Raw genomic sequence first — 230,686 nt, 5'->3', positions numbered from 1 at the left:
GGTCCTGACTGCCTTCAGTAGGCTGGCTGCGCGCCATTTCCCTTCAGCGCCGGGTTTTGCGCCCTCGGTCCCGGCTCAGGGGCTGGCCTTCGCCTATATCATCGTCCTCGAAGTTCGCTCCGGCACATGCTTGCTTCGAAGAATGCAAGACGCGAGACAACTTGCCGTTAGGCGCGGGCCGGCTGCATGAGCCCTCGATATCGGCACCATCCGGCTTCCGTTCGCGTTGGGCCCAAGCTGCGGCGCCCGCCGTGAGCTGATAGAGGCCATCGCGGCAGGGGATGGGCGGCGTAGATCCAGCTCCGGGTTCGTTTGCACCACTGTACACCAAGCGCGTTGTTGTCTTCAGCTTCATGCCGACCAACTTGCTTGACAGACGATTTCAGCCGTTTTCAGCGCAACGGGGCGCAACGTCTCGGTCGTGGCAACCCGTTCGCGTCGGCGGCGCATTTGACCTCATAAGGGCTGCACATCCAACCGGACGATGAACTTCTCCGGGAGAATCCGAATTCACGACGGACGCGACGACGCGAACACCTGCGGCTGGCGAGGCGGCAGACCACCTGTTCGTCGGACGAGCAACGCCAGTCGTCTACGAGCAAATAAAATCGCGGCTGGGATTGGGCAACGCTTACGAGCTCGACGACCACGTTGATTGACCAGCGACAACAAAAAAGGCCACCTTTCCGGTGGCCCTTTCTCGGCTGGGTTCAATCACCCTCACCTTCTTCAGGATAGATCATGACAAAGCTCCAAATTTTGTCTCTTTTAGACAACCACAACGAGCAGATGTCAACTACTTTGAACGCCTTCTGCCAGGCCTACGCCGCCTCGGCGCCTCCTCCGGGCCAGGGCCATGGCGCCGAAGGACCCACAACGCATGCTCGAGGATGTCCCTTTCCTTTTCGTTAAGCTGACTGGTCGTCGCGTAGAATGTGGGGCCAGGGCTCGGCGGCGCCCCTCTTAATTCGGAGTCGTCTTCGATCGCGGGCGCAGACGCTGTATTCGCGGGTGGGATACTAAGTAGGCGCTCGATTGTCTCGGCGGCTATTACCGCCTGCTCTATCTTGCCGAACAGCAGACTTGCTCGACATAGCGTGTCGATGAAGTTGAGTTGTTGCCTGGTACTGCTCTCCAGATCGAGATTTTGCTCTAGGAAAACCAGGTGCTCCCTCACCTCTTCTTTGTTGATCTCGACACCTTTAGGATTCAGATCTAAATACTCCGCGGCGTAGTGCAGCGCATTATTGGCATTACGCAACCGCGATATCATCGTCGACGTATTGTGAAGCGTAGCAAACTGGCACGCTTTCTTGCTATAGCCGTATGCTTGCACAAGAAGTCGTATTCGTTCAGCCCTCCCATCCTCGTCGGGCGGCTGCGAACGGCTCTTGGCCCACAGCGCGAAACCGAGCATTCTTGGAATCACGGTATGTAACCAATGATCGCGCGGCACATATCGATCGGCCGAAAGCAGAGACTCTGCCTTCTGATACTTTGCGATCGCCGCGTCCAGCTCGTTGAGCTTCACCAAGGCCTGCGCATAGCGGTAGTACACGACGACGCTCTCGGGCGACTTTTCCTGCGCCTCACTGTATAGCTTGATGGCTTCATCGAGCGTCTCCTTCTTGCCTATGGACAATAGACAGAACGCGCGCTCCATTATCACGAGAAAGATTGCAACCTCTCGCTCGCGATCAGAATCGAACGTCGCGGTCGGAATGATTTCGCCAGCTACCGAGAACGCCTCCGCCGCCTCGCGGAACATCTTCTCCGCCGCCGAACTCGCCCCCGAAGCCGCGCTCTTCATTGCGACGGCGCGAGCTTCGTAAGCCTTTCTGAATGCAGCCTGAAGGTTGGGAGATGACTTGCCGACGCCTTTGAGTGCGTTCTCCGGATCATCGACCGGAACGATAAGATACGCTCCCGGCCTGGCGTGGACGTCGATGGCTTGGGACCTTATGATTCCGGCGTACTGACTGCAGCCATCCGTAAATGTCTTGAGCACGTTGAGGTGAGGCTTCCAACTTTCGATCAGTTGCTCCGGTTCAACCCGGCTTCTGTAAATCGAGTAGCGGAGCTTGTGATCGATTTCTCCCCAAGCGTCCTCGAACACGGTCCTGATCTGGATTTCAATCGGAACCTGCACGATTCCGTCGTCCTGTTTCACGCTGCAAAACGCAACGAGATGGATCGATGAGTATCCTGTCTGGACCTGCAGTATATTGGTGTCCTTGATGGGAAAGCCGAAGGATTCGAACACGCTTCTCAGACGGCTCGTTATCGCCTCAGGGTCCCCAATGGTCGCATTGGTGTAGATCAGGCCTTCCTTTAGGCTATCCTTTGTGAACGGCGACTTCGCAAAATGGGTGCCTTGATGCTTGATCAGGCCAAGAAACATTTTCAGGGCATCGATGACGTCTTCGCGAAACAACGTGACGACGCGAACACCTACGATGTCCGTAATGTCCTCCGGTCGATAGCCTCCTCTCCCCGCTTCTCTTCGTTTACGCTGTGTCTTCTCAAGTATTGCCTTGACGGGCTTAACGCGGCTTCTAACCGCGTAGAAGACATCTGCGCTCGATTGCAGTGCGCTGAGGATTTCTTGCAGGGCCTTCTGAGCCGGCGCGTGGATTATGAATGCTCTTAACTCCAGATCTTGCTCGCTTTCGGACATCGCGCTCCTATCCTTCGCCGTGCTCGCGTAATCCGGGCCAGCCAGCTGTTTCGCAACGCGACATGGCCGCTGGCAAGGGCGGAATATCGAACTCTCCTTGTGGAGACATGTTTCCATAACGGAAGGCAAGCTAGGGAGGAGCCTAGGATACGCGCACGCTACGGCTGCTAGACTGGACTCTGTATCCACCAAGCGCCCCTCTCAAATGCAGGCAGGAACCAGGCAACCGGGAAATACTCCCCCCTTTCGGCGTTTGCGGATCTATGCGTTCGATCCGTCCGCGTCATTGGACATGCAGACCGCCGTGATTAACGAAGCACGGGTGCAGCTTCCTTGGGAAGAATTGGCCGAAGGCCCCAGTGGAGAGTACGTCGAAGTCATCGACATGGATCCGGCTAGCGGCGGCTTCTACGCGGCAGTGAAGCTCGATGAGGTGGCACTGCTGGTTCAGGATGGGCTTGCTCCTTCGGAGGGGAACCCCAAATTTCATCAACAGATGGCTTACGCCGTCGCAATGATGACTATTCGGAATTTCGAGCGTGCTCTGGGGCGAAAGGTGCTCTGGGCTCCTCGACCTTGGCGCTCGATCGGCAAAGGCAGCGAACGTTTTGTTGGGAAGCTTCGCATCTATCCTCACGCATTGCGCGAAGCAAACGCGTATTACAGCCCTTCCAAGGTCGCCTTGCTCTTTGGCTATTTTAGAGCCTCGACGCGCGATGCCGGCCGCAATCTTCCTGGTGGCGTCGTCTTCACCTGCCTCTCACACGACGTGCTTGCCCACGAGACCGCCCACGCAATCCTCGATGGAATGCATCGACGATTCATCGAAGCGAGCAACATCGATTCTCTGGCCTTCCATGAGGCGTTTGCTGACATCGTCGCCTTGTTTCAACATTTCACATTACCCGAATCGGTTCGGCATCAAATCTCGCATTTGCGTGGCGACCTTGGGCAGCGCTCGCTTCTTAGTGGCCTCGCGCGCCAGTTTGGAGAAGCGATCGGCCGACACCACGCGCTCCGGGATGCGATCGACGAGGTGGATCCTGTCACCAATCTACCTGATCCGACAGCGCTCGATCGCACGACCGAGCCTCACGAGCGCGGCGCTATTTTAGTGGCGGCTGTGTTCGACGCTTTCGTATCGATCTACAAGTCTCGCGTAGCCGACCTGCTCAGATTGACAACGGGCAACGCAAATCAATTTCCGTCTTCTGATCTACATCCCGATTTGGTCGGCCGATTGACCGTCGAAGCCACGAAGTCCGCGGGACATGTCCTGCGAATGTGTATCCGTGCGTTAGACTATCTTCCGCCCGTCGACGTGACCTTCGGCGATTACCTGCGCGCTATCATCACGGCCGACGCCGACCTGGTTGCTGACGACGTACGTGGATATCGGCTCGCCTTCATCGAGGCATTTCGCCGCCGTGGCATCTACCCAAAGGACATAAGGTCTTTGTCGGTTGAGAACCTCATTTGGGAGGCTCCCGAGGCGCCCATCAGCATAGGTTGGCTAACCAAGCAGGACTTTTCGTATCGCCGGAAGCGGCGCGACATATTCCGGACAGAAGAGGTCAGGAAAAGGAACCTGGCGAACTGGCTGGTTTCGAATGCGGAGATATCGCATGAGGCAATCAGAGCCATGGGACTATGGCTCCGGTCCGACGCGAAGGTCACCATCCGGCGCTCCAGAGAGCTAAAAGGGCCGCGTTTCGAGGTCCAGTCTGTGCGTGTCGCCAATCGCGTAGGTCCCGATGGACAACTCGAGCCCCAGATCATCATCGAGATAACCCAGGAACGCAGAGGCTACCGCACAGCGGAACTCCAACAACAGGTCGAGCGACAGGGGCGGATCTCGGGCGTAAGAGCGGACTTCACCTTTCGGGGCGGTGCCACGCTCATCGTCGATCTTCGGACACGTCAGGTCCGCTATTGCATCGTCAAGGATATCAATAGCGATTCCCGGCTCGATGGCCAGCGGGCGTTTCAGTTCGGCGCAAAGAGCGAATCGCTTGGTGCCACCTATTACGACGCCGCGGGTCGCCGCGAACCCTTCGCCTTTCTCCACAGAATGCTGTGAGCACGACATGCCTGAGCAAGATGAGAAATTGTCGGTAGGGAGCGTTGCAATTCGGATGTACCGCGACATCCTCGGGGACTGTTTCCTGCTGCGGATTCCCCAGACTGAGGGTGTGTTCCATATCCTGATTGATTGCGGGATTCTGCAGGGAATGCCCGACGCCGCATCGCGGGCAAAGCGCATTATGAAAGACATCCACGAACAAACCAATAGAATCGACGTCTTAATTGTCACTCACGAACATTGGGATCATCTATCTGGCTTCGAGCAAGCCGCGGACGAGTTTGCGCCGATTTCAGTCGGAGAACTGTGGCTGGCGTGGACAGAAGATCGTCGGGACGAACAAGCTCGACGCCTCCGCGAGGGGCGCGAGCAGGCTATGAGGGTGATCGATCGCAGCTTCAGCGCTCTCACAGCTCTCCTCGCCCCTGAATTCGATCCCAACGCTGTAGAGGAGGAGGAGGCTGAGACTTCTTCTTCGATGCCACTGGATGGCCTCACCGGATTGATGGCATTCGTCGGAGCTGACCAGCCGGGCTACATGCTGCCTGCGGCAGAGCGCACAACGTCGATCCTGGACCGATTGCGTGCCAAGGCTGAGACTGTGAAGTTTCTTTCCCCCGGGGCGGCAGTTATCCGCCCAATGAATAGCGACGAGCTTTCGGTTTATGTGCTGGGCCCACCACGCGATGAAAAGATGCTGAAGCGGAGTCGTCCCAGTAAGCGTGGACGGGAAGTTTACGAGCTCGCTGGAGACGGTCCAGAGGTGGACATGTTTTTGGTGGCGGCCCTGTCGCCTATGACGGGCGTCGACATGGCCCAATCGAAACTAGGCATGCCGTTCGCAACGCGCGAACTTATCGCAAACGACGCGACGGGTGTTCGTGCTGAAGGGATCCGTACATCTCGAACGAAATACAACGATCCGGACGCGGAATGGCGACGCATCGATACAGACTGGTTGGGCGCCGCCGAGACGCTAGCCTTAAGGCTCGATTCGGACACCAATAACACCAGTCTTGCGTTGGCGTTCGAACTTCGAGGTGGAAAAGTGCTCCTTTTCCCTGGTGACGCTCAAGTCGGTAGTTGGTTGTCATGGGGGGACTACGTATGGCCTCCGGAAGCCAAGCAGAGCGACCCAGGAAGCGTAACCGCCGAAAAACTTCTCGCTCGAACAGTCGTTTACAAAGTGGGGCATCACGGCAGCCATAATGCCACATTGCGTGAGCGTGGATTGGAGTTAATGAATCATCCCGGACTCGTCGCTTTTGTACCCGTCGACGAACGCTTCGCGCGGGAGGTGAAGAAGTGGAACATGCCTTTTCCCTCGTTAAACGAGCGACTTGAGCAAAAGACCGGCGGCCGCGTGATACGTGGTGACAGGAATAAGGACTTCCTCGTCACGGAGGCTCGCCAACGAGCGGGGAAGGCAGGAGAATTGTCGAGATCAGACTGGGAAACCTTCCTCGATGACGTGAGCGACATCAAGGATGCGGAGGGATACGTAGCGATCGAATATCGTCTGCGCATCTAACTTTGCCGACGGTCAGGGGCACCACGTATAAAACATAAGCAATAACAATAACTTACAGCACTAATTCGATTCCTGATTTTTCAATTTGGGCGACGCATTTGAAGTATAAGTAAAAGTTCGCGGAAGCGCCCGGTGCAGCCGATCATTTTGCTGGTATTTTTGCTGGTATGGAGTGGCAAACCTTCAGGGCGAATTCGCGACTCCCGAACAAGGAAATTTGAGTGGTTGGCGCGCAGGAACGATGATGGCTAGCACGGGCGAGGAACTGAGGCGCAAAGCTGCTCGCTGATGCGCCAAGTCAAGTCCAAACAGCTCATCATCAATTCATGGTCGTTCGGCGGTGGTACGGCAATGATGCTACTGTTCGTGTTCAGCGGAGACGAAATCGGCGTGGCCGTCGTCATCAACGCTTTGGCTCCGCGGGACGGGTTGGTCGAGATTAGGTCGACCCGATAACAGCCTCACTCGTCTTCGTTCGAAGGTCGACTGTCCAAAGCTTCCGACGATCGCGCCCGGTCCCCAGTGTGACTTGCCAGCGCATGAAGCCCGCGGCCAAATCCCGACTGCAGACGACGAGGTCGCTTGATATGGCGAACAGCTGTGACTCCTGCATTCGATCAAAGCGCGCCGCCATGAAGAGACCGTCTCTCCGACGAACCATTGCGCCCGGACAGGCAAATGATGAGACGTCGATCGATGTGATATCCATCTCGACCGAAACCGAGGCACCAAGATTCCTTTGTAACTCTCATTCCCGCTGCTCGGGAAGGTGAGAAATTGGTGCTCGCCGCTCAGAAAAATCGCAATTGGGCCGTCAGCAGCTGGAACGATCAGAAACGCCTGGTCGTACTTTTCGACTGGCAACACCAGCGTCAACGCCTCGGCACCCCCAATGAACCCGATGCTGAACTCCGAGGCTGCGAGCATCTTTCACCTTCCTTGCAACCGCTCGATCAGAAGCGACCAGTAGTACTCGGCTGCGCCCTCCTGCGACAGATTATGCGCGCCGCCACGCTGCATTCCGAGGCATTTCAGATGCAGTTCGTGTTCGTCACTGCCGACGGACATCGACTCGTTGAACGTATCGCCGGATGTGCTCTCGCCGGCATAGTAGGCGATACCGCCGGCCAAGCCGCCGACAAAGATCGTGCACCGCGAAATCACCTTGCCGTTCCGGTACATGGCGGCGGTGAAACGGTTTGCATCGATCCGCCGAAACGCCGTCTCTATTCCGGAATTCCGCTGTTCGAGCTCGCCCAGCGAGTTCTCGAAGAATTTGGCGATAAACTCGAAACTCTCGTGCTTAAACTTATCGTAATCGCGGTCGGTGAACTGCCTCGCCAGGCGTAGATTGCTCGATCGCGGCGAGGCAGGTTCGGCCGGAGGCCGACTCATCGGTGGCGCCGCGGCCGGCGCGGGCTTCGACGGCGAAGCGGGTCGGATGCGGCCGACGGCCGCTCGGACGGCTTTGATGACTTCCAGCATCGCTTGATCGCGGTCCGGGAATTGGGTGATAGGTTTCCCGTCCGTCGGCACCGCCTGCAGCTTGCCAAAGGGGGCGCCGTGCCAGTCGCACGCACGGAGAATGACGGGGATGACAATGGCTTCACCTACCTCGTGCCGCTGCATCGCCTGCGCCATCTCCCTTTCGTAGCAGTAATCGGACGCGAGGAAGTCGGAGCTCACCAGCAGCAGAATGATGTCGTCGGTCTCGACATGCCGGTCGATTTCCTTCGCAAAATCCTGACCGGCACCGATCCTTCGGTCGTGCCAGACCTCGATGACCCCTTGCCGCTTGAGCAGCGCAAGCTGCTTTTCGATTTGGTCCCGCAACGCCTCGTCGGCATGCGAATAAGAGAAAAACACACTCGGCAATGCGACGCTCCCCCAAATCGAATTGGTCGTGACGCAATATAGGGGCGGGCGGACGATTCTACGACTGGCTACATGTCCGTTGTCGGCAGAAACGTCCACGGAAACGTTCTTGCGTCCAGCGGCGCAGACGAGGCAAGTTAGGCCTCCACCGGAGCCCAGGGGCCGGTCCGAGCGATCCACGCGCGCGGAAGCGGTCAAGTCGAGTGACCCAAGAAGTCTTGAAGTGCATCCTCCTGCTATGGGGTCTCCTTGCGGATACTCCGGCGCAATTAGCATGTAGAACGGCGCATGATCGGTGATCATCGACTCCCTGATCGCAAAGAAGCCAGACGCCCGCCACGACCAGCAGATTGTTACCGGTTTCCCGATTGATCGCTCGCAGCGAGTCGACGACCCTTTCCCAACTCACCATTTCGTTCGTCGCAGCGATTTCGACGCCGTCTATCGCGGATCCATGCATGTCGAGGTAGATCAGCGGCTTCAGGCCGTTCCGCGCAGCGGCTTCGATCTCGGCAAGCGCGCGGATCAGATCGTCGCCGCTCGGCACGACGTATTTTTGAAAAGGAATGCCCCTCGCTTGGCAGATGACCGAAACGTCGTCCATCATGCGTTCGACCATGCCAAGCTCGCTCGGCCGCGACGCGGTCAGCCAAAAATCGAATTAAAGATCAGACCAGATTCAATTTCGAAAGCCATCACACTACTCCGCACGCATGCCTGCATTTTACCTTCCCATATGGGTGTTCGAAGCCGTGCAGCGCGACGACTTCGATCGGGGTCGGTAGCGCAAGTTCCGATTTGCCGTATCCTGGCCGGCACGGACATGACCGGATCTAGCCGTCACCCAATCAAAATTTGTAAGAAATCTGATACATATTTCTTACGGAGCCTTTTGACTTGTAAGATTTTTGATGCATATTTCTTACAAGGAGCAAGAGAACAGCCCCCCAAATCTACGACCGGATGAGCCACGACGCCCAACCAAGCAAGGTGTGGACCGCGCGCGATTTCGCGGACACCGGCTCCCGGTCGGCGGTGGACGTCGCCCTCCATCGTCTCCGGAGCGCCAAAAAAAATCAGGCGCATCGACCAAGGTCTCTACGACCTTCCGCGCACCAACCGGCTGACGAACAAGATTTCCCCGCCCGACTACAAGTCGGTGATTCAGGCGGTGGCGAGACGGGACGGCGCCAAGGTGCTGGTCGACGGCATAACCGCCGCCAACAACTTGGGCCTCACCAACGCAGTGCCGGCGAAGGTAGTCGTGTGGACGGACGCACGCGTGAAGCCGATACGTCTCGACAAGATGGTCATCGACTTCAAAAAGGTCGCGTCCAGCCGGCTGGTGTGGGCCGACCGCCCGGCGGCTCAGTTGGTGCAGGCTCTGATCTGGCTGCGTGACGTTCTGCCCTCGGACGGTGACAAGATAGCGAAGCGCCTCACGTCGATCCTGAACGACGGTGACGACGGGCAACGGATGCGCAGGGATCTGCAGGACCATCTGGGCGATCTGCTCGACTGGCATCCTGAAATCCGACGCGACGCCGCCGGATCCGCCGTCGCCGGTCGCGCTCCCTGAGAGGCGACCATGAGCGACCTACCGTAGATCATCCGAGCGACCGCCGACGACCGTCGGGGACTATTCCATTCGACCGGACAGCGTCTATCGTGCGCGCAGGAGAATGTCGAAATGGACTTCTGGGTCTGCCGGACCCTCGATGCGCTCTACAACAGGGCAGGCATAAAGGAGCGTCTGCTCTTCAAGGGAGGCACTTCGCTCTCCAAGGCATTCGACCTGATCCAGCGGTTCTCGGAAGACATAGACATCACCGTATTCCGTGACGACCTACCGGGCGATCCTTTTCCGTCCGACGACGAACTCCGCGCGATGGGATCGAACCAGCGCAGACGCAAGCTTGACGAGATCAAGGATCGCTGCAGCGGCTACATCAACAGCCAATTTCAGGCCGTGCTGACGAAGTACGCCGCCACCGAGCTCGAAGGAATGAAGCTCAAGGTCGAGCCCGATCCGGACAACCCCGACGCCGAACATCCCGACCCTTTGTGGCGGCACCACCTTCGATTGCGCGGCCATGGAAACCGTCTTTCAATTGCGCCTCATCGTCCCCTTCGAGGGCTTCGTAGCGCAGGACGATTCGTGTTGCTGGTCACCGCGTGGTAATCGAGCCCCAATGAGTTCAGCACCGGGTCAGCATAATCCCGACATCGGGCGCTCCGGCCTTTTCGATTTCGATCTCCGAGCGCAACCTGGCTGAGGCCCATCTCACGCCGTCCGTCATCGACCCGTTTCCAGTGGCCATACAGGGCCCAGTCCGATGAACGGCCCAATACGGCCGCCCCTCCCCCGCGAGGCGAAGGAACCTTGGATGACATCGAAGTGGCGTCCGGGAGAAATTAAGTTATCTATAGCGACATATCGTAGAATTATGCTGCCAACGGCGACAAGACAGCTTGGTGGAACCGGCCTTAAGTTATCGACGGTACAATTCGGCAGGCCACCTTAAGTTCTTAATAGCGACATATTCTCCTATTAAGTTCCCGATAGCGACAAATAAATGGCTCCCAAGGAGACTTAAGTTGCCATGGCGGACGATCTTGAATTTACCGGCGAAGGCGATCGAGCCCACGACCGCTCGATCCAGCGACAGGCGCAAGCCGGAACCCTGGTTCGGATCGCGGACGGCGTTTACGGCAAGCTCGATGGCCGTTCCGCCGAGGAATTCGCCTATGCCCGCTGGGCTCCCATACTTGGCAAGCTGATACCCGGCGCCGTGCTCTCGGGACGCACGGCCTTGACGGTGAATCCGTGGCGAGAACGCGCTTCCGATGGACGTCCCAAATATCCGGGCTGGATCTTCTGTACTCACGCCGAGGGGAAGGCGCGCAAGAGGCTCTCCATCCCGGGGCTCGAGATCCGCTCCATTCCGGGTCGCGGCCCGCTCGAAGGCGACGTCGCCTATCTCGGCACATACATCCCGAGCGCGTCGCGGAAGCTTCTAGAAAATCTGAAGCCCTCCCGTGAACGCGAAGGCCCAAGCCGGAATGTCGGCCGCGAAGGAGTCGAGGCGGAGCTCGAAAAGCTCCTCAAGACGGAGCACGAAGACGGTCTACGCGCCATCCGCCAGCGCGCACACCGGATCGCTAGCGATCTCGATGCCACCGATGAATTGAAAACCCTCGATGACCTCATTGGAACGCTGTTGGGTACCCGGCAGGCCAAACTCGAAAATGAAAAAGTCGCTGCCAGGAACCGCCGCGACGCGCCGTTCGACCCCGATTGCATGGAGCGTTTCAAAGAACTGGCAGTCGTTCTCGACCGATCGGTTCTCCCCGATCGCCCCGATCCTCACGCGGGAACGGACGAACGCGCGTGCGTGTCCTTCATCGAGGCTTATTTCACCAACTACATCGAAGGAACCAGGTTTTCGGTCGACAAGGCCCGCCGCATCGTCTTCGAGGACGAGGAGCCGGACGGTCGCCCGGCGGACGGCCGCGACGTCGTGCAGACGTTCCGGCAGGTTTCGACCATGTCGAAGGGAATGACCATGGCCGACTCGTTCGCGGCCTTTGTGGACGAGATCAAAGAGCGCAATCGCATCCTTATGGATGCGCGCCCGGAGAAGGATCCCGGCAACTTCAAGAAGGAGCCGAACTACGCGGGCAACACCGAGTTTGTCGCGCCCAATCTGGTGGAAGGCACCCTGAAGGAAGGATTTGAGATGCTGCGGAGCATCTCCAATTCGCTTGCGAGGGGCATCTTCGTGCACACGATGCTCGTCGCTGTCCACCCTTTCAACGATGGCAACGGACGCACGTCGCGCATCATGATGACGAAGGAACTCGTGTCCGCCGGTACTTGCCGCATCGTCGTGCCGACCATCTTCAGGGATAACTATATCGGAGGTCTGACGAAGCTCTTCGAAAGTAGGCCCGTGGCTGCGCCGCTCGTCCGCGCTCTACTCGAGTGCCAGCGCATCACTCACTCGATCGTATCGCCCGACCTCAACAGGACGATCGAACTGTGGGCCTCCACGCACGCATTCCTCGAGGACATCAAGAACGCCCGCCTCACGTCGCCCAATGCGGATCTCCGCATCGAAGTTAGGAACGGTATCCCCGCACCAGTTGAATATTGGGAAACGCGCGATCTGGAGAACACGCTGGAGGACGACCAGACGTATAATTTCGGCAAGGCGCTTTGATCGGCTGCATTGCTCCGCCCCATCCCGATTACTATGCCCAGCGTGGACTACTCCAGGAAATTGTCAGGATCCGGCGCCGGATGGCCGTTCCCCGCATAGAGCGTATACAAAAGCAGTGTCCGCCACCGTTCCAACTTCCACGAAGAGATCGCGATCCGCCAATGGAGGCCCGCCCTCGGAATCCTCATTTTCCTGATAGGCAAAGACCGTATCTTTTGACACCAGCGACGATCCGCTCAAGGACTCTTCGACAGCCTGCTCTCATGTTTGCTGTCTTTTGCGTTTGCGGCCATGATTCTCAAAGCCGCAAAGGGGCTTCGAGTTGAAATGCCGACCACCATAACTCTGAGCCTGATGGGTGATCGACGAATTTTGGGCAATGCCCGATTATGGCCCATCTGCGCGGACATGGCGCTCTTCGGCCGCTGTCGGGCGGACCGGACATCAGTCGGCCAGCCGTTTACTGAGTACATGCCCTAGAGAAGCCGCGTCGGCTCGCCATTAGAGCCGGCTTTCCGCTATGCCTGCCCGGCGCCGAACTCGGCTTCGATAGTCTCCTTGGCGAGTTCGAAATGCATGCTATCGACGGAGCGCCCACTGAATCCCGCGCCCCAATACCAGCCGTGACGATTGAAGAACGGCGCCAGTTGTAGACAACCCTGATGGCAGTGATTGTCCCCCTGGCCGACGACGCCGCGGCCGAAATAAAGGTCGATCGCCGTGCCCCAGCTGTGGTTCGAGAACGAATTCCGATTATGCCGCTTAGAACGCACGCACAGCATCCCAGCGGAATTCACCGCCGCGACCACATCCGGAATCTGCTGCTCTGCTTCTTCGAATACGGTCTTCAACGAGTTCACGGCGTAGTTGAGGCCGCTTACCTTGAAGGGGCCGACATCGACACTAGACAGAATCTTCGCCTTGAATGAACCTGTGACCGGACTGCATTCCGAAGTCTTGGCTCCTGGCGTGCCCAGTAGGCGGATCATCGTCCTTTCGTCGGCCGACGTCAGCCCTTGGTTGAAAGTGTTCCGAGGCGGGATCGGCACCTTGGTGTCCGGGCTCGGCGACGCGCCGGCGAACATCCTGGTAGTGATCGAAGCACTTCTGATCCTCGTAGCGGCCCTGCCCATACCGATGCTCTCCCTGCTCTCAGGTCTCGGTATTCGACAACATCGAGGTCGCTTCGCCCACTCGGAGAGTCCCTAGGGATTGAGGCTTGAGATGAGAGCTCGCGGCGGCGGCCGTTGTCAGCCGATTGTGTTGAAGCGTCGCTTCGCCATTCGGCTGGGCGCTCGCCTGTCCAAATCGGCGGCCGCCAAACTTCGGCGGGCCGGAAGGTGTAAGCGTTCAAATTCGGCGTCAGTTGAGCGAGGAGTACCGTCGGCACTCCACCTCTTCCGGCCTTTATGAGCGAAGGCATCACAAGTGCACTTGTAGCTCCGGGCGCCGAACACGACCGCAGCGTCGACTAGTAAAGAGCACCGATCATCGAACTCTGGAACGCGCTTGCGGGCGAAGCTGCACGGGCAATTGAAACTCTGCGAAGATCCCGTCTTGCGTGCTGCGATTATAGTCGAACTTTCCGCCGGCGTGTTCGACCGCCCAACCGCACATCATCAGGCCGGACGGCTCGTTTCGCAGCGCCGATAAATTCCAAGCAGATGCTGCCGAGGAAATCCGGACCTTCAAGACGCGATCTTCGATGCTTCCCTCGATGATCACATTTCCTCCTGCCGGCAGGAGCTCAAGAAATCCGCTAACGGCCTGCAGAAAAACGCCACGAAAGACGCGCTCGTCCGTCTTGACCATGGATTGAGCCACTCGCGGTGTGGCAAACGATAAGTTCGAGTGCCTGCTTGTGTACTTGACGGTCTCAAGTACGTCGTCGACCACCGCTGCGGGACTGAACGAGTCGAGGGCGTGGACAGGCATGCTCTCGAGAAGCTCGCCAGCGTTGAACAAATCCCTGATGAGCGCCCGGATGTGCTGGGCTTGCGTCATTATCCCCGAGACGCTCTCTTCATAAAACCCGGGTCGCCGAAGGCATTTTTCCTTGTCGCGCATGAGCAGGCCCACGCTCAAGATCGAATTCACCGGCGTAAGGATATCGTGCCGCAAAGTCGATAACGCCGTCCATAGCGGCGCAAACCGGCTGGCATCATCAGACACGAAAGCCATAGGAAGACCGTGTCGGGGTGAACGATCTGGCGCGGAGTGCTTCGATTTCAGCGTCTCGATCTCTTTCAAGAGCAGCTTTTCCCGACGGCGTCCCTCTTCGATGCGCCGCTTATATACGGATACGTCGAAGCCTAACCACACGGAGCGACCGCTTTCCTCGTACTCCGCCACTCTGTAGACTTTACCGTCCGAGAGTATGATTTCATCAGGAGCAACTTCGTCCAAACCGGTGATCTGATCGCTGAAATTCTTTCGCAAAGTCGCGAGTGATTGACCGCGCAATTGCCTTGTATCTCTTCCCTTGAGAAGTGCAGCAAAAGTTGTGTCGCAGTCGATAAGCCCCGCGGTCTCGTCAGTGATGGCCATCGCGCAGCCTGTCTTGGGCCAGAGCGCCTTCAGCGCACCAACAGCATCATGATTGTCGAATATCGACGTGATGGAGGGCACATCCTCGACTTTCTTCGGAAGCTTCGCCGCCGCAATTCTTCCCTCCGGCGTCAACTCCAAAAGTGCTTCCCGCCCCTTCGTTGTCTTCGTAATCAGTCCGGAGGCCGCCAGGTTCAGCAGCACCCGTGAAAGGTTAGACTCTCCTATTCGGAGCGTCTCGATCAGGTGCGAGCGCTCGGTCGGACCTGATCGACTGGAAAGCAGCTCGAGGATGGCGGCGTCGTGCTTCCTTTCCTTCATGGTTTCGGCCGAATGGACCTCGGCGAAGCGGCTCGATTGCTCGAGCAAATCGGCAAAAGAAGTCAGGCGCTCGGCCAGAGGCGACTTTCGCGTGCGAAAAAGCTGCCGGATCTTAAGGACGAAGTCACCCCAGCGGTCGAGCAACGGGCCGCGCTCTCGCCCTGCGATAAGACCCCATACGAGCTCCGTAATTGCCTCGTAGACGTCCTCTAGAAATTCAGCATCCTCAGGTTGCGCAGTCGCAAAATTGCGAATTGCCACGAAAGCCTCTGCTGGAGAGAGGGCCCCCATCGAGACGGCTTCCAGCACCCGCTCCGGCTCAGAAATGACTTCCAGCGCCTTAGTCATTGAAATTATGCCGATTTTCAGTTGCGGACTCGGAACGTAACCCTCAAAAGTTTCACAACCCTTTACATCGGAAGCGAACGGTGCATGTCAAGTGTAAACTAATGTCAAACGACATGAACGTGCCATGGATCACTCGTGGCGAGGCTGCTAAGTTCCGGCATCACGGCGTCAACTCTCGCCAGGACGTATCCGACGGGCCCCGGCTCCTCCGGCGTTTTCCGGTAATACTGCTGCACGACAAACGTCCTCACCTTGAGCTTGGTCATGACCTCGCCAGATCTTGCCATGTGCGAGTACATCGTGCTTTCCCTTCCGCAAGACGGCACGAGGACGTAGTCGACGTCGAGATCGAGATATGGCGGCCTTTCCGAGAGGTTGCAAAAGTCCAGGCAGATGCCGAAGGCGAACAGCCCCTCGGCCATGACGAGCACTTGCAGCTCCGAGCCCAGCTCGATCGCTTCATGAGGGCCCGCGCCCTCACTGTAGCGGAAGAGCTTCCGATGTTCGCCGATCGCATTTCCATAGCCGTCGAGAATGGTGCAGACATTGAAACGGCGACCTGCGCCGTCGGCTTCGTGCCGAGATCCGGCGACGATCATGCTCAGTTCACACTCTTCCCAAATACCGTTTGACAGGCCCGTGCGCACCGCTGCCAGGGTTTGAGAGGTTATGCTCAGTTCGGGATAGACGATGCCGGCACAGCGGGCGATCGATGCGTCTCGAATCTGGCGCCGCATCACGTCGACCTGATCCTGAAACTCCACGTCAACCACCACAAACCCTTCAGGCACGGTTTCTTCGATATATCGTATGCCGGGGAACAAGGCGGCAGCGATCGACAATGGAGTTTGTTCTTTTAACCTGGCCTGTCCTCGGAAGTCCTGCAAGAAGACGAGGCGCACGTCGAGTTTGCCGATTTTCCGCGGAATCAGCCGCGTCTTCTTCAGACCTCTGCGACGGAAGTTGTCCTCGGTCTTGGCGATGCGATGACGCGGAGCTCTCATGAGCAGATAGGCTGACGTGCCATCGAATTCGACGACAGCAGGCTTCTCACGTCGTTGGACTTTGCTGCCGCCCAGACTCCAAAGTTGGCGTTCCAAGGCGCGCAGACAGACCGCCAGGCTGCGAAGCAGCGCCTCCTTTGCAGCGGTGTTCTTGGCCGAGCCTGGGATTATCTGAGCGAAAGCCTCGGCGAGCGAGATCGCATCGACATCAGCTTCAAGCCTGTCCTCATCGAACCCGCGGAACAGATCGCGTATATTGTCGTCGGCGCCCTCGATCGCCAACCAAATTGCCAGCAGTGCCCTCCTCGTTCCTCGAACGCCGTTGTTGCTTAGCACTTCGGCCGCCCGAACATTCCTGCGCACCAAATCGATCCAGAGCATTTTCGAACATTTTCTCCTTCGCACACCGATAGCTCCCGATCGGACCCGCCTCCTGCCGCGCAGCCGCGATACACTGCCGACCGGCGCCGGCGGCGAGGCCAAACCAAACCGATGCGATGCTTCCAAACAGCCGCGATTCATCCGAGCTCGGGCGACGAAAAAAACAGGACTCAATCGATCCGGCCACTGGGGTATTCCCTAGGTTGCCCGAAGCGGGCTCTGTGGCCACAGATGATGGAAAATAACGGAAGGGATTCGCAGCCTTCGGCGGTGATTATGCTGCTTGGCACTTACGAGGGTCGGAGAACATTCGTGCCCGATATGAAGATTCGTGTGGGTGGAAATTCGCTGGCCGTCCGCGTTCACCGCGGCAAGGAATCCGCCATACTTCTGATACACGGGAATTCTTCCTGCAAGGAAATCTTCCGCCATCAGGAAACCTACCTGATGAGGCGCGGGCATACTGTCATCATACCTGACCTTCCCGGGCATGGCAGTTCGTCGGATGCCGTCGCTCCGACCAGCACCTACAGCTTCCCCGGCTACGCCGCCGCTCTAAAGGGCGTGATGGATCATCTCGGCATAGCCAGCTTCCACGTGATCGGGTGGTCACTGGGCGGCCACATCGGCATCGAGATGTGGTCCCGTATGAGGGCGGTCCGCTCGCTTCTGATTTCGGGAACCCCGCCGATCCGGCTGAGTCCCGCCGGCGTCGCTGATGGCTTTCTCCCCTCGCCGGTGATGGACCTCGCGGGCAAGCGCGACTTTACGCCCGCAGACGTCACGGCCTATGGCTCGGCGATGCTTGGCAAGCCTCTCGATCGAGGTAGCTGCTTGGCGGCCATGATCGAGCGAACGGACGGCAGAGCCCGCTACTGGATGGTTCGCAATGGGCTGGCCGAAAGGGGCAAGGACGAAATCGCGGCCGTTGCCAGATGTGCCAAGCCGCTGGCGATTGTCCAAGGACGGCGGGACGCGTTCGTACGGATCGAACATGTCCGTAAACTTACCTATAGACACCTCTGGTTGCACAGACCAATATTAATGGACGCTGGACACGCGGCGCATTGGGAAAGTCCCGATGCGTTCAACAGGTGGATGGGAAGGTTCTTGAAATATGTAGACTGATTGCCGGGGACATGGGCGTTTAAGGGGGATGCCATATGGTCGCCAATGTAGATGATTTCATTGCCGCTACTTTTTCAATTAATTCCAATACCGAACTGCTCGACCTGTTTCTGAAAGCCGTCGAAGCGGAGGGTTACCAGAATGCCGTGTTCGCCAAAGCGCGGAACAACCGCCTGGACTCGATCCCTTGGGACCGCTTTCCGACGGGATATCTAGACACGTACCGGGAGCGCGAATGGGATCGGATCGACCCAGTCGTGCAACACATCCAGCATGCAACGCGTCCGTTCAGTTGGGACGAACTTTGCGCCCGGACAAATCTGGACCGCAAGCAGAAAGTCTTCTTGCAGGAATGCAGAGAGCTCGGCGTCCATTCGGGCATCACGATCCCGCTGCACGGACCTGGCGGGAATGTCGATCTGATCAGCCTTAGCTTGCGGGACCAGCGCAAGCCGAACCCAGATACGCTTGGACGAATTTATGGCGTGGCTGTGCAGTATCGACTCAAACTGGGAGAACTGCAGGCAAAACCGGAGTTACCTGCGCTGCACCTCACCGGACGAGAGGTCGAATGCTTACGCTGGTGTAAGGAGGGAAAGACGAACTGGGAGATCGGCGAGATCATCGCGACTTCCGAAAAGACCGTCGAATTTCACCTATCAAATGCGATCAGAAAATTGGGAGCCTGCAACCGGATCACGGCCGTGGTCATGGCGATTCAGAACGGCGTCATCTCGCTGTAGGCTCACGCGGCCAAGTCGGGCTGGTTGGCCCGCTCGAGCGCTACGACCTCGACGGCGGCAGCCAGTCGAGCCAATCCTTCTCGGAAGACAGCAAGCTCGATATTCAACGGCGCCAAGATCTTGACGACCTCGCCGCGCGGTCCGCATACCTCCAGCAGAAGGCCTCGTTTGAACGCCTCCTGGGAGATGCCATGCGCAACCTCGGGGGAGAAGCACTCGAATCCGGCCATCATGCCAAGGCCCTTCTTGCGCGTGATGGTCCGTGGATATCGAACGCACAGGTTGCTCAGCCATCGATCCAGCATCGCCGAGCGGACTGCGATTCCGGCGACAAAGTCGGAATCCGACCACAGCTCGAGCGCCGCCCGCGCGGTAACGAATGCCAAGTTGTTGCCCCGAAAAGTCCCATTGTGTTCGCCGGGACGCCAGGTGTCGATCGAAGGATCGATCAACAGAAGCGACATCGGCAAGCCTCCGCCGCTGATCGACTTTGCGAGGCATACCATGTCCGGCGCTATCGCAGCATCTTGGAAGCTGAAAAACCGGCCCGACCGCCCGCAGCCGGCCTGTATGTCGTCCACGATCAGCAGCGCCCCGAGGCGCGTCGCGACCTCGCGGAGGCTACGAAGCCATTCTTTCGATGCGACGTTCAATCCCCCCTCGCCCTGGACTGTCTCCACGATGACGGCTGCAACAGGATCTATTCCTCCGGACGGATCTTCAGCCATTGCCGCAAACCTTTCCAGGTCCGGCTGGCCCGCGCCGTGATAGCCGTCGAAGGCGAGCCGCACCACGCCATCCAAGCATCCCTGCAGACCCTCTCGTGCTCGGTTCGAGCCAGTCGCCGATAGTGCTCCCAGCGACATGCCGTGGAACGCGTTCGTGAAGGCCACGATGTTGGTCCGTCCGGTATGTTTGCGCGCCAACTTGAGAGCCGCCTCCACTGCATTGGCGCCGGTCGGGCCGGTGAACTGCATGCGATAGTTCATGCCGGCGGGCGACAACACGATGTCGCGAAATTCGCGAATAAAGGCCAACTTCGCGCCGGTATGAAGATCGAGCGCGCAGCCGATACCATCGGCATGGAGATAGTCGAGCAAAGCCGACTTGATCTTCGGATGGTTATGGCCATAGTTCAGCGACCCACATCCTGCAAGAAAGTCGATGAATTCCGTTCCTTCCGCATCCCAGACGAGTGATCCTTTCGCGGCCACGAACAGGTTGGGGATCTGGCGGCAGTAGTAACGAACCTCCGATTCGGAGTCCGCGAAATCAGCAAGATGGTTCATTCCCGGCCTTTCTGAGTGGTGCCTCATCTTCTTGGCAAATCTCGCCGGCTGCGGCCGCCGGGCTGCCGTCCCCCGTCTCCTTCATCAGACTGCGACGCACGGCGCGCAGGTCTTCGGCAATCGTGCACAAACCCGCCCGATCGGCCACCGTACTCAAATATGTCACAGCGTCCGCCATCTTCCGCGCAACCTTGGCCGGGGCCGAATCGTCCTTGGGATCCTCCGACGTCATGCAGCCCTCCGGAACGGAGTGGGTGGATGTTCCTTCAGAACAGAGCCGGGAATGCCGTACTTTTGGCAAAAATATACCGGTCGAATGTGGGCGGTGGGAACGAAGAAGGCGCGCTCGACCTCGCCCTCAATGAGCGCTTCGTCGCCGAGCCAGTCGATCCCCTCCCGGATAAAATGAGACAATAGATGCTGGCGCGTCACGCCGATCATGCCCACAAAGCCGTTCGCTTGGAAAAATTCAGCTATCGCACTCAACAGCTCTGGAAATACCGTCCTGCGTACCGGGGGTGTCAAGGTCCGATCAACGCAAACCCTTGTCACTTCCCAAATGTCGGAGCTGTTGGGCAAGGCACGTTCCTTCACCAGAAACGGCCAGTATCGCGCCAACATGTAAGGTCGATCAGTACGCAGCAACCTCGCCATGCCGCGGACTCGCCGCTCATCGTCCCTCCAAACCAGGTAAAGAGCTGACGGCGTGTCAAATTCGTCGAATTCGAGTTCGTCGAACGACGAATGGTCCAATCCGCGCTGTTTTACGAAGACATCATTTCTCAGCCTTGCCTGTGAAGCCAAGGCATCCTGGTAGAGATGGGCCGTCGCAAGCGAAAATGCCTCGATCATCGGTCTTTCGATCCTTCCGGCAATTGGAAGGAAAACAGGAGACGGCGATTCGACCTACTCGGAAGGTTCCTAGGTTCGGAGCAAAGACGGGTGGCGGTTGGAACCGCGTTCGGAGCTCCGGCCAAGCCATACTCCTAGGCTGCCAAGCGAAACAAGCCCCCCGATTTCGGCCTGTGAGCTTTGCCGAACGCGACAATAGGCTCACCGGACATGTCAGAGACGGCGCCCCGCCGCTCAAACGCGCGCAAACCCATTATCGAGTCTGGCGTCTCAACGGCGCCTTGGCGATGGAGGCAGGACGGCTCCCCTCCTCGGGGGAGCTTCAAACAAGCGTCGCGATTCAAGCAGAGCGTCTCGACAGCAAGGTCATCAAGGACACCACAATCCGTGGCGAGAATCGTGGCTTCGCTCGGGCGGAGCCCGCATCAAGGCAGCAATGCAGCTTGCCAAGCGACTCGTGGAGACGCAATTCCTGCCCATCGATCGGCTTGGAGTACACCAAGGGCTCGACCAAGGAGCCGCCGCGCCCGTCAACGGAGGCAGCGTTGCCTAGCAGCACCGCCCCGACGCCTAGAGCGATAAAAGCAGGACGAGCGCTCCGGGTGTAGCAAATGGTTTTCTTGCGGCGAGTAGTCACGCGACTGGTATTGAGCGCTTGGTGAGGCCGAGGACATTTCATGAATTCAACAGAGCCAGGATGTATCTGACGGCGAGTTCCGTCGCCGGAATGATAATGTCATCGGAAGCTCCGAATGTCGGCGTATGCAAATGCGACTCATTGCCGGACGCACGGCTGCCGAGCCAGAAGTAGATCGACGGCACGGATGCCGAGTAGAATCCGAAGTCGTCACTGCCTCCTGCGCGCTTCTTACTGGTAAAGCCTTCGCAGCCGACCGTCTCATGAACGATCCGTTTGAAGCGCCTCACCATTTCGGCGTCATTGACGACGGCGGGCTCGCCGGCGTGGATAATGCATTCAGCGCGGCCGCGGTGCATCACGGCCACGCCCTCGGCTACTTCGCGCACCCGCTGGCATAGCAGCGCCCTTCGTTCCGGACTGCCAGTCCTGATCGTTCCCTCGACGGCAACCGACGGGCAAATGATGTTGGTTGCATTGCCGCCATGAATGGTACCGATCGTGACGATGGCACCATCATCGACCGGCATTTCGCGAGAGACGACCTTCTGCACTTCGTTGATAAACGCCGCCGCGATGGCGATCGCGTCAACACCTTGATGCGGCGCCGCGCCATGCGCCATCTTGCCGGTGATCGTAAGCTTGAACTGATCGGCAGATTTGGTTATTGCGCCCTCGCACGCATCGAACACGCCGGCAGGGATCTCGGGATTGACGTGAAAGCCGACGGCGCGATCGAAGCCATCCATGAGCCGCTCCGCTTCGACGGTGCGCCCGCCAAGCGGCTCGGCCTCCTCGGCCGGCTGGAAGAATACGCGCAGTCTGCCTGCAAAATTGTCGCGTAGCCGATGAAAGGCCAGAGCAGTGCCAAGTGCAATCGATGCGTGGATGTCATGGCCGCAGGCATGCATAACGCCTTCGACGCGCGAGCAATAGGACAGGTCCGCGCGCGTCTCCTGGATCGGCAACGCATCGATGTCGCCGCGCACCGCAATCGACCGCTTTGGACCGGAGGCACCACCTTCGATGTCGACATAGAGCCCGGTATTGTGGAAGACCTTGACATCTTCGAGGCCAAAGCGCTGGAGTATGTCGCGAATGCGCGCTTGCGTCTTCCACTCCGCATTGGAGAGCTCAGGCTCGCGATGCATGGCATGGCGCAACTCGATCACCGCATCGCGCTCGGCGTTAGAAAGATAGCTGTTGCTGCGCACTGTCATTCGGCTCGTCCTCTTCACGCGCGCCGTTCGACCAGCCAGCACCGCCGTTTGCAAAGTATCTCGTGGCGACGACGAAAATCGACCAAGTTCGATTCCCTACGCATGCATCCAGCTCATTCTTTGGGCTTGGCGCAGAAATTCATCGCGGCTGAGTTGCCCACTATGGCGCTGCAGAAGGGAAGGCCGTTCACACCCAACCAGCTCTGCGCCCTGCCAGCTTCTGCCTCCGGACGCACTGCCCCCGCTCGCCCAGCTGCTGCTGCGGCTCGAGCGCCGGACCAAGGGCGAGGTGGTGTGGACTATAGGGATTCCCTTTTAGGGGCAAATCAGATTCAAGATTGCTTTTGGGGAGGCAGTCTTGGGTGTGATGGATCGGCTGGTGTTGAGCGACGCGGCGTGGGAGCGGATGGCGCCGCTGATCATAGGCCGGCCTGACCAGAAGGGCTCGACCGGCCGCGACAATCGGATGTTCGTGGAGGGTGTGCTTTGGATTGTGCGTACGGGCGCTCCCTGGCGTGATCTTCCGGAGGCGTTCGGAGACTGGAACAGCGTGTTCCGGCGCTTCAGTCGATGGAGCGCCAAAGGCGTCTGGTGCCGCATCTTCGAGGCGATGTCTGACAATCCGGACTTCGAATATCTGATTGTCGATTCCACCATTGTTCGGGCCCACCAGCACGCCGCCGGGGCCAAAAAGGGGGGTCTGAAGATCAAGCGATTGGCCGTTCGCGCGGGGGCCTGAGCACCAAGATACATATCGCTGTTCGAGGCTTGGGATGTCCCGTGCGGTTCACGCTCACCGCAGGTCAGAAGGGTGATGCACCGCAAGCCGCCGCATTGATCGAGGGGTTAGCTGCCGAGGTCGTCATGGCCGACACGGCCTATGACGCCGATCACTTGCGCCAAGCCATCGCCGCCAAGGGGGCTCTTGCCGTCATCCCCAACACCCCGTCCCGCGCGCTCAAAGACCCGCTCGAGAAGTGTCTCTATGCCCAGCGCCACCTCGTCGAATGCTGCTTCTCAAAGCTCAAGCAATTCCGCCGCGTCGCAACCCGCTTCGAAAAGACCGCTCGGAATTATCGGGCGGTCGTCACCCTCGCAGCCATCATTCTCTGGCTGCGGTAAGCGTCTACATCACCTAGCTAGACGATCCTTCCAACTGCGCGGGTCATCATCAAGCAATCGCCGGAGCTCCCCTGGAGAGAACTGCTCTAGGTAAACTGTTCTGGATCGACGGAAACGACTGGTCGAGGCGATTGCCCCCTTGTCCGTGAAGGCCGTCATGCAAGTCTCTTTTTTAGTCGCTGAACCTCCTCTGAAGCAACGGAGACCGGCGAGGCGATCAATTGATCGTCCAGATGATCCAGCACTGGCCGAAGCTCCCCCCCCCGAGAAATCTGCTCTGGATCGAACGCGGCGTGCCCTTGGACGAAAGTCGACCGCGCGGGTTAAATATCTCGCCGTTCCTGAAGCTCCCCGAGTTACGCGCAGCCATCATCAAGCAGTCGCCGGAACTCCCCTGGAGAGAACTGGTCCACGTTGAAAGTAAACTCTTCTGGAACGACAGAGAACGACTGGGCAGGGTGATTGCCCCGTCGGCCGCGAAGCTCATCATGCAAATCCTTCTCCACTCCTCGCGAGATCGCCGATGAGTAGAAGGCGCGTGCATCTTGATCGACCGGGCGGATTTGCAGGAAACGGAGCGAGGCCGTTGCCCTCGTCCGCTCGCTCGGGCGATCCCGACGGCCTGGTCTCGGCCAGAGCCGCTCCGGTCATCTCCATCAGCCCAACTGGGCATAAGCCCTTAGTCGGTTCCCCAGCGCCTGCCGATCGGCCACGAGGTTATTGAGCTGCAGCTGCTCTGGCGACTGTCCTTGCGCCAAATATCCAACCAGCGCTCGCGTGGCGTCCAGCAGAAAGACGCCGCAATCATAGCCGTTCTGCTGCTGGGCCATGGGAGCTATTCTCAGGCGGGCGCCTAGCCTTGCTGTGAGCTCTTCTGCCACGGCCCGGTTGCCACGCCCGCCGGGGTCGTAGTGATAGGCGACCATACTCTGCGGCACGCGGCGATCAACGAGCAACAGCGACCAGTGAGTGCCGCCCCCATCAGTTCCGCCATCGTTCACCGGCAGCAACAGAAACTTGGCTGTATCGTTACCATTCTGGTCACGGACGATCGCCATGAGATTCGCTCGTACGTCGTCCGGGTTCTCGGCCAAGCGCAGAAGTTGAGTTAGCGCGGGTCGGACGAACCGGGTCTGTGCGGCTAGATCCGGATTCTCTCTCTGCAATTCTTCCTCCAGGAGCGCATAATCCGCCGCGATATGCTCGTCGCCCAGCCATTCGTGGGCGTCGAGTGCCAAGCTGCTGCGACCGTGGAGCGCGGCTGTCGGATCCAAGGCGTCGGTGCGAGCGCCGGACGTTTTGGGCGGAAGCACCCTTGACTGGTGATCATCATCATGCAGCACATGCGACGTGGACGGCAAATCAGCCAGAGCCCCAGGACTGCGGTGGATGCCTGACGATGGAGCCCTCGCAGATGACGAGGGGGCTCCCCGCATCTCCTCCATGAGCGCACCCGAAGCTCCCGCCTTCTCAGAGCTTGACGCGACCGCAAGCTTGTAAACCGAGCCGGCCTGCCGAGCGCCCAGCCCTGCGCCAGCGCCGAGATAGGCGTGCACGGCGGCCACGCATGCTTCGGCGTTCATGTTGTTCTTCCTTTTATGGGGCGGAACGACTGTTACATTGGCTTGGCGATAATGCGGCGTGCGCTGCCGCACGATTTCCTCGAAACGCTCCTTCTTCATGGCCGTTTTGTCGGAGCTCTGCAATCCGCTGGTCTGCTCTGCCTGGTCGATCCGCAGCAACGGGCGACTGGTGTCATTTGCAAGGCGCTTCCAGATCTCGCCTCGGTCAGTATCAAGCCAGATCGAGACCGCGTTGTTCAGGATGAGACGTCGGGTTTCTTCATTCTCGAACGCGCCGCCGCCAGTTGCGAGGACGACGTTGCCTTTTTCGACGCACTGCGCGATCAAGCTCGCCTCCCGATCCCTGAACCACTGCTTGCCTTTGTCTTCGGCATCGAAAATTTCCGTGATCGACATGCCGGTCTCTCTCTGAATCTTTTTATCGGAGTCGACGAAGGCGAGCCCGAGGCGCCGCGCGAGAGCGGGACCGATGGAGGACTTGCCGGCGCCCGGCAGTCCGACGAGCACAATCGGCCGCGAGCCGAGCAACGAGACGACCTCTTTGGCCATTGGCGATTTCTCGGGCAGCCGTGGCCGCTCGGCAGCTCGCGGACCAAAACTAGCAGAAGCTCGAGCGTCAAGTTCGACTCCCCAGTGAGGAAGCTCCCTGGCCCCCTCTGGTATCGCCACGTCTCTACAGACCTCTCGTGCACTCTGGGCAAGTTCTTTCGTAGCTTGCTCCAGGGCATCTCCGCTCAGCTCGAGCTTCAGCTTGTCTCGCTTCTTGTAGATATCGTGGTTGGTAAGCTTGGCCTGGTAGCTCTGTGGCGTGTGGAACTCTAGCGCAAAGCGATATCCGTCCGGCGTGGTGAGCACACTGGTGACGCCGATGAAAGTTGGATCTCGCATCCTGAACCAGTTTGTCGTGCTGACCTCGGCGTAGCCCTGCTCGTCAAGCGCCAAAATGGCCTTTTTGAACCCTCGTGCAAAATCCTTGTCGGGGATTTCGAACAGATGCCGGACGGCGTTGCTGATCAGCTGCGTGTCGCCGTCCTTGGGGCTCGTTCCCATCAGCTGGTTTGTCATTGAGCGCGTCGATCTCAACGGTCGATCCGAACGAGGCATGTTTACGTCGATGTCTGCTCGTCTTAGGATCTCGGCGACCCTACGCACCGCTGTGGTAATCCCCTCCTCCTCCGCTGCAGCCCTAGCACGCTCAATTTCTGCGCGATCCGCGGCCTCTTTGGAGTTCATCGGACCGACCGAATCTTCGGCCGTCAGCTGTCGACCAGAGGCTTCCGGCAGGATACGTTTGTCAGTCGCGAGCTTGATGGCGGCTTCCATGACTGAGGCCGTTAGCGTCGGATTGTCCTTCAGATCCTTCAACGAAGCATCGACATCGAACCTGCCGTGGTTGAGCGTGGCCGCTAGGCCTTTGACGTAGGGGACGGATATTAGGCCCGGCGTTTGTTGCAGCAGGCGCCGAAGCTGTTGGCCTTTTTTCAGGAAAAGTTGGGCACTTGTGTCTGATTTATAGGCATCGGTGCCGACCTTGTTGCCGAGGCTAAGAAGATTGATTGCGCTCTGTATGAGGTTGTCCGGCTCGTAGCCATCCGGCTGGGAATCGATGCGTGCAGGGTAATGGTCAAGTAAGGCCTGAACGCGGTCTCGCGGGTGCGCGGAGGCCTGATAGGCTTCGGCCAGGTCCGGTAGCAAATCCGAAACTGCCTGGCTCACACCGTGGCCGGCGTGGGTGTCGCGTTCGACCGCCTCGAGCGGGAGGGCCCCATTCGCATCGGCAGCCCAAGCCTCCAGGTCGGCCGCGAGCAATTCGTTGATCTCGCGAGCGACCGGATGCTCTGCGAGCTCGATCTCCCGCATCACACTTTCAAGCTGGGGCTGGATATCTTCCTCGCTCACCTCTTCCTGATTCAACAAGTCACGTATGGCTCTCCTGAGCTCGTGGTGAATACCTTCGTAGGTACCAAAAATGGCCCGCTCGGAAAACCAGCGCCGGGCTTGGTCGGGTTGAGCCAGAAAATCTCGCTGCAAGGTGCTAAAGTTTTCCAAAGTGTCCTGCGTGGCAGCGAGGATCTGGCTGGCACGACTAAAATTGTACCTTCCGTCCTCGATGGCGGGGGTATGCGATTTGGGCGGCTTGAGCGAGCGGGCTGCGCGAGCTTGCTCCGCCTCATCGAACCGGCGAACATGCTCATAGAGCTGCGGCCGGTCGCCGATAATGATAACCGTATCCCCATCGAAGTCGCCGTCGAGTTTTTTTTGTTCATCGGGCGGCACGGCCACCAAGGACCCCGGAGCGAACACCTCGGTCGCCTGGAGGATGCCGACGCCATCAATTGGCGTCTCCGCCGTGACCCGCTGCTTGCGGCTGGTCCAGGCCGAATGGGACTTGACGTCTTCCGCCGACAATACCATCGCACGATCTCGGTAGTTCGCCGGCCACATCTCGTCAGGCACTACGATGAGAATGCCTTTGGCGAAAAAAGTCGGATCATCGCTCGCCAGTTGCTCCCCCGACTTCTCGGCGACATTGAAGCTGTATTGGATGGCCACGCATTTATCGAGAAATGCCGAAGTTGCGTCGCCATCGGCTGACGACTTGACTCGTTCAGGGCTTAATGGGCGTAAGTTTGGCTTATCGTACGGAGAACGGCCGATCAGCACGCCAGCCGCACCCGTCAGTCCCTCGCTCTTAAGCTTAGGCACATGCACACGGCCATCATTGGATGGCACGGCAACCGCGCCGGGGGCTTCGATGCGTCCGGCCGTCACGATGCGATACAACTCTTCGGAGCTCAGCGGTTCTCCTTTTTTAGTCTCAAGCCAACTGTTGGCTTTCTCGCGCGCCTCTTCTGCCACCCTCTCGCTTCGCGAATAATATTGCAGGGCCGCGGCGGGGAGCGATGATTTCTTTCCCTCTGCGAATGCAGGCACCCGATCAGGACCATCTCGCCGGCCAGCGCGCCGAACAGCTAGCATACGCTCCGCCAGAGAGGCTCTGATGAAGCCGGAACCGTCATGCGGCCGTAAAGCTATCGGGCCTTCCGTTCCAATCAGCTTGAAAGGATGCTCCTCGCCGGCAGGGCGGTCCGGCAACAGCGACAATTTGAAATTGCCCTCCAGCGCATAGTCACGAGGGCCTAGATCGTCCATGGCAGGAGGGGCAGCAAAGCCCCTGCGCTGCGTGTAGTAATAGGCCTCTTTAAAGGGCGCCCAGGCGCGCGATAGCTGCTCGAACGCCGTACCCGGTGCGGTTTCGGCATACGGGATTGCCAACAGCTTCCCCCCGGAAGCCTTGCGGCCTCGCTCGCCCGGAGCGACGGCGGCGATTTGCGACAGGGTCGGCTTCGGTGCCTTTAACTTGCTTCCGCCGAACAGGTCCATGCGGTAAGGTATATCATCGACACAGAACACGCGCCTTAGCATGAACGGGCTCGGCTTTCCCGGCAGTTGGACCGCGACCATCGGAATTGCTCCCGAGGTCAAGCGATGAAAGATCGAATATCGCTGCTCGGGCTGCGTGGCCAGCCGCCGCCCCTGCAGGTCAACGACCGGCAACTGCATCAGTCCCGCCTCACCTTCGGGCGGTCTGGGCTCGTGATCCATCGTTCGTAGTACTTGATGCATGTCAAAGATGGACGGCGGATGCTGGTTCCGGATTGTCCCCTCATCCAGCGTCATGAACGAGTCGAGCGCGTCAATCGCATCGTCCCCTTCGATCTGCGCAATCAGATTCCAGCTCATGTTGGAAAGATCGCTCTCGATGAAGTTCCGCGCCTCCGCCAGGATTTTCTTTGTCTCACGCTCCAGCTGTTGCCGCCTCGTAGTCAAGTCAGACTTCGTACCTTCGACATACGGTCGTTGGTACAAACTCGCCAGGACCTCACGTGCCTTGAGCACTTGAAAGATCGACAGCGCGGGACGGCGACTCGATAACGAGGCGCGGCTCCGCCGCTCGGTATTGCTTGCTTGTAGATACGCGCGGACCTTCTGCTCCAAACCTGGCTGGAGATCGTTCAGCAGGTTTAGCGCTTGCCTGCGGTGCCAGAGCATCGATTTCTCCGGGCTGCGGGCCAATGGCAGCAGAGCGATACAAAGGTTACCCATGGATTCGAGGTTGTTCTCTGCGGCAAAACCAGGGGCATGAGCCAATTCCTCGAGCCGACCTAACCCCGTCGATGCGAGCAAAGCGAGTTCGTCGAACAGTCGAGCCTTTCCCAGCGACTTGAAGATGCTGGTTATGCTCAACAGGTCGGCCTGCTCGAGCCGATCATTTGCATAATTCAAGTAATGCACCTGCTGCTGCAGCCGGTCTTTCAGCAGGCTGGCCTCAGCAATGTCTCCAGCTTCCTCCGCCCTTATGAAACTTAGCCCTAAGGCATTGGCTATCCTGCTGAGGTCAGGCGTTGTGAAAGCGGCGAATCGCTGGCCTCCTCGACCCAGGTCGCGCGCCAGATGCACGATCGCCTGACTACATGCCGCCTCCCCGCGCCATTTGATGAAGCTGTTCATCAGGTCGGCCTGTTGCTGCGGAGTAAAATCGGACAGCCGGCGGCGGAGCATCTCCCGAGCGATAGCGACTGCGGCTTGGGAACAGTCTTCGTCTGACCGCCACTTGCTGAAGCCGTTCGTCAGGTTTGTCAGCTCCAGGCTATTAAAGTCGCAGAGCCTGTGGCGGTCGAGAACATCGCGGGCGATTGCGGCTGTTGCTTGGCGGCAGATCTCCTCTTTCGGCCACTTGCTAAAGCCATTCACCAGACTTGAGGACTCCCGTCGGGTAAGCCACAAGGCCCGATCGGGGCGATTGAGGATCTCGTCGGCGACGGCAATTGAGGCTTGAAGAGTCGACGTGCGGTCAGGCCATTTGCTGAACGCATTCACCAGGTTCGCAAGCGAGGTCTCAGCAAAGCCAGAGAGCCGGCCGTGGCGGCCAGCACGGTCAAGGATCTCCTCTGCCACTGCGACCGTGGCTTCCTCGCAAGCCGGCTCTTTAGGCCACTTGCTAAAACCGTTGACCAGGTTGGCCAGATCCTGCTGGCTGCAATGAGATAGGCGGTCGGGGAAACCGATGATCTCCTCTGCGACGGCGGCAACCGCTTTGCGACAGATCATCTCTTGCGGCCACTTGCTGAAGCCGTTCACTAGGTTCGCCAGGCAGAGCTCGGTAAAGCCAGAAAGGCCGTCGGGTCCGCAGGCGAGCTCAATAATTTCAGGAGCAATGGCTAGCGCGCCTGCGTGACATCCAGAGTCATGCGGCCACTTGCTGAAACCGTTCACCAGGAGGGCCAAGCTCGGCCGAGTGATCCCGCGCAGACGAGTGCGGAGGAGCTCACCAGCGAGTGCGGCTGTGCCCGCTCTACAGTGCGCTTCCTCGGGCCACTTGCTGAAACCGTTCACCAGGTTTACCAAAGCCTGTGGGGTGAAATCACGTAACTTCCGCCGTTGGATCTCCCGGGCGATTGCCACTGTGGCCTCTCGGCAGTCTTCTTTTCTCGGCCATTTGCTGAAGCCATTTACCAGGAGGGCCAGGTTCTGCGGAGCGAAGTCAGAGAGCCGGCGACCAACAACTTCGGCGGCAATTGCGATCGCCGCTCGGCGCGCAGGCCGCCGGTCGGACCACTTACTGAAACCGTTCACCAGGTTTGCCAAGCCTTGTGGGTCGAACTCACCCAGTTGGCGGCGCGTCACCTCGCTGGCGATCGAGAGTGCGGCGCTCTCGCACCTTGCTTCTTCCGGCCATTTGCTGAAACCGTTGACTAGGTTCGTAAGTGCCTGAGAATTATAATCCGAAAGTTGCGCGCGACCAAATACCTCATCGGCAATCGCGGCAGTGGCCTTGCGACAGATGGCCTCCTTCGGCCACTTGCATAAAGTGTTCACCAAACCGGGCAGTCGCTGCTGAGTGATATCTGAGAGCCCCCTGTTTTTAGCGCGGCGAAGGAGCTCGGTGGCTATCGCGATCATGCCTTCGCGACACTCCGTCCTTTCCGGCCATTTGCTGAACCCATTCGCGAGCGATGAAAGACTGAGATCATTCAGATGCTGGAGCGTCAGATTTTCTTCGCAAAAGAATTTCGCGATCCTGATCGTTGCATTACGGCATGTCGTCGATGCTGGATGCCGTCCGAATGAAACCGCAAATAGCGAAAGCGCCTTCAGCTCAACTTTCCTCATGAGTGCGTCGTCAAGCTGCGAGACGTGAGCTGCCATCGCCTTGCACGCATCTATACCCGCCTGACCTCCGGCCTCCCGGCTCACCGCATTGCAGGTGAGGGCGTAACCCCAGCTTTGGTTATCGCGTACATTGTCCTCCCATCGAGGTATAAAATCACCTTCAAACAGAGCCGCGGCCCGTTCCAGGAAAGTTGCAACGATCGGCATCCTCAGCTGTTTTGCATAGTCCACGACGGCAATTGAGAATGCGTGGAAGTCACGAGCGCGACAAGCGCGGTCAAGCGTCTCCATCCCCTTACGAAGAGACGAGCGCTCGAGGTCCGCACGTCCACGCGCTTCCTGACCATGCGCCTTGTCCGGCACCAGCTCGCTGATGCGCCGCTTGACTGGCCCGCCCCGCAGGTCGGGCCCGGGCCGCTCAGATTGAATGAGAGCGTCTCTTTGCAAGCTCCCAGACGTTCGATCGGCTTGCAATTCTTCGTCGTCCAGAGCGGAGCTCGGGTCGCGATTTAGCCGGTCAAGATCTGATCTAAACCGGCGGCTCTGGCTCTCGGCGGCGACATCGCCGATACGACGTCGCTTCGGTTCACTCCCTCTGTCGGACATGCCTCGTTTGTGACGAGCTATCCCCTCTGTTTGCGAAGTCGCGGGTTCTTGATCTGGATGCCAGCGTTCAGCTCCAAAAACCGACGATTCCTGTCCCTGAGTGAGGGCGTCACGGTAAGATGGATAGGTTCGCTCCTGAAGATTGCGCCCGTACAGCCCGTCGAAACGTTGCCTTCCCGCCTGAGCTCGAAAGGCAGCCACCGATGGTTCCTCCGCGCTGAGAGCGCCAGCGTGCAAACCCTCGCGCCCTCGACCAACCCGACGATGTTCGCCGTCAGAGCGCTCCGAGGTTTGCTCTCGATGTGGTACGCCGCACTGCTCAGGCTTGGAGCGAACATCCTCCAAGACAGAGCCGAATGATTGGCCTCGAGCTTCTGCGGCTAATTCATTGCGCTCACCATCGACCCGCGGGCTCGCGTCGGCTTCGTAGCCCGGCATGTTCGATCGCCACCGGTCGTGAATGCGCGTCAAGATTCATCTCCCATGCAGTTGAGGACCTGTAAGCACCGGCAGTTGGCGCGAGCCTGCACCGCGATGCGCGTTGTTGAGCAAATTATAGAAGGCACCAGGCTGAACCGTTACTCAGCCGGCCGAGGCGAACCGGTCAGGCGTGAGGCCCCACTGTGAGAGCGATCGCCCATCAGATCCCGGGCCGATTCGTGGACGTGTTCTGCAATGATGCTGCAGCTGGAGCGCCACAACCGTCGAGGCACACGCAATACCCACCGCTTGGACGACAGGCTCGATTTTCAAGGAAGTGCGATGCAACACTCAATCAACCGCTCGTTTCGCCGGCTGGCGGCCGAGCGGCCTCGCTTGCCCAGAAGCTGGTTCGATAGGCGGCGATCAGCATAGCCGTCCTCACCTGGTGTCAACGCTCGCCGCGTGTTTTTCCGTGCGAAGCCTGATGCCCGCACCCATCCATGATAGCCCGACGCTTTAGCTGTCGGAGCTGACAACAAGCTGACGAAGTCGCTACGAGTAGCGCCACCATCACAAATTATGGACTGGGTTGCGAAACAGCTGATCGATGGTAGATTAATGTTTGCTACAAGCCCTCTCAATGTAGCAACGCTCAGCCATCGAGAAGCTGACGCGCCTCAGGAAGCCTGTGATCAGCCATGGACCCAATGCATTCCGGAGGCTGTGACGTCCGCTGTCCAGCGAGATCTCGGTTCGCAAGGCTCAGTCCGCCTTGTGAAGAGATCGCTGATCAGTCGTCGGTCCATGAAACGTCGCGTCTGGCTCGGCTGTCCTCGGTCCCGAGCAACATATCAGCATGTCGTTGGAAACAAGAGCAAGCGCTCCGTGCCGAGGTGCCGCGCAGCTTACTCGGTGCGGCTCGCTGCGGTTGGAGCATGGCGTCTCATTTCAAAGCTAAGTTCCTGAGATTGGAGCGAGTGTTCAAAAGGCTCAAATGTCTCCATCAAGCTCACCTTCAGCGGTGTTCTTCCGCAAACCGAGAGGCCGAGCGCGGGCCTTCTTCCAGAAGCTGACTAGGATCCGACGACCTGAGGATAGCCATGGATTGCGCACGCTGTGGCGTCCGACGTCTAGTGAGAGATGGTTGCAAACCTGCTTCCCGCAACAGGAGTGCGAAGACTCCCGTCCCCTCGCTTCGCAGGTCCCCCTGATATCCAAGCGCCTCCATAAGTCGGCTTAAAGCGCCATAGTTCTCCCTGGCCAAAATGGAGTGTCCCACCTAACTAGACGTCTCCAAGACCGGAAGGGTATGGCCCGATCAAGGCTTGGGTAGATTGCGGCATTCTCGCGCAACATCCGCTGAATCAACATGACTATCGCCGCACGTTCGAACGGTTAGCTGATATTGGAGCATGCCATTGAGATGGAGCTCGCTCTGATCAAACCACACAGTGCTGTCACCAAGTGGTGTCATCGCGACGAATCGGGCGGTAGCTTGATAATCCCAACTTCGTTCTCGATGACGATCTGCGTCCCAAATGGCTGCGAAAGCATCTGTAACCGCTCCAGAATGACCTTTGCTCGGTGAGCAGAGGCAAGGCGCGGGACACCCCGGTTCGCAAGTCTGTTGCCGTGACCAAGCTCGATCGGGATAAGCCGCAACTCGGCGAGGTGGTTCTGCTCAAATCGACTGATGGTGACAACGCTCTCATAGAACACGGGATCTGAAAATCCCGGATCTGATTCGTATCCTCCTCCCATTTCGGCTGCTGTCACTTCCGCATCCGTATCGCGGCTTGGATCCTTGCCCTGAGCGGCAAACATGTCCGCTCCTATTGGGGTCCTAAGATCATCCATGATGAAGTTTCCGAGGCTATATAAGATCGGCCGTCCCTTGTAGATCTCGATGCCTCGCAATTGGTGCGGTCCATGGCCAACATATGCGTCGGCGCCGGCATCGATTAGCCTATGCGCAAAAGCCTGTTCGTAGTCAGCCGGCTCCTGGCTCCAATTTCCCGGCTCGTGGCCGTGGTTGGTGATGATGCAAAAGTCGGCAAACTGCTTACCCTGGCGTACATTTCGAAGAATGCCAGTGACGTCACCCGAGTCGGCTTGATAGCTGTAACCGGGTTTATCGCCCGCCTTGTATGTCGTTCCGGCAAGCACGACCGGACCTGAATTGTCACAGCCGTGCCAGAAGCCCGGCAGCGCGTTGCGGACCCGCCTCAAGCTATCGAGCATTTCTGATGGAACCACGATGCTGCGCGCCAAACGAAGGCTATTGAGTCCCGGCCTGCCTGGCGCCTCGCCGGCAGCATCGCAAGCTCGCGAAAGCGGCGTGAATGTCGAGGCCGTCGACACCAACGCCACGCGGCCCCGAGCCGTCTCAAGAAAGCGACTAGCACTGGCTTGCGCGAGATTCTCACCAACGCCGGCATGGACGATCCCGTTCTGATCGAGCGCTTGGCTGGTTTCGCGCATGCCCTCAACACCCCAGTCAAGCGAATGGTTGTTCGCACGAGCCACGATGTTGAATCCCATTTCCCTCAAATCAGGGCCGAGCTCCGGCAGGCTGATGTGGTACGCACCGCCGTACTCAGCCTGCGGACTTCCCTTGAAGCTGCGAATGTCAATGATGCTGGTTTCCATATTGCCAAACGTCACATCAGCGTCACGAAGGATCGCAACGAGCGCGGCGAAATCGGGATCCCGTCTTTTGGTAAGCGCGCGCGTTACAATGAGGTCGCCAACCGCCACCATGGTGAAGCCATCAGCAACGTTTGTTGCTATCGAACCGACGATATCATAGTGACCGTCCCGCAGGTCCGGATGACGAACGTTCTTTGGCTCTTCGCTCATAGGCTCCTCCACAGGCGGACTCTTTATAGCTAAGTTCATCAAGCTTGGCGTCTACTTCTTGTCGCAATCAATGTTCGCAATCGCGGCGCGCCCAACCGCCCCCGTCAGCCGGCCCACGCTTCCATCAAAATGGCCGTGGTCTTGAAGCAGATCATACAGTTATTCCCTTGCCCGTCCTTTCCGCCAATCCGCGCAACGTAAGCCGAAGTCCTAGTCTTTAGCCGTATCGCGCGATGAGTTTGAGCAAGCCCGTGCGTCAGCGCCGCCCGCATCAATCTGTTCGAGAGTTTCGCCCCCTTTGCCACCTGTCGCTACACTTCGCCTGCCGATCACGATCCTGCGCTTTTCAAAGCGGGCTCTGCCAACGACGCAGTCAGGCGCCAAACACCTTACTTCAGCGAGACTAACTGACGTTCCATGACTAACTGACGTTCCATATTGAGACCCGTGTCCGAGAACCATTTGCGGCGGCATCCGCACCGCTTTCAGACGGCGGGCGTGCAAGTGGATTTCAAGTCATCGCGTACTAAAACTGAATTCTAAAAGGCCTCCGGCGGGCATGCCGGAGGCCTTCTTGGAGGTCAGACTTGGTCAATCGAGCCGTTCCGTTTTCTCCTTTCCGTCAGGTGACTTAAAACCTCACCAGTTGCGCTGTGCGCGCAGCAGAAGCGTAAGGCTGTTCTGGTCCTTCAGTTCATAAGTAGCACCTGGCTTGGCGATTATTGACTGCACTGGCAGCGCCACCGTGCTTCCGCTCGCATACTTCTGGTCGAGCATGGTGTAAGCCAAGTCTGCGGAGAACGTCAGGTTCTTGACCGGAGTCCAGCCAGTCACCAAACCGACAACTGCGTAGTTGAAATCAGGGTTGCAGCCGGCGGCGCCGCTTGACAGCGCAAGCGCTGCGACGAACGCGCCGCAAATATAGCTCTTGGCCGTGTTGTTATATCGCACAGCCGCCCACGCGCCATAGACGCTGGTGGCCCAGCGCGGATCCCAATTGTGGGTGTAGCCGCCGCGGAAGCCGTAGGTCGTGGTCAATTCCTGGCCGGAGCCCGCGACGAACACAGAGTCAGAAAGACCACCAAGTCCAACGCTCTGATACGCGCCTGCGATCCCCGTGCCGCCGTACATTGCGTAGGTCGCCGACATATAGTCCTGGAAATTGTAACGGCTCGCGCCTTTCGTATAAGCGCCCGTTAAGTTGATTGTATCACCCGGACCTGTGGGAATGTTCTTGATCGACAAGGCCAGCTGACCGGCCCAACCCCACTTGTCGGCCGGATGGCCCGTCGTTTCGTCGGCGCCGTAATAGGCGGCGTGATTGTTGTGCGCGGCAACCGCCGCCTGGAACAGGCCCCAAGCCTGATCAACGCGAAGCATAGCAACAAAATCGGGCGATGCGGTGCCGGCGATGTCATTTCCACCATATGCACCGGTCGCCAGACCTGCGGCCGTGGCGGCGCTCACGTTCCAAATGTTGCTAGTGTCGTGCTGAACTTGATCCTGAGCCGAGAACGAGACGCTGACGCCTTGACCGAAGTCTGCAGTATAGGTGAATTGATTGACAGGATCCCAGCCGCCGCCGCCCGGCAGACCGTCAAAATTGTTGCCCGGATAGTTCGCCCAAGGAGTTGAGAATTGCGACTGCGCCTTACCAAAGGTGAACCCGCCAAACTGGATAAAGGCGTAGTAGACACCGAGCGTACCACCAGCGACGGCCGCTCCACTGTATGCGGTCGAACCATTAGAGGCAGTCGTACCGCCCCCCGAATAGCCACCTGAATTCCAGTTGAATACGCCATCGAAGAACGTGCGCACCACGCCGTACTCTGTCTGGGTGCGCGTGTCGATCGACAGATCTTCACGCGAGGCAGTGCTGTAGTAATTCCGCAGGCGATTTTGCGCACCACCTACCCCGCTGTTGGCCGCGTCATAGACGCTGTTTGTAGCCAACCCCACTTGCACACGCAGATAACCACCGAGCTTGATGCAAGTATCGGTGCCCGGAATGTAGTAGAAGCCCGGCCCGTGAAGAGAGCATGCTTTCACGTACTCGATCGCTTTGGCCTTCACGGGTAGATCGGCGGCCTGCGCGCCAGCGCCCATGAACAGTGTCGCAGAACACAGGACAAGACTCGTCGTCAGTTTCATCGATGAACCTCCAAGCTTGAAACATGTTGGAAACATGGGTCCCGTCCATCAAAGATCCTTCGCCGCTAGATCCGCGCGAGGGATGGTGCTTGGACGGGACGACTTCGAGGCCCCCCTCGATGTCTGACGAAAACCTTACTAAGTTACCGAAGTCGAGCTTCGTCGATCTCGGCCGTTGGAACTCTTAAATTCTGCGCACAATTGACAGGGTGCGCAGCTTTTGTGCGCCTGCGCGATCGATCTTCATTCTGACGCTGGATCACAATGGAGGTTGAGCAGCCTTGCCCGCATAGCTTAGGCCGGCGCTTCAATGAGCCGGCGTGCGAGATGCAGTCTCCGCTTGGCACAAGTAGGTCGGAGTCAAAGCTTGCGACCTATGCACAGCTGTCGCGGGCGACGCTCTGAACGGACTTCGTCCTCGGCCGGCTGCGCGCTTGGCGCGCAGCTGTTCTCCAGCGCTCGGCCGATCTGTCGGGGCATGCGATCTCGCGGGCGCGTGCTGCAATCGCAGCGCGACGTTTGAATTCGCTTCAGGCGACGGTCGACTGTCCCGCAATTTCGTCGATCACGTGCTTAGTCGCCGCGTACGCGAGTTCGATCATCTCATCGATCTCCGCTTCGGAGATCACAAGAGGTGGGGCAAAACCCAAAATGTCTCCATGCGGCATTGACCGGGCAATAAGACCCCGATCCCGCGCAGCTTTCGAGATGCGGGCGCCCACCTTGAGCTGCGGATCAAATCGGCGCTTGGTTTGACGATCGGCAACGAACTCGACCGCGCCAAGCAGACCCACACCTCTCACCTCGCCGACGATCTCCAACTGAGCAAATCGTTCCTTCAGCCGCCTTTGGAAGTGTGCACCGACGGTTTTGGCGCGGTCGCTTAGGTGTTCCTTTTGAACAATATCCAGGACCGCATTTGCAGCAGCGGCCGCGATCGGATGGCCCGAATAGGTGTATCCATGCGAAAACGCCCCGACCCGATCCGCCGCCTCCTCCATGACGGCGTAAACCTTTTCGCCAACAATGGCTCCAGAAAGCGGCATGTAGCCGGACGTCAGGCCTTTGGCGACTGTCACCAGGTCCGGCTCGATCTCATAAAGTGTGCAGCCGAAATCCGCACCCGTTCGGCCGAATCCGCAAATCACCTCATCAGCGATCAGAAGGACGTCGTAGCGCCTGAGCACAGCTTGAATTTCGCGCCAGTAGCCGTTAGGCGGCGGCGTAATCCCCCCCGTTCCGAGCACAGGTTCAGCAATGAAGGCGCCGACCGTTTCCGGTCCCTCTCGCAGGATCAGCTGTTCAAGTTCGGCTGCACGCCGGCGCGAGAACGCCTCCTCCGTCTCGCCCGGCTCGGCGCCCCAATAGTAATGCGGCGTGCCCGTGTGCAGGATCCCGCGAAAGGGAAGGTCCATATGATCATGATAGAAAGACATGCCGGTCATCGAACCGGAAATGACTGAGCAGCCATGATAACCTCGCTCACGCGAGATGATTTTCTTCTTATTGGGCTGTCCGCGGAGATTGTTATAATACCAGACGAGCTTGGCCTGCGTTTCATTGGCATCCGATCCGGACAGTCCGAAGAACACTTTGCTCGGCTTGCCCGGCGCCATTCGGACCAGACGATCAGATAGCATCGCCAGCTCTTCGGTCGTATGGGCGGCATATGTATGGTAGTATGCGAGCTTGTAGGCCTGCCGCGCGATGGCCTCAGCCACCTCGGTCCGACCATAGCCAATGTTGACGCAGTAGAGCCCAGCAAACCCATCGATATAGCTGCGGCCTTCGGCGTCTTGGATGCGAATGCCTTGGCCACCCGTGACGATCGTCGGATCACCGATTTTACCTTGGGCAAACTCCTTGAGCTGCGTGAATGGATGAAGAACCGTTGAACGGTCTCGTTCGGCGATGGTTTTGATATTAAGCATTCCCACTCTCCTAAGCTTCCAAATCGCCGAAGCAGACGTATTTGAGTTCCATATATTCTGCTAAACCGTGTCGCGAGCCCTCACGACCTAACCCCGACTGTTTCCAGCCGCCGAACGGAATCGGCGGCCCGGTGAACGAGGCTGTATTGATGCCGAGCATGCCGCACTCGATTTGCTCCGAAAGGCGGAGCGCGCGACGTAGACTGTCCGTGTAGACGTACCCGGCCAGTCCCATCTCATTGGCGTTGGCTCGGGCAACGACCTCTTCTTCAGAATCGAACGAAAGCACGGCAGCTACGGGTCCAAAGGTTTCCTCACGCGCAATCAGCATGCCTTCGGTGACATCACTGAGCAGCGTCGGAGGAACGAAGTTTGGACCAAGACCGGCGCCTCGATGCGCGGAAAAAACCCGAGCGCCCTTGTTCAAGGCATCATCGATTTGAGTCCTGCATTTATCGGCGACCGTCAATTTGGTCATTGGCCCGATGTCGACCTCAGGCTCCAAGCCGTGACCGACCTTGAGCTCGGCAATCGCCGCCGCAAACGCCTCAACGAAGGCCTTATAGATGCCGCCTTGAACATAGATGCGATTAGCAGCCAAGCAGTCCTGACCCGAGGTGGCAAATTTCGCGGCTAGCGCCCCCTTGACGGCTTTCTCAAGATCAACGTCATCAAAGATGATGAAGGGTGCATGCCCTCCCAGTTCCAGCGATACCTTCTTGATCGTGTCGGCCGCTCCCTCAAGAAGGAGACGGCCGACTTCGGTGGAGCCGGTGAATGAAAGGGCGCGGATTCTTGCATCGCGCAAAAGCGGCGCTGACAGCTCGATCGGATGACCAGTGAGGACTTGAAATACGCCGCGTGGGACCCCGGCCTCTTCGGCCAACCTGGCCAGGGCGAGAGCGCAGAGCGGCGTCTCGGGGGCCGGCTTCACGATGATCGGACAACCGGCCGCAAGCGCGCAACCCGCCTTGCGGGTAATCATGGCGATAGGGAAATTCCACGGCGTGATCGCCGCCGCGACGCCAATCGGCTGCATTCGCACCTGAAGTAAACTTCGAGGCTTGTGGCTCGGGATTGTCTCGCCGTATGCACGCTCCCCCTCTGCAGCGAACCACTCGAGAAATCCGGCACCGTACGCAATTTCCTGGCGCGCTTCGGCTAGCGGCTTGCCCTGCTCGCTCGTCACCAGGATGGCGAGTTCTTGCAAATGCTCGAGCATCAATGATGCCCAAGATCTGATGATGGCGCCCCGACTTGCTGGCAGCAACTCCCGCCAGGCAGCAAACGATCGCTCGGCGGCAGCGATCGCCTGATTCATATCCGCCTCGGAGCAACGAGCCGCCTCCGCGATCGGCTCGCCAGTAGCTGGATCGACCACCGGGTCTCTTTGCTCGCCGGCGATCCAGCGACCATCAATCAGCGCGGCTCCCGCTACAAAATCGCGCCGAGGCAGACTTTCTAAGTGCCGGATAGCAAGGCCTGTGAAATGAGGGCTGTTGTGGCGAGCAGTTTGGAGAGGCATTCGACGTCCAATGCGGTGATTTTGTTGATATTTCCTTTGTATTCAGGATACTGGTGTCACAACCGACTTTTGCGGCGCATTTCATGCCGCTCGGAGGATTTCCTGCATCGCACAGGCACTTTGCGGTGCAATTCACCTGACGGCGGAGACGACCATGCGGTACGATCGAATAGACGCCCGGATCCTGGAGATCGTGCAAAAAAACAACCGTTTAACGTCTGAGGTGATCGGCGAAATGGCGGGGCTTTCCCCCACCGCATGTCAGCGGCGACTAAAGAGGCTGCGCTCGGAAGGCATTATCGAGGCCGACGTCTCCATCATTTCGGCGAAGGCGGTCGGAAGGCCCATTCAGATGCTCGTGCTCGTGAACCTCGAGCGGGAGCGTTCGGATATCATCGACAGATTCAAGAAGGCGATCAAATCGTCCGCTGAGGTCGTTAATGGATTCTACGTTACTGGCGACGCCGACTTCGTCTTATACGTTACGGCGCGCACCATGGAAGAGTATGAGCAGTTCACTCGGCGATTCTTCTATGAGAACCCGGACATCAAAGGCTTCAAGACTATGGTCATCATGGACCGTGTCAAAGCGGGCTTTGCCGTTCCAATTGAAAAGCCGTCCGAGGATTGATGCGAGTGTCAGGTCTCGTCGATCGATGCCTTGCACGGGCGTCTGGTGACAAGATCGTGCAGGTCTCGAGGCATCCGCATATCCCACACCCTCAGCCAGCAATCCTGTGCTTTGACTTTGGCTTCCTTAGGCCCCGCAAGAACTGTCCGCCATCAAATCGCACGCGATGCTATCTGGCGACTGCGCGCCTTTGGGCCGAGATGGTACGAGCAGGATCAACTGCTCGTTGTCGGCACTAGCGAGACAGCATCTGGCCTAATGCGAACATCTGGGGCATCGTGATCGGATCGCTGAACGCGGCCGATGCCATCGGGTGCGAGGCGAAGCGCGCGATCACCATCTCCGCCTTCGGCGCAATATAAAGACGCTGACCATGGATGCCCCGGGCTTCTATGGCATCCAATTCGTTGTGCGTCACCCACCATTGGCTGCGATAGGAATAGTTGAGTCCCATCAGGGGAAATTTGAGGGGGGCGTCTTTCTGCAAGTCGTGTACGACGCACGCAGGGATCAGCTGCTTTCCATTCCACTGTCCTTCGCGCCGCATCAATTCGCCGAAACGTGCCAGGTCGCGCAGTGTTGCCGACAATCCCGCGCCAGCCATTGGCATGCCGACGGAATCGACGATGACGTAACCGTCCTGCTCGCAGCCAAGCGGCGCCCAGAGGAGCTCGCTGAGCAGCTGCACGAATGAACGGCCCGTCACGCGCGCCGCTACCCAAGCCATGACTTCGGTGTTCACGCTCTTATACGAAAATGTCTCGCCGTGAATGCCGGCCTTCTTGATTGATCTCAGGTAATCGGCAGAGGTCTTCGAGCTCCGCTCGTTGCGCGGGCGCCATCCGGCGGCCCGCGCATAGTCCCAGACATCCGAGGTCGGCTCGGCATAGAGCTCCGTGTAGAGGAGGCCCGTTTGCATGTCCATCACCTGACGCAGCGTGGCATCATCCCAAGCGGTGCCGCGCAGTTCAGGCAGGTAGTGCGGGATTGTCTTTGAGTCATCGAGCACGCCTTCGGCGACGAGGGTCGCCGTGAGGGTGCCTGCGTACGATTTCGTGACCGAGTTGCACGCATGCGGCAGGTGGGACGCGAGTGCGCCAAAGTACCGTTCATATACTATGCGTCCACGGTGCAGCACCAGGATGCCGTCAGTGTAGGTGTCGATGAGCGCCTCATCGAAGCGGCGCGGGCGCTCCATCATGTCGATGAACGTCAAAGCATCGATCTCGACCGTCCGATCGTGGCGCTCCAGATGCGACGGCTCACCGGGTCCGCGCCAAACATTGAGCGTGGCCGCCAGCTCGCGCATGTGTGACAGTGACCAACGTATTTTTGGGAATTGGAGGAAGGCATCGCTCTCGAACGTGATGCTCTTGTCCGCAGGGGGCGGAGCGCCCTGCATCCAGCAAAGCCTGCCGGGGTCGGACGCACGGCCATCGAGATACTGCTCCCGATCAAATTCGAGCATACCGTTCGACAGCTTCTCCTCATTTCCTGCACACGCATGCCGTCCGTCTTCTGTCATAGCCTTCTTTCCCGCAACCTGTTTTTGCCTGCTTTTATCGCCTTCCTGAAGCCGAATTCTCCCAAGGCGCGACGGTGCAACGCTGAAATACTGCGTTTAGCTGGGTCGATACGCTGTCTGGCGCTCTTACGCCGTGCTCGTTCAGGATTGCCATTGCCAAATGGGATTCATTCCGAGCTAAGTCTCCTCGTGGCGATGCGCTCAAGGCGGCTTCCAAGGTAAAGGGACCAAGTCTCGCTGATTGCACGCGATATTCGACTCGGCTAGTAGTGTGCTTTTCGTTATGGGGCTGCGGAACTTGGCTCTATCTGGAGGCGGCAATAACGACCCAGCGCAATGGAAGGTTGGTGCGCAACTCCTCGCCGCCAAGCACAGTGCAGTAACGACGCTCGATCGGGTCACGCTCCGATCGACCCTCGTTGAGCTGAACGCGCTTTTCCTGGAAGCACCGACGTCGATACAAAAGGCCTATCGTTCCATGTCGGAGCGACGAATCGTTCGCGCCTACGACGATTTTGCAAATCGCCTGACCGACGGATCGCTCGCCTGGTCCGTTCCGGACAGTCCGGAGAAAATCGCAGAAGTCCTCGGCGGACTTATACGAGCGGTGGACTGGACTCTTGTTCAAAGAGAAAACAAGTGCTGGACTGAGCCCGGCGAGTGGCTGGTCGACGACCTATGGTTCGTCATTCCAAGAATGGGCCTCAGCGCCACACGGCCCCCCTCGCGCAACCAAGCCTATGAAAAGCGCGGGCTCAGATTCCACCGAATCATTCCAACGAAGATCGATCGCTTTCGCGTGAATGTTGTTCCCAGCCGCACTCATCACCGCTCGGCATCCGATCATCAGACCTGGAAAATGGGCGCGTGCTTGTTCGAGGGCCTTAAGCTAAATCCCGATATCGTCGACGATGAGGGGCAGGAGAAGCACTTCGTGGTTTTGAGCGCGGACTGCCCTTCCGCTTCGGCAAGCGTCAAATCGCAGATTGAAGATGCGTTGAATGCTGATTGCATTGCTCTTGTCTGGCCAGAACTGACAGTGCCGCCGGCTATCCGGCGTGAAATTCAGGAGACCCTGAATGCTCGAGACATGGTGGACGGCCGCGAGGGACCCGAGGTTGTGGTTACGGGTAGCTGGCACGAGGAGACTGAAAAGGATCGCGTCGTAAATCGCGCGCACATTTATGATGGGTACGGTGTCGAGCGATTAGTGTACGACAAGATCCAGCCCTATGCCGACGATGATTGGGGCATTGAGAACATCGAACCAGGCGACACGATTTCGATATTGGCGAGCGAAGCCGCACTGATTGGTTTTGCGATCTGCCTGGACTTCTGTGATGTGGTTTCAAATCCATTCACCGAACTCGATCTCGATATCGTGCTTATCCCTTCGATGGGCAATGATCGGACGATGCAAGGCCACCAGACGACAGCATCCCGAGTGGAAGTGAAATTCGGAACCCGATGCTTCGTTGTCCAGCAAACGACGTCCACGAAGTCCAACGATAGACGAATAGGTACAATATTACCTCTTCTCAAGGAGCCAAACGGGGTTTCCGTCGCGGATCTAGGGCAAATGGTCCCATGGAAATCGTACCTGTGGCCCACTTGAAGCCCTAGATTCCAACGACGAAATCAGAGTAAAGCGTTGTAAAGCGTTATTAACTGAGATGAAGTATGGAGGGCTCATCATGTCGGATCTCGAGCTCGAAAGGATTGAAACCGGCGAGGCCACCGCGCAGGAGGCGCGAAGTGCCGTTGCTGCGCTCCTCAAGGAGGGCTCGGAGAGAAGTCTTCGTCAGTTGTATTCGACGTTGGCAGCCTGGTTGTGGAAAGCACTTGAAAGCGGCCGACGAGACCAAGAACTCTGCGAGTGGTTCGACATCTTTCGGCGAGCCAGTGTGTCGCCCGCCGTGAGGGACACTCCGTATGTTGAGCGGCTCCGTGCCTTTTATGATCTGTTGGATATGTCCATAGCGGTATCCAGAGTGGTCGATCCAAGCGAGGTATTAAGACGCCAGCACGTCGTGGCGATCCTTGGATTGCTCCGGCGACTTGGTCCGCGGCCGGTCGAAAAGGCAACTATTGCCCGAAAGCTAAAGCTTCAGCCGGCAAATCTTAGTCGCGTTCTGCATATGATGGGGAACGCGCGCTTGGTCGAACGAACCAGTCACGGCAAGCAAGCCCATTTCGGTATTACGCGAGAAGGAGCTAATGCTCTCGCCAGGTCGGAACGTTCACTTGGGCAAGAGAAAGCTCCGGTCAGGATAGCCAGGCCAATCGAAGCTCATCGCGAGATTACCCCTGAGCTTGTCGACGCGATCTTTGCCGTGGCTGCAGAAAGAGATCTCGTACCGAGCCGCGGCAAAAGCATTCCGGCTTGGCAAAGCAGCTTGAAGCGCATCGCTCCTGCAGCAGGCGACTCACCGCGCTTCCCCCCTCGCGTTATGAAAGCAAAGCAAAAGCAACCGTATCGAGGGCTTCAAGTCAGAACCTATACCCAAAAGCCGGAGGCACCTCGCGGCCATCTTCCCATCGAAGCGCTCCACAAAACCAGAACTTCATTCACAGAGGAGCTTGATCATGTCGAATGAGGACCGAGTAGCTTCGGCCGCCAGTCAAGCGTCCTCGAACGAACATGACACGGTCGTTGTGTACGGGCAGGCTGTCGTCGACCACATGACGTATGTTTCGTCGTCTTACACATCCCTATTGATGTGTATGGGACAGACGGTGAAGGACGCGGAAGCAGTGCTGGTACCTTTCGTCGAGATCAAGTTTGATGGGCCAAGGAACGAAGAGGGCGAAGCGTCCGGCGCCTTGTTTTCTGCGGCGATGCCCTTGGAGAATATCGCATTTGTCTTAGAGGACGTCTCTAGCGATCTCATTGCTGTGCTCACGCACTTGACTGCTGTGAGCTCCGGACGCGCGAAGCTGGAACCTCGACGGATAGCTGCGACGAAACAATATCTTAGCGACACCAAACAGAATTTGGAAAAGTGCCTGGCCGAACTGGATGCGATGGGACGAACTTAACTTCAATCGAAGGCCTCTCGGCAGAGACCTGCAGCGGACCGAGCGCCGTAAAGACTCGGACTTATTCTTCGGACCGGAAAGCAGGCTCCATATCGGTCAACCCATCAGGGCAGGCACTCTCGCACTAAAATCCGAAAGCGAGCTGCGAGCAAAGACCCCGTTGCCATGTTGTCCTGAAATTGAACCAGGTCGAGCGAGTCGCAGTTCCTTCGAAAGCTTGAGATTGGCAGGGCCGTATTTCGTCGATCAATCAATAGAACCGCCGCCCCAGCATAGCTCTTCTGGCAACAACCGTTCGATTCTCCTGATGCGTTGGGTCGAATCGCGCCATGTCCACTCTCAGCTCAGATAGGTGCGGGCATTTGAGCGGCTGCTAATGTTCCGTGCATTCGGCATATCGATCCAAGCGCACTTTGGTGTGCTGCGTCGTTCGATTCGGACAGGCGTCATGTGTCAGCACTCGAGGATCGACACCAGTTCCTCCCGTATCGAGATGAAGTTCACCCAGCGGCGGAGATTGTCATCTTCTTGAGTTTTGGCCACCGCCTTGTGTTCTGTCGGAGCAAGTCGCGCACATCCGCTGGACTGCTCTGCTCCAAACTCTTCGCGGTCGGGACCGCGTTGAGTTCGGCAGCTCAAACCGCTGTCGGTTTAGCGGTAATCGATCCGCTGGCCGACTTTGGTGATTTTCTCGTAGTGTCTCCCAGCCTGCTGGGCATTCGAAGATGGCTTCCAGGCCGCTATCGTTGGTTTTCCAATCCGCGACGATCCGCCCAAACACATCGGCTACATTTGCTTGCGCAACGCGGCATCGGCTCGCAGCTACCCCGACCGCATCGATCCGATGCTGGTGCCGACCAATGATGGGAAGCGACAGAACACCTCTGATCCATTTGCCTCGACCCACGTTGGCCGATCCCGAGCGCAGGGCTTCTGGGCCGCACATAGCGACTGCTGCGACCATTTATAGGCAATGCCACCATTTTGCCTCGGATGAGCTCAAGGCGCTCGCTGGAACCGAGCTGGGGCGATGCCGGCGCTGCGCCATGAGGCAACCTTGTTGGAAACACCGATGATCAAATCCGACACGGAACGCTTGCACCTCGCCTCCCCGGGACTCGAGCATGAAGCGGAATTGTTCAAGCTGCACAACGATCCCCTCGTCCGCAAGGCGCTGTTCAACGACGTGCCGCAAAGCGCTGAGGACGTTCGCAAGTGGCTCGATCGGTTTATCGCCGCTTGGCGCAAGAATGGCTTCGGCGACTGGATGGTCTACGAAAAGACCCCCGGCGGCCTTGTCTTCGTGGGCCGCTGCGGCCTGCGCGACTATGAGGATACAAATAATCTTGAACTCGCGTTCTCACTTACCGAATACGGGGCTGGACGAGGCCTGGGGCCGGAGGCCGCACGCTTTGCCATCACCCACGCCTTGCAAAATTCGACCAAGGAAAAGATTGCCTGTGTCATCGCGCACGGCAATGTTCGCTCCGAGCGGGCAGCCAAGAAGCTTGGGCTGCGCTACATCGACGACCGCTGGTATCAGCACAGGTTCTGGCAATATTACGAGATGACCCGCGAGGAATATTGCGGCCTACAGGACAAGCAAATCACAAGGCGAACGCGAATGCAGTGCGATACGGCGTGATCGGCTGCGGGCCAGTACTTCGTGTTTTGACACGGATCGAGCTCCACAGAAACTTTGTCGCTGAGGAGCTACTGTCGGCTCCGAACACGAGCTTTCCAGTAGCTCGCGCGGGCCGCCCAAACACGTCAGCGCTCATCGCCTGCTGCTGCGCCAAGGTGCCTGTCGCTGGAACGCACTGCCGCAACTCGTCGAGTTTACCCAGGTCGACGATGCGGCCAAGGAGAGATCGTGTTCGCGGATGCGGCATCGTCCATCACCCCCGAACTTGCGCGGCAAGCAACATAGAGCAAGGAACCAAAGCATGTGCGGCATCTGTGGACGGATTGACTTCGATCGCGACCTTGGCGTTCCTGAGGGCCGACGAGAGCTTGCCGCGATGACGGCCACCATGGCCTACCGCGGTCCCGACGACGAAGGGACCTGGATCGACGGACCCGCGGCACTCGGACACCGCCGCTTGGCGATCATCGACATAGCGGGCGGTCGCCAGCCGATGACACTCGAGGCGGATGGCAGCCCTGCGATGGTGCTCGTCTACACCGGAGAAACCTACAATTACCGCGAGCTGCGGCAACGGCTCATCTCTCTTGGTCATCGGTTCGATACAAGCAGTGACACGGAGGTGGTGCTGCATGCCCACCGCGAGTGGGGCCGGCAGGACCCTCGATCGGCGGTGAGTGAACTCAACGGGATGTTCGCCTACGCTCTGTGGGACGTTGCCAGGCGCGAACTGTTTCTCATACGCGACCGGCTCGGCATCAAGCCGCTCTACTATTACCCAACCCAGCACGGCGTGCTGTTCGGCTCAGAACCAAAGGCGATCTTGGCCAATCGCCTGGCAGAACGGGTCATGGACACCGACGGGCTTCGTCGCACCCTGTGCTCCATTGCCGATCCGGACATCACCGCATTCCGCGGCATGCGTGAGGTTGCGCCGGGTCATATCGTCCGTGTGTCACGCGGCGGCATCCAACAAATGAGATACTGGCAGCTCACTGGGGCCGAGCACATCGACGACGTGCCGACGACGGTTCGGCGGGTCCGCCACTTGCTCGAGGACACGATCCAGCGGCAGCTTATCGCTGACGTGCCGCTGTGCACGCTTCTGTCGGGTGGACTTGATTCCTCGGCGTTGACCGCAATGGCAGCGCGCTTCAGCGACAAACGGATGCGATCCTTCGCTCTCGACTTCGTCGGCTACACCGATAACTTTACCCCGAGCCCGATGTGTCCCACACCCGATGGGCCCTACGTGCAGGAGGTCTCAAAGTTCGTCGGGACGGATCACACAAATATAACCTTATCCGCAGACGAGCTCTTGGATGCGGGCGTACTGGCCAGCACCCTCCACGCCCACGACTTGCCGTTTACAGGGGGTGACCTCGACAGCTCGCTCTATCTGTTGTTTCGAGGCGTGCGGCAATACTCGGCACTGGCGCTGTCTGGAGAGTCGGCCGACGAACTCTTCGGCGGCTATCCATGGTTTCACGATCCCGCGTGCGTTCAGGCCGAAACGTTTCCCTGGCGCGAGAGCGTCGATATCGCCCGAGAGTCGTTAGACCGCGGCCTCGCCGCGAAGCTCGACATGCCTGGTTATCTCGATGAGCAATATCGCAGGGCGCTTGGAGAAGTTCCTGCCCTGACTGGCCCCTCCTCGGCCGATCCGCACGAGCGTCGCATGCGCGAAGTGTGCTACCTCTTTCTCACGCGCTTCCTGCCGAGGCTGCTGAACCGCAAGGACCGGCTGAGCATGGCTTCAGGCCTCGAGGTTCGAGTCCCGTACTGCGACCACCGCCTCGTTGAGTACGTATTCGGCGCCCCATGGGCTCACAAGACGTTCGACGGGCGCGAGAAAAGCCTGCTGCGGGCAGCGGCTGCGGACCTGCTGCCGGAGTCGGTGGTACGACGAGTTAAGAGTGTGTTCCCGTCTATCCAAGATTCAGCCTACTACAGAATGCTGCGCAGTCGCTTCGATGCGCTGCTGAATGATCGCAACGCGGCGGTGGCTCCACTGCTGTCGGTCAACGGCTCACACGCCTTACTCAACGCCACGGACGATGTCAGGTGGGTGCAGCATATTCTCAACCTGCAGGATTTCCTGACTAATTACAAAGTGAGCCTCGCGCTCTGAGATGTCAGCAGCGTTTCGGCTGAACGCAGGAAGGCGCAGGACGCCATCGGTTGGTGCGCGGCAATGGCATTATTGTCTGCTGGTTTGAATGTCAAAGCGCGCGCCGACCGACCACCACGGTCAGCCCATGCTCGTTCAGCACGCGCCATCACGAGGACGGCTCCTTCCGGTGCTCGGCACAGTGCAATCGGTCATCCTGGATCAGGCGGCTGTAAGGTCGTTGAAGAGCGCTTCGCCGAGATCGCCCATGAAGCGCGCCACTGCGTTGTCGGGAAGAAACGATGGATCATCGCCACTGGCGAAGGCCGTCATGACCAGTGTTGCGCCGCGCCACTCGATGATGACGGCATCGCCTCGAAATCCGGAGACAAACCCGGTCTTGCCGGCAACCGTGAGAGCTGGCGCCCTGCCCGTATCTGCCGCATATGGATCGTAGGACAGCTTGCGCGGCAAGAGATCGAGATAATGTTGACGCGACATAATTTCGCGCATGCTCCGCGACGCCCGAGCACTGATCAGCCGACCTTCGGCGATCGCGGTCAGCGTCGTAAGGAAATCGCGGGCTGTGCTCACCGCAAACTTTGTCGGATCGTTGCCGATCTTTCCGAAATCGATGCGGTTGACAAGGCGGGTCGATTTCAATCCCATTTCGGAAATAACCTGATTGATCCTATCGAGGCCGACCAGGTCGATGATGATATTGGTGGCAGAATTATCGCTCAGGATGATCATGAGCGTCGCGATATCGCGAAGCGGCATGGTCACCCCGGCCGAAAGGTGCTTCAGCACTCCCGATCCGCCGACGAGATCGCTGGCCTTGACAGTGATGAGCCGGTCAAGCGATTGCCGTCCTTTCTCGACCTCGCTCATCAGCGCGACCAGGATCTGAAGCTTGATACAGCTGGCGGTCGCGGTCGATTTGTCCGCTCGCCAGCTGATCATCTTCCCCGTCGAGAGGTTGCATCCAGCAAAGACGACATCGCCGGACCAGGTCCTGGCGAGATCGATCGCGCCGGAACGGCTGGAAGAATCCGCTCTTGCCATAGGGTCCTTGGTCGCGAGATAAGGGGTCGGGTTGGCCCGAGCCCGAGGCCTCAAAGGTCTTTGACGTTGCCGAACTTCTGCAAGATGCCGGTCGCTGCCAGATACTTGTTCTCCGGCACGAGGGGCGGTAGCAGGATGACCTTGCCGAGCGCGTTGTAGTAGGCGTCCACGTCCTTCTTCGTAAGCACGATCTGCGGCGCCTTGGTCAGCGGGGGCGGAGTTGCGCCGTTCACGATCGCGACGCCCATGGCGAGAAGATATTGCCCCCAATGGGTGCTGAATACCGAGCCTTCACCGACCCATTGCGGGTTGGTGCGAAGCTCCTTGAGCGCGGCGACTGAGCCGCCGAGACCGGCGATCAACGCCTTGTCGCCGCGGCCCGACTCGGCAACAGCGCGCCATGTGGCGATCGCGGAATCATCGTTCACCGCAAACAGCAGCAGATTGCGGTCCTTAGGTATGGTCTGGAGCACGTTCTTGACCGCCGAATAGCTGCTTTCGAGCGCGCCCTTTCCATCAACCTGAATACCGGTCGGGCTAATGACGGTTGTCGTCGCAGAGATCGCCTCGGGGCCGACCCTCTGCATCCCCATCTCTTCAGCGGCAGCAATGTAGAAGTAGCGAACACAATCGTTCACCTCCACACCGGCAGCGGACGCCTGCGCGACCAGCACCGTCGTGTTGTCGGCCGTCCAGCCCTTTTCCTTGGCGACTGCGACCACGACCCTGGCCGCGTCGATGCCGATGTCCTTGTTGACGAGGTTAAACCAGTGTCCGCCAGGAACGGGAACGTTGATGGCGACATAGGGGACTTTGGACCGCTCGAAAACCTTGCGCAGGGAGTTGCCGATGCCTTCGACGCCATTGTATTCGAAAACGACGTCAGGCTGCTCCTCGATCATCAGCCTGGCATTGTTCAGGGCGGTAACGCCATCATTATTGTTGTTGTAACGTGATAGTGCGATGCCGACCTTCTCTGCCGCGTCCTTGAAGCCGTCGCCGAACTGCTTGAAGAGCTCGCCGGACTCCTGGACATTGGCGAACGCGAACTTGTATTTGCGATCGTTGGCTTGCGCCGAGCGAAGGCTTAATCCGCAGAGAACGGAGCCGCCCAAAAGCGCAGCGCCACCGAGGATGGTGCGTCGAGTCGTCGTAATTGAAGTTGCCTTCTTCCAATTCATGATGTCCCCTTTTCCCTTTAGTAAAAACTGTCAGCCGGCCGTTGGGCCTGCTTTGGGGAGAGTGCCGCAGCCACTCAGCCCTCCTCGCGTGCGAGCACTTCACGCAGCCTGGCGAAACTGACTCCGATGAGCAAAATGGTTCCGGTCACAATCTGTTGGTAGAAGGACGGCACGTGCAGCAGCGCCAGCCCGTTCGCCATGGTCCCGAGGATCAAGACACCGATCAGCGTGCCACCCATATTGCCTACGCCGCCCGACAGCGAAGCGCCGCCGAGCACGACGGCCGTAATGGAGGACAGTGCGGCGTCAGATCCGACGGTTGCCGAACCGGCGAGGAGCTCGTTGGAAACAACGACGCCAGCAAAGGCGGCAAGCGATCCGCAGAGCACGTAGACCGAGATCGTCACGAGATCGACGCGGATGCCAGCAAGGCGGCTCGCTTCCGGATTGCCGCCGACCGAATAGAGCATACGTCCGTAAACGGTAGCGCTCAGCAGAAAGGAGCTAGCAAGCGCGAGAACGACAAAGCTGACGACGTACCAGGGAACGTTGGCAAAGGCCGGATCAGCCAGCACGCCCGCATCGGCATTGGTGAGTGGCACGGTGACACCGTCAGTCACCGCATAGGCCAAGCCAGCAGTGATCGACAGTGTGCCGAGCGTGACGATCAGCGGACTGATTTTGATCTTGGTGATGATGAGGCCATTGATCAAGCCGACGATGGCCCCGATGAGGATAACGAGCGCGATGGCGACGGGCACGCTCACGCCAGCATTGGAAAAGAGCGCGAAGAGCACCGAGCCCAGTGGAAGAACGCCCCCGACCGAGAGGTCGAATCCACCGGAAATGATCGCGAGCGATTGCCCTAGCGCGACAATGCCCAATACCGTGACATTGGTGAGCACGTTCGCCGCGTTGGTCCAGGTCAGGAAAAACGGGCTCGCGAAGGACAGCGAGACAACAATCAGAAGGTAGAAGAAGCCCATCCCGAAGAACTGAAGAAGGACGCGAACCAGCCTTTGTCGCCGTATTGCGGGATCGGCGGCCGATTCCGGCGCGGTGCTCTCAATGACTGCCTGGCTCATCTGGTCAAATGCCTCCTGCCGCGAGCGCGGCCGCAGCCGCCTGAGTCTTGGCGCCGCCGCTTAGCTCCCCGGCGACACGCCCTTCTCGGATCACGATCAACCGATCGCTCAGCTCGACTGCCTCCTCGATATCGGATGTGACGACGACCATCGGGCACTTCGTGCGGGCGATGTCGCGAAGAAAAGAGTGGATCTGCGCGCGCGCCCCGACGTCGACGCCGCGGCTCGGCTCCTGTAGAACGAGGAAGGAAGGGGCCATTGCCATGCGCGAAGCGAGAAGGATCTTCTGCTGGTTGCCGCCGCTCAACTGGCTGACCGGCTGATCCAAGCGGCGGTAGCGTACGTCGAAGCGTTTGCCGATCTCACTCGCCCACCGTCGTTCGAAGCCCACGCGGACGACGCCGAAACGAGACATATGCGGCAGGACGAGCGAAACGAGGTTCTCGCGGATACTTCGTTTCAGCACCAGCCCCTCGCGTTTGCGTTCGGCAGGGACATAGCCGACGCCAAGCTTCCTTGCCTGGATCGGCGTGGAGGGAATTGGGCCGTCGCGCCCATGCAATGAGAAAGCGCCGGAGATGTCGCTTCGCGCCCCGCCAAGCCCTTGCGCCACAAGCTCGGCGCCAGAACCCCGCAGTCCATAAAGGCAGACGATTTCGTTGGCAGCAACGGTGAATGACACCCCGGCAAGAGAGGGGATGCCGCGTCGCGACCAGTTGCTGACGACGAGCGTCGCGGCTTTTGAGGAGGTCACGGACGCAATCCTGGCCCGCTTTCCGTGCTGATCGTGACCGAGCATATGGCGGATCAGCTCCGATTTGCTGGTACCGGCCGTAGCCAAATCGGCGACCTTACGGCCATTGCGCAAGACGACGACACGCCGACTGAACTCGTACACTTCGTCCATGCGGTGCGAAACGTAGATGATCCCGACGCCATCGCGGTTCAGGCGACCAACGACGTCGAAGAGCCTGCGGCTCTCCTCCTGGCTGAGCGCTGCCGTGGGCTCATCCAGCACGATGATGCGCGCTTGACGGCTCAGCGCCTTGACGATCTCAACAATTTGCCGCTCGGCAAGAGTGAGACGAACCATCGGGCGCGACACGTCACCAAGATCAACGCCGATACCGGCAGCGGCTCGCTCGGCGGCCTGCCGCGTCGAACGATGCGTGACGACGCCAAGCCTGCCGGTCCAGCGGTTAAGCATCACATTATCGGCAATGGACAGATGCGGCACATAGGCAAGCTCCTGCGGGATGAGCGCGATCCCATGCGCCAACGCGTCGCGCGGAGCCTGGAAAGCCACAGACGTGCCTTCCAGGGTCATTTCACCACCATCGTCTGGCCGGATGACACCGGATATGATCTTGGAAAGCGTAGACTTGCCCGCACCGTTTTCGCCGAGCAGCGCAATCGTCTCACCGCGCGCGAGATCGAGATCGACCCCCTGCAGCACCCGCGTGAACCCGAACGTTTTGCCGACATTGCATAGCCGCAAAAGACCGCACGGGACTTGGCCGGAGCCCGACAATACAGCTTCCGGACAAACCTCGACCGCAGAGACAGTCGAACTCCTCATCACCCCTCGCGCGTCGTTTCACTTCCGCAAAGATATTTTTGTGTCCGCTGTACGAGCGGATCGCCAAATATTCTATTTTTTCCATGCAGTTTGGCAGCGTTTCTAACCTATTTCCCGCATCTTTTATGCAAGCCCCCCCCTCCTCCACGCCCAACCAGGGAGATCTCGCCCCAAACGGAATGCCGGCATGAACGAGGAGCTCATCGGCAAGGCATCATGAGCTGCATCAGCGAGAAGGCGTCTTGGTCGAAACGCTGATGCTCTGTAGCTACGTTCAGGATGCAAGCCGTAGGTCCGTTCGTCGCGGGGCTTAAATCCTGTCCAGCCCAGCGCACGTACAGATCACCATAGCGCCCGACGATGTATCGGCGCGCTTCTGTCGCCCCGTCTCGAACAGGCTGTCAGGCCGTTTCTTGGGAGTAGAGCGTCCTGCGCCCGCTCCGCCCAAAGATTTCGAAGCTGGCGCCAGAGGCGGGATCGCGCCCCGACAGCCTCAACCAAATCGATGGCGCCGCCCTTTGCAGTGCTCGGACGAACTCCGCTTCACGATCAAATTACTCCAGAACGCGATCCGCCAGTTGCAGAATATCTTGATTTGAGACGGCTTCCTGATCGACCGCGCGGAGGCGGCATGCGGCAGCAAGGCGGGATACATCCCGATCGCTGCTGTACATGTCAGGCTGACCCAGCTTCTCCACTAACGCGCAATGCGGATGGCTTGTCCCGGCGTCAGCGACTGCGATCAACATCGGACTATAGAGCGCACTTACCCCAAGATGCGGGATTAGCTCGCGCAACTTCAAAAATATGTCGATACCCGCCAGATCAAGGTCTCCCAAAAACACGTTTCGGCGGCAGCGGCTTTCCGCCATCGTGGTTGGCGGCGCTCCGGACACGCGGGCGAGCTTGATCCGGTCCAATCGGCCTTCGACAGCTAGTCAGGACCACGTTATGCCGCAGCCGTAGGTCGCAATGACCGTGATACGCTCGGTCAAACCGAGAATGACCAAGCGCTCCATGCATTCAGGGTTCTCGACCAACAGTGTGAATTTGCGGTAGTGTCTCAGTTTGAAAATGGGGGACGACTACTCGGGGCGCTCAAATTCGCAGCCGGGTTGGCCGAACGCCGGATAGTGGAGAAAGAATAGGTTTGAGCCCTTAGATCGGGCGTACTTTGCGAACCACTTTCGCAATTCGTTTGGGGAACCGCCAATCCAGTCATTCAAAGCAAGGACAACGTCATCAGGCGGACCCCTGTCAGCTTTGATGTAGGCGTCAAATATATCCTCAACGGCTCTTCTGTGGTCATCTGTCATAGCTTTTGCCTCTGTCGCGAAAGCTTACCGCTAGCCCTTCTTCCACCGGGCCGCTGCCGCCGCTCTGGCGATCTCTGACCTCTCTTGAGGGGAAAGCACCTTGGCGCGGACCTTGGCACCCTTCCTGCCCCCTTTGGCCCGGTTAGGAGCCTTTCCGGTCGGTTCTTCGATCTCTCCGGTTGCGATCCGGCCAACCCTAATGGCGGCTCCGATCACGTCGCCGGGGCGTTTCTCACCCTTTGGTCCACGGGGCATTAAGCCGCCTCATCCTCGTCGTCATCCCGGTCCCGATTCAATAGATCAGCAGCGCGCCGCTCTGCAACGTCGTCAGAGAAATCGAGGAAGAAAGTTAGTTGCGGATCGTCAGGGAACACCTTGTTCATATGCTCAACGTCGCAAATCGCACGGTAAACGTCGTTCGCGGCGGCATCCCGACGCTGTCTGACGGCCTTCTGTCGCAGATTCGGCGTTCCGCCCTTGTCCGTATCGAACCAGACACGGCGCGATGTCCCATCATCCTCAAAGGAAAGGACCGACTGTTTAGCTCTGTAGGAGAAACCAGCCTCATCCATTCGGCTAGCCTGCCGCAGGACTCGGGAAACTTGCCGCCGTAGAAACTTCCGAAGGTCCTGAGGTCGTGGGGCAAGTCGGTTGTTTTCAACTGCCCAAACTACGAAATCGTCCGGGTCGTTGGCTGCCGCTCCCGTGATTTCTTCCCATTCATTCCACGCCCGTAGCAACTGCTCATCGTAAGTGGCCATTCTGGCCTCCTATAATCCGGTTGGTACAAGTCGTCCCCAACCATCGACGAATTTCCAGTCCATCAAGTAGTCGCGAATACTGTTTTGGTATTTCCTGAGCCAAGCGTAGTTCTGACGCTTATGCTGTATTTGCCCGATTACGATTGCAGGGTGGATTTCCAAGCGAGCGGCAAAGGCAATAACGTCCTGCTCCGATATGAACGCACCCTTTCTCGCCAAAAACGAGTTCAATTGCGCCTTGGGAATGCAGAACTCTATCGCCGCCCCATCTGCCCGCTTCTCCTCGTCAGGCTTATCAGCGTGCTCATCAAAGTGCGCGGCGTCGATCTCGTCCACCGGCGCAAAAGATACGTCTCTGCCGTCGCCTCGCAGGACGTGCTCCAATTCGTGGCGCAGCACGAAGGCAAAGTTGTCGAAGCGATCTAACCGAGTTGTCATTCCAACGGCCGGTTGACCGTCTACCCAGACGCATACGCCATCGATTTTTGATTTCGGCAGGGCTTCGACCAGAGCAAAACGAACGCCGCACGCGTGAAGAATCTCCGGAATATGGATCAGGTCATCTTTGTCGAGCAAATGTGCTCGGAGCCGCCCCAGGTTCTTTCTAAGAGCATCTTCGGAATACGGCGGAGCCTCTTGCATTTTCGCAATAGTCATCACCCGATGCAGCCATGCGTACTGAATCGCCGTTGTGCCCTCATATCCGCTGCTCTTTTTGGCGGCATAGGCCGTGATTTCTCCCTCGCCAATGAACGGGATATCTTCCACGCGGTTCTTGCCAAAGAACCGAAGCATTTGGAGATCGAGCAAGCCCGGCTCGGTATCCTCGATCCATCCGCGCTTTATCATTTCGCGGACTGGGAAGTGCGCTACCCAAGACGCGCGGGTGCGCACCCCCGGGTCCACCGGTTTGACTCGATTGAGTTCATAGAGCTTCTGCAAGTTGGCGAAGAACTCGGCGGGCATGTCGAATGCGTCGCCCAGCGCGGCAGCCAAATCAGGGGTGATGTTGGCCTTGCCGGTGAGAAGCGGGTTGAGCTGCTGCACCGACATTCCAAGGATGTACGCCAGATCAACCTGAGACCAGCCACGGGCCTCAAGCTCCTCTGTGATGAACGTACCCGGATGGTCCACGGATGCGATTTTGACCTGTGCCATCAGTGATAATCCTCTACAGCGATTATTGTGACGGTGGGCGGCCTCGTGGTTTCGTTGAGCGAGAACACGATCCGGTATTTCTCATTGACCCGGACTGACCGATAGCCATCACGATCCCCCTTTAGTTTTTCGTAGTGCAAGCTTTTCCAGTTCCTCAGTGCACGATCATCCGGCGCGGCACGAATGAGGGTCAGCTTTCTCCTAGCCGACCTAATGACAGGGACAGGAAGCCGCGTTTGCCCCGCGTCTTCCGTCTCAATCAGCGCCAATATTGGGTCTGCGAACACAATATCCATCCGCGCCGTATGGCATTGATTCTTATATAGTTCAAGCCGGTTTAATGCAATGGCTTAAACTGAACTTTATGCTTGACAATAGCAAGTTTTTTCAGTCAAATCGGCGTCATGAACAGGCTTCCGGTTGAAACCCGCGTCCAAATCCTCTTGATGCTCTGCGAGGGCAGCAGCATGCGGTCGATCAGCCGGATTACCGGCGCATCGATCAACACGGTTACGAAGCTGTTGGTGGACGCTGGCGAGGCTTGCGCCGCATTCCATGATGCGACCGTGCGCAACGTGCCCTCAAAGGCCGTCCAGTGCGACGAGATTTGGTCGTTCAGCTACGCCAAGAACAAGAACGTCAAGTTCGCCAAGGCCGATGCGGGCGACGTCTGGACGTGGACTGCCATTGATGCCGACTCCAAGCTGATCGTTTCTTGGCACGTTGGCGACCGTGGCGCACACACAGGAACGGCCTTCCTGCACGACTTGAAGGCCCGCCTTGCCAACCGCGTCCAGCTCACCACGGATGGCCATAAGGCCTACCTGAAGGCTGTCTTGGACGCGGGGTTTGATGCCGACTATGCGATGCTGAACAAGATTTTCGCGACCGACTACGCCGGTCTCGGCCGCTATAGCCCTCCCAAGTGCATTGGCGCGATCAAGAACCCGATCATGGGCAATCCGGACCCGAACCTCGTCAACACTTCCTTTGCCGAGCGCCAGAACCTCACCATGCGCATGTCCATGCGCCGCTTCACCCGCCTGACCAATGCCTTCTCCAAGAAGTTCGAGAACCACTGCCACGCGCTGGCGCTCTACTTCTTCTTCTACGACTTCTGCCGGGTCCATAAGACGCTCGGCGCTACCCCGGCGATGGCGTCGGGCTTGGTCGATCACGTCATGAAAATGGAAGACGCCGTAACCCTGATCGACAAGCGGTCGGCACCGGCTCTGCGCGGCCCCTACAAGAAGCGGGAACCTAGGAAATTTCAAACTGAGACACGACCGAATTTGCTTTGAGCGGGCCCCGCCGCCAGCACATATCGCGGCCTGGCGCCAAACAAAGAGGCCGATATCCGGCCGCCGAGAGCGCCCTGCCCAGCTTCCCCAAGACCTTTAACGACCCCAACGCGTATTTGGCACTAAGCTCATAGGGGTCGCGATCAGCGAGCTCATCGCGATCCGCTAAGAGCCGAATAACCCTCCAGGAGATGCTCCATATCGCAGCGGGAAAGGCCCGCCAAACCAGCCCCCAAATCGGCCAGCGCCGCTTGCACGGCCACGTCAAGGTCTTTTGAAGAAACCAGACTAATATAAGCCATTCCTGCGCATGTTCCGATATCGGCGTCGGCTCCTCCGGCAAGCGCTGCAGGATGTTGACCCGTCCGAGGCCGTCACCGGTTGGTCTTATATTGTCGGTTACGCCTACCTGCGCCAGCGCGAGCAGGTTCTGACCAATCTGAAGGTGCGACATCGCCAGCCGGTCCGCCAGGCGATTGACCAACCGCGAGCCGTTCAGCCAACCACGGTCCCCGGCAAGGCGCTGCAGTTCACGATGGGTCTGAACGATGCCGTCGGCGTTGATCATTGAGCCAGCGTGAAGAGATCGGGGGTTGCCCTCACCAGCCTTGGCGACTCCGTTTCTGCCATCTGGCTCGGAAATACGGTCGACGTGGAGCGCGAAGGGCTCTAGCTGCTATTCAAGGCAACAATATCGACTATCTATTTTGGTAGTTTCAGAGCTCGATTGTCTCTCTATAGTCTATCCAACGTGGCCATCCATGCAGGACTTTGAGGCAACAGATCAAATTGTCGGTAATCGTTGCGTTCATGCTTGGCTGAGCCGCCATGATTTCTGAAGCGCTGCAGCGTAACGCGCGAAATGAGCCAATGCGCGCAAGTCAAAAATGCGTTTCACTCATGACGCAGTGCGATCAAAGCCGTCTCCGCTGCGCGCAATCATAGATGCGAACGCCCGACAAACACTGGCCAGCGCGATACTGAGAGCGGCGCTTATACCGATGCGGGGCAATTGAATGCGATTGCTTGTCTGTGGTCGCGAATGTCTCTTCATCACAGCGATGAAACTGGCGTTTGGCACGAGAATGGAATGCTTACCCTTGTTGTAACCGATGTAATTTCGCCCTCCATCGTAAAGGCAATCGAGAGAGGCCACAACGATTGCAATTGTCTTATTACCAGGACCGGCACCAATCATCCGCTCGCTGTGGTCTTGACGGATCCGGAAACCAAGCTCGTTGTGGGCGGTGCGATAGGGCTTTCATCGGTCGGACTGTTGTTTGTAGATGCATTCTTTTTACCCGAGCAATTAAGAGGAAAGGGCTTAGCAACAAAGGTCTTAAAGGAATTCGAAGACGAAGGGCGACGCCGCGGCTGTCGATTAGCTTTCCTCTATACGATCGATTTCTCGGATTTGTACGCTCGAAATGGGTGGAAGCCCTTCGGCCGAACGCCTTGCGACCGACCTGAAACATTCCGGATTTTCATGACCAAGAGTCTGGATGCTGGTTCATAGGTCCCGATTCCATGTCTGTCACCAAATGAGAATACTCCTCAAACTGATGCGCAGTCGGCACCCCCGTCGCTGAACCCGCTTTCGGAGAACCGTCAACGGACGACAACCGAGCCTTTGGCCAGCACCTCGCGTGCATGATCTCGTGGCTCGTTCGATAGGGTGACAAGTGGGATGGAAAGCAAGCTCAGCAAGGATTGCGCTGCGGGTTTGTTTCGGCCGCGCGCCAAAGACGGCGAGAGACTGAAACGCCAGTTTGTGCGTCGTCGGTGGAGAGGCATCTTGGTCGTGAGGTCAATACGACGTCACATTTCGAAGCTCAGCGGAATTCGCCGGGCTCTTAGCTCGAGTTTTCATCTCGTCTGCCTTAAATGTCCAGCTTGGTACACAAAGGTCGAAATGTAACAACGCGGCGCGACTACGTCAGAAATCTGCCCCGCCACCTATGCGCATTTCATTTTGCCAGCAAGGCTTATGATATCCTCAAATGGCACGCGGATTGCTCGGAAAGAGCAAAGAGCGGTCGCGAGGAAGGCGGTCGCGGCGGCTCTGTCCCCGGAGTCCTCAAATGCTTGCCCAACTGGTGACCGATGTCGCGCTCATGCGGCTCACGGCCGGAAATGCACGAGCAGTGAACATCAATAAGGCGTCCGGCACGAACTTCGCGCTGCTCACCAAAGAGGTTAGGGAGTTATTCAAGCGCAAAACCGAAGACGAGGCTATGAAGCTTCGGCGCAAGTCGATGGTTCTACAGCTAAACTACGCCAGCCGAGCCATTTCAGATGCTTCTTTTTGCCGGCTTGCGCATGAGCAAACCGATCGAGAATCTCCATGCAGCTGCGGAGCAGCGCGTCAATCGAGCGATCGGCGAACGTGTTCCGCGGAGCTCGACCGTCGTTGCGGTAAATGCCGTGGAGCTCAAGCTGCTGCCCGTCGCAAACCTGTCGGCCTGCAATTCCGCCGCCCGATACTGCGTCGCCCTCGAGGCCGGGACATCGGGCGCGTGAGCGCCGGCGGCAGCGTGCTGTCCACGCTTCCGGCCACGCTTCTCATCAATTTGATCGACAGATTGAGCGCTGGTGCGAGCACATGAGAATTGCAAAACCAGGCCTCATCGAGGTCGCCCTCAGCTGCTCTCTCGCCAGCATTCCGCTTGATGCGCATTTCAGCGTGCCGGCCAACGCGATAACGGCCATTTTTGGCCCGCCTGACTGCGGCAACACCAGACTGGCGCGTTGTATCGCCGGCCTCGACCATTTGCCAACTGGGTTCTGCGCATTCGATGGCGAGGTGTGGCAGGATGAAGACACGTTCCGTCCGCCGCATCTGCGTCCGATCTGCCATGTCTTCCAGCGGCCAATTCTATTTTCCGACTTGTCCGTCAGACGCAACCTGCTTTACGGCGTACCCCAATCCGAAACGGCCTCTATTGAACTTGATCGGACGGCCGAATTGCTCGACTTGGTGCCGCTGCTTGAGCGTTCTCCCTCACTTCTTTCTGACGCCGAGCGTCAGCGTGTCGCAATCGGTAACGCGCTATTATCTGGGCCGCGACTACTTGTGATCGAAGCGCCGCTCGACTGGCTCGATCACTCCACCAAGCGCGATCTTCTGCCGTACCTCGAGCGGTTGCATGACAAACTAGCGCTGCCCATCATCTATAGCAGCCATGACATGACTGATATAGAATGCTTGGCCGACAATCTCGTCATGATGAAACATGGCGTTGTTTCAGCGGCTGGGCCATTGCATACCCTGCAGAGCGACCTTGCGCTGCCTCTTGCCGATCGCAACGAAGCGGCCGTAAGTCTTGACGCCGTGGTCAGCGACTATGACGGAATGGATGGGCTGGCCGTCCTCGGCTTAAATGGTGCGCGCTTGGTTGTGCCAAAGGAACAACTCGCCCCGGGCGCGCGGCAGCGGCTTCGCGTCGCGGCCCGCGACGTCAGCGTCGCGCGTGAGCTGCCGCGCGCGAGCTCCATCCTCAATGTCTTTCCCGCTCGCATCGAAGCTTCCGCGCCATTCGGGACGGGCGAGGTCACGTTGCTGCTCGCGCTCGAGACCGGCGGCCCCGGCACACGCCTTCTATCTCGCGTTACGCGCCGTTCCTTCGATGCGCTAGGACTCAAGGACGGAATGGACATTTTTGCCCAAGTTACGGGCATCACGCTCGTCCCGACTTCTGAAGTGCGCCTGCAAGGGCTGACGGCCTCCACGCAAGGGAATATTCTGCGCAAGAAAGCAGGCGAGTCGCTTCATGCCGCGGGACTTGAAGGCGACATAGCGTTCTAGGGTACGATGGAACGCTCACACCCTTGTCATTTTCGTGTCGAGCGGGTTGCGCAAGCGGTCGACGACTTCTTCATTAGCGTAGTGGCTTGAAATCCTCGCACCGGAATGAGGCCTTGAACGCGGCTTGCAGCGCGTCCGCCGACAGAGGAGCAATCCAGGGCAGTCGCCCTAGCCAACGCACCCGGCCGATCTCGCAAATTGCTCTCACAGCATCAGCGTTCTTTTCGCCAACGAAGGCAATTCCTAGAACGTCGATCTGGCGTTTTCGGAGAACCTCTATGGACAGCAGTGAATAATTGATAGTCCCCACAGCTGTGCTCGCGCAGAGCACGACAGGAAGTCGCCATCTCTCGAAGACGTCAATGTAAAGCGTGCCGCAATTCAATGGCTCCATCAGTCCTCCGGTCCCCTCGATCACGAGTGGATGCTCTCCGTTGCCCGGCACGTCGAACGGATCCGCGTTGATGCGAACTTCTTCAATCTCGGCGGAATGATGCGGCTGAACCGCCTTTCGCAGACAATAGCGCTCGGGCACGATGCGATCGGAGGAAAGGCCGCTAAGCCGAGCGACGCACTCGCTGTCAGTCTCTCCTTCGACGCCGACCTGGATCGGCTTCCAGAAGTTGGCGCCGAGGAGATTAACCAGCCCCGCGCAGAAAACCGTCTTTCCGACTCCAGCGCCTGTACCGGCCACCACAATCCGCTGTTGTCTCATCGAGCTTGACCTTTTGTCTTCCAGACCACGGCAATCCACAATTGTACGCGCGTCGCTCCACCATGTTCAGTGCCAGCGACAATTTATCGTCGACCCGCTTGATGCCAAATAGCAGCAACACGACATGCCAGATACCTTTCGCGTTCATTGCCACATCGCTCCTGATGGCCTTGCCCAGCGTGCCAACTCATATGGTTGAACCGAGAACTCCGCCGCCTGCGCAATTGCGCTCTCCTTAGTTGCATTTTTCGCGATGTGTCAGGTTAAGATTGTTATCGGCCGACAAACACTGTCCGGACCGAACGGAGGCATCCACATCCGGCAGGGTGTATCCCAATAGATGCATAACGGTACGTTTCGAACGATCGCTGTACGATCGGTGCCTGAGTTCACCACCCGCTTTGGCATCGTCGCAATAGTGCGAAATCGTACACCTAGCAGCGCATATCGGCCGACGAAGTGATTAGTGCGTTCTCGACTTGTGCACGGGAGCATCCACAAGGACGCCGAGCGGGGCCGGCCCAAGTATGGTACAGGAAACTACGATGATCGTGCTAACGAACGGGAGTTTCCGTTCCAAAGACACCTTCCGTTCCGAAACTTTCGTGCTCCTCGCAATTGCCGATCAGAAGCCGCCCCCGTCAGCCACCCGCCGGCCGGCTCGATATAGACGGATTGGCCTGTTGTATGTGGACGCCTCGCCGGCGCAGGACAATCGTCCGATGAATCATAGATCCGGCTCCCGGCCCGAGACTGCGCAGCGGGTTTATTTCAAAGCGCGCACAGCCGCGACATCGCTTGACCCACCTTGGCCGACCGGATCCGTTGGCTCTGATGTCGAGCGGCATCGAGCACAAGGTCCAGTGCTCAACGAAGATCAACGGCTCGGCGTTGTCGCTTTCATGCCGACAACATCCGGTTTTTTTGATCGACCAGCACAACGCGCGGCTTGAATGTATTCGCTTCCGCCTCGTCAAAAGACGCATAAGCAACAATAATCACCTTGTCTCCGCTCATCGCGAGCCGCGCGGCCGCACCATTTAGACCTATCGTGCCCGATCCTTCCGGCGCCTCAATCACATAGGTGGCGAACCGCGCTCCCGTTTCGATATTGTAGATTTCGACGCGTTCGTTGATCAAGAATCCTGCCGCATTCAGCAGGATCCGATCTATCGATATCGAGCCCTCATAGTGCAGATCGGCTTGGGTCACGGAGGCGCGATGGATTTTTCCCTTCATCAACGTAACCTGCATGGATCTCTTACCCCAATGTCTATGCACAGTGCACTGCAGCTCTGGCTTGAGAGTTGCGGGCCTGGCAATTGTGTGGCGTCGGCTTACGGGATTTTGTTGGTCAAAAGCAAGCCGCCGACAATTGTGATCACGTCGCAAAGACCAACGGCTGCACTTTCGTCCATTATGTACTTCTTTCTGGCACCGTGATCCGGCTCTCACGACCAGCCTTGTAAACGGTCAGCACCAGCGTTCCTGGCATTCTGCGCGCCAGCGATTACATCGGTCTCGGACAGCTGGTCGGTCTTGCGAGGTTCCGGCATGAACGCTCTGCCGGAAACATCAGGTCGGCGCCGACTGGTGATCTCGCTGCGCAATGAGGCGCCCAAAACTCACCTTAGGCCATTTGGCACCGATCGAGCGCGCCTTGATCTACCGCGCGCTAACACCGCTGCGTTCGCGATGGCGACTACAGGTGGCTGACGACGGCCTCCGATCCCGATGATCGCTCGATTCTACAGGCTCACCGAACGAGCCACGTTAATCAGAACGCCTTTGCAGCGTTGCGCTAAGCTTCATCCCGATATAAGAACGCGACCAAATTGCAGCGCCACGTTTGCGGCCACATGATCCGTCACATCGTATTCTTCACAGCAAAGGATGAGGACGGGATCGACCAAATCCTTGAAGGTCTATCCGTTCTCACGTCTATCCCACATGCCCGCCGGCTCGAGGTTGCGCGCAACCGCAAGAGCGATCAGCTCGGCAACGAGATCGACGTAGTTGTATACGGTGAGTTCGACAGCGAGGCGGAACTCGATGCGTACAAAACGCACGATTTGTATCGAGAGGCAATCCGGTGCGTCCGGCCAGTTCGGGAGCTGCGGTTTGCCGCTGACTACGAGCTATCAACAGACGTCCATTTCGCTGGAACGGGAGGGTTAAGCCAAGTTGCGCAACGTCGCCGACCAGGTGGCCGCGACTAGCTTGATGATCAGCCTCGAGGTTTTGTACGTGTCGGACGAAAATAATCCTTGTTTGCGATGGCACCACGGTGAGTCGGCCTCACCGCCCGCTGATCGTCGGTAACCGATCGCCATGCACGTGCGCGAGTTGCAGTGGATCGAGCCCATCAAGGCGTTGCGATGCTTTGCGCAGCGGCCGCAGCTTACCTTTCTCGATAGCGCGGCAGGCCATGAGCTGCTTGGGCGCTACTCATATCTGGCCTGCGAACCGTTCAGCACCTACTCTGTCGCCAATGGACAGGCAAGCTGGAATGGGGAGGCGCTTACTGGCGATCCGTGGACGGTCCTCCGCGACCTTCTCGCCAGATACCGAGAAGCGCATCGCCCCGATCTCCCGCCGTTCCAGAGCGGCGCTGCGGGTTTCCTTGCTTACGATCTGAACCGAACGCTGGAGCGGCTGCCGGCGCCGTCAATTCCCGGTCTCCGGTTGCCCCAATCGATACTGCATTTCTATGATGTGGTGGTCAGCTTCGATCACCGGGACCACAGGTGTTGGATCGTCTCGACCGGATGGCCGGAGCAAGACCCCGTTCGACGAACGGAGCGCGCCCGTCGTCGGGCCGACGAGTTTGAAGCGCTGCTTGCCAGACCAAAGTTGCCGCGGATTATAATCCCCAGCACGGCAGGCGCCTGGAATTCGAACTTTAGCCGTGAACGTTTCGTGGCTGCGGTCCAACGCGTCATCGAGCTGATTCTGGCCGGGGAGATATTCCAGGCGAACATCGCGCAATGCTTCAGTGCCAAGGTGTCGCCACTGTTCGATCCGCTCACCTTCTATTGCCAGCTCCGGTCATTGAACCCGGCACCGTTTGCAGCCCTCTTGCGCTATGACAAGCTGACGATCGCATCGAGTTCTCCAGAGCGCTTTCTTAAACTTGATGGACGACAGGTCGAAACGCGCCCCATCAAGGGCACAATCGCACGTTCCGCTGATGCCGAGGAAGATCGGCGTCGTGCCGAAATCCTTGTTGCGTCCGAAAAGGACCGTGCCGAGAACATCATGATCGTCGACCTGTTGCGCAATGATCTATCACGCGCTTGTACAGACCATTCGGTCGAGCTTGCAGCACTGTGCAACCTTGAATCCTATGCCTCAGTGCACCACCTCGTCTCGATCGTCAGAGGCGCACTTGCTGCAGGCCAGGACGCTGTCAGTCTGCTTCGCGCCTGTTTTCCGGGCGGCTCCGTGACCGGTGCTCCAAAGGTGCGAGCAATGGAAATCATTGCGGACATCGAGGGAATGGCTCGAGAGGTCTATTGCGGGGCGATCGGCTTCATCGGATTCAATGGACACATGGACACAAACATTGCGATTCGCACTGTGATGATCGATGACGACTTGGCCATGTTTCATGCAGGCGGCGGAATAACGGCGATGTCGAATCCTGAAGCCGAATATGACGAGACGCTTGCCAAGGCACAGCGGATCTTTGACGCCTTTGGTGCCGATCGATCTGGTGCTCCTTGATTATCATCATCGACAATTACGACTCCTTTGTCTTCAACATTGCGCGCTATTTCCGCAAGCTTGGCGCCGATACGGAAGTAATCCGCAATGACGCAATCAGCTTCGCCGAACTCGAAGCGCTCAAGCCGCGTGCAATCGTCATCTCGCCCGGTCCCTCCACGCCAACGCAGGCCGGCATATCCACTGTCACTGTCCGCGAATTTTCGGGTCGTGTCCCAATTCTTGGCATCTGCCTTGGGCACCAGTGTATTGCGAGCGCCTTCGGCGGACGCGTGGCGCGTGCACGTTGTCCCATGCACGGCCGAGCCTCACACATAACCCATGACGGCCGAGGCTTGTTCGAGCAACTCCCGTCTCCGCTTTCTGTTGGGCGCTACCATTCTCTGACGGTCGAACTCGATGAGCCAGACATGCCGTATCTCAAGGTGACGGCCCGGTCAAACGAAGGCGAGATTATGGCCTTGGGACATCGGCATCACCCAACCTATGGCGTACAGTTTCACCCGGAGTCCGTCCTTTCGGAACAAGGTGACGTGCTGCTTAAGAATTTCTTGCGATTGGCAGACAGTTTCCGAGCCTGAATTGGAGACTTTATCGCGCGCTGACGGCTAGTTCGCAAAACATACCAGCTAGTCCCTCACCTACCCGCCCGCACCATCCCACGCCTCACGGCCGAAGGAAATCAGAGCATCGGCTCTGTGATTGTCACCGCGGTGCTTCCCCCGTGCTTCCCGGAGGAAAATGAGCGGTCAGATCATGTGCAAAACCCTAGCAGGCTGGAACCCCAGGCGGCCGAATACACCGTCTGGGACGGGAAGCTGCCGGGCTTCGGCGTGAGGGCACGCCCCACCGGGGCAAAGTCGTTCATCATCGTCTACCGGGCGGGATCCGGCCGAACGGCCCCGGTCCGCCGATTCACCGTCGGCAAGATGGCGCCGGACGCCGCCCGGACCCTAGGCAAGAGCCTGCTGGGGATGGTGGCAAACGGCGCCGACCCAGCCGCCGAGAAACGCGCCAAGCGGCCCAAACAGGATCAGCTCACATTCGACGAGTTCGCCCAGCTATACCTTGACCAGTACGCCAAGGTTGAGCACGGAGAAAAAGCTGCCCACCCATAGCCAAGGCTCCGGCAACATTTTCGCTGATCTCGGCCTGCCCAATGCTGAGGAGCACCAGCTCAAGGCCGCTCTCGTCGTTCAGCTCAAACGGCTGTGGTCGCAATGACATGCGCGACGATCTCGACAAAGAACGAAAGTTCATGGTCCGCCAGTGGGCCAAGCGGGAGACGCAGATACTGGCGGTTATCGACTCCACGGTTGGAATGGTCGGAGACCTTCAGGCCATCGCAGGCAAGGCCATGCCTGAGAGCCTCGACCTTCCACTGCTGGAAGATAGCATCGTCACTGAGCGGGAGGCCGGATGAGGGAGCGCGAACAGCTCGCGCTCACAGGTAATGGGCTCACCTCAACCCTCGGTCACGAGATGCTAATATCGACTTTCGGAGATTACACCGGTTTCTGAAGTTCTGAACCAACAGGCCTTCTTCCTGGCCGATTATATACGCTTTGGCGGACACCTCCCTACCATAATACCGGTCCTGCTAGAGTATTTGTAAGCTTCGTGCTACATATTTGGCAAATCTGTAGCGTGAAGGTACCAAATGCCGACCCCACACAACCCTCCCGCCGCCGTTCGACGGGCCCTGCGCAAGCTCGGCGCCGACATCCACGATGCCCGGCGGCGCCGGCGGCTGCCGATGGCGGTCGTCGCCGAGCGCGCCTTCACGTCCCGCTCGACGCTGCAAAGAGTCGAGGCCGGCGACACCAACGTCAGTATCGGCATCTACGCCGGCGTTCTTCAGGCGCTCGGCTTGCTCGACGGCCTGATCAAGGTCGCGGACATCAGCAACGACAGCGTCGGCCAGGCGCTCGCCAGCGCCGAGCTGCCAAAGCATATCCACCTCAAGCGCAAGACCGGAGCCTCAAGCAATGGCTGACTTCGAGGTGCATATCGATCTCGGCGGCCGCACGCGCCGCATCGGACTGGCAAGGAGCAATCGTGCCCGAGGCTCAGAGACCATCCTCTTCGAATACGATAGCGCGTGGCTTGACGATCCGGACCGGTTCTCACTGGAACCCGTCCTCGCCCTGACGCGCGGCGCCTTTGCTCCTCCTGCCGGACTGGCCACGTTCGGCTCCATCGGCGACTCCGCGCCTGACACCTGGGGCCGCCGTCTCATGCAGCGCGCCGAACGCCGCCTCGCCGACCGCGAGGGCCGCGCGGTTCGCACGCTTGCAGAAAGTGACTATCTGCTCGGTGTTGCCGATGAAACGCGACTTGGCGCACTCCGCTTCCGCTGGGTCGGCGAAGAAACCTTCCAGGCGCCGATCCGCGCTGGTGTGCCCGCCCTGATCGAACTCGGGCGACTGCTCCAGATTACCGAGCGCATTCTCCGCGACGAGGAAACGGACGACGATCTCCAGCTCATCCTCGCGCCCGGCTCTTCCCTCGGCGGTGCCCGGCCGAAGGCCTCGGTCGTCGACCAGCACGGCAATCTCTCGATCGCCAAGTTTCCGAAGGAGACCGACGGCTACAGCATGGAGGCCTGGGAGGGGATTGCACTGCGGCTCGCCAGCAAGGCCGGCATCGCCACTCCGCAACACGAACTGATCGACGTGGCCGGCAAGGCCGTCATGCTGTCACGCCGTTTCGATCGCAACAACGCCGTCCGCATCCCGTTCCTGTCCGCCATGGCGATGATGGGCGCCAAAGACGGCGAGCGCGGAAGCTATCCGGAGATTGTCGACGCTCTCGCGCAACATGGTGCGCAAGGAAAGACGGACGCTCACGCCCTCTACCGGCGTGTCGTCTTCAACGTGATGATCTCCAATGTCGATGATCATCTGCGCAACCATGGTTTCCTCTGGTTGGGAAAGACGGGATGGTCGCTCTCGCCGGCTTACGACCTCAATCCCGTCCCCACCGATGTGAAGGCGCGGGTGCTGACGACGAACATCGACCTCGATGAAGGCACCTGCTCGCTCGATCTGCTCGAAGCCGCGTCGGAATATTTTGGGCTTACGCTGCCGCAGGCCCGCGCGATCATCAAGGAGGTCGCGACAGCGACCGCGACCTGGCGCGACACGGCCAAAGCCGTCGGCATCCGCGCGGCCGAAATCAACCGCATGGCCAGTGCGTTCGAGCACGACGATCTCAAACGGGCGCTAGCGCTTTGACACGGACATTTCTTCATAGCTTCGACCCTGCAGCCGCGAGCCCGGTGGCCGGCTCGACCGTCGATCTTCTCCGATATCGAGGATGCCGGAATTAGGGAGGAATTGCAGACACTCGGCGCCGCCTATGGCGCGTGGTCCATTCTCGACGCGCTGCTGCGCCCACCGGCGCGGGAACGCCTTTTGTCTTCAAGGAGCCCCTAGGACAGGCGCGCGAAGTCAAGGTCGCGCTCTCGGGTCTGTTTGGACGCTTCGTCGCCCGCGCCTATCTCGAACAACACCTCAATCTTTCGATCTTTGCACATCTCGGCAGCCGAACCATCGACTTGGACCGCCGCAGACACGTCAGGGTCAAGCGCCTGTTTCGCGGCGAGCTGCCCGATTGGATCGCCTGCGCCTCTGATCTTTCCTCCCTAACGGTGGCCGAGGCAAAAGGCTGCCATGATGTCGGAGGCCCCGCACGATTCCATCGCGGGTGAAATAACGAGGCCCCGGAATGTTGCAATCACCAAAAACCAATAGGGGCCAATGCCAGAGGTAAAGCGGATAGCTGATCAGGCCGACACCGACGTGGCCGTCGACGCCAAGCAGTACGGCTTTCGCTGCCGTCAATGCCTGATCTCTCCTGCCAGACCGGCGTCCGCTGGTAGCGATATGGGGCGACTCCACTGCCTCCGCGCTGATACCAGGCTTTCGCAGCCACTCGTCGCTGAAATACCTCACCCTGCGGCCTATGCCGCCCACCTCACCGCAACGGACGACCGGCTCCGCAACCCCGACCAGCTCCGCCGATCGTCCGTTGCTCCACCCGCGCCACTTGGCGTACAAAACTCCGAGACTCTAACCGCTGCGGGATGAAAACTCAGTGGCAGGTCATGACCTTGTGAAGATGTGACAAGAAGGCGCGAAAGAGCCCGGTTGGTACGCCCCGTACTCAAGTTTTTCTTTTCGTGCAGTCTCAATTGAATTACTTGGGGCCTGCATTGCGCAGACCTCTTCGCACGACCTCCATTCGATGAGGGGGCGGATCATTTGTAGTCTGGCCGCAAGGACGCTTATTCGAGATCCGCCAAGAGATTGGCGGTGCCATGCGGTAGGTCTTGCTGCCGCTGCCCTTACGGGCGTTTCCTCCCTTGACTTGGCCGCCGGTCCTGTAGGACCGGCGGTCCTCTTCGGTATCTAACTCTTCATGATCGAGAAATTATGGATCAATCTGCACTCGACGGACGTGAAGCCGGACAGAAGCAACGCGTGTTATTGGGGTTGAAGTAGTTTATGCAACACAGAGGCGTGCAATTCAGCATTCGGGAAGCATTGCCGGGCGAATGGCGCTACAGTTTCAAGATCGATGGCAAGACGATCAGTGGCAAGACCCAAACGCGATTGCAGCTTCTTGCGGTCCGTAGGGTCAAGGATCGCATTAATCGTGAACTGAATCGCGGCGCGGAAAGTCAGAGTTGATATTGGCGTGGGTGCCTCTCTCAGACGCGCGGCTCGGCGGGGCTGCACCAGCGGCGCGGCTATACGCACCTAAGGTGCACGTCGCTGATCCTAGGTATGTCGCTCCCAGTCTGTACAGAAAGCCGAGCGTGTATCGGCCAATCTATGTGCCACGCAATCCGGTCTACGCTAGTCCGGCGCGCCGAGCCTCCGAACGGTTCGTGAGGCTTCACGGGCGTAGGATAGGCATCCCGGCGCTTGCTGGACTGACGGCACCCGCAATCATCGACGTACCGGGCGTGGGCGAGATGATCGTTCCAAAGGACGTGTATACGACGATCTATCCTCTCCTTATTTCGGAAGATCAGGCAGACCAGGAGCGCGCATTCACGCTGCTAAAGGAGCGTTCCGAACGCGATCCGGACAGTCTCGTGCAACAGTCGATAGTTCCCGCACCTCCAATGAAGGACCCCTGCCCAGACTGCCAAGACGACAAGGTCGAGGTGGTGCACACCTGCCGACCAATCGGCGAGTGCGACACGTCCGAACGGTTGGTGAATATGTTGCATTTTCACTTCCCACCAGTGGGAACCGACGCGTGCTCAGCCTCAGCAGGCGGGTACCACGGTCTACCGCTGTTCAGCAAAGACCTACAGAACCCGGGCGTAAGCTTGCCTCGGAGGATCACGACCTTTTCGTGCCCAATCGCAGCTCGATGGCCTGCCAGTGTCGATCGTAGCCGCGCCGTTCATTGGACTTCACATGACAAGCGGCGAAGTCGGCGTGACCAAGTGTCGATCTTCCCTTCGCAACCGATCGATTGAACTCACATATATCGTCTTGAAAGCGCTTGGCCTGACTTTGATCCTGGTCTCAGCGGGATTTTGTCCGCATCGTCGCTCCATGCTGTTCTGACCGCCCCCCATCAATCGCCTCTGCAGATCCTGCTTTCCCGAAGAGCTTGCCGATCCACAGATAGCAGTTCAGGGCATCGAATTGCCCTAGCGTTTGGCTGCGAGCAAGCCCGCCCGCGGGCGCGGGCCAAAGCTAACCCGGCGCGCGCGCTCGGAGATCAGGTCGCGCTCAAACTCCGCAAGCGCCGCGAATATGCCGAAATTAAACTTGCCGCTGGGATGGTGTCGATTGCTGAACCCCGACCACACAGGCCACGGAAGCCGATGCCGCGCTTGCCCAGGTCGTGAACGGTATTGATGAGATGGCGCAGATCGCGACAAAGCCGATCCAGCTTCCACACCACCAGGATGTAGCCCGGGCGCAGCGCCTTCAGGCAAGCCGCCAGCCCCGGCCGATCATCGCGGCGGCCGGAAGCCCGGTCAGGTGATCGGATTTGATGCCAGCAGCAAGCAAAGCATCTTTCTGCAAGTCCAAAGTTTGAGAGCCATCCGCTTTTGAGACCTCGCCCGCATCCCAATATACCAACGTGTAATCGAGCCAGCCACGGGGATGATTGGCATGAATAGCGCATTCAATCATTATGGCTTAATGTCTATGTACACTCAATTTTACCCGCTATTCGGGGAGTCGCAGGAACGTACAGCTGAAGGTGCTGGACCTACCCTATACTCCAGTTTAATCGATGACCTGAGTCAGTTGAATTTCGCAGATGCGGATGACCGTCGGGCATTCCCTCCCACCCTACACAGCATATTTGCAAGGCATGGACTGTTCGGGCTCACTACACAAGCGGAGCACGGCGGATTAGCTCTTCCCTTGAAAGAGGCAATCGACCTCATCTCCGCCACCGCATCCTTTGATATCTCGGCTGCCTCTACCCTCGTCATCCATAACTTCCTGGCCTTGCCCTGCATCGAAGCGGCGTCGCACGTCCCTGAACAAAGGCAGGTCATGTGGGGTGCAACACGCGGCGACCTTTGCGCTTTCGCTTTGACAGAGCCTGGAGCTGGCTCTGCCCCGCGGCATATAGAGGCCTCGGCTTTTATGCACGAAGATCGAGTTCGCATCACTGGCCGCAAAATCTGGATTGGCCTCGCTGACTGGGCTCGCTGGATCGTTTGCTTTGCCCGAGCCTCTGGTCCAGATGCGAAAGGTCGGCTCGTTGGTATATTAGTTGATAGGCAGGCTCCGGGTCTAAAGGTCACCCACGAGCATCGCACACTGGGTTTGCGTGGCATTATCCAAAATACTCTGGAGTTCCAAGATGTCGAGGTGCCGAGCGCTTACGTGCTCTCTCGCGACCAAGACGGCTGGGGAGCAGCAGCATCTAGTATGAACCGCGGGCGTATCGGTGTGGCGGCAATGGGTCTTGGAGCCCTTGAGCGCGCTATCCAGGTTGCAGCCTCTTATGCAAGCCATCGTCGACTAGGTAAGCTGCGGATGATTGAGAACAGCTATATCGAGCAGTTATTTGGGCAGATGGTACTCCGGCGCGAAGTAGTGAAGGCAATGCTGGATGCTTCCTGCCGACTTGTCTCAGCGCAGGGCGCGCCCAACGTCCACCTTGCATCGGCAACGAAGGTTTTGTCGTCGGAGTGGTGCGGCCTCGTCGCTGATCAATGTGTCCAACTGTTGGGTGGCCGTGGATACGATGAGGGAACGCCTGTCGCTAAAATCTATCGAGACGCCCGCATTCTCCGTATCTTCGAAGGTCCGACCGAGACGCTCCTATCACATCTCGGCCGCTGCCTTCTCTCTCGAGCCACACGTGACGAAATAGCCGATCTTTTTCTGTCTCTTGGTGCGGCGCCAGTCCATGCTGCTGCAATTGAGGAACTCTCTGGGCTCAACGAGACAGACGGTGCGGTGCTAGTCTATGCGGGCTGGCTCACCACACTAGGACTGGCACAAGCTGTCATGTCTGCTGGTTGCTCCTCCGCCTCAGATTGTGCCGCAGCCGCCGCTGACCTGGTCAGTTCCGAATTCGCAACTCTTCGCACTCGCGCGCCGGCGCGCCTATGTTTCGAAGGCCGCATTCGCGCTAGTCGGACTCTGAATGCCTTTCTTCAAGACGCAGCTTCTTCCATCCGCTCCCCTGTCCTCACAGACGATTACCTCAAATTGGAGCAGTATGTCTAATGTCTCGCTAGCAAGCGGAGCGAGGAGGTCCATCCTATAGTTGCCGGCATTGCGAGCACGCCGATTCACGCTCGATGCTCAGCGAGCGCTTGCCACGCCAACAATCGGGCGGATCAAGACCGCCTGTCCTCCGAAGGCGGCGGCTTGCTGAATTGCTATAGACTGCACAGACCAGTGGAATACCCCCCGTCTGCTTCGAAAGGTGCGCATTTGGTCACCGAAAGCGACCTGGAGTTCGCTCTTGATTTCGTCCGGGCTCGGGCCGCCGGACCGGTCGAGGGCATTTTTGGTCCAGGCTCGATGACCTGGCGGATCGACCGAGAAGCCATCACCTTTTTGGGTGCCGGTCGTGCCTTGCTGCTTCAACTGGCGCATCCCTGGGTCGCCGCCGCGGTGGCCGAGCACTCGCGGACCTTCGCGGATCCGATCGGTCGCTTCCATCGAACCTTTGACGTGGTGTTTACGATGGTGTTCGGCTCGCTCGATGCGTCCCTTACCGCTGCCCGGCAGCTGCACCGCCGCCATACCATGATCGTCGGCCGCCTGCCCGAAGCAATTGGTCCGTTCGAGAGCGGCTCGCCATACCGCGCCAACGAGGTCGCAGCGTTGCGCTGGGTTCACGCGACCCTTGTCGACACCGCTCTGGCCGTCCACGACCTGATCCTGCCTCCGTTCTCGGTCGAAGAACGCGAGCACTATTGGGCCGAAAGCCGGCTGTTTGGGGCGTTGTTCGGGTTGACTCCGAGCGACTTGCCGGCGGATTGGGATTCATTTGCTGCCTACACGGCAGCGATGATGCAATCGGATACATTGTCGGTCAGCACCGCCGCGCGCGAGGTGGCCCGGCAGATCTTCGCCGGTGGACGACCGTGGTTGCGGTTACCGCGCTGGTATCAAACCCTGAGTGCCGAGTCGCTGCCGGACCGATTGCGCACCGGCTTCGGATTTGCCTTTGACGCACGCGACAGGAAGGCTGCAGAGCGTGCCGTTGCGCGGATACGACGCATCTATCCCAAAATACCGACCCAGCTCCGCTACGTCGGCCCTTACCAGGAAGCTCAGGCGCGACTACAGGGGAAGTCGCAGCTTGGCTGCACAACCCGGTGCCTGAACAGGGCCTGGATAGGACGCCCCCAGCTGGATGACCGCTGGAATAGGTGAAGGTGTCCCGGACTGCCGCAGACGTTCGCATGCGGCCGACCGCCGCCTGCCGCGATCCCAATCGGCCCACCGACTACCGCCTTCGGGTTACAGGCGGCGATAGAGGCCCGCACACAGAGAAGTCTGGTTCTCCCGCGGCAACCGACGCGCGGAAGACTACGCATCAGATTCTATTTTCACCAAAACTTCCCCAGCGATGATTTCGGGGTCTCCAAGATTAAGGTCATGCAGGCTTGCTTGAACGAAATCCAGCACTTTATCGTTCGCAGCATTAGCGCTTTCGCGGTCATCGAATATCATCACAGCGATACCGACGCCATCGCCCCCATCCAATACGTAATAAGATCTGAATCCGTGCGATTCTCTTAGGATCTGACCGATGCCGCTTTTGGCGCGGCGAGCAGCGTCCGCAACCGAACGAACGTTGGTGTACTTTCGAATGAACATGTACATCAGTCACCCATGTATCTCAGTCCTAACCCGCGCATCAAAGCATATTGGGCCGGCGCTGGACTAGGAACGTACTTCCGCGTGGGGTCATTTGCGTCGATCTAGTATGCCCGCGGTCACGTCCGATCTCCCAAAAGAGCCGTAGTCAAAGTGAGGGGCGCGGTTCGACACCAAGGGCCAACAGGCGACATGGGTCGAAGCCCTTGCGCCGGAGTGTCACGGACTTATGTGAGGAGCGGTGAGCACTCGCGCATTGCGACTGCCAATCCAGCAATAATCACAAAAGCCAAGGAGGATCGCATGAAATTTCGTCCGCTTCACGACCGCATCGTGGTCAAGCGCATCGACGCCGAAGAGAAGACCGCTGGCGGCATCATCATTCCGGACACTGCCAAGGAAAAGCCCTGCCAGGGCGAAGTGACCGCCGTCGGCCCCGGTGGTCGCGACGAAGCTGGCAAGCTGATCCCGATCGACCTCAAGGTAGGCGATCGGGTCCTGTTCGGCAAGTGGTCCGGCACCGAGGTCAAGATCGACGGCCAGGAGCTTCTGATCATGAAGGAGAGCGACATCATGGGCGTTCTCACCGACGTTTCCGGCTCCAGGAAGGCGGCCTAACGCTGACCGCCGCAAGCGCTCACCCCTGAGGAGCACCTGTCGATGCTGCCTCGCAGGTGAGAGACGAATTTCAATTCAGGGAGGACAAACATGTCAGCTAAAGAGGTCAAACTAGGTGTCGATGCCCGCGATCGCATGCTGCGTGGCGTAGACATCCTTGCCAATGCGGTGAAGGTCACCCTCGGTCCGAAGGGCCGCAACGTCGTCCTCGAAAAGTCGTTCGGTGCGCCCCGCATCACCAAGGACGGCGTTGCCGTCGCCAAGGAGATCGAGCTCGAGGACAAGTTCGAGAACATGGGCGCCCAGATGGTGCGCGAAGTTGCGTCGAAGGCGGCGGATGCTGCCGGCGACGGCACCACCACCGCGACCGTACTGGCTGCCGCGATCGTCCGTGAAGGCGCCAAATCGGTTGCCGCCGGCATGAACCCGATGGATCTGAAGCGCGGTATCGATCTCGCGGTCGAAGCCGTTGTCGCGGATCTGGAAAAGAACTCCAAGAAAGTGACTTCGAACGAGGAGATCGCGCAGGTCGGCACCATTTCGGCCAACGGCGATGCCGAGATCGGCAAGTTCCTCGCCGACGCCATGAAGAAGGTCGGCAACGAGGGCGTGATCACGGTCGAGGAAGCCAAGTCGCTCGAGACCGAGCTCGACGTCGTCGAGGGCATGCAGTTCGATCGCGGCTACATCTCGCCCTACTTCGTCACCAACGCCGACAAGATGCGCGCCGAGATGGAGGATGCCTACATCTTGATATACGAGAAGAAGCTCTCCTCGCTGAACGAGCTGCTGCCGCTGCTCGAGGCCGTGGTGCAGACCGGCAAGCCGCTGGTCATCGTCGCCGAGGACGTCGAAGGCGAGGCGCTGGCCACCCTGGTCGTCAACCGCCTGCGTGGCGGCCTGAAGGTCGCGGCCGTCAAGGCTCCGGGCTTCGGCGATCGCCGCAAGGCCATGCTGCAGGACATCGCGATCCTGACCGGCGGCCAGGCGATCTCGGAAGACCTCGGCATCAAGCTCGAGAACGTCACGCTGCAGATGCTCGGCCGTGCCAAGAAGGTGATGATCGACAAGGAGAACACCACGATCGTCAACGGCGCCGGCAAGAAGGCCGACATCGACGCCCGCGTTGCCCAGATCAAAGCGCAGATCGAGGAAACCACCTCGGACTACGACCGTGAGAAGCTGCAGGAGCGTCTGGCCAAGCTCGCGGGCGGCGTCGCGGTGATCCGCGTCGGCGGCGCGACCGAAGTCGAGGTGAAGGAGCGCAAGGATCGCGTGGATGACGCGATGCACGCGACCCGCGCGGCTGTCGAGGAAGGCATCCTGCCGGGCGGCGGCGTCGCCCTGCTCCGGGCCTCCGAACACCTCAAGGGCATCCGCACCAAGAACGACGACCAGAAGACTGGCGTCGAGATCGTGCGCAAGGCGCTGTCGGCTCCGGCCCGCCAGATCGCGATCAACGCGGGCGAGGATGGTTCCGTCATTGTTGGCAAGATCCTGGAGAAGGACCAGTACCCGTTTGGCTTCGACAGTCAGACCGGCGAGTATGTCAATCTCGTCAGCAAGGGCATCATCGATCCGACCAAGGTCGTGCGCACTGCGATCCAGAACGCTGCCTCGGTTGCAGCGCTGCTGATCACCACGGAAGCGATGGTCGCCGAGCTGCCGAAGAAGAACGCCGGTGGCCCCGCGATGCCCCCGGCCGGCGGCATGGGTGGCATGGACTTCTAAAGTCCGCGCTCAAGCGATCCAAGAAATGCACCCCCCGGCAGCGATGCCGGGGCTTTTGTTTGCACGCGAACTGCCCGGGTCCTCCGCGCAGCGCAGCCAATGCAGATGATGCTTCGCACGACCTCACGCGGAGCCTTTCGCTGCTCACAGCACGCACGTTATGCACAACATTCTGCGTAAATATACGTTAGCTTGAATTGACAATCTCAAAAGATTTTCCACGAGAGTCGCAAACCGAACCGACAGTCGTGCCTTCGTCCCGCAGAGTAGTGTCGGGGCGGGATCGAAGCTCACCCAAAACTCAGAATCGAACACGGAGCGTCAGCGCTGTCGTGACGCATGCAAGCGTTGCGAGGAATGCTTTCGCGCGAGAAGGGGACTGCGCCTTGAATGAAAGTGAAATGAAAGTCACGGTGAACGGCACAAACATCTTCGGAATGCCGTTGTTGGGTTTCCCGAAGATCGCATTGCCCGGAGTGGTCGGTGATCTAGCTGCGGAGAGCTTTGCTCGCGCGCGCACCTCTGAACACATGACCGAGGCGTTGAGCGAAACGTACTCGCGCAACGCGGCCGTCGCGACCGATTACGGACTCAAGGTGCTCGAAATCTCTCACGCCAATACCGCCTTCGCGTTCGATTTGTTCGCCCATCTGCTTGGCAGCGGGTCGGCGTCCGAGGTCTTGACCTTGTCCACCGAGCAAGCCCGCAAGGCCTTCGACCAGAACGAGGAATTGTGGAAGCTCGGCCAGAGGCTTGCGACAGACATGCGCGGGCAAGTCAAGAAGCACTTCGACAGGACTCTCCATCACGCCGCCTAAGGACGGCGGGCCGGCTGGCACAGCAGGCTTACGGCTCCACGCCGGCTCTAAACCTTTATATAGTTGAACATGAGGTCGGTTGATCGCTACAATTGTTTTCGCGTCTTCCTTGACCCCACTTGGCTGACGCACCTTCCAAGTTGACGGCCCTGGCCTGCCCCGCCGGGGCCGTCTTCTTTGAGTCCGTCCGGGTGCGACGGCGCCAAAAAAGCCGAAAGACCCAGCGAGCCAGGAGACCTGCTGCGACAGAACGAGCGACCTCGGTCGGGGCGACGCACTTATCGGAGGGATCCTCGACGCGGCCCAGCTTGGCCTTTAGGTTGAGCTTCAAAGCTTTGGCTCCGGAAGGCCGTTGCCCGTGGAGTTCATGTGCCGATGGTAGCTATCCTCATTCCCTTGGTTTTCTCGGCCGCGCCTATCAGCTACCGCCGCGTATGACGGCGTCGCGGGAGCTCTCGAATATCAGATATGATCGCTCGGCGGCGGATAGAACGCCCTTGAGCTGCCATGCCGGATTACGCAGCTAGCGTTGGCAAAGAAACGATCGCCATGCTCGATCCGTTCGACGGAATCGAGAATGGGCTATCGGCTCACGATAAAAGTGCTCCAGCAGGCTTTCGATTTATTTTCCGTTGAGAAATGGTATATCCTATCGGTCCGTTGAAGCTGCTCGCCATGATTGTGAGAGCCTAGCGGAACTCGGCGGGACTATGGAAGGCCGCTCCGTTATCTTACGGGACGCCAAAGGGCACTGGTCCCCGGGGCTTTGCTGAGAGAAGCGATGGGCGCAACCTCAGCATCGCCCAGCTTGACACCCAATTCATCCGTTAGTGGCGACCTAAAGCAAGACGGTCTCGCATGGGTCCCATGAACTCTCGCTCCACTTCGGCTGAAGTAACTATCTGCGCTGCTGTTCGTGCCTCTGATGGAAAGATCGTCAGAGGCTACCGGCACAATGCTGCTATCGATCCAAGCGGTGGACAGGCATGAAAGCGGAGATCCATACGGAGAAGATCAGGGATTCGTCACCTCAACAAGTGGTTCGCGAATCGACACGAACCCTATCGGATGCATTCTCCCGACGGCGCGGGCCCGACGAGCTTCGCAGCGACGACTCCTATTGAAACTTTGCGTAGGTGCGCAGCCAGAGACCGACATCAGACTGCGATTGAGAACACATGCGGATCGGTTGGACGCGAGACACACGCAATGGTCATGTTTTTACTAGCCCTCTGCTTCCTTTGTCCTTCCAGTCGTATGCGCTCAGCCGGCGAATGTCCGACAGATACTGAATTGAAGGGGGCTTACTGCCTCGGTTGGCCCGGGTCTCAGTTGAAAATGGCGCAAACCGATCGGGCGGCCGCGCTCACCGCCGACGCTGTTGCTGAACGAGCGACGCATCTCCTAGACTATCTCGGGGCAAGGGGGTTGGGCGCAAAACCGAAGGATAATACGGCGTCACCTTTTGCCGTCCGACACGCCTCAGTGGAGATCGGAGAAAGCCGGCGTGTAGGTGAAGCTCTGCCCCAGAAAGGCTGCAGCGCCCAGGAAGCGATGCTAAACTGTCCAATGTAGAGGAGCAGCTGGAAAGGCCGGTGAGCTGATCGTGATATTCGAAGGCGGGGGCGATCCGATCACCGCAGTGATCAGGGGCGCTAAGCACGAATGTCTGATCTCATTCGGCAGTGTCCGGTTGATAACACATCTGTCCGGAACCCCAGCACTACAAGTAGTCAGCCTGACAGTTGTGAAGGCTGTGACCTTCATTGCTCGTCATCCTGTGATGAGGAACGGCGCGGCTTCGCCCGAGCCCCACTTGGACGCGCAGTGTAGGGCGGGCAAGCTCACCGACAGAGCCAGACATAAAGTCTTACGCGTTGCCGCGTAAACGATGTCGCGGTCGACACTCTGGAACGCCCACCGCGATCACTGGCATGGATTCTGCAGACCATAAACGGCATGCAAGCGACATCACAACGTCGGCTGTTTGATGTTCGTTGGAATGGCGCGCACGTCGTGTTCGTGAGGTGATATGCGATCTGGAGTTCTCGTTTGGGGCGCGGCAATTGCACTTGCCGCGTGCGGTATTGCTCATTCTGCGGATCTCGATCCGGTGGCGAAGCTCCCGCCTGCACTGTGGAGCTGGACCGGAGGGTACATTGGCGTGCACGGCGGCGGAGGTTATGGCCGAACATCCTTCAGTGATCCCTATGGCCCATCAATCTATGGTGACATCGTCAGCACCCCCGCATTCTTGGCCGGAGGTCAGGTCGGCTACAACTGGCAAACGGACCGTTGGGTTATAGGCGCCGAACTCGATGCGAGCCATGCTGTCTCCGATGGTACCAACAGCTGTCTTGCTTTCTCGGGCGCTGTTGTGATCGCCACTTGCAAGGTAAGCCCAGATGTTTTTGTCACAGGGACTGCTCGTGTGGGTTACGCACTGGGCCTACGAGGCCAAACGTTCGGCTACATCAAGGCGGGCGTGGCTTGGCAACACAACCGAGGCAACATCGCCAACAACAACGAGTTCGACGGGCGCTTTGCCGGCTTCCCGCAGCATACAATGCACTTCGATTATGGTCGCCTGGGTTGGACAGTCGGAGTCGGTCTTGAGCAAGCGCTAACGCCCGCTTGGTCTGTCAAATTCGAGTACGACTACATGGGTTTTGATGGGACGCATCAGGCGACCCCTCCGACCGTGCAATTCCCGCCCCCCGCCATCATTGCCGCCAGCACAACCAGCTTGTCCAGCAACTATCACATCGGAAAGATCGGATTGAATTACCATTTCGGCGGCGACGCGAGCGGGACGGAATGGTTCGACGCATCGGTCTATCCGGGACGAGCGGCCGCCAAAACAATAAAGCCTGTTTTCGATACGGGCGGCTGGTCGTTCGAAGGGGGCTCGCGGGTCTGGCTCAGCAGAGGCACATTCCAGTGGGACTACACGAATCCGCCCCCGATATCCGGAGATAGCGGCATCCCCAATTCCAGGCTCACCTATCACGGCTTGGACGGCATTTCCGGCGAGCTGTTCGCACGGCTTGATAGTCCCTGGGGGATATTCCTGAAGGGCAACGTTGGCGTCGGACGCTTCAACAAGGGAAGGATGAACGACGAGGATTCGAGCACCGGCAGTACGGCCTATAGCAACACTCTGTCAGATCAGGCCAACGGACGATTCATGTACTACACAGCCGATGTCGGTTACGATTTTATGCGCGGTAGCACCTACAAGCTGGGCGCATTTATCGGTGGTACTTACTTCGGCCAGAAGTCGGATTCGATCGCATGCGTGCAGACAGCCTCGCCATACGGGGCATGCGCGGTTCCGGTCCGGCAAATCATCGGCAGTCAAGATGCCAATTGGGATGCGCTGCGCGTCGGGCTTAACGCCGAGACTATGCTGTTTGAGGACTGGCGCTTGAGCGCAGATGTTGCTTACCTGCCATGGACCGACTTCACCGGTCGCGATAACCATCTCCTCCGTCCTGAAACAACTTTCTACGATCAGCGCGGGCAAGGTGGCGGGGGCGTACAGATCGAAGGAACGCTGTCGTACTTCCTCAGCAGAAATTTCAGTATCGGCGTCGGCGCTCGGTACTGGGCAATGTGGACCAAGAACGACAGCGATGTCATATTCAACTGCAGCGGCTGCAGCGGCCGAGGCACGCTCATCCAGATCCCTGCACTCGCGAAGTACAGCATGGAGCGATGGGGTACCTTCTTTGAAGCGTCCTACAAGTTTGAGTGAATTGGTCTGCAAGCGCATAAGTCTTATAGCTAACCTAATCGATGCACGATGAAAGCCCGCAACGTGTTGGCTGCGCGGCGCCGCTGCCTCAGGGCGAACCGCCCACCGGAGGGCAGTTGCCGAGTTTCGAGCAGCCTTCTTGCCGGGAAAGATGAGTCCGGATGAATCGTCGGCAGCCAATTCGAATGCAGAGATGGTTCTCGTACCTTTGTTACTCCGCAATCATCTTCTCTTCGCCTTCGCCCGCATTGGCAGCCGATGTGCGGCGGGCCAGCATGCCAATGACGGACTGCGCGACAGTGAAGAACAACAAGCAACGCTTGCTGTGCTTCGATAAAGCGGCCGCAGCCCTAAAGACAGCTCGCTTTCTTAGGAAATTGGGGACGGCTCATCTTAAAGAGATCGTTGCCAACCCCGGCCAGACCGCTCTCAAAATCCATGATCCAGACCACCTTGATGTCGCCCCTGGAACGTTCATTGATAGGCTTGTCGAGATCCGAAACGTGAGATGCCTCTACTCGACTGATGGCTACCGCTGCATTGCACATCGGCGCGGAATGGCTCCTGTTGTTTTCGCCCAGGCTCTCGAACCAGCGGCAGAACGGGAAAGGCTGAAAACCGACTGCGCCCAGCTCGATAGTCTCCTGTCTGCCGCCTGCAAAAGGAATATTCGGATAGTCACGACTGACTACAGGGGAGATTTCTTGCGCGATTTTGCAAAGGGCCTTGTCCTGAAGGTGCCGAAAATTGAAATAATAGCGGCGTCGCCACCGAAGCGATAGCTGAAAGTAGGAGAGGTCCTGTTCGGGAGGCTTTCCGCTTGGAGGAGCGGGTCAGTGCCAGCGCGGAATGAGCCGGCGACGATGATTCTGGGGCACTATCCATTGCTGCGCCGCGCTTGCAAGAAGCTCGACGCGCCGAGACTTACTAATCAACGGCGGTGTGTTCGTTTTTGCCACCGTGTACTTGCTACTTTACGCGCTATCGCGGCTCCGCCGCAGACAGTCCTCTTAGCTCGCACACGTCCACCTCGTCGTCCCGCCTCTTTCGTGTCCATCTACCCATAGTACTCGACGATCTCCAGTTTTGCGCGGCGACCGCTTATCAAGCTCACGGGGATAACCTCGCCAACGAGGCATTCGCTCTCAATGATAAACAGATCGCCGACATAGCCAGGCCCGCTCCACAAAGTCGAACCTCACACAATAAAGCGGCGCAAGGATATCGAACATTTCTTCCTTGGCTTTCCGCCCCCCAACGCTCCCAAAGCGGTTCGACTGCGGCAATCTCCATCAACTCGTTCTTCGTAACAGCTCGTGGCCTCTTGTTCATAAAGGCTGCGGTGATGGCTAATGAAGATATTGTACATCCTTAGCGCTAAGCATCAATGGAGCGGCATCTCCGGCGTTTCTTTCAATAAGCTGTCAAGCAGACGATAACTAATACCCGATAATCGTCCCTGATCCAGGAGACGATGGTGTGAAACTGCATCGCGCGTCTTTGTTCTGGGTGACGGACGAGCACGATCTCCCGCCTCCACTCGTTCACAGCTCGCGGCCACAATTGCTTCAGGATCTGATCTTTCGACGTTCCGCCCCGCGATCCGGGACCTGCCAAGCGCGTCCGGGCCTCGGTGGCGAGGCGGAGGCATCGCGAAGAGCGTCCATACGGTCGATTGGGCATTTACTCTACTCACCCGCGGCACTGCGCAGTTTACGACGAAAATCAGTCTAGTCCTATCGGCCTAAATCCGTCTGCCCGTCAGCTTCTGGAAAGCTGAGCGCCACACCATGAAAGCGCGGATGCCTAGAGGGCGATGCCGCCCAGCGAACGCAGCGGACGTGCACCTTTCGGGGCACTCGATGCTCGACCGGACGCGTGGTTGGCATCATTTTGGCGGCAACTCGGAGGCCGGCGCTCAACGCCAGCCTCCGAAATAGTTCTCCGCAGGTCGCAACACGAACGACCTTCGTCGAACGAAGGCTCGAGCGGCTCCGTCTTTTGAGAGGCTAGACAGGATGGATTTCAACCCAACAGACCCAGCGACCACGCGCCCACGGCCCGACGCACCACCGTCCCCCGGTTCAGCGGGCTTTGAGCATGAGCTGAGCGCATTGCAGGCGATGGCCGAAGCCCCCGATTGCGAACAGGATCGGATTTGGCAGGAGATCGCACCCGCGCCATCGCGGGCAGGGCCATCCCGAGCTGCGGAAGCATCCGATTTCAGCAGCGATTCGATTTGGCAACACCTTGAACCCGAACTGATGCGTGGTGGGCCATCGCGAGCCGGCCCGTCGCGAGCTGGGCGGTCGTCGTCCGCGGGCGCTGGGTGGCCAGAACTCGGAAATTTCGTCCTGCAAAACGGACGTCGCGCCAAGGAGTGCTTGCGCGACTACGACGCGTGACTTTGAGCCGCGTCTCTCTGACTTCTGAACGCAGCCAACCATCCGGTCAAATGCGGCCGGTTTCCGCTCGATCAAGAAAGCCGACAATGTTTGAAACACTAAGCCGTAAACCCAACGATCCCCTGCTTGCGCTGATTGGGCTCTTTGACGCAGATCCCCGACCAGACAAGATCGACCTTGGGGTCGGCGTCTATCGCGACGAGGCCGGTCATTCGCCGATCTTTCGTGCCGTAAAGGCTGCGGAGCATCTGATTTGCGAGACCCAGAACACTAAGGCGTACGTGGCGCCGGAGGGTGATCAAACATTCCTTGATCTGCTGTGGTCGTTGGTTGGCGGGCATACGGCAACCATCCACGCCTCTGGTGTGCAGACACCCGGTGGCTCGGGTGCTTTGCGGCTCGCTGCCGATCTGATTCGCGGGACCGGAAGGGGTAAGATCTGGCTAGGTCAACCGAGTTGGCCGAATCATGCAGGAATTTTCTCGGGTGCCGGTCTCCCGGTCGAGACTTATCCATTCTTTGATGTTGCCTCGCAGACCATTCTAGTTGACAGCATGATGAATGCGCTACAACAGGCCGAGCCCGGCGACGCAGTTTTGCTCCATGCTTGTTGTCACAACCCGAGCGGCGCTGTGCTGACGGCGGACGACTGGCGCCGGATCACCGCGATGATCGCTGCGCGGGGGCTTATGCCGTTGATTGATCTTGCCTATCAGGGTTTCGGTGCCGGACTCGACGAAGACGTCGCCGCGCTTCGTTCGACAATTTCTGCCGTTCCAGAGGCGCTTATCGCGGTGTCCTGCTCGAAATCATTTGGACTATATCGCGAGCGTACGGGCGCGCTGTTTGCGTCCGCGTCTTTGCAATCAGCTTCAGAGACTGCTCGGTCCAATCTTGTTGCTATCGCCCGCGCCAGCTACTCAATGCCGCCCGATCACGGCGCCGCAATCGTGAAGACCATCCTCTGCTCCCCCGAACTATGCCGGGACTGGCGTGAAGAGTTGGAATCGATGCGTCATCGCCTCCTCGCGTTGCGAAAATCTTTCGCCGACGCGTTGGGAGGAAGATGGTCGAATGCCGTCGCCATCGGCTCGCAAGAGGGCATGTTTTCCATTCTGCCCCTCTCCCAGACCGAGGTGCTGAAACTAAGGGAAAAGCACGGCATCTACATGCCGACATCTGGCCGCATCAACGTCGCCGGCTTGAAGCGCACCGATGTGGCGCGTGTCGCAAGCGCGATCAAGGGGGCTGTGAGTTCCGCACTGGGACATGAACCTTGATAGAGGCCTCAGACCGCCGTCAAAGATTCGAGTCGCCGTGCCGGTCGATAACGACGAAGACGCGGCGATCACCCCGGGCGAGCGTGTAGCCGGTCTCTGCGAGCCTAGTCCTCAGTTCATCTGGATTGGCTGATGCGGCATTCCAGATGGCAGTGATTTCCTGACTTGCCTTGGATGGGCTCAGTCCGCAGCGCTCCGCCTGGCGTAGCTCGTAATCTTCTGCGTCGCCTGGTGCTCGGACTCGCCGCGCCGGAGAATTGGGAACGGGACGGTGCCCAAACATCGCCTCCAACTCGCGGGAGGCCTGCTCATGCAGTCGATAGTTCCACGAATAGGAGACGGCGTTGCCGGTGTCGGCCTCGATGCGTGACCAGACGACGTGAATGTGCTCGCGATCTTTCTTTCGGTGCAAGAGGACCACACGGGGCTGACCCTGCAAGCCAAGCCGATCTTCGAGATGATCGACCGCCTGCGTGATCTGCTCGGCCCTAAGTGGCGTCGCGGCTTCAGGGCTGATCGAAGCGTGGTAAAGCGGGCGCTGCGTGCGTGCTGCTTTAGCTCGAGCTGCTCCAGCAATGCGCGTCGATCGGAGGACTGTCTGAACTGCTCGTGGCGGAGCTTCTTGATCGAGAGTTTGAGCTTCCCGATCAGAAAGGCCTCCCTGGGCTTCGGCTTCTGCGGCCAAACAGGCCGCTCGCTCGGGCGAGCCCCCCGGTGTAGTGTCCGGGAGAGCCGCTCCAGCCAGCTCCATTACCCCAAGCCGGGATGAGCCAGTCGACTCTGGAGGGACCGCCGATTGGCGACGAGGTTGTCAAGGTGCAGCGGCTCGTGCGCTGGCCGCTCTCCTTGGGCCAATCGTCGAACGAGCGCCCGCGTGCCGTCCACCACAAAGACGCCGCAATCATAGCTGTTCCGCTGCTGGGCCATGCTGGGTGACTCCAGGCGGGCGCGCAGCCGTCGTGCAAGCTGCGCTGCCGCCTCGTGGTTGTGTCCCCGGACAGAGTCGTAGTGATAGGCAATCGGCTCTCCTCGCGTGTGGCGATCAAGGAGCAGCAGCGACCAATGCGTGCCGAGGCGATTAGGATCCATAGCGTCGTTCACTGGCAGGAACAGGAAGTCGGCCGTATCATTACCATTTGGATCGTAGACGATGCGCTGGAACGCGCGGAGCATGTCGGGCTCGGCGCCGAAGCGCAGTTGATAGTGAGCTATCAGGGGATCCACGAACTGCGTCAGGGCGGCGAGTTCCGGACGGTCCCGCCGCAACTCCTCCGCCAGGAGCTCGTAATCCCTGTGGATATGCTTGTCGCCCAGCCATTCCTTGGCGCCGAGCTCTAGGTGGCGTGGACTCTAGGGATTCCCTTTTAGGGGCAAATCAGATTCAAGACTGCTTTTGGGGAGGCAGTCTTGGGTGTGATGGATCGGCTGGTGTTGAGCGACGCGGCGTGGGAGCGGATGGCGCCGCTGATCATAGGGCGGCCTGACCAGAAGGGCTCGACCGGCCGCGACAATCGGATGTTCGTGGAGGGTGTGCTTTGGATTGTGCGTACGGGCGCTCCCTGGCGTGATCTTCCGGAGGCGTTCGGAGACTGGAACAGTGTGTTCCGGCGCTTCAGTCGATGGAGCGCCAAAGGGGTCTGGTGCCGCATCTTCGAGGCGATGTCCGACGATCCGGACTTCGAATATCTGATTGTCGATTCCACCATCGTCCGAGCCCATCAGCATGCTGCCGGGGCCAAAAAAGGGGGTCTGAAGATCAGGCGATTGGCCGTTCGCGCGGCGGTCTGAGCACCAAGATACATATGGCCGTTCGCGGCTTGGGATGTCCCGTACGGTTCACCATCACCGCGGGTCAGAAGGGCGATGCACCGCAAGCTGCCGAATTGATCGAGGGGTTGCCTGCCGAGGTGGTCATGGGCGACACGGCCTATGACGCCGATCACTTGCGCCAAGCCATCGCTGCCAAGGGCGCGCTCGCCGTCATCCCCAACAACCCGTCACGAGCGCTCAAGCATCCGCTCGACAAGTATCTCTATGCCCAGCGCCACCTCGTCGAATGCTGCTTCTCAAAGCTCAAGCAATTCCGCCGCGTCGCAACCCGCTTCGAAAAGACCGCTCGAAATTATCGGGCGGTCGTCACCCTCGCAGCCATCATTCTCTGGCTGCGGTAAGTGTCCACACCACCTAGTCTACTGCGGCCGTAGGAGGAGGCGGTCGGATCCATAGCCCCGATCTGAGCATCGGCGGATGTGCGCGGGAAAGGCGCATAACGAGCATCATCACGCAGCTCCTGCAGCGTGGGCGAATTTAGATCAATCACCTGCGGTCTAGGCGCATCCCGACCAACAAATGATACAGACCCAGCGTAGGTGTCTGAGCGAGCCCTGGCAGGATCGGCTGGCGCAAAGTGAGCATCGTCCCGCAACTCGGACGGCGTTGGCGCATTCAGATCAACAAATGGCTCAAGACCAGCGTAGGTGTCCGAGCGAGCCCTGGCAGGATCGGCTGGCGCAAAGTGAGCATCGTCCCGCAACTCGGACGGCGTTGGCGCATTCAGATCAACAAATGGCTCAAGACCAGCGTAGGTGTCCGAGCGAGCCCTGGCACGATCGGCTGGCGCAAAGTGAGCATCGTCCCGCAACTCGGACGGCGTTGGCGCATTCAGATCAACAAATGGCTCAAGACCAGCGTAGGTGTCCGAGCGAGCCCTGGCACGATCGGCTGGCGCAAAGTGAGCATCGTCCCGCAACTCGGACGGCGTTGGCGCATTCAGATCAACAAATGGCTCAAGACCAGCGTAGGTGTCCGAGCGAGCGCCGGCAGGATCAGCTGGCGCAAAGTGAGCATCGTCCCGCAACTCGGACGGCGTTGGCGCATTCAGATCAACAAATGGCTCAAGACCAGCGTAGGTGTCCGAGCGAGCGCCGGCAGGATCAGCTGGCGCAAAGTGAGCATCGTCCCGCAACTCGGACGGCGTTGGCGCATTCAGATCAACAAATGGCTCAAGACCAGCGTAGGTTTCCGACCGAGCCCTGGCAGGATCGGCTGGCGCAAAGTGAGCATCGTGGCGCAACTCGGACGGCGGTGGCGCATTCAAATCAACAGATGGCTCAAGCCTGCCCTTAGCATTTGACGCGGGCCTGGACGGTGATCCTGGTTCTTGCAGCTGTTCACTCAACCGAACCCAAGCTCCAGCGCTTAGGCTGGCCGGCGTCGAGGGAAGATCCTGCGAAGAGCCGGAAAACCGATCGCCCTGCGCGGCCGGCGAGCTCGGCTGCTCAGGGCCTGGCAGCCCCAGCTCTTGGTTCGCCTCGATGAGTTTCAAGTAGCTGCGAAGATGAGACAAATCGGGACCGTGTACCCTGCCTCCAGCCCGTTGGAATGCTACCACGTCATTGTCGAGGGATAACTGCTGCCTGCTGGAGCCGTTTAGTCGCCCAATAATGCGCCCTTTGCCATTCCCTCTAAGCCACGCACTCAGCGCACGAAGACGTGTCGCCCGCTGTTGCGCAGACTGCCTCAGCTTCGCAGTCGGGGTTTTAAGATCTTTCAGGGCTTGGCTCAGCGCGCCCTCGATGAGCGGCGCATCTTCTGGATGAGGAACGTGGTGACGGGGGGCACCGAGAACGCGGGGTTCGGGTGCTTCGACGTCTTCCCCCCCACGTAGCAGCCGCCTGAGAACGTCCAGAGCCGATCTAATGCGGTTCTGGCGGTCACGGCCCAAGCTCCTGTACTTCGCTATTTCCTCATCGAGCGATGAACCGTCTCGCAGCCGAGAAGCTACAGGGCCCCTATGACTTGCGTTGACCCAGCGGACAAAAGTCCTAAGCCCGGAAACACTGTTGTTGATGGCCCCTGGGGTGAGCTTGCGCCCCTCGGCGTCTACACGAAATCTCGCCAAGAGCTCCGCGTCTTCGGCCGGAAGCTGCTCGCCGATCAGCTCGTCCGGCGACGACACCGGAGCTTGCCTCTGCGATGGTGACGTCGCCAGTTGATGGGATGGGGTCTGCATCAGCTGCCGCTCAACCGCCTCGCCCTGCGAAGGCGGCGAGAAGCTGGGTCCGTCCATCGTCTCCAAAAGCAGATCCTGCTGGTTCGCAGGCAGAGTGTCCGGCCAGCTGACAGCTCTGTCCGACCCGCTGTGCTGCGGAGTCGCGGTGAGGGTCGGCTTCGTCTCGGCGCGAACCGCATCTTCGAGATCAGGAAGGGGGCGAATATGACGCAGGAGTTCGATCGCTCTAGCACCCGCCGGCGACCTCAGGAGATGAGCCAGTGCGGCTCCGGCTTTTCTGCGGCCATGGGGGTCCGCCTCCTTATACCGACTGATATCTTCATCCAGCGAGTCGTGGCCAAGCCGAGCAGCAATGCCGGGCTTATGGTTTTCACGGAGGTAATCACTGAAATCGAGAAGAAGAGTTGCATAGCTCCTGGCGGTGTTGGCGGTGCTCGGGGGGGCTTCTTCCTTGTACCTTTTGATGAGATCCGCATCCTGGGGATAGGGATTCCGCTCAACCCGGCTTGCAAACGGCGTGATGCCGCCTGGCGATTGAGAGGCTCGAAGATGATCCAGTGGGGTGGCGATGGCCTGCTCCTCCTTGTCGGCGAACTCCTGGGCATCCTTGTCCAGCGACTTGTCGTGAAGCCGGGAAGCAATGCCCAGCTTGTTGTTCTTCACGAGCCAATGCCCCAAGCTGAGAAGACCACGTAGATTGCGACCGACCGTGCTCTCGGAGGCCCCAGCTTTGATGAGTGCGGGCCTCAGCTGCTCAATAAGAGAGGCGTCTTCGCAATAAACAGGATCCAGGTTGCTACCTGCGAAAACGAATTTTGCATGGCCGGGCGGTAGCGCCGAAGCATTCAGCATCGTTCCATCGCCTTGACCGAGCGGAGGCGGCGTAGATGGGTGCCCGCTCGCCCGCATGAGGGGAATCTGCTCACCTGGCACGAGGATGTTGCGGTAACGTTCATCCGTCAGTTCGTCGTCCTGGTGGCGCCAGTTCACGGGATTAGGGGACTCTGTAGGATTCAATGCCGGGCCATGCCGCGGTGGATGAAGACACGACGATGCACCGGCTTCGTCGACCGTCCCAAAGAATAAATCTCGATCATCCCCCTCAGCGAGTGCCGCTGGCCAACTGAAGGCGGGCTGCGACCCGCCCTGCTTAGCCGCGGCCTCAATGCCCCCTGCCCGCGCAGTGATTGACGCGATTCCGCCCGGCGACTGAGAGGCGCGGAGACGATCTAGTGCGGTAAGAACGAGGTGCCTGCGACCTTGATCGAAGATCGCAGCGTCGCTGCTGAGCGATTCGTCGTTAAGCCGAGCAGCCACTCCCGGCTCGTTTTTTGCAAAGAGCCACTGGCTGAATCTGCGAAGAGGACGAACATAATTCGTCTTAGCGGTGATCTCCTCGTACCCAGCCTTAACGAGTGCTTCTTGAAGTCCGGAAATCAAGGGCGCGTCTTCGGGATGAAAAGGCGGACCGTTGGGTTTTCTCGCTCCATTACGGAGATGATCAAGTGCCGCGCCGATACTTTTGTTACCCCCGGCGTCCTTGTAGCGCTCGATCTCTTCATTGAACGGTTCGTCCTCGTTCCGTGTCTCGGCCTGAAGCCGAGCAGCAATGCCAGGCTTGCTGTTTGCACGAAGGTAGTGGCTGAAATCCGTGAGAATAGATGCATACGTTTTGGCGGTACTTGAAGTTCCGGCCGCCACTGCTTGCTGTCTGTATTCTTTGATGAGAGTTCCGTCCTCGGGATAAGGAGTGAGATCAGGGCGGCCTGCGATCGGTACGACTCCCCCCGTCAATTGAGAGGTCCGCAGATGAGCTAGTGCCCAACGGACGTTCGCCGTCCCACCTTTGGTTATGAACTCCTCGACATCCTTGTCCATCGACTCGTCATGAAGCCGATCAGCGATGCCCGGCTTGTCGTTTGCAAAGAGCCAGCGGCTCAAGCTGAGCAGATAACCGACGTAGCTCGTGGCGGTGCTCTCGGCGGCTCCCAGGAGCGCCTGCTTAAGGCCGGAAATAAGGCGCGCATCCTTAGCATAAAGCGGCTCCTTGCTGCGACCTACCAAGACCCAATTTGACTGAGCGGTCTGGAGCGCTGCGGCGCCCAGCAGCGCCTCATCCTTTCCGGCATGCGCCTCAGATGCCTCCGCTTGATGGGCGCGGACCTGCATGGGCACGGGAGCAGACGGGACAGCGACCGCGCTCAGCTGCTGCTCAAAGGCCGCCGCATCTGTGGACGAAGCCGGTGAGCTCTCTTGCGGGCCCGCGGTGCCCGACTGTTGACGCACCCAGTTGGTGGATTCGAACTTCATTCGTTCTCACTTTGGGAATATAGGCCAATTTGGAGCCTGAGGTCGTTGTGATTTGCCACGGAATCGACTCGGCAGCATCGAACCCAGCAGAAAACTATCGTGAACGCCCCAAAATGCCGCGTCCAAGCACTCCGACCGCGCGCTCCAGTATTCTTGCAGCGATCGCCAGCTATGATCGCCTCGGGAAACCCTGTTTTATGTGCGATATCTGTCGAGAACCTGACGCGGAGCCGCCGACTTGCTGCAGCGGACACGCAGGCTGCCCCATGGCCGGAAATCGATGAAGAACCTCCCGAAGAACGGTTCTGTGGGGGTTCTTGAGCCTTCTTGTATGATCGTGCCCCGTGGCGTGGTGTAGCTGAGTGCGGGTCACCACGTTCGCCGGCATGGGCCGGATCGGTCAGCCGGCGATAGCCGGAAGGCTGACGGCGGGATCATCGCCCAACGGGCGATGGTTTCCGGTGTCGTGTAGCGTCCACGCTGAACATCCGTCGCATCGGGCGACGGTGTTGCGTCGGATCGAACCGACGGAAGCGCGCGCACGCTGCCGCCTCCCGCGTTCAAGCCGGCGCACGCTTAGCCTCCCCCCGCAGCGTCGCTGCGGTAGCGGCCGGTCGAGGTCTGGTAGTACTGCGCGCGGATGGCCGCCATGGCCTCGATCAACGCTTCCCAGGGCGCGGGAAAGCGTTCTTTCGCCATCACCCGGTCCAGCATGCGCGTATGGCCGGCCAGCTCGTCGTTGAGGAACTCCACCACAGGCATAGCCGGATAGCGCTGCAGCAGGAGAATCGCCGCGTTGTAGGCCTCGCCGGCCGACCTGTCCTTGTCGCGTCCATGCAGGTCGTTCTGCAGGCGCCCTATCGTGGAGATGAGCCGCAGGACCTGGCGAAACGCCGGACGCGCGCGCAAGGTCGCCATGTCCAGCCCCCACAGCAACGACAGGCAACAGAGCACGTTCGCGTAGGCGATCGAGTCGATGCCGTTGTGCAAGTACTCGGTGTAAGACCAGCTTTCCGCTCCTGCCGCTTTCGCGTGTCCGGCGCGCAGCGCCGCGCAGTAGCACCGGGTATCGTCGAGAAGCTGAGCATAGTCGCGACGATCGTAAGCGAGCGCGGCCAGCGAAGCGCGCAGCACAGCGCAGCCCTCGAATCCGGGGAGCGCGCACGGCACGTCCTGCCCCAGCGCCTGCTCTACCGCGGCGAGCTGCTCCGGCGCGATCAGGCCCAGATCGTTGCAATCGTCGAGCCAGAACAGCAGCGCCAGTTCGCGATAGAATGCCACGATCAGCGTTTCGTCCTGCGGATCGCGGCCGGTGCGGGCGCTGGTGTCGCGCAGGCTCAGATGGATGCTCTGCAGGATGTACTGGCCACCCCTGACCGCTTCCACGGCATGCTCGTCGGCGAATCCGGTCAGGGAACGCCCCCACTCCAGCACCTGCTGCAGCGCACGTTCGGTCTGGATCATGGCGTCGCTTCCTCTCCCTCGGCCGGGACGCGCCGCCCCCAACGAAGCGCCAGCCACAAGCCGGCGAGTTCGGCGACGCGCACGACCCGTGTGGGGCAGTACAATTCCTTGCCGATCCACAGCGGCGTCTGCGGCAATGCATGCGCCGCATGGCGGGCGAGCATCCACTCCAGCGCACGCGCCACCGCCTGAGCGATGCGCCGGCGCCCTGTCGGCTCTTCGCTCCCGTCCATCACGTGCAACGCGAACAGCGCATAGGCGGTTTCCTCGAACGTGGACGCGCGACCCACGCCCCAGCCGCCGTCGTCGCGCTGCGCCAGGAGCAGCGCCGCCAGCGCGCGCTCATCGCGCCACTGGGGCTTGCCTTGCGCCAGCGCAGCGACCGCATGCGCGGTGGGATACAGCCACGAAACATGCCATTTTTCGTTATCCCATAGACCATGCCGGTTGCGATTGGCCTCGACGTAGTCGCTGGTGCCGGCGGCGGGCTTTCCCAACAGTCGCAACGCATGCAGGGCATGGATGTTGGTCGACACTGAGGCATTGCGCTCGCCGGGGAAGGTGACGAACAGCTCGCCGCTTTCGAAATGGCGCAAAGCATCGACCGCGGGGTCGCGGCCTGCAAGGCGCAGGACGCACAACGCAACGGCGGTGTCGTCCGCATCGGCCGCGAAGTGCAGTGCCGGGCCCAGACCGCGCATGCCCAGGCGGGCCTCGAGCTGCGCCACGATCGCGCGCACCGCCTCGCCGAACGCGGGATGCGCGAACAGCCCGGCCAGATGCAGGGTGTACAGCGACCAGCACGGCTCGAACACATTGATCGGCCAGACGTTGGGAACGACACCTTCGATGCCGCTGCGCGTCGCCCGCGATGCCGCCTGCAGATACGCGTCGGCCCGCCCGACCTGCGGCGTGCTCCCCTGGGTCACGGCGTGCGCACGCCACGCGGCGGTGGCTGCCGGACTGATGCCGATGCTGCCGTCGTCATCCGGGCATGCGGTGGTCGGCGACGTCCCCCAGGCTTCCCAGGAGTGCAGCAACGGATGGCCGCTCGGCAACGTCGCCACCGCCCCCAGCTTGACCATGCACGCTTGCCGCAACGGCAACAGCGCCGGGTGGCGCGGAAACGCCACGCCGCCCAGCAAGGATGCGGCCTCGCCGCAAAACTTCGGCAGGATCAGCTCCGCGCCGATCGGCGCGTCTTCCGGCACCGCATGCGCGTAAGGATCGGGGTGGCGCTGGAGGAACCGGGTTGCAGCCCGGACAGCGTCTGCAGCGCCGCGAAGAGGATCGGCACGCTGCAATGCCAGCAACGCCGCCCATGTAGGCGCATGGCGGAACAGCGGGAAGTCCGTGCTTCCCCATCCGCCATCGGCCTGTTGCTGCGCGATGAGCCACGCGTATGCGTCCTGCCGACTGTTGACGTTGCCGTGGAACTGGAGAGCTCGCGCCGTGTCGTAGACAGACGGACCGACGCTGCCGCCATCGCTCATCTGACTCAGCAGGTGGCGCAATTCGGAAAGGATCTGTTCGGACAGCGCATTCACGCGGGATGTTCCTTCTGTAAAGGATTGAGGAGAACCAGGATCGGGCAGACGCCGCGCACGTCGCCGCAGGCCCCTCGCGGCCCGGTGCCTGAGCAGCGCCGGACGGCCGCATAGGCTTGCGCGCAGCGCGCCACGTGCGCCGCGGCAATGCTGGGCAACCGCTCCGATCAGCGGCGCGGACTCGGGACACAGTGCAGCATGCACCGCTGCCGCCGGCCGATCGCAGCGCCACAGGGGCGACTCCATGCGGACGGGCGCGCTCATGCGGATGGCGCGTGCTTGAACAGATACGCGTTGGCCCGCTGTAGGATTTGCGCCAACCGTTCCGTACGCGGCCCCAGCGGCGCGATAGCCTCCTGGGCATCGCGCAACAGATCCAGCGCGAACTGGCGTGCGGCCTGCAGCCCCATGATCGACGCGCAGGTCGGCTTCTGCGCCGCCACGTCCTTGCCGGGGGTCTTGCCCAGCGTTGCGGTATCCGCTGTCACGTCGAGAATGTCGTCGATGACCTGCAGCGCCAGGCCGAAACAGGCGCTGTAGTGATCGAGCGCACAGTACAGCGCAGCGTGCGCGGCATCATCGGCGACCGCGCATAGCGCGCCCATGCGAACGGACGCGCGCACTAGCGCTCCGCTCTTCATCCGGTGCATCGCCACGATCCTGTCCAGCTCGACGTGCTTTCCAACCAGCGACAGATCCATGGCCTGCCCGCCTGCGGCACCCTCGGCGGACACCGCCTGCGCCAGTTCGCGCACGAGCGCGATACGGTTGTCGCCCGGCGCATCCAGGCTCGCCAGGGTTAGGAAGGCGTGCGCCTGCAGCGCATCGCCGACCAGGATCGCAGTAGCTTCGCCGAACTTGACATGCACGGTCGGAAGGCCGCGGCGAAGTACGTCGTCGTCCATCGCGGGCAGATCGTCGTGGACCAAGGTACAGGCGTGCATCATCTCGATGGCGGCGCCGACGTCGTCGAGCATGTGCGCCGGCGTGTCGGACAGTGCGCCGGCAGCCAGACAGAGCAAGGCACGGGTGCGCTTCCCGCCATGCAAGGTGGCGTAGCGCATCGCCGCCATCAGCTCGGTCTCACCGTCATATTCGACAAAGAGAAGGCGCGCCAGCACCTGTTCGACCCGCTTTGCGCCGTCCTGCATCCAGATCTCGGGCAGCAGCGTGCCGGATGCGCCGCGCGCCTGCGTGCCCGATGCGCCGGGCGCGGAATCACTAGTTCTGTCGTCCTGTGGCGTGGATCCGGTCTGCATGTTGTTCATGTTCTTGTCCTTGACAGGAGACCGCCACGGTGAGCGGCGAGCCGCCAGGGTGTTATCGGCGTCGCACCGAGCGCGCGCGCCGAGTGCAGCAATGCTGCACGTCGCCGGCGCCGCTGTCTCGCCACAGGGGCAAGCGATGCAGCTCATGAGAATCCGATGCGGATCGTCATGGACGGATGTGCGGTCGGGTAATAGCGCCGGCCTTTTTCGACGCCGCTCAGCAACCGCGGCCGCACCCCGGCCTCGTGCATGGTCAGCGCCAAGGCGATACTGAACTGCACCAGTTCCAGCCATGCCAGGTGGTAGCCCATGCAGACGTGTGGGCCGGTACCAAACTGCAGCATGTCCACCGGCCGGATCGGCTCGGTGCGTTGCAGCCACCGCGCCAGCCGAAACTGATCAGGCGCCTCGTGCAGCAGCGCCGAGGTCGAGAAATGCAGCAGCGGGATGCACAGATCGGTGCCCGCGGGAATGCGCCGTTGGCCGAGTCGCAAGTCACGCAGTGCGCGACGCACGAGGAGCGGCGTCGCCGGATGCACGCGCAGCGTCTCGCGGAACAGCGCCTCGGCGACCGGACACTGCGCCAGGTCCGCGTGCCGGGTCGGCACCGCCCCCACGCGTTGCGCCTCCTCGACCAGGGCGTCCCACAGGAGAGGCTGCCGCGCCAGCTCGATCACCATCCAAGCCATCGTCGAGGCGGTGGTGTCATGACCACCAAGCAGCAGCAAGCGGATATTGGCGACCAGGACGTCGTCGGAAAGCGCATCGTCGCTGCGATCGAAGGCGCTCACCATGTCGTTGATCAACCCGGTGCGCGAGGCATGTTCGCGCGCGGCGCGGACGAACTCGCGCAACCGCGCATCGATCCAGTCGCGGGCGGCGCGGCCGCGCCGCAAGGGCAGTCCGGGCAGGTCGACCGGGGGCGCGACGATCAACTGCAGCAGTTGGCGGTACTTGCGACGCCATGCCGGCAGGTCCTGCGCGGGGATTCCCATGAGACTGAAGATGAGCTTGAGCATCAGATCGCCGGTTTCGCGCAGGATGGTCACGTCGCCGCGGTCGCGCCATCTCTGCACGCGCGCCCGGATGACGGGCGCGAACAGCTCGCCGATGCCGGCCTGGGTCAGCCCCTTGGGCAGAAGCGCCGCCTGGATCGCATCGCGCGCCTGCCGGTGTGCGATGCCGTCCTGGGCGACCAATGTTCCGCCAAACAATTCGGGCGCGATGTCTTCGATCAGCGCCGAGGACACGTCCTTGTGCCGCAGCAGTGCGATAGCATCCGGATCCAGACTGGTCATCAGGTGTCCGGCAGGGCCGAAATCCAGCCAGAAGTGGCTGCCCAACGTCCGTTCCGCGCGCCGCAGCAGGCGCGGCAGGTCGCAGACGACGGCGGGAAGATGCCCGACCAAGGGGAAAGCGCCGGGCACGACCGGGATGTCGTGCCGCAGCCGATGCCGACGGTTCAGCGGGTTGAGCAGCATGTCCATCAGCGGCGCGGCGGCGCGTCCGCTTCGGCGGTCTCGCCGGAAGGCCGCGCGGCGCGGCTGTTGCCACCGTCGGCGTACGTCGGCACATGCGCCAGCATGCCGCCGTCGATGCACACGACCTGGCCGGTGATGAACGCAGCATCGTCGGAGAGCAGGAACGCCACCAGCGCGGCCACGTCGTCGGGCCGGCCGACGCGCGGCAGGAGCTGGTGCCGGCGCAGATGCCGTTGCGCGCACTCGTCCAGCTTGCCGAGGAGACGATCGGTCATGATGAGACCCGGCGCAACCGCGTTGCAGCGGATCTGCGCATGACCGTACTGGGTGGCAAGCGAGGCGGACAGCATGTTCATCGCCGCCTTCGACGCGGCGTAGGACGTCTGCGCGGTATCACCGCTAAGCCCCTGGCACGATGACATGTTGACGATCGCGCCACCACCGCGGGCGATCATCCGTGGGATGGCCTGCCGGCAGCAGAGCAACGTGCCGCGCAGATTGGTCGCCATTGTCTGATCCCAGACCGCCAGGTCCAGGTCGAGGATCGCGCGGTCGCGCGGAGTCAGATGCATGGCGCTCGCGTTGTTCACCAGCAGGTCGACCCCACCGAAGTGCCGCTCCGCCGTTTCGAACAGCGCTGCCACCGCGTGCGCATCGGCGATGTCTGTGGCCGAGGCGAGCGCGCGGTCCGCTTCGGATGCAATTTGCGCGGTGCAGGCGATGGCCGCCGAGCCATCAATGTCGGCGACCACCACTCTGCCTCCCTCGCGCGCGATAGCGAGGGCGCATGCCTTGCCGATGCCTGCGCCGGCGCCGGTCACCACGGCCACCTTGTTTTCAAACCGTCTCATCGTGTCCTCCTGGATGGCGTTGGTCTCTCGCGGCATGCCGCTCGGCCCTCCGCTGGAGAAGGCGCAGGGTCGGCGCTGGCGCGCTCGCCATCGCCAGCGTCGCTTTCGATGACCCGAATGGCGGCGACCGGGCACTGGCTCGCCGCGAGCCTCACGGCGGCGTGCAGCGCCTGCGGGACCGTCGCCACGCACACTTCGGCCACGCCGTCCGGTTCGCGCTGTCGAAAGGTGCCCGGCAGCGTCAGCACGCACTGCCCGCTGGTTCCACACAGATCCTGGTCGACCACGACGCGCATCTCAGCTCCCCTGCGCATGCAGCCGCACCGGCAGCGCGCGGAACGTCCGAAGGAACGCGGAGGGCTCCCGCGTCGGCTGCTCGGCCAATGCCAGCGTGGGGAAGCGGGTCTGGATCCGCGGCAGGCTCTCGGCCAACTGCACCCGGGCCAGTTGCGCACCGAGGCAGAAGTGAATGCCGTGGCCGAAGCTCAGCATGATCTTCCCGTCGGTCGACATGCCTGGACTGGTGCCGTAGAACCGCGCGGGATCGAAGCGATCGGGATCGGCGAAGGCGTCCGGGTCGCGATTGCCGGACGCGATCAGCACGCGCACGTCCGCGTTCTTCGGGATCACCACGCCGCCCAGTTCGATGTCGCGCTGGGCGATACGCGGAATGGAGCTGAACATCGCGGGCGCGTCGCAGCGCAGGACTTCTTCGACGAATGCCTTCACCCCCACGGCGTCTCCCTGCAGCCAGTGCCGCTGTTGGGGATACGCCAGCATCGCCAGGACCGCATGGTCGATGGTCGCAGCAGTGGTGGCGAAGCCGCCCAGCAGCATGCCCCACAACATGCTGATCAACTCGGCATCCGACAGCGTGTCAGCATCATCGTCATGTGCGCCGACCAGCATCGACACGATGTCGTGCCGGGGATCGGTGCGCTTGCGCTGTATGAGGCAGCCGAAGTAGGCCTTCACTCTGGCACTGGCCGCGTCCGCCGCGGCGAGCTGGGGATCGCTGGCGCGCGGGCTCAGGCCTTCCAGAATGGAGCCGATGCCGGGGGCGAGCCCCAACATGTCGTCCTGGGGCATGCCAAACAGTTCGGCGAAGACCTGCATGGGCAACGCCAGCGCGAATTCCCGATGCAGGTCCACGGCCTGCCCGCGCTCCAGCGCGGGCGCCATGCCGTCCAGGCGCGCGGCGACGATGCGCGCGATGCCCGGCCGCAGGTCGTCGATCTGGCGCATGGTGAAATCGCGCGAGATCAGCCGGCGCAGACGCGTATGCGTCGATGCGTCCTTCATCGCTAGCGTGGAGGCCAGCAGACTGAGCGACAGGCTTCTCGCCGCACGCGGGAAATAGCGCGCCAGTTCGTCCGGCGCCGGTCCCCGGAACGCATCGCCCGTGGCCTTGAGCGCCCAGTAGATGTCGGCGTGGCGGCTCAACAGAAAGAGGCCCGACGCCGCGCGATGCACGGGATCGTGCTCGCGCAACCAGCGCATGAACGGATACGGGTCGTGGATGCACGCTGGCGACGCTAGTTCAGCGAAGGCGTCCCCGTATGCTGCCGTGGTTTCTTGCACGTCCATCCTGGTTACCTGTTGGCTGGCTGATCTGACCGGCGCGCGCCATGCGCGCCGGCAAATTGCGGAGAAGATCGCGATCCCCGGCGGCGTCCACCACATCACCAGGGCACCGGGAACTCCTCGAACCCGCCAGGATGATCTCCTTGCGCAACTTCAGTTCTTCGGGCGCCACGGTCAGGCGGAGCGCGGGAAAGCGCTGGAAGATCGAACCGAACACCGCCTTGAGCTCCAGCTTGACCAGCGCCAGCGCCGTGTCCGTCCCGAAGACCATCGCACTGCGATTGGTGATGATGCGTGAACAGAGCAAATCGCGTGCCGAAGTGAATTCGCAGGCGCAGCAAGCACTCCGTAGCGGCCGCGTAGTGTCAGGTTTCTGGCATTGAGTCTCAATGCCGACAGGCGCAGCAAGTGCCGACAAAGGCCCGCTCTCGCGCTGAATGTGCGGGGCACCCCTTTGCGCGATATTTCAAGCATCCGGATTGGCTGCAGCAGGTGTGGTTCGCCGGAAACCACTCCGATGTCGGCGGTAGCTATCCGGAAAACGAAGCCCGCCGCTCCGACATCTCGCTGGGTTGGATGGCGCATGCGGCCGAGAACTTTCCCGACGGCAAGACGCCCGACGGCTTCGGCATCAAGCTAGACGATAGATTCCTGAAGCTGAATCCGGATCCGACGCTCATCAAAAAAGGCTTCCTTGTCCCCCCGACCTCGCGGGCACCCGTGCGACTGGGCTTCCCACTTACCGTTGTCGATCGATGGTTTCCGCAGCTGTACACCGGCCCCGCGAACGCCAAGTAGCCCCAATTGAAATTAAGGGGCACCTGCCTTACCCGGACACCAATAATGACTTCGAAGACTCTACATCTGTTTCCGGACACTAATCTCTTTGCCCAATGCCGAGCACTTGAAGAGTTGGATTGGAATCGTTGGGGGGACTTCGACGAAGTTCGTCTTATGGTTTGTCGACCGCTTCAGGCTGAAACTGATCGTCAAAAAACAAGAGCAGCGATCGCCTGAACGTAGAGAACGCGTTGCTTATCGGTGATCCTGTCGGTTTCCTGGAGCCACCGGTCGAAGTTATTCAACTCTACCTTGTGGCCCACGTACGCGTTGCGGCTGATTTTTCAGCACGCTTACAACGTAAGATCTGCCATAATACAGGAACAAATCTTCCACCCTCAAAGACTCGAACAATCCGTCCGCAAAGCGATTGCTCGCAAGCACGATTAGGTCTGTGCCTGATCAGCTGATCCTGATGTCGTCATTTGGCGTGGGAGGGCGAGGAGACGGCGCTGCAGCGAGATCCCGGAGCATATAGGTCGCAGCTTCGCCGTAGCATGCTAGCTTTGCGCGCAATTCCGCATCCGTCGTGACGGACCGAAAGCCGAACTGTTCCCATAGCGGCCGCGTGGCATAGACCGAGACCAAGGCTAGAACTGCCCCCGACGAGCGTGCGAGTTGCTCGAGCGTCCGGATATAGGCGGCCGCTGCACCACCGCGGGCGAAGGGCAACACGGCCACGTCGTGCACGTAAAGGCAGTCCGCATCGTCGGGCAAGCTTGCTAGGAAGCAATCGAGCGGCGGGATCTGATGCTGCTTCCAAGGGTGGGCAAGGCCGTAGCCGACTATCCCTTCGTCCCCGACGAGCACGCGGCAGCCGTCGGGACAAAGCCGCATCTTCTCCGCAAACACGTCAGGCCGCTCAAAAAGATCGGGATGGATGCGCTCTGCGATCGCGATGATCGCAGTAATGTCGCTCGTGCTGGCCGGACGCCAATGCGGCGTGCTCACGTCTATCCTCATTCCCTCTCATTCATCCAATCGATTTGGTCGCTACCATGCACGCAGCGAAGAATATCGCTGCCATCGTCGCAGGACAACACGCCCCTCGATTCCCGAAGCGTGATCCGGCCCAGATATCGTTTCCCGCTCGCGTCACGGCGGGAGTCGTTGGACTCGCCCGAAATGACTACAAGTTTGAGGCGCGGTACGGAGGTAAGTGGCGGCAATTGATCAAGGACGATCTGTGATCCGTAATCGGGCGTGACCTCATCAGCATTGATCGGCAGCGCCATCGTCGGCAATGTCCTAGCTGCGGCCGGGCCAATGATGAGCGCGGCCCGCCTGAGAAGAATGTTACCGGCGCGTGCTCCAATCGGCGCCATCAAGCTGTAAGAGATATGGATGATGTCGGCCTGGGCTCGCAGTTGTCGTCGAACTGGCGGATGGAGCCGGCAGTCGCGCCGAAAGAAAGCGTATGCCCGGGAGCTCGAGCGCGTGCCTGGTGCTGGAGTCCAGCTGTAGGTGATGCTGCTCGGCCGCCAATGACATACTCGGCGCTTGGCCGTTGCCGCCCTGCTGGCCGGGGCGCCACGTCGCCGTTGCCGGCTTTTGCGACGTTGAGGTTGATGTCGCTCAAGGCATTGAAGCTGCCGAACCGCTTGACGAGATGCTCGACGACAACCATCGACGCCTGGTCGGAGAGGCTAACTCTGCGCTCTTGTTGCATACCGATCTCCAGCTTGTAGCCCCCAGGAACAACGGGTCATCAGATAATCGATTGACTATCGGTGGGCGCCCGCGATTGCGGATTTCTTGCGGAGCAAGGCGGCGAATTGGGAGCGGCGGAGCTTATGATGGGATAAACAACGGCCACAGCGAGGTACATCTCGACGACCATTGAGTTGCGCAAGCTTCGAAGCTGCACCAAGAAGATCAGTGAGCGATAGAACGTAAACGAGGGACGTATCCTGAAAGAGAATAATGGTCTGGCTCATGTACGATCGGGCTGGCGACCCGAAATACCTGCGGAAGGACGACATGATGATATGTGTCTAATGTCGACAGGGCGAGAGCCTGGCAAGCCTCGAATTGGCCTTTGTTCACTGCGCGCAAGCCGATGCGGATGATTTCGGAATAGTAGGCGGCTTCGAACAAGCCGAACGTGATGAACGCCGTATAGGTGGCACCGACCGGAATCGGACGGCCATTGCCTGAGAGGTGCCCTAGAACGATGGGCACCAGGAAGAAGAACCAAAACAGGACAAGAATGAGCGGAATCGATCGCATCAGGGCGACGTAGCAACGCACGAGCTTGCTCAGAATGCGGAGCTCAAAGTGCTACAGGAGGGCGAAGAGCGTTCCAAGAAACATCCCAACCAGGAAAGCGGCTGCCGTCAAGGAAAGCGAGAATAGCAATCCTGACCATATAGGGCCATGCCTGCACGACAATCGAAAAATCGAGGCTGTTTATTTCAAGACATACTGCCAGGCCTACGCGAAATACCTTGAGGTTCAGAAGCGAAATCAGCGCTACCGCGAATCCAAAGCCGGGCAGCACCAAGCTTAGGGGTTAGCCAGGGAAGGCTTCGGAACATGGCTGGGATCTAAAACCGGGCTCATCTCCTCGATTTTGGCATCGATCTTACTGAGAACAGCGGCCGGCAGGACATCCCGCTCTGGGAGCTGCCACCAATGGTCGTTGACCAACGATACGACCTCCTCGACGGCCGAGATCACCGCCGGTTCGGGGAGCCGCGCGCGATTGGCGAACTTTCGCCAGCGGTCCAGAGTAAGCGCTTTGAAGGATTTCTCTCCTCCCAAAGAGAGAGCCATATCGTCTTTCGGAAAATAGGCTGTGGTCGATAGAACGTCGTACACGGGGGCGATGGCCGGAGTGCAACCATCGCCTGGGTATATTGTGGACCAATTCTTCAAGTGCATGTCGCCGTTGCCGACGAGGGCGGCAAGTGCCAGTCGGCGAACGAATTCGAGTGCGGCGTCGGTCGAAACCGCCACGTTCAGCGCAGAGGCGATGTCGTGGTATGATGCGTTGTCGTATTTTTGGAATGGCTGCCGGCCAAAGATCTGAGCGAAGTCTTCGATGTGAATTCGGGTACCTTTGGGTCCACGGTCGAAACGCTTCACCAGCAAGACCTTGCCGGTCGACACTGTATTGAATTCTTCGGGAATTCCCTCGAAATCGGATTTTTCGACAAGCTCGCGTTCCGGCACATCCATTCCGAGGATTTCGGACAGCGCCAAAACGGCGAACTCGTTTTCCGACAATCCGACAAGATTGGTCGAGGGGAATTTTGCGATGTACTGACCTTGCTCGTCGCCGATGGGCAAGCTCAGTCCGCCAGCCTTGCCCGCATTTTTCATCACGGAGAGCTTCATCTGAACTCCCGCCAAGGAGAAGCGCGCTTTGATCTCACGTGGATTGTCTTGAACGGCTATCGTGGTGCTGCCGTCGCTCGGCACGACGCGCACTGCACCCGGCAAATCTTCGCCAAGCGCCGCCAGGAGGTCGAAATCGTTTCCTTGCCTGACTGCTCCCGCGTGGTGCTTTTCCATCGCCTCGCGAAGCTTGTCCTCGGGCAACAGATTCGCGAAGAACGCGGGCAGCACGTGTGCTGCGGGCTTCGGATCCTTGCGAAGGCCGCCATCGGCGGAGCGGAACGAGAGGCTCAATATCGCGGGCCGCGCCATGGCTCGATAGGCCGGATCAAGACTGAAGGCGTTGAAATCGCCTGGCGTACGCACGAGCGTTCCGACCTTGAGGTCTTGAAGGAACACATCCAGCGACTGAACGGTATTAGGGGCGCGGACCCGAGTGCTCATCATCATCCATATCGGTGGTGAACGCTGGTCGGTCCTCGTCTTCGGAGGGCCGAAGGAGTGCATTGACGCCGGGTACCATGGCCTGTGGGATCAGCATCAGCTCCATGCCGAGAGCGCGCGCGACGTTAATCAGCGTAGTCGCCCGCGCAGCGGCGTTGCCCTGCTCAATATCGCGGTAGCGCGGCCGGGAAAGGCCCGCGCGTTCGGCCACCTGCTCTTGAGTTAGGCCCGCTTGCTTTCTTGCATCCCGGAGGAAACGTCCCAGCTGCTGGGTTGCTTCTGAGTTCCGCTCCATGATCCGTTTACGTATCTTTTTCATTTCAAAAGGTACGCTAAAGTATCATTTACCGCCAATCTCGTCAAGGTTTAGATCTGTTTACGTATCATAGAATGATAGAATGATCCGCAAACATATCTTCTTGATCGACAGGGTTCCCCAATGGCCTAAAGCTATCTCGACCAGCGCGGGGGCCCCGCGTCCGCATGGACTTCCATGGCTCCCGCCGTCCAGTGAAAACGGCCGTCGAGGACGTCTTCGACGGCGTCGGCGATACGCCAAAATCAAGGAACTTTTTCGTATTTCTTAAAGTGCATCGGTCCGCCGCGGGCGGTTTTGCCTCGTAGCAGATCCACGTTGGTTACCTATCTCGTTAGTTTAACTCCGGTCGTCCTGTCCAATTTATCGATGATCTCATCCTGAAAGCTCGCATCGGTCGCCTCATTGGCCGGCTCCTGCTGCTGCAGGCGGTGCCAGTAGCGACCGCTAACTAACGCGGCTGGATCGTCGCTCACGGACAGCCAGGATTGCGTTTGCTGACCCATTTCGACATCTACCGGGGCGCCCGCGCCACCCGTCTTCTTGCGCGCCCAGCTGGATCGACCGCGTTGCCTAGGACGCTTGGTCAGCGTCGTGCCAGCGCGGACGCAAGGGCGACGAGGTGCAGCTCGCTCTCGGCTTAGGCCCTGGCCGAATCTCAAGACCTTTTGTCCAATCGAGGTCATTCCAACGAGCCTTCCCCGCCGCTTCTGAGACAAACCAATCTAGCGGGGCGCTCGATCGGTGCCGTCAGCAAGCTGGGTGCAAGAGTTATTGATCGCCAGCGCTCCAGCATGGCCTTCCGGAGTCGAACCACGACTCCGCCATGTATAGACGCCGGCGTTATGGATGATCGCATCCATGCGCCCGATCGCCTTCACTTGGTTCGCCATGCCTTTCGTCTCGGCGCCGCTCTGCAGGGTCCCCGACCAGAACTCGTTCGGAGCGCAACGTGAGTTCTCCGCGGGCTGCGGCGCGACCTGCCGATCGCGCGTGCAGCCCAATCGATGTCCCTGATCGAGAAGCGACTGCGCCGCCGAGACCATCCGTACTGCCGGATGAATACGATCGCCATGCGCTGCACCTGCAGATGTTTTGAAGCGCACTCTATAGCACCGACGCATCACTTCCGATACCGTTCGTCGCTGATCTTCTCCAACCTGTCTACGTTCGTTCTGGCGGCGGATGGCAAGTGAGGCTATTTCGGGCACGTACCAAAAGTTGCCCCTATCCAGAACCCAACCATGCCCATGGCCAAAATTCTTCGGTTGAAATCACACGTCCCGTGTTGAGGGGGCAGAGAGGTTTCAAATCGCAAGGATTTGCCAACCATAGATGCTTTCCGAGCCGGCCGCTAACCAATCGAAAATCGATCCGCCTCATGCTCGCGTCTCGAAGCTGAATGGGAAAAATCAAACATGACAGGATCGGCAATTCTGGAAAACGTGCGTCGCTACCGCGCAATAGCTTCGCTGTGCCGTCAAGCTGCAGCATTCCGCCCAGTCCAACGAATCTCATTGCTGACACAGGCCGACGAATGGGAGCAGAGAGCGGTTGGTGAGCTCGAAGAATACTTTGACGCCCAAGACTCTCCGGTACCCGCTCAGCTCTCAAGCAGCGTCAATTGACCGAGAGCTCATGCGAAAGCGAATACGTTTGGCACGTCAGGGGACAATGTCGCGCGGCCGTGGGTGCGGGTCGAATAGCTCCGCCTCCATGTCGATCTCGGAGCGGCTCCCAAATCCACAGTACATCACAAAGGCAAACCTAGGCTTTTATCAATTGCTGCATGGCGCGCGCAGCGTTTCATACTGATGAACTTAAGCAAAGCAGTATTGAAGGGCTTGATGTTTGGGCAGCCGTCGAAGCGTGGAACACTCTTCGAAATCGCCTAGCCTACCGACTCGACCATCCGGATGTGCAATTGCTGCTCAAGCGCATCATTGTTTGGAGACCCGATTGGCCGCACGATCTGCAAACACAAGAACTCAGAACAATGTGAGCGTGATGCTTGGCGCGCTATTGGCGTCTCTCAGCAGCCTCGGCGAGCCTGACCGAGCAAGGGCAGGCCATCGTTGACCTATTCGTTTGGTTCGATGCGATTAAAGTCCGCTTTGGAAGACCGCCGATGGCCTGCGCACTAGGCAATATCTGCGCTACTTTAATGAGCCGACCTTACAACGATCAAAGAGAACTTCGAGCAGGAGAACCGGCCCTCCAGCCGACGTGAAAGGCGGCTTCACCGACACCGGTCGATCACTTCGGATGCTGCCCTAATGGGGCTCAACGCCCCACCAGGGAATCCTGGTAGTTGGTCGGGAGCAGCCTCGGGGATCCGGGCGATCCCGGGCTCCTCCAGGACGGCCGACACGTTGCGGAGCTTCTATTTCGATCGCCTTTTCGGATCGCCCCACCTCCGGCGATAGCCGCCGGTACAGATCTGCCATGTTGATTTTCGGCTATCCGGATTACGGTGTGGGGATGTTGGCATCGCAATCAATCTCCGGAGGGCCCTATCATGGCCGCTGTCACCCATCCGCAACCTCTCTGAGGAGGCGCATCGCGCCCTGAAAGTCCGTGCTGCGCAGCACAATCGCAGCACGGAAGCGGAAATGCGCGCCATTCTGGAGGACGCTGTGCGTCCCCAGGGCCGGCTGCGGCTCGGCGCCGCCCTTTCGGAGATGAGCCGCAAAATTGGCCTCACCAATGCCGATGTCGAGGCACTTGAACATGGGCGCGACGTGCGTCCCGCTGAGCCGATGCACCTCGAGTGATCCTGCTTGATACCTAATGGTCTCCGGGGCGATGAAGCCCGAACCGCATCCATCGGTCCGCCACTGGCTCGACGCCCAAGCGGCCGAGACGGTGTTTCTTTCCAGCGTTACCGTCGCCGAACTTTTGTTCGGTATCGGCGCGCTACCGCGCGGCAGGCGCAAGGACAGGCTGGCAGTTGCGCTCGACGGCGTGCTGGACCTTTTCACGGCCCGCATCCTGCCCTTCGATACCGCCGCGGCGCGGCGCTATGCCGAACTCGCTGTTCAGGCGCGCGCGGCCGGAAAAGGCTTCCCCACGCCCGATGGTTACATCGCCGCGATCGCCGCCGCACACGGGTTCGCCGTGGCTTCGCGCGACACGAGTGCGTTCAATGCTGCCGGTCTGACGACAATCGATCCCTGGACCGCGACCAGCTCATAGGCGTCCGGATGCTTCGGCCGCGGATTGAACGAAGAATTGGACCTGCTCCAGACCGCAATCCGAATAGCCTGATTTTCTCGCCGGCCAGCTCCCGCTCGAGCATCAGGAAATAATTGGCGACCACAGTGGCGACCTGCTCGGCCGTCCAGTCGGTGGGCGCCAAAGGCCTGGATGGTGGAATCGGCGATGCCGACACGGTGTATGGACGCAATGACGATCCCGCCGTGAAAGCCCAATACGACCAACAGCAGCTCAAGCGCGACGAGCAGATCAAAGGCTCCTGACTACGGCTTTAGGCCCAAGAGCGGACTTTCGATCAACGCTGCCTCACTTTTCGAACGCGGATTATGTGCGGAAATGCTTGGCGCATATCCGAGTCGGCCTCGGTCAGGAAACGACGCTCCGTCGGTGTCCGACGCTCGATGGACGAACTCAGTCTGCGCCGGCGTCGCGACCTCATGGCCAACCACGCCGGCCAGTTTCTGGCCACGAGATCTGGATCGAAGCCAACTTGGTCCATTGCGCGCAGCGCGCCGGGCCACGATGGATTGAGCATGCGTATCAGAACTTCACGTTGAAGATGGCATTCAGTCCGTTCTGGGTGAGGCCAGAACCGAACTGGCCTTGATAGGCGATGCCAAGGGTGCTGTTGCTCGAAAGTTGAAAGTCCAGGCCGGATTCCACGAGTGCCACATCCTTGCCAATGGATACGCCTGAAGCTGCAAACGCGCCGGAACCTGCAGCAAAGCTGGCTGTCGACAGCGGAATAATGTCACCTAGGGCATGACGCCAGCCAACATCAGCGCGCGCAGTCGTGGCAATGTGGCCAAGTTGAAAACGGGTGGTCGCGTAGACGCCGAGCGTGGAGAGCGTCGTATCCATCGTGTCAGCGCGAATATCAAGCGCCGCCCCGTTCAATCCCCTTTCGTAAAAAGCGTCCGCCGCGACGCGAACATGGGCGAGATTGGCATAGGGCTCGATCACAGACCTGCCAAGATGGACTTTGTAACCCAGTTCTCCAAAGATCTGGGAAGTGCCTGCATCGTGATCCGAGATCAAGTTGTCGTTGAAGCCGGGAAACCGAACGTTGCGGCTCATCTCAAGATCGTGCCATGTATAGGCAATGCCTGAGCGGAAGGCGAGGGTTCCTTGCGGCAGGATCCACTCGGTGCCTGCATAGGTCCCGAACGTGTAATTGTCACTGCGACCGGACGAAGAAGCAGCGCCAGCCTTGAAAGTGGACCGGCTATAGCCCGCAAGGACACCGACGCGCCAGTCCTCAAATACCGGCCTGTCGATACCGGTCATGAAGCCGCTGATGCTGGATCTGGTGCTTGCGGCGTTGCCGTCACCTGATTGGGTCGTCCATCCGCCAAAGGCAGAAGCCCACGCGGCATACCCCTGCAGGTCATAGGATGGCGGATCAGAAGCCGCCGCGGCGATGGCACCGATGGCAGGGACGGAATCGCCACCTGGCCTTTTCTGCTCAGGACCATAACCGATTGCCGCCATCGTTGATGATGGCGCCCCGCCAAACGCCTGTTCCAGGCGGTCGTAGACCGCCGATCGCGCATAGAAGCTGTCATTGATACGTCTGCCCTGTTCGGATGCATAGATCGAGGGCGAGAGCTGTCGCAGCGCAGATGTCACCGCCGTGCCGTCAGGCGAGGAGAAGTCGAGTGCCGCGACGAGCGGGTGCAGCCCCGACGCAGCGTTGCCGGCGACTTGATCGAGCCCCGCGCCCACCTCGCGGCTGTTGGCATCGGCCCCATATCGCGAGTAAGCATCGGATGGGCGGGAGAGCGTCAACGCATAGCTGTTGCCGCCCTCGGCTGTAGCACTCGCCAGCAAGGTTGGTGATTGCAGCGATGTCGTCACGTTCGCAAACGAGCCCGTGAGATTTGTTGCATTCAGCCACTGGTTGGAGGAGAAGCTAAAGCCGCTGCCATACCAGCCGCGCTGCGGGGTGATCGTGAGCGTGCCGTCGAGCGTCGCATTGCCGTTCACCACCAGACGGCTGAACGCACCGCTATCATTCACCGCGACCTGCAAGCGACCGGTCGAGGTCTGCAGATAGTCGCCATTCACCGTTATGCTGTTATCATGGCGACCGATAAGCGGCGCGACAGCACCGCTATTGGTGAAGCGGCCGTCAGTACTGAGCAGATAAGTGCCATTGCCGGACAAAGTTGCGCCTTGCGCAACAGTTGCGTCATAGACTTCGTGATTGCCGGTCAACAAGGTGTCGCCACCCGAGAGTTGCAGCGACAGGTTGCGTCCAACGATATTCCCTTCATAACGGGTCGCAAAGCTTCCGTCGGGCTCCTGCGTTGAGTGACCGTTTGCATCCGGCGTCATACCGAACGTTAATTTGGTCAGGCGCGGAGCACCGTTCTCGTGAAGCTGGGCGTAATCGGACAGGATGTCCCCTGACAGCATTGCGCCACGCATCACATTGATCTCGCTGACGTAGCCACTGTTCGACATGTACATCGCTGCATGACGGCCAGTCAGGCGCCCGGTCAGATCGAACTTGTTGACGAGGGGGCCGTCGATTTCGTTCAGCATCGGGGCCGCGTTATTGCCAATCGTGCGAATATACGAGCCACGATATTCAAGGTCATTGCCCATCGCATTGTTGCCAAAATCAAAACTTGCTGCGATGCCATGCTCGCCGAGAGCCTGCACGTCACCACGCTGAATAAACGTGTGATCCTTGCCATAGGCGAACATGACGCCGCGCCCATAGGCGCCGTCGGCGTACACGCGGGTTCCGGGCGGGATTATGACCTGGTTGTTTTCGCCGTCGACGCGGATGCCGGCGCCCCCTGCTCCCCTCGAAAGCAGATCCGCACGCTGGACCACAGTATTGCCGCTGCCATAGACGTGCAGCCCAAGTCCGAGCGTAGCCGTATTGTACGTATTCGGCAGATAGGCGGTGCCGTCAGCATTGCGAGCGAAGAAGGGATTGTCGTTTCCTATGGTCTGACCATTGCCGTAGATGGAGTAACCGAAGTGGTTGCGCCGATCGATGCTGTAGCCCATATCCTGAAACGCGGCGATCTCCGCCTCCATCAGGGCGGTGTAGTTCCGGTATCCCTGGTGGCTCATCAGGCTGTTCTTAAGCTCGCTATGCGAGGCGAAGGGCGTATCCCGTCGACCATGCTCGTCCATCACGCGCACCGGAATACCAGGCATGGCACCGGCCAGCACTTCACTCACATGCTTTCCGGCGAAATAGCCCCGATCGCGGCGCAGATCGAAAACGTCGTCAGCCGGTATGTTCGTGCAGACGGAGCAATAGATCGTCTGTCCGGGCTTGGCTTGTTTGCCATTGTCGTCGCGCAAATGCTCAGTCCACGCATTTATCTTTTCAGGGAAATACGTTGATATCGGCCCAGGGAAATACGGAGATGGTTCATAGTTGATAGTGCTGAGCATACCGTGTGCATGGGCGAGCTCATGGATCACTACGGGCCTAAGACCAATCTCTGGAGTCGTCGGCAATTGCGAAGGGATGTATGCTTCGGACGAAAACCCCATCAGGCCAATTGTAACCATGCCATGCGCGCCGTAGTCCAGCTCGCCTGGATCCTGGCCCATGAGTGCCGCCTGCACCTTGGTTGCGCCACCGGGGGACATACCACTATAGGCAGATGCGTTTTTCTCGCTAATCCCTCCGAAGTTGACAATGGCCGGCGCGTGCCCCGGTGTCGCCTTGATGATTTCCGCCCAATACCGAATCGCCGCCAATGAATGATCGATTTCCGACGGCGGCAAACTCCGCGTCGAACGCGTGTCACGTATCCCATAGGCGCCATCGCCAGGACCAAATATCCGCGCCCTTATGAAGGGCACCCCATTCGGATCCGTGACGTCGAAAGTGTCGACCGCCCTACTGGGCGAACCAAGCAACGCATTAGCCGTAAGCACGATGGTCGTAATTCTCGTCGTCTTCATAGCACATTTTCTCTTCGAGGCTTTGATTGGTAGTACTTTGCCGGCCAACTTCGAGCGCACGCCGATCGCCGGCGAAGCACGGCCGTCACTGGTCAGACATCGGCCGCGTGCAGGCGGCTTTGCTCTACCGAGCTACACCACAAGGGACACGCCCTGACGCCAATCCTTCATTACGAAGGAAGGTATTTCCTTGCGTCGTCCTTCGAAACCGAGTCCACTTAAGTGGACGCGTTGCTGATGACTTTGGTTTCGAATTCCTGGAGCTCAAGCGCTGGCGCGTGATGCTTTCCATTTGCGACCCGCCGAGCCGCGGCTCGCCTGACCGAACATTGCCAGCTGTTGCCTCGCGGCGCCGGGCGATATCGATCGTTTTGATGGTACCCTCAACAATGCGAGCTCCTATTGTCTTTTGATCGCACATAGATCCTGCATTCTGCAACGGACCAATCCCGAGGAAGCAGGCGGCTCGCGCGCAACAGACAAGCCGCAGAGCAAAAGCTGGGCCAATCACCTGATGCGTCTAATTCACGCGCAACCAGCTGAACGCAGCATCAACGCGTGGCTGCCTTGTGTGTGAAGAACGTTTCGCCTGTTCGACGCCCGCCAATGTTGTCGCAAACTCGCCATTGCGCTGGATCGCAACCACCGCTTCGCGACGTTCCTTCATTCGTTCTTGCTGGCGATTGCCGCGATCAGTTCAAGTTTTGAATGGGGCTGCAAGAGGAAGGCATTTTTATTGCACTGACCTTTATGGCACTCATCGTCGTGAGCTCCGGTCCTGGTGGATCAGGCACATGCAGAGCACCAATACGCGGGGCCGGCCACCTCATGCTAGACGGCGTATGGAGCAACTGGAGTGCAGTGTGCGCGGCCTCACCGATCGAAGTGCTCAAGCCGGCCATCGCGCTTCAGACGGACCAAGGATGGCCAGACCAATGACTCGAAAGAAGCCGGCGACCGTCCTCGTTCCGGCAGACGAACGTTTGACCGGTCGCGCCGTGTTGGGCGCAACGATCGGCAATATTCTCGAATTCTACGACTTCGGGACCTATAGCTTTTTCGCTATCCACATCGGTCAGGCGTTCTTCCCGGCAAGCGACCCCTTCGCCAGCCTCATGCTGTCGCTCGCAACCTTCGGCGCTGGTTTTGTGACCAGACCGATCGGGGCCATCGTGCTCGGCTCGTACTCGGATCGGGCCGGCCGCCGGCCCGCAATGACCGCGAGCTTTGCTATAATGAGCGCGGCGATCCTTGTGTTGGCGGTTACGCCCTCGTACGAGACAATGGGAATTGCCGCTCCGCTACTGGTGATTTTCGCACGTTTGGTGCAAGGCTTCGCACTGGGCGGTGAAGTTGGTCCGACAACCGCCTATTTAATGGAAGCGGCCCCGGCCGAACGGCGCGGTCTTGCTGTCTCGTTTCAGCCTGCCAGCCAACAGATTGCTGCGACGGCCGGAGCGCTTGTGGGAGAAATACTCTCCCTTACCATGACAAGCGAGGCACTCAGTGCTTACGGATGGCGGATCGCGCTTTTGCTTGGCGCCGCTACGCTGCCGTTCGGTGTCTGGTTGCGGAGCGCCCTGCCCGAAACGTTGCACCGCCCCGACACGCCGGCTCCCGGCATTCAGCCTGTAAGGAAGCAGCCTGCCGCTCGCCGAATCGTGGGTCTGGGATTTGTCATTTTGGCCAGTTGCACGATCATCACCTACGTCACGGGATATATGACCACCTATGCGCTGAGTACCTTGCAGGTTTCCGCGCCTCTCGCCTTTGGCGCCACACTCATCAGCAATACGGTAGGAATTGTCGCCGCACTGCTGGGCGGCTGGCTCGCAGACCGCGCGGGCCGCCGGCACATCATGATTTGGCCGCAGATCGCTGCGTTGCTGATGACCTATCCGGTGTTCTTCTGGATCTCGGAGAGCCGCAGTGCTCTCGCACTTCTCGGAGGCTTCGGCGCGCTCACCCTGATCGGAACGATTCCGTATAGCGCCTTCTATGTGAGCATGACCGAAGGTTTGCCCAAGAACATTCGTGGCGGCGCCTTCGCGACGACCTACGCTTTTGCCATTGCGATCTTTGGAGGTACAGCCCAACCTATCGTCACCTGGCTGATCCACCTGACCGGGAGCGCGCTGGCGCCGGCCTGGTACATGCTTGTCGCTAGCGCGGTCGGGCTCTGTGCCATGCTCATGATTCCCGAGACTGCGCCGCTCAAGATTCAGAATGCTGCGCTCAGGTAAAGTCCGTCATAGCGCTGGACAATTTGGTTGCGGCTCTCTTCCGCCTGATGTCGCGCGCTCGCGCCGGTCAACAAGAATGTAGGTCCCCGCCTTCGACGTGGTCGTTCGCGCGGGCCATCGACAGCACCGACGGCGCAGATGGCTTCGAGAGCACCCGGGATTGCGTCGATGGTCACCGGCTTCATCAGACTGTCGAGCGCTCGCAGCGCTAAACACGACGCGATCGACCAAGCGCCCGGGGCTGAGAAGCGAGGACGCTCGGCTTGCTCGAAGTACCAAGTCTAGGTTCGAGCCGTGGTTCTCGGCGTGCTCAAGGTCCTGGTAAGGTCGATTTCGCCAAGGATCTCCGGTTCCATGTCTCGACGCCCGCCTTGTGCCTGGTTCATTGAATGATCGTGTGATCAGAAGTTCCAGGCCGCAGCTTAGCAACGGCAGCTAGCCAAAAACGTAGGTCCGGCTCACCTCAGGATTGCCTTGCACGGCCTTCCAACAGCTTCCAGCAAAAGGGCTCGAGGGCGTCCGCTTTTGGTCCAGATGGGGTAAGGCGTGACGCAAGCAGGGCATTGACCGTCTACCTTGCCACGCTTCAGGCTGCAGACCAACCTATGGTCGATCCAAGCTCCGATGACACGTTGGCACTAAATGCCCCTCGGCCCGCTTCTTGGCCTCTTCGTCGCTATGGTTGGCGAATTCATAGGTAGCCGCCGCGGCTCCCGTCGCATCGACCGCGAACGCCACGTGCAATCTAAGTCCTTCGACCATTCTCGTTCATTGGATGGATCGACAGGATCGTTCCAACCCGGGCTTCGAATTTCAAGGGATGATAGATGCAACGAACGTCTCGGAAGACTGCTCGCTCAACCCGATGCGCAGATTCACATAGTACAATTGACTTGCATGCCGATGGCGAGCCTAATTGATGGGTTGCAGCTTATGGAGAGCATCTGTGAATTTTGGAACGCCTGCGCAGGCCAGATTTGTCGTTCGAATGGGGACCTCTGGCTGGATGGTTTATGATCGAGAACGCAAGGGACCAGCGCTGATTAAGAACAGCCGCCTGGCCGAGAAATTGACAAGGGAACAGGCTGAACACATAAAAGAGAGCCTGACGAATACTCGGGGCAACCACCAAACCTAGTCCTTCGGGCGGTCTGGGTGCATAGCTAGATGTTTGTGCCCCTCATTTTTCCTCTTCATTGGCTGGCCGAGCCTCCAGGTCCTTCGCGGGAGAGTTTTCAGCAGGCGGCGCTTTCTTGTGCCGCTCTTTGGAGTTCGGGGATTTTGGCGGCTCGCTGGATCCAGCTACATCTTCTTTTGCTTGCGCTGCATGGCGTCCCTCAGAACGTCGGCGCCGCATGATGCCGATGAGACCAACAAGCACCAGCGCGAGACCGGCAGCGATCACGAGAACCGGCACTGCGTTTGCCCAATGGAGGCTCAAGGATTTGACCCTTTCTAGATTGCGGGTGCCAACCGAGCACCATGGACGACGCCGGCACTACTTCATCATCGCTTCGACCTCTGTACGAAAAGCTTGACGCGAACTGTCCCGCGAATAGAACATGTGGCCGCCGGGAAAAACGACAAGTTTGACGCGCGGAGCCGAGGCAAATGGCGGCAATTGATCCAGCAGGATTTGTGTTTCGAAATACGGCGTGACGAGGTCAAATAGGCCGTGCCCGACCAGCAATTTCATGTTCCGATCCGTCGCCAGGATTTGGCGTAGCTCCGAGAGCGATTCGGGAGGGCTGCGGCCAAAGTCCCAAGCCTGGACGATGGCGCCGTTCAATAGCTCATAGGAGCCGTCGGGCCGCCAGTTAAGCTTGCGAGTCAGGAGATCGACAGTGGCGCTGGTCAGAGGCGCCAGTAGTGTATCGCTCGATGGATCCCCGGAAAGGTGAAGATCCGACTCCGGATATGGGTCTATGCCATGCACCGAGGCGTCATAATTGCCAATGAGCTTGCCGTTCTTACGGTCGAATTCACGGCGGAACTCGGCTAGATCGAAGCGGCCCGCGAGCCGGCGACTGACCGCTTGGTCGATGCCGGTCAGCGCCGCAGCCTTGTCGGCCAGACGCATGGTTGCTTCCTTGTCCGACTGGCCCTTGATGAGATCGACCAGATACTCCCCGCGTGCATAAGCTTCCACGTCGGCGAGATCGGCTCGTTTTACCGGCCCCTCTGCTTCACGCAGGGTAGCGACATAGCTCGGCAGTCTTGCGACGTATTGCAGCAGGCTCGTGCGGGCAAACTGGCTGGAGTCGAATCTTGGCGAGACCATGATCAGGCCCTTGACGCCTATGCCCTGCCGCATCTGCAACTGGTGTACTACCTTTGGCCCGCGAATGCCCCCATAGCTTTCACCCACGATGTATTTCGGCGACAACAGCCGGTCATGCTTTTCGAGCCAACGGCGGACCACAAGCGCGAGCGAGTTGACGTCGCCCTCAACGGAGAAGAAGTGCTTGCGCACGTCATCGCTGGTCCCCACGAAACGGCTGTAGCCGGTGCCGACGGGGTCGAGAAACACCAGATCGGTGAAATCGAGCCAGGTTTCCGCATTTGGCCGCGCCTCCGGAAATGTCGATGGCGTGACCTCGTCAGCATTGATCGGCAGCCGCCACGGTCCGGCATTGCCGAGCTGCAGCCAGGCCGATGATGAGCCCGGTCCGCCGTTGAAGAAGAACGTTACCGGGCGCATGCCGCGATCGGTACCGTCGAGCTGATAGGAGGTATAGCCGACGTCGGCCTGCGGCTCGCCCTTGTCGTCGAACAGGCGGATGGAGCCGGCGGTCGCGACGAAAGCAAGCGTCCGTCCAGGGAGCTCAAGCGTGTGCCTGGTGCTGGAGTCCGGCGGCAGGCGATGCGGCTCACCAGCAGATGGCATACTCGGCGTTTGGCCGGCGCTACTCTTTTGGCCGGACGGCATAGTGACCTGGGTGGTCCGCGGTGGATCGTCGGCTTGCGCGCTCCCCATTGCCCAGCAGGCAAACAGAATCAGTGCAAGAGAAGTACGGTACTGTGCGATCAGCTGCATCGGGTTTTCCTGGTCTGGCGCGCACCTTGGTACGCGCGACGTGCCGTCAAAACGGCCTCACCAGTAGCTCATGCCGGGGAACTACAAACCCACTAGATCCAGTAGTGGCGACCATCGTGCGGCGAGGTAGAATGGGATCTCTCTCTGGAATCTGGGCGCCCTAACAGCACCCGCGGTCCATTGAAGTCGATCTCTTCCACTTGTGCTAATCTCTCATTTTTCCCTCTTGAGCGGCTTTTCAACCGAGCGTTGGTAATATTGGGTGAGATGCATCACTCGGCTGACTCAGATCGAATCGAGCTCGACTGGACCAGCTGTTCACCTGTTACCTATGCCATGCCAGGTGTCGCGGCCTTTGAATCGCAAATCGGCTGAACATGAGCCTTGGCAGGGAATTCCCGAGACCACGGGTCGGCTCGAACGTCCCGTTCTGTCCAGCTTTAGCCACCAGATTCGCTGGCCGGCTGTTGGCAATGGCTTGGTTCGCCTAACTTGCAGACATTTCGTAATTGACAATCTTGGACCGGCAGACGCGCGGGCTGCGCATCCGCCTCGCCTATGTCTGACAAGCGCACGGGGTCAGATCGACCACGACGTCGGTTGTAGAGATGACGCCTCTGCGATGCGTAATCGCCAGCACGGTCACATCTTCCGCCAGGCTGCGAATATGGTCCATGATGTCCCGCTCGGTACGCTCGTCAAGGGCGGAGCTGGCCTCGTCGAGAAGAAGGATCGCCGGCTCGCCATAGAGTGCACGGGCAATAGCAATACGCTGGCGCTCCCCGCCTGAAAGCTTCAAACCGCGTTCTCCAACAGTTGTTTCAAATCCTTCCGGCTGCGCCTCGATGAAAGGGAGAATAGCGGCTTTTTCCGACGCGGCGCGAAGCCGCACCTCATCGCGGGGCCGTCCTAGCAGAATGTTGTCGGCTAGCGACTCATTGAGCAACATCACGTCCTGCGGCACGACAGCAACTGCAGCATACCAATCCGTGCGATCGATACCCGCTATATCGGTTCCATCGACCAGAATACGGCCGCAGTCCGGCTCGATTGATTTCAGGACGAGCCTAAAGATTGTCGACTTCCCCGATCCCGTTTCGCCGACCAGAAAGGTAATCCCGCCGCGTCCAGCCAAAAACGAGACGTTCGCAACGCCACGACCGTTTTCGTAGGCATACCCAATGTCCTCGAAAGATAGCTGGCCAGCGGAGGGCGCGAAATCATGAGTATGGGACGTTCGCCGCTCTTCTGGTGCGCCCCACAGTCTGGTGAGAGGAATGAGGTCGGCGCGCGACCTCGACGCGTCAGAGATCGCGCGCGCGACCATCTCAAAGGGCATGCTGAGTTGGAGTATAAGCGTGTTGAATAGCACAATGTCGCCGATCGTGACCACGCCGGCCTGGTAGTCAGGAACTAGAAGGAGAAGAGTGACGGAAAATTGTAACGCGACGGCTAAGCCGAGCACCGCGATGTAGGGCAGTCGTTGAAGCACGTAGGCTCGACAGTTATCGCGCACCTCCCGCGCTTTCATCGTAAAGCGCTGGCTCATCCAGGCATGACTGCCAAAATGGCGCAACGTGTCCATGGCGTTCATGACGTTGCCGACGAAACGTGCATTCTCCTGTCCGGCGTCAACGGCCCGGTCCAGAAATACGCGCGCCCGACGCGTCGAACTCCAGGTCAATGTAATCGTGGCAGCCCCATAGGCGACGACGATTGCGGCGATCTGAATATTGACGAGCGCACCTAGAGTAGCGATCGTAAGCAAAAGCTGCGCTGCAGCAGGGAAAAAGATCGTAGTTCCAAGCTGGACCATCGTGATCAACGCGCTGCGCCCGCGCGCGGCCGCACTCTGTATTTCCACGGGATTGTGCTCAAGAAAAAAAGCTGCGGTTTTTCTCAGGATGCGATCGAAAAAGCGAGTTGCAGCGATGAAGCCCAGGTTCTCTGCTGTCATAAAGGAAAGATACTGCAGCATACGCTGAAATGCGGAAGCTATGCCAAGCAGGACCGCATAGCCAGCGAATCCCCAGGCGAGCACCGACGTGCCTTCACTCCGCGGCAGACGATCAATCAGAGACGAAAATACATAGGGGGCGGCGACGCTGCTCGCGCTTGAGAATAGCACTACCGTGGCAACGACGAGAAGCAGGCACCGATCGGACCGCCAGTACGCATGCAAGATTTCGGAAATCGGCGACAACGCTGTGTACTTTGACATATCTGCGACGAGTCGAGGGAACGGCGCTTTGCTTTGCGCAGAGAGCGGCATGGTCTTGTTCGCAGGATCTAGATTTAAAATGAACTCGCGTAAAGATGCTCAATCCGGGCTCACCGGAATTTGCTCTGTTTACCGCCAGTGGGCTTCAAATGGGCTCTGTCCAGCGCTGTCATTAACCCCGCCAGTCTTGGTAGGTTGTCGCCCGGCTTCTCACATGAAATACGTCATGTTGTGGCCGACGACTGCCGCGCCACACTATCCGGCTTCTTACTGAAGCCTGGGATATCGAGACGACGAGAAGCCAGATCTGTAAGGAATACGACATGAAGAGTGCAACTGCAGACACGCGCAAACGGCCCGGGTCTGATGCAACTGACCTTCCTCTACCGGTTCTGCCGCCCCCCACCATTAAGACGCCAAAGGGACCTCTGCCCAACGACAGCGCCACGGAGGGCTGGCTTTGAGATTGATTGCATCATTCGTCACTCTCTGTTAGCGCCCCTCACACGAGGGGCGCTTGAGTTTGCATCAAGAACAATGCTCAAGGCTACTCTGAGAATAGGTGATCTGGAAAACTTCGACCCTGCCGTCAAAGGCTGCTCAATAGCAATTGGTGAAAGCTACATCCGGCCATTCCAGCATAAGAGCCTCGAGAGCGCTTTGGTGAAGAACTCTGAGCAATGGTTCTTCGTCATACGGGAGCGTCAACGAGTTGGAGACGAGTTCGGCACCCATTCTATCGCCACAGCTAACGCTGCTGCGGATCAGCTTCGTCAGCACTACCAACAATGCATGCACTGGCCGCTCGACTTTGTCGTGATCGAGGCCGCCCGTCGAGGTCCCCGCTTGCGGGTACGAGCTGGCCATATCGGCAGCCTGCCGATCTACTTCCACGTGGAGGAGCGCACTCGTACGGTTACGCTCTCCTGGGATTTCGTCGACTTTTTGAGTTCATCGCGAGCGATTGATGCAGAGATTTTGGCTCATCACCTGTCGATGAGAACGTTTTACTCTGCGCGGCAGCCCTGCATGGGAATTAACTTACTGACTGCCGGCGCAACCTTGTACGTCGAGAGAGCGGAAACTTCTTTTGAGTACGGCTCATTAAATCCGTTTACCGACGAGCTCTCTGGGCGGGAGCAGAGCAATGGTCTCCTCGAGTTTGCAAATACTTTGCAGGAAGTTGTTCTTTCGCGGCCAACGGGCATTTGCGCCAGCGCTGCGGAACTGAGCGGAGGTATGGATTCCGCTTCCGTCGCGATTGCTGTTGGAAAAAGCGTGGAAACGCTAACATGTGGCGGCATACTGCTGGGCGACGGGAATAGCCCGAGGCAGTCCGATCGGCGAGCGCGCGTTTTGAGCGCACTGAATTGCCGCGATCACGCCCTCGAAATGCACGCCCACATGCCGGCGATTGATCTGAATCTTGACGCAGAACGACGCCTGCCACTCACTTCAGAGTATTACCTTGAGGCGTTTGAGGCGCTCTGGGACAGGTTTCGCGCGGACGGCTGCGAAATCGTCTGGTCCGGCATCGGCGGCGACGAGCTTTGTGCTTGTTCCACCATCGAAGAGGCGCCCTCCAGATCTTCGTCTTCACGTCACCTGGAGATCGCCGTTGAACTTGCAGAAGGCCTGTTGACAAAGCGCGCGCTCGACGCCGCTCATTCATCTTTCCTTTTTAGCGCGCCGCTTAGCGCGACTGTGTCCACATTTCTGCTCGCAAGCCTTTGTCATGCTCGTCCACTCGCAAAGCGAGGACTTTGGCCCGTTCGCCCGCTAGGCGATCCGAGATTGATTGATACTGCAGCGAAGCTTCCACTTGCACTTCGCGCGGGCAAGGAAATATTCCGCTCTTACCTGCGTAATCGGCTGGCCTGTGACGTGTTTCCGCCCGGTTATGTAAAGGAGACTTTCGCGCTTGTGTTACCAAAGGCGATTGCGGCTCGTGCAGACACAATTTCATCGCAGCTTTCCGCTTGCGCTCTGGCCGACTTTGGCTTGGTTTCGCGAAAGTCCGTTATGGCGCTCTTGAACAGGGTGTCAGCAACGCACGAGTTTTCTGCAACAAGCGCCTTGGTTCGCTTCCTGTGGGCGGAACGCTTCGTTCGGCAACTCTGTTGAGAGCGCCACGATCAACAAGCACCTGTCAGAACACCTGCTACAGCAGAGAAAGGTTGAGAATTGGACGTTCTCGCCCATCGGCACGATGGAACAATACAGTGTCGGCGTGCAGCGGCGGGGGCTCTGGGCAGAGAGCGAGACACTGGACCTACCGTTTTTCCCTGTTGCTTCATGTAGTTTTGGCCACACTTACCGCTAGATAGATTCGTCTTTTGGAGGCGGATTGCCAGCGAAGGGAGGCGCTGTCTGCGCGCACACTCTCTCACGCATCTCGGCAAGCCATAAGGATATGGATGGGACTTTTCGGTTTCAATTTACCGTTAGGTCACTAACGGACTCTACCGACGAACGCATTTGAATCGCTTTCGTCGCCCCCCCAACTACTGGCGGCTGACGGATCTGCGATGCCCCGAGCGCGGTTACTGCGCCTTGCCGATCGAGAGCCGCGGTCTCGATTGAATCAACGATTACAATCGCTTCAATTCTCGTTCCGCGCTCGGATGATACCGTGCAGCTCCGCGGGTGTGCGGTTGCCTGATCCTTGATGGCCACGCTGTGCTGGAAGGTCCGTTCCACGCGACGATGCTCCAGCGGCGGGACTGGAGCGGCAGAGGCTGGTCGCAAACCCCTTTACGCAAGAGGACGCGGCCGCTGTTCCCACGAGCGGCCGGGCTGCGAGGCCTCGATCCTCATTTTCTGCTTGGTTTGTATCCCGTGGTTAGTGCCGTACGCACGCCGGATCGGTCAAACAAAAAAACAGATCGCAGATACCATTCAACGGGTCGTCCGCGCATTGAGGATATGACGTGTCGGCTACCTGCACCTTGGCAGCGACGGGTTGAGCGGCGGCTTCAGCAACACAGGCCGGCACTGCCGCCGTTGCAAGCGCGATGGCGCTCGCAGTTACAAACAGCACTTTTTTCATTCCAGAGTCGCTCCCTTAGATCGGCCCCAAGCCGTCCTCATGGATATATGACGTTGCCACAAGTGGTAAAATTGATTTTCTCGATCAGGCCTATCTACGGGATGGATGAGTTCGGGCGTCTGCGCGGGCTCGGCGTTCGGAGAAGTCGTTTATGGTCGGCCTCTCGCCCGGCCTCGAAGCGGTCCGCATCGATCTGAGCAATCGGACAACGCGGTAACTGCATCGTCTCGGCCCCAATGGCTTGCACTCCTTTGGCTTGCATTGCTTGGAGACCGAACGTGTGCTGCTCGAGAGGCGTCCCATTCCTGATGAGTGCACAAGCGAACTCATTATGACGGATGCGACGACTGCGGCGATCGCTGAAATTCCATTCGTTTGTTCGGCTACGCTACAGGCTACACCGCAAGGCTTCGACCCGTTCAAGTACGGCGGCATGCTGCCGGTGAAGCGGAAGTGCATTTCCAACCAGAACCCGCCACTGAGGGCGACATGGTTGTTAGGCGCGCGGCTGACTTCGTCGCGCAGCGTGGCTGCAGCCGTCAGCGTCGGACTTCCTCGTTCCTGATCGCGGCTGCCCCCAAGAAGATTCACACGGTGCTCACCGGCAATGGGAAGATTAATGGCCCAGACGGATCATCACCGGGGCGATCGCTTTTGCGAAAGTAGAAGCACAAAAATGACCATTCTAGGATATGCCGCGTTAACTCCCAGGACCGGCATCTCACCGGCCAGTTCGACACCCTAAAGGCGGCCGGCGCGACCGCGATCTACCGCGAGAAGATCAGCGGTGTTCGCGCCGATCGGCCGCAAATCGCCAAGTTGATGGTCGCGCCTCCACCCCTACGTGGTGCTGGTGACGAAGCTGGACCGGCTCGGCTGCAGGACTCCCGAGCTAGTGGACTTGGTCGAGCGCGTCGGCAAGGCTGGTGCTGCATTCCGCTCGCTCGGCAATAGCGCTGGTCACTCGCACTCGCTTCAAGGATCGACGCGGCTGCCATGCCGTCAGCGGATAGCAATGTCGAAAGCATTGTCGAGATGATGCTCGACGCCGACCTCGCGAAACGACGCAGCTTGCCGCAATCGCGCGTCGATCGGCATCTCGCAGCCTGCCCGCGGATCCGACGATGCATACCCACTGGCGGCGCGAACAATTCACTGCAGAGCGATTGAATTGCCTGTGTCGGTAACAACAACCGAAGCGATCGCGGGCTCCACGCGATCGGTCACAGTCGGGTTGCGTCTCATACCCGCGTAAGCTTAACGAACCCACCTTCGGCCAACTCGGCTTGGTAGGTTCTTCCGTTAAGCTGGATTGTTGCGGGGGTGTTTGCGGTCGGCATGAAACCTTCTTCGCGCAACTTATCCATGAGAGCAGGTGTGGCCCATTGCTGTGGTAGCGGCGTTCCGAAGCGCCGATGCTCCGTAAAGAAGGCTCCGAAGTCCGGTATCCCCGCCCGGCCTACCCCAACCACTTGGTCCTCCGCAGAGCTATGAAAAAGACGAACGCGATTGGAATCATCCACCGGCCGTGTAGCGGTGACCTCGGATTTCATAGGTCATCGTCGGCTGGTCCGCATCCGGCAAGAGACCACGATGGAAGAGCCGCTCGACCATTGCGTCAGGAGCGATTTGCGAACCATGGGAAAATCTTTGGGGAGCGGCGAATGAGACATCTACCGCTTCGTCAGGCGTGGCAGATGATGATGGTCGGCTTCATTCATGATCTGACTGAACAAGTCATGATCTTCCTGTGTCCAGACGTGCGCCGTCGGTGATCCTGGTGAGCGGGCATTATCGATCGGATTGGGATCCATTCAGCTCTCCTATCTGTTATGAGAACAACGGCCTCTTGACGACTCTTGCCGGCGAGTGAGCTGAGGTTCATCACGAATTCAGACATGTGCGGCTTCGTCATCGAGAGGCCAAGTTCGAATGCTAAAAAAGCTTACTTTCGAGAAGCTGACGAAGGTCGAAGAACGGAGATAAAACCGCGCGCCGCATCTGCCACGTCTGAGGCGACGATCTCCGAGCCAAGTCTCGTTCCGCCTGACCTTCGCAGTCGGTGCGCGCGTCTGAGTGGTGCATCGCGTTCCATCTGGTGGTGGATGGTTCGGAGGTCTAGGCGATGCGGGCAGACGCCGGGCACAGTCTTGCACCGCATATGTGCATCTCGATCTCTGCCGCGACCAGTCGTTCTGCCTTACACTTCGAGCCTACGCTCGGGTTGCCAACTACGAATGAGCGGGATAGCCCGGCCAGCGCGACAAAGAACAAACGAGAGCGCGGCAAGCGAGAAACGAACTGTTCACCTGATTGAGGGGTACAGAACGAACAGGTCCCAGCACCTTCTGGGGGCCATGGAGACCGATGCTGGGACCGTCGTCGCCATATCCGAGGGTAGCAGGTGGACAGGCCAGCTTATTGTGCATCGCCAGTTCGATTCGTCAAATCGGCCCAAGGTACGTATTCTCGCGAGATGCCCATCACTCGGAAATCGCTCAGATTCGTCGGCTTCCGCCAGCCGAACCACTACTCAGCGCGGCGGTCCGCCTACGCGGGCCGAATGGACATGCTTGCATACTCGCACCAATGTTGACGCGAATTCCTGATCGAGCCCAAGCAGGATGAGGTGCGCCCGCGGGAGCTCAGGAGTGAGCGACATCTCGCGTTCCGCCTGCCGCCTTCAGTGGTGCACAGTTTCTCGCCCAGCGGCTGACTTCGCCGCAATCGACCGAATTTCCTCATCGCCGAAGACGTACCCGCCTCGGTGATCGAAAGCCATCCGGACCGTCCGCTCGCCAGACTGCAGCGGACGAAGAGCGTGGTCTCCTCATCAGAGCTCCATCCTCGCCTGAGTGGACGCCTCAGACGTCCTGGAGCGGATCAGCGGCCCGCCTGGTATCCGGAATCGGAGGCATTATTGATGGTGTCGGCGCAAGCGGCACTCTATTACGAGATAGGCGCACTACATCCCGTGTCGAGCGAGCTGCATCGAGCCGAACTCCGCCTCGAGACGAGGATACCCTGCCTGGCCATCAACTGTGCTCAACAAGGACTTGCAGAACGTCGGCGTAAGCTTGCCGCGGTGAATCACGACGTCTTCGTGGCCCATTGCAGCTCGGGCATTCTGCCAGAGGCGATTGTAGCCGCGTTGTTCATTCGATTTCACGTGGCAAGCGGCGAATTCGGCGTCGTCCAATGTCGCCAGCTGCCACGCATATACCGGCCGCTTCGTATGGATGTGCACCCACATCGGACTTGGCATTGCACCATTGCCCAGTGCCTTCGGCTGCAGCTTGATCTCGAACAGCCTCCCTGGCTCGCCCTTCAACGCGCGCGGTGGCTCCAAGGGCGCCACCTCCTCGGCCGCCTGCAAGCGTTCTAGGTACTGCTGCGAGGGGAAGGCGTAGGTTTTCATGCAATCCATCTTGATCATGGCCTTTCGCGCCTTCAAAGCGTTTGCCTGACCCTGCACCTCGGACAACATCGCCTTGAGGCGGACTATTTTGTCGTGCACTTCTGGCACTTGCACAGGCGCGAGTAGGCCGCGTCGACGAGGCTCCTGCAGCGCGGCTACACAGGCCTTAATCTCGGCGGCATGGCTCTGCAGGCGCTCGACGACGGTGTCCACGACGTGATCGGCATCTTCGGGTTTCATGTGGCGCGCTTGCGAGATGGCCCTTTGCTGACCGGCCAGATCGAATTGCAAGAGTTCATCCAACCGCTGGAGCAGTCGTGTCAGTGCCTCTTTCGATGGCGGGGCCTGCCACATCGCCAAGTGTTCCGTCGCCGACGATGCCCTCGCATGTGCCTCCTCTGCAGTCGCGAGCTTCTTGGTACCCAGATCCGAAAGCACGATAACCTTGGCTGCTGGCGCCGTGTCGGCGTCGGGCCCAGAGGGCTGCAGCTCCGGCCGCCCGACGGCCGAACTGCCCGCGCCAGCGGCCGGCCTGCGCTTGCCTTTCCCCTTCCTGCGCGCCGCAGTGCCTTCGGCCACCGCAGCGCTGCCGGTTGTTTTGACAGGCAGCGCAGCGTCAGTCTCGGCTGGAGGCGCAATGACGGCGGGCATCTTCGGCTGTACTGCCAGAAGGCGCATGATCTCATGCGCAGTGACCCACGCGGCTTCCTCGATCTGATCCAACAGTTGCAGCGGCAGGTTCCCACCTGCCCCGACATTCCTTAGCTCGGCAACCATGTCGTGCAAAGCCGACGCAAATTCCGATAGCCGCTCCATGACCCCTTCCAGAACGGCGCAGGGCTCTGCGTCGAGGGCCCGTCCTTTGCTGTTTAGAACAGCATCGCCCGTCGAGAGAAATGCCGGAACAACGTCCTGGATGAAGGTTCCGAGTAGGCGCGCCCGACCGTTCTCACCCAAGAGGATTTGCCCGACGGCCGGCTCGAACGTGCTCGCCTGCGATTCAATCATGACCCGCGCGAGAGCCACCTGCGATTGCAGATGCATGTTCTTGGTAAACAGCGCCCAGCCGGTGTGCAGCCGTAGTGCCGCCTGTTCGGCCTGCCGCATCTCAGCCGTTGTGATTGGCAAGTTGGCAGTCGCCGCGCAGACGGACTGCATCCGTTCCGAGCGCAATGCCTTCTTTCCCCACCACTCCACGCAAGCCAAATAGTGTTTTGCCACACTGGACGCCGCTCGGATCAGCTGGTCTGGTGGAGCGTTGGATTGGCGGATCCTCTCAAGCACCTCCCCCGCATTCTTCCTGCTCCCCTCCAGTGCGTAGGTCGTCGGGGTGCCTAGCGCATTGCATCGGTCCGCCGCCTCGAGTGTCTCGTCACGAAGTCGACGAGCCTGATCGTCAGATAGAATGCTGCGCGCTACATGTGAGGGCAGGTTCGTGTAGTAGTCCAGAACTGCTGAGCCCGCCTTGACGAACTGATCGATCAGTGCTTGCTCCTCCGACGAATTCTGGGCGTTCATGGCCGCATTGCGGCAAGTATCAAGTTCCTCAAGCAGGCTGTCCATTTTTCGCCTTGCTGTGTTGATCCCCTCACCTCCTGAGGAAATGGGGACTGCCACACCAGAACCGGACGGCTGGCTCGCGAGCACCGCCGCTCCATCTTCAGGCACAGAGCTCATCCGCTCCACGACGGAGTCGAAAAATTGGCTGCCTTCCGCAGGGATGAGACCGGACTCCGAGCGCGAACTGCTCGATCCCGACGTGCTGTCGGCTCCTGCAGCCCCAATGTGCGGTTCGCCAGGTCGGCCTATGCCCGTCATGTTCCATCTCCGATACAGTCAACAATGCGCAGCCGAACTGGATAGACCGCCTAGCTGACGACTGGCTGACGAAGGGCGCTCTTCGGATGCACAAGAAAAATCCGAGTCGCCCGAGTTTCCGATTCCATGGAAGCTGCTGTGGCACGGGAGACTACGACGCAGCGAAGAACACGACGCAGCAGGATAGTGCCGTGCCGTGCAGGGCCGCAGCCTGGCGTTGCCCCGCCGTGAGAGCCGTGTGCGCTGCCAGCCGCGCAGAATGGCCGTGACGGCGATGCTTAAGAACTCGGCCGATGCCGGCGGCTTTGTCTATGGAACAGCCTTGCCAAGGGCCATCCCGAATACTGAAGAGCCGTCACAAGCATGCCCGTATCGTGCAACGGACTGGAGATTGGTGGCGAACGAAAGTACCGCCGGATGTCGATTTGCAGACCTTCAGCAGCCGCAAGCATCCTGTTTCCGGGCAGGAGTTGCTGGTCTTCGATCGAAACGTTCACGGATCCAACGATGCGCAAATCCCGGCGGGATGTGGACAATTCGTCAAAGCAACATCTTCTTCTTGCATTCAAATTGAGCAGAACCGACGTTGCGCAACTCCAAAATAGGATCTCGCTGAAGACGCCGTCCATCCAAGCGTACTTAGAATACGCTCATAAAAATATCGCAGCGAGCGTGCCCAGCGCACCGAGCGCCAACCCGATCAGCGAGCCTGCCGTCGGCACGTCTCGAAACAGCAGCAGGGTTAGAATCGGTTCCACCACTAAAATTGCTCCTACCGATATCGCGATGATGATCCAGATGTTCTCAAGATGCATGTAGCCCAGTGCATATCCGAAGACGAGCAGGATGCCGCCGACGGATATCAGCAGACACATCGGCAGGAGCGTTGTCAGATCTCCGCCGGCCTTTCCAAACTGCTTTGAGGCAATCAACTCTGCGATGATCGAAAGCGCCTCTCCAAGGAAAATCGCCCCCACCGCAACAATCTTCAATGTTAAGCTCATTGCCTGACGTATCGAAAACGCTAGGTCAAAGGTCACTTCCAAATTGGAATCCATCTGGCTGCCTTTGACAGCTGGAAACGCAAAGAGCCTCGGCCGGGCAACCCCGTTCATCCCCCTCGCAGGCACTCAATGCCTGCTGAATGCTGCCCAGTTCCCGAGATGGTCGACGCCGCCGGCCTCCTCGCATTTGGCCAACAGCCCGGTGCCGGAAATTCCTTCACGCCCATCAACCGCTTTCGCGGACTGTGCAGCGAAGAGATGTCAAAGAGGGAGACCAAACCGCGCTGCTGGCGGCTGCCAAGCCGGAGCATCACGACCTAACCTGTAATCCGCACAGGAAGAGCGGAATAACCGTGCACAAAGTTCGACGCAATTCGCTGGGGTTCGCCGACAACCTTGACTTCCAGTCGCGCCTTCAAGATTTCCTCCCAGAGGATTTTCAGCTGCAGCTCCGCAAGATGTCGACCAACACAGCGATGGATCCCGAATCCGAACGAAAGATGCTGCCGCACGTTCTTGCGGTCGATGACGAAGCTGTCGGCGTCCTCGATGACCTCATCATCGCGGTTTCCAGAGATGTACCACATGACGACCTTGTCGCCCTTCCTGATTTTTTTCCCGCCGATGATGGTATCGGCCGCGGCGTTGCGGCGCATATGTGCGATGGGCGTTTGATATCGAATAATCTCGGACACGGCGCTCGAGACCAGTTTGAGATTATCGCGCAGCTTTTGCAACTCGGAGGGGTGCTGGTTCATGAACAGGAGGCCGCCGGTAATCGAATTGCGCGTGGTGTCATTTCCACCGACAATCAGTAGAATCAGATTGCCAAGAAACTCGCTCGGGTCCATGTGTCGGGTTGCAGGCGAGTGTGCCATCATGGAAATCAGGTCCATGCGTGGCTCGGCGTTCATGCGCTCATTCCAAAGCCGCTTGAAATAGTCCAAGCACTCAGACAAAATCGCACTTCGCTTGTCCCAGCTGTCGATCGCATGTCCTATTCTCGGTGTAGTAACGGCTACATCCGACCAATAGGTCAAGAGCCGCCGATCCTCAAATGGGAAGTCGAATAGCGTGGCGAGCATCTGCGTCGTCAATTCGATGGAGACCCTATCCACCCAATTGAAGTCCTCGTTGCGCGGCAAGCCGTCCAAAATCGTCCTGACGCGACGACGGATCAAGCTCTCGAGTTTCGCCAGGTTTTCCGGCGCGACTATCGGACTTACAGTATCACGCTGCTCGCGGTGCTTGGGCGGACCCATCTTGATGAAACTCTGCGTCCAGTGCTTGTCAGGCACGTCGACAATGGTGACGCCCTGCTCCGACGAGAATGTTTTGTGATTGGTATCTACCTCTACGATATCGCGGTATTTCGTTACGGACCAATATGGACCATAGGGGCTATCTTGGCAGTAGTGAACGGGATCTTCCCTTCGCAGCCGCTCGAAGTAACCCCATATGCTATCATCTTGAAAGCGCTTGCCTTCGCTTACATCCAGATTGCGCAGCGGGATCTTACACGCGCCGCCGGTTCTGTAGTCTGCCAATTGTGTTTTCATGATCGCCTCCGCAGATTTTGCTCCCTTGAGAGCTTGGGGATCCACAGGTCGCGATCCATCGTTTCGAGCTGCCGTGGCGTTTTGTTGCGCGCAAATCGTCGCCCCAACAGAATATCCCAAAGCGCGGGCCGTCACCCCTACCAGTTCCGGCAGGCAAGGATCGCATTGACTTTCCAACTCGATCTGCCCAGTGGACCGATGAGAACAATCCTCGCTACACAGGCGTCGCCCAATGCCAGCAAGATCGCTGCTCGAGCCACCAAACAGTGCAATATGAGGGCAGCCTTCCACTTCCTTAAGATGGCAGATGCGACGTCTTCGGCTGCTCACGCCGCACCCCGGCCGCAGCATCGTGCGGTGACACGAGCCGCGCTGGTCGTCGGCGAAATCGGTTAGCACCGCTCCGCCGAGAAAGGCCAATTTGGTCCTCAACATGGCAACAAGCCTGCTTCATCCATCATTCTGACCAGCAACTTGCCATCTAACCGGAACAGGAAGCTTTCGTGGACGATCGCCGCTAAGAGCTTGCGATGCTCGATCGCTTGTCCATCGCATTCATGGCGCCCGGACAGTTCGCGAGCGCAATCGCTTGCGCGACAAATAGAAAGTGGTCCGGAACCTGCGCTGCCATCGGGAGGCCTTTGGATGTCCCATTTGGGCGGATCCGGCGCTGGTTCCGCATCGCTACGGCTGCGGAAGCATCTGCGCAGATCCTTCTGGCGAGGACACCGAGCCCAGCATCTTGGCGTGCGCCGACTCGGAACGAAGATGTTAGTGACAGCCAATGGTCTACGCGGCGGTCAACGCGTAGAGAGCCGGGTTGGCACGCTAGGCCTATCCCAACTTCGGTATCGCATGGTCGAGATCGGCGCATTGCCAACGATGAGATAGGAGTTTGGTGTAGGTCATTTCGCCAACGTGCATATCCTGTATTTGCAATCCGTGAGGAGCAAAGCAAGCGCCTCCTCATCGAACGCTGCGCTCCTTCTCCAGCGGTTTTTTGCTCCGGCGTCTGAAAGGACCAGACAATATGACGGCATATCCCATGGTGTTACAACACTTACGCGCGGCCAATCCTGGTCGCCGAGTATTGGAGATAACCACGACCGCAGGATGCATCGTCCGGTGTTCTTATTGCCCCCAAGACAAGTTCGCCGATCGGCAAAGACCCGTTTCTCAAGCGAAATACCTAGGTCTTCAGGATTTCGAGCGGTGTCTTGCACGCGTGCCGACGGCTACCGACATCAGTTTTGCCGGCTACTCGGAGCCTTGGCTCCATCCGAAGTGCACCAGGATGGTTGAGCATGCTTACGCACGTGGCCATGACATCCGAATTTTCACGACCCTCGTCGGAATGAACGGGAGTGACGTTCGGCGCTTGCAAATGCTGCAGTTCAGGGCTTTCGTCGTCCACGTTCCTGATGACGGCACTTATATGAACAGCCGGCTCGTCGGAAAGTCCTATCTCAATGTCATGCGCCGACTCGTCGAGGCGAACATTCCCTCGATTCGATTCGTCGTCCTGGGCACAGTCCATCCCGACCTCGCCGACATCATTCCCGCCAACACGCTAGAGCGCTTGCGGCCGCTGAGTAGCAGGCGAGGACGTCTAGATTCGAATATCATCAAACCGCGACAGCCGGCCGTCGGAACTTTGACGTGTGTTGGTAAACAACAACATCGGAATGTCCTTCTCCCAAACGGCGACGTTACCCTGTGCGGGATGGATTTTGAGCGCCGTCATATCCTGGGTAATCTTTTGCGCGACGAATACGCATATCTCTTCGAAAGCCCAACTTTTCACGAAATCGTCGATCGCATGAACGGAATGGATGGCTTTTTGCTCTGCAGGATGTGCGAGTTTGCCAGTCGGCGGCCGTCGGGATGCAATATGGATGCCGACCAACAGTCGTGACTGGCCGCATCGCGCGAGTGAGAATGTCAAGACTTCTCTGAAGAACGACACACGACCAAAGCCAATTCGCTCACCTCGTGCCGGAAATGCCCAAACCGATGGTAAACCCGCCGGATCGGATATGCGATTGACACGAGGCGGATCAGAGCCGCGCTTCAGTGAGGTGAGCCAGTTGAGAGCCTGCTCTGTAGAGGGCCTCACGGGCGGCACGAAAGCGCCGATATTCAACCGGCGCGGCTGGAAGTGGTAGATCTTCTTCCGCAAGGCGGCCGAGGACGCGCGGCCGAGGACGGTCCCAGGTGCAATCCCGCGCCCGTTGTAACCACCGAAGGAGACGAGGTTACGGTCGAGCTTGTGAAAGCGCGGCAGATGGTCGGAAGTCATCCCGATCATCCCGAACCAGCCGGCTTCGAACTCGACGTCGCCGAGCTGCGGAAACAGCCTGCGTAGCGACCTGATCGCCCAGGCTCGGTGAACCAAGGCGCCGATACCCTCCAGAGCGCCAACGCTGCCGAACACCAGACGGCCGGACTGATCGCAGCGAAACGAGGAAAGGACCTCGTGGGTGTCCCATGCTCCTTGGCGTTCGGGCAAGATTGATGTCCTGAGACGATCTGGTAAGGGCCGCGTTGCCAAATTGAAGTAAGGTAGACGGATCTGCTCTCGCTGAACCCGCAGCCAAGGTCTTTTGCCGTAGGCGTCGGTAGCGACGATTACCCACTCAGCACATACAGAACCCATTGCCGTGCCGACCCTCCAGCGCAACCCCATGTCGCTGACTGTGAGGACCTCGGTCTGCGCGAATATCCTCACGCCCGCTGCAAGCGCAACGCGTGCCAAGCCGCGCACATAGGCCAGTGGCCGTATTGTACCGGCGCGCGTGTCGAGCAGCGCGCCGGTATAGTTGCCACCACCGATCTTTCTGCGCGTTTCCTTCGCATCAAGCACCACGACCAGAGCGCCGCGTTTCTGCCACTGTTCGGCACGCATTTGGATTTCCTCCAAGCCCCTGCGGCCGACCGCGCAATGCAGGGTCCCCGCGCGCTCAACTTCGCAGTCGATCGCATGTCTCTCGATCAGTTCAAAAACCTCTTGCGGTCCTCCACCCAGTAATTCGATGAGCCGTTCTCCAAACGGAGGGCCAAGCGTGTCTGAGAGCGTGTCGGGCATGACCCACATGCCCGCATTGACGAGCCCGACGTTGCGCCCGGAACCACCGAATCCAATTTCGGATGCCTCCAGCAGGATGACGCGCATGCCGCCCTCCGCGAGGTGGATAGCCGCAGAGAGTCCAGTATATCCACCGCCGATCACAACGACGTCGGCTTGCAAATCACCCACGAGAGGGCCGGTATACGGCGGCGCTGGCGCCGTCAGCTCCCATAAGCCGTGCGACCTGCGATTGCCTTGCATCCGACGAACTCGTTCTGCAACGCATCAGGCTCGGCCGGCGGTCTTCGTTAGTCCTGAACCGGCACTTTAACAGTTTGACCAGCAGCAGCGCTTGGCGGGATCCAGGAGCGGAAGACGCTTCACCGAACCGTTAGCTCCCAGATGATCCGGATATGCCCCCCATGAATCGATGGTCGGAAAACATGCATATTTCTAGCACGCAGCTTGCTGTTTTCGATCAAGTTCAGGACGCGCCCAATATCTCCCTGATCAGAAAAGACGACATACATCAGGCCATTGGCGTTGAGCCAATTATGCGCTCCCCCGAGAGCTGAGGCCATGGCGCTGTGGTCTTCGTCAAAGCAAGAGCGCTCCAGGTCGTCCCTTGCTTTTCGGTTCCAGTACGGGGCGGCAAACAGGATAAGGTCGAACTTTTCTTCAGGCCGCAGCGCAGAATAAATGTCACTGAGGCGCGCTTCTGCCTGCTCCGTATAACCTAACCGCTCGATATTCAAATTTGTGGTGAGAACAGCTTGCGGATTGATATCGAGAGCCACCAGGTGTTCTGCGCCAGCGCGAAGTGCCGCCAGCCCCAGAACGCCTGATCCACATCCCAGATCCAATACTGTTGCTCCAGATTGGATGTGCCACTTCGATATCAAGGCGTCGGGAGCGTGACTTAGGCGTGGCGACAGAACGCCGGGGAGAATGTGCAAGAGCATACCGCACACTTCCACGTCGTGCGGGTGTTCGCATGACCGCAGATCCGCGATCATAGCGTCTACATCGGTCGTTTGGCGTCGCACCGATATGGCTTGGGGGGCAGTCATTTCAACTCTCCAGTTCGCTAGCGCGCGCTTTGCCTCATCGTCCTGCCATCCAATCGATGGAACGCCCTATTGAGCAACTGCGGCAGCTGTTGCACGCTCGGTGCACTGTACAAGGCCTACCGGTTTAAAGAAGTTTCGAGCATGGCTTGTCCCATCGTGTCTGAATATGCTTCGCGCCTTCGCTGACTATCGTTGCCTCTCAATAGCAACTGCCGTGCCATCGGCATTCAAAGCGCGCTCGGCTTCTGATTTTCCTTGAAGACGGCCGCCGGCAGGCTCTGGGGTGTTGTGTGGCCCGGCGAGCGTGTCGGCACCGGCGTCGGAAACTGAACACGTATAACCGAGTTGGTGTCCGAACGGCTTCATGTCGCGGCTATTCTCGCAGCTATTCTCACGGCAGGTTGACCGGAAATCGGAAGTTGCGACCTGGAAACTGACATTCCGACGAAAACTCGTCAGGAACAGACAAGACTTCACACAATTCACGATTTGATGCCGCCCCAATGGCTATCTAGCTGATTTAAGAAAAGCGATATTTCACCCTGCGCTTGCCTCCGACGATCGAAAACTCGCCGACGCCATACCGGCCTTCGCCATCATAGCGCCGATCGCCTCAATCGAGATATGAAGGAGGACGATCATCAATGGAGCGGCATACCCTTGTTGCAGCTCAACTCCTCAGCCGCGCCCACTTTTATCACAATCCCTCTTTGTGTCTGCGATCCGCGCTGCAGCGCCTCGGAGCAGACACTTTCCGGACCTCGTTCACTCTACCTGACGGAAAGTCACGTCAGGTTTTGGAAAGTTAACATCAGTAGCGAGGAACCACAGAGCTATGCTGGCGGACGAGATCATGGACCGATTGAACACTATCAACCAAGCTGATCATGATTCGGCTGCATCCAATGCGGCCGCGGAACAACCGCAACAGCCGCAAGCGGAGTTCGAGCAGCACCTGCTGGACGCGCCAGGCGCCGGCCCCATATATTCCCATAGAGAGCTTTATGATGTCACCGAGGAGGACGATCGCCTCATCCAGGCGGCATCCGGCGCTGCTCTCGAGCGAGGTTTACCGCCGAGGCCTACCACAGTCAGTATTTATGATCGTCGGCTTCGCAAATTGGCTGAAGCGCTGAAGCAGGATGGCAAATCAATTTCTGGCCTCGATGACAATACGTTGCTCGGTTACGCCAGCAAGCTGCTGCCAAACGACAAGGTGATCGCCCCAGCATTGTCAATGGTCAGTCGGTACCGCGAGCCTGACGCAGACGCTCTCCCCCTCAGAACACATTATCGTCCTTCCAGGGAAGATGAGCGTCTCATCAGGGAGGCTGCCGAGGCACGTTTTGGTCGACAGATCGGCGAGAACAGGGCCTGGGGCTATGCGAGCGGGCTGCGGAAGTTAGCGGTAGCGCTCCGCCCCTCGTCCATTGCCAAGCTCAGTGATGACAAACTGCTCGGCCACGCAGACCGTTTGTTTCGAAATGACAAGACGCTCATCGCCGCCTTGAACGCTCTGCGCGACTATCGCGCGATCGTCGGGCGGGGTAATTTGGGCGCAGAAGGAGGCAGCTCGCGCCAGGTCATTCAACCGCCCGCTTCTTTGCCCATGCGGCCGGTCGATGAACAGCGCTTGGGGAGCGCTGCGGATCGCGACGCTTCACTACCGGCTGATGGTTTCAATACTCTGCAGGTTTGGCACGTGCCGGGTTTAGCCCCTCATTCTCCGATACATAATGTGGCCCAGGATGTGCATTTCGATACCGCGGAGCAGAGCGGCGAGCTTTCAGCTCCTGGCTTCGATGCACCAGTGCTTTCGCAGCAAATGCGTTCAGCGACTTCATCGCCCGCGCCAAGTTTCACTCAGGAAGAGCTTTTCGATGCCGTGACCGGTTGGCAACGAATGCACTCAGCGACTTCATCGCCCGTGCAAAGTTTCCCCCAGGAAGAGCTTTTCGATGCCGCGGATCGCGAGGGTCTGCTGGCAGCGATGACCTTCAATGAACCGGCGCCAACGATGAGTTCCACCGTCCACTCGCCGGTACAAAGTGCCGCTCAGGAGGAACTTTTCGATGCCGCGACCTGGCAGCCCAGCTCGCGGCCGCAGAATTTCGCTCCTGAAGACTATTTTGGACGGATGATAAACCAACGCGCTGCGGCCCAGAGCACACTTGAGCAGACGTCCCCCCAGCCAGCGACAGCTTTGATGCTTCTTTGGCCGTTCCCGAGGACTTCTCCCACGGCGCCCAGCCTGCGCCGGATATGATGCGCTCCAAGCTGGGCCGATGGGGTCTGTTGCCCGATGCAGCACAGAGGGTAAAGACCTACGACATTCGCGGTGAACGCTATACCGCCGTGTTGGGACCGGGAGGGCCCAACGATGTTCGGCTCATCCATCTGCGGTCTCCCGCTGTCGGCGATACGTTCGATGTGTCGTTTGCCGTTCCCAAGGATTTTTCGCATCGCACCCAGCTGGCTCCCGACATGATGCTGTCCACGTTGGGCAAGTGGGACTTCTTGCCTGTTGCGAAGCATCCGGTCATGAACTACGAGATGGGCGGCGAACGCTACACGGCCATGTTGGGACCGGAAGGACCCAACGACGTTCAACTCATTCACCACCCTCGGCCCGCTTTGCTGGGTGAAGCTACGCCTGCGGTGGGGAGGGCTTCCCCGGGTATCTACGTCGGTCTTGCGCCTGGGTTTGATGCACCGGCACCTTTCGAATGGCGCGAGGACGCTCCTTCGGCGCTGGCGCCAAACCGTCCCCTGCCGTCTACCGCACCGGCATCGGGCCATCAGCCATCCCCGCAAGTGCCTGAACTCGGGGAGTTGTTCGGCGACGACTGGAGGCACGGCCCCCGAGAGGCTTCGGCCGTCGTGATCGACATGCTGCAAAACCTTGGTCTCCTGCCGAGCCAGGATGTCCCAATGACCCGTTTTTTAATCCACGGTCAGCCCTACACGGCCGAAAGCCTACCCGGAGGCCGCGTTCTTCTCTTTCATCGGCCGCTATTTGGCTAAACGAGGGGCTCGTCGGCACGTTGGGACAGCTGCTCCAGGGGCTCCCGACGCCACGAAGATCTCTTGCTTCCAGAGATCTTAGAACTGCGTTCCAACGCTGTCAGCCAAACCCGACCATGCCACTCACAGCATGATCTCAAGCAGGATCTATCTTTCAGACGACCAGATCCGAGCACCATCGGGATACAAGATGCGAACGCGCTACAAGACGATGGCTTGGCCGAGGTCAAGCGCCAATCATCGCAGGCCGGTAGATTAATCGGATTGGAAGGAATGTCTCACAAGAGTCTGGACAAGGATGCGAACGTACTTTGGCGACCCGTTTTTTGGTTTAATGAGGCTCCATGGCTCCTGATCGTACGAGCATAGCCGGAACTGTCGATCTTCCGATCACAAAGATCCGATGAGGATCGTCAGCCCTCATACGGCGGCGTTGAGCGAACTGGCGCAACTTCGTACAACTCGGGCGCCGGACGAAAAGACGGTCAGAAACAATCTGGCCGTCTTCACGATCTAGATTATCGTGCCATGTTCGCTGAAGCATCCACGCGTTAAGGAAACGGCTTCGAAGTGCGGTCCCTGCGCAGTGCTCTTGGTTTACCAGATGAACCTTGCGCCATCAGGCAGATCGCAGATGAATTCGCCCTGGTTCACGAGTTCGGTGGTCCCTACGACAAGCTTCGAGGCCCGAACCGTGAGCTTGCCTTCGCGGCTAAGGCTATGGCGGATGTATTCGGTCACGGCATGCCCAGAACTGTCCACCGTTTGGTGCGCATTGGCGAAGCTGATGCCGTTCTGGGGCGTCACCCTGAAGGCGTTGATGACCAGACCGGCCTGCGTCGCCGACGCAGGCTTGCTCCCCTCCGCGGTGGCACAGCGGCTCATGTCCAGGATGAGCTTCACATTCTTTCCGGTCTGCAGGGCATTGAGCACCTCGGTGTATTTCGGCGACGGCTCGTCGGCTCTCGCCATCGTGCTCATGCTTGCGGCCGAAAGCAAGGACAACAGGATCGCCAGCCCTCTGCCAGTAAACTTCATATGCTCTTCTCCTCGATAAGTACCACAGATCGCATATTGCAGACGTCGTCCTAGCAAGCCGTTTGGCGGATTCCAGACATCAAGCACGCCCGCGCGTGTGACAAAAACAACCTGTCGCAACCAGGCGCAAGTGGTTGTGACGGCTATTCCGACGTCACAACCTCGTAGGTCAGGTTCGCTAAAGTGGCCTGGCCTCATGCGACATCGCTGGAACGATTTGATCGAGCGGCGGCCGCTTGGAGCTACAAACGGCAACCGGCCGCGCTAATCCAACGGAGGCCGATATGAACGAGAGAATGCGGCTCTCACATATGCCTAAGCGGACGATTTCCGAAAGAACATTTCGACCAGCCGCATCTGCCAGCTTGTCCACGTTGAGACCTGGCAAGGACTCTCTGCCACCCAGACGATAGGCCGGCAATGGATGGCTGGGCGAACAAGCTCAGTCAAGGCACCAGATCTCTCCCTCGTCGAAACAGGAATGCCAGATGGCGCAAAGCAGCGTAGACTTTTGTTATATCGCTTTGCGCAGCTTCCGTCTGGCGGACCGCTCGCCTCGCTGAACTGAATTCATCCGGCGCCCCTCAAACGGATACTGACTTCCTTCCTGGTCCGTCAGCTTCTCGAAAGCTGCACCTGCAACACTCCATGGCAACGGCCGGCACTCGAGGGGAGATGGAAGAGAAAATGAATGTTGATCCACGGAATCCCGCAGATACTCCCTTTGAGGCTCACGACGTCCTGCAGCAGCCGCACCGGGTGGACCGGCAGCCAGACGAGCTGAACGCACACACCGACGCGCCGGCACACCGGTCCGAGGATCAAGCAAGCTTCGAGCAGCAGCTAAATGACTTGGATTCGGTCAACCCCGCGTCCGATTCAGTCTGCCTTGCGGCAAATCCCAGGACGGCCACGTCTGCGCCGAACGAGGTCGCCACGGAAACCGCTCGTTATCCAGCCACATCATTTGTCAGCGCCCGCGCCAAGCTTGCCGCAACGCTGACAGGTGCCACGCTTGATGCGCTCAGAAACGAGATCGACCTCGCCGACCAGCAATCAGCACGTTGGTCGCCAGCGACCGCAGCTTTCGATGCCAGAGTCGCGCGGGACCGCATCTTCGACGATGTAGCGGGGTCGTCATATGTCACACTGCGGCGCTTTCAGAACCAGGACGGCGATTCCAAGCCGCGCACGAAGGCCGACACGAGCGCAATATCGCATGTACGTAACACGGCGAGGGATCATTCCTCCGTTGGCGATCCTCTGGAACGATATCCTATGGATCTTGCGCGCCTGGCTGGATGGCATATGCGCGGCAAGACAACAGATTCTCCTTTCGTGTCGTTAGTTAAGGATCCGTCAAAACTGGTCGTTTCGCGCGACCACTGGGCGCGAGCGATCGCCAACAATACGAGCACGTTGCACACTTACACCGTACCGAAGTCCTCGGTTTGGACGCCAGACGACGTCCTGAGTAGTATTGGGCTTGGAATGAATGTCGAGGATCAGGACAACATCGATGCAGATGTGGATCTGATGTGCTCGCTGGGCAGAGCGCCAACTCGAGAGACCGAACGCCTGTTTTTAGGCGGCAATCTCGACGACTACCGGACCGCCCGCGAAGCAAATCCGTACAGGCGTGATGGCACTGAATAGATAACCTACCGATCGTGCGCTATCGCGAAAACGTGCATCCATGTGCAAACACCGAGGCAGCACGCCAAGGGCGGGCTCGAGGATACGCGCAAACATCACGCACAACAGCCAGCGCAGCATGCGCATCAAGCGGCCTTCAAATGACTAAATCGGTGCCAACATCCCGAGAGCGGGGTCCGACGCGTGGCGCCCATTCGATCAGCCGTTCCAAGTCGTTCTTTGACGTCACTCATTCGGGCAGGCTCCGGCTAGTGCCTGGCATCGATTCGATCGCCGCGTTCATACTCGCGACCGAACTCGTGTCGTGAGCCGAAGACCGCCGGCGTGATGCCCGGCGCGCGTTTGATCAGAAGATCGCCGCCAGGATCGCATGGCCGAGCGCAGTAAACACCGCATCAGCCACGGTAAGCGGCGCAGCCCCCTACACCTATCCGCCGCTTGAATGCGTTCCATCAAAACAATTGATTTTGCCGATCCTGCATGAAGCCCCCATAAAGGGTTGCGGTCTTTGGAGACAGCATTCAGGAGTGTGGTGTGACTTTCGATTCTCCGTTCAATCCCTTGCCGGTCAATTCGACTTCGGCAATCGCGCGTCTGCATCCAGGACGCTAAGCCTCACGGGTCAGATCAACGCATCTTGCGGCCAGCCATAGTCTGTCAGCATCGCCACGTGTGAGGCGATCCGGCAATCCCACGCTTACGCGCGCTATGGCTTCCCCCTTTAACGCGCAGCAAGAACGACTGCCTCACGCCATCGTTGCGGGTCAGCCTACGCCTCGTAGGATTTGGAGAGACGAAATGCTCATGACGTTGGAGAAAGTAAGACCGACCGCGATCCTCAAACCTATGACCGTGTCCAGACTGTGTCGCCGTCGCTTCAAGACGCGCACAAGTTTGAGGGTACGTGTAACCAACTGTTAAAGACACTTGAATCTCACCTAACGTCAGATTGTAGGATTTCCGACAACCTCGCGACACACAACAGCGCTGGCGCGAACACTTCCTGACAGGTAGCAAGAATTGCGAACGTCTCTCAAACTCAACGCCACGCCGCTTCGCTCCGCCACGCGGATCGATCACTCCTGTCGACGGCGTGCTCTCAACACCGCTCACGTTCAGCGCAAAGGAATCGGTTCCACCCCTGCTGCAGCCGGATCAGGATTTAGCAGTTGGGCAGAAAACGGGGTCTGTTTACCTCGCGCTGTGCGTGCACCACGCAACCACAAATTCGCGCTTCGATCATTCCGCCGCCGCTCATCCAAGATGAGATGCAGTGGGCGCAATGACCTCAATCAGAGGCGTCGTAGTCCCGGTGAGCGGCGCCCCTATCTGCCCCTCATTCACTACTGTCGATGCGGCGCAGCATCCGACGCGGCAAATCATCGGGATCGTTGGCGTCCTGCATGTCTATCGCCGGCTAGGGAGCGATTTTCTCAGTAGCCGGGAGGCGCATCGATCTGTTCGTCGCACATCGCGGCTCTGGAGGCATCGTCCAGATGCGTGGCGTGAAATTGTGATTCACGCGGAAAACCTTGCCTTATCGTGACTTGGCGACGCCACAGGCTCGACAGCATAGCAAGATTGACCGCGGGACTGGGGCAAGGAGGGGAGTTCCAACAATGTCGGTTTCGCCAGGCTGGTCAGCCACAAATCCATCCGCTCGCTCCAGCGCTTGGACTTCGATTGCGTGCTCTAGCGCTGTTATGATCGAAGGCGGCTACTCCGTGCGTGCAGACATCGATGCGCAGATCCGCCGATCTGCTGCAACTGCTTGCGGCCTCTTGAATAATTTCGCGATTCTTTCCGGCACAAAGGGCCTGCTTGGCATCGCCGACGACGCATGCAGTCACCGTCAGGTCATCGCATTTTCCAATCTTATGATAAGGAAGTCACCGGGGTTGATCGCCCGCCACCACGCTCCGCTTCATCGCTGCCGCCTTTTGGCGCACTCGCCAAAGCGAACGTCTGTCAGTTTCGTCGAACCTCCAGGTCAACCGTGACGCACGTAAGGTCTGGGCGTGGATGGACGAGAGGCGATGACATGCGAATTCTCCTGGTTGATCATCATGCGGACTTTGCCTGCGCTGTGAAGGAAGCGCTCCTCTATTGCGGGTTCGCCATTGACGTGACACGCACGCTGGATGAGGCAGAAGCCGCGCTGGATTGCGCCAACTACCACATTCTTTTGCTCGAGTTGGTTCTGCCCGATGGAAACGGCTTGGATTGGCTGAAGCAGCTGCGGCGCGAGGGACGCTCAATGCCAGCCATTATGATGAGCAGTCTCAACGATCTCGGCCGACGGATTGCGATCTTCAATGCGGGCGCGGACGATTTCCTCCCCAAACCCGTATCGACAGACGAACTCATCGCACGCATGCGGGCCATTCTGCGGCGGTCGACGCAAATGACGGCGCCGCTCGTGACATTCGGCAATCTGCATTTCGACCCCATTGCAAGGCAAGTCGTGGTCGGTGGTCGGATACTGAAGATTGCCCGCCGCGAAGTGTGCATTCTTGAACATTTGCTCAACCGTGCCGGCCGCACCGTGCCGCGCGCATCGCTCGAGGACAGCCTTTATGCGTTCGACGATGAGGTCTCGACCAATGCGCTGGAAGTCGGAATCTATCGCTTGCGTACGCATTTGAGCCAGTCGGGTGCAACGCTCAGGATCAAGACCGCGCGCGGCGTCGGTTACACCCTTGAACTCATTGATGCAGCCTCGGCTGCCTGACTAAATCGAACTTGAAAGCAACAATCTCTTGAAAGTCATTTACAATGCCGCCGGCACTGATGGGCGGTCGATGGTCGCCAGGACGTCGCGCACTGCCGTGTTATCTCGCCTCTGCTACGTCCTGTGCGGACTTGCTTTGCTGTTTCCAGGTGCTGCGGCAGCCGAGATCAAGCGGGATGGCAAAGGAGAACCGCCACGCGCGGCGCCCGGCGGCACCTCCGGCACGCTGAACTTGACTACTTCACAGGGTAAGACAGTTCATCTGACCGCTGCGGCGGCGAGCATCTTTGTTGCCGACCCGACGATTGCGGATTATCAGGCGCCATCGAACACGACGATCTTCGTGTTTGGCAAGAAATCCGGACGGACCAGCCTCTTTGCCCTAAACGAAAGCGGCGAGGCTCTCGCCGAGCTGCGCGTGGTCGTTACACAGCCGATCGAGGACCTGCGAGCAACGCTTCGAGCCGAGGTCGGCGACTATCCGATCCAGGTCACCTATACCCCACGCGGCGCTATCCTAAGCGGTATGGCGCCCAATGCCGAGGTCGTCGAGACCGCCAAGAAGGTCACCGAGCAGTTTCTTGGGGCGGGGGCGCTGGTCGTCAACAAGATCCAGGTCGCCGGCTCGTTGCAGGTGAACCTCAGCGTACGGGTCGCAGAAGTCTCCCGCAGCGCCGTCAAGGATCTCAATATCCATTTCACCGCATCTAGCCCGAACGGCGCTTTTCTGATCAGCGGTAAAGATGGCGGGTCCGGGGCGGCCGGCGGCGGCGGCACGATCGGCATCGGGTTTAGCGCCGGCAATACCAACCTCAGCGCTGTTCTCGATGCGCTCGCCAGCGAACACCTCGCCTCGATCCTGGCTGAGCCGAATCTGACGGCGATGTCCGGCGAGGCCGCAAGCTTCCTGGCCGGCGGCGAATTCCCCATTCCTGTGATGCAGGATAATCGCCAGGTTTCGGTCCAATTCCGCCAGTTCGGCGTGAGCCTCGAATTCGTTCCGACGGTTCTCAACAATAATCAGATCAATGTCCGTGTGAAGCCCGAAGTCAGCGAACTGTCGAGCGAGGGCCAGATCAAGATCAATGGCATGGAAGTTCCCGCCCTCTCGACGCGGCGGGCCAGCACCGTGGTCGAGCTCGCCAGCGGTCAGAGCTTTGCAATCGGCGGACTGATTAGGCGCAACTTCAACAACGACATCGGCGAATTTCCTTGGCTCGGCGACGTGCCGATCCTCGGTGCGCTGTTTCGCTCCTCATCGTTTCAAAAGCGCGAAACCGAGCTTGTCATTATCGTCACGCCCTACATCGTGCGGCCCGGATCGAACCCGCGCCGGATGAGTGCGCCGAGCGATCGCATCGCACCGCCGTCGGACACGGGCCGCATTTTGACGAACACGCTGGCGCGGCCGCCAAAAGACCGCGATGCGCCCCGCACCAGCGCACCAGGATTGACCGGCAGCGCCGACTTTATCATCGAATGAGGATCGTCAAATGACCTTGCGACTTCTGTGCCATTTGATCGTTATGGCGGCAACATTAGGTGGATGCGCAAATAGTGCTTCGGTCCGTTCCGAGCCAGCTGAGCAAGCGATCCAGGTGGAGCAGAAAAGCAGCGTCTTGTTCCTGCAGAGCCTTCGTGGCTCTGAAAGGTATCGGCTGCGGAGTTTCATTGCGCGTGCCAGTGGCGGCCGGCGGGATGCGCTCCATGTCGATGTCGCCGGCTCACCCCGGCTTATTGCACAAGTGGCCCACGAGGCCCGCGCCATGGGCATTGCTCCCTATAACATCCGCCTGGCCGCCTCCCCGCTCGATCTGCCCGCCCGTTTCGGGGTACGGATCGAGGCGATCACCTTTGAAGCCCATCCTCCTGTCTGTCCGTCGCTTTCCATCGTCGGGCCTGCAGTAAACGACAATTCATTCGATCCGACGCTCGGCTGCTCGACCAGAAACAACCTGGCAGTCATGGTCAACGATCCACTCGACTTGCTGGACAATCGATCTGTCATGACAGGTAGTGGCGATCGCGCCGCCATTCCCGTTGCCAGCTACGGCACCTTCGCCCCGCCCAACAAGGACAAAGGGGAAGATGGAGCGAGCAACAGGGCGACACCGGAAGCCCCTCCTCGATGAGGGGGCCGCCACCTAGCGCCACCGTCTAGATGATCTAGCGTTTTTTCCGATCCGATGGATTGGGAACGGTTCTCTAGATTTTCGGTCTGACGCGTTTTCTTCACGCGAACCGGTACCCGCTTCGCTCGAAAGCACTAGACCAGCCCGCCAGCGTAAAGTGCTTTTGCGACCGCCTCGAAATATTGCGGAGGAACCGGGTTGCCGAGCCTTGCTTTGCCGAGCAGCTGTCGCGCCAGGACGTCGTCATCCACGATCTTGAGGCCCAGCGCGCGCGCCTCGCCAAGCAATTTGGAAGCAGTTACGCCCTCGCCACGGCAGACCAGGACCGGCACGCCGGTTTCGCCGCGAACATAGCGCAGCCCAACCAGGGTTGTGGAACCCCTTAGGATCAGGTTGGCGCGATGAACGCCAAGCGGAGCCTCGTTCGCGGACTCCTGGCGCAGACGCCGGTGTTCGCGTTTCACCTGCGGATTGCCTTGCTGTTCCTTGTTCTCGCGCTTGGCCTCGGTTTCGGTCATGCGCATCTCCTGCAGGAACAACCAGCGCTGGATCAGAAGATCAGTCAATCCGCCGACGAGAAACGCCCCGCCGGCAATCCCGGCCAGCAGCTTGACCTCGGTGAAGACTATTCCGAGACAGCCCATGCCACAGACCGGCAAGTACACCAGCGCTTTCCAGCTAGCGGTCACGGTGAAGAAAAAGCACGTCCCGAGGAGCACCACCTTAACCAAGGTCTTGCCAAGCTCGATGGCCGATCGTTTCGATGCGATCCGCGTCAAGCCTTTGATGGGATCCAGTTTCTCAAGTTTCGGTTTGAGTGGCTCCAAAGCAAACATGAAGCCGCCATTGGCCAGAGCATTGGCCAGAAGGGCAGCTGCCACGGCAGCCGCGAGTAAAGGCCCGACCGCTGCGATCGAAAGTTCCAGTAAGCCGCTGAGCGCCCGCGGAACAGCGCTCGTGAAAGGCTGCTCCTGCAGTTTGTCGATCAGCCGGACCGTTTCATGCCACTTGTCTTCGATCGCTCCCGCTCTCCACCACAGACAGGAAAAACCGGCGCAGGCGCTGACCCCGCTCACCAAATCCGAACTGCGCGCGCTCTGCCCCTTCTTGCGTGCATCGCGCAGCTTCTTGGGTGTCGGAGGAAGTTTTTTCTCCTCGCTCGTGCCGCTCATTTCAAGAGCTTCTTGAAATGCTCGAGCACGTTGTTCGACGTCAGGATTTCAGCTCCCGCATATTCGAGGAGATAGACGGTGTAGCTGACCATGATGACGCCGAAGGCGACATTCTTGATCGTAGGCGAAAGATCGTTCAGCTTGAGCTGCGATGCAAAGCGGCCGAGCATCATGACCGACACGTCGATCAGCAACAGCAGGGCCAGCACGGGCCCGGCGACCAATAGCGTCGTCAGCATGATATGATCGAGAAGGGTGAGGCATTCCATTGCCCCTTGTGCCGTGACCGCAGGTAGGAACTGATACACGGGCCAGATCAGATAGCTGCCATAAAGGCTGCTCACCATGGTCTGAAGGCCGCCGACCAGAACGAAGATCGTGACCGCAGTGACACCGAGAAAAAGCCCGGTTCCCGACGCCTGGCTGTGCGTTGCAGGATCTTCCGCCGCGACCTGGCTTGAGATTCCTCTCTGGGTGTCGATGATGTCGCCGACTGCCTGGATGCTCCATAGGGGAATGCTGAGCAGGATGCCGAGCAGAAGGCCGACGAAGACCTCCTTCAAACCGAGAATGGTGACGCTGACCAGGCGCGTGTTCGGGTCGAGCGTCTCCAGGCCCAGCTTGATCTGCGCGAGGCACGGTAGTCCGATCGCAATCGTCAGACTGCCCCGAATCAGGCCGCTGATACGCGGCCGCGTAAAAACGGGAAGCACAAGCATGATGCCTAAGGCGCGGGCTGCGCTCAGGCCGGTTGCCGCGATAAGTTCGATGCCGCCCTGGACGAGAGCGTGCGCATCGGTGGGTGACAGGCCAGCCATCCAGATCCCGCTAGTATCTTGCGGTGAGTGCAGGAAACTCGCTGAAAATGCGCTCGGCTTGTTCGATGAGCGGAGCACTGAGCACAGGAGAGAAGCCGGCGAGCACGGCGACGACGACCAGAAGCTTCACCGTCAGGGGCAAGGTTTGATCCTGGAGCTGGGTTGCCGCCTGGATGAGGCCAATGATCAATCCCGAAATCAGCGCTGCGAGGAGCGGCGGCAGAACCCAGATCATGAAAAGCACGAGCGATTGGCTCAGGTGCATGAGGATGCTGGCTTCGTTCACTGTCAACCTCCGGGCGTCGTGTAGCTTAGTACCAGCCCGTGCATGAGACGTGACCAGCCGTCGATGGTGACAAACAGAAAGAGCTTGAAGGGAACAGATATTACAGTCGGCGATACCATCGACATTCCCATGGCCATCAAAATCGTCGTGACGATCAGGTCGATGGTGATAAAGGGAAGATAGAGAAGAAAGCCGATTTCGAAGCCGCGCTTGAGCTCCGAGATCAGGAACGACGGCACAAGAATCACAAAATCATCAGCCGTGGCACTGCCGCGCATCTCCTCCGACCAGACATGTTCGGTTGATGACAGGAAAAACCGACGCTGCTCTTCATTGGTGAACTTCTTCAGATGGGCGCGCAGCGGCTCCTGCCCCTCCTTGGCGGCCGTCACCCAGTCATCGAACGTTTGGTATCGGAGTTGCGGATCCGTCAAGCGGTTGTAGGTCTGCTCAAACACTGGCGCGCTGATGAAGACCGTCAGGATCAGTGCCGCCCCATACAGGACAATGTTGGGCGGTATCGATTGGGTCCCGAGCGCGTTGCGTACCAGGAAAAGCACAACGGAGACCTTTATGAAAGCGGTCGTTGTAACGACTGCGAAGGCGAGCAGGCCAAGGCCGACCGTGATCGCAAGAAGCGCCAGGATGCTGGGTTGAATCTCAGTCATTGACCGCCAACCTGCCGCGTAACCTGACGGCAAGTTCCTCGCCGATCCGCACAATATCGCCGCGGCCGACACGCTGCCCGTTGGCAAGAATATCGACGGGGCCGTCAAGCGACCGGCCGAGTTCGAACACATGGCCTTCGTTGATGCTCCGCAAGGTTCCAATCGACATCGGCCAGCGGCCACATTCGAATACGAGCGTGATCTCGAGACTGTCGATATCGGCCTCGGAGGGGAGCTGTTGTGCTTGGGGTTGTGTCGTCATGTGTCCACTTTTCAAGGGGTGGGATTGCGAGCGGAATGGCCCCCGCAGGACGAGCCTTTCGCCGGCGATCTCGGCAGGAGCCCACAATGCGCCCGCAGTGAGGATGACCTGACCTCGAGCAAGCGGAATAGCGTCCGGCAACAGCGCATCGCCTCGCTGTGCCTGACGAACAAGGCCGATCGTGATGCGGAGCGAGCCAACTTGGCCAGCGACAATAACAGACAGTTCAGAACGAAGCTTGGGCGTCTGTCGCGGCAATCGGCCAAGCAGTTCGCCCAGGACGCTGAACGCTGGTGGAACCAGAGCGTCAAGAGACGAGAATAAAAGCAGGCGAGCCTTGCTCGTGAGCTGACCATAGGCGACGTCGAATTCCAGGTATGGACCTGATGTCGCCGCTTCATCGGTGCGGAGAAGCTGCAAATGCCGCTGCATCAGTCGCTCCAGTGGAGCGAGCAACGGCTCTAGCGCCAGTTCAAGGACCAGCGAACGCGTTGGCTCGGAAGGTAAGCTCAGGCCGTTCTGTACGGTCGCAACCAGCGCTTCAGCAAGCGGGACGGGCAAGGACAGGACGAGCATTTCGCCGCCGGCGTCAAAGACGCAATCGAGCATCGATGTCTCAGTCGGCTCGACCTGCCAGACAAGCCGATTTATACGCAGTGATAGCGGCTTATCGCCGAGACGGCTTTGCAGAGGTCCGCGAAAGACTGCGATCTCATTGAGCCACGAGACCACAGCATGCGAGAGGGTCAGTTGCGCTCTGAATGGCACCGATCCATCCGGCCTCTGGGCCGCAGGCGGCGCCTGCCCCTCACGGCATGCTGGCGCTAAGGTGGAAGTATCGGCCATCAGCTCGGCTCGCCTCCCCTTTGGGCGGACGCGCCTCTACGGTAGCGAAGCAACACCTCATCATCGGCTTCGATTTCCGCCGCGGCTTCAACATGAGCATTGGTGCTGCGCTCAACGTCACGCTCGATCTCTTGCCATTTGTGGCACGCCGCCGAACGTTTGGCCCAAAGCGTCCGCGCCTCAAAGACTGCTGTCTCGGCCTGATCTTGAGCGGTGCGCGCCTCGTCAAGAACCCGCTGGGCCGCCGCGATGTCTTCTGTGAGTCGGCCGATCATGAGATGATGGCGGCGCTCGAGTTCGCTGACGGATATCGCATCGTCCGATAACATCTGCCGATAGAGCTCGGCTTCGACCCTTGCACGGTGTCTTTCGGCATTTGCAAGCTGCTCGCAAGCCTGTGCGACGGCCTCACCTGCGATGCGGCGCTTGGCTTCCATGTTGGACAGTTCACGAAGGGCACTCCGCTCCCTCATGTCCTTCACCAGCCGCAATTTCGACGCATGAACACAGTTCAAGCGGTAAGATGCGACATCCATGCCACCGTCTCCTCAAAATTGCATGCCTCGTCCTGTCCCTGGCGCAGGAACGTGCGCAATTCCTCGATCGAGGCGATCGCCCGGTCGGTCAGGGGATCGGAGCCTTGCTTGTATTCGCCGACCTTGATCAAGAACTCGGCCTCGGCGTAGCGCGAGAGCAGATCACGGAAGAAGGAAGCGGCCTTGCGATGCTGAACAGACACGATGGCATCCATGACGCGGCTTCGGCTCGACAGCACATCGATTGCCGGAAAATGTTCTCGCGAGGCTAGCGCACGCGAGAGAATGATATGCCCGTCGAGAATGCCGCGTGATTCTTCGGCGATTGGGTCGCCTGTGCCGTCACCTTCGACAAGCACGGTATAGAAGGCCGTGATGGAGCCATGCTCACCCATGCCGGCCCGCTCCAACAGGCCCGGCAGCAGCGCAAAGACGGAGGGTGGAAATCCGCGCCGAGTCGGAGGCTCTCCTGCGGCAAGACCAATTTCGCGCATCGCGCGGCTAAAGCGCGTCAAGGAATCCATCATCAGAACGACGCGCAGCCCCTGATCACGAAAATATTCGGCCAGCGCCGTCGCCATATGGGCGCACTGCGCCCGCTCCATGGCCGAACGGTCGGAGGTCTCGACAACGACGACCGAGCGGCGGAGCGCTTCGCCAAGATGGCGCTCAATGAATTCACGCACCTCTCGGCCGCGTTCACCGATCAACGCGACAATCGTGACGTCGGCGGCTGCACCCTTGACGATCTGTGACATCAGCGTCGACTTGCCGCAACCGGCGTCTCCATAGATTCCGATCCGCTGGCCTTCTCCACATGTCAGGAGCCCATCCAGAACACGAACGCCGAGCGGAAAAGGCTGTTCGATACCGCGCCGTTTCATGGGGTTGGGCGCCTTGCCGCGCAGCGGGCGCACTTCGCCAGCCTTTATTGGGCCCTTACCATCGAGCGGACGACCGAAACTGTCGATCACGCGGCCGAGCAAATCGGGGCCGACCGGCACTTCCTGCATTCGGCCGGTCGTGACGACTTCCGCACGGTTGGACAAGCCGACCATGTCACCGATCGGCGTGAGTAACACCCCGTCCGGCAACAGACCGATCACCTCGGCCTCGAGCGACCATCCGCTGCGGGGATCCTGCAAGAGGCATAGTTCCCCAACCCGGGCCTCCGGCAGGACAGCATGGAGCAGTGTACCGATCGCCCGCGTGATCCGACCGCGGACGGCACGCGTGTCGATATGCTTAGCGGAATATCTCAAGGATGAGAGTGCGGCGTGGACGGCCCCTTCTTCAGACGCAGCATTATGCGTCGGTCGTTGCGTGGTCATGGCTCACCTTCCTGCGGAGGCAAGCCAAACCCCAAACGAAGCGCGCGGAGCTGCGCGGCAAGTCCGAGGTCGACATTGCCAAACTCGCTCCACAAAACGCATTGGTTCGCCGCGAGCGCCGGATCCGGCTCGATCCTGACCTTGGGCCGGCCATCCTGTCCGTTGTAGGCTGCGAATTCTCTGGCGAGCAGATCGGCCTTTAAGGGCGATACGTGAAGGCACACTTCCGTGTTCTTGTATTTTTGCTCGATCGCGTGTCGAACACTGCGCACCAGCATCTCCCCCGGATCAAAGGCGCCAAGCAAATCGCGCACGATCTCAATGACCAGTTCGGGCAATTGCTGCTCCAGAACGGCCTTTCGCTGCGCGAGTTCATACGCAGCCTGCGCAATCAGCCGCGTCATTTCCTCTGCGCCCGCCTTGACGCCTTCGGCATGGCCGCGCCCCCGTTCCCGCTCATAAGCTTTGCGTCCCCAGCTGCGAACACGCTGCAGGTGCCGTTCGGCAGCGGCCCGCGCGTCTACGGCGTCATGCCAGATCTGGAGCTCGGCTGCCGGGATCAGGGGTCCAAGCGGGCAGATCTGCGGGGTCACGGGCAATGCTGGGACGTCGACTGTCATACCGTGACAGCCTCCGCCCGCAAATGGGCCATAACCAAGGAGAGCAGCGGGCCTGCGGCACAACGGTGCTCAGCCGCCGGATTCTCCGCAGCGGTCCCAACGGGCAGGCGTAGAAGCACGCGGATACGGTCGAGCGCTGGAGCCTCGTCAAGCCAGGCGCCAAGACAGGCATGTCCATCATGTTCAATCTGTCGCAACAGGTATTCCGGATCGGCAATGGTCGTTGTTGCGACCGCACTGGATAAATGCCGGATGGCGAAAGCATGCGCTTCAGCACCGATCATTTTGACCAAAATTGACAGATCGCGCTTTGAAACCAGCTTCAGGACGGAGCGTGCATGCCAGATACTGCCGGCGAGCAGGGCAGCCCGCCGCGGATCATGCCCGAGCAAAGGATCCTCGTTCCAGCCAGCTCCGCTCACATCGACTTCGTGGCCGACCAACAGTGCGGCCAGTCTTGGCTGCAGCCTAAAACTCTGCTGTAGTCGAAGCAACGTGGCAGGCGACAGCAGCGGATCAAGGCAGTCAGCAAAACGGCTCGGATGGATCGAGGCAGTAAGCTCGCGCAATCGATCGGAAGCCAGCGTGAACGAACGATTGGGTTCAGTGGGAGACATTGATATCGACATGAGCGTCCTGGCTATGTCGCATCAGGCATGATCTTCTTACCAGCAGCCTGAACGGCGGGCACATTCGAACGCCTGCTGAACATGATCAGGTTGCGCGATGATTGCCCGAACTGACGAAGACGCGCACCGAACAACAGATAAGACGCAATGACGAATACGGCGCCGGCGCCTCCAACCCCAAGCGCAAGCCACGGCGTTGAAGCAGATTTTGCGGATTGAACTGAAGCCGCTGCCGGCGACGCTGGCTGCTCAAGCGGAGTTCGCTCAACCGGCACGAAGACCACGGCCACCTTGTCGTAGGACAGCCCTTCGATGCTGTTGGCTACGAGCATCTTGATCTGAGGCAACAGCGCCGAGAGCTTTGCGTTGGAGCCATGTCGGATGAAAACCGACGCTGAGGACGGGGTCGCATCTTGCCGCAACAGATCGTTTTTAGGAAGGACCACGTGGACCCGGGCGGAAAGGACGCCATCGATATCGCTAATGGTGCGCGACAATTCTTCGCTGAGGGCATAAACGTAACGGGCCCGCTCCTCAATCGGGGAGGCAACGAGGCCCGATCCCTTGAACACCTCGCCAAGATTCTTGAAAGATTGGCGCGGCAACCCCTCAACATTGAGCAAGTCAATCGAATAGGCGAGCTGCCTTTCCTCGACCTGGATCGTGCTGGTCCCATCCTTGGCGACAACACGAACTGCATCGACACCCTTGCCGAGGAGAAGCGCAAGCATCTCGTTGGCTTCACGCTCCTGAATCTTACTGTAAAGATCAGCTTTGCAGCCGATCAACGGAACAAGAAGGGGTAGAGCAAGGCAAACGCGAAGCCGTCGCCACGATTGACGGCTGCCGCTGCCCGCACTGCACATCACACCAGGCATCAGCTTCATTCAGCCCGCCGAAAGCAGCTTGTTCAGAGACGAACTCACGGCGCTGGTGCTCTTAGAGACAAGGGACACCTGGACGACGTCCCGGTAGACATTCCGCAGATTCACTATCATCGAATCGAAATCTGCCGCTACCGGTTTAACCGTCGTATTCGTGCCGATGTCGAGCGGCTGCAACAGCGGCTGCGCGGCGGGTCCAGGCTGGACGACGCTCGGCGCAGACGACACACTACCGACCGCCGGAGCACCGACATGGCCGTGGTACATGGTAGAAAGCACTTGAAGGATGCGATCGCCCGGCGGATTCGCCAGCGTGTTCGCGCGCTGCACTTCCGATACCGGCGGAACGACTGCGGCTCTATCTACGACCGATGACGTCCCCCCCGGATTGGAGGCCGCCTGCGCAAGAGACTGCTCAAAGTGCGCCTGCTCGCTGGGAGCTGCCGCCGAGCAGGCATTTGCAAGACAGTCGGCTGAATTGGGTGAGATCGGCGTTGCGCCTAACATCATATAAGGAGTCATTGCGCTCGTTGATGAAACCAGGCGTTGTCGACACTGAACGGATCAAGATCGTAGAGCGGTGAGCTGACGAAAACCTGACGAGGATGCGCCGCCTTGCGTCATTTAAAGATCACGTTTGGCGTCCAGGCTGGACCGAAATTCCAGGTTTAATTCTCAGGCGGAAGGCCTTCAGGAATGTTTGTCCGATCCACGATGGTATTGAAGAGAATTCTTTACGCAGGAGGTTTCATCTGCCTTGGAATGGTCAGGGCGCTCGGCGCGCCTCTCTCGCTGCCGTCGACCCCTTACAGCTATACGGTTCTGGATCAGGACCTTGCTGCCGCACTGCAGGAGTTTGGCAACAATCTCAACATCAGAGTCAATGTCAGCACTGAAGTGAAGGGCCGGATTCGCGGACGAATGCCGGACCTACCACCGCGCGAGTTCCTCGAGCGTTTGACCAACCTGTACAATCTTCAATGGTATTATGACGGCCTCGTGCTTTACATATCCGCGGCCCACGAGGCGCAAAGCCGACTGGTGGTGTTGAGCCCGATCAGCTTCGATGCGTTCAAGACCGCGCTCGATGCACTCAACATCTCCGATGAGCGCTATATCGTGAAACCGGCCCCGGGAGATGGCCTCGTCCTGGCTTCGGGCCCGCCACGCTTCATCGCGCTGGTGGACCAGACGCTGAAGGGCCTTGTGGCGGAGGCGCAGGCGCGGCGAAATCCCGCCACCGCCGAAAGGCCGCCGCGGGATTCGGTTTTGATGTTGTTTCGCGGCTCCTCGAGCGTGGTTATTCGGGACGGACGCCCGGAAGGGCATTATTCGCCCGACGCGATGCATCCGGACGGCACCGTGCGCGAAGCTGGCACGGGCCAGAGGTGACCAACCGATGGGAGAAACCTTCAGCCAAGGTCGATCCGATCTGCATTCGCTCAATCCGTCCGATCGTCAGCTTTTCGAAAGCTAATGCGCCCAGCATGAGCGTGCGGATGTCTGGACAGCGGCGCCTGCTACCGACCGCAACGGACGTGGGCAACCAGCCACCCTAGGCGCGAGCGGAAGTCGGTAAGCGCCAGTTTTGACGAAAGCTCGAGGGCTTAAAGGCCAACGCGAGCCTCCGAACCACCAACTGCGTCGGAGCCGCAGGGCATGAGCCTTCGTATCGTTCGATCCGCTCATTATGGGAAAGGAGTGACAGAATGGACTTCAATGCAATAGGTCCAGCGAATATGAGCCGAGAACCCGACTCACCAGAACCGTCTACGGATGCGACCGGCTTTGAGCAGCGGCTCAGTGGCGCGCACGCTAGGTCGTGCGGACTCCTGGTATTCCGATGAGCCGCCAATACCTGACCGATTCTCTGAAAGGACGCATAACTCATGATTGAGTACACTCATCTTGGCGGGAGGCCAAGATGGCCAAGATCGTCGACACCGGCCAGAAAGGACGTCGGCAAGTGCTCGCCGTCGGCGACGTCGCGAAGGTCTGCTGGCGGCGCGAGTATGTCCGCTCCGCGGGCGGGGCTATGAAATGCTTACCCGGTGGTCGCGTCGCCGCGCGATTGTCCAGGCCAAACGCCCGCGTCCATCGACGGTTTGATACGAACGAACCCCTCTTGTCGAAATTCGGCTGTGTGGGGCATACCTAGCATGGTGAAGGTTGTGGTCCGGGAGGTATTGCTAGGCAAGCGGCCGGCCCTCCTTAGTATGTTGATCTGGGCATCCGAGGCCGTATGGGGAAGGAAGACCCAGCGGTCGGCTATGAGACGCTCGTTCTCGGGAATGAAATTTGTGAGCTCCGGCAGCGCAGCCCCGGCGGACGAGGACGGCCCGGCTTGCGAAGGTCCGGCCTGAGACGGTCCAGCTTGCGATGGTCCAGCCTGCGATGGTCCGGCTTCCACATTCTGCCAAATCAGATCAGGATCAAACTCTGGGAGTTCCGCGATGGCTTGAGCAATTGGCTGCTGCGAGCCGGGCTGCGGAGAGCTTTCTCTGGCGGCCACCAATGGCCCGGGGGAGGGCGCAGCCGGCGCATATAGATCATCGTGCCAATCCAACAGTGATGAATAGGAATACCCCGACTCCAAATATTGCGAATAGGGATGCCGGGCGTCCGGATATGGCGAGTAGGCGTTGCCCTGCTGCACGGGAGATCCCGCAGCAGGTGGCAGAGCACTGTCTTCGACCTCGCGCAGCTGGCGCTCAAAGCCCGCTGGGCCCGTGGGCGATGATGGTGAATCGGACTGCGGGCTTGTGTTCGTTGGGCTGATTGAGTTGAAATCCATCCTGTTCCTCCTTTGACAGTTTGGCTCGAGCCATAGTTCGACGAAGGCCATTTGCATTGCGACCTCCAGAGAACCGTTTCGCAGGCTCGTGTGGAGTGCAGCCTCCGAGCTGCCGGCAGAGCATCGGTGCCCGACGTGCATCTCCATTAAGATGGATAGGCGGCATCGCCTTCTAGACATCCGCTCTCTCATGCTAAGAGAGTTAGCTTTCGAGAAGCTGACGGGCGTCGAAAGGATTCGCAATGAGCCAATGGAGAAGGCATTGACCTCCGCCGAGAGCTGCTGCGCATTTTCAGTTGATGCGTCCAAGGACGTGACACTTACTTGATGCGCCCATTGGTGACTAGCTTGATCGATGCAGCGAGCTCCCGTCATAGATATGTCGCCAGGCGAGATCATCGCGCATTGGCCATCGTCGAGTAGGATTGGCTCGTCGCGGGTAAACTGTTATGCCTTTCGTTGTCACCGCTCTTCAGTACAGACGAAGAACCAGAACCATACAGTTGAATCATCCTGAGAACTCGTCAGCTTCTAGAAAGCTAACCATCCTAAAATGAGAACCGGATCCTCGAGGGCGAGGCCGCTAGCGAGCGCAAATGGAATGGACGTGGCAGCGCGCGGTTCTCCGTGTGGTCGGACGGGCTCGATTAATCGGAGGATCGCGGCTTGCAGCTGCGCCAATTTCTTGTTTGTTGCTGTTTTCGAGTGGACAACGAGCTTTGCTGCTGAAACCTCCCTCGCCTTGAGCCGTGCACACGTCCGAGTGGCGGATTTGCGCACAATCAAGATTCTCAAGGACGATTAGAGTGGACCGGAACAACATCAACCCATTCAGCCCTGGTGAGTTTCAGGCGTACAACGCCCCGCTGGAGCAGCAGGAGCAAGAACCGGGCAATACGAGCCAGCAAGCGCGGTTTGAGCAGCAGCTGAGCGAGCTGCAACACATTGCGTTTTATGAGAGCTCTGCAGAAGCGGGTTCGCCTGATGGGCAAACCGCAGACGGATGTGAAGCGATTCGGCGCACTGATGTCGGCGGTTCGATGCAGGTGCCGTCCATTCAGGGCCACTCATTCAGCAGCACGCGCCAAAGCGTGGACATACCCCATACTGCCTTCGCCCGTTCGACTGAAGTGCCGTCCAAGCGAAGCCGCGAGAACGATGGCCCGGACGAGGAGCTTTTTTCTAGATTCCGCGAGGCATCAAAGAAAAGCCGAGCCAGCGATGGCACTATCCGCGAGGAAGCCAAGAAAAGCGGACCAAGCGATCGCACGATCCGAAGGGATCTAGAGATACTGCGCAACTTCAGCGCCTGGCTTCAGGCGAAGCAGAAGCCACCAATCAGCAGCCAACTAGAGAATCTTCAAGCATTGCGTGCCGCGGGGAACGAGTTTGCGGCCAATGATGTTCGCTTGGGCGCTCGTATCGAGGCAGCGTTGACAAGGCTCGAGCAATTCGCAGTCGGAGCGCCGGTGACAACGTTGACGCGAGGCGGCCGGCCAGTTGAGGCTCCCGTCACCGCAGTCGGAGCGTCGGTGATGACATTGCCGCGGGGCGGCCGGCGGGTCGAGGCTCTCTTCCTCGAAGACGAGGCGCTCATCAACGCTGCGTGTGACGAAGGCGTTAAGCGCGGCTTTGCGCCGGTAACCATGCAGGAGTACCGTAGGGCTCTTAACAGCTTCGGTAGGTGGCTCAACAAGCGCGGGGTGAGTATTACTCAGGCTGATCCCGAGAAGCGAGACCGCTATATTAACTCTGGGAAGGGCTCCTATCTTAGAGAGTTTCCACGCGCGTGGAATCTTCTTCAGAACTACCGACAACGCGTCGACGCGCCGCAGCCGTTCCCGCCTCAGGAAGTTTCCGCCAGCGCGGATGACGAGGTGCTTTTTCTCGGCTTCAACGAGGTGGCCCCGAAAATCGGCGTGAACCTGTGGGCACTTCGCCAGTTCAGCGCCTGGCTTCAGGCGACACAGAAGCCGTCAATCACCGGTCGGATTGAGAATCTAGGGGCTTTACGTGCCGAGGCCGACGAGTTTGCGGGCGATGACGTTCGCTTGCGGAATCTTCTCAGGACGGCGTTGCCAAGGCTCTGGCAATATCAACGGGCTGTCGAGGCGAACCGAGCGCTGGGTTTGGGTCCAACGGGACAAGCGGACTCGCTCGCCGGGCAAGGCGCTCCGCAGCCGAGTTCGCTTCATGTGCTTCCGGCAACGCCCGCTACCCCGAGCGAGGGAGCGTGGGATTGGTTTAGGGAAGTAATGCAAGAACCAGCTCCGTCATCGTCCGCACCACACCGTGGCCTGCAGCCCAGCTCGTATCAGGAGCGTCCGGCAACGCCAGCCACCCCGAGCGCGGGAGCGTGGGATTGGTTTAGGGAAGCGATGCAAGAACCCACTCCATCGTCCACACCACATCGTGGCCTGCAGCCCAGCTCGTATCAGGAGCTTCCGGCAACGCCGGCTACCCCGAGCACGGGAGCTTGGGATTGGTTTAGAGAGCAGATGCAAGAACCCACTCCGACGTCGCCCGCGCCGTATCCTGGCTCGCGGCCCAGCTATTGGAACCGGCTTAGCGAACAGGCGCTACAACCCGAGCCATGGTCGTCTACCAGGGCTGCGGCGTCAAATATCTACGGCGGCCTTGAGCCAGTGCCTCATCCGAATGCGCCCACAGTGTCTGAGTTGCGTGACTATGCGGACTCTGCGCCGGCGCGTGGTGTCACAAGACCCCCGTCGTTCATCGGGCCATCATTGCCCCCTCAAGAGCTACCGGAAATCGGACATATGGTCGACAACTGGTGCCACCGTTCCCAACCTGCCTCGGACGCGCTGATAGACATACTCGGTAACGTCGGTCTCTTGCCGAATCAGTTCGGCCCAACACAGTTCACCATCGAGAGTCAGCTTTACTCGGCCACATTGGGACCGGGAGGACGCAGGGACGTTCAACTCGTCCATCATCCGCGCGCCAGCCAGATGAGTGAATTCCGGAGATCCCGTCAGCCGCTCCACGAGCCTGCGTCATCGTCGTCAGCCAGCGCTCCCTCAGATATTTATGGCAGCGTTGAATCACTGGTTGATCTCAATCCAATCACACGGTTCGAGTTGCGTGACCATGCTCAGCCGGTGCGGGGCGCCGGCTCGTCGTCTCCCGGATCATCAGGGGCCTATCGCCGCCGAGCGGAGTTACCGGATATCGGACCTTTTCTCGGCGACGATTGGAACCACAGCCGATGGGACAATCAAGGCCAAGGCCGAGAGGTCTCGCACAGCGGCATGATGTACATACTAAACACATGGAACCTACTTCCGACCCCGCAGAACCGGCGCATACAGTTCACCATAAACGGTGAGCTCTACACGGCCGAGTTGAGGAGCAGGCAAAGTAACGCGATCTTGGGGTCCGGCCACGTCGTTTATCTCATCTATCACCCTCAAAGTGACTGAAGAACGCGCTTGGGCTGGGAGTCCCCGAGTTCTTCGTTTCGATGCGCCCAACATCCCATGGCAGCGAAACTACGAATTCCGACGATCTCGCGCGCGTGTACCGACGCGCTGCGGCCTGCGCATTCCGAGATGATTTCGCCACCATTCGGGGATGATCTCGCCGGGCGTGGAGGCGTCTTCTGCGGATGCTTCTGGCTCCGAGCAAGTCGCACGGGATTGGGGTCTGACGTGCCAGCGAATAAGGAACGCCCGGACGGTCCTCGACATGAACTCCGCCAGCGCCCCAGTGCTCCGCCACAACATGCCGGTCCGCAGGGTGATGCCTATTCGCCATATTTGGACGCAGGCCATCCCTATTCGCCGTACCTGGATTTAGCGCATCCATCGCCCGACTTGGGTTGGGAAGATGATTCGCATACGCCGGCTGCACGCCGCGCCAGAACCGGAAAGCCCCCCAGTATCTCTCCCAGCAGACGATCGCTCAGGCGATCGAGGCTCATCCTGGTGTCGATCAGGATCTGATATGGCAGGATGTGGATGCCGGCCCTTCGCACGCTGAGCCGTGGCATGCCGGGCCGTCGCGTGCCGGGCTATCGCTTGCAGGGCCATCGCACGCCGGCCCCTCCCACGCTCGACCATTGCAAGCCGGACCGTCTCAGCCAGGTCCTTCCGATGCCCACCACCGGAACTTTCCGAGTTCCGTATGCTGGACGGACGTCTCGCCAAGGATTACTGGGTTTTCGTTGGCCAAACAGCCACAGGCGCTCAGATCGATATGCTGGAGCGCAGCGGAGTGAGGCCGAGCAAGGACCACCCCACAAAGGTTTTCACTCGTCTCGGGGTTACTCACACAGCCGGACGCAGAGAAGAGGGCTTCATTCGTCTCACACCGTCGCTGGACCCGACCCTTTGGCCGAAGAGCTGGCTGAAGATCGACCTGCGGATTCTGGGGAAGATCCGCCTCCCCGTTAGCGACCATGGCCCGCGCCTCGGCAGGGCCATGTCCCTGGCGCCGATAGATTGAAATTGCAGACGGCAACAGCAGTTGGTGACCGCCCCCGGCCGGCGGAAAATTGCCAAGCTCCCTCTTTAAGGCCCAATCGATCAGTGCAGAGACCTGGTCACGTCAAGATAGCCGCACGGCGCGAGACAAACGATCACCAGTGCGCCCTCTTCTCACTTTTGCCTTCTCCTCCTTGCACTTTGCATGGACCGACGTCACGGAGTCGGCCACCTTGACCATCACGCACGATTGTCACGTACACAGCCGCCGGCCCGCGGCATTCAAGTCAGGTTACCGTCCGCCCTTCCCAAAAGGGCGGCGAGCGTGTAACCAATTCTTCTCAAGCCGCATTGCAGGCGGCCTTGACGCAAACCGCGTGGACATCGATTACCTCGCGCGCCTCGTGAAACCGGGATTGAGGTCATTTGCGCATCGGCACATCTACGGGCGCAGTTTTCTTCGATCGGTTGCCCGATACCGCGCTGCCTTTGCTCTCCCGCCCGGAGCGTTTTTAATAGACTCCGATACTGGCGGACCCTTAGCTGTGCTCAACACCTCCACTTTGGCACGTCTGTCCCGAAGGCCGCGACCATGATTTCGAGCGGCATAGATCATGCCACTTGACGTCCGCTGCGGCCCCGCCAAGGCGCGGCAGAGCCGACTTTCGCAACGTCCGAAAATGCGCGGGCGGGCGCTCCACAGCGCTGCTCCGTCTGGCTACATCCGGCCGAAAGCTGCCCACACCCCGTCTTCGCCGTCCCAGCTGCCGCGGCTCGCCGCCTTGGAGTACTCCGTGGCGCGCTGCTCGAAGAAATTGGCGTGCTCGACGCCATTGAGAATCTCGACGAGCCAAGGCAGCGGATGCGCCTTGCGCTGGGCGAACCCGCCCTCCTTGGCTTCGAAGAAGCCGAAGACCGGGGCAATCCGCAGCTGGGTCAGTCGCCAGTCGGCGACATAGCGGACGTAGGCGTGGATCTGCTCAGGTCTCATGCCCTCGATCCTGCCGAGGCCGAAGGCAAGATCGACGAAGTTCTCCTCCAGCTTCACCATGGTCTTGGCGACGTCGACGATATCGTCACGGACGGAGCGCGTCACTGCGCCGGTTTCGCAGTTCCATTCGTGAAACAGCTTGATGATGCCCTCACAATGCAGACTCTCGTCGCGCACTGACCAGCTGACGATCTGTCCCATGCCGTTCATCTTGTTGTGGCGGGGGAAATTGAGCAGCATCGCGAAGCTCGCGAACAACGCCATGCCTTCGGTGAAGGCCCCGAACATCGCCAAGGTCCGGGCGACATCGGCTACTGTGTCGACGCCGAACTCGTGCATGTAGTCCGCCTTGGCACGCATCTCGCCATAGCCGCGAAATGCCTCGAACTCGGTCTTGGGCATGCCGAGCGTTTTGAGCAGCAGCGCATAGGCGTCGATGTGGACCGTCTCCATATTGGTGAAGGCCGCCATCATCATCTGGACGGTGAGCGGCTGGAAGATCGGGATGTAGCGCTTTAGATAATTGTCGCCGACTTCGATGTCCGACTGAGTGAAGAAACGGAAGATCTGGGTGAGCAGCGCGCGCTCGCTGTCGGTGACGCGGTCCGACGCCCAGTCCTTGAGATCTGCGCCGAGCGGCACCTCCTCGCCCATCCAATGGGTCTGCTGCTGCCGCTTCCAGAACTCGTAAGCCCAGGCGTAGCGATCGACGTCATAGCTGCCGGTCGAGTCGAGGAGGCCGACGCGCTGTTTGCCGATCAGCGTGCGTGGATCGACGGATGAGAGATCGATCACTGACATGCCAGGCACTCCTCATAGTCGGTGCGCTGCTGCGGCGGCTGCAGCGGCTGCGGCGGCGCCGCCTTGTCGCCGTCAGCGATGTTGCCGGCGAACGCCGCGCGCGAGATCGATTTTGAACGGCAGTAGTAGAGGCTCTTCACCCCGCGCTTCCATGCCGTCCAATGCAGCATGTGAAGGTCCCACTTATCGACGTCAGCCGGCAGATAGAGGTTAATCGACTGGCTCTGGCAAATGAACGCGGCGCGGTCGGCGGCAAGCTCGACGATCCATCGCTGGTCGATTTCGAAGGCGGTGCGAAAGACTGCTTTCTCGTGCTCCGATAGGATGTCGAGATGGGCGACCGAACCCTCGTGCGCGATGATCGACTGCCAGGTCGCCGAAGTATCGGCGCTCTTGGCGGCCAGCAGCTTGGCGAGATGCGGATTACGCACCGAGATGGCGCCGGACAAGGTCTTGTGGGTGTAGATGTTGGCCGGGATCGGCTCGACGCAAGCGCTGGTGCCGCCGCAAATGATGCTGATCGAGGCGGTTGGCGCGATCGCGATCTTATGGCTGAAGCGCGCCATGACGCCGCGTTCCATTGCATCCGGGCACGGCCCACGCTCGCGCGCGAGCGTCACGGATGCCGCATCGGCATCGCGACGGATTTTCCGGAACATGTTCAGGTTGAACGACTTGGCCACGACACTTTCCATCGGAATGCCCTTGGCCTGCAGGAATGAATGGAAGCCCATGACGCCGAGGCCGACGGAGCGCTCACGCAAGGCGGCGTAGCGGGCACGCTTCATGCCGTCCGGCGCCACCATGATGAAGTGGGTCAGCACGTTGTCGAGGAAGCGCATGACGTCCTCGATGAAGCCTGGCTTCTCATTCCACTGGTCCCAGGTCTCGAGGTTGAGCGACGACAGGCAGCACACCGCGGTGCGCTCCTCGTCACGATGATCGATGCCGGTCGGCAGGGTAATTTCGCTGCACAGGTTGGAGGTAGAGACCTTGAGGCCGAGCTCGCGCTGGTGCTTGGGGAGCGACCGGTTCACGGTGTCAATAAACAGCAGATAAGGCTCGCCGGTCTGCAGCCGGTTCTCCAGGATGCGTTGCCACAGCTGGCGGGCGTCGATCTCGCGGATGACCTCGTTGGTCTTCGGGCTGCGCAGAGCGAACGCGGTGCCAGCGCCCACGGCACGCATGAACGCGTCGGTAACGTTGATTCCATGGTGCAGGTTGAGACTCTTGCGGTTGAAGTCGCCGGACGCCTTGCGGATCTCGAGGAACTCCTCGATCTCGGGATGGTGGATATCGAGATAGACCGCCGCCGAGCCGCGCCGCAACGAGCCCTGGCTGATCGCCAATGTCAGGCCGTCCATGACGTGGATGAATGGGATGATACCTGAGGTAACGCCGCCCTTCACCTTCTCGCCAATCGAGCGAACATTGCCCCAGTAGGTGCCGATGCCGCCGCCGTTAGAGGCAAGCCAGACATTCTCGTTCCAGGTACCGACGATGCCTTCGAGCGAGTCCGACACCGAGTTAAGGAAGCAGGAGATCGGCAGACCACGCGTGGTGCCGCCGTTGGACAGCACCGGTGTGGAGGGCATGAACCACAGCCGAGACATCGCATCATAGAGACGTTGGGCATGCGCAACGTCATCCGCGAAGGCGCAAGACACCCGCGCGAACATGTCCTGGAGCATTTCGCCGGCGAGCAGGTATCGGTCGGTCACCGTCAGCTTGCCGAACGGCGTCAACAGGTCGTCGCGCTTCCGATCGAGCTTGAGATCGGCCGGCCTTGGGGATGGCGCAAGGGGACGCGGCAGCGGAGCCGGCGATGGCAACACAAGACCCAACTCAGGCGGGGTAGGCCTTGCCTGAGCTGGGCGCGGCCGCACGTGCGGCGGCTCAATGAGATGACCATGCTGATCGAAATTGTAAGACGGCGACATCGGCAACCCCGCGATGTTAGGCGCGGGCCGGGCGGATGACTTGCGAGGAACCCAGGCAAATGTACCCGGCTGCAAGCGACCACCGGGGCACCCCGCCCGAGGACTTTCGTTCAGTCGCGGCAGGTCTCCTGGCTCGCGGGTCACTGCGGCCGTCGGCCTTCCCGGCGCTATGTCGCGCCAGTGACCATGATGACAACCGCTCGCCGCTTACAGTTGCGGGGGCAGCCCCGGAGTAGCCGTTTCGGCGCACCGGGTTCCCTCTTAGCTTCCGACCTACAAGGTGTGGGGAACGGAAGACCGTGACTAACTAGAGATAGGCACTACCCGTCGGGATTCGTCAACTGGAGAAGGTCAAGATTTAGAAGGCAAAAACATACCGACCGCCCGGACCACTCTACCGCCGCTGTCACTTCCGCTGCAGATGATTGGAGATCCGTTGGGCTGCCTTTCCGGTTTCCGTTAAGCTTGCGCATAGTCGAGGAAATTCTGGCCTACGTGTCGCATTGATGGATCTATGAAACCGCGCGTCAGTGGAGAGGGAATTCGGCACGGCCGCTCTCCGATCTGAATCGCAGCGCTCCCGCTCGCCGCGACAAATGGCATCTGGACGAAGTCGTTATCCATCGTCGGCGAACAACATCGGCTCTGGCGCGCCTTCGACCAGAATGGCCTTGTTTTTCGACTTCTTGATCCAGCGCCGAAGAGACTCGCGCGCTGCACAGTGGTCCTTAACTGTCAGGGCTCCAGCGCGACCTGCAAGCCCTCGTTGCTTTCAACATGAACGTAACGGGGTCCAATCGGCCGTCCCCTGCCGCTGGCGACGGTGACAACGTCTTCCAGAGGCGTGGCCCGCGCATCCGCCTCTGGGCGAGACAAGATCAGATCGGCATGAAGCAACCCTTCTGATTCGAGGCCGGTCGCATCCACGCCAAGGGCCGCCAAGCTGGCCAAACAACTTTCAAACTCTTCAGCATCGCGAAAGCGACGCTGGATAAACGTCGCGCCGGTAAGACGTTCTGTCACAAGACCACGCTTTGCAAACGCCTCGGCCAACGATTCAAATGGGAACATTCGTAGCACGAAGGAGATGATCCATGGTTGCTTCTCTGTCGCATCGAGAATCTCGCTGAACGTCTTCTCGGTAACATAGCCGATGCATCCGGTTGACATGATAACATCCACGGAGCGGAGAATGCGCGCGCTGTCCGTCGATAGCGCCTCCTTTTCAAGGTCAGCGACGATGCCCTGCTCCAAGAGGCCAACACTCTTTGCATAGCTGATCGCCCCTGCCGACACATCGAGGCCGATAAAGCGCGCCAACCCAACATCAGGCCAGGCTGCATAAAAACTGCGATCGAGACTCACCAGTGTCTCAGAACTGATCGCTCTCATCTCACGCCGGGCGTAGCGGTGACGCAAGCCCCCGAAGGTCAGCGGAAAGCGATGCACCGCTGCGTTGATGCCGTATGAACATCCAACATCGAGCACGACGGGCTTAAGGCCGGTTGCCGAAGCTTTCGCTGCCAGGATTTGGCGCACAACCGGCTCAGCCACGTCCGGGATCATATAATCCAGGTCTCCGAGGATCGAGAAATATGCCCTCGGATCATCAGAAGCATAAATATCATAGAACATAGCTTTAGACCGATTAATACGCGAAAAATCTATCCGCAACGCAATTTCTCCCATCTCATTTGCAAGCGCGTCGACGGCAGGTGCCTTCGTACTCGCCCGCACTTTGGTATACAGGTCGGTCTTACACCGCCGATGCGACAGCAGAAGCGGCAAGCGGACAAGAGCATCCGCCTGCGTAAGACTATCATGAAACTGGCCCCGCACCGATGAACAGCCGCTGGAGATACATTCGGCCGAGTTGAGAGCGGTCGAGGCAACGGCAGGCAACATGAGAAGAACCGTTCCTGTCGCGTGATAAGATTGGCAGCATTCGTGAGTGCGAATGGGCCAGCACCTTAGAGAAGCGAGCTGACCGAAAGCTGACGAGCGTTCGTTACCTGATGATCGCGGCTGGCTTCCATTTAGGAAGAAGCATCGGCCTCCAAATTTGGGACGAATTTTGGTGTCGATCCTGTCGTGAAAAATAGCAGGTATACTCATCCGATCTCGGAGGCTGTCATCTTGAAGAAAGTGCTAGGTGTTACTGTTTTCACCTGACTGACGTTGTCAGGACGCTCGGCGCGCCGCTGACGTTGCCATCGACGCCTTACAGTTACACGGTTCTGGATCAGGACCTCGCGACGCACTGCAGGAATTCGGTCACAATCGGAATATCCGGGTCAATGTAAGTACTGAAGTGAAGGGGCGGATTCGCGGGCGGCTACCGGAACTCCCAGCGCGAGAGTTTCTCGACCGCTTGATCAATCTCTATAATCTTCAATGGTACTACGATGGGCGGTGCTTTACATATCCGACGCGCACGAGGAGCAAAGCCGACTGCTGATCTTGAATCCGATCAGCTTTGATGCATTCAAGCGGCACTCGGTGCACTCAGCATCTCAGATGAGCGTTAAATCGTGAGAGCTACACCGCGCCGTCAGCTTCTCGAAAGGTTGTCCGTTTTACCATACGGCGTGAATATCTGGACGGCGGTGTTCCCATGGATAGTCGCGAAACTGAGCGCTGAAGGCGCACTGAGCAACAGGATGCAAGTGGTAGGACCTGTTGAACTCTGCCGATCAACACTCCTTGTTCGTCGCGATCTCGGGCCGCGCCGGTGACCGTCTTGTGGTGCACACTTACATCGGAGGACGTGTAATGTCAGTCGACCTATCGCCAACCGCCAACTCAACTGTGGCTTTCCCCGGAATGCCCGCCCCGCCCTCTTCGGCGCAGGACTTTTCCAGCTTTCAGGCGATGCTGGCCAGCCTCTCCTCGAAAGATACGACCAACGATCATTCAGCACCGCAAGTGGCGGCCTCCACAGAATCAACCAAGCAACTGACTGATGAACTCACGCAGGAGGCGCGGAATATCCTGCCACCAGAGATAAGGGCAGCATTGGATGCATATCAGGATGACCCACAGCCGTCCTGTGCTGCCGGCAGCCCAATCATTGCGGAAGCGCCCGTACAAAGCTCAAGGATCACCTGGAACGGTGGCACGCTGACTAATGCGGAACTGCAGATTGTCTCTGTGCTGAACCGCCATAAGGACAAATGCCCGCTTGATTGGAAGTCTCTGGGAGATTTGGCCAACGATCCCTCGACACCGCCGGATCTAAAGGCGGCGATCGAGGCACTGCAACAGGACCCGGAGCTCTTCTATGCGATCGGTTCGCAAGGCGACGGCCGCTGTGGCGGCAGGATCAAAGCGGGCGATCTCAGCGGCTTTTCCGACCATCACCCTCAAGTTGCCGCGTTCCAGGAGCAGCGGGCGCGGACCTACGAGCAGAACTACATGCCTTCCGACGGTACCGGGAACGGTGAGCCATCGGTCATGACACTGACCGATGCCTTGCGCGAACTCTACCGCTATTCCGATAACCTGCCCAAGAACTTGAGCCTTGCGGATTTCAAGCGCATCGTGGACGGCAACGCCGACATTGGCAAATGCCCCCCACAGGTCCTCGCGGCAGCTCAATATTTTCTCGACCACCCGGATCAATGGAAGCAGTTGTACGGCGGCTCGATAGATAAGGTCCACAAAGAGGACTTCCTGCAGGTCGCTTCGTCATCGATGAGTCTCACTCGACCCGAGCTGAGCACACTAAACACGATCAACAAGAACCAGGACGCTTTCTTTGGAAATGGCGATCTGACCCGGGAAAAGCTCGTGAGTATGGTGGACGACAAGAGCCTTTCCCCTGAGGTGCGAAGCGCGGCTTCCCAGCTGCTCTCGGATCCTGTGCTGTTCGGGTTGATGAACAACGCGATTACTGGTTACAAAACCCACCACAAGTTTTTCGACTTCGGCGGCGGCCATACGGTCGATTCCGGAAACATCAGCAGAAACGATTTCAACCAGTTCTTCAACAACATGTCTGGTGCGAACCGCGCCGCTCCGCAATTGAAAACGCATGCCGCTCAAACGCCGGCCGAACAGGAGGCCACCGCGAACATGATGATTGGCGTGGCAGACCAGCCCGACATCAAGTCTCCCAAGAAGAACGGTGGCGCCCTCATGCACGCACTTGATGACGTGCTCAAGGTAGGCTCGAAGGTGCTCGACTGGACAGCGACGGCCGTTGGTGTACTCGGCTTCATTCCAGGGCTGGGCGAACTGGCCGATCTTGCTTCAATGGTGATCGAGGCCGAAGCGCAAGCTGCAAATCTTCTGCACACCGCGATCAGCGGCGGCAACATGAAGAAGGCGCTGGAGGAAGCCGGGCTCAGTCTTGCGGCGCAGGCCGTGGGCTGCATCGCCGGCCCCGAGGTCAAGATAGCGATTCGAGAAGGCTTGGTGAAGCAGGCAATTCAAGAAGCGGCGACGGCCGGAATCAACCTGCCGGTGTCGATGGCCCAGTCCTACGTGGAGGACTATCTGAATAACCTCAAGGCACGGATTGAAGCCGAGCGCACGCAAGCTGCAGGTGCCTACGCCTAGTCGTAGCGGCGCTATCGGATAAAGCTGGACGAAAGGCTAGCTTGCGAGGCCACCACGCGGTGGGGTCGTCCCCGCCGCGCAGGTCGCGCAAGCATCTTCGATGCTTACACCGACGAGCGTGTTAGTCGCTAGCTAAACCAGCGCATTTGTCGGCTGCACTCGAGCGCCCGACGGGCGTTCTCACATCGCGTGGGCCACCGCGAAGATTTCGACGGGCCGATTGCGCCACCCATCGCGGACGGTTAGCTTGTTGATGCCTTCACGCCGCGACGGAACCGGATGGAGTGGCGTACCTGACCGGTTTACGTCGTCGGATCGAGAGCACATTAGCGGACGTGACGCTCAAGGTCCTTGTCTCCAGCGCCTCCTGATCGCTGTCCACGAAAGTGATCCATTTTTATGGCTACGAGCGGGGGAAGATCGCTCTTCTTCGCTGACTCGCATGAGCAACTTTCGCCTGCCGCCTGCCCGGGCAGGATCAAGAAAAATCGCTGCGTGGTTCGAGGTAACTAAATTGCCGAACGAGCTGCGAGGGGTCCCGGCCGGGCGGGCCCCGAGATTGGGCCACGTCAAAGCTTAAGCCCATTTTATCCGTCCGGCGCTTACATTCCGCTTATCAAAGCTGCGCTTTGATGAACAACGGCTTGCCTGATCAAGTGCCACATAGGCGAGGTCTTGTACCAACGCTGTGATCTGCAGCTTTCGCCGACACACTGCCGAAATATGAGGCGGCCTGTCCAGAGGCAACCTCAAAGAGATCGGCTCACTGTATTTCTGAGGCTCGTCAGCTTGTCGAAAGCTAACACTTCCATAATCGACGTGACAGCGACCGCTCCCTCCGCACGAACGAAGTCTTGAAGTAGGAGAACCCGATGCGCATTTCCAGCTCTAGCGCCGCTGGGCACTTTGATTCTGACCTCCACGCGACTGGCGGCGGCAAAAAGGGATCTCGGGCGCCTGGCGAGCACGATGATCATGGCAAATCGCCTAGTGCAGGAGCTCCCGTAAATGGCGGCGCGTCTGGTCCAGACGCTGACTCGCAAGCCGCTGCTATGCAGCAAGCGTTCAACGTCGCTCTCGGCGCCGTCGCTATCCAGTTTGTAAGTAGTGCAATGGGTCGTTTCGACGATGCCATGGCCGAGACAGAGGAGGATTCCTGACCTCGCATGTTGCGGCGTCAGGAAAATCGGAGCCGCAAGGCGCGGCAATCTTCAAATAAACAGGAGAAACAATATGGCTGATAAGGTTGGTGCTTCTCATACCTCGACGGCGGGTGGTGCAGTTGGTACCGGTGCTGCAGCCGCAGGTTCCGCCGCTGCTGAAGCTGCGGGAGAAGCGGCATTCAACAGGCAGCTCGCCGCGCTGACTGCCAGCAGCACGAAGGCTGCTGAAAGGGATGTAGAACTTCGCGTCGTCTCGACAGAGCTCTCGACCGTCAAGAAAGTGGCCGACGAGCGGGTGCAGTAACGGATGAAGCGGGACGAAATTATATCCTCCCGCTTTTGCCGGCCGCATGATCTGTGAAGTCGCAACGGACCGTACGGCTTTGCCGTACGGTCTCGTTCTTCGTTCAGGAGACGATCGTGAATGAACCAGCTTCCCCGCTATTCGAAGTGTTGTCGGGGTGTTATTCCGGGCTGACCGGCAAAGCGGGGAGCGGCTCCTGCTTGATTGGCAGCAGCCTCGATGCTGATTTGGTCTTCATCGAGCAAGGCCTCGAACCGCACCATCTTCGCGTCAGCTGGCATGTCAGCTCGATCGAGATCGAGGCCCTTGCCGCGGATGTCGCGATCGAGGGCCGCGGCCCTATTTCGCCAAATGAGACCGTTGTTGTCCCTCTTCCTGCCGTCATCCATATGGGCGCAATGTCCATTCGCTGCTCGATCGAAGGCACTCAGCAAGCCGGCTCTACCGGGCGCTGGCATGTACCGATTATCCCGCTCGCCTTGGTCCTCATCAGCTCTGCCGCAGTTGGCACCCTTTCAACGAGACTTGTCCAGTTCGACAGCGCCGCAACGCTGAGCACCTCGTCCCCCGCCACGGACATTGGCCCCAAAATCGCGCTCGCGGCCCCTGATGTTCCGGCCACCGACGCAGCGGCTCAACGGCTGCAGGGGGAAGTTGACGCAGCGGGCCTACTCGGGATCAAAGTCGGTTCTGGGCCGGGCGTTGTGACCGCCGATGGCACCATTACGCCTGCCTCGCTCGCCAAATGGCGAGAAGTCCAGCAGCGGTTCGATGTCCAAAGCAATGGTGCTTATACGCTCGTGAGCGCGGTCGCCACCAAGGAGGAGAAGGCGCCCCCCGCAATTGCCGTCCAGGCAGTTTGGCGCGGAAACGACCCTTATCTGGTCATTGCTGGTCAAAAGTACTTCGCGGGTGCACTCTTGAGTAATGGATGGACCGTAAAGGAGATCGAGGACGGACGTGTGCTGCTGACACGCAATGGCCAGCTTGCGGCTTTGTCTTATTAGAGTTTTAGCCCGCGGCCAACGAAGGAACGTTTCATGACTCGGCTGCCGCAGCGGTCCGTAGAGCCCGGCATCGCCTTTCAGGGAATCAACAACGAGCATCATGCACCTGTCATCGACCCGGCCACACCTCGGGCCAGCAGCATCGGCATCGACAAGCTCCATGGAGACGGCAAGGGTCACACGTCAGTTGTCCAACAGCGCGAAGCGCAGGAGCGGTTGGCTGCCAGCACGATCGATAACGCGCTCGCACTCAAGTCAATCGATCCAATCTCGCGGATCAATCCCACCGATGCCACCGAGCACGCAGGTAAGATCGAAACGAGTTCGGAACTTGCCTGGCTGAAGGGCCCCAATCTCGCGCATAGCCTGCTCTCCTTCGTCACGCCCCGCCTGCGTCACTCGCATGTTGTACGTCCAGAGCAACATGGCCTTCTCCTCGAGCGTCTGGCCGACGCGCTGTCAGCTGCGCCAGAGGGCTCGGTGGCAGGCGAAGGGGCCGCGCTTCTGCGGCTGGAGCTGCGGCGGTTAATCCTGCTCCGGCAGAATCACAACAGCTTGATCCAAGGCTAGCAATGCCAGATCCGCACGAAGTGCAGCACTTCACACCTTCCCAGTCGTCGAATGTTTCCAAAACCGATCTGGTAGTTCCGATCTCTGGGCCCGAACGCGACTATCTCTGCGCGCTTTCCTATGTCCACCTTGCGTGCGGGCAGAGCGCACACAGTCTGGCTCTCTTGCGGCTCGTCGTTCACGAACATTCTCAAGACGTCGAGCTGCTTCGCATCCTTGCCTATGCTCTCATCTCAGAGCGCCTCGGCGAGGAAGCGCTATCGGTATTGGACAGGCTGGACATGCTTGATGACCAGCCATCGTCGCGTCTGCCATTGCTGCTGCTGCGCAGCCATGCTCTGCGTCACGCTGGCCGCATGGCCGAGGCGCAGGCCACCTTCAAGCGCTATGTTTCCTTGCGGGGCAGCTCGGCTCCGGTCAAACAATAAGGCTTTGCATGGCCAGGCACCTACGAAATCTCGTCGCTCGCGCACCGGCACACCCGGATATCATGGTCGCACTGATGCTGCTTCTGGCGATCGGCATGATGATCATGCCGATCCCGATCATCGTGATTGACATGCTTATCGGCTTCAACCTTGGCTTTGCCATATTGCTGCTGATGGTTGCCCTCTATCTCAGCACGCCGCTTGATTTTTCGTCGCTGCCGGGCGTCATTCTGATTTCGACGGTTTTTCGTCTGGCGCTGACCATCGCAACAACGCGCCTGATTCTTGCGGAGGGCGACGCCGGCAGCATCATCCACACCTTTGGCGACTTCGTCATTTCGGGGAATATCGCTGTCGGAATCGTCATATTCCTGATCGTGACCATGGTGCAGTTCATGGTCCTTGCCAAAGGCGCCGAGCGCGTCGCAGAGGTGTCAGCGCGCTTCACGCTCGATGCACTTCCAGGCAAGCAGATGGCGATAGATGCGGAGCTGCGCAACAACCATATCGATCAACAGGAAGCACGCCGCCGGCGCGCGGCACTTGAGCAAGAAAGCCAACTTCATGGTGCAATGGATGGCGCCATGAAATTCGTGAAAGGCGACGCGATCGCCGGGCTGATCGTCATCTGCATCAATATGCTGGGCGGAATCAGCATCGGCCTGCTCTCCAAGGGTATGTCGCTCGATGCCGCGATGCATCACTATACGCTGCTGACGATAGGTGATGCGCTCATTTCACAGATTCCGGCACTGTTGCTGTCGATTACGGCCGCGACCATCGTCACACGGGTCAACGGGCCTTCCAAGCTCAAGCTTGGGGCCGATATTGTCAGCCAACTTACGGCGAGCACACAAGCGCTTCGGCTGGCGGCCTGCGTCTTGTTGTTAATGGGACTCGTTCCTGGCTTCCCCTTGCCCCCGTTCGTCATCTTGGCCGTGCTCTTCGCTGCCGCAAGCTATGTCAAGGTCGGCGCGAAAGACGACAAGCCTGCCGCGAAGACAGGAACAAATGTGGCCGCTTCGGCGCCGGCTCCAGCACAGGCACAGAAGCAAGCCGCTCATGCGGAAGCACTTCCGATTGCGTTATTCCTTGCGCCGAACCTGACACATTCAATCGACAAAGACGAGTTGGAACAAAGCATCGCGCGCGTTTCAAGGTCGGTATCGGCAGACCTTGGAATCACGGTTCCGCGTATCCCGGCCCAGATTGACCAGAACCTGTCTAAGTCGCAGTTCAGGATAGATGTCGATAGCGTGCCGGTCGAACGGGATGTGATCGATCCGACGCAACTCGCGCTCAACGATGATATTGCGAACATTGAACTAAGCGGCATCCCATTTCGGCAAGATCCGGAGACGGCTCGCGTATGGATCGAAGAACGCCATGCAGCTGCGCTCAAAGCCGCCGGGATCGGACACCACCGTCCGGTCGAAATTCTTGCTTTACGTCTCCATTCCACATTGACACGCTACGCACAGCGCTTGGTAGGCATTCAAGAGACCCGTCAACTGCTTGCCCGAATGGAGCAGGAGTACGCCGATCTGGTGAAGGAAGTGCTTCGTACGGCGACCATTCCTCGGATCGCAGAAGTCCTGCGCCGTCTGCTCGATGAGGGGATACCCATTCGCAACACTCGCCTCCTCCTGGAGGCCCTTGCAGAATGGAGTGAACGCGAGCAGAACGCCGTCCTGCTCACTGAATATGTTCGTGGCACGCTGAAGCGGCAGATTTGCTTTCGCTATGCCAATGCCCACCGTGTTGTGGCCGCCTTTATCATCGAGCGTGAGACTGAAGAGATAGTGCGCGGTTCGGTGCGCGAAACCGCTGTCGGACCATATCTCGTTTTGGACGATTGGCAGAGCGAGAAGCTGCTTTTACAATTTCGTCAGATCCATTCGACAATCGCACAAAGTCAAAGCCAGCCCGTCATTCTCGGTTCGATGGATATCCGGCGCTTCGTACGCGGCTTTCTCACCCGCAACGGGATCGATCTGCCCGTTCTGTCCTACCAGGATCTCGCCTCGGATTTCACAGTCCAGCCGATTGGATCCGTGAAGCTTCCAGCTGCCAAGAAAAGGGCTCCTTCCCCGGAGCGTGGCGGGCTGCTTCCCGCCGCAAGCTAACAGAGCACAGCAGCTCGTCCTGAGATAGCCTATGAATTCCTATGAGATAAGCCTCTGGCGACACGCGCGCTTTCTTCACTCGGCCTTATGCTTGGGCTCGCTCGCTATCGTTCTGCTCGCAGGCTGCGCTAACCCGGACAGGTCGGCCCTTTCATCGCGGCAGACGCCCTCGTCAGACCTAGCTGACGCCAAGGCGATTGATCCCGCTGTGCGCGAACGAATTCCATACAGCCTCGGCCGGGATGCTGATGAGCAAACTCTGCGCGATACATTGAAGCAACAACCGGACAACGTCGATGCGGCGATCCCTCTTGCGCGGGTCCTGCTGGCCCGCAAATCGCCCGATGAAGCGCTTGAGGTTCTCGATAATGTCCTCTTGGCGGCTCCCGCCGATCTGCGCACACTGAATGCCAAGGGTGTTGTGCTCGATCAGAAGGGGCACCATCGTGAGGCGCAAGGGCTATACCGCAAAGCTCTCGAAAGAGAGCCCTCAAATGCGATGTTGCGCAACAATCTCAAACTGTCACTTGCGCTAGAAAGTAAGACGGAGACCGAGGATGCCGGACCACAACCGTAGATGGATTGCGCCTTGGCCCGAGCAAGATGGCGCAGCGAACAATAGCGTGCAGAGATTGATGCCTGAGTCGCCGACTTGCCGATAGCTGGGCTCGCCTTAAGCTGCCGCACTATACACCGCCACCAAACCTCAAGAGTGATAAGCGATGTGGTCGATAATTAACGAATCGCCACGTATAATATCATGCAATTCATCCGCCGCTTACCTTGCAGATGCTTACGACACCGCTACCCAGCGTCGGCGGAGAACAAACTAGGCCTGCAGTTCGACATTCATAAGAGCTTTCGCGGTTTCGATAGAATAGACAACATCCTCTGTGATCCGCTGCTTGGTGCCTTTGATCCAGCCCTGAAGAACGCCGATCTGATCAGGTGCTGAATTCGTTGAGGAGACTTCCTTGAAGAACTCTGTCAACTGTGTCGATTCGATTTGAATGCGCTCCTGGCAGTGCCAATAGGCCTCAGAGTACTTTTTCACAAACTCGTTGTGCGCTCCTATGGCTTGCTTCGTGAAGTCCTGAAATGCGCCGGCTGCAACGCCGATGTCATCGTTGATTCCGGTTTTTTTCGTCATCGCCATCTCCTGTGTCGTTACATATGGACGAGACGACGCCTGAGCAGAGCTCCCGCGTGTCTCCTATGATCACTAATTGGCGCGTCTGCACTCTAGCCCACGATTGTGAGGCCGCTATTGTCCCTCAGCTCGACCGAGCAAGCAACGTGCCACAAGCGATCCTGAGGGGGTGCCGTCCACGAACAGGAAAAACATGTGCTTGATGCAGCGCTCCCGTACCCCTGATCCGCGGCGTCGGAGTCTGGACATTGTAAGTTTCACACCGGACAGGGCAGAGTGCGGCGGGAATAAAGGGGAATGGCAGTTCACACTAAACAGCGACGAAGGTGGATCGGGAGCATTGCCAATCGTTCCAATGCCCTGAGTCTGCTCAACTAGCATTCTCGCACAGCACGTTGCTTGGCGCATGTCCCATCGCTCGACGCTCAGCGACAGCAGATAGTGGCGGCAAAGGTGTCGTGCAGTCCGAACAACCGGCCGATGGTAGACTGACGATGCTATGCGTGTCGATCAGTACGACGGAACCAGTCGGCTTCACGGAGGCGACGTTCGACCCAATGAGCGGTAATCGCGCGTATTCCACTTATTCTTGGCTTGCTCCTCACCGCGATGAACTTTCGCTGGCCTTTGACCGGGATTGGGCCGAAAACAGTACGAGCCGGAATTACCCCACCAAAACTAAGAGGCGACGGCGTCTCGTATGCAGCTAATATTTGCCAGGGCTCGGAAAGACAAAAACGTTCGCCCGAGCGCTCGCGACTAGGGGACAGGGATGATCACGCCGGTTCGGCGGGACTGGAGTCCAAAAGAATTGTTCAGCGCTCTTACACCTACGATGTTCAGCGCCGAACCATCAACCATACGCGCACGTTGGGATAAATTGTGGCCTGATCTATACACGGAGTATGACGCCCGGCATTTGAAGCAAGAACTTGCCGCTAGAACTCTTATCGCGACCGATGAAGCTGCGGCATTCCTCAGCGCCTGGGCGATTGATGAAGAGCGTCACACCAATGGCTTCATCCGCATCATTGAACTTGTCGCGAACGGATCCGAAAATGATCTTCGCGAGAGATTGCGCGCTCGATCGCATGATTTTGGTCCGATCACCGAATACCTGAAGGACGAATTCTCCTTGTTGGTTATGATTGCGTTTGACGAAATGTGCACTTGCCGCGCCTACGCAGCAGAAAAGCCGTTTTACGACGCTCTTGGAAACAACACGTTTCATCATTGGCTGCGGCAGGTAATTGCCGACGAAGCGGTTCATTCGATGAACGCTGTTAATGTCATTCGCGCGCGCTATCGCGACCGCATTGAGCAAGTCGGCGCAATGCTCGATAGCCTAATCCGCGGGTGCGAGAATCTACGCTATTCCGGTACCTTCGTCCTGGACTACTTCGGCGCAGCGTACTCCAAGGAGCTTCTCGCCAACTCTCGCCTCGCGATCATGAGAAACATTGCCAAGCCACTCCCGGCGTAGAACGAGACAGTAAAAGCGAGAGGGACTTGATCCGGCGTCATATCGCGGCTCAATTCGTCTTTCTCTGTAGGTTGCCATTCTGGAAGTTTGCGCCAAATTGTCGTGCGCTTTCCTGCGCCGCTATCTCGTACCCTCGGGGTCTGCGATCAGCGCCTGGACGCGCTACCGCGCTCCCGCGCTCGATCCCTCGCAATTCGAGATTTTTGCCATGCCGAAACCGGACGTCGAGCTCGGGCAGCTCAAGTGCGCCATCGACGAGGTGGTCGCCAATATTGCGCACAATTCCCCGCAGGCAGAGGATCTCGAGCGGGTCAAGACACAGCTGATCGCGCAAGCAATCTATGCCCACGACAACCCGGAAGAGCTCGCGGTATGGCGGCGGGCTGACGACCGAAATGAGCATCGACAACGTCCGAGGCTGGTCGGACGGCATCCGCGCCGTACGGGCGGAGCAGCAAAACAACTGCGCTCACAATTCTCGCACCAGCGGCGCAATCGCACATTAGCCGCTTGCCGATCATTGCTAATCTCTGACTGCTGGCTTGAGCGGCGATTTCAGGCCCTAGAGTCTTCGCAGAGCTAGAGTTTGCTCCTGTCGGCGCACTCCGAGGCAGAGAAGCAGAAGCTATGAAGTCGACGCTTCTTGTTTCCGCTCCTTACCCGATTTGCCAGCGAATATCTGCTTTAGCCGCCTAGCGCGTTACAGGCGTGCTCCGCTGGCGTGACCGTGGCGAACTGGCGTTATGTGGCGTCACGCGTGCCGGCCCCATGGCAATGATCAGCAGCGGCCCATCGTGGCAATGGCAGACAACAATAATGGCGGGTCGGCTCGACCGCGCTGCCTGGGATGCCACCTGATCGGCCGCATTGTGGCTGACCCATCCCGATCGATTGTATGCACGAAGAAATTATCACTTTCGACGTGTCGCGGGACGAACGGGCTACTCTCCGAGCGACCAACCTCCGTCTTGCTAGGTGCAAGCACGCGGGGTGGTCGATGACGCCCGTGCGCAAAGTGAGGATCCCTAATCGAGATAGTCATCAGGCTCGCCGATCAAGCAACTGCAGAAGGCCCGTCGGACGCCGCTTCCCGCCGTCGAACAGATCAACAGAGTCAAGGTTCTGGGCCGAGCTCTCAGCTTGGCACTCTGGCATTCGAATGTGCAGCGAGGCTTTAAACAGGCCGATGCTCCATACTTTTCTGCTCGCCTCGCCGCTTCGCCTGCTGGATAAGACGGCCGTCATGATTGTCGAGTTTGACGATCGACTGGGTAACAACACCGTGCGACCCAACGCGCGAAAAGCGTCATGCGCACCGGCGCAGAACCACCTCGGTCACGCCTGCGTCAGGCCCCACTTTGTCTCTCGTTACGTGAGATTCGAGTTACACGCTGATCAAAGATCAGAAGAAATGTGCATGACGGTGATCGCGATCATCAGCGCGTATGGTCGACTGTTTGACGAATTTGTCCTTTAGCTCTTCATAAACCTCACGTGAAGCGCAATCACGAGAGATTAGCTGCTGTCATCGACCTGCATCGTCGTTGCAATCAAAGAGCCCCGATGGCTCGGCATTGGAAAACCTCGTCGATTGTGCCGCTCTTGTATCGAAGATACAGTTGCCCCTTCTTTCCGCCATGTTCGCATCGAAAGCAGAGACTCGCCGATTGCGCACGTCGCGCGCGGCAATAGCGAGTGTCTCAGGAGAATTCCATGGTGAAGCCGGTTGTGATTGTAGTGGGCGCAGACAAGGGAGGCGTCGGCAAGACGACCGTGTCACGAACGCTTCTGGACTACTTCAACGTCAATAACGTGCAAACACGCGCATTCGACACGGAGTCGCCGAGGGGAACGCTGAAGCGTTTCTATCCCGCGATCACCGAGATCGTCGATATGACGACGACGGCGGACCAGATGAAGATCTTCGATACCCTGAACTCAGGGCTATCCGTCACCGTCATCGATGCTCGAGCCGGCTTACTATCCACAGCACTGGCCTCCTTGCGCGACATCGGCTTCTTGGATTCGGCGCGGTCCGGCCAGATCACTTTTGCCGTATTCCATATTTTGGGATCATCCATCGCTTCGCTGGACGAGATCGCCGAGACCGCGACCTTCATGGCCGGCGCAAAGTACTATCTGGTGAAGAACTTCATCAACGACACTCAATTCTTCCAGTGGGACCAGTCGACCTATAATTCCTATTTTCACCGCATCAAGAATGCGACCGAGTTGACCATCCCGAAACTCAACGAGATGGCCTACGAGCAGGTCGAAGTCGCTTCTGTCCCATTCGTAGATTTTGTCGCAAACAAGGGGCGGAACGATGAGCCGGCGAACAATTCCTTCGTTCTGCGCGGCTATGTACGGCACTGGCTGGCAAATGTTTGGAGCGAGTTTGATCGCATCAACTTGACCGAATTGGCTGGCGCCAAGTCAGCGACTCGGAGCGGCGAGAAGTAGTCGCATTATCGGCGAGCGACGGGTTGAGCCCAGGGACGAAGCGAGATTGATCTGCTGGCTATGTTAGCGACTCCTATCTACATCATCTGCTCCCCTAGCCCGCAGGTCGGCAAAACTCTCGTCGCTCGCCTCGTGAGCGAGTACTTGCTGCTGAAAAATGGTACGGCGCTCTCCTTCGATGTAAATCTGAAGGAGCCGTCATTGCTCGATTATCTCCCCAACATCACGGAGACCGCAGATGTAATTGACACTTACGGTAAGATGCAACTGATGGATCCGCTGATCATACACGATCGGGTAGCCAAGGTGATCGACCTCGGCTTCCACGCCTTCGACGAGTTCTTCAAGATGTGCGAGGAGATCGGCTTCATCAAGGAAACAGCACGCCGCTATGTCGCGCCTGTCATCCTCTTCGTCGCGGGCGCTGACCGCCATTCCTTCCGTGGTTATGAAATGCTGCGGCGGCAGATTCCGCCGGCGGCGCTGGTCACCGTCCACAATGAATTCGTGCTGCGCGGAGGACTACCTGAAGCGATGGATTGTGAGCGAGTGCTCCGGATTTCCGCGCTGCCGTTGTTTCTAAAGAGATATGTCGATCGACTGAGCTTTTCCTTCACCGGGTATCTGCGCGACGAAAAGGACTGGACCACCGAACTGCATCAGTGGATTCGACGAAATTACACCATGTTTCGTGATTTGGAGTCGAGCGTGATGCAGCGATGGTCCTATCGATCTCGCGCAACGAATATCGAGAGCCTACGAGGCACAAGAGCAACTGAGGGACCGGCTCACTATCCATTTCGCTATCAGAGATGAACGAGTGAGATTCGATACAGAATGCTCGCCTGGTCGAGCAGCCGAGAGAAGTATTTCTCGTGATCGTCCGCACGCACCAAGCGACCGAGACCTGCCGGCAACTCATTCGCTCGACGAACCTTCCAGATGCGCTCCTCGATAAGGATCGATAGCCGCCTGAGATTGCGCGCGGCTGGCCGGATCGACGGCTCCCGCTCGAGGGCGCTTCACAGCTCAAGGCCGAATCTTTCGAGGACCTGGTGCATAACCGGGCCCTTGATCTCGAGGGCGATCTCTTTGCGAATCTGGGCGCCAAGCACTCGCTCTGCATCGGCATCGCCTGTCAGACCATTCTCGGCCAGTCGCCGATCCAAGCGGGTTTGGAATTCATCGCCCATCGCGTCGACGAGCCGCCTCTCCATTGCAGCATAGTCTTCGGGTGCGATACGCCTCAACACGCTATCCCATGGGTGCCAACGCGTTGCCAGGTAGTCCGGAAATTCCGCTGCCTCCTGATTGCGCACCGACGCCTCGGCCCTGGCAATATCGTCCTCGGTTACGTTAGAGACATTCAAGAAGCGCATGTCCGGAGCGATGTGCAGCAGCTGCAGCGGGTCGCGCAGCTGGGTCTGGTAGGCAAGGTAGACCTCGATCTCGTCGACGTAGGCGTCAGGATCGGCACGACGAAGCGAGTTGACCGTCTCGCGTGCGATCCCGTCCAGCGCCTCCAGCCGAAACAGGACACGGCTCTGCTGGAGCAGCTCGGCCAACCGCCCGTCATAGACGCCGTCTTCAACGTCAGCGTTCAGCCGTGCGTTCTGCATGCCGTTCCAGGTCAAGGTAACCCGATCTTCGCAGCGCTCGCTCGCTCCCGAGGCCAGCTGGAAAAACTGCTCACGCAAACGCGGCCTGACGGCCGCCTGCCGCAGATCTTCGACGACCGCCTGCCGGAACGCTTCGTTGCCATAGTTCACGGTACCCCGGAGCCTGCCGAGGAAGCGTGCATAGTCCCGCGCACCCGGTTCTTGGGCGAAGCCCTGCCAGGTGGCCGTTATCGAGGGCTCGGCCTCGAGCCAGTCCGCCACAACCTCTTGCAGGGACCGCGGCTGGACTGCCGGCGCGCCTTCGGCGGTCGAGAAAAAGACCTGCGGGCCTGCATAGTCTGCTGCTTGTATCGCTGCCGCCAGGCCGGCCTGCACCAAATCGGGGAGCGGATTATTCTCCAGATTAACGCTAGAATCACGACCTAGATGTGTCAGCAGGGTCTCGGGTACGCTGGTCAGCTGGTTGTTGCTGGCGCCGAGCCATAGCAGGTCGGGTACCGTTTCGGGCAGACTGGTTAGTTCGTTATGGCTAGCGCTGAGCCATTCGAGCCCGTCCGGAAGAGGCTCGGGCAAGTCCGTCAGCTGATTGTAGTCGACGTTCAGGCGCTGGAGCCGGGCTGGAAGGTCGGGCAGATTGGTCAAGCGGTTGCCGCTGGCGTCAAGCTCCTCAAGCGTCGCCGGAAGGCGATCAGGCAGGCTGGTTAGCTGATTGTTATCGACCCTCAGGCGTCGCAACCCGGGCGGTAGCTGTGCGGGCAGGTTGGTGAGCCCGTTACTGACGACATAGAGCCGCCGCAGGCCATTTGGAAGCTCGGGCAGGCCGGTCAGCTGGTTATTACTGGCATAGAGGCGCTGGAGACTGGCCGGAAGGTCCCCAGGAAGGCTGTTCAGCTGATTGTCGTCGACATTCAGGCGACGCAGCCCGGCCAGGGGCGGCGTAGGCAAGCCGGTCAGGGACAGGGACGACAGATCTAGGGCCTCATTGACATCGCCTGTGTCCTGCCAAGCCCTCGCACGAGTTACCGCTTCTTGCCGGTCCTCGTGTTGCCCCTGCCCGTCTTCGGCAGCCCAGTTCGTCAAGACCTCGAGCTGCGAGCTGGACGCCTGGCCGGCGGACGCCAGCGCATCCGCCAGGGCTTCGCCCCACTGCGTTGCAGCCGGAGATGCCGGCTCGGAGGTTTCCGAATCGGAAGTTTCGGAAGGAGTGCCTGAGCCAAGCTGCTCTGTATTCATCGCCGTCTCTCCGTGTCCAAATCAAGCGCATCTGCAGCCGCACCTTTAAGCCGTCAGATCTCACCATGGTTGGCGCTGATCGGCTGATGACTAAGCTGGCAGTCATACCGCCCACGGCTGGCGCGAACACCTGCCGGCCTGCGGGCGAGCAACTGCGACTCACCGCAGCACACCCAAAGCCTCGGTGGTGGATCGCTTGATGGCGCCAGATCTGAGAAAATCAAGCCGGACCTGCCGGCCAGTAAAGACCTTTATGCTATGAGACGTAGCTGTCGATAAGCTGACGGGCTTCGGAGCGACGAACAACGGGGCGCACGGCTGGCCGTCGGCCTCTCGCGACGCTTAGGCCTCGACTGTGGACTGACGAAAAACGGACTTGGATCAACGGAGTTTCTGGCTTGGCAATGTGCTCGCAGGTCACGGCGCCTCCTCAGTGCGGCGCTGAGAGCTGCCGAGTTGCTGCCCTGTGCGCCCGAGGCGAAAGCGTCCCTGCTCGCTCAGTTCGCCGCGCTGGTATCTTATCTAGAAGCCCGCAAGCCCATGTAGCACAGCTTGCGCTTCACTGCGAGGCGGTGGCCCGGCGGCAATCGGCGCAGGCAGGCTATGTCTTCCGGGATACGAGCTCTCCCCCTATTCTGACATCGGCGGCGAGGCTCGAGCCTGCCAGATCGGCTCACCCTGCCGCGATCTCGGACAGCAAAAGCTGACGACACGGCCCCGCGCCGGGACGCTTTCTCAGTCGAACAATTGAAAGCGCGCGCCGAAACTGCATCCGTCACTAATCCGTTGGATGTTTCTTAACCTCAAGATCAATGTAGTAGATCAGCCCCGCGACCGATAAACTCGAGCACCGACTGCGCCTCGTTGATCTCGCTTGAAACGCGCTTCAGTACCCTAATTGCCACCTCTTCCGTCGCGATCAGCCCTGCTCTCTCGCAGGCCAATCCAAACTGATGCATCACCTGTTCGTAGGAAGGCGCAACACGATTCTGCAACAAGCTGATCGCCAATGATGAGAGCATCTGCTCGACGACATCCTTCTCAGCCTGGATCAAGAACTACGTCCTTCTGATTGTTTACTCAATTCCGTGACTGTAGACGCCTTCGACCACATCGCAAGAAGGTCGCTGCGTGGGATTGTCGTATTCGACGTAGCCGCATCATGTGTGTTGAAACCGCTAGGAAGAGATTTCTTTGGCCGATTGCCTCGTTTGGTTGGACCACTTCTCCCCTACTCGGAGCTGCGTGGTTTCACTTTGCGTGAGTTGCAGCTCCCCGATGATCTTCGCTATCCCTTGCGGCCATCTACTGAAAGCATTCATCAGGCTCTCCGACTCCGGCTTGGTAAAGTCAAAGAACCGGACACCGCGGCCGAGCACCTCATTGACGATCGCGATCGTGGCTTGGCGAGCGGCGCTCTCCTGCGGCCATCTGTTGAAACCGATCACCAGTCCTCTGAGATCCTGGGCAGTGAAGTCCGAGAGTCCCGTCCTGCGGCCGGCACGGCGAAGGACCTCGTCCGCGAGCACAACGGTCACTTGACCACACGGCAACTCCTCCGGCCAATTGTTGAAGCCGTTCACTAAGTTCGCGAGTCCCTGCTGCGAAAACTCGTAGAGCTGAGTGGCACGGCGCAGAACCTCACGAGCGAGTGCGACCGCTGCTCGGCGAAACGCCGGCTCTTGCGGCCACTTGCTAAAGCCATTCACCAGGTTCGCCAGGCCCTGTTCCGTAAGATCGGAGAGTTGGGCAGCACGCCAAAGTACCTCACCAGCAATCGCAACTGCAGCCTTACGACAATCCGCATCTTCAGGCCATTTGCAAAACCCGTTCACCAAGTTTGCCAGTCCTTGTTGGCTATAGTGAGGAAGTTGATCAGCACGGCGCAGGAGCTCACTTGCGATCGCGACTGTGGCTTGACGGGAGACTGCCTCCTCTGGCCATTTACTGAAGCCATTCACCAAATTTGCCAGGTCCTGCTCGCTAAACTCATGAAACCGGGCGACCCGACCAAGAACTTCGCCTGCGATCGCAATCGTGACTTGACCGCACGGCAGCTCTTCCGGCCACTTGCTGAAACCGTTCACCAGGATGGCCAATGCCTGCTGAGGAAACTCGCAGAGCCTGCCAGAACGATGCAGAATTTCGAGCGCAAGCGTGGCTGCTGCCTGGCGCGAAGCCGCCTCATCCGGCCACTTGCTGAACCCGTTGACCAGGCTCACCAATCCTTGCTGCGTAAAGTCCGAGAGCTGGTGATGGCGGCCTGCGCGCCGAATGACACCGCCCGCAATTGCAACCGCCGCCTGGCGGAAGTCCGCTTCTTCCGGCCATTTGCTGAAGCCGTTTATCAGCGCCGCCAGGCTCAGATTGTTCAACTCTTGAAGCGGCCTGCCTTCCTCGCAACAAAACTTAGCTATTCTGATCGCCCCTTTGCGACATTCTGCTCTGTTGGAGTGCCGACCGAATGACGCTGCAAATATGGAAAGGGCTCTTATTCCGATTTTTTCAATCAGCGCATGGTCAAGCAGCGACACGCGAGAAGCTAATCTTTCGCAAACGTCCCGGCCGGCCTGACCTCCGGCCTTTCGGCTCACCGCATTGCATGTCGTGGCATATCCCCACGATCTCCCGGAAAGGATGCCTTCCTCGAAATTCGGCAGGAATCTAGATTGAAACTCAAGCGCAGCCTTTTGCAGAAAGATCGGATGATCCGTCTTGCGCAGTTGCTTGTCGCGCGCAACCACCACAGTTGAGAATTCAACAATGTCGCGAGCACGATCGATCTCGCTTAGCGCCGTCGTCAGATTGGCTTGAGCAGACATGGACTCTTCCGAGCTTTCACCGCAGCGCCTTGTCAAGCCACGATCTCAATGCGACCGGACACCGCTTCTGGCTGAATGTGAACCGCCTATGCAGTTGACGCCTCTCTCGCGAGAGCCGGTTATTCACTCCGCGGGCCCTCACTGCACAACGAGGAATGCGATTGGAGCAGTTGTCAGCGACATCCTGCTGCGTGCATCGCTCCATCACCTCATGACATATCGCGACTCCGGTTGTTGCAGCGCGATTGACAACGGCCAGCACGGCATCCCCGCCGATCGACCCAAGGCCTTGCCATGGCCCGCAAGCGACAACGTCGGCAATTAGGAAGCCATCCCTGTCCGATCATGCTGAACCATTCGACGCCCGCCCAGCCTGCCTTTGTCTTTGCGAGACTACAACCTGACGCAGCGTAGGGTTCAAGCTATTAAATGGGTATCGAAGCGCGCCGTTGCACAGCCGACAATCGCGGCGACTACCAATGGGGCGCCCCAGTTCGACACGGTTTCGAGTGACATTTACCCACTGAGGTCCCACGCTCGCTCCTGCGCTTCGTTCGATCGCGTCACACGCGGGATATCTCGGTAACGCTCGTTTTATCTATAGAAGAAAACATTGCCGCCATGCCCTTTCCAGGATGTTGATGAGCGCGCGCACCTACTCATAGACATGCCCATTAAGAAAACAATTGTAATGATCCGACGGCTAGCGACACTGACCATCGTCACGGAAACGGCGAGCGCAATGAAGCCGCAGCGTTTGACACCGCACACGCCGCCGGAGATCAACATCGCTACGTTTCCAGTCGTGAGCCGCTGCTCCGCGTTTGCATGTGACTGCACGCCGATCGCCCCTGTGGAGCGCAGTAATTCCTCAGCCCATACGATCGTAGCGCCGAAAACCCGCAGCAATCCGTAGCAAATTCCGGTCGCACGCCCAGCGTAAGGCGATATCGGTGGATAACAGTCTTGAATACATCGAACCGCTCGCCACATCCGCCAAGCAACGGCGACCAATCGCACAGGCGCAACTCCATCGGCATGAATGCCGACGGAGCGACGACGCAGTGCTGACGCGTACGCTTTGTACTTTCAATGCCTACGTTAATTGCATCTGTGATGACCTCGATTGATGATAGATTAAGTGAGATCAGATGGGTGCGAAACGAGATCTGGCGCTGTCGTCGATTGCTTAAGACGGAACTGCCTCGTGAGGAGAGTGCTGCCGTCGAGAAGCGTCTGCTTGAACAGCTTACCGCCTTTGAACGGCTCTTGACGACCGCGTTCCCTCTGGTCTTGAGCCCTTCGGTGAACTCAACCAAAAGCGGTCCCGCCGGTTCAAGTGAATCCATTGAAACGCTCGTTGAGAACGCCACAACGGCACCAACCGGCCCCTTCCGGACCTCGATCGATGGCTAACGCGAGCATTCTGGTGCTTAAGAAGCTCCCCGCTCCGGTGCCTCACTCTCGATGCAGGATCGGAACGTTGTTGACGCCTCGTTTTTTTCGACCCACCGTTTCTCTCCGTCGCGGTTGGCATCACGCGGCGACATTCGACACGCAAGCCTTTGAAATTGTCCCTAAGACAAAACATGGCCGCGTCCATATCGCCACGCCCTGTAAAACGGTCACAGAATCGCATCACGTCTGGTCTGCAAGACGTCAAGATCTCTTCCGATCTTCGTTCTCGCGCGCTAGCGTATCCCGTGCACCACGTTGCTGCGATCGCAACAAGGGCGGTGACATGGCAAGGCGCACGGTAAGCCCAACCCGTTCGCCGCTTTTGGCTCAACAGAACTCTCTTAAGCTGCATAACCTTCACTATCGTTATTTGCCTCGCAAGTATTACCTGTTTAGGAAAGCAGGCTGCCGCATCGGCAGGAGCGGCCGGCGTCATTTGTGGTACTTCCGAATCATCGTTGCATCGCGCGTCAGCCTTGTTGCCAACATCAAGGCGCAACGCAGGCTAGCTACATTAGCAGCGGGCGCCACCCACTTTAGGCATTGTGTCTAACCTTGTGACATTTGCGACGTTAGTTCCCAACATGACATTCCTGCAAAGGCGCCGATCCTGCTTGGCACTGCCTACAACCTGACGCTACGGTCGATTCAAGCACTTTGATCGTCGAACGGGTGCCAATACAATCCAAGATAGGCATACCCATATCTTGACGGGAGCTCGCAAGTGGGTTCCTCGACAATTGCACGCTTCGCCGGCCGCAGCGCATACGAAACGTCATCCAGCGCCGGCCGATAATTGCTTGGCTACGCTAGAGCGCAACGCATAGTCGACGGCTTCGCAAGGCCACATGATTCCGTCGCGTTCATGACGCGACGAATTGCGTCGACGCTCCGTCTTTTTGTTCGGCGTCCTACTTAGTTGCAAGCCTGCACGCCCAAAATCGCGAAACCGACAGCTTTACGGCTCGCTCAAAGGTTCAAATCGCAGGCCGGAATACACTTCGTCAGGGTGGCCATCGTCGCGTGGTCGGTTGATCCCAAAGGTTCGAGCCGACTGCTGCCATTCCTGTAATTGTTCAAGACCCATCAACGGACAGCCCCTGAACTCCACTGGCACGGCGGTTGCTACTACACAGCGACAGCGGATCAGACTGGGTGAGCACACCCCAAGACGAAGTCGCTCGTCTCTGACTGCTGGGAGTGATTTCGGCGATAAGCAGGCTAGCTGCGACCACGCACTCTGTTCGCGACTTCCACGAATTACGACAAGGGCAAGCCAAGGATGAGGAAATCAGCGGCACGAAAGCTTGAAATCGCAGCCAAGTTATGTGTTCTGGCCGCTGGGATCCTGGCCTCGTCAACAGCAGGCGCCGATGATGATTTGATGAGTGCGGCGAGGCAGATTTTCAAGCCGATCCCCTCTATCGTTCCTGCGGTCAAGGACAACCCTATTACCCACGATAAGGTTGCACTCGGCAAGGCCCTATTCTTCGATCCGAGGCTATCGGCGAGCGGGGTCATTAGCTGCAACACGTGTCACAACCTTGGGACCGGTGGAACAGATGCCGGCCCGAGGTCGGTTGGTCATCGCTGGCAGCTAGGTTCACGTCGCGCGCCAACGGTCTATAACGCAGTCTTCAATGTGGCACAGTTCTGGGACGGGCGCGCGGCTGACCTCAAGGCGCAAGCCGCAGGCCCCATCCAGGCCAGTACGGAAATGAATGCGACGCCCGCTCGCCTTCTCAATACGCTGAACTCAATGACCGATTATATCGTCATGTTCAGCAAGGCGTTCCCTAACGATGCGACGCCCATTACCTTTGACAACTTCGCCAAGGCCATCGAGGCTTTCGAGGCGACCTTGATCACGCCCGCCGCTCCCTTCGATCAATACCTCGAGGGCGATGCGTATGCTCTCAGCGCTCAGCAGAAAGCAGGATTAAAGCTGTTCATAGAAAGGGGATGCTCAACTTGCCACAATGGTATCAACGTCGGCGGCCAGGACTACTTCCCGTTCGGCGTGACGGAACGGCCAACCACAAGCCTGCTGCCGAGGGACGACAAGGGCCGTTTCGCCGTCACCAAGGCACCCAGCGACGAGTATGTTTTCCGCTCCGCGCCGTTGCGCAACGTCGCATTGCGTCCTCCCTACTTCCATTCGGGCCAAGTTTGGAGCCTTAAGCAAGCTGTCGGCGTGATGAGTGAGATACAACTCGGCGCGAAGCTCAACGATACAGAAAAAGACGACATCGTCGCGTTTCTAGATTCACTCACCGGGCAGCTGCCTAGGATCGATTATCCGATATTGCCCGTGCGCACCGACACAACGCCAAAGCCCTCTATGGACAAATAGGCCAAATGGCCTGTCAACTTACAGAGCCAGGCTCGTCAACTTGCCAAGGAAAGATGGCGCGGGCACTCAAGCCTCCCGCAGCGAAATCAAAGTGCACCGTGTCAAGCTGAAGCTCACAGTAAAAACATCTGGCTCTGAGTTCCTCCGGCTTGCCTGAGCGCTCCCGCCTCTCGAGGCTCATTTGGAGCGAGAACCGGGCGCGACGTCGCGGGGCTTCGCAATGCCGACCGTCGCGCGCGCGGCGTTCTCGCGCCCTGATGTGGGGCCAATTGATGAGGCCACCGCAAACCCATCTTTGCTTGTTGGCATCAGCAGCTGCGTGCGCCGATCAGGAAGGAAGTACGCATGACGGCATGCGGCGATATTCGAGAAGACCCCGTCGTAAATGGCAACGAGCATTCCTCAATTTCGAGAACGCGATCGTGGAACGCCACGGACCGGGCTGGATCTCGATGGATTGTCAGCCATCATGGCCTGATTTGCTCTTCGGCAGTTCCATTGAGCCCGCGTTCCAGTTTGGCGGCGTTTGCTCGAGAATGTTACGGACCAAGAACTCCAGGAGCCTGAGCTGTGCATAACTTCCCGGTGTTCCGTGATCTGCGCCCGGCACATACAGCATGTCGAAGTATTTTCCCGCCTTAATGAGCCGATCGGCAAGCTGGAACGTAGCGGAGGGATCGACGTTGCGGTCCAGTTCGCCGACTATGAGAAGCAATCTACCTTGCAGTTTGGCGGCATTGTCGATGGCGGAGGATTGCGAATATTCGATGCCGACCGGCCACCCCATCCACTGTTCGTTCCACCAGATCTTGTCTAGCCGGTTGTCGTAGCAGCCACTGTTCGCGACCGCGACCCTATAGAAATCAGGATGGAAGAGTAACGCGCTCACCGCGTTCTGCCCACCGGCGGAAGCACCAAAAATGCCGACGTTGGATATGTCATACCAAGGATACTTCGCACTCGCCGCCTTGTGCCATAGGATCCGGTCCGGAAAGCCGGCGTCCTTCAAGTTTTTCCAGGCAATGTCGTGGAACGCGCGCGAGCGATGGTTGGTACCCATTCCATCAATCTGAACAACGATAAAGCCGAGTTGTGTGAGCGGCTCGATTGAAGCTGAGAAGGACTTCGGAACGAAGGAACCGGTGGGGCCTGCATAGATGTGCTCCACCACTGGATATCTCTTGCGCTGATCGAAATTAGTCGGCAAGTGAATGACGCCCCATATATCCGTCTTGCCGTCGCGTCCCTTGGCGTTGAAGCTGAGCGGCGGCTGCCAGCCAGCGGCAATGAGCTCGGAGATCTCGCCGCTCTCAAGCTGCATCAGTTCGGCATTATCACTGGCACGGTACAGTACCATGCGGGGCGGAACGCCGATGCGTGACCACAGGTCGACATAGTAGCGGCCGCTAGGCGAGAACTCGATGTGATGATTGGCTGGCTCAGGCGTCAGCGGCGTGAGTCTTTTTCCATCAAAGCCAATGCGATAGGCATGGACGAAGTAGGGATCCTCCCCAGGGTTCATTCCGCTGGCGCCAAACCAGATCTCACGCTTCACCGGATCGACACAATACACCACACGGACCACCCAATCTCCTCTGGTGATCTGGTTCTTGAGCTCTCCTGTCCTGCCGTCGAACAAATAGAGATGCTCGTAACCATCGCGCTCCGAGGCCCAGATAATCTCCTTTCCATCATCGACGTCGTAGCGAAACGTTTTTCCAGTATTCAGCTGGTTCATCACCAAAGGCTGGTAGTCGACGAAGGTCTTGCTTGCCTCATCAATCAACGCGCGCGCTCGGCCCGTGGCGGCATCAACCTCCACCAGGCGATAGAGCTGGTGGCCACGCTGATTATATTCGAAGGTAAAGCCCCGCCCGTCCTTCCACCACTGGATCGCCGAAAGACCGTAAGGATTCTGGAACGTGGCATTATCGATTGCGACCGCGCGTCGGCTGCTGACTTCAAACAGCATGGGTTGGAGCAACGCCAAGGCATCACCCGGTTTTGGATACACCATGGTCAAATGTCTGGGTTGACGCTGGTCCGCCGGCGATGATTCGAGGTAATGGACTTCCCGTTGATGGCCTGGACGGATCCGGTAGACGGCCAGGTGAGTTGAGGCTGGAGACCATCTCAGTGTCGAGAGAGCATAATAGTCACTCTCAGCTCCGTCCCAGGTCAACGGGATGTTTTGCGAACCGTCTTGGCTGCGCAAGAAGATATTGTAGTTTCGAATGTAGGCCAGCCATTTGCCGTCAGGTGATGCGCTTGTCTCGTTCGGATCGTTGTCTGCCGGCGGCGTGTCGTCATAGGGGCTCTGCTCATTGGCGCCCGAGTGCATTGCATTGCCGGTGCAGGTATAGCTTGCAAGCTCGCAGCTCCAACGCGTACTCTCGAGGTCGAAGCTCATCCTGCCACCCTTGTCGGTCAGCTCGAAATGGTCGAACGGAAGATCCTCGGGCTGATAGTTTTGGTGGCTCGCTCTGTTCAGAGCAGCCGCGAGTCCGGCTTGATCAAAAGCGGGCTGCTTTACGCCTTTTTCGGCATCAACCAGGATAAAATGGTGCTTGCCATGGGCCGTCCGCCGATAGACGAACGCCTCGCGCTCGCCGAGCCAAAACGGCACGTCGGGGACATTGACGGTAAGCCGGCCATATCGGTCTGCGGTCGTCAGTGCACGCTCGTAATCCGACCGCGCGAGGGGCGCATTCACGACATCCTCCGCCGCGTGCGCCTGCGCGGCTTTGCACTCCTGCTGTGCCAACAGCGCAAGCATTAAGGCAACCAATCTGTACATTATGATTCAGCTCCCCTCTTAGTGCGCGGACCCCGATGCGAGGTCACTTCGCGATTGATGCGCAGCTCTTCGGTGCGGCTGCCCTTCTTGCACTTTAAGCGACATGCCCCTTCGCCTCAGCCTCGGGCGGATTAGTACCTGACGAACATTCGGCTCGGCGGCTCACCAGCAGCGGCAAGCGCCTCCAACAATCCTCACACAGCAACATGAGCAAACGCCGCGCGCCATTTGCAACGAACGCTGCAGCGCCGACATTGTCACATTACGTCCGTGCTGCTTATGCTGAGCAGGATCTGTGCCAACTGATGTATATCGCTGCGGTTTTTTCTGCGCACAGGTTCGCTGATATTCCGAAACAAGGTGCGCATCTGAGGCCCAGCACAACGCGCAAGCTGCGCGTGGTCACCTGTGGCGAATGGCTTCGAGGAATGCCATTGCGTTGGGAGTTATTTGTCCCGTCTATTGGCAAACCACTCAAATAGCCTCTGGGACTTCGGGCAACACGGACCGCGCCGAGCTATAGATCGACGCTGGGTCAACTCCGACGACAACTCACGCGATGCCGTGGAGACATTCGCGGCAATCCATCGCAGATCATCCTCGACACGTTGGCCGCCGGCCGCCGACGAAATGTACGCATTGAGAGCTTCTGGCGTATGGCGATATCGTAGGATATATTGCTGGCTTTCGAGGCCGATTCTGACGAACTAACGCGCACACTTGGAACAGCTCGAAGCAAATCGTGCGCTTGTCGGCGTCAGGCGCGAGGATTTTTTTGAGCGCCTCTAAGCGCGCCGCCGCTGCTCGCGAGCCAGTCCGCCAGCGGGTACCGCGTGTTCAAAATGAATGCGCCGTACGATCTAACAACGCGACGCTCGCCGCTTCCTTCGCCACAAGCGCCGGTGTAGTCACAATTCATTAGATACCCGGCGGCTCTGCCTCGCCAGATCGCGCGCTCCGATCTCAACGGTTATCGAGGCCAGGCGGTAGGTGTCGCCGATCAGACGGATCACATCACCTCCGTTGACACTTCGTTGACCATCGCGGCGGCCGCCACAAGTGACGGGCTTGCAGCGGTCAACCCAGTGTCGGCATCAGTACAGATGACCCTAGTGGGCGTCGTCGGATCCGTCTCCAAGACTGCGATGTCGCAATCTCAATACGGTGACTGCGGGACGCTACTGCGCAGTGGGGCGATAGTCATGGCTTCTTGGCTTCTCCTATGTGCCGCATCAGGACACGAGAGCGGTCCAGGCAGCGGGCGCAAGCGATTGTTCGCATGCGAAACCACCTGCGTGCTGGTGATGCGATCATGAGATCATCCGTGAGTTCGCGTGTGAGGCGTCGCCGTTGCAAGGGCGATCGCGCTAGGGGCGTGGACGAGGGCTAGATGTGATGCTCATGAACTCGGGGTAAGGCGAATTTTTGAAACGTCAGCCCAAGAGACTAAACTTCTAGCTATGTGGTCAAATGCAGCCGACGAGCGCCCCTTTTGTCGGCGCAGATCGGACGGACGACAAATTGTAGCGACGACTCCAACACCGTTCTCGACGCAAGAGCCGACGGCATCATCTTCAGTGTCTATCTCGTCCTTCCTGCGTGGCCGGTTGACGACGCGAACGTCTGAAACCCGACGACACGATGCGGCCATTCCACACGCTGGGTGGGACATATAAGAGTTTCACCATGAGCCAAGCGGGTCGTGCGCCATTTTTTCGAACCGGCACGCAGATTGCTGGCTGAGGAGCAAGGAGCTGCCGCGACGAAAGCAGTCGCGGCGGTCCATCTTCGGGGTCCCAATGAGGTTTATCCGGTTGATCCTATTCGATCTGGCTTTGATGCTGCTTGCGCCTGACGTTGCGGAAGCCATGAATGTGGGCAGCGACGCACACTTCACATTGGTCACCAAAGCTGTGGCGCCTTTCAAGCCGATTGCCGGCCCCGAGGCGGTATCAAGCTCTGGCGATAGCCGACACCTCTACAGCCAAACGACGCAAGCCTTGCCAGTTCAGCCAGCGGACAACCGGCGTCTAGCCAAGCTGGCTGAGGATTCCGCAGTATTGGAATCCCGCCTTGCGTGTGTGATGGTATGCGCGCCCGGCAGCGTTCGATTGTCACGATTCTCGATGGCACGGAAACGCTCAAGATGCCGGCTGTCGTAACACCGTCGATCTGCAATGCTGCCGCCGCGCCCTTTGGCCTCCTCGGGGCGAAGACGCCGCGCTGGAGCCAAGCAGACTGGATTGTCGGCGGCATGGTGTTCATTGCCTTTGCGGCCATTCTCCTCGTGATTTGATGGCAAGATGCAGCATAGGCGTGGGCAGATGAGAGAAGCAAGACCGGGCTATATCGAAGTCGCCTTCAACGGCGCTCCCGCAGGCATCCCGCTGGATGCGCAATTCAGCGCCCCGGCCAAAGGTGTCACGGCCGTTTTCGGTCCTCCGGGGTGCGGCAAGACCACTCTCGCGCGTTGCATCGCCGGCATCCAGCATCTACCGACTGGATTCTGTGGCGTCGATGGCGAAATTTGGCAGAACGAGACGACGTTTCGGCCGCCTCATCTGCGTCCTGTCGCATATGTATTTCAGCGACCCATTCTTTTTTCTCATTTGTCTGTCAAGCGCACCCTTCTGTACAACGCGTCGAAATCGAGAGCGACACTGATCGACTTTGATGGTGTGGTTAAGTTGCTCGACTTGGCGCCACTGCTTGACTGTTCCCCGTCACATCTTTCTGGCGTCCAGCGACAACGACTTGCCCTAGGCAGCGCGCTACTAGCCCAACCGCGGCTACTTTTGCTGGACGACCCGCTCATTGTGCTCGACCGCTCCGCCAAACACGAGATTCTGCCATTTCTCGAGCGCATGCGGGAAGAGCTCACGTTGCCGATGATCTATATCTGTCATGACATGGCTGACATCGAACGCTTTGCCGATCATCTCGTCATGATGAAAGATGGCATGGTGACCGCGGCCGGACCGCTTCAAGTCGTTCAGAGTGATCCAGCGCTTGCCGCGCGTGGCGAAGCGGCGGTTTGCGTTGATACCGTGGTCGGCGGCTACGACGGGCGCTATGGACTCATCATCGTCCGCCTCAGAGGCGCGCGTCTGCTGATACCTGGGCCGCCGCTCAGACCTGGCGCGCAGCTACGGCTGCGCATCGCAGCCACCGATGTCAGCATCGTGCGCGAGACTCCGCGCGCAAGCTCCTTCCTGAATGTCTTTCCGGCACGCATCAAAGCCTCCCTTCCGTTCGACGAATCGGAGATCACGTTGGTTCTAGCGCTCGAAACTGGCCGTTCGGGCGTGCCGCTTTTGGCCCGCATCACACGCCGCTCTTTTGATGCGCTAGGGCTCAGCAACGGAATGGACGTATTCGCCGAAGTCGCGCGAGCCTTGCCGGTCTCACCCCCCGAGCGGTTGCTCATAACGCCTGCGACTCCACCAGGAGACGCTCTACAGCGGAGCGCCGACACACGAAATGAACAGAAATCGGATCATGGCCATGATCGACAATTTTGACAATATCGATCCGACAGCTGTGGCGGCGATTCTCTACCAGCCAGAGGACGACGCCGATAAACTGCTTGCCGATTTCGTCCAGGATCTCGCGCGGCATGACGTACGTGTCGGCGGCATCGTCCAGCGACACTTCAGAAATGCAAACGGCACGCACGTTATGCTCGCTGTCGACGTTGCGACAGGGCGAGAGATCTCGATTTCCCAGCTACTCGGCAGCGGAGCCGCGTCCTGTAAGCTCGATACAAACGGACTGGCTGAGGCCGCAATTGTCGTTTCCCAAGCGCTTCGCAACAAAGTCGATCTCGTCGTGATCAGCAAATTCGCCAAACAAGAGGCGGTTGGCCGCGGCCTGCGCGCTGAATTTGTTGACGCGATCACTCGGGGTGTGCCGCTCCTGACAGCTGTTCCACAAAAATGTCTTTCCGACTGGAGAGCTTTTATGGGTGATGTTGGCACGCTGCTCCTTTGCGATCGTCAAGTCGTAGAGGATTGGTGGCGCGACGTCGCCGCTCGCCCGGCGCGACGCCGCGCCTTCAGTCCTAGGTGGAGCTATTTGGGGACTATGATACCGGACAGCTTGATGACGGCTGCGAGAATATCGCCAAGGTCGGCTCCGGAATCGCCGGTTGCGCTCATTCGCGGCATACGAAAGCAACCTTAGCTTCGCGGCCGTTTCACACCGTGAGATATCATGATGCTCTGCGCGGGCGCCGAGGATCCGTTCTCGGTCGGCAGTTAGCCGTTTCAACCAGCGGTTCAATCGCTGGTCGAGGAATTTGGCTGCGACTTTTTAACTGCGGTACCCACTCGTGACTTCCGCGGCGCTCACCGACCGTTCCAAGCGATCGAGCATCGCGTTTCCACGCGGCATGATAGAGGTGGATGTGAGAGCCATCAGACCTTACGATCAAATGACTGCAGCCCGGTCGCTGGTTCGCTTCGTTGCGACAATCCGATCTAGACAACGGATGGCATATAGCTTGCTTCACTAGTGACGGCACAACTTACGCAAAGCAAACTTGTGAGGTCAGCATGCTCGGAATTGGAAGTCAGTTGCCGCCGTTCGAAATCACGGGCGTGAAGCCCGGCTTTCAGGCGCAGGAAGAAGAAGGACACAGCGCGTTCGAGACGCTGACAGAAACGAGCTTCCCCGAAAAATGGAAGATCATCTTTTTCTACCCCAAGGATTTCACGTTCGTCTGTCCGACCGAGATCGCCGAATTCGGCCGGCTATCCAAAGAATTCGCCGATCGCGATGCTGTCGTAATGGGCGGTTCGACTGACAATGAGTTCTGCAAGCTTGCCTGGCGGCGCTCGCATGCAGACCTGCACAATCTACCGATTTGGCAGTTTGCCGACACAAAAGGAACCTTAGTCGATGGCCTTGGCGTGCGTTCGCCCGAGGGCGTCGCCTATCGCTACACCTTTATCGTCGACCCCGACAACACAATCCAACACATCTATGCGACCAATCTAAATGTCGGGCGTAGCCCCAAGGACACGCTCCGCGTTCTGGACGCTTTGCAAACCGACGAACTCTGTCCCTGCAACCGCGAAGTCGGCGGCGAAACACTGAAGGTTGCGTGAGGCAGCATGTCGTCGATTGAGCAGTTGAATGAGACGATTCCCAATTTCGCCAAGGACGTCAGGCTTAACTTGGCGTCCTTGCTGGCCGATGATACGCTGTCGCCGCAGCGACAATACGGCCTGCTGCTGGCGAGCGCGATTGCCACGCGCAATGCAGCCCTGATTTCCGCGATCGAAGCGGCAGCCTCCGCCGTGATGACGCCTGCGGCGATCGCCGCAGCGAAATCCGCAGCCTCTGTGATGGCGATGAACAACGTCTACTACCGATTCGTGCACCTCGTATCCAACCCGGAATATAAGGCCATGCCGCCACGGCTGCGCATGAACGTGATCGGCAATCCCGGCGTGGATAAGTCCGATTTCGAGCTGTGGTCGCTGGCGGTCTCGGCCATAAACGGCTGCGGTGCCTGTGTCGACGCTCACGAGAAGACGCTGCGGGCTGAGGGCGTCAGTTCCGGAGTGATCCAGACTGCCGTGCGCTTTGCTGCGATTGTGCAATCAGTAGCGGTTGCGATCGAGGCCGCCGGCCCCGCCCCCTCCAAGGCGACGGGCTGAATTTCCTTTGCGCCGTCGGATCGACCCCGTTTGTGGCACCACTCAATGGCGCCACGACCAATCCTTCGTCAGTCCGGAGCGAGTGTGATACCCTCAAGCTGTGTCTTGCGAGGCGTCCCCCACGGCTGCGCGCCTCATTCGAATTTCATCTGCAGTGCAGATGAGCCAGAACGCCCACAAAGGCGGTGAAATCCCCCGTCTCATGGCGATTACACCGCGGCCCTTCGTTGCACTTCACCCAAACTTGAACAGCACGCCGTAACCGCCGCGCGGATAACTCCACTTGATGTCGCCGGTGGGTTCGGCGATCACGCGGCAGGTGCCGCACTCAATGCAGCCGTCGACGGTTATCTCAACTTGGCCGTTGTCGTTGAGTTCGTAGCATCGCGCGGGACAGGCGTTCAAAAGCGCAAGTAGCTGTGGCGACGGCGTCGTGTGCGCGCGCACCGTGACGTGAGGACGACCGACGTCGACAAGATAGCGGTTGTAGTACAGCTTGTCTTCGACGCGCACTATGGGCTCGACATTCATGCTTTGACCTTCCATTGCTGCACTTCACACTGTTGCCGATCAGCGCCAGGCCCGGGTAAAACGACACGCATCGCCGAACAGACCAGTCCATGACCGCGCCTTGACGAAGGATTTCAAGGTCGCCTTCTCCTTCTCAACTTTCGGCGTACCATCGACACGTACAAAGTTCTGCAGCGCCTTGGAGATAAGCTGCGGATAGGTAAGGAAGAAGTTTTGCGAATGGGTGTGCATCAACATCGGCATGTCTTTGTACTTCTTGAGGTCTTTGATGACAAAGGACTCGTCCAGCATCTTCTTGTAGAGCGACAGATTTGTCGCGGTCATCGGCTCGCGGCGCGATTGTACCTGGGCGATCGCTTCGGCTGCGATGCGGCCTGAGGTCATCGCAAGATTGGAACCTTCGCGATGAATGGCATTGTTGAGCTGTGCCGCGTCCCCCACCACCACCCAGCCCTCGCCGTAGAGCTGCGGGATTGCCTTGTAACCGCCTTCAGGAATGAGATGCGCCGCATATTCCTTGACTTCGGAACCTGCGATGAGCGGCGCCACGGACGGATGCCGCTTGAAATGATCGAGCATACCGTAGGGCGTCTGGGCGGTGCGCTGGAAATCAGCGACGAGACAGCCGATGCCGAGCGAAATGCACTCCTTGTTGGCATAGATGAAGCCCATTCCGGTCATGCCGCGGGAAATGGTACCGGCCGCCTCGATCACAACGCCTTCGTCGCCCTTGAGATTGAAACGCGCCTCGATAGTCTCGCGAGGCAAAAAGTGCATTTCCTTCACCGCGAGTGCAACATTATCGGGTTTCGGCCGCGATCGCAGACCCGCGCGCGTCCCGAGCAGGCCATTGACACCCTCGGCCAGCACGACGACGTCGGCGTGTATTTCGCCGTCGCGGCGATCTGTACGAACCCCCACGATCCTCTCACGGTCGTCCCGTACGAGCTCGGTGACTGTCGTCTCGCACAGCACGGTCGCGCCGGCCTCCCGCACTTTCGAGGAGAACCATTTGTCAAACTGCGCGCGGATGATCGTGTATCTGTTCGGCCGCTCCTCGTTGAAGTCATCCGAGCGGTAGTGCATGCCGACATGGGAGCGATCGTCCATCATCCAGAACCGCTGTTCGACCAGATGGCGCTCGAGCGGCGCCTCCTCGCGAAACTCGGGTATCAACTTTTCCATCATGTCCGCATAGAGAATTGCGCCCTGCACATTCTTCGATCCCGGATATTCGCCTCGCTCGAGCTGCAGCACCTTCATGCCGCGCTTGGCCAGGGTCAACGCCGCCGCGTTTCCGGCCATACCGGCTCCGATCACGATCGCATCGAACCTCTCTTCAATCATCACAGCATCTCCTCTAGACGGCGAGCCGGGCGCGCGACTCCGGCAACAGCCTGGCGCGAAATGCGGCCGTCAACGACGGGAGCAACTGCATGGCATCGCTGACGATCGCGACATGGGCGAAGTCGAAGATCGGCGCGTTCTTGTCGGTATTGATGGCGACGATCAGGTCCGCACCTTCCACGCCGACCCTGTGCTGGATCGCGCCGGAAATGCCGGCCGCAATATAGAGCTTTGGCCGGATGGTCTTGCCGGTCTGGCCGATCTGCCGATCAGACGTTACCCATCCCTTCTGCACCAGAGGACGCGAGCAGCCATACTCGGCGCCAAGCAGAGTTGCCAGTTCGCGCACCAGCCGAAAATTCTCGGGCGATCCCAGTCCCAAGCCGCCGGCGACTACGACATCGGCATAGGCCAGATTTGACGTTTCGGAGTCGCGGTCGGGAATGAACGTCAGCACCTTCGTGACGATATCATCTTCAACAAGGTCAAGCGGATGGATGATGATACGAGCGGCATCGCGTACGACGCGCTCCGGCATCGGCATGACGCGCGGGCGGACGGTTGCCATCTGCGGACGATAGTTCAAGGTATAAATCGTACACAGCAGCGAGCCGCCAAAGGTCGGACGCGTCGCCGCAAGCGAACCATCGGCGTCGACGTCGAGCGCAGTACAGTCGGCTGTGAGTCCCGTCGACAAGGTGGTGGCCACCGACCCTGCAAGATCGCGACCGAGTGTCGTCGCGCCTAACAACAGGATCTCAGGCTTGTAGGTGTTGACGAGTTCGGTTAGCGCTTTGGTATATGATTCGTTGCGGTAATCCGACAATACATTATCGCTCACGAGATAGGCCAGATCGGCGCCATAGCAAAATGACTCCAGCGCGGCGTTACGCGTCGGCTGCCCCTCCGGACCGATAACGACCGCGGCGAGGTTCACCTTCAGCCTGTCGGCAAGCCTGCGCCCCGCTCCCATGAGCTCCCAGGAAACCGGATGCACCTGGCCACGCTCCTGCTCGACGAAAACCCAGACATGCTTGTAGGCCTTAAAGTGCTCCGGCAGTTCCTTTTTGGCCGCTGCGCGGCCGGCCGCCGGTGCGGCCGTCTTGGTGACGTTGCTCATGCTGTAAATTCCCCTCAAAGTGCGCGCGCTCGCGCCACAGGATTGGTTCTACTTCGGCTGGCTGGAGATCACTTTTTATCAGCAGATGGCTGGCTGCTCGGTGGTTCCGCTTGCTCGGCGCGGCCCGACCGCGCAACGAGAGGCGTCGCACGGGGTGAACATACCGGGCGGGCCAAGTTCCGAGGTGGCCTCGAGACAGGTTTCTTGCGCGCGCTATGCGACAAGCGCCAGCGAGGCGGCCTAGCCGCTGCGGTCACTCTAATTGACTCTCTCCATGGCTGAGTACGCCGGTCCGCTTGCTGCGCAATAGCTGCACCTTGCTTTCGGCCTAGCGCTCCGCATCGGCTGTAACGACCTGGTCGATCTTGCCACCGCACTTTCATGCGATGAGTGTTCGGCCACCAGCGCCGCTGGCTCGCAGGGGACGTTTGCCTTTCTTCCTGGTGCATGTTGCTATCGGCTCTGAGGTGGATGTGGATCTGCGCGCAAGTGGGCGCCGGCCTGATTCGGACGATGATGTGCATACGTTTCCCAGGTTTGGCGCTGACGGGCGAGTTACCCATTGCTCCCCATCGCGGGCTCGATGGCAGCTTCAATCGCCTCAAAAGCCGTTTGAAGTGGCACAGCGCGAGCGTGAGCCGCGAGATGATGCCGCACAACTCGGCCGGCAGTAGACGTAGCGTGAAAGGTCTTCCTTCAAATCTCATCTCGAACGGCTACCATTTGTCTGCAACGATGACCGGATCGACCCGACAACAGCAAGTGTCGTACCAGTTGCAAAAATCAAGGAAGATCAGGCGAACGCAATGACTTAGGGGACACTTGGAAGGGCTGCTAATTCCCAGGACACGACCACTCCGGACATGGGTCGGGAATGCGACAGCGCCGCGCGAGCCATGGCTGCGGAGAGTTGATCTGGAAGAAGACGAAGGCTGCACGAGGGATCATCACCACGCCACTTGGGACAAACTTCGGGGCGCGAGATCACTTTAGCTCGCTCAATGGGACAAAGGCCGTCGGCTTGTCATGGTCTGCGACGGCATCCTTCAAAACCTTGAACACCCGCTGGTCGATTGGCGACGATGCCACGAAGTCGGCATAGGCCTGCTCCAGCATCGCTTTGCAACGAGCTCTGACGTCCGGCTCTGCGGCACCAGCGAACTGCTCCTTGGCAAGATATTGTCCCATGCGCTTTAGGATGTGAAGGCGCGCGACATTGACGGTTCCGGGGTTGTACTCGACGCCTAGCAGTGAAAAAAACTCTTCCGCCGACGAGGCTTTGTTGAGCCGCTCCAGGATACCGGATGCTGAGTGCGAGTTACTCATCGAAAACTCCCCTTTTGAATTGGCACGTGGACGGTCGGCGACAACGCGGCATCGCCTGGTGATCCTGCTGCAGCCAACCTCGCGCGACCATGCTGAGGCAGGCCGTCGTGGCCGCCGATTAGCGATGCCAGATACGGTCCTCGCGGCGCTTGGTTTTCGAATGGCCTGTCCAGACCTTGCTGGGCACGCCTCTTCAGGCGGGGCGGGACGACAAGTATCCGCACACATCGCGCCAGATCGCCGCTACTGTTTCGCGCTCGACCGGCACCTTGTGCTTTATGGCATGCTTGCGGACTTGCGTCAGGATCTGTCTGGCTTGGTCGGCGCTGGCGACGAGCTGTAATTCATTGAGCAACGCGGTGATCGCTGACAGCCCGGAATGCTTGCCGATCACAAAACTGTTGCGGCGCCCAAGCAGAACCGGATCAAGCGACTGGTAGGTACGTTGATCCTTTAAAAGACCATCCACGTGAATGCCCGATTCATGCGTAAAAATATGCTCTCCGACGATGGCTTTGTTCAGAGGAATCGAACGTGCGGCTGCGGCTGCAACCACCGCGGCGACGTTCTCGAGCTCCGGCAGTATGACGCCGGTCTCGTGCCTGTAGAGCTGCTTGAGCGCGACCGCGACTTCCTCGAGCGGTGCATTTCCAGCCCGCTCGCCGAGGCCGATAACGGTTACCGAGGCGTGGCTCGCGCCGGCCTTGATAGCGGAGAGCGTGTTGGCGGTTGCGAGGCCGAGATCGTCGTGACCATGAAACTCGAGTTCGAGATCTGTGGTCGCCCGCAAATTTCCGACCAGCGCGGAGGTTGTGTCCGGGTCGAGCACACTGAGCGTATCGGCAATACGAAAGCGACGCGCTCCCGCCGTTTTTGCCGCGGCTATCAGTCTGATCAGGAAGTCGATGTCGGCGCGGGAGGAGTCCTCGCCGCCGACGGCAACTTCAAGTCCCCGCTCACGTGCATAACCTACCACTCGCTTCACTTGTTCCAGCGCCAGGTCGCGACGACCGCCAAGCTTGGCCGCGATCTGGACATCGGAACTGGGGATCGACACATTGACCATCGACACCTTCGCTTCGATCGCCGCGTCGATGTCGGCTTCGCGCATCCGGCACCAGCCTATGGTGGTGAGCGGAAGCTCTGCTTCGACGATTGCGCGGATGGCGATGATCTCCTCGTTGCCCATCGCGGGCGTTCCCGCCTCGATCTCCGTCACGCCGGCCCGCGCCAATGCCTGCGCGATCGCCAGCTTTTCCTCTGTGGTGAACGCAACGCCAGGCGCCTGCTCGCCGTCGCGTAACGTCGTGTCGTTGAGCACGGTCGGCTTGGCGCTCGCCTGCGCGGGCCAAGCCGGTTTGGCGGTCTTGGTGGCGGCCATCACGAAAGGGCTCCTCATTGCTTTTGACCCACAGGCGCTTCAGCAACCCCCATGCCAGCCCGCCATCCTTGGCAACCCGTTGAAAAAGATGCGCTCTCTTCCTCGGCCAGCCTCCCTTACGCAAATGGAATGTCGCAAACGCGACAGGCTTATGAAGCGGACGCCTCACCTTGCCTCTTGCAACGCCGAACGCAAATGTTAGCTTAATCGCCACACGCCGGGGGCAGGAACTGTCGCGGAGCACTTGTGGCCCGGCACCGCCTTAGACCCATGGTCGCGCGCATCGAGACGGCGTTAGCCGTGCCCTCCAGCTCATGCGGAACTCGCCAAAGCCCGCGCGGGGGTTCTAGCTGACTGGGCGATCGAGCCTTGCAACAGCTTAAATGGGCCAGTCGACGCTGATGACCGGGCGAGCCGTCTGCAACAGAACGTCGCGCCGGCGTTCTGCCATCCGGCTCTCGCCGCTTTCTTCGCCGAAGCAGAGATTGAAGTCGTTACATTGCGTGCAAATTGGCGTTGTGCACATGACGAGGCCTTCATCCTCACACAGCGAGCGGTAGAAGAAGCGCTTCCAGCGCATATTGTTGTTGTTGCGCGCGGCGAGCGGCGCGAAGTGGCGGCTCAGCAGCCGAGAGAGTTCGCCACGATTGCGTAATCCGAGATCTTCCCACAAGTGGCCTGGCTCTATGGCGCGGCGCGCGATCATCGCGGCCAGCCAACCCCCGATACGTCCTTCCGTTGAGCGTTGCTTGAGCAAGAGATCGCGCACCATTGCGATTTCGTCGTTCTCATCGCACTTGAAGGCCAGGAGCTGCTCCGAAATCTTGACCCCGACCGATGGAAAATAGTGCTCCAGCAGCGCCGCCAGCTCGTAGCCGGACAGGCCGGCTTTCTCGGGAAGCGGGCCACCATCCATCGAGGCGGCCGCCAGAATTGACGCCAGGACATGGCAATCGAAATTGCTGTCGGTCGCAATGTCGGCCTCTTCGGGAGGCACACCAGTGAGCGCTCGGTAGGTCGCAATTCCTCTTTGCACCTCGCTGCCCGCGTCGGCGCAAACAGCTGTAAACGGATGGAAGTTCGCTTCGGGCATGAATCTTTTTACAGCGTCACGTTTGCCCCGTCCCATTCTGGCTGGCCGGGTGATCGTCAGAATGCCGGTCTCCCCGGATGGGGGGTGAGGGAGACCGGCATCCGTCGCGCGCCTTCAGAAGGCCGCGACCCGCGACCTTAAGAGGCCGCGAGCTCGGCGGCGGTCTTGCCGACGATGGATTCGTCGACGGGCTTCATTATGCCATGCTCCATCAGCATGTCCTCGAGCTCGTCCATGGAGATCGGGGTCGGAATGATGCCTTTGCCGCCATTGTTGTGAACCTTGGTCGCAAGATTGCGATAGTGATCGGCCTGCTTCGAATCGGGCGCATACTCCAGCACCGTCATGCGGCGCAACTCGGCATGCTGCACCACATTGTCCCGCGGCACAAAGTAGATCAGCTGAGTGCCCAACTTCTTGGCCAGCGCCTCCGCCAGTTCCAGCTCTTTGTCGGTCTGCCGCTCGTTGCAGATCAGGCCGCCCAGCCGCACGCCGCCAGAGTTGGCGTATTTCAGGATGCCTTTGGAAATATTGTTTGCGGCATACATTGCCATCATTTCTCCGGACATAACGATATAGATCTCCTGCGCCTTGTTTTCGCGGATTGGCATCGCAAAGCCACCGCAAACGACGTCGCCGAGCACGTCGTAGGAGACATAGTCAATGTCCTCATAGGCGCCATTCTCCTCCAGGAAATTGATCGAGGTGATGACGCCGCGGCCGGCGCAGCCGACACCCGGCTCAGGACCGCCGGACTCCACGCAGCGGATGTCCTTGTAGCCGACCTTCATGACGTCCTCGAGTTCGAGGTCCTCCACGCTGCCAGCGCTCGCTGCAAGGCTCAAAATCGTGTCCTGCGCCTTGGCGTGCAGAATCAGGCGGGTCGAGTCCGCTTTAGGATCGCATCCCACGATCAGGATTTTCTGACCCATCTCGGCCAGTGCCGCCAACGTATTCTGGGAAGTGGTCGACTTGCCGATGCCGCCCTTTCCGTAGAACGCGATTTGTCTCAGTGAAGACATGTTGTTCTCCATCAACCGATTTGCCAAAAGTTACGCGCTTCCTACACGCGAGCTCGTTTCTCTCTCAGAAACGGGGCACACGGGTTCAAGGGAAGGAGCGCATCGCTCGTCTTACGCGTCGGCGTGCACTCAGCCCTCACTCAGTGTTGCTGCCGCTTAAAAGCAACCGTCATGCCAACGCTGTCCGCGCTCCTTAAGATTCTGATTGCGTTCTAAAAATCCAACGAGCAGTTGAGTAATCCCAGAGTGTTTTGCACCGGACAGGATCCGCTCGGCTGTCAGAAAACGAACACCGGCCCCACCAATTAGGCTGGAAAACGGCAGCTTGGCATAACCAGATCCAATGCTCTCAAATGGAACGGGACTTGCTCCTCTTCTCGCAAGCTGGTGGTCGGCAATTGGGCGGAGCGAGATGCAGGTGGAGGTCGGCATCTCTAAGGCACGTGCCCGGCGACGAGGTTCGTGGTCGATGATGCGAGGTAAATTGTGCGGCTAATCTACCAATTGATCAACTAATCAGAACGACGCGCCTGAGCCTAAAGCCAGCAAGAAGCGCCTTACAAGGGTGCCTTGGATCGAAACTAGCTGCGGTCCTGCTGCGCGCTTCGTTTGCAAGACATGAAAGTCCAATTCTCGTTGATGAGTTGGTGGTCCAACGAAGGCGTTAAGGCGGGGCGCAAGCACGGTACGGTGCTCGAGCCGCTTATGTGTGATCGTTTGCACCAGCGTCAAATGCGCTCCCCCGACACAGCGGAACCCGACGCCGATCGTTCAGCGCAGCGTACCCACATAGGCATACCATGGCGACGATCCTCTTTTATCAAAAGCCCGGCTGCGTCGCCAATGCACGTCAGATGCTGGCGCTGAAGGCCGCTGGCCATGACGTGATAGCCAAGGATATATTGAAGGAGCCGTGGGCTGCGGAGAATTTGCGACACTTCTTCGGCAAGACGCCGATCGCATCCTGGTTCAACCAAGCCGCGCCTCGTATCAAGTCAGGCGACGTTAATCCTGACGCAATTGACGCAGCGAGTGCACTTGCGCTGATGCTGGCAGATCCGCTCCTGATCAGACGTCCGCTGATCGACGTCGATGGTGCAAGATGCGCCGGATTCGATCATGAAGCCGTGCTGTCGTTGCTTGGCCGGGACACGCAAGATGACCTGGGATGCTTCCACGAACAGCAGGGCACGCACTGTCCGCAGATTTGAGGATACAATCGATCATACGACCACGCCGCCAACCAGTGCGAACAACGATCCTCCCGTACCGGCTTTGTCGGGATGGCCGGCGGCATGTTCGGCGCGAACGCCGACGTGCGCGGCTCTTTGTAACCAGCGGCGCTCAGATTGCTCGGTTTGAATAAGACATGTTCGTCGCCTGCGGTGTGGGACACCACCGCAGTTCGATCGCGTTTGTCGCACAAGATTCCTGCAGCCTTTATCTGATCAGAGCTTTGAGCCGAGACACGGGTATTGAAAAGTTCGTTCAGACAGAACATTGAACTGAATAAACGGTCCGGACAGAACCGCGGAGCTTCGCGATCGTGACCCTTATGCAACGTGGCTGCACAATTGCGCTACGTGCGCCGCCATTTTGATCAGCATCAAATCATTCGTCGTCTCCCATGTGTGACAGAGATCCCGCGCGACTCTTCGCGCAGACTTTGGAATGGAGAATTCGATGACGATGAAAACAATTCTGACGACGACATCGCTGCTTGCGCTCGCGAGCTCGTTGGCCAGCATCCCGGTTCAGGCCGCGGACCTAGCGCAGGCCCCTATCTACTACAAAGCCCCCCCACTCGAACCCTTCAATCCGTGGATGATCCGCCTGCGCGTTCTTGGCGTTTTGCCGGATACCGCAGGCAGCTCCGTCAATGTCGCCGGCGCGGCGCCGCTATCCTCGCCCGCTTCCGGGCTATCGATCAGCGATCAAGTGGTACCGGAGCTCGATATCACCTATTTCTTCACAAGAAACGTTGCCGCCGAACTCATTCTCGGTGTGACCCGCCATCACATCAGCGGCACAGGTACGCTAAATGGACTAGATATCGGCAAGGCTTGGCTGTTGCCGCCAACGCTGACGCTGCAATATCACTTCACCGATTTTGGCCCGCTCAGGCCTTACATCGGCGCGGGCATCAACTACACCGCATTCTTCAACCAATCGGCTGCCAATACGTCGCGCGCCGGCCTTGCCGTGACGGATTTGCACATCGGCAACCAGTTCGGCGCCGCGGTCCAATTCGGCTTCGATTATATGCTTGACCGCCATTGGGGCCTCAACTTCGACGTGAAGAAGTTGTGGTTGCGGCCGGATTATTCGGCGACCGTGAACAATGCGATTGCCGTCACCGGCCGCGCCAATATCGACCCATGGCTCGTCAGCGGTGGCATTACCTACAAGTTCTGAGGCTGGAAACAGGCTTCAGTGAACTTTCCCAACGCGCCGGGGCCGTCGGGCGCGTCTCTCCGTTGTAGTGCAGTGCGAAGGCAAGCGAGATGATGTGTAAAGACACGTCGTCTCGCCGATGGCCAGAAGCGATTCCCAGCATTGCTCTCGCTGTGAGTCACGGATGTGTCGGTAAGTGGCGGAAAACAGGCAAATCGAGCCACTAGCGATCAATAGGATCCTGCTCGTTGTTTCTCTGCATTAGCGGCGGCGGCCGCCTGCTTATGGGAGCTGAGAATTCAGGGCGGTCGCACCTGTGTGGGAGCGACCGCCCTTGCAAGAGACTTGATCTCAGGACTCATCGGCCCCGATCATGAGTAGAATCCGATCAAGGCTTACCTCTCAGCGCACGTTATTGAAACCAAGCCATAGCCACAAGTAACCGGTCCGTGTTGGGCACGTACTGGAAGCATTAGGGCACCCGGTCATTGCCGAACGTTCCGAGATGCCAGCTATTGGGCGGATAGGCCATCGATGTTTGATCCAAAGGGCGAGCGGCGCTCAAGCGACGCCTTTAGCTTCGCCTCAGTACCATCACAAGGCGATCGACACGTTTGCCCTGCTTGAGATGAGAGTCTACGATTTCATCAACGTCCTCAGGCGTGGTGGCGCGATACCAGACTCCGTCTGGATAGACGACCATCAAAGGACCGGAGTTACAAAAGCCAAGGCAGCCCGTCACCGTGAAGCCGACATCAGTGAGGCCTTGCGTTTCGATCGCCTTGCCCATCCGATCCCAGAGGGCCGGCGCCCCAGAAGCGCCGCAACTGCCGTGCGGATGATTCGGCGGGCGCTGCGTGTTGCAGGCAAAGACGTGATGCCTATAAAGTTGAGGAAGCTCGAATTCGGTTTCTTCGTTCATGCGCCTTTCCTGAAATCAACGGCCTCCATCATCTGAAAAGAGACAAGATCCGAGCACATCCGCCCGAACTACCTGCTTCTCAGTCGAACGCCGCATCGACCAATTGATCCTACTAATGCCCACTCTAGCTTGCGAAAGCAGGGTGACACGCCGATGATGATCGCTGACGATCAGCGATACTCGGCATCTAGAACAGCCTCCTTGATCAGTTTCAACCTCGCGATTGTCTCGCTCCTCCAACCGTCCAACTTCTTTAAGCAAGTTCCGCACCAGGTGCGTAGCGCTCATTTCTGCAGCGATCTCATTCTCCGCTCCGGCGCGACTGACAATTATGCCGAGGTTGCAACAATGTCGCCCTCCTCTGTTCCATGCGTGACATATGGCGCATCGCGTTTGATACCCTCCCGCTTCAGCGTTTCGCAGATCGCACGCACAATAGCCGGGCCACGTCCACGCGCCCGTTCATGCATTCGACCTTGGCCGCCGCAACCGGCTGATTATGGTGGCGACACTCGCTAGGGGCATCGCATGAACAGAAGCTTGGCATTGCAATTGCTACGCCCGCTTCGGCGGTCGTCCAAGAATCGTGACACAGGATCGTCATTCCTCCAGACCAAACGGTCCTGTCAGTCTGGGCCCCTCCCCATTTCACCCAGCCCAGACGGTGCCCTCGGCGTACCCGCCGAGGGCATTTCCTTCTCGAAGACATTGTATCCAGCGGCGGCAATGGCCTGCTGGCTCGATTTGGTGAGCTAGCACCAAAGCACGTCCTTGGTGCCGCCAAGATAGCAGTTGCACGTTTGGGATACGACGGTTCACCTGTTTGCCTCTCAACTTTAAAAGCATTGACGCGCGTCCGCGCCAGCGCTCACTGGTACGATGGCATTATTCGTCGACAACGCACCGGAGACAACTTGAGCGACGGCCAAGTGAGACGCCTGTTAATCGGGATGGATCATTGTGTCCATGGTTTCGTCGCTGTCCTCGAACGGGTCGGAAAACCGATCATCCTCAAGCAGCTTGATACCAAACAGGCAGACGTCACCTTCGATGACGGCGAGTGCGACCGGCTCAAGCGTTTGTCCAGTGCAGGGACCATCGATGCACAGCCCAGTGTCGATCTCAAATCTCGCACCGTGCCGTGCGCATCTGAGAAAGGAGCGATCGGAGGAGAAGAACTCGCCGGAGCCGATGTTGAGCCATAAGCTTTCATGCGGACAACGATTGGCGTACCCTAGATAGTCGTCGCCAAAAGTGCGAACCACAACAATTGGAAACGGCCGGCTCTCGCCGCTGTCCTCTACCTGCAGCAAGCTAAAGGCCACGGCGCCACAACGCTCGATGGCATCGGCCGGACAGACGGCGAACACCTCGATCTGATCAGACATCGGGCCGATCATCCCTTTGCTCATCCAGGCCTCGCAGTTTCCTGCTTGAAAGCTTCGACAGCAGCCCGGGCCAGCCGAAAAACGCCGCGGCCACGAGCGAGCGGCCGATAGGTCGAGCCGGCACGGGTATTGAGGACATCAAACCATTGGTTCGGCGTGAGCTTCGCCGGGCGCTCGCTGATTTGGATCACTCTCCCGTTTGGAGCGAAGCGCACGTGAATGATGACTTGTTGAGAATTCATGGCAACCCCTATTTGACCGACTTTAAAGACCCGAGCCGAAACTGAGGATCTCTGTTGTGAGGTGCCCGGTTTCCGGCAGCTTGGCGCGTGGCCTCGAGCCGCGGCTTGGAGACCGCGCCTCGCTACTTTCGAGCAAGTCTTCTTCGTGCTCATGGGCCACCCCTCGGTCGCCCCGCTCGTCTCGCGCGACGTCACAAAGTAGGATCATTGCCATTCAATCCTCGTCCTTCCGTGTGGTGGATGACGAGCATCTCAGTAGATCGCTGCCCCTGCGCCCACGTTGATCGACGCATCTTTCATGGCCTCGACAATGAACTCGATCTTGTTGTTCGTGAGATGGGTGTGAAACGGCAGCGCCAGGGCGCGATCGGCGATCTTTTCCGTAACCGGGAAATCGCCACGTCGATAGCCGAGCTCGAAATAGTGGCGTTGCAAGTGCAGCGGGTAGCTATAGGCGGCGGCTTCAATTTGGGCGACGCGCAGATCATCGACGATGGCATCGCGGCCGGATCGCGTGAAGCGTGTTCCGAGATGGACGAGATAGAGCAACCAGTTCACCTCGGTCACGTGGGGACCAACATAAGGCGGCTTGATGCCCTCAAATGATTGCATATGCGCGTTGTAGAGTTGCTCCACCAGCCGACGACGCTCCAGGATTTCATCGAGACGCTTGAGCTGCGCCAGCCCCAGGGCTGCCGTGAGATCGCTCATGCCGGCTTGGTATGGCGCTGCGGCACCGACGATCACGGAGGAGCGTTCGTCCAGGCGGTGGGCGCGATAGCGACGCAAGCCAACCGCGATGTCGATATCGTCCGTTACCACCATTGCGCCTTCGCCACAGCTTAGGGCCAAGGGCTGGGCAAAGTCGAAGACCGCCAGGTCGCCAAACCGGCCGACGAGCTCACCCTTGTAGCGCGATCCGATTGCTTCGGTGGAATCCTCTAAAAGCGCCAGATGGTGGCGCTGCGCGATCGCCCGCAGTTGCGACCACGGCGCGGGATGGCCGTTGGGATTGCCGGCGACAATCGCCCGCGTGTTGGCCGTGATGCGCTCTTCGGCTTTATCCGGGACCAATGTTCCCGACCAGTAGTCGATGTCGGCAAATACCGCCCGTGCGCCTGCAAGACCGACCGCGTGGACCGTCTCGCGAAGGGAATAGGGCGAGGCGATGACTTCGTGCCCCGGCCCGATACCGACCGCCTTGAGCGCAAGCAGGAGCCCGACGGTGCCGCTCGAGACCGCGACGGCATATTTGCGGCCAAGATAGGCTGCAAAAGCGTGCTCGAACGCCTCAGTGACCCACCCATTGGAGATCTGCGGCGAGCACAGAACCGTTTCCACGGCGGAGAGCTCCGCGAAGGTGATATCGGGATCTGACAGTGGAATAAAGGATGTATTTGCCTCCATCCTGTCCGCACCATCAAGCCGATACCCTGCGAAACCAACGCCGCTCACCGGGCAACATTCCTTTTCGCCAACACGATACCGGTCGCCCGCTTCGGATCGGCCGTAATCTGCACGCAGTGATCCGACCCGTCGAGCAAATGCAGGTCGAAACGAGGAAACCGCCGGAATGGCTGATCCGTCACATCCGATGCATCGCAGCGAACGCATGCAAGCTGCGGCAAGCGGCGCCGCAGCTCGACAAGCGGGTCCGTGTCCGCGCCATCGGTAGCAAGCAGCCGTTCGATTTCGATCAATTCCTCCGCAGTAAGCGCCATCGTGGCTCCTCTATGACTCGCCAAAGTGGTCGTCATTGCCAGAACAGGCGCTCCGGATCTGCATTCAACTCATCAATTGCTGAAGTCAGGCGGTGGTAAAGGCTGTAAAATTCCCAGATCCCTTGCGCGTGGTTCTTGCAAAACAGCTTCCAGATCCCACTCACGGCGTCGTAAAGAATCAGCGCGACATCAATGAGACCACCATCCTTGTCGATATTGCGCGAGCAACAGGGACTCTCGACCAGATAGCCCCCCCTCACCTGCGTCACGTTCGGCGAGACATAGAGATAGCGCTTGCGCGAGCTCAAGCCGCGCTCGATTCGCTTGCGATCGAGCTCGTTTGGGTGAGGAACCAACCCCGTCTTTACCTTCCTCATCAGCGCGGCAGTCATCGCGAAAGCCCCCCTTCAGAGCACCGTGATTTCTTCTTCAAAACAGCCAATGAGCAGCTGCACACCAAAATCGACAGTATAGATCGGCACGTCGGCTTCGGTATGGATAGCGACCCTGACGATCTCACCGGTTGCTCCGGCGCCAAGCACGATCCCGTCGTGTTCCGTGTTGGGGAAGGAGCCATCGTTGATGAGGTCGACCGTCGCTTTAACGCGTTGGCCCCGCCGATATTTCGGAAAGCGGCCCTCAGTCATGACACAGCCTCTTCCGGCAATGGCAAATCATCGATCTCCTCGCACGGGTCCACCGGCTCAAGCTCCTTGCGCTTCATGCCAACGCGGTAGCCACGTTCGAGAAACTCGACGCCGTAGATGTAGAACTGCTGCAGGAACGTTCCGATCGAAACGACGTAACCCACCTCCCCCTTCTTGACCAAAACCTCGCCAATCTCTTTGCCGCGAAAGGTGCCATCATTACGGATGGTGCGATTGGCGCGCACCTTATCGCCAAAGCTGAACACAGGCGGCCCGCTGAGCTCGACGACGTCGCTATCGCGAACGATTTTATTCATGCAGCGCTCCCTCGTGGACACTCAGGGCCGCTGCCGTACCAGCGCAAGCGAGGTCCTGCATCGATTTGTCCTCATTCTCGAAGACATCTGGCAATTCACCAGCGGCAATGCCGCACGCCATTTCATGGCGGACATACAGGTCAGGACCGCCCTGCGGAGCAGTTAGCACCCTCGGCAACAGTCCTTGTATATTCTCGAACCGCACCGAGGCGTTCGGCTCGTTCACCATGGCTAACGGCCACTCATTGTGGACAACCCGTGCCACAATAATGTGGCGGCACTCGACCTCCGCATCGCTCATCAATCGGTCGAACAGCTGTGGCGCGATGCGGCGCACGACGGCGCGATCAAGTTCATTGTCCTGGCCGGCCAGCATCGGCGTCATTCCCTCGCATCAAGCGAAGATTCGGGCCAGACGGCGAGGCTGCGATGGGACTCGCTTCGCAGTCGCAGGAGCAGGCGCATGGGCGCATTTCTGGGCACGGTTCGCATCATCAAGCGGCGGCAATTCGTTCACGGGGCTCACCCTTTAGGCTGGCGCTTGGTAGCGCGCCAAGGATGTGTCAATGACGCAGGTATTGTCGACCGGACAGGCGGCGACACATTGCGGCTCGTCGAAATAGCCGATGCATTCGGTACATTTTGCCGGTTCAATGACGAAGCTCCCCGCCTTCTCAGAGATTGCAACGTTCGGGCACAAGGGTTCGCAGGCTGAGCAGCTCGTACACTGCGAGGCAATGATCTTGAATGGCACGTCCCCCCCCTACGCCGCAGAGATCGCGGCTCCCTGCCGAATCGACGCGTCGCCGCGCTTCGCGTGTTGGATCTCACCCCTTTTCACCCGATCGAGATAGGACCGGAACCAGGAGATCGCCGACTTCTCGATCAACTCATGCGCATATTGATCAACCGGCTCGATTCCGGCCTTGATCAACTTGCTTTTCGGGCTGCCGCCGATTTTGGCCACGAACACCGCATGGCAGTCATTGATACCGCGAATGATGGTCGAAAGCCTATCCTCCTCCCCATCACCGCCTTGGCAGTAGGCGTCCACGCGGCGGTGGCCGACGAATTTTGCGCCGGATGTGGAAAGTTCGTAGACTTGGAATTCCTTCGCATGTCCAAAGTGCTCGTTGATCAGCCCGACGCCTTTGGTTGCGACTGCCACCAGAAGCGTGATCTCGCTCACCTCTCCGGCCAATTCCCCGAGCTCCTCTGTGCTGGCCGCGGCCTTGGCGGCACGCTCGTCCTCTACCTGATCCTGGTAAGCCTTGCGCATCTCGAGGTCGTATTTGATGTCCATCTTCATGACTTGGTCGGTCGTAAACTCTGCGCTGCGATCTTCTCCGAGCAGACCCACAGCATCGGCCCGGCACTGACGGCAGTGACGCATCATATTTATCTGCCCTTCGCAAGCATCTTGCAGTGCCTTCAATTCCTGCGCTGTCGGCCCGCGCTGACCGTTGAGGCCAAACACTGTGCCGTACTCGGGTGCGGAGATCAGCGGCATGATATTGTGAAGGAAGGCGCCGCGCGACTTCACCGCCTTGTTCACTTCAACCAAGTGATCGTCGTTGATATGCGGGATCATCACAGAGTTGACCTTACACAGGATCCCCCGTTCGCTAAGCATCTCCAGGCCTTGCAGCTGGCGATCGGCAAGTATCCTTGCCGCGTCGAGGCCGGTGTAGCGCCTGTGGTTGCAGAAGATCCAAGGATAGATCCTGGCGCCGATTTCGGGATCGATCATGTTGATGGTGATCGTGACATGCTCAATCTTGGACTTGGCGATGACGTCAACATAATCTGGCAGGCTCAGCCCATTGGTTGATAGACACAGCTTGATGTCCGGAGCCGCTTTGGCGACGAGTTCGAACGTCTTGAACGTCTTTTCGGGATTGGCCAGCGGATCGCCGGGACCGGCGATGCCAAGCACGGTCATCTGGGGAATAGTGGCCGCGACCGCAAGAGCTCTCTTTACCGCCTGCTCCGGCGTGAGCTTCTCGCTCACCACGCCCGGACGTGATTCGTTGGCGCAGTCGTATTTGCGGTTGCAGTAGTTGCACTGGATGTTGCAGGCTGGCGCTACCGCGACATGCATGCGGGCGTAATGGTGATGCGCCTCTTCGCTGTAGCAGGGATGGTTCTTCACTTTTTCCCAAGTCTCGGTCGGCAGATCGCCTTGCCCTGCCCGCGAGCCGCAACTCGTCTGGCCGGTGTTAGGCGAGGTGCGGCAGCCCTTATGCTCGGCGGCCGGCTGCATCATCTTGCTGGCACCTACCGCAGCTTTGGCACATTTTCCGCGCCCGACGACCGCGTTCATTTCCCATGTCTCCCTGCAGGCAATCATCGACCTCTCAGGACCAGCCTCGAGAGAGCCTCAGCAAGAGCAGTAGCAACTCACATGCCATGATAGAGTCGATGCGATTGCAGCCATGCGCCAAACAGTTAGCTGGAACATCAGCGCCAACGAATGCAAGAACAGCAACGATGCGCATGTTTGAAAGGCAACAAGTACGTCGTATTTCTGCCGCCGCGCTCGACGGCAGGTGCATTCACTCAAACGCCAAGCATGCGCGATCCCGGCTCCTTCCCCGTTGGCCTTGATGCGATGCGGCATCTCACAATAGGCCGATGCGAACTGGCGATCCGGCTTCGCAACGCGCTAATGGGTGAGCAGTATCTCGACTGCGCGAGGCAATCCAATCGCAAGCGGCGTCAGGCCCTGCTCGCGCAGAAAGTGAACCTCATTGCGTGAGAGCGCATCCAGATCAACGATCGCATAGTGGGTTTTCGCTGAACGCTTGATGATTTGCCGGGCATAGCTACGCAACAGCTGGTCGTTGAACCGACAGCCGATAAAGAGAAAGCTCTGTCCGATCCGCCTTTTCTTGATGATGTCCGGAATCGGTGTCTGGATATCGATTTCGGTCAGCACCTCGACATAATCAGCGTCGGAGATCAGGAAGTTCTTTGCCGGCCGCACACTGCCATGCGGCTTGTACAGCACCGTCGTCCAGCTGTCCGCCACGATACCGTCGACCTGTTGGCCAATCGAGTCATAAAAGCGATACCAGCGATTCTCGCCAATGCTGGCGCGGGTGATACCCTGCACTTCGCCCCATCCATCGCGCTTATCCAACGCCCCGCGCATCGCGCCATCATACCATGTGTCGACTATGATGGGCAGCGACAGAGACGCAAGATGATCGTGCAAGGCGGTCGGCTCGACCGGCCGAGCGAAGGCCTGCGCCATCAATGCCGTCACGGTGGAGCGATGTTTGCTGATCTCGATGTGCTGCGCCGCGGCCCATGCATTGCCCTTGGCCCGCCGCGGCAGCGCAACCTTGCTGGCGAAGAAAGCAGATAACGCCTCGGGTGTCGTCGGCACATCGGGTCTGGACAGTTCGGCAAGGCCAGGACCGATATAGGGAACAATGCTCGCGGCCCTCAGCCCGGCAGCGACGTCCGCGAGAATGGCCTTAGCATCGGTCGCATTGACAAACTCGATCTGCTCGGGCGCATTCACGGATCGTCACCGTTTTCGCCCCGTTTTTTGGCATTGATTGTCACCGGCAAGCGCGTATCGCTCGCCATCCGCGGCAAATCGAGCACCCAGCCATTAGCTATTTTGATCCAGCCGCCCCATAGCGTCTCATGCTCAGATTCTACGATCGACTCTTCGAGATCCTTTTTCGGCACGTAGATCGACAGGCCCGAGTCCGGAGCGCGGCGGATCATGATCTTCACGAGCTCAACTCCCTCGACTGCAGCGCATAGCTGGCCAGATTGGCCGATCCCCGCAAATTGGCGCGCAGGCGAGCCACGATGTCGGATAGTACGCACACGACCTCATCGACTTCCGCAACAGAGGTTTCACGCGACAGAGAAAAGCGCACCGCGCCGCGCATGCTCCGCGCCGGCACCTGCATGGCGCGCAGAACATGCGATGGCTCCATTGAGCCGGACCCGCAGGCTGCCCCCAGCGACACCGCAATGCCCGCACGATTGAGATGATGGACGATTGCTTCGCCTTCGAGATCATCGAACGCGACACTGGCCGTGTTCGCTAGGCGGTTGCTAACATCGCCGAGCACCGCGCACTCGCCATTGTGCAAAATCCCCTGCTCCAGGCGGTCACGCAACGTACCAATGCGAACACGTTCCGGCTCGAGCCGCTCCACCGCCAGCTCCGCAGCTTTTCCAAGACCAACGATGCCGGGGACGTTCTCGGTACCGCCGCGGCGCCGACGTTCCTGTGATCCACCCCAGATCAGCGGCCGGAATTTTGTCCCTTTGCGCAGATAGAGCGCGCCAATCCCTTTTGGGCCATGCAGCTTGTGCGCTGAAAGCGACAGCATGTCGATCGCACTGTCCTTTAGGTCGACGCGTACCTTACCGATGGCCTGGACCGCATCTGTGTGAAAAAGCGCGCCTGCCTCACGGGTCAACCCGGCCAGAAACTCCACGGGAAAAATCGTACCGGTCTCGTTATTGGCCCACATGGCCGAGACGATTGCCGTGCGGGGCCCGAGCACGCGCCGAAACGCCTCGATGTCGAGCCGGCCGCGGGAGTCTACCGGTACAATATGTGTCTTGACGCCTTTCGCGGTCAATTGCTCGACCAGCGAAAGGACGGCGGAGTGCTCAACCGAGGTGGTGACGATCTCGTCGCGGCCTTCCTGGCTCGCAAGCGCCGAGAGGATCGCGGCATTATTTGCCTCGGTCCCACCGGAGGTAAAAACGATCTCATGATCGTGGGCATTTCCCAACAGATCCTGCAAGCTGCGGCGCGCCTGCTTCAGGGCGATTGCGACCTCGCCGCCAAAGGCGTGGCTGGACGACGCATTTCCGAATCGCTCGGTGAAGAACGGCAACATGGCTTGCACGACGGACGGATCGGTCCGCGTCGTCGCGTTGTTATCGAGATAAATCGGCACCGGATCCCCCACTCAATCTCACGCCTTGGCTGCGGCAGCAAGCCTGTTGAAGCGGACGAATTCGCCGAGCCTCTCGACAAGCCAGGCTTGAATGCCTTCCAACGACCCGCTCGAAAGGTCGGAGAACACGCAGGCACCAAGGCTGACCATGATCCTGCCGCCACCGATTGTGATCAGTCGACTGCTGCCGCCACGTTGCATAATGGGTTGGATCTCCTCGAGTACGGCGCGAAGGCGCGGTTCTCGGCCGTTCGCGGCGGCTTGCAATTGCTTGAGTTGCTCTGATTCGGCCAGCATGCTTGATGTTTCTTCCTTATCAGCTGAACGATTTTCCGCAGGAGCAGCTCGAGGTGGCGTTCGGGTTGTGAAAGGTGAAGCCTGAGCTCTCCAGCGCCATCACGAAGTCGATGGTTGTTCCGACCAGATGTTGATGGCTCTTGTCGTCGACAAACACCTTCAGGTCACCGCACTCGATCACCTTGTCGTCGGGCTTCGGTTCCTCGGCCAGTCCCATCGAGTATTTGAACCCGTTGCAGCCGCCTGCCTCGACCGTAATGCGCAGGCCGCTTGCTGGCTGCGTCGATGATGAAATCGCACTCTTGATTGCATTCACCGCGCTATCCGTCAGGTTGATCATGGCTTATCCTTCGTCTGCTTAGGACTGCGTGCTCATGGCAAGTCATGTGCCAGCGTACAGACATCTGATGATGCTTGCCTTTTCAGACCGGGCCTGTTGCCTTTGGAACTCGTGTCGAGTTTCCGACAGGGCTGCTTCAGGCAGTCGGAGCCCATTTCATGCCTTTTCCTTCCAGGCTACGCCGCCGACTGCTGCACATGGACGGCAAGCAATTTGCATTGCATCTCGCACCGGCGCCGAAGCGTTGGTGAAACGCTTAGATCGAGGAACGTTCTAATGACTGCAATCGAGAACACCGCACTCGGCAGACTTGAGAAGGAGGGTCGCCTGCTCAATGCCGTATTCAAAGGCGGGACCATTAAGCCTGGGCGGTTCGGCTTTCGCGGTGACGTCGCACTGAAATTCCAAACCCAGGTCGCGGACGAGAAGCGGCCGCCGGACTATTCGATCGAACAAGTTTTGACCATCGCGCAGGATGGAGAGCGAACCATTCCAGTGCTAGCCGGCTATCTGCATTCCTTCGCCTATCTTGCCGACGTTGCAGGCGTGCTGGACAGCGCGTTAAGCCCCGACGGCAAATACTTCATGTTCTGCAACAACATAGATCTGCTGGCGAAATACCGAGTCAAGCTTGGCGATGCCACTTTCCACGTCCTTCCGTGCGACGAGTCCACAGTTTGGAAGGAGATGATGGACCTGGTCGGAATCAACAAGGACGACATCAAGAAGCTCGATTCAAGTGGCAAGCTGGATTACCTGCTCGATGCGGCAAAGAATCTGGATCTGTCCTGTGACGAGATCTCGTACGAAGATGGACTGAAGAGGATGGAACCCGTGAAGAATCGGAACGAAAATCGGCCGGTCTGAGCGCAGGCTTCATGCATCGGAGGGCGCATCGTCTTCGACAAGACGCACGCCGACAACGCAGATTTCGCCGTCCAGAACTGTCAGCGCGATCGGCGTGAGCACTCTGCCCTTGCATTGACCTTCGACGCACCGCCCGGTGCTCAGTTCAAAGGTCGATCCGTGCTTGCCGCACATCAGCCGGACGCCATATGGATCGAGGAATTCGTTTCGCTCCCAATCTAGTTTGACGCTGTTGTGCGGGCATTTGTTGACATAGCCAAGCACTTTCTTACCCCATCGGATCACAACGATGGACCACGGCCGCTGATTGCCCTCGTCATCGACGACCATAAGGTCAAATCCCCTCGCCCGTCGGTTTGGAATGTCGTCGAAGCCGCAAATCGCATAGATGGCATCTGGCTGCATTGACTGCTCGTTGATTGCGAGACGTGCCTCATTATCGCTGTACGTCAATTAAGCAAGACCCGGTAGGAGCGCCCAACCGGCTCAGCTTTGTGGCACTCCAAGCGAGCAAGCTCGACAGCGAGCACAACTCATTGGCGCGGGTGCGGCCGGCCGCGTCGCTTTCGCTTTCGCCCATCAGCTTTTCCGATCACTTGATGGAAACCGCTAAGCTGTCGCTCACAGAGCGGCAATGCCGTTCTGGTCAGCCGAACAAACCAGACCTGCGGATTGGCGTGGCCGTCACTTTGGCGTGTCTTCGACGAGAGGCGGTACACCGTCTCTCTGTACCCTCGATCTTCAGATACACGGCGACGTTCCCGTGCATGCGCGGGCCGTAGCGGCTTGAACAGTGATGAGAATGATGCGGTCCGATCAGAGCCGAACAGAATACAATGAATCCTGGACGCTCGCAGGCCGTCTCGCTAAGCGGCAGCTAATCGAAAGCGGCGATGCAAACGTTTGCGTTACGACTAGCGCTCGCCGGTCGCCACTTCGCCTTGACGAGCAGACTGGGTTCGGCGGCGACATCAGAATCGATGTGCCAATACCGAGCGCCTCGTTAATGAAGCCGATTTGATAGCTGGCAATGATTCACGCCTTGCAGTCGGGCGAGCTTGCCGATGGCGGCAACCCTATCACCGCCAAATCCGAGGCAGGCTTTGCTTAGGGCGCACGCAGAAAGCGTGCGCCCTATCAAGCGAGAACCGTCGCTGCTGCGTGCACTCCGCGAATGCGGGCCGGCCACTTCTGGCCGGGTGGCATTATCGCGACTGCTTTACTCCATGCTCAGCCCGGCAAGGGCGCGCTCCAAGTAGAATGACGGATCATCGTCAGAAGAGTTCCACTCTTCAGTAGCAGTATCACCATCATCTACCTTAGCAAGGTACTGTGTGGGCTTGCCTACTCGCTGCCACTCGTTGTTATCATTCTTCGTCCACACTTCGGGATGCTGATGAGGATCAAGCACCCAGTTATTTTCATCCCAGTGAACAAAACCCATTTCCGCCAAGCGGGGTTCCATGCCGGGCAAGGCCGGGTTTGACAAGATCAACGGATCAGCGCCATCCTTTCTCAATTGGTGTTCCAGCAGAATATCGCCCGCATTTTCGGCCAGGGGATGCGTCACCCGAAGGTCTACGACAGAAGTGATATCGTTGCGCCCGAACTGTTGCCGGAAATCCTCTCTATCGATGAGAACCGGACCTTGCCGCGCGGCAATCAGGATGGAAGCGGAGCGTCAATCAGGATGAGAGAGCGTCGCTGGGCTCGTGACGCAGGGAGGGCGTAGTCCGACCGGAGTTACGAGCCCAGCGACGGCGCGATCCACAGGGGACCGCGCCGTCGGGTGATCGCGGCCGGTTGGTTATGCAAGTGGTTCTTCCGCCAAGAGGAATCACTCGCTTGCCAGGCCGACACATTACCGATCACCAGATGAGGCTCTACATGAAGTACCGTCAGACCGATACCCCGCCAGTGGCCGCTGCCAAGGCGTCGTTCAGCACGTCAACCGCTTATCGAATGGAGAAGGATTCCCGCCTTCCATCGCGGAAGAAAGGTGCCCGCGGCCGGCGCCGACCGGACCCGTTGGCCAGTGTGTTTGAGACCGAGGTCGTGCCGATGTTGAAGGCGGCCCCCGGCGTGCGGGCTGTCGCGATCTTCGAGGAGATGTTACGGCGTCATCCTGAGCTCGGAGCTGGGATCCGCCGCACGCTGGAGCGCCGGATCCGCGCCTGGCGGGCGATCCACGGCGAGGAGCAGGAGGTCATCTTCCGCCAGACCCACGAAGTGGGCCAGGTCGGCCTGTCCGACTTCACCGACATGGGCGAACTGGGGATCACCATCGCTGGCGTGCCGCTCGATCATCGCCTCTATCACTTCCGGTTGGCCTATTGCGGGTTCGAGCACGCCCATGTCGTGCTCGGCGGCGAGAGCTTCGTCGCTTTGGCCGAAGGGCTGCAAAATGCCCTGTGGTCGCTCGGTGGCGCACCGCGGGAGCATCGGACCGACAGCCTGTCGGCCGCCTTCTGTAATCTCGACCGCAATGCGAGGGACGATCTGACCCGGCGATACGAGGACCTCTGCGCCCACTACGGCATGCGGCCTTCCCGCAACAATCGCGGCATCGCCCACGAGAATGGGGCGATCGAGAGCTCGCACGGCCATCTCAAGCGGACGATCGCCGATGCGCTGCTGTTGCGCGGCACTGCCGACTTCGATGATCTCGCCGCCTACCGCGGCTTCATCGACGAGATCGTCAGCCGCCGCAATGCCCGCAACGCCAAGCGGATCGACCACGAGCGCGCCACCCTGCAGGCGTTGCCGGATCGCCGTACCTCGGACTACGAGGAGGTGATTGTCCGCGTGACGTCAAGCGGCGGCTTCACCTTGCGCAAGGTGTTCTACACCGTGCCGTCACGCCTGATCGGCCACCAGCTGCGGGTGCGCCTTTACGACGATCGTCTCGACGTGTTCGTCGGCGGCACCCATCTCGTCACCCTGTCGCGTGGGCGGCCGCATCCCAACGGCAAGCACGACCAGGTCGTCGATTATCGGCACGTGATCCATTCCTTGCGGCGCAAGCCAATGGCGCTGCTCAATCTCGTCTACCGTGATCGGCTGTTCCCGCGCGATGCCTATCGCCGAACCTTCGATCGCTTGCGCGAACGGCTGCCGGACAGGAAAGCCTGCCGGCTCATGGTCGATCTGCTTGCGCTGGCGCACGAGCGCGGCTGCGAGGCCGAACTCGCCGGTCAGCTCGCCGCCGACCTGGACGCCGGCCAACTGCCCGACCTCAACCGGCTGCGCGCCCACTTCGCGCCCGATCCTGCCTGCGTGCCGCAGGTCATGGTGCAGCTCGCCCCGCTCGCCAGCTATGAGTGCCTCATCGGCGCCAGCGAGATCGGAGACGCCGCATGAACACGGCCAACACCGTCGACACCGCGCGCCTCAATCTGTTGCTCAACGAGCTGCGGCTGCCCGCCATCAAGGTGCTGTGGCCACGGTTCGCCGAACAGTCCGACAAGGAAGGTTGGCCGGCGGCCCGCTTCCTCGCCGTCATCGCCGAGCACGAGATCGCCGAACGCGGCCGCCGTCGCATCGAGCGCCATCTCGTCGAGGCGAGGCTGCCGGCCGGAAAGACCTTCGATAGCTTCGACTTCGACGCCGTGCCGATGATCTCCAAAGCGCAGGTGACCGCGCTTGCCGCTGGCGACGGCTGGGTCGGCAAGGGCGCCAATTTGCTGCTGTTTGGGCCGCCTGGCGGTGGCAAGAGCCACTTGGCGGCAGCGATTGGCTTGGCTCTCATCGAGAACGGTTGGCGGATCCTGTTCACCCGCACCACCGATCTCGTGCAGAAGCTCCAGGTGGCGCGGCGCGAGCTTAACCTCGAGGCCGCCATCAATCGCCTCGATCGCTTCGACCTCCTGATCCTCGATGACCTCGCCTACGTCACCAAGGATCAGGCCGAGACCAGCGTGCTGTTCGAACTCATCAGCGCGCGCTACGAACGGCGCTCGATGCTGATCACCGCCAATCAGCCCTTCGGCGAATGGAATAAGGTCTTCCCGGACCCCGCCATGACGCTCGCCGCCATCGATCGCCTCGTTCACCACGCCACCATCATCGAAATGAACGTCGAGAGCTATCGCAGGCGAACCGCGCTCGAGCGAAAACGCGGCCCAGGCCGGCCACCGTCGCACGCGACACCAAAAACCCTCGTTGATTGACGCTCCGCGACAATCAGAGCCAACAAAACTCTTGCGCGCGACAATCATCGCGGCAATCATCACCTCGCCGCGACACCGACTCGCCATCCTGATTGTCGCGCGCTTCCCAGCCAGATTGTCGCGCTATAGGACCTCCTGCTCTTAGGAGCCCAACAGTTTCGTTACCCAACTGATAGCTGTAAAATCGCGCGGGCGTGGTCGGATCGTAATGAGTGCTTCTATAGGCTCCAGCAACAATTGCCGCGCGCTCAGCCTTCTTGGATACGAAATCCGAGTACTCTTGTGGATTCCTGGCGATCTGCCTGATGTCGTCGCCCAAAAATCTCCGCAGCCCTGCATTGAAGGAAGATTCGGTGATGTCGTCTATTGGTGGATCCGAAGCCAGAAAGTATGACGCCGGCGACGACCCACCTGACCCGACGTCTGAAAGCGTTTCCGCAAAACGCGGGCTATCTCCCGCCTCTTCCGATTCATCAGCTTGGCTGGCGTTTGGGGACTGGCTGGATGAGCCAACGATTCTGCCATACATCAGATCGCTCTCCTATCGGCACAATTGCACGCTGTAGAGCTCGTGCCGCGCAAGCTCTGACGACGAGGATACGCGGCTTAGCTGACCGTAAGCTGACCCACACGGCGCAGAACATCTGTCCGGCTTCCACGTAACGACCAGCCTATCAGCACGCGATTCGTAAACACGCGTTGCTCATCGAGCTGCAATCGATAGCCGCGCATTGCGTGATATTGCTGATGGTTGATTTTTCGGAGACCGGCCAGTTGTCGATACAGATCCGCGACCACCGCCACATCAGACCGCTGGGACGCCATAGGTTTGAGCAGGCCATCGACCAAATGCAACCGTCCGTCGAAGGCCAGCCCGCGCTTGCCCCCCATCAGCCGTTCCATGCTTTTCTTAGTGTGCTACCGATCTCGACGATCTCGCATACGCACTTGCACCGCCCCTCCGGTCCGATGCAACGGCACCGTCAGTGCCAAACCAAGACGGGTACGGAAGGAACAACTAACTGCTGCCGTCACCAGATTCCGCGTCAACGCGATCGGTCATGAATCTATCATTGGCGGCACCGAGGCCAAGGTACGGCGCCCCCTCTTCCTGAAGAGGACGAGCTACGGGACATAATCGGAACCATCTGGAGGAGTGCGCCCTACTTCGGGGAGCCGGCATTTTCCGACCGATTACAATCTGGATCGCGTCTAGTTCACTCTATTCTGCGAGCCCGGATAGGTGCAGGACGTCCTTCCACGAAAACGTAGAGCTTGCGGAGGATCTTCTCCACGGGATTACCACTCAATGTATGGCTTGCCTTCTGCGAGCCTAACCGCAATGTCTCCGCTCCCTCCGTCCAACAATCGAGGCTACCACTCACGCCGGCCCAGTCTCAGGTTCGGGTTGTACGCGACCAGCGATGGTTCTAGTCTATCGGGTCCATCGCCCCTGCCGCAGAGAAAGATCCAGCCTTGGCTCACGCAGCTTCGGCCGCGGCTGAACCGTGCGTCTGGCAATTGGCCGGACAAACCCTGGCGCAGGCGCCGCAGCCGATGCAGGCACCCTGATCATTCAAAACCATGATCTTCTTTTCGATCTCATCATCCTCGTCGTCGTCAAGGTCGACAAGTTCGTCCTCCTCGTTGATTCCCTTCAATGTCATGACATCTCGACCGCACACCTTGAAGCAGCGGCCACAGCCGATGCACTTTTTGGCATCGATCGAGATCAAGTAGTCCGGCGTCCAGTCGCGGCCATCGCGCGTTGCAAATGACATGAATCGGACTCCTTTAGCTATTTTCCAGCGCCTTCAAATCATGGTTCTTGCGTTCGAGTTCGGCATACGCGTCATGCGCCTTCTGGGCCACCGCCATGATCGAAGTCCAGTTGATGGGAAGTTCTTCCGAGAGGTCGTGCAGATCCATTTTGGCTTGTAGCGCTTTGGCCGAAAGTTTCTTTAGCTCCGCCTTCAGTAGTTCACGATCGCTCATGAGTGCCCTCAATAATTTGCCACGTCCGGAAATTTCCGGATCAAGTCGATTCCGGCCCTGACATATTTGTCACCCTCCCGCGCTAGCTTTGCGAGGTTGTCGAAGCCGAAGCGATGCATATCGCGCAGCTGCTTGTTCACGGCGATCAGCCGACCCCCGATCAGCACCATGCGGCCAAAGCCTTCATGATGCATCTTCAGCATCGGCTGGATCATCACGCCGGTGGCCCTCTCGATCGAGAGTGCGACTGCGTTGAAGAACAGCTCCAGCCGCCACAGCGTGTCGGGATCAGGATCGCCGACAATCGGCAGTGCTCGTCGCTTCTCCTTGTCCAAGATATAGGGTTCAAGCAGCTCGAAATCGCTCTTGGCCTCCCAGGCTCCGTTGGTATCCTGAGCGCGCCATATCTTGACCAGCTCCTTGAGGAACGGGGAATCGAGGGCGTCGCCCTGCTGCGCCATCTCTGCGGCCTCGGTCATCTCACCTCATTCGTCGAACTCGAATGTGCGCCGTTGGTCTTTCGCCAAGGCCTTGCGCAGCCACGGCGGCGGCGTGCCCTTCAATACGCGCTCGAGCTTTTCGAGCAGCGCAAGGATGTTTTCTGGCTTGTTCACCTTGATAGGATGGATGTTGTTGGCCACGACCCGTGCAGCGCCGGCACCGCCGATGGCGGCAACATACAGGATTGCGCAATCCTTGATCGCCTCGATCTTCGGCGCCAGCTTGTCGTCGTCGCCGTCTTCCTTGAGATCTCCCTCGAACTCAACCGCTTTGAGAAACACGTGCCCGCTTGGCGCGACATCGTAGATAGCGATATTCTTTGCCCAACCAAAATGGGCATCGACGCGTCTTAGGTCTTGCGTGGCGAATGCGACCTTCATGCAGTTGACCTCTCAGCTGCACTGCGGTGGCCCGACACTAGCGGCAGTGCCGCCGAAGGCCTCCATCTATCAGGCGTCGGCTGATGATTCTCCTCGCGGTCCGCGATCACAAGATTGGCGATATCAAAGATGAGATCGCGCGTGCCACGATAACCGATCGATAGTTGGTGCCCTGCGCCAAGCCGATCGAACATCGGAAAACCGGCTCGATAGAACGGGATTTTCAGCCGAGCCGCCGCTTGCCTACCATGCGAATGCGTGATCAGCAGGTCGCAATGCTTTGTTCTGGCTAGCTCTTCCAGATCCTCAAGATCGCCGATCAGCACCTCCTCGGTCTTGATCCGCTCGGTCACCGCCGACTGCGTGGTCGTGACGGCCGCGCTCACCTGCGCGCCCATCTCGTGCAGCATACTGGACAGGTCGAACAGCAGGTCTGGCTCGGCCGCGATTGCAAGTTTGCGACCACCAATATGGAAGTGCGCGTCCAGCATTGCGTCAGTGAGCTGGCCGCGCTGGCGCCGATATTTCGATGGCACGGGGCGGCCGCTGATCTCGCTCAGAAAAGTCATGAATTCGTCGTTCGGACCGAGACCGCATAACCGCTCGAACAGACGAAATGGCACGCCGGTCCTGGCCTGCATGACCTCTGCTGCTCGCCGCATCTGCCAGCCTATTGCGATAGTCCACCCTGCGCGGCCCATGCTCGCGATTTCGTCCACGCCGATGCCGCCGATGGTCGTTGGGGTAAAGTCATCAGGGATATGCCCATCGAGCGACCCCGCCAGATCAGGCAGGAAGGACGGCCGCAACCCAAAAGCCTCCAGGATGGTACGAAGTTCATCAAGATCACCCGGCGTGAGGTGGCAGCCTGGAAGGACATTCACCCTCGATGGATCGCGCAAGCCATTGATGTTTGGCCCTTCCACCAGCAACTCCACAGTGCTCGCCACGGCCTTCTCCCAGCCGTCCTGGAACGCCCCCTTGAAATCTGGCGTCGAGACATAAACCAGCGGTAATTTCGCAAGCTGCGGATGCTTGTCCCGGATCAGCTTGAGGTAGGCATCGACATCGTCTCCATTGGTCTCAGTGACACCGGTCGAGCAGATTCCTATGATCTTTGGCTTGGCACGATTGTAGATATTGAGTATCGCCTGCTCGAGATTCTCATAGCCGCCGAGCACGGTCGCGACCTCGCTCATCGCGGTGGTCTGCAGCGGTACAGCCTCCTTGAAATGCCGCACAAAGAGGGTGAGCCCGAAGGAGGTGCAACCTTGTGAGCCGTGCAAAAGCGGCATCGCCCCGTTTAGCCCCATGAACGCAAATGCGCCGCCGATCGGCTGGCTCATCTTCAACGGGTTAACTGCGCATGCTTTCGTCGGCACCGTGGCGATGGCCATGACACCTCCCTATTCGGCGGCCTGCAGCCCCGCGGGCGGCGAGGACGCCAGCACGTCCTCGATGCGCCGCTTGCAGCAGCCGCCGACGGCGTTGGTGTGGTCTCTGACTGCCTCGACGCTCCTCAGGCCATGCGCGTGGATCGCATCTTCGATCGTGCCGAGATCGACTGTGTTGCAGAAGCAGATCTTCCTCGCGCGCCGCGCCGCTTCGGCGAGCGCCGGATCGCGCGCGATCGCGGCCACCGGCGATTGCATCTGCATCATCGCCTTGGCCAGTGCCTCCCATGGCGCCGGTCGACGTAGCTGCTCCCACATCGGGTTGGAGAGCGACTTATCGATCTCGTCCACCAGCTTGACCATTCCGACATAGCCCATATAGGCGTGGCAACGCTCCTGGTTGACATCGAGCCAGGGCATCGCGGCCTTCAGTGCAACGAACTGCGATTTGCCGCCCGAAAGCATGATGTCCGCTTTGGCGTCCTTCAACATCCTGTACATTTCGCGCGGCGTCATATCCTCGATCATGTGGGCATCTTGCCCCATGAGCAGCTTGATGCGTTCCTTGTCCTGCCTTGTCGACTTCTTCACACTGGTTCCGACCATTTCGAGGCCGGCTTCCTGTAGTGCCGC

Annotated in this window: 184 protein-coding genes, 12 pseudogenes and 1 riboswitch (1 of these 197 running past the window's edge); of the genes and pseudogenes, 82 read left to right on the top strand and 114 right to left on the bottom strand. The window is 59.1% G+C overall.

Annotated elements, in window-relative coordinates; genetic code table 11:
• Positions 1 to 796 precede the first annotated feature (796 nt).
• Positions 797 to 2,677 carry a tetratricopeptide repeat protein gene (locus tag XH93_RS09375; RefSeq protein WP_194473271.1) on the bottom strand — a complete coding sequence of 627 codons (1,881 nt, stop codon included), beginning with the start codon at positions 2,675 to 2,677 and terminating at the stop codon, positions 797 to 799.
• Between the two features lie 292 nt (positions 2,678 to 2,969).
• Between XH93_RS09375 and XH93_RS09370 the strand changes: the two genes are divergently transcribed.
• Both XH93_RS09370 and XH93_RS09365 read left to right on the top strand, forming a co-directional pair.
• Positions 2,970 to 4,757 carry a hypothetical protein gene (locus XH93_RS09370; RefSeq protein ID WP_210340457.1) on the top strand — a complete coding sequence of 596 codons (1,788 nt, stop codon included), beginning with the start codon at positions 2,970 to 2,972 and terminating at the stop codon, positions 4,755 to 4,757.
• Positions 4,758 to 4,764: 7 nt separating this feature from the next.
• Complete coding sequence (locus XH93_RS09365) at positions 4,765 to 6,291, top strand: MBL fold metallo-hydrolase (protein ID WP_194473269.1); 1,527 nt, start codon at positions 4,765 to 4,767, stop codon at positions 6,289 to 6,291.
• A gap of 930 nt (positions 6,292 to 7,221) precedes the next feature.
• Here XH93_RS09365 and XH93_RS09360 read toward each other — a convergent pair.
• Entirely contained in the window at positions 7,222 to 8,157 is a 936-nt protein-coding gene (locus XH93_RS09360) for a toll/interleukin-1 receptor domain-containing protein (RefSeq protein ID WP_246799692.1), read from the bottom strand.
• A gap of 304 nt (positions 8,158 to 8,461) precedes the next feature.
• On the opposite strand from XH93_RS09360, the gene XH93_RS09355 reads away from it, so the two are divergent.
• The 4 genes from XH93_RS09355 (at position 8,462) to XH93_RS09340 (ending at position 12,389) form a co-directional block, all read left to right on the top strand.
• Positions 8,462 to 9,133 (top strand): hypothetical protein, encoded by a 672-nt coding sequence (locus XH93_RS09355; protein ID WP_194473267.1) that lies wholly within the window; start codon positions 8,462 to 8,464, stop codon positions 9,131 to 9,133.
• 39 nt (positions 9,134 to 9,172) lie between these two features.
• Positions 9,173 to 9,745 carry a DUF6088 family protein gene (locus tag XH93_RS09350; RefSeq protein WP_371815103.1) on the top strand — a complete coding sequence of 191 codons (573 nt, stop codon included), beginning with the start codon at positions 9,173 to 9,175 and terminating at the stop codon, positions 9,743 to 9,745.
• A gap of 111 nt (positions 9,746 to 9,856) precedes the next feature.
• Entirely contained in the window at positions 9,857 to 10,348 is a 492-nt protein-coding gene (locus XH93_RS42100) for a nucleotidyl transferase AbiEii/AbiGii toxin family protein (protein ID WP_246799540.1), read from the top strand.
• Between the two features lie 421 nt (positions 10,349 to 10,769).
• Positions 10,770 to 12,389 (top strand): Fic family protein, encoded by a 1,620-nt coding sequence (locus XH93_RS09340; protein WP_194473265.1) that lies wholly within the window; start codon positions 10,770 to 10,772, stop codon positions 12,387 to 12,389.
• Between the two features lie 518 nt (positions 12,390 to 12,907).
• On the opposite strand, the gene XH93_RS09335 is transcribed toward XH93_RS09340, so the two are convergent.
• The 3 genes from XH93_RS09335 to XH93_RS09325 form a co-directional block, all read right to left on the bottom strand.
• Entirely contained in the window at positions 12,908 to 13,474 is a 567-nt protein-coding gene (locus XH93_RS09335; RefSeq protein WP_194473264.1) for a M15 family metallopeptidase, read from the bottom strand.
• Positions 13,475 to 13,877: 403 nt separating this feature from the next.
• Positions 13,878 to 15,605: a winged helix DNA-binding protein gene (locus tag XH93_RS09330; RefSeq protein ID WP_194473263.1), complete on the bottom strand. Its 1,728-nt coding sequence runs from the start codon at positions 15,603 to 15,605 to the stop codon at positions 13,878 to 13,880.
• A gap of 104 nt (positions 15,606 to 15,709) precedes the next feature.
• A complete protein-coding gene (locus XH93_RS09325) occupies positions 15,710 to 16,990 on the bottom strand; it encodes a hypothetical protein (protein ID WP_194473262.1) in 1,281 nt (426 codons plus the stop codon).
• 321 nt (positions 16,991 to 17,311) lie between these two features.
• On the opposite strand from XH93_RS09325, the gene XH93_RS09320 reads away from it, so the two are divergent.
• On the top strand, positions 17,312 to 18,118 hold the full coding sequence (locus XH93_RS09320) for an alpha/beta fold hydrolase (protein ID WP_246799690.1): 807 nt from the start codon (positions 17,312 to 17,314) through the stop codon (positions 18,116 to 18,118).
• Positions 18,119 to 18,153: 35 nt separating this feature from the next.
• A complete protein-coding gene (locus XH93_RS09315) occupies positions 18,154 to 18,861 on the top strand; it encodes a LuxR family transcriptional regulator (protein ID WP_194473260.1) in 708 nt (235 codons plus the stop codon).
• Positions 18,862 to 18,863: 2 nt separating this feature from the next.
• On the opposite strand, the gene XH93_RS09310 is transcribed toward XH93_RS09315, so the two are convergent.
• From XH93_RS09310 to XH93_RS09295, 4 genes are all read right to left on the bottom strand, one after another.
• Positions 18,864 to 20,150 carry an aspartate aminotransferase family protein gene (locus XH93_RS09310; protein ID WP_194473259.1) on the bottom strand — a complete coding sequence of 429 codons (1,287 nt, stop codon included), beginning with the start codon at positions 20,148 to 20,150 and terminating at the stop codon, positions 18,864 to 18,866.
• Complete coding sequence (locus tag XH93_RS09305; protein ID WP_194473258.1) at positions 20,134 to 20,382, bottom strand: hypothetical protein; 249 nt, start codon at positions 20,380 to 20,382, stop codon at positions 20,134 to 20,136. The genes XH93_RS09310 and XH93_RS09305 overlap by 17 nt, the downstream gene beginning before the upstream one ends.
• Positions 20,379 to 21,002, bottom strand: a complete 624-nt coding sequence (locus XH93_RS09300; protein WP_194473257.1) for an acyl-homoserine-lactone synthase — start codon at positions 21,000 to 21,002, stop codon at positions 20,379 to 20,381. The genes XH93_RS09305 and XH93_RS09300 overlap by 4 nt, the downstream gene beginning before the upstream one ends.
• A gap of 675 nt (positions 21,003 to 21,677) precedes the next feature.
• Positions 21,678 to 22,859 carry a M20 family metallopeptidase gene (locus XH93_RS09295; protein WP_194473256.1) on the bottom strand — a complete coding sequence of 394 codons (1,182 nt, stop codon included), beginning with the start codon at positions 22,857 to 22,859 and terminating at the stop codon, positions 21,678 to 21,680.
• A gap of 358 nt (positions 22,860 to 23,217) precedes the next feature.
• On the opposite strand from XH93_RS09295, the gene XH93_RS09290 reads away from it, so the two are divergent.
• Together XH93_RS09290 and XH93_RS09285 are read left to right on the top strand one after the other, a co-directional pair.
• Positions 23,218 to 23,981, top strand: a protein-coding gene (locus tag XH93_RS09290) for an IS5 family transposase (protein ID WP_194473255.1) whose coding sequence is annotated in 2 segments (ribosomal slippage) — positions 23,218 to 23,553 and positions 23,556 to 23,981 — 762 coding nt in all. Because the reading frame shifts where the segments join, the coding sequence is not laid out codon by codon here.
• A 221-nt stretch (positions 23,982 to 24,202) separates the two neighbouring features.
• A complete protein-coding gene (locus XH93_RS09285) occupies positions 24,203 to 24,508 on the top strand; it encodes a hypothetical protein (RefSeq protein ID WP_194473254.1) in 306 nt (101 codons plus the stop codon).
• Positions 24,509 to 24,637: 129 nt separating this feature from the next.
• On the opposite strand, the gene xopAD is transcribed toward XH93_RS09285, so the two are convergent.
• The 5 genes from xopAD to XH93_RS09260 form a co-directional block, all read right to left on the bottom strand.
• Positions 24,638 to 32,101 carry a XopAD/skwp family type III secretion system effector gene (xopAD, locus tag XH93_RS09280; protein ID WP_246799539.1) on the bottom strand — a complete coding sequence of 2,488 codons (7,464 nt, stop codon included), beginning with the start codon at positions 32,099 to 32,101 and terminating at the stop codon, positions 24,638 to 24,640.
• A 2,136-nt stretch (positions 32,102 to 34,237) separates the two neighbouring features.
• Positions 34,238 to 35,626, bottom strand: a complete 1,389-nt coding sequence (locus tag XH93_RS09275; RefSeq protein ID WP_194473252.1) for a CapA family protein — start codon at positions 35,624 to 35,626, stop codon at positions 34,238 to 34,240.
• Positions 35,627 to 36,265: 639 nt separating this feature from the next.
• Complete coding sequence (locus XH93_RS09270) at positions 36,266 to 37,777, bottom strand: porin (protein ID WP_194473251.1); 1,512 nt, start codon at positions 37,775 to 37,777, stop codon at positions 36,266 to 36,268.
• A 530-nt stretch (positions 37,778 to 38,307) separates the two neighbouring features.
• The gene (locus XH93_RS09265; protein WP_194473250.1) at positions 38,308 to 39,708 is read right to left on the bottom strand and encodes an aminotransferase; all 1,401 of its coding nucleotides are present in this window, start codon (positions 39,706 to 39,708) and stop codon (positions 38,308 to 38,310) included.
• 10 nt (positions 39,709 to 39,718) lie between these two features.
• On the bottom strand, positions 39,719 to 41,233 hold the full coding sequence (locus tag XH93_RS09260) for an NAD-dependent succinate-semialdehyde dehydrogenase (RefSeq protein WP_194473249.1): 1,515 nt from the start codon (positions 41,231 to 41,233) through the stop codon (positions 39,719 to 39,721).
• A gap of 154 nt (positions 41,234 to 41,387) precedes the next feature.
• Here XH93_RS09260 and XH93_RS09255 point away from each other — a divergent pair, with 154 nt between their 5' ends.
• Positions 41,388 to 41,864: an Lrp/AsnC family transcriptional regulator gene (locus XH93_RS09255; protein ID WP_194473248.1), complete on the top strand. Its 477-nt coding sequence runs from the start codon at positions 41,388 to 41,390 to the stop codon at positions 41,862 to 41,864.
• A gap of 235 nt (positions 41,865 to 42,099) precedes the next feature.
• Here XH93_RS09255 and XH93_RS09250 read toward each other — a convergent pair whose 3' ends face one another.
• A complete protein-coding gene (locus XH93_RS09250; protein ID WP_194473247.1) occupies positions 42,100 to 43,389 on the bottom strand; it encodes a serine hydrolase in 1,290 nt (429 codons plus the stop codon).
• A gap of 298 nt (positions 43,390 to 43,687) precedes the next feature.
• Between XH93_RS09250 and XH93_RS09245 the strand changes: the two genes are divergently transcribed.
• The 5 genes from XH93_RS09245 (at position 43,688) to asnB (ending at position 50,204) form a co-directional block, all read left to right on the top strand.
• Positions 43,688 to 45,004: a hypothetical protein gene (locus tag XH93_RS09245; RefSeq protein ID WP_194473246.1), complete on the top strand. Its 1,317-nt coding sequence runs from the start codon at positions 43,688 to 43,690 to the stop codon at positions 45,002 to 45,004.
• Positions 45,005 to 45,083: 79 nt separating this feature from the next.
• Complete coding sequence (locus XH93_RS09240; RefSeq protein WP_194473245.1) at positions 45,084 to 45,986, top strand: hypothetical protein; 903 nt, start codon at positions 45,084 to 45,086, stop codon at positions 45,984 to 45,986.
• Complete coding sequence (locus XH93_RS09235) at positions 45,976 to 46,428, top strand: hypothetical protein (protein WP_194473244.1); 453 nt, start codon at positions 45,976 to 45,978, stop codon at positions 46,426 to 46,428. The genes XH93_RS09240 and XH93_RS09235 overlap by 11 nt, the downstream gene beginning before the upstream one ends.
• A 1,030-nt stretch (positions 46,429 to 47,458) precedes the next feature.
• Positions 47,459 to 48,073 carry a GNAT family N-acetyltransferase gene (locus XH93_RS09230; RefSeq protein ID WP_194473243.1) on the top strand — a complete coding sequence of 205 codons (615 nt, stop codon included), beginning with the start codon at positions 47,459 to 47,461 and terminating at the stop codon, positions 48,071 to 48,073.
• A 301-nt stretch (positions 48,074 to 48,374) separates the two neighbouring features.
• Positions 48,375 to 50,204, top strand: a complete 1,830-nt coding sequence (gene asnB, locus XH93_RS09225) for an asparagine synthase (glutamine-hydrolyzing) (protein WP_194473242.1) — start codon at positions 48,375 to 48,377, stop codon at positions 50,202 to 50,204.
• A 201-nt stretch (positions 50,205 to 50,405) separates the two neighbouring features.
• Here asnB and XH93_RS09220 read toward each other — a convergent pair whose 3' ends face one another.
• From XH93_RS09220 to XH93_RS42925, 8 genes are all read right to left on the bottom strand, one after another.
• A complete protein-coding gene (locus tag XH93_RS09220; RefSeq protein ID WP_194473241.1) occupies positions 50,406 to 51,248 on the bottom strand; it encodes a serine hydrolase in 843 nt (280 codons plus the stop codon).
• A gap of 50 nt (positions 51,249 to 51,298) precedes the next feature.
• On the bottom strand, positions 51,299 to 52,429 hold the full coding sequence (locus XH93_RS09215) for a sugar ABC transporter substrate-binding protein (protein ID WP_194473240.1): 1,131 nt from the start codon (positions 52,427 to 52,429) through the stop codon (positions 51,299 to 51,301).
• A gap of 74 nt (positions 52,430 to 52,503) precedes the next feature.
• Positions 52,504 to 53,514 carry an ABC transporter permease gene (locus XH93_RS09210; RefSeq protein WP_194473239.1) on the bottom strand — a complete coding sequence of 337 codons (1,011 nt, stop codon included), beginning with the start codon at positions 53,512 to 53,514 and terminating at the stop codon, positions 52,504 to 52,506.
• A 4-nt stretch (positions 53,515 to 53,518) separates the two neighbouring features.
• Positions 53,519 to 55,045 carry a sugar ABC transporter ATP-binding protein gene (locus XH93_RS09205; protein ID WP_194473238.1) on the bottom strand — a complete coding sequence of 509 codons (1,527 nt, stop codon included), beginning with the start codon at positions 55,043 to 55,045 and terminating at the stop codon, positions 53,519 to 53,521.
• Positions 55,046 to 55,647: 602 nt separating this feature from the next.
• Positions 55,648 to 56,013 carry a hypothetical protein gene (locus tag XH93_RS09200; RefSeq protein ID WP_194473237.1) on the bottom strand — a complete coding sequence of 122 codons (366 nt, stop codon included), beginning with the start codon at positions 56,011 to 56,013 and terminating at the stop codon, positions 55,648 to 55,650.
• A gap of 650 nt (positions 56,014 to 56,663) precedes the next feature.
• Entirely contained in the window at positions 56,664 to 57,170 is a 507-nt protein-coding gene (locus XH93_RS09195; RefSeq protein ID WP_194473236.1) for a hypothetical protein, read from the bottom strand.
• A 9-nt stretch (positions 57,171 to 57,179) separates the two neighbouring features.
• Positions 57,180 to 58,328 carry a helix-turn-helix domain-containing protein gene (locus tag XH93_RS09190; protein WP_194473235.1) on the bottom strand — a complete coding sequence of 383 codons (1,149 nt, stop codon included), beginning with the start codon at positions 58,326 to 58,328 and terminating at the stop codon, positions 57,180 to 57,182.
• On the bottom strand, positions 58,328 to 58,624 hold the full coding sequence (locus tag XH93_RS42925; protein WP_194473234.1) for a type II toxin-antitoxin system RelE/ParE family toxin: 297 nt from the start codon (positions 58,622 to 58,624) through the stop codon (positions 58,328 to 58,330). Before XH93_RS42925 ends, XH93_RS09190 begins: the two co-directional genes overlap by 1 nt.
• A 108-nt stretch (positions 58,625 to 58,732) precedes the next feature.
• On the opposite strand from XH93_RS42925, the gene XH93_RS09180 reads away from it, so the two are divergent.
• A complete protein-coding gene (locus XH93_RS09180; protein ID WP_194473233.1) occupies positions 58,733 to 59,629 on the top strand; it encodes an IS1 family transposase in 897 nt (298 codons plus the stop codon).
• On the opposite strand, the gene XH93_RS09175 is transcribed toward XH93_RS09180, so the two are convergent.
• Complete coding sequence (locus XH93_RS09175) at positions 59,589 to 60,197, bottom strand: hypothetical protein (protein ID WP_194473232.1); 609 nt, start codon at positions 60,195 to 60,197, stop codon at positions 59,589 to 59,591. The two genes, XH93_RS09180 and XH93_RS09175, sit on opposite strands and share 41 nt — an antisense overlap.
• Before the next feature lie 522 nt (positions 60,198 to 60,719).
• Here XH93_RS09175 and XH93_RS09170 point away from each other — a divergent pair.
• From XH93_RS09170 to modC (XH93_RS09160), 3 genes are all read left to right on the top strand, one after another.
• Positions 60,720 to 61,145 carry a GNAT family N-acetyltransferase gene (locus XH93_RS09170; RefSeq protein WP_194473231.1) on the top strand — a complete coding sequence of 142 codons (426 nt, stop codon included), beginning with the start codon at positions 60,720 to 60,722 and terminating at the stop codon, positions 61,143 to 61,145.
• Positions 61,146 to 61,710: 565 nt separating this feature from the next.
• Positions 61,711 to 62,235, top strand: a complete 525-nt coding sequence (locus XH93_RS09165; RefSeq protein ID WP_194473230.1) for a hypothetical protein — start codon at positions 61,711 to 61,713, stop codon at positions 62,233 to 62,235.
• The gene (gene modC, locus XH93_RS09160) at positions 62,232 to 63,434 is read left to right on the top strand and encodes a molybdenum ABC transporter ATP-binding protein (protein WP_194473229.1); all 1,203 of its coding nucleotides are present in this window, start codon (positions 62,232 to 62,234) and stop codon (positions 63,432 to 63,434) included. Before XH93_RS09165 ends, modC (XH93_RS09160) begins: the two co-directional genes overlap by 4 nt.
• 73 nt (positions 63,435 to 63,507) lie before the next feature.
• On the opposite strand, the gene XH93_RS09155 is transcribed toward modC (XH93_RS09160), so the two are convergent.
• Entirely contained in the window at positions 63,508 to 64,149 is a 642-nt protein-coding gene (locus XH93_RS09155) for a dethiobiotin synthase (RefSeq protein ID WP_194473228.1), read from the bottom strand.
• A gap of 900 nt (positions 64,150 to 65,049) precedes the next feature.
• Positions 65,050 to 65,403, bottom strand: coding sequence for an aspartate 1-decarboxylase (panD, locus tag XH93_RS09150; protein ID WP_194473227.1), 354 nt, complete (start codon positions 65,401 to 65,403; stop codon positions 65,050 to 65,052).
• Between the two features lie 605 nt (positions 65,404 to 66,008).
• Between panD and XH93_RS09145 the strand changes: the two genes are divergently transcribed.
• The 9 genes and pseudogenes from XH93_RS09145 to XH93_RS09105 form a co-directional block, all read left to right on the top strand.
• Positions 66,009 to 66,368, top strand: coding sequence for a Dabb family protein (locus XH93_RS09145; protein WP_194473226.1), 360 nt, complete (start codon positions 66,009 to 66,011; stop codon positions 66,366 to 66,368).
• A 112-nt stretch (positions 66,369 to 66,480) separates the two neighbouring features.
• The gene (pabB, locus tag XH93_RS09140) at positions 66,481 to 67,875 is read left to right on the top strand and encodes an aminodeoxychorismate synthase component I (RefSeq protein WP_194473225.1); all 1,395 of its coding nucleotides are present in this window, start codon (positions 66,481 to 66,483) and stop codon (positions 67,873 to 67,875) included.
• Entirely contained in the window at positions 67,872 to 68,456 is a 585-nt protein-coding gene (locus tag XH93_RS09135; protein WP_194473224.1) for an aminodeoxychorismate/anthranilate synthase component II, read from the top strand. The genes pabB and XH93_RS09135 overlap by 4 nt, the downstream gene beginning before the upstream one ends.
• A gap of 117 nt (positions 68,457 to 68,573) precedes the next feature.
• Positions 68,574 to 68,993: an Arm DNA-binding domain-containing protein gene (locus XH93_RS09130; RefSeq protein WP_246799538.1), complete on the top strand. Its 420-nt coding sequence runs from the start codon at positions 68,574 to 68,576 to the stop codon at positions 68,991 to 68,993.
• A 107-nt stretch (positions 68,994 to 69,100) separates the two neighbouring features.
• Positions 69,101 to 69,298 carry a hypothetical protein gene (locus XH93_RS09125; RefSeq protein WP_371814950.1) on the top strand — a complete coding sequence of 66 codons (198 nt, stop codon included), beginning with the start codon at positions 69,101 to 69,103 and terminating at the stop codon, positions 69,296 to 69,298.
• A gap of 237 nt (positions 69,299 to 69,535) precedes the next feature.
• A complete protein-coding gene (locus tag XH93_RS09120; RefSeq protein ID WP_028132961.1) occupies positions 69,536 to 69,871 on the top strand; it encodes a helix-turn-helix domain-containing protein in 336 nt (111 codons plus the stop codon).
• Positions 69,864 to 71,111: a type II toxin-antitoxin system HipA family toxin gene (locus XH93_RS09115; protein WP_194473223.1), complete on the top strand. Its 1,248-nt coding sequence runs from the start codon at positions 69,864 to 69,866 to the stop codon at positions 71,109 to 71,111. The genes XH93_RS09120 and XH93_RS09115 overlap by 8 nt, the downstream gene beginning before the upstream one ends.
• A gap of 131 nt (positions 71,112 to 71,242) precedes the next feature.
• Positions 71,243 to 71,587: a hypothetical protein gene (locus XH93_RS09110; RefSeq protein ID WP_246799537.1), complete on the top strand. Its 345-nt coding sequence runs from the start codon at positions 71,243 to 71,245 to the stop codon at positions 71,585 to 71,587.
• A gap of 215 nt (positions 71,588 to 71,802) precedes the next feature.
• A pseudogene (locus XH93_RS09105) lies at positions 71,803 to 71,966 on the top strand (IS3 family transposase); the annotation flags it as partial.
• 1,153 nt (positions 71,967 to 73,119) lie between these two features.
• Here the strand turns inward: XH93_RS09105 and XH93_RS42920 are convergent.
• Positions 73,120 to 73,346, bottom strand: a pseudogene (locus tag XH93_RS42920) (hypothetical protein); the annotation flags it as partial.
• 226 nt (positions 73,347 to 73,572) lie between these two features.
• A pseudogene (locus tag XH93_RS09100) lies at positions 73,573 to 73,988 on the bottom strand (recombinase family protein); the annotation flags it as partial.
• Positions 73,989 to 74,021: 33 nt separating this feature from the next.
• On the opposite strand from XH93_RS09100, the gene XH93_RS09095 reads away from it, so the two are divergent.
• Positions 74,022 to 75,602: an acyl-CoA dehydrogenase family protein gene (locus XH93_RS09095; RefSeq protein ID WP_194473222.1), complete on the top strand. Its 1,581-nt coding sequence runs from the start codon at positions 74,022 to 74,024 to the stop codon at positions 75,600 to 75,602.
• A 210-nt stretch (positions 75,603 to 75,812) separates the two neighbouring features.
• Entirely contained in the window at positions 75,813 to 76,763 is a 951-nt protein-coding gene (locus XH93_RS09090) for an oxygenase MpaB family protein (RefSeq protein ID WP_194473221.1), read from the top strand.
• Positions 76,764 to 76,919: 156 nt separating this feature from the next.
• On the opposite strand, the gene XH93_RS09085 is transcribed toward XH93_RS09090, so the two are convergent.
• The gene (locus XH93_RS09085) at positions 76,920 to 77,216 is read right to left on the bottom strand and encodes a hypothetical protein (protein ID WP_194469608.1); all 297 of its coding nucleotides are present in this window, start codon (positions 77,214 to 77,216) and stop codon (positions 76,920 to 76,922) included.
• A gap of 297 nt (positions 77,217 to 77,513) precedes the next feature.
• Here XH93_RS09085 and XH93_RS09080 point away from each other — a divergent pair, with 297 nt between their 5' ends.
• The 6 genes from XH93_RS09080 (at position 77,514) to XH93_RS09055 (ending at position 87,819) form a co-directional block, all read left to right on the top strand.
• Positions 77,514 to 77,828, top strand: coding sequence for a co-chaperone GroES (locus XH93_RS09080; RefSeq protein WP_194473220.1), 315 nt, complete (start codon positions 77,514 to 77,516; stop codon positions 77,826 to 77,828).
• Between the two features lie 90 nt (positions 77,829 to 77,918).
• Positions 77,919 to 79,559, top strand: a complete 1,641-nt coding sequence (gene groL, locus XH93_RS09075; RefSeq protein WP_194473219.1) for a chaperonin GroEL — start codon at positions 77,919 to 77,921, stop codon at positions 79,557 to 79,559.
• 401 nt (positions 79,560 to 79,960) lie between these two features.
• Positions 79,961 to 80,377, top strand: coding sequence for a phasin family protein (locus XH93_RS09070; protein ID WP_246799536.1), 417 nt, complete (start codon positions 79,961 to 79,963; stop codon positions 80,375 to 80,377).
• Positions 80,378 to 82,409: 2,032 nt separating this feature from the next.
• Positions 82,410 to 84,134 carry an outer membrane protein gene (locus XH93_RS09065; protein ID WP_194473217.1) on the top strand — a complete coding sequence of 575 codons (1,725 nt, stop codon included), beginning with the start codon at positions 82,410 to 82,412 and terminating at the stop codon, positions 84,132 to 84,134.
• Positions 84,135 to 84,433: 299 nt separating this feature from the next.
• Positions 84,434 to 84,916 carry a hypothetical protein gene (locus XH93_RS09060; RefSeq protein WP_194473216.1) on the top strand — a complete coding sequence of 161 codons (483 nt, stop codon included), beginning with the start codon at positions 84,434 to 84,436 and terminating at the stop codon, positions 84,914 to 84,916.
• Positions 84,917 to 86,625: 1,709 nt separating this feature from the next.
• Positions 86,626 to 87,819, top strand: a complete 1,194-nt coding sequence (locus XH93_RS09055) for an amino acid aminotransferase (RefSeq protein WP_194473215.1) — start codon at positions 86,626 to 86,628, stop codon at positions 87,817 to 87,819.
• Positions 87,820 to 87,838: 19 nt separating this feature from the next.
• On the opposite strand, the gene XH93_RS09050 is transcribed toward XH93_RS09055, so the two are convergent.
• Both XH93_RS09050 and XH93_RS09045 read right to left on the bottom strand, forming a co-directional pair.
• Positions 87,839 to 88,504 carry a relaxase/mobilization nuclease domain-containing protein gene (locus tag XH93_RS09050; protein WP_210340454.1) on the bottom strand — a complete coding sequence of 222 codons (666 nt, stop codon included), beginning with the start codon at positions 88,502 to 88,504 and terminating at the stop codon, positions 87,839 to 87,841.
• Between the two features lie 65 nt (positions 88,505 to 88,569).
• Positions 88,570 to 89,085, bottom strand: coding sequence for a Ulp1 family isopeptidase (locus tag XH93_RS09045; RefSeq protein WP_371814949.1), 516 nt, complete (start codon positions 89,083 to 89,085; stop codon positions 88,570 to 88,572).
• Between the two features lie 141 nt (positions 89,086 to 89,226).
• Here XH93_RS09045 and XH93_RS09040 point away from each other — a divergent pair.
• A protein-coding gene (locus tag XH93_RS09040) for an IS5 family transposase (protein ID WP_139860511.1) occupies positions 89,227 to 89,990 on the top strand; the annotation gives its coding sequence in 2 pieces (ribosomal slippage) (positions 89,227 to 89,562 and positions 89,565 to 89,990; 762 coding nt in all).
• On the opposite strand, the gene XH93_RS42095 is transcribed toward XH93_RS09040, so the two are convergent.
• The 9 genes and pseudogenes from XH93_RS42095 to XH93_RS08995 all read right to left on the bottom strand — a co-directional run.
• A complete protein-coding gene (locus tag XH93_RS42095; RefSeq protein ID WP_246799535.1) occupies positions 89,942 to 94,141 on the bottom strand; it encodes a hypothetical protein in 4,200 nt (1,399 codons plus the stop codon). The genes XH93_RS09040 and XH93_RS42095 overlap by 49 nt on opposite strands.
• Before the next feature lie 560 nt (positions 94,142 to 94,701).
• A pseudogene (locus XH93_RS09030) lies at positions 94,702 to 95,605 on the bottom strand (hypothetical protein).
• Positions 95,602 to 97,152, bottom strand: a complete 1,551-nt coding sequence (locus XH93_RS09025) for a hypothetical protein (RefSeq protein ID WP_194473212.1) — start codon at positions 97,150 to 97,152, stop codon at positions 95,602 to 95,604. Before XH93_RS09025 ends, XH93_RS09030 begins: the two are co-directional and overlap by 4 nt.
• Positions 97,153 to 97,412: 260 nt before the next feature.
• Positions 97,413 to 98,411 (bottom strand): polyprenyl synthetase family protein, encoded by a 999-nt coding sequence (locus XH93_RS09020; protein WP_194475062.1) that lies wholly within the window; start codon positions 98,409 to 98,411, stop codon positions 97,413 to 97,415.
• 152 nt (positions 98,412 to 98,563) lie between these two features.
• Entirely contained in the window at positions 98,564 to 99,907 is a 1,344-nt protein-coding gene (locus tag XH93_RS09015; RefSeq protein ID WP_194473211.1) for a cytochrome P450, read from the bottom strand.
• Positions 99,907 to 100,752, bottom strand: a complete 846-nt coding sequence (locus tag XH93_RS09010) for an SDR family oxidoreductase (protein ID WP_194473210.1) — start codon at positions 100,750 to 100,752, stop codon at positions 99,907 to 99,909. Before XH93_RS09010 ends, XH93_RS09015 begins: the two co-directional genes overlap by 1 nt.
• Positions 100,739 to 101,048 (bottom strand): annotated as a pseudogene (locus tag XH93_RS09005) (ferredoxin). The gene XH93_RS09010 and the pseudogene XH93_RS09005 overlap by 14 nt, the downstream one beginning before the upstream one ends.
• Position 101,049: 1 nt before the next feature.
• On the bottom strand, positions 101,050 to 102,339 hold the full coding sequence (locus XH93_RS09000; protein ID WP_194473209.1) for a cytochrome P450: 1,290 nt from the start codon (positions 102,337 to 102,339) through the stop codon (positions 101,050 to 101,052).
• A gap of 95 nt (positions 102,340 to 102,434) precedes the next feature.
• Positions 102,435 to 102,577: pseudogene (locus XH93_RS08995) on the bottom strand (cytochrome); the annotation flags it as partial.
• Positions 102,578 to 102,810: 233 nt separating this feature from the next.
• On the opposite strand from XH93_RS08995, the pseudogene XH93_RS42090 reads away from it, so the two are divergent.
• A pseudogene (locus XH93_RS42090) lies at positions 102,811 to 102,960 on the top strand (phospholipase effector Tle1 domain-containing protein); the annotation flags it as partial.
• A gap of 618 nt (positions 102,961 to 103,578) precedes the next feature.
• Here the strand turns inward: XH93_RS42090 and XH93_RS08980 are convergent.
• The 7 genes and pseudogenes from XH93_RS08980 to XH93_RS42915 all read right to left on the bottom strand — a co-directional run bounded on the left by XH93_RS08980 (position 103,579) and on the right by XH93_RS42915 (position 108,381).
• On the bottom strand, positions 103,579 to 104,127 hold the full coding sequence (locus XH93_RS08980) for a GNAT family N-acetyltransferase (protein WP_194473208.1): 549 nt from the start codon (positions 104,125 to 104,127) through the stop codon (positions 103,579 to 103,581).
• Positions 104,128 to 104,135: 8 nt separating this feature from the next.
• Complete coding sequence (locus XH93_RS08975; RefSeq protein WP_194473207.1) at positions 104,136 to 104,411, bottom strand: hypothetical protein; 276 nt, start codon at positions 104,409 to 104,411, stop codon at positions 104,136 to 104,138.
• 89 nt (positions 104,412 to 104,500) lie between these two features.
• On the bottom strand, positions 104,501 to 104,845 hold the full coding sequence (locus XH93_RS08970) for a hypothetical protein (RefSeq protein ID WP_194473206.1): 345 nt from the start codon (positions 104,843 to 104,845) through the stop codon (positions 104,501 to 104,503).
• A gap of 55 nt (positions 104,846 to 104,900) precedes the next feature.
• Positions 104,901 to 105,589, bottom strand: a pseudogene (locus XH93_RS08965) (amino acid ABC transporter permease).
• Positions 105,590 to 105,681: 92 nt separating this feature from the next.
• The gene (locus XH93_RS08960; RefSeq protein ID WP_194473205.1) at positions 105,682 to 106,959 is read right to left on the bottom strand and encodes a type II toxin-antitoxin system HipA family toxin; all 1,278 of its coding nucleotides are present in this window, start codon (positions 106,957 to 106,959) and stop codon (positions 105,682 to 105,684) included.
• Complete coding sequence (locus tag XH93_RS08955; RefSeq protein WP_194475061.1) at positions 106,934 to 107,254, bottom strand: helix-turn-helix domain-containing protein; 321 nt, start codon at positions 107,252 to 107,254, stop codon at positions 106,934 to 106,936. The genes XH93_RS08960 and XH93_RS08955 overlap by 26 nt, the downstream gene beginning before the upstream one ends.
• A 746-nt stretch (positions 107,255 to 108,000) precedes the next feature.
• The gene (locus tag XH93_RS42915) at positions 108,001 to 108,381 is read right to left on the bottom strand and encodes a hypothetical protein (RefSeq protein ID WP_371814948.1); all 381 of its coding nucleotides are present in this window, start codon (positions 108,379 to 108,381) and stop codon (positions 108,001 to 108,003) included.
• A 312-nt stretch (positions 108,382 to 108,693) separates the two neighbouring features.
• Here XH93_RS42915 and XH93_RS42080 point away from each other — a divergent pair, with 312 nt between their 5' ends.
• The 5 genes and pseudogenes from XH93_RS42080 to XH93_RS08930 all read left to right on the top strand — a co-directional run bounded on the left by XH93_RS42080 (position 108,694) and on the right by XH93_RS08930 (position 110,754).
• On the top strand, positions 108,694 to 108,903 hold the full coding sequence (locus XH93_RS42080) for a hypothetical protein (RefSeq protein WP_080583586.1): 210 nt from the start codon (positions 108,694 to 108,696) through the stop codon (positions 108,901 to 108,903).
• Positions 108,904 to 109,064: 161 nt separating this feature from the next.
• Positions 109,065 to 109,277, top strand: a complete 213-nt coding sequence (locus tag XH93_RS08945) for a hypothetical protein (protein ID WP_194473204.1) — start codon at positions 109,065 to 109,067, stop codon at positions 109,275 to 109,277.
• A gap of 493 nt (positions 109,278 to 109,770) precedes the next feature.
• Positions 109,771 to 110,049, top strand: a complete 279-nt coding sequence (locus XH93_RS08940; protein ID WP_371815102.1) for a plasmid stabilization protein — start codon at positions 109,771 to 109,773, stop codon at positions 110,047 to 110,049.
• Positions 110,046 to 110,470, top strand: a pseudogene (locus XH93_RS08935) (type II toxin-antitoxin system VapC family toxin). The gene XH93_RS08940 and the pseudogene XH93_RS08935 overlap by 4 nt, the downstream one beginning before the upstream one ends.
• 113 nt (positions 110,471 to 110,583) lie before the next feature.
• Positions 110,584 to 110,754, top strand: a complete 171-nt coding sequence (locus XH93_RS08930; protein WP_194473203.1) for a hypothetical protein — start codon at positions 110,584 to 110,586, stop codon at positions 110,752 to 110,754.
• A 277-nt stretch (positions 110,755 to 111,031) separates the two neighbouring features.
• Here XH93_RS08930 and XH93_RS08925 read toward each other — a convergent pair whose 3' ends face one another.
• A complete protein-coding gene (locus tag XH93_RS08925) occupies positions 111,032 to 114,430 on the bottom strand; it encodes an autotransporter domain-containing protein (RefSeq protein ID WP_246799533.1) in 3,399 nt (1,132 codons plus the stop codon).
• 520 nt (positions 114,431 to 114,950) lie between these two features.
• Complete coding sequence (locus tag XH93_RS08920) at positions 114,951 to 115,097, bottom strand: hypothetical protein (protein ID WP_194473202.1); 147 nt, start codon at positions 115,095 to 115,097, stop codon at positions 114,951 to 114,953.
• A 268-nt stretch (positions 115,098 to 115,365) separates the two neighbouring features.
• Between XH93_RS08920 and XH93_RS08915 the strand changes: the two genes are divergently transcribed.
• The gene (locus tag XH93_RS08915; RefSeq protein WP_194473201.1) at positions 115,366 to 116,673 is read left to right on the top strand and encodes an MFS transporter; all 1,308 of its coding nucleotides are present in this window, start codon (positions 115,366 to 115,368) and stop codon (positions 116,671 to 116,673) included.
• Positions 116,674 to 117,853: 1,180 nt separating this feature from the next.
• Here XH93_RS08915 and XH93_RS08910 read toward each other — a convergent pair.
• The 3 genes from XH93_RS08910 to XH93_RS08900 form a co-directional block, all read right to left on the bottom strand.
• Entirely contained in the window at positions 117,854 to 118,090 is a 237-nt protein-coding gene (locus tag XH93_RS08910) for a hypothetical protein (RefSeq protein ID WP_194473200.1), read from the bottom strand.
• 81 nt (positions 118,091 to 118,171) lie between these two features.
• Positions 118,172 to 119,710: a S10 family peptidase gene (locus tag XH93_RS08905; protein WP_371814947.1), complete on the bottom strand. Its 1,539-nt coding sequence runs from the start codon at positions 119,708 to 119,710 to the stop codon at positions 118,172 to 118,174.
• Positions 119,711 to 120,266: 556 nt separating this feature from the next.
• Positions 120,267 to 121,982 carry an ABC transporter ATP-binding protein gene (locus XH93_RS08900; RefSeq protein ID WP_246799532.1) on the bottom strand — a complete coding sequence of 572 codons (1,716 nt, stop codon included), beginning with the start codon at positions 121,980 to 121,982 and terminating at the stop codon, positions 120,267 to 120,269.
• Between the two features lie 486 nt (positions 121,983 to 122,468).
• On the opposite strand from XH93_RS08900, the gene XH93_RS08895 reads away from it, so the two are divergent.
• The gene (locus tag XH93_RS08895) at positions 122,469 to 124,055 is read left to right on the top strand and encodes an asparagine synthase-related protein (protein ID WP_194473199.1); all 1,587 of its coding nucleotides are present in this window, start codon (positions 122,469 to 122,471) and stop codon (positions 124,053 to 124,055) included.
• Positions 124,056 to 124,773: 718 nt separating this feature from the next.
• On the opposite strand, the gene XH93_RS08890 is transcribed toward XH93_RS08895, so the two are convergent.
• Positions 124,774 to 124,980, bottom strand: a complete 207-nt coding sequence (locus XH93_RS08890) for a hypothetical protein (RefSeq protein WP_194473198.1) — start codon at positions 124,978 to 124,980, stop codon at positions 124,774 to 124,776.
• A 331-nt stretch (positions 124,981 to 125,311) separates the two neighbouring features.
• Between XH93_RS08890 and XH93_RS08885 the strand changes: the two genes are divergently transcribed.
• Positions 125,312 to 125,545: a hypothetical protein gene (locus XH93_RS08885; RefSeq protein ID WP_194473197.1), complete on the top strand. Its 234-nt coding sequence runs from the start codon at positions 125,312 to 125,314 to the stop codon at positions 125,543 to 125,545.
• 1,108 nt (positions 125,546 to 126,653) lie between these two features.
• Here the strand turns inward: XH93_RS08885 and XH93_RS42075 are convergent.
• The 4 genes from XH93_RS42075 to XH93_RS08865 all read right to left on the bottom strand — a co-directional run bounded on the left by XH93_RS42075 (position 126,654) and on the right by XH93_RS08865 (position 132,779).
• The gene (locus XH93_RS42075) at positions 126,654 to 126,794 is read right to left on the bottom strand and encodes a hypothetical protein (protein ID WP_246799531.1); all 141 of its coding nucleotides are present in this window, start codon (positions 126,792 to 126,794) and stop codon (positions 126,654 to 126,656) included.
• Positions 126,795 to 127,945: 1,151 nt separating this feature from the next.
• A complete protein-coding gene (locus tag XH93_RS08875) occupies positions 127,946 to 130,216 on the bottom strand; it encodes a hypothetical protein (RefSeq protein ID WP_194473196.1) in 2,271 nt (756 codons plus the stop codon).
• 650 nt (positions 130,217 to 130,866) lie between these two features.
• Entirely contained in the window at positions 130,867 to 131,274 is a 408-nt protein-coding gene (locus tag XH93_RS08870) for a hypothetical protein (RefSeq protein WP_246799530.1), read from the bottom strand.
• 263 nt (positions 131,275 to 131,537) lie between these two features.
• Positions 131,538 to 132,779 (bottom strand): cytochrome P450, encoded by a 1,242-nt coding sequence (locus XH93_RS08865; protein ID WP_194475055.1) that lies wholly within the window; start codon positions 132,777 to 132,779, stop codon positions 131,538 to 131,540.
• A 1,030-nt stretch (positions 132,780 to 133,809) separates the two neighbouring features.
• On the opposite strand from XH93_RS08865, the gene XH93_RS08860 reads away from it, so the two are divergent.
• On the top strand, positions 133,810 to 134,694 hold the full coding sequence (locus tag XH93_RS08860) for a radical SAM/SPASM domain-containing protein (RefSeq protein WP_194473195.1): 885 nt from the start codon (positions 133,810 to 133,812) through the stop codon (positions 134,692 to 134,694).
• Between the two features lie 142 nt (positions 134,695 to 134,836).
• Here the strand turns inward: XH93_RS08860 and XH93_RS08855 are convergent.
• Together XH93_RS08855 and XH93_RS08850 are read right to left on the bottom strand one after the other, a co-directional pair.
• Positions 134,837 to 136,107 (bottom strand): annotated as a pseudogene (locus XH93_RS08855) (NAD(P)/FAD-dependent oxidoreductase).
• 119 nt (positions 136,108 to 136,226) lie between these two features.
• A complete protein-coding gene (locus tag XH93_RS08850; RefSeq protein ID WP_194473194.1) occupies positions 136,227 to 136,916 on the bottom strand; it encodes a methyltransferase in 690 nt (229 codons plus the stop codon).
• A gap of 835 nt (positions 136,917 to 137,751) precedes the next feature.
• Between XH93_RS08850 and XH93_RS42070 the strand changes: the two genes are divergently transcribed.
• Together XH93_RS42070 and XH93_RS42065 are read left to right on the top strand one after the other, a co-directional pair.
• Positions 137,752 to 139,182 (top strand): hypothetical protein, encoded by a 1,431-nt coding sequence (locus tag XH93_RS42070; RefSeq protein ID WP_246799529.1) that lies wholly within the window; start codon positions 137,752 to 137,754, stop codon positions 139,180 to 139,182.
• A 29-nt stretch (positions 139,183 to 139,211) separates the two neighbouring features.
• Positions 139,212 to 139,940 carry a hypothetical protein gene (locus XH93_RS42065; RefSeq protein ID WP_246799528.1) on the top strand — a complete coding sequence of 243 codons (729 nt, stop codon included), beginning with the start codon at positions 139,212 to 139,214 and terminating at the stop codon, positions 139,938 to 139,940.
• A gap of 597 nt (positions 139,941 to 140,537) precedes the next feature.
• Here the strand turns inward: XH93_RS42065 and XH93_RS08840 are convergent.
• Positions 140,538 to 140,978: a VirK family protein gene (locus XH93_RS08840; RefSeq protein WP_139481131.1), complete on the bottom strand. Its 441-nt coding sequence runs from the start codon at positions 140,976 to 140,978 to the stop codon at positions 140,538 to 140,540.
• A 675-nt stretch (positions 140,979 to 141,653) separates the two neighbouring features.
• On the opposite strand from XH93_RS08840, the gene XH93_RS08835 reads away from it, so the two are divergent.
• The 4 genes from XH93_RS08835 to XH93_RS08820 all read left to right on the top strand — a co-directional run bounded on the left by XH93_RS08835 (position 141,654) and on the right by XH93_RS08820 (position 147,497).
• On the top strand, positions 141,654 to 142,634 hold the full coding sequence (locus XH93_RS08835) for a hypothetical protein (protein ID WP_246799527.1): 981 nt from the start codon (positions 141,654 to 141,656) through the stop codon (positions 142,632 to 142,634).
• A 2,041-nt stretch (positions 142,635 to 144,675) separates the two neighbouring features.
• Positions 144,676 to 145,365 carry a response regulator transcription factor gene (locus XH93_RS08830; RefSeq protein ID WP_194473193.1) on the top strand — a complete coding sequence of 230 codons (690 nt, stop codon included), beginning with the start codon at positions 144,676 to 144,678 and terminating at the stop codon, positions 145,363 to 145,365.
• A gap of 28 nt (positions 145,366 to 145,393) precedes the next feature.
• On the top strand, positions 145,394 to 146,848 hold the full coding sequence (locus XH93_RS08825; RefSeq protein ID WP_371814946.1) for a type II and III secretion system protein family protein: 1,455 nt from the start codon (positions 145,394 to 145,396) through the stop codon (positions 146,846 to 146,848).
• 10 nt (positions 146,849 to 146,858) lie between these two features.
• Complete coding sequence (locus XH93_RS08820) at positions 146,859 to 147,497, top strand: CpaD family pilus assembly lipoprotein (RefSeq protein WP_194473192.1); 639 nt, start codon at positions 146,859 to 146,861, stop codon at positions 147,495 to 147,497.
• A gap of 134 nt (positions 147,498 to 147,631) precedes the next feature.
• On the opposite strand, the gene XH93_RS08815 is transcribed toward XH93_RS08820, so the two are convergent.
• The 11 genes from XH93_RS08815 to XH93_RS08765 form a co-directional block, all read right to left on the bottom strand.
• Positions 147,632 to 148,669, bottom strand: coding sequence for an EscU/YscU/HrcU family type III secretion system export apparatus switch protein (locus tag XH93_RS08815; protein WP_194473191.1), 1,038 nt, complete (start codon positions 148,667 to 148,669; stop codon positions 147,632 to 147,634).
• Positions 148,666 to 149,487, bottom strand: coding sequence for a type III secretion system export apparatus subunit SctT (gene sctT / locus XH93_RS08810; RefSeq protein ID WP_194473190.1), 822 nt, complete (start codon positions 149,485 to 149,487; stop codon positions 148,666 to 148,668). Before sctT ends, XH93_RS08815 begins: the two co-directional genes overlap by 4 nt.
• Before the next feature lie 10 nt (positions 149,488 to 149,497).
• Entirely contained in the window at positions 149,498 to 149,773 is a 276-nt protein-coding gene (locus XH93_RS08805) for an EscS/YscS/HrcS family type III secretion system export apparatus protein (protein WP_016844749.1), read from the bottom strand.
• Between the two features lie 2 nt (positions 149,774 to 149,775).
• Positions 149,776 to 150,441 carry a type III secretion system export apparatus subunit SctR gene (gene sctR / locus XH93_RS08800; protein WP_028343882.1) on the bottom strand — a complete coding sequence of 222 codons (666 nt, stop codon included), beginning with the start codon at positions 150,439 to 150,441 and terminating at the stop codon, positions 149,776 to 149,778.
• Entirely contained in the window at positions 150,434 to 151,435 is a 1,002-nt protein-coding gene (gene sctQ / locus XH93_RS08795) for a type III secretion system cytoplasmic ring protein SctQ (RefSeq protein WP_194475052.1), read from the bottom strand. The genes sctR and sctQ overlap by 8 nt, the downstream gene beginning before the upstream one ends.
• Before the next feature lie 113 nt (positions 151,436 to 151,548).
• A complete protein-coding gene (locus XH93_RS08790) occupies positions 151,549 to 152,085 on the bottom strand; it encodes a hypothetical protein (RefSeq protein WP_194473189.1) in 537 nt (178 codons plus the stop codon).
• On the bottom strand, positions 152,061 to 153,416 hold the full coding sequence (gene sctN / locus XH93_RS08785; protein WP_246799525.1) for a type III secretion system ATPase SctN: 1,356 nt from the start codon (positions 153,414 to 153,416) through the stop codon (positions 152,061 to 152,063). The genes XH93_RS08790 and sctN overlap by 25 nt, the downstream gene beginning before the upstream one ends.
• Positions 153,413 to 154,036 (bottom strand): type III secretion system stator protein SctL, encoded by a 624-nt coding sequence (sctL, locus tag XH93_RS08780; RefSeq protein WP_194473188.1) that lies wholly within the window; start codon positions 154,034 to 154,036, stop codon positions 153,413 to 153,415. Before sctL ends, sctN begins: the two co-directional genes overlap by 4 nt.
• A complete protein-coding gene (locus tag XH93_RS08775; protein WP_194473187.1) occupies positions 154,033 to 154,665 on the bottom strand; it encodes a nodulation protein NolU in 633 nt (210 codons plus the stop codon). The genes sctL and XH93_RS08775 overlap by 4 nt, the downstream gene beginning before the upstream one ends.
• An 11-nt stretch (positions 154,666 to 154,676) precedes the next feature.
• The gene (gene sctJ / locus XH93_RS08770; protein ID WP_194473186.1) at positions 154,677 to 155,552 is read right to left on the bottom strand and encodes a type III secretion system inner membrane ring lipoprotein SctJ; all 876 of its coding nucleotides are present in this window, start codon (positions 155,550 to 155,552) and stop codon (positions 154,677 to 154,679) included.
• Entirely contained in the window at positions 155,553 to 156,071 is a 519-nt protein-coding gene (locus tag XH93_RS08765) for a nodulation protein NolB (protein WP_246799524.1), read from the bottom strand.
• 174 nt (positions 156,072 to 156,245) lie between these two features.
• Here XH93_RS08765 and XH93_RS08760 point away from each other — a divergent pair, with 174 nt between their 5' ends.
• The 3 genes from XH93_RS08760 to XH93_RS08750 all read left to right on the top strand — a co-directional run bounded on the left by XH93_RS08760 (position 156,246) and on the right by XH93_RS08750 (position 161,786).
• Positions 156,246 to 156,941 carry a secretin N-terminal domain-containing protein gene (locus XH93_RS08760; protein ID WP_194473185.1) on the top strand — a complete coding sequence of 232 codons (696 nt, stop codon included), beginning with the start codon at positions 156,246 to 156,248 and terminating at the stop codon, positions 156,939 to 156,941.
• Between the two features lie 532 nt (positions 156,942 to 157,473).
• Positions 157,474 to 157,707, top strand: coding sequence for a hypothetical protein (locus XH93_RS08755; protein ID WP_194473184.1), 234 nt, complete (start codon positions 157,474 to 157,476; stop codon positions 157,705 to 157,707).
• 1,442 nt (positions 157,708 to 159,149) lie between these two features.
• Positions 159,150 to 161,786, top strand: a complete 2,637-nt coding sequence (locus tag XH93_RS08750) for a hypothetical protein (RefSeq protein WP_194473183.1) — start codon at positions 159,150 to 159,152, stop codon at positions 161,784 to 161,786.
• 1,720 nt (positions 161,787 to 163,506) lie between these two features.
• Here the strand turns inward: XH93_RS08750 and XH93_RS08745 are convergent.
• Positions 163,507 to 164,580, bottom strand: coding sequence for a ribonucleotide-diphosphate reductase subunit beta (locus tag XH93_RS08745; RefSeq protein ID WP_194473182.1), 1,074 nt, complete (start codon positions 164,578 to 164,580; stop codon positions 163,507 to 163,509).
• A complete protein-coding gene (locus XH93_RS08740) occupies positions 164,571 to 166,415 on the bottom strand; it encodes a ribonucleoside-diphosphate reductase subunit alpha (RefSeq protein ID WP_246799523.1) in 1,845 nt (614 codons plus the stop codon). The genes XH93_RS08745 and XH93_RS08740 overlap by 10 nt, the downstream gene beginning before the upstream one ends.
• Positions 166,416 to 166,620: 205 nt before the next feature.
• Positions 166,621 to 166,837, bottom strand: a riboswitch (cobalamin riboswitch).
• 124 nt (positions 166,838 to 166,961) lie between these two features.
• Here XH93_RS08740 and XH93_RS42060 point away from each other — a divergent pair.
• Positions 166,962 to 167,242 (top strand): annotated as a pseudogene (locus tag XH93_RS42060) (DDE-type integrase/transposase/recombinase); the annotation flags it as partial.
• A 13-nt stretch (positions 167,243 to 167,255) separates the two neighbouring features.
• Here the strand turns inward: XH93_RS42060 and XH93_RS08735 are convergent.
• A complete protein-coding gene (locus XH93_RS08735; protein ID WP_194475049.1) occupies positions 167,256 to 168,209 on the bottom strand; it encodes a class I SAM-dependent methyltransferase in 954 nt (317 codons plus the stop codon).
• 479 nt (positions 168,210 to 168,688) lie between these two features.
• Here XH93_RS08735 and XH93_RS42055 point away from each other — a divergent pair.
• The 8 genes and pseudogenes from XH93_RS42055 to XH93_RS08700 all read left to right on the top strand — a co-directional run.
• Positions 168,689 to 169,045: pseudogene (locus XH93_RS42055) on the top strand (nodulation protein NolW); the annotation flags it as partial.
• Positions 169,046 to 169,391: 346 nt separating this feature from the next.
• Positions 169,392 to 171,080, top strand: coding sequence for an HrpF/NolX family T3SS translocon protein (locus XH93_RS08730; RefSeq protein ID WP_194475048.1), 1,689 nt, complete (start codon positions 169,392 to 169,394; stop codon positions 171,078 to 171,080).
• A gap of 1,233 nt (positions 171,081 to 172,313) precedes the next feature.
• Positions 172,314 to 172,547, top strand: coding sequence for a nodulation protein NopA (locus tag XH93_RS08725; protein WP_139481146.1), 234 nt, complete (start codon positions 172,314 to 172,316; stop codon positions 172,545 to 172,547).
• 116 nt (positions 172,548 to 172,663) lie between these two features.
• The gene (locus tag XH93_RS08720; protein ID WP_194473180.1) at positions 172,664 to 173,554 is read left to right on the top strand and encodes a hypothetical protein; all 891 of its coding nucleotides are present in this window, start codon (positions 172,664 to 172,666) and stop codon (positions 173,552 to 173,554) included.
• 33 nt (positions 173,555 to 173,587) lie between these two features.
• Positions 173,588 to 174,124, top strand: a complete 537-nt coding sequence (locus XH93_RS08715; RefSeq protein WP_194473179.1) for a hypothetical protein — start codon at positions 173,588 to 173,590, stop codon at positions 174,122 to 174,124.
• 2 nt (positions 174,125 to 174,126) lie between these two features.
• Positions 174,127 to 174,552, top strand: coding sequence for a histidine kinase (locus XH93_RS08710; protein WP_194473178.1), 426 nt, complete (start codon positions 174,127 to 174,129; stop codon positions 174,550 to 174,552).
• Positions 174,553 to 174,560: 8 nt separating this feature from the next.
• Positions 174,561 to 176,678, top strand: a complete 2,118-nt coding sequence (sctV, locus tag XH93_RS08705; protein WP_194473177.1) for a type III secretion system export apparatus subunit SctV — start codon at positions 174,561 to 174,563, stop codon at positions 176,676 to 176,678.
• Between the two features lie 31 nt (positions 176,679 to 176,709).
• Positions 176,710 to 177,255 carry a tetratricopeptide repeat protein gene (locus tag XH93_RS08700; RefSeq protein ID WP_194473176.1) on the top strand — a complete coding sequence of 182 codons (546 nt, stop codon included), beginning with the start codon at positions 176,710 to 176,712 and terminating at the stop codon, positions 177,253 to 177,255.
• A 252-nt stretch (positions 177,256 to 177,507) separates the two neighbouring features.
• Here the strand turns inward: XH93_RS08700 and XH93_RS08695 are convergent, their stop codons facing one another.
• Complete coding sequence (locus XH93_RS08695; protein ID WP_194473175.1) at positions 177,508 to 177,828, bottom strand: hypothetical protein; 321 nt, start codon at positions 177,826 to 177,828, stop codon at positions 177,508 to 177,510.
• A gap of 772 nt (positions 177,829 to 178,600) precedes the next feature.
• Here XH93_RS08695 and XH93_RS08690 point away from each other — a divergent pair.
• The 4 genes from XH93_RS08690 to XH93_RS08675 all read left to right on the top strand — a co-directional run bounded on the left by XH93_RS08690 (position 178,601) and on the right by XH93_RS08675 (position 182,590).
• Entirely contained in the window at positions 178,601 to 179,311 is a 711-nt protein-coding gene (locus XH93_RS08690) for a hypothetical protein (protein ID WP_246799521.1), read from the top strand.
• Positions 179,312 to 179,519: 208 nt separating this feature from the next.
• On the top strand, positions 179,520 to 179,894 hold the full coding sequence (locus tag XH93_RS08685) for a hypothetical protein (RefSeq protein WP_194473174.1): 375 nt from the start codon (positions 179,520 to 179,522) through the stop codon (positions 179,892 to 179,894).
• A gap of 1,130 nt (positions 179,895 to 181,024) precedes the next feature.
• Positions 181,025 to 181,774: a hypothetical protein gene (locus tag XH93_RS08680; protein ID WP_194473173.1), complete on the top strand. Its 750-nt coding sequence runs from the start codon at positions 181,025 to 181,027 to the stop codon at positions 181,772 to 181,774.
• A gap of 60 nt (positions 181,775 to 181,834) precedes the next feature.
• Complete coding sequence (locus tag XH93_RS08675; protein ID WP_194473172.1) at positions 181,835 to 182,590, top strand: hypothetical protein; 756 nt, start codon at positions 181,835 to 181,837, stop codon at positions 182,588 to 182,590.
• 206 nt (positions 182,591 to 182,796) lie between these two features.
• Here the strand turns inward: XH93_RS08675 and XH93_RS08670 are convergent, their stop codons facing one another.
• From XH93_RS08670 to XH93_RS08660, 3 genes are all read right to left on the bottom strand, one after another.
• Positions 182,797 to 184,626: an NEL-type E3 ubiquitin ligase domain-containing protein gene (locus XH93_RS08670; RefSeq protein WP_194473171.1), complete on the bottom strand. Its 1,830-nt coding sequence runs from the start codon at positions 184,624 to 184,626 to the stop codon at positions 182,797 to 182,799.
• An 809-nt stretch (positions 184,627 to 185,435) separates the two neighbouring features.
• Entirely contained in the window at positions 185,436 to 185,681 is a 246-nt protein-coding gene (locus XH93_RS08665) for a hypothetical protein (RefSeq protein WP_246799520.1), read from the bottom strand.
• Positions 185,682 to 185,804: 123 nt separating this feature from the next.
• Positions 185,805 to 187,448 carry a hypothetical protein gene (locus XH93_RS08660; RefSeq protein ID WP_194473170.1) on the bottom strand — a complete coding sequence of 548 codons (1,644 nt, stop codon included), beginning with the start codon at positions 187,446 to 187,448 and terminating at the stop codon, positions 185,805 to 185,807.
• Positions 187,449 to 190,188: 2,740 nt separating this feature from the next.
• On the opposite strand from XH93_RS08660, the gene XH93_RS08655 reads away from it, so the two are divergent.
• Positions 190,189 to 191,259, top strand: coding sequence for a cytochrome-c peroxidase (locus XH93_RS08655; RefSeq protein WP_194473169.1), 1,071 nt, complete (start codon positions 190,189 to 190,191; stop codon positions 191,257 to 191,259).
• Positions 191,260 to 191,436: 177 nt separating this feature from the next.
• Here the strand turns inward: XH93_RS08655 and XH93_RS08650 are convergent, their stop codons facing one another.
• Positions 191,437 to 191,658 (bottom strand): hypothetical protein, encoded by a 222-nt coding sequence (locus XH93_RS08650; protein ID WP_194473168.1) that lies wholly within the window; start codon positions 191,656 to 191,658, stop codon positions 191,437 to 191,439.
• A 61-nt stretch (positions 191,659 to 191,719) separates the two neighbouring features.
• On the bottom strand, positions 191,720 to 194,056 hold the full coding sequence (locus XH93_RS08645; protein WP_194473167.1) for a S9 family peptidase: 2,337 nt from the start codon (positions 194,054 to 194,056) through the stop codon (positions 191,720 to 191,722).
• Positions 194,057 to 196,145: 2,089 nt separating this feature from the next.
• Between XH93_RS08645 and XH93_RS08635 the strand changes: the two genes are divergently transcribed.
• From XH93_RS08635 to XH93_RS08615, 5 genes are all read left to right on the top strand, one after another.
• The gene (locus tag XH93_RS08635; protein ID WP_194473165.1) at positions 196,146 to 196,352 is read left to right on the top strand and encodes a hypothetical protein; all 207 of its coding nucleotides are present in this window, start codon (positions 196,146 to 196,148) and stop codon (positions 196,350 to 196,352) included.
• Positions 196,353 to 196,380: 28 nt separating this feature from the next.
• Entirely contained in the window at positions 196,381 to 197,577 is a 1,197-nt protein-coding gene (modC, locus tag XH93_RS08630) for a molybdenum ABC transporter ATP-binding protein (protein ID WP_194473164.1), read from the top strand.
• Positions 197,555 to 198,238 (top strand): DUF2478 domain-containing protein, encoded by a 684-nt coding sequence (locus XH93_RS08625; RefSeq protein WP_246799519.1) that lies wholly within the window; start codon positions 197,555 to 197,557, stop codon positions 198,236 to 198,238. Before modC (XH93_RS08630) ends, XH93_RS08625 begins: the two co-directional genes overlap by 23 nt.
• 371 nt (positions 198,239 to 198,609) lie before the next feature.
• Positions 198,610 to 199,164, top strand: coding sequence for a peroxiredoxin (locus tag XH93_RS08620; RefSeq protein ID WP_139481162.1), 555 nt, complete (start codon positions 198,610 to 198,612; stop codon positions 199,162 to 199,164).
• A 6-nt stretch (positions 199,165 to 199,170) separates the two neighbouring features.
• Positions 199,171 to 199,719, top strand: a complete 549-nt coding sequence (locus XH93_RS08615) for a carboxymuconolactone decarboxylase family protein (RefSeq protein ID WP_194473163.1) — start codon at positions 199,171 to 199,173, stop codon at positions 199,717 to 199,719.
• Positions 199,720 to 199,953: 234 nt separating this feature from the next.
• Here XH93_RS08615 and XH93_RS08610 read toward each other — a convergent pair whose 3' ends face one another.
• The 3 genes from XH93_RS08610 to XH93_RS08600 are packed head-to-tail and all read right to left on the bottom strand — an operon-like array spanning position 199,954 to position 202,717.
• A complete protein-coding gene (locus tag XH93_RS08610; protein ID WP_139481164.1) occupies positions 199,954 to 200,250 on the bottom strand; it encodes a ferredoxin family protein in 297 nt (98 codons plus the stop codon).
• 39 nt (positions 200,251 to 200,289) lie between these two features.
• Positions 200,290 to 201,597 (bottom strand): FAD-dependent oxidoreductase, encoded by a 1,308-nt coding sequence (locus XH93_RS08605; protein ID WP_194473162.1) that lies wholly within the window; start codon positions 201,595 to 201,597, stop codon positions 200,290 to 200,292.
• Positions 201,598 to 201,610: 13 nt separating this feature from the next.
• The gene (locus tag XH93_RS08600; RefSeq protein WP_194473161.1) at positions 201,611 to 202,717 is read right to left on the bottom strand and encodes an electron transfer flavoprotein subunit alpha/FixB family protein; all 1,107 of its coding nucleotides are present in this window, start codon (positions 202,715 to 202,717) and stop codon (positions 201,611 to 201,613) included.
• Between the two features lie 489 nt (positions 202,718 to 203,206).
• On the opposite strand from XH93_RS08600, the gene XH93_RS08595 reads away from it, so the two are divergent.
• On the top strand, positions 203,207 to 203,527 hold the full coding sequence (locus XH93_RS08595; RefSeq protein ID WP_194473160.1) for a hypothetical protein: 321 nt from the start codon (positions 203,207 to 203,209) through the stop codon (positions 203,525 to 203,527).
• 174 nt (positions 203,528 to 203,701) lie between these two features.
• Here the strand turns inward: XH93_RS08595 and nifW are convergent, their stop codons facing one another.
• From nifW to XH93_RS08570, 5 genes are all read right to left on the bottom strand, one after another.
• On the bottom strand, positions 203,702 to 204,043 hold the full coding sequence (gene nifW / locus XH93_RS08590) for a nitrogenase stabilizing/protective protein NifW (protein ID WP_194473159.1): 342 nt from the start codon (positions 204,041 to 204,043) through the stop codon (positions 203,702 to 203,704).
• Positions 204,044 to 204,236: 193 nt separating this feature from the next.
• The gene (nifV, locus tag XH93_RS08585; protein WP_194473158.1) at positions 204,237 to 205,424 is read right to left on the bottom strand and encodes a homocitrate synthase; all 1,188 of its coding nucleotides are present in this window, start codon (positions 205,422 to 205,424) and stop codon (positions 204,237 to 204,239) included.
• 379 nt (positions 205,425 to 205,803) lie between these two features.
• Positions 205,804 to 206,517, bottom strand: coding sequence for a nitrogen fixation protein NifQ (locus tag XH93_RS08580; protein ID WP_246799518.1), 714 nt, complete (start codon positions 206,515 to 206,517; stop codon positions 205,804 to 205,806).
• Between the two features lie 137 nt (positions 206,518 to 206,654).
• The gene (gene nifH, locus XH93_RS08575; RefSeq protein ID WP_194475043.1) at positions 206,655 to 207,539 is read right to left on the bottom strand and encodes a nitrogenase iron protein; all 885 of its coding nucleotides are present in this window, start codon (positions 207,537 to 207,539) and stop codon (positions 206,655 to 206,657) included.
• Between the two features lie 156 nt (positions 207,540 to 207,695).
• Positions 207,696 to 207,971, bottom strand: a complete 276-nt coding sequence (locus XH93_RS08570; protein ID WP_194473157.1) for a hypothetical protein — start codon at positions 207,969 to 207,971, stop codon at positions 207,696 to 207,698.
• Between the two features lie 368 nt (positions 207,972 to 208,339).
• Here XH93_RS08570 and XH93_RS08565 point away from each other — a divergent pair, with 368 nt between their 5' ends.
• Complete coding sequence (locus tag XH93_RS08565) at positions 208,340 to 208,750, top strand: ArsC/Spx/MgsR family protein (protein ID WP_194473156.1); 411 nt, start codon at positions 208,340 to 208,342, stop codon at positions 208,748 to 208,750.
• Between the two features lie 478 nt (positions 208,751 to 209,228).
• Complete coding sequence (locus tag XH93_RS08560; RefSeq protein ID WP_371815101.1) at positions 209,229 to 209,954, top strand: OmpW family protein; 726 nt, start codon at positions 209,229 to 209,231, stop codon at positions 209,952 to 209,954.
• 553 nt (positions 209,955 to 210,507) lie between these two features.
• On the opposite strand, the gene XH93_RS08555 is transcribed toward XH93_RS08560, so the two are convergent.
• The 16 genes from XH93_RS08555 to XH93_RS08480 all read right to left on the bottom strand — a co-directional run bounded on the left by XH93_RS08555 (position 210,508) and on the right by XH93_RS08480 (position 220,747).
• Positions 210,508 to 210,855 carry a ferredoxin gene (locus XH93_RS08555; protein ID WP_194473154.1) on the bottom strand — a complete coding sequence of 116 codons (348 nt, stop codon included), beginning with the start codon at positions 210,853 to 210,855 and terminating at the stop codon, positions 210,508 to 210,510.
• Between the two features lie 941 nt (positions 210,856 to 211,796).
• The gene (locus XH93_RS08550) at positions 211,797 to 212,267 is read right to left on the bottom strand and encodes a Rieske 2Fe-2S domain-containing protein (protein WP_246799516.1); all 471 of its coding nucleotides are present in this window, start codon (positions 212,265 to 212,267) and stop codon (positions 211,797 to 211,799) included.
• Positions 212,264 to 212,485: a hypothetical protein gene (locus XH93_RS08545; RefSeq protein ID WP_139481171.1), complete on the bottom strand. Its 222-nt coding sequence runs from the start codon at positions 212,483 to 212,485 to the stop codon at positions 212,264 to 212,266. Before XH93_RS08545 ends, XH93_RS08550 begins: the two co-directional genes overlap by 4 nt.
• 252 nt (positions 212,486 to 212,737) lie before the next feature.
• A complete protein-coding gene (locus tag XH93_RS08540; protein WP_194475041.1) occupies positions 212,738 to 213,892 on the bottom strand; it encodes a DegT/DnrJ/EryC1/StrS aminotransferase family protein in 1,155 nt (384 codons plus the stop codon).
• 44 nt (positions 213,893 to 213,936) lie between these two features.
• Positions 213,937 to 214,206: a hypothetical protein gene (locus XH93_RS08535; protein WP_194473153.1), complete on the bottom strand. Its 270-nt coding sequence runs from the start codon at positions 214,204 to 214,206 to the stop codon at positions 213,937 to 213,939.
• Positions 214,207 to 214,238: 32 nt separating this feature from the next.
• Positions 214,239 to 214,598, bottom strand: a complete 360-nt coding sequence (locus tag XH93_RS08530; RefSeq protein ID WP_194473152.1) for a DUF3024 domain-containing protein — start codon at positions 214,596 to 214,598, stop codon at positions 214,239 to 214,241.
• 15 nt (positions 214,599 to 214,613) lie between these two features.
• On the bottom strand, positions 214,614 to 214,853 hold the full coding sequence (locus XH93_RS08525; RefSeq protein ID WP_194473151.1) for a nitrogen fixation protein NifZ: 240 nt from the start codon (positions 214,851 to 214,853) through the stop codon (positions 214,614 to 214,616).
• Positions 214,850 to 215,170, bottom strand: a complete 321-nt coding sequence (locus tag XH93_RS08520; protein ID WP_194473150.1) for a nitrogen fixation protein NifZ — start codon at positions 215,168 to 215,170, stop codon at positions 214,850 to 214,852. The genes XH93_RS08525 and XH93_RS08520 overlap by 4 nt, the downstream gene beginning before the upstream one ends.
• Positions 215,163 to 215,555 (bottom strand): hypothetical protein, encoded by a 393-nt coding sequence (locus XH93_RS08515; protein WP_194473149.1) that lies wholly within the window; start codon positions 215,553 to 215,555, stop codon positions 215,163 to 215,165. The genes XH93_RS08520 and XH93_RS08515 overlap by 8 nt, the downstream gene beginning before the upstream one ends.
• Positions 215,556 to 215,699: 144 nt before the next feature.
• On the bottom strand, positions 215,700 to 215,924 hold the full coding sequence (locus tag XH93_RS08510) for a 4Fe-4S binding protein (RefSeq protein ID WP_194473148.1): 225 nt from the start codon (positions 215,922 to 215,924) through the stop codon (positions 215,700 to 215,702).
• Between the two features lie 9 nt (positions 215,925 to 215,933).
• Positions 215,934 to 217,493, bottom strand: a complete 1,560-nt coding sequence (gene nifB, locus XH93_RS08505; RefSeq protein WP_194473147.1) for a nitrogenase cofactor biosynthesis protein NifB — start codon at positions 217,491 to 217,493, stop codon at positions 215,934 to 215,936.
• Positions 217,494 to 217,835: 342 nt separating this feature from the next.
• Complete coding sequence (locus XH93_RS08500) at positions 217,836 to 218,699, bottom strand: SIR2 family protein (RefSeq protein ID WP_194473146.1); 864 nt, start codon at positions 218,697 to 218,699, stop codon at positions 217,836 to 217,838.
• Entirely contained in the window at positions 218,696 to 218,920 is a 225-nt protein-coding gene (gene nifT, locus XH93_RS08495; RefSeq protein ID WP_194473145.1) for a putative nitrogen fixation protein NifT, read from the bottom strand. Before nifT ends, XH93_RS08500 begins: the two co-directional genes overlap by 4 nt.
• The gene (gene nifS / locus XH93_RS08490; RefSeq protein WP_194473144.1) at positions 218,917 to 220,110 is read right to left on the bottom strand and encodes a cysteine desulfurase NifS; all 1,194 of its coding nucleotides are present in this window, start codon (positions 220,108 to 220,110) and stop codon (positions 218,917 to 218,919) included. Before nifS ends, nifT begins: the two co-directional genes overlap by 4 nt.
• Positions 220,111 to 220,128: 18 nt before the next feature.
• Entirely contained in the window at positions 220,129 to 220,407 is a 279-nt protein-coding gene (locus tag XH93_RS08485; RefSeq protein ID WP_194473143.1) for a hypothetical protein, read from the bottom strand.
• A gap of 19 nt (positions 220,408 to 220,426) precedes the next feature.
• Positions 220,427 to 220,747 (bottom strand): iron-sulfur cluster assembly accessory protein, encoded by a 321-nt coding sequence (locus XH93_RS08480; protein WP_194473142.1) that lies wholly within the window; start codon positions 220,745 to 220,747, stop codon positions 220,427 to 220,429.
• Positions 220,748 to 221,023: 276 nt separating this feature from the next.
• Here XH93_RS08480 and XH93_RS08475 point away from each other — a divergent pair, with 276 nt between their 5' ends.
• Positions 221,024 to 221,614 (top strand): hypothetical protein, encoded by a 591-nt coding sequence (locus XH93_RS08475; RefSeq protein ID WP_194473141.1) that lies wholly within the window; start codon positions 221,024 to 221,026, stop codon positions 221,612 to 221,614.
• A gap of 9 nt (positions 221,615 to 221,623) precedes the next feature.
• On the opposite strand, the gene XH93_RS08470 is transcribed toward XH93_RS08475, so the two are convergent.
• Together XH93_RS08470 and XH93_RS08465 are read right to left on the bottom strand one after the other, a co-directional pair.
• Positions 221,624 to 222,019 carry a Rieske 2Fe-2S domain-containing protein gene (locus XH93_RS08470; RefSeq protein ID WP_194473140.1) on the bottom strand — a complete coding sequence of 132 codons (396 nt, stop codon included), beginning with the start codon at positions 222,017 to 222,019 and terminating at the stop codon, positions 221,624 to 221,626.
• Positions 222,020 to 222,833: 814 nt separating this feature from the next.
• Positions 222,834 to 223,184 (bottom strand): hypothetical protein, encoded by a 351-nt coding sequence (locus tag XH93_RS08465; RefSeq protein ID WP_246799515.1) that lies wholly within the window; start codon positions 223,182 to 223,184, stop codon positions 222,834 to 222,836.
• A gap of 239 nt (positions 223,185 to 223,423) precedes the next feature.
• On the opposite strand from XH93_RS08465, the gene istA reads away from it, so the two are divergent.
• Positions 223,424 to 224,974, top strand: a complete 1,551-nt coding sequence (gene istA, locus XH93_RS08460; RefSeq protein ID WP_194473139.1) for an IS21 family transposase — start codon at positions 223,424 to 223,426, stop codon at positions 224,972 to 224,974.
• Positions 224,971 to 225,783: an IS21-like element helper ATPase IstB gene (gene istB, locus XH93_RS08455; RefSeq protein WP_210340453.1), complete on the top strand. Its 813-nt coding sequence runs from the start codon at positions 224,971 to 224,973 to the stop codon at positions 225,781 to 225,783. The genes istA and istB overlap by 4 nt, the downstream gene beginning before the upstream one ends.
• Before the next feature lie 13 nt (positions 225,784 to 225,796).
• Here istB and XH93_RS42050 read toward each other — a convergent pair whose 3' ends face one another.
• From XH93_RS42050 to nifE, 8 genes are all read right to left on the bottom strand, one after another.
• Positions 225,797 to 226,312: a hypothetical protein gene (locus XH93_RS42050; protein ID WP_246799514.1), complete on the bottom strand. Its 516-nt coding sequence runs from the start codon at positions 226,310 to 226,312 to the stop codon at positions 225,797 to 225,799.
• 77 nt (positions 226,313 to 226,389) lie between these two features.
• The gene (locus XH93_RS08445; RefSeq protein WP_194473137.1) at positions 226,390 to 226,686 is read right to left on the bottom strand and encodes a hypothetical protein; all 297 of its coding nucleotides are present in this window, start codon (positions 226,684 to 226,686) and stop codon (positions 226,390 to 226,392) included.
• A gap of 578 nt (positions 226,687 to 227,264) precedes the next feature.
• Entirely contained in the window at positions 227,265 to 227,564 is a 300-nt protein-coding gene (gene fdxB / locus XH93_RS08440) for a ferredoxin III, nif-specific (RefSeq protein ID WP_139481183.1), read from the bottom strand.
• Positions 227,565 to 227,577: 13 nt separating this feature from the next.
• Positions 227,578 to 227,778 carry a CCE_0567 family metalloprotein gene (locus XH93_RS08435; RefSeq protein ID WP_139481184.1) on the bottom strand — a complete coding sequence of 67 codons (201 nt, stop codon included), beginning with the start codon at positions 227,776 to 227,778 and terminating at the stop codon, positions 227,578 to 227,580.
• 8 nt (positions 227,779 to 227,786) lie between these two features.
• Complete coding sequence (locus XH93_RS08430) at positions 227,787 to 228,257, bottom strand: NifX-associated nitrogen fixation protein (protein WP_194473136.1); 471 nt, start codon at positions 228,255 to 228,257, stop codon at positions 227,787 to 227,789.
• A gap of 6 nt (positions 228,258 to 228,263) precedes the next feature.
• Positions 228,264 to 228,659, bottom strand: coding sequence for a nitrogen fixation protein NifX (gene nifX, locus XH93_RS08425; RefSeq protein ID WP_139481186.1), 396 nt, complete (start codon positions 228,657 to 228,659; stop codon positions 228,264 to 228,266).
• Positions 228,656 to 230,056 (bottom strand): nitrogenase iron-molybdenum cofactor biosynthesis protein NifN, encoded by a 1,401-nt coding sequence (gene nifN, locus XH93_RS08420; RefSeq protein ID WP_194473135.1) that lies wholly within the window; start codon positions 230,054 to 230,056, stop codon positions 228,656 to 228,658. Before nifN ends, nifX begins: the two co-directional genes overlap by 4 nt.
• 9 nt (positions 230,057 to 230,065) lie before the next feature.
• Positions 230,066 to 230,686: the end of a nitrogenase iron-molybdenum cofactor biosynthesis protein NifE gene (nifE, locus tag XH93_RS08415; protein ID WP_194473134.1), read on the bottom strand. 1,026 nt of this gene lie beyond the right edge of the window; only the last 621 of its 1,647 coding nucleotides appear in the window; the start codon falls outside the window, past its right edge — the gene reads right to left on this strand; its stop codon occupies positions 230,066 to 230,068.

Source organism: Bradyrhizobium sp. CCBAU 51753 (genome assembly GCF_015291565.1).
Taxonomy (GTDB): Bacteria; Pseudomonadota; Alphaproteobacteria; order Rhizobiales; family Xanthobacteraceae; genus Bradyrhizobium; species Bradyrhizobium ivorense.
Note: the sequence above shows the minus strand (reverse complement) of the source record. Positions and strands in the feature narration are given on the sequence as shown.

Bases quoted from the DNA above. Each gene is read 5' to 3' on its own strand.
- XH93_RS08745 (WP_194473182.1), bottom strand. From the start codon at position 164,580: ATGTCAGTGATCGATCTCTCATCCGTCGATCCACGCACGCTGATCGGC.
- XH93_RS09115 (WP_194473223.1), top strand. From the start codon at position 69,864: ATGGCTGACTTCGAGGTGCATATCGATCTCGGCGGCCGCACGCGCCGC.
- XH93_RS08915 (WP_194473201.1), top strand. From the start codon at position 115,366: ATGACTCGAAAGAAGCCGGCGACCGTCCTCGTTCCGGCAGACGAACGT.
- XH93_RS08605 (WP_194473162.1), bottom strand. From the start codon at position 201,597: ATGATTGAAGAGAGGTTCGATGCGATCGTGATCGGAGCCGGTATGGCC.
- XH93_RS09055 (WP_194473215.1), top strand. From the start codon at position 86,626: ATGTTTGAAACACTAAGCCGTAAACCCAACGATCCCCTGCTTGCGCTG.
- XH93_RS08620 (WP_139481162.1), top strand. From the start codon at position 198,610: ATGCTCGGAATTGGAAGTCAGTTGCCGCCGTTCGAAATCACGGGCGTG.
- sctT (WP_194473190.1), bottom strand. From the start codon at position 149,487: ATGGCTGGCCTGTCACCCACCGATGCGCACGCTCTCGTCCAGGGCGGC.
- XH93_RS09170 (WP_194473231.1), top strand. From the start codon at position 60,720: ATGCTTACCCTTGTTGTAACCGATGTAATTTCGCCCTCCATCGTAAAG.
- XH93_RS09210 (WP_194473239.1), bottom strand. From the start codon at position 53,514: ATGAGCCAGGCAGTCATTGAGAGCACCGCGCCGGAATCGGCCGCCGAT.
- nifX (WP_139481186.1), bottom strand. From the start codon at position 228,659: ATGAAGGTCGCATTCGCCACGCAAGACCTAAGACGCGTCGATGCCCAT.
- XH93_RS08890 (WP_194473198.1), bottom strand. From the start codon at position 124,980: ATGAAAAAAGTGCTGTTTGTAACTGCGAGCGCCATCGCGCTTGCAACG.
- XH93_RS09370 (WP_210340457.1), top strand. From the start codon at position 2,970: ATGCAGACCGCCGTGATTAACGAAGCACGGGTGCAGCTTCCTTGGGAA.
- XH93_RS08685 (WP_194473174.1), top strand. From the start codon at position 179,520: ATGCCGAAACCGGACGTCGAGCTCGGGCAGCTCAAGTGCGCCATCGAC.
- XH93_RS09310 (WP_194473259.1), bottom strand. From the start codon at position 20,150: ATGAACCATCTTGCTGATTTCGCGGACTCCGAATCGGAGGTTCGTTAC.
- XH93_RS08600 (WP_194473161.1), bottom strand. From the start codon at position 202,717: ATGAGCAACGTCACCAAGACGGCCGCACCGGCGGCCGGCCGCGCAGCG.
- XH93_RS08480 (WP_194473142.1), bottom strand. From the start codon at position 220,747: ATGATCAACCTGACGGATAGCGCGGTGAATGCAATCAAGAGTGCGATT.
- XH93_RS42070 (WP_246799529.1), top strand. From the start codon at position 137,752: ATGCTGGCGGACGAGATCATGGACCGATTGAACACTATCAACCAAGCT.
- sctN (WP_246799525.1), bottom strand. From the start codon at position 153,416: ATGACCACGCAACGACCGACGCATAATGCTGCGTCTGAAGAAGGGGCC.
- XH93_RS09270 (WP_194473251.1), bottom strand. From the start codon at position 37,777: ATGAAACTGACGACGAGTCTTGTCCTGTGTTCTGCGACACTGTTCATG.
- XH93_RS42080 (WP_080583586.1), top strand. From the start codon at position 108,694: ATGACAGGATCGGCAATTCTGGAAAACGTGCGTCGCTACCGCGCAATA.
- XH93_RS09180 (WP_194473233.1), top strand. From the start codon at position 58,733: ATGAACAGGCTTCCGGTTGAAACCCGCGTCCAAATCCTCTTGATGCTC.
- XH93_RS08550 (WP_246799516.1), bottom strand. From the start codon at position 212,267: ATGAGCAAAGGGATGATCGGCCCGATGTCTGATCAGATCGAGGTGTTC.
- XH93_RS09300 (WP_194473257.1), bottom strand. From the start codon at position 21,002: ATGATCGAGGCATTTTCGCTTGCGACGGCCCATCTCTACCAGGATGCC.
- XH93_RS08905 (WP_371814947.1), bottom strand. From the start codon at position 119,710: ATGCAGCTGATCGCACAGTACCGTACTTCTCTTGCACTGATTCTGTTT.
- XH93_RS08765 (WP_246799524.1), bottom strand. From the start codon at position 156,071: ATGACTCCTTATATGATGTTAGGCGCAACGCCGATCTCACCCAATTCA.
- XH93_RS09065 (WP_194473217.1), top strand. From the start codon at position 82,410: ATGCGATCTGGAGTTCTCGTTTGGGGCGCGGCAATTGCACTTGCCGCG.
- XH93_RS08570 (WP_194473157.1), bottom strand. From the start codon at position 207,971: ATGCCGACCTCCACCTGCATCTCGCTCCGCCCAATTGCCGACCACCAG.
- XH93_RS08695 (WP_194473175.1), bottom strand. From the start codon at position 177,828: ATGACGAAAAAAACCGGAATCAACGATGACATCGGCGTTGCAGCCGGC.
- XH93_RS08615 (WP_194473163.1), top strand. From the start codon at position 199,171: ATGTCGTCGATTGAGCAGTTGAATGAGACGATTCCCAATTTCGCCAAG.
- XH93_RS09375 (WP_194473271.1), bottom strand. From the start codon at position 2,677: ATGTCCGAAAGCGAGCAAGATCTGGAGTTAAGAGCATTCATAATCCAC.
- XH93_RS08670 (WP_194473171.1), bottom strand. From the start codon at position 184,626: ATGAATACAGAGCAGCTTGGCTCAGGCACTCCTTCCGAAACTTCCGAT.
- XH93_RS08560 (WP_371815101.1), top strand. From the start codon at position 209,229: ATGAAAACAATTCTGACGACGACATCGCTGCTTGCGCTCGCGAGCTCG.
- fdxB (WP_139481183.1), bottom strand. From the start codon at position 227,564: ATGTCATTTGCAACGCGCGATGGCCGCGACTGGACGCCGGACTACTTG.
- XH93_RS08775 (WP_194473187.1), bottom strand. From the start codon at position 154,665: ATGTCGATATCAATGTCTCCCACTGAACCCAATCGTTCGTTCACGCTG.
- nifH (WP_194475043.1), bottom strand. From the start codon at position 207,539: ATGTCTTCACTGAGACAAATCGCGTTCTACGGAAAGGGCGGCATCGGC.
- XH93_RS08525 (WP_194473151.1), bottom strand. From the start codon at position 214,853: ATGACTGAGGGCCGCTTTCCGAAATATCGGCGGGGCCAACGCGTTAAA.
- XH93_RS09120 (WP_028132961.1), top strand. From the start codon at position 69,536: ATGCCGACCCCACACAACCCTCCCGCCGCCGTTCGACGGGCCCTGCGC.
- XH93_RS08815 (WP_194473191.1), bottom strand. From the start codon at position 148,669: ATGAGCGGCACGAGCGAGGAGAAAAAACTTCCTCCGACACCCAAGAAG.
- XH93_RS08635 (WP_194473165.1), top strand. From the start codon at position 196,146: ATGCGCGCCCGGCAGCGTTCGATTGTCACGATTCTCGATGGCACGGAA.
- XH93_RS08960 (WP_194473205.1), bottom strand. From the start codon at position 106,959: ATGAGCACTCGGGTCCGCGCCCCTAATACCGTTCAGTCGCTGGATGTG.
- XH93_RS09155 (WP_194473228.1), bottom strand. From the start codon at position 64,149: ATGAGACAACAGCGGATTGTGGTGGCCGGTACAGGCGCTGGAGTCGGA.
- XH93_RS09010 (WP_194473210.1), bottom strand. From the start codon at position 100,752: ATGAGACGGTTTGAAAACAAGGTGGCCGTGGTGACCGGCGCCGGCGCA.
- XH93_RS08580 (WP_246799518.1), bottom strand. From the start codon at position 206,517: ATGCCCGAAGCGAACTTCCATCCGTTTACAGCTGTTTGCGCCGACGCG.
- XH93_RS08540 (WP_194475041.1), bottom strand. From the start codon at position 213,892: ATGGAGGCAAATACATCCTTTATTCCACTGTCAGATCCCGATATCACC.
- XH93_RS08535 (WP_194473153.1), bottom strand. From the start codon at position 214,206: ATGGCGCTTACTGCGGAGGAATTGATCGAAATCGAACGGCTGCTTGCT.
- XH93_RS08660 (WP_194473170.1), bottom strand. From the start codon at position 187,448: ATGTCTGCTCAAGCCAATCTGACGACGGCGCTAAGCGAGATCGATCGT.
- XH93_RS09190 (WP_194473235.1), bottom strand. From the start codon at position 58,328: ATGGCACAGGTCAAAATCGCATCCGTGGACCATCCGGGTACGTTCATC.
- XH93_RS08760 (WP_194473185.1), top strand. From the start codon at position 156,246: ATGTTTGTCCGATCCACGATGGTATTGAAGAGAATTCTTTACGCAGGA.
- XH93_RS42050 (WP_246799514.1), bottom strand. From the start codon at position 226,312: ATGTATGGCAGAATCGTTGGCTCATCCAGCCAGTCCCCAAACGCCAGC.
- XH93_RS09000 (WP_194473209.1), bottom strand. From the start codon at position 102,339: ATGGACGTGCAAGAAACCACGGCAGCATACGGGGACGCCTTCGCTGAA.
- XH93_RS08555 (WP_194473154.1), bottom strand. From the start codon at position 210,855: ATGAACGAAGAAACCGAATTCGAGCTTCCTCAACTTTATAGGCATCAC.
- sctJ (WP_194473186.1), bottom strand. From the start codon at position 155,552: ATGAAGCTGATGCCTGGTGTGATGTGCAGTGCGGGCAGCGGCAGCCGT.
- XH93_RS08945 (WP_194473204.1), top strand. From the start codon at position 109,065: ATGGCGCGCGCAGCGTTTCATACTGATGAACTTAAGCAAAGCAGTATT.
- XH93_RS08955 (WP_194475061.1), bottom strand. From the start codon at position 107,254: ATGGAGCGGAACTCAGAAGCAACCCAGCAGCTGGGACGTTTCCTCCGG.
- XH93_RS08545 (WP_139481171.1), bottom strand. From the start codon at position 212,485: ATGAATTCTCAACAAGTCATCATTCACGTGCGCTTCGCTCCAAACGGG.
- XH93_RS08895 (WP_194473199.1), top strand. From the start codon at position 122,469: ATGCTCAAGGCTACTCTGAGAATAGGTGATCTGGAAAACTTCGACCCT.
- istB (WP_210340453.1), top strand. From the start codon at position 224,971: ATGAACACGGCCAACACCGTCGACACCGCGCGCCTCAATCTGTTGCTC.
- XH93_RS09080 (WP_194473220.1), top strand. From the start codon at position 77,514: ATGAAATTTCGTCCGCTTCACGACCGCATCGTGGTCAAGCGCATCGAC.
- XH93_RS08970 (WP_194473206.1), bottom strand. From the start codon at position 104,845: ATGCAACAAGAGCGCAGAGTTAGCCTCTCCGACCAGGCGTCGATGGTT.
- asnB (WP_194473242.1), top strand. From the start codon at position 48,375: ATGTGCGGCATCTGTGGACGGATTGACTTCGATCGCGACCTTGGCGTT.
- XH93_RS08920 (WP_194473202.1), bottom strand. From the start codon at position 115,097: ATGAAGGAACGTCGCGAAGCGGTGGTTGCGATCCAGCGCAATGGCGAG.
- modC (WP_194473229.1), top strand. From the start codon at position 62,232: ATGAGAATTGCAAAACCAGGCCTCATCGAGGTCGCCCTCAGCTGCTCT.
- XH93_RS09315 (WP_194473260.1), top strand. From the start codon at position 18,154: ATGGTCGCCAATGTAGATGATTTCATTGCCGCTACTTTTTCAATTAAT.
- XH93_RS08530 (WP_194473152.1), bottom strand. From the start codon at position 214,598: ATGACTGCCGCGCTGATGAGGAAGGTAAAGACGGGGTTGGTTCCTCAC.
- nifW (WP_194473159.1), bottom strand. From the start codon at position 204,043: ATGAGTAACTCGCACTCAGCATCCGGTATCCTGGAGCGGCTCAACAAA.
- sctL (WP_194473188.1), bottom strand. From the start codon at position 154,036: ATGACAGTCGACGTCCCAGCATTGCCCGTGACCCCGCAGATCTGCCCG.
- XH93_RS09070 (WP_246799536.1), top strand. From the start codon at position 79,961: ATGAAAGTCACGGTGAACGGCACAAACATCTTCGGAATGCCGTTGTTG.
- XH93_RS09320 (WP_246799690.1), top strand. From the start codon at position 17,312: ATGAAGATTCGTGTGGGTGGAAATTCGCTGGCCGTCCGCGTTCACCGC.
- XH93_RS08430 (WP_194473136.1), bottom strand. From the start codon at position 228,257: ATGACCGAGGCCGCAGAGATGGCGCAGCAGGGCGACGCCCTCGATTCC.
- XH93_RS08865 (WP_194475055.1), bottom strand. From the start codon at position 132,779: ATGAAAACACAATTGGCAGACTACAGAACCGGCGGCGCGTGTAAGATC.
- XH93_RS08735 (WP_194475049.1), bottom strand. From the start codon at position 168,209: ATGGGAGAAATTGCGTTGCGGATAGATTTTTCGCGTATTAATCGGTCT.
- XH93_RS09175 (WP_194473232.1), bottom strand. From the start codon at position 60,197: ATGATCAACGCCGACGGCATCGTTCAGACCCATCGTGAACTGCAGCGC.
- XH93_RS08650 (WP_194473168.1), bottom strand. From the start codon at position 191,658: ATGCTCGTTGCCATTTACGACGGGGTCTTCTCGAATATCGCCGCATGC.
- XH93_RS08680 (WP_194473173.1), top strand. From the start codon at position 181,025: ATGGTGAAGCCGGTTGTGATTGTAGTGGGCGCAGACAAGGGAGGCGTC.
- XH93_RS09365 (WP_194473269.1), top strand. From the start codon at position 4,765: ATGCCTGAGCAAGATGAGAAATTGTCGGTAGGGAGCGTTGCAATTCGG.
- sctR (WP_028343882.1), bottom strand. From the start codon at position 150,441: ATGACTGAGATTCAACCCAGCATCCTGGCGCTTCTTGCGATCACGGTC.
- XH93_RS09250 (WP_194473247.1), bottom strand. From the start codon at position 43,389: ATGACAGAAGACGGACGGCATGCGTGTGCAGGAAATGAGGAGAAGCTG.
- XH93_RS08475 (WP_194473141.1), top strand. From the start codon at position 221,024: ATGACTGCAATCGAGAACACCGCACTCGGCAGACTTGAGAAGGAGGGT.
- modC (WP_194473164.1), top strand. From the start codon at position 196,381: ATGAGAGAAGCAAGACCGGGCTATATCGAAGTCGCCTTCAACGGCGCT.
- XH93_RS08835 (WP_246799527.1), top strand. From the start codon at position 141,654: ATGGAAGAGAAAATGAATGTTGATCCACGGAATCCCGCAGATACTCCC.
- XH93_RS08725 (WP_139481146.1), top strand. From the start codon at position 172,314: ATGGCTGATAAGGTTGGTGCTTCTCATACCTCGACGGCGGGTGGTGCA.
- XH93_RS08675 (WP_194473172.1), top strand. From the start codon at position 181,835: ATGTTAGCGACTCCTATCTACATCATCTGCTCCCCTAGCCCGCAGGTC.
- nifN (WP_194473135.1), bottom strand. From the start codon at position 230,056: ATGGCCATCGCCACGGTGCCGACGAAAGCATGCGCAGTTAACCCGTTG.
- XH93_RS08925 (WP_246799533.1), bottom strand. From the start codon at position 114,430: ATGAAGACGACGAGAATTACGACCATCGTGCTTACGGCTAATGCGTTG.
- nifV (WP_194473158.1), bottom strand. From the start codon at position 205,424: ATGGCCGCCACCAAGACCGCCAAACCGGCTTGGCCCGCGCAGGCGAGC.
- XH93_RS09240 (WP_194473245.1), top strand. From the start codon at position 45,084: ATGTCGGATCTCGAGCTCGAAAGGATTGAAACCGGCGAGGCCACCGCG.
- XH93_RS08885 (WP_194473197.1), top strand. From the start codon at position 125,312: ATGACGGATGCGACGACTGCGGCGATCGCTGAAATTCCATTCGTTTGT.
- XH93_RS08875 (WP_194473196.1), bottom strand. From the start codon at position 130,216: ATGACGGGCATAGGCCGACCTGGCGAACCGCACATTGGGGCTGCAGGA.
- XH93_RS08840 (WP_139481131.1), bottom strand. From the start codon at position 140,978: ATGAAGTTTACTGGCAGAGGGCTGGCGATCCTGTTGTCCTTGCTTTCG.
- XH93_RS42095 (WP_246799535.1), bottom strand. From the start codon at position 94,141: ATGAAGTTCGAATCCACCAACTGGGTGCGTCAACAGTCGGGCACCGCG.
- XH93_RS09095 (WP_194473222.1), top strand. From the start codon at position 74,022: ATGAATAGCGCATTCAATCATTATGGCTTAATGTCTATGTACACTCAA.
- pabB (WP_194473225.1), top strand. From the start codon at position 66,481: ATGCACGTGCGCGAGTTGCAGTGGATCGAGCCCATCAAGGCGTTGCGA.
- XH93_RS09275 (WP_194473252.1), bottom strand. From the start codon at position 35,626: ATGAGCGAAGAGCCAAAGAACGTTCGTCATCCGGACCTGCGGGACGGT.
- XH93_RS08715 (WP_194473179.1), top strand. From the start codon at position 173,588: ATGACTCGGCTGCCGCAGCGGTCCGTAGAGCCCGGCATCGCCTTTCAG.
- XH93_RS09295 (WP_194473256.1), bottom strand. From the start codon at position 22,859: ATGACAGTGCGCAGCAACAGCTATCTTTCTAACGCCGAGCGCGATGCG.
- XH93_RS42925 (WP_194473234.1), bottom strand. From the start codon at position 58,624: ATGGATATTGTGTTCGCAGACCCAATATTGGCGCTGATTGAGACGGAA.
- XH93_RS08975 (WP_194473207.1), bottom strand. From the start codon at position 104,411: ATGGCGCTGCCGATCAATGCTGATGAGGTCACGCCCGATTACGGATCA.
- XH93_RS08830 (WP_194473193.1), top strand. From the start codon at position 144,676: ATGCGAATTCTCCTGGTTGATCATCATGCGGACTTTGCCTGCGCTGTG.
- XH93_RS08655 (WP_194473169.1), top strand. From the start codon at position 190,189: ATGAGGAAATCAGCGGCACGAAAGCTTGAAATCGCAGCCAAGTTATGT.
- XH93_RS09220 (WP_194473241.1), bottom strand. From the start codon at position 51,248: ATGGCAAGAGCGGATTCTTCCAGCCGTTCCGGCGCGATCGATCTCGCC.
- XH93_RS08820 (WP_194473192.1), top strand. From the start codon at position 146,859: ATGACCTTGCGACTTCTGTGCCATTTGATCGTTATGGCGGCAACATTA.
- XH93_RS08445 (WP_194473137.1), bottom strand. From the start codon at position 226,686: ATGGAACGGCTGATGGGGGGCAAGCGCGGGCTGGCCTTCGACGGACGG.
- XH93_RS08690 (WP_246799521.1), top strand. From the start codon at position 178,601: ATGATCACGCCGGTTCGGCGGGACTGGAGTCCAAAAGAATTGTTCAGC.
- XH93_RS09235 (WP_194473244.1), top strand. From the start codon at position 45,976: ATGTCGAATGAGGACCGAGTAGCTTCGGCCGCCAGTCAAGCGTCCTCG.
- XH93_RS08790 (WP_194473189.1), bottom strand. From the start codon at position 152,085: ATGGATGTCGCATCTTACCGCTTGAACTGTGTTCATGCGTCGAAATTG.
- XH93_RS08520 (WP_194473150.1), bottom strand. From the start codon at position 215,170: ATGAATAAAATCGTTCGCGATAGCGACGTCGTCGAGCTCAGCGGGCCG.
- XH93_RS08870 (WP_246799530.1), bottom strand. From the start codon at position 131,274: ATGGATTCCAATTTGGAAGTGACCTTTGACCTAGCGTTTTCGATACGT.
- XH93_RS08730 (WP_194475048.1), top strand. From the start codon at position 169,392: ATGCTGGCCAGCCTCTCCTCGAAAGATACGACCAACGATCATTCAGCA.
- XH93_RS08755 (WP_194473184.1), top strand. From the start codon at position 157,474: ATGGCCAAGATCGTCGACACCGGCCAGAAAGGACGTCGGCAAGTGCTC.
- XH93_RS08850 (WP_194473194.1), bottom strand. From the start codon at position 136,916: ATGACTGCCCCCCAAGCCATATCGGTGCGACGCCAAACGACCGATGTA.
- XH93_RS09015 (WP_194473211.1), bottom strand. From the start codon at position 99,907: ATGGACATGCTGCTCAACCCGCTGAACCGTCGGCATCGGCTGCGGCAC.
- XH93_RS08435 (WP_139481184.1), bottom strand. From the start codon at position 227,778: ATGAGCGATCGTGAACTACTGAAGGCGGAGCTAAAGAAACTTTCGGCC.
- nifB (WP_194473147.1), bottom strand. From the start codon at position 217,493: ATGAACGCGGTCGTCGGGCGCGGAAAATGTGCCAAAGCTGCGGTAGGT.
- XH93_RS09145 (WP_194473226.1), top strand. From the start codon at position 66,009: ATGATCCGTCACATCGTATTCTTCACAGCAAAGGATGAGGACGGGATC.
- XH93_RS09230 (WP_194473243.1), top strand. From the start codon at position 47,459: ATGCCGGCGCTGCGCCATGAGGCAACCTTGTTGGAAACACCGATGATC.
- XH93_RS09255 (WP_194473248.1), top strand. From the start codon at position 41,388: ATGCGGTACGATCGAATAGACGCCCGGATCCTGGAGATCGTGCAAAAA.
- XH93_RS08515 (WP_194473149.1), bottom strand. From the start codon at position 215,555: ATGACGCCGATGCTGGCCGGCCAGGACAATGAACTTGATCGCGCCGTC.
- XH93_RS08710 (WP_194473178.1), top strand. From the start codon at position 174,127: ATGCCAGATCCGCACGAAGTGCAGCACTTCACACCTTCCCAGTCGTCG.
- XH93_RS09085 (WP_194469608.1), bottom strand. From the start codon at position 77,216: ATGTACATGTTCATTCGAAAGTACACCAACGTTCGTTCGGTTGCGGAC.
- XH93_RS09020 (WP_194475062.1), bottom strand. From the start codon at position 98,411: ATGCAGACCGGATCCACGCCACAGGACGACAGAACTAGTGATTCCGCG.
- panD (WP_194473227.1), bottom strand. From the start codon at position 65,403: ATGCAGGTTACGTTGATGAAGGGAAAAATCCATCGCGCCTCCGTGACC.
- XH93_RS42075 (WP_246799531.1), bottom strand. From the start codon at position 126,794: ATGGATCCCAATCCGATCGATAATGCCCGCTCACCAGGATCACCGACG.
- XH93_RS08645 (WP_194473167.1), bottom strand. From the start codon at position 194,056: ATGTACAGATTGGTTGCCTTAATGCTTGCGCTGTTGGCACAGCAGGAG.
- XH93_RS09325 (WP_194473262.1), bottom strand. From the start codon at position 16,990: ATGCTCTGGATCGATTTGGTGCGCAGGAATGTTCGGGCGGCCGAAGTG.
- XH93_RS08625 (WP_246799519.1), top strand. From the start codon at position 197,555: ATGGCCATGATCGACAATTTTGACAATATCGATCCGACAGCTGTGGCG.
- XH93_RS09335 (WP_194473264.1), bottom strand. From the start codon at position 13,474: ATGTTCGCCGGCGCGTCGCCGAGCCCGGACACCAAGGTGCCGATCCCG.
- groL (WP_194473219.1), top strand. From the start codon at position 77,919: ATGTCAGCTAAAGAGGTCAAACTAGGTGTCGATGCCCGCGATCGCATG.
- XH93_RS08860 (WP_194473195.1), top strand. From the start codon at position 133,810: ATGACGGCATATCCCATGGTGTTACAACACTTACGCGCGGCCAATCCT.
- XH93_RS09305 (WP_194473258.1), bottom strand. From the start codon at position 20,382: ATGACGTCGGAGGATCCCAAGGACGATTCGGCCCCGGCCAAGGTTGCG.
- XH93_RS09195 (WP_194473236.1), bottom strand. From the start codon at position 57,170: ATGGCCACTTACGATGAGCAGTTGCTACGGGCGTGGAATGAATGGGAA.
- XH93_RS09330 (WP_194473263.1), bottom strand. From the start codon at position 15,605: ATGACTAAGGCGCTGGAAGTCATTTCTGAGCCGGAGCGGGTGCTGGAA.
- sctV (WP_194473177.1), top strand. From the start codon at position 174,561: ATGGCCAGGCACCTACGAAATCTCGTCGCTCGCGCACCGGCACACCCG.
- XH93_RS08470 (WP_194473140.1), bottom strand. From the start codon at position 222,019: ATGCAGCCAGATGCCATCTATGCGATTTGCGGCTTCGACGACATTCCA.
- XH93_RS09260 (WP_194473249.1), bottom strand. From the start codon at position 41,233: ATGCCTCTCCAAACTGCTCGCCACAACAGCCCTCATTTCACAGGCCTT.
- XH93_RS09215 (WP_194473240.1), bottom strand. From the start codon at position 52,429: ATGAATTGGAAGAAGGCAACTTCAATTACGACGACTCGACGCACCATC.
- XH93_RS09165 (WP_194473230.1), top strand. From the start codon at position 61,711: ATGCTTGCCCAACTGGTGACCGATGTCGCGCTCATGCGGCTCACGGCC.
- XH93_RS09265 (WP_194473250.1), bottom strand. From the start codon at position 39,708: ATGCTTAATATCAAAACCATCGCCGAACGAGACCGTTCAACGGTTCTT.
- XH93_RS09340 (WP_194473265.1), top strand. From the start codon at position 10,770: ATGGCGGACGATCTTGAATTTACCGGCGAAGGCGATCGAGCCCACGAC.
- XH93_RS08700 (WP_194473176.1), top strand. From the start codon at position 176,710: ATGAATTCCTATGAGATAAGCCTCTGGCGACACGCGCGCTTTCTTCAC.
- XH93_RS42100 (WP_246799540.1), top strand. From the start codon at position 9,857: ATGGACTTCTGGGTCTGCCGGACCCTCGATGCGCTCTACAACAGGGCA.
- XH93_RS08565 (WP_194473156.1), top strand. From the start codon at position 208,340: ATGGCGACGATCCTCTTTTATCAAAAGCCCGGCTGCGTCGCCAATGCA.
- XH93_RS08485 (WP_194473143.1), bottom strand. From the start codon at position 220,407: ATGCTGGCCGAATCAGAGCAACTCAAGCAATTGCAAGCCGCCGCGAAC.
- XH93_RS08900 (WP_246799532.1), bottom strand. From the start codon at position 121,982: ATGCCGCTCTCTGCGCAAAGCAAAGCGCCGTTCCCTCGACTCGTCGCA.
- XH93_RS08610 (WP_139481164.1), bottom strand. From the start codon at position 200,250: ATGAATGTCGAGCCCATAGTGCGCGTCGAAGACAAGCTGTACTACAAC.
- XH93_RS09125 (WP_371814950.1), top strand. From the start codon at position 69,101: ATGCGCGACGATCTCGACAAAGAACGAAAGTTCATGGTCCGCCAGTGG.
- istA (WP_194473139.1), top strand. From the start codon at position 223,424: ATGCAAGTGGTTCTTCCGCCAAGAGGAATCACTCGCTTGCCAGGCCGA.